Origin of the sequence: Streptomyces sp. NPDC088817 (genome assembly GCF_044750345.1) — a bacterium.
GTDB lineage: Bacteria > Actinomycetota > Actinomycetes > Streptomycetales > Streptomycetaceae > Streptomyces.
In genome coordinates, this window is record NZ_JBIVJN010000017.1 from 54,686 (window position 1) to 216,839 (window position 162,154).

Annotated in this window: 128 protein-coding genes and 5 pseudogenes (1 of these 133 only partly in view); 68 read left to right on the forward strand and 65 right to left on the reverse strand. The window is 71.7% G+C overall.

Annotated features, from left to right (window positions below):
* Nucleotides 1-765: the 5' end (the start) of an asparagine synthase (glutamine-hydrolyzing) gene (asnB, locus tag ACIP4X_RS27730; RefSeq protein WP_358730295.1), read on the reverse strand. The gene continues 1,074 nt to the left of window position 1, outside the view; only the first 765 of its 1,839 coding nucleotides appear in the window; the start codon lies at nucleotides 763-765; the stop codon falls past the left edge of the window.
* A 532-nt stretch (nucleotides 766-1,297) separates the two neighbouring features.
* Here asnB and ACIP4X_RS27735 point away from each other — a divergent pair.
* The 11 genes from ACIP4X_RS27735 (at nucleotide 1,298) to ACIP4X_RS27785 (ending at nucleotide 12,709) form a co-directional block, all read left to right on the forward strand.
* Nucleotides 1,298-2,203 (forward strand): LysR family transcriptional regulator, encoded by a 906-nt coding sequence (locus tag ACIP4X_RS27735; protein WP_358730294.1) that lies wholly within the window; start codon nucleotides 1,298-1,300, stop codon nucleotides 2,201-2,203.
* 413 nt (nucleotides 2,204-2,616) lie between these two features.
* Nucleotides 2,617-4,182 carry a 4-hydroxyphenylacetate 3-hydroxylase N-terminal domain-containing protein gene (locus ACIP4X_RS27740; protein WP_358730293.1) on the forward strand — a complete coding sequence of 522 codons (1,566 nt, stop codon included), beginning with the start codon at nucleotides 2,617-2,619 and terminating at the stop codon, nucleotides 4,180-4,182.
* 95 nt (nucleotides 4,183-4,277) lie between these two features.
* Nucleotides 4,278-5,213, forward strand: a complete 936-nt coding sequence (locus tag ACIP4X_RS27745) for a VOC family protein (RefSeq protein WP_391457662.1) — start codon at nucleotides 4,278-4,280, stop codon at nucleotides 5,211-5,213.
* Nucleotides 5,210-5,962: a dimethylmenaquinone methyltransferase gene (locus tag ACIP4X_RS27750; RefSeq protein ID WP_391457660.1), complete on the forward strand. Its 753-nt coding sequence runs from the start codon at nucleotides 5,210-5,212 to the stop codon at nucleotides 5,960-5,962. Before ACIP4X_RS27745 ends, ACIP4X_RS27750 begins: the two co-directional genes overlap by 4 nt.
* Nucleotides 5,963-5,965: 3 nt before the next feature.
* Nucleotides 5,966-6,388, forward strand: coding sequence for a cupin domain-containing protein (locus tag ACIP4X_RS27755; RefSeq protein WP_391457658.1), 423 nt, complete (start codon nucleotides 5,966-5,968; stop codon nucleotides 6,386-6,388).
* Nucleotides 6,389-6,445: 57 nt separating this feature from the next.
* A complete protein-coding gene (locus ACIP4X_RS27760) occupies nucleotides 6,446-7,996 on the forward strand; it encodes an aldehyde dehydrogenase family protein (RefSeq protein WP_358730289.1) in 1,551 nt (516 codons plus the stop codon).
* A gap of 11 nt (nucleotides 7,997-8,007) precedes the next feature.
* On the forward strand, nucleotides 8,008-8,409 hold the full coding sequence (locus ACIP4X_RS27765; RefSeq protein WP_358730288.1) for a RidA family protein: 402 nt from the start codon (nucleotides 8,008-8,010) through the stop codon (nucleotides 8,407-8,409).
* Between the two features lie 207 nt (nucleotides 8,410-8,616).
* Nucleotides 8,617-9,996, forward strand: a complete 1,380-nt coding sequence (locus ACIP4X_RS27770; RefSeq protein WP_391457655.1) for a cytosine permease — start codon at nucleotides 8,617-8,619, stop codon at nucleotides 9,994-9,996.
* Between the two features lie 97 nt (nucleotides 9,997-10,093).
* Nucleotides 10,094-10,693, forward strand: a complete 600-nt coding sequence (locus ACIP4X_RS27775) for a flavin reductase family protein (RefSeq protein ID WP_358730286.1) — start codon at nucleotides 10,094-10,096, stop codon at nucleotides 10,691-10,693.
* On the forward strand, nucleotides 10,693-11,889 hold the full coding sequence (locus ACIP4X_RS27780) for an acyl-CoA dehydrogenase family protein (RefSeq protein WP_391457653.1): 1,197 nt from the start codon (nucleotides 10,693-10,695) through the stop codon (nucleotides 11,887-11,889). Before ACIP4X_RS27775 ends, ACIP4X_RS27780 begins: the two co-directional genes overlap by 1 nt.
* A 1-nt stretch (nucleotide 11,890) precedes the next feature.
* A complete protein-coding gene (locus tag ACIP4X_RS27785) occupies nucleotides 11,891-12,709 on the forward strand; it encodes a fumarylacetoacetate hydrolase family protein (RefSeq protein ID WP_358730284.1) in 819 nt (272 codons plus the stop codon).
* Between the two features lie 104 nt (nucleotides 12,710-12,813).
* On the opposite strand, the gene ACIP4X_RS27790 is transcribed toward ACIP4X_RS27785, so the two are convergent.
* A complete protein-coding gene (locus tag ACIP4X_RS27790; protein ID WP_358730283.1) occupies nucleotides 12,814-13,896 on the reverse strand; it encodes an MBL fold metallo-hydrolase in 1,083 nt (360 codons plus the stop codon).
* 670 nt (nucleotides 13,897-14,566) lie between these two features.
* Here ACIP4X_RS27790 and ACIP4X_RS27795 point away from each other — a divergent pair.
* Nucleotides 14,567-14,770 carry a cold-shock protein gene (locus ACIP4X_RS27795; RefSeq protein WP_358730282.1) on the forward strand — a complete coding sequence of 68 codons (204 nt, stop codon included), beginning with the start codon at nucleotides 14,567-14,569 and terminating at the stop codon, nucleotides 14,768-14,770.
* Between the two features lie 65 nt (nucleotides 14,771-14,835).
* Here the strand turns inward: ACIP4X_RS27795 and ACIP4X_RS27800 are convergent, their stop codons facing one another.
* The 3 genes from ACIP4X_RS27800 to ACIP4X_RS27810 all read right to left on the reverse strand — a co-directional run bounded on the left by ACIP4X_RS27800 (nucleotide 14,836) and on the right by ACIP4X_RS27810 (nucleotide 16,392).
* Nucleotides 14,836-15,291, reverse strand: a complete 456-nt coding sequence (locus ACIP4X_RS27800; RefSeq protein WP_358730281.1) for a hypothetical protein — start codon at nucleotides 15,289-15,291, stop codon at nucleotides 14,836-14,838.
* 25 nt (nucleotides 15,292-15,316) lie between these two features.
* Nucleotides 15,317-15,550 carry a cation transporter gene (locus ACIP4X_RS27805; RefSeq protein WP_391457649.1) on the reverse strand — a complete coding sequence of 78 codons (234 nt, stop codon included), beginning with the start codon at nucleotides 15,548-15,550 and terminating at the stop codon, nucleotides 15,317-15,319.
* A gap of 86 nt (nucleotides 15,551-15,636) precedes the next feature.
* Nucleotides 15,637-16,392, reverse strand: a complete 756-nt coding sequence (locus ACIP4X_RS27810; RefSeq protein WP_358730279.1) for a hypothetical protein — start codon at nucleotides 16,390-16,392, stop codon at nucleotides 15,637-15,639.
* A 234-nt stretch (nucleotides 16,393-16,626) separates the two neighbouring features.
* On the opposite strand from ACIP4X_RS27810, the gene ACIP4X_RS27815 reads away from it, so the two are divergent.
* The 7 genes from ACIP4X_RS27815 to ACIP4X_RS27845 all read left to right on the forward strand — a co-directional run bounded on the left by ACIP4X_RS27815 (nucleotide 16,627) and on the right by ACIP4X_RS27845 (nucleotide 28,891).
* A complete protein-coding gene (locus ACIP4X_RS27815) occupies nucleotides 16,627-19,347 on the forward strand; it encodes a LuxR family transcriptional regulator (protein WP_358730278.1) in 2,721 nt (906 codons plus the stop codon).
* Between the two features lie 179 nt (nucleotides 19,348-19,526).
* On the forward strand, nucleotides 19,527-20,819 hold the full coding sequence (locus tag ACIP4X_RS27820; RefSeq protein ID WP_358730277.1) for an extracellular solute-binding protein: 1,293 nt from the start codon (nucleotides 19,527-19,529) through the stop codon (nucleotides 20,817-20,819).
* The gene (locus ACIP4X_RS27825; RefSeq protein WP_358730276.1) at nucleotides 20,816-21,784 is read left to right on the forward strand and encodes a sugar ABC transporter permease; all 969 of its coding nucleotides are present in this window, start codon (nucleotides 20,816-20,818) and stop codon (nucleotides 21,782-21,784) included. Before ACIP4X_RS27820 ends, ACIP4X_RS27825 begins: the two co-directional genes overlap by 4 nt.
* Nucleotides 21,781-22,608 (forward strand): carbohydrate ABC transporter permease, encoded by an 828-nt coding sequence (locus ACIP4X_RS27830; protein WP_401351119.1) that lies wholly within the window; start codon nucleotides 21,781-21,783, stop codon nucleotides 22,606-22,608. The genes ACIP4X_RS27825 and ACIP4X_RS27830 overlap by 4 nt, the downstream gene beginning before the upstream one ends.
* A gap of 11 nt (nucleotides 22,609-22,619) precedes the next feature.
* Entirely contained in the window at nucleotides 22,620-24,908 is a 2,289-nt protein-coding gene (gene yicI / locus ACIP4X_RS27835; RefSeq protein WP_358730274.1) for an alpha-xylosidase, read from the forward strand.
* Nucleotides 24,909-24,939: 31 nt separating this feature from the next.
* Entirely contained in the window at nucleotides 24,940-25,950 is a 1,011-nt protein-coding gene (locus ACIP4X_RS27840) for a LacI family DNA-binding transcriptional regulator (protein ID WP_401351122.1), read from the forward strand.
* Nucleotides 25,951-25,990: 40 nt separating this feature from the next.
* Entirely contained in the window at nucleotides 25,991-28,891 is a 2,901-nt protein-coding gene (locus ACIP4X_RS27845) for a glycoside hydrolase family 3 C-terminal domain-containing protein (RefSeq protein WP_391457640.1), read from the forward strand.
* Nucleotides 28,892-28,989: 98 nt separating this feature from the next.
* On the opposite strand, the gene ACIP4X_RS27850 is transcribed toward ACIP4X_RS27845, so the two are convergent.
* Together ACIP4X_RS27850 and ACIP4X_RS27855 are read right to left on the reverse strand one after the other, a co-directional pair.
* Complete coding sequence (locus ACIP4X_RS27850) at nucleotides 28,990-30,027, reverse strand: amidohydrolase family protein (RefSeq protein WP_401351124.1); 1,038 nt, start codon at nucleotides 30,025-30,027, stop codon at nucleotides 28,990-28,992.
* An 88-nt stretch (nucleotides 30,028-30,115) separates the two neighbouring features.
* Nucleotides 30,116-31,735: an FAD-dependent monooxygenase gene (locus ACIP4X_RS27855; protein WP_358730270.1), complete on the reverse strand. Its 1,620-nt coding sequence runs from the start codon at nucleotides 31,733-31,735 to the stop codon at nucleotides 30,116-30,118.
* Nucleotides 31,736-32,029: 294 nt separating this feature from the next.
* On the opposite strand from ACIP4X_RS27855, the gene ACIP4X_RS27860 reads away from it, so the two are divergent.
* The 3 genes from ACIP4X_RS27860 (at nucleotide 32,030) to ACIP4X_RS27870 (ending at nucleotide 35,465) form a co-directional block, all read left to right on the forward strand.
* Nucleotides 32,030-33,289 (forward strand): cytochrome P450, encoded by a 1,260-nt coding sequence (locus tag ACIP4X_RS27860; RefSeq protein ID WP_358730391.1) that lies wholly within the window; start codon nucleotides 32,030-32,032, stop codon nucleotides 33,287-33,289.
* Between the two features lie 126 nt (nucleotides 33,290-33,415).
* Nucleotides 33,416-34,129, forward strand: coding sequence for a TetR/AcrR family transcriptional regulator (locus ACIP4X_RS27865; protein WP_401351127.1), 714 nt, complete (start codon nucleotides 33,416-33,418; stop codon nucleotides 34,127-34,129).
* A 172-nt stretch (nucleotides 34,130-34,301) separates the two neighbouring features.
* On the forward strand, nucleotides 34,302-35,465 hold the full coding sequence (locus ACIP4X_RS27870) for an FAD-dependent oxidoreductase (protein ID WP_401351129.1): 1,164 nt from the start codon (nucleotides 34,302-34,304) through the stop codon (nucleotides 35,463-35,465).
* A gap of 31 nt (nucleotides 35,466-35,496) precedes the next feature.
* Here the strand turns inward: ACIP4X_RS27870 and ACIP4X_RS27875 are convergent, their stop codons facing one another.
* Nucleotides 35,497-36,117, reverse strand: a complete 621-nt coding sequence (locus ACIP4X_RS27875; RefSeq protein ID WP_401351131.1) for a TetR/AcrR family transcriptional regulator — start codon at nucleotides 36,115-36,117, stop codon at nucleotides 35,497-35,499.
* Nucleotides 36,118-36,165: 48 nt separating this feature from the next.
* Here ACIP4X_RS27875 and ACIP4X_RS27880 point away from each other — a divergent pair, with 48 nt between their 5' ends.
* The 4 genes from ACIP4X_RS27880 to ACIP4X_RS27895 all read left to right on the forward strand — a co-directional run bounded on the left by ACIP4X_RS27880 (nucleotide 36,166) and on the right by ACIP4X_RS27895 (nucleotide 39,112).
* Nucleotides 36,166-36,717 carry a GNAT family N-acetyltransferase gene (locus ACIP4X_RS27880; RefSeq protein WP_401351132.1) on the forward strand — a complete coding sequence of 184 codons (552 nt, stop codon included), beginning with the start codon at nucleotides 36,166-36,168 and terminating at the stop codon, nucleotides 36,715-36,717.
* A gap of 102 nt (nucleotides 36,718-36,819) precedes the next feature.
* Nucleotides 36,820-37,170, forward strand: coding sequence for a hypothetical protein (locus ACIP4X_RS27885; protein WP_401351134.1), 351 nt, complete (start codon nucleotides 36,820-36,822; stop codon nucleotides 37,168-37,170).
* A 206-nt stretch (nucleotides 37,171-37,376) separates the two neighbouring features.
* A complete protein-coding gene (locus ACIP4X_RS27890) occupies nucleotides 37,377-38,294 on the forward strand; it encodes a GNAT family N-acetyltransferase (protein ID WP_401351136.1) in 918 nt (305 codons plus the stop codon).
* Between the two features lie 236 nt (nucleotides 38,295-38,530).
* Complete coding sequence (locus tag ACIP4X_RS27895; protein WP_401351137.1) at nucleotides 38,531-39,112, forward strand: hypothetical protein; 582 nt, start codon at nucleotides 38,531-38,533, stop codon at nucleotides 39,110-39,112.
* A gap of 116 nt (nucleotides 39,113-39,228) precedes the next feature.
* Here ACIP4X_RS27895 and ACIP4X_RS27900 read toward each other — a convergent pair.
* Nucleotides 39,229-39,420 (reverse strand): annotated as a pseudogene (locus ACIP4X_RS27900) (alpha/beta hydrolase); the annotation flags it as partial.
* On the opposite strand from ACIP4X_RS27900, the gene ACIP4X_RS27905 reads away from it, so the two are divergent.
* Nucleotides 39,404-39,715 carry a hypothetical protein gene (locus tag ACIP4X_RS27905; protein WP_391457629.1) on the forward strand — a complete coding sequence of 104 codons (312 nt, stop codon included), beginning with the start codon at nucleotides 39,404-39,406 and terminating at the stop codon, nucleotides 39,713-39,715. The pseudogene ACIP4X_RS27900 and the gene ACIP4X_RS27905 sit on opposite strands and share 17 nt — an antisense overlap.
* Before the next feature lie 96 nt (nucleotides 39,716-39,811).
* Here the strand turns inward: ACIP4X_RS27905 and ACIP4X_RS27910 are convergent, their stop codons facing one another.
* Nucleotides 39,812-40,279 carry a DUF1348 family protein gene (locus ACIP4X_RS27910; RefSeq protein WP_401351140.1) on the reverse strand — a complete coding sequence of 156 codons (468 nt, stop codon included), beginning with the start codon at nucleotides 40,277-40,279 and terminating at the stop codon, nucleotides 39,812-39,814.
* A gap of 250 nt (nucleotides 40,280-40,529) precedes the next feature.
* On the opposite strand from ACIP4X_RS27910, the gene ACIP4X_RS27915 reads away from it, so the two are divergent.
* On the forward strand, nucleotides 40,530-41,282 hold the full coding sequence (locus ACIP4X_RS27915) for an SDR family oxidoreductase (RefSeq protein WP_401351142.1): 753 nt from the start codon (nucleotides 40,530-40,532) through the stop codon (nucleotides 41,280-41,282).
* Between the two features lie 126 nt (nucleotides 41,283-41,408).
* Nucleotides 41,409-41,915 carry a GNAT family N-acetyltransferase gene (locus ACIP4X_RS27920; RefSeq protein ID WP_401351144.1) on the forward strand — a complete coding sequence of 169 codons (507 nt, stop codon included), beginning with the start codon at nucleotides 41,409-41,411 and terminating at the stop codon, nucleotides 41,913-41,915.
* Between the two features lie 89 nt (nucleotides 41,916-42,004).
* On the opposite strand, the gene ACIP4X_RS27925 is transcribed toward ACIP4X_RS27920, so the two are convergent.
* Together ACIP4X_RS27925 and ACIP4X_RS27930 are read right to left on the reverse strand one after the other, a co-directional pair.
* The gene (locus tag ACIP4X_RS27925) at nucleotides 42,005-42,787 is read right to left on the reverse strand and encodes a hypothetical protein (RefSeq protein ID WP_358730259.1); all 783 of its coding nucleotides are present in this window, start codon (nucleotides 42,785-42,787) and stop codon (nucleotides 42,005-42,007) included.
* 444 nt (nucleotides 42,788-43,231) lie between these two features.
* Entirely contained in the window at nucleotides 43,232-44,476 is a 1,245-nt protein-coding gene (locus tag ACIP4X_RS27930; RefSeq protein WP_358730258.1) for an MFS transporter, read from the reverse strand.
* 131 nt (nucleotides 44,477-44,607) lie between these two features.
* Here ACIP4X_RS27930 and ACIP4X_RS27935 point away from each other — a divergent pair, with 131 nt between their 5' ends.
* Complete coding sequence (locus ACIP4X_RS27935; RefSeq protein ID WP_358730257.1) at nucleotides 44,608-45,537, forward strand: LysR family transcriptional regulator; 930 nt, start codon at nucleotides 44,608-44,610, stop codon at nucleotides 45,535-45,537.
* A 16-nt stretch (nucleotides 45,538-45,553) separates the two neighbouring features.
* Here ACIP4X_RS27935 and ACIP4X_RS27940 read toward each other — a convergent pair whose 3' ends face one another.
* A complete protein-coding gene (locus ACIP4X_RS27940) occupies nucleotides 45,554-46,576 on the reverse strand; it encodes an ADP-ribosylglycohydrolase family protein (protein ID WP_358730256.1) in 1,023 nt (340 codons plus the stop codon).
* Between the two features lie 168 nt (nucleotides 46,577-46,744).
* Here ACIP4X_RS27940 and ACIP4X_RS27945 point away from each other — a divergent pair, with 168 nt between their 5' ends.
* Entirely contained in the window at nucleotides 46,745-47,563 is an 819-nt protein-coding gene (locus ACIP4X_RS27945) for an SAM-dependent methyltransferase (RefSeq protein ID WP_358730255.1), read from the forward strand.
* Between the two features lie 81 nt (nucleotides 47,564-47,644).
* Nucleotides 47,645-50,785 (forward strand): BTAD domain-containing putative transcriptional regulator, encoded by a 3,141-nt coding sequence (locus ACIP4X_RS27950; protein ID WP_401351148.1) that lies wholly within the window; start codon nucleotides 47,645-47,647, stop codon nucleotides 50,783-50,785.
* Here ACIP4X_RS27950 and ACIP4X_RS27955 read toward each other — a convergent pair.
* The gene (locus ACIP4X_RS27955; RefSeq protein ID WP_358730253.1) at nucleotides 50,769-51,530 is read right to left on the reverse strand and encodes an ABC transporter permease; all 762 of its coding nucleotides are present in this window, start codon (nucleotides 51,528-51,530) and stop codon (nucleotides 50,769-50,771) included. The two genes, ACIP4X_RS27950 and ACIP4X_RS27955, sit on opposite strands and share 17 nt — an antisense overlap.
* Nucleotides 51,527-52,495, reverse strand: coding sequence for an ATP-binding cassette domain-containing protein (locus ACIP4X_RS27960; RefSeq protein ID WP_401351150.1), 969 nt, complete (start codon nucleotides 52,493-52,495; stop codon nucleotides 51,527-51,529). The genes ACIP4X_RS27955 and ACIP4X_RS27960 overlap by 4 nt, the downstream gene beginning before the upstream one ends.
* Before the next feature lie 133 nt (nucleotides 52,496-52,628).
* Between ACIP4X_RS27960 and ACIP4X_RS27965 the strand changes: the two genes are divergently transcribed.
* Complete coding sequence (locus tag ACIP4X_RS27965) at nucleotides 52,629-53,231, forward strand: helix-turn-helix domain-containing protein (protein WP_391457616.1); 603 nt, start codon at nucleotides 52,629-52,631, stop codon at nucleotides 53,229-53,231.
* A 2-nt stretch (nucleotides 53,232-53,233) separates the two neighbouring features.
* Entirely contained in the window at nucleotides 53,234-54,517 is a 1,284-nt protein-coding gene (locus ACIP4X_RS27970) for an MFS transporter (protein ID WP_401351153.1), read from the forward strand.
* Nucleotides 54,518-54,681: 164 nt separating this feature from the next.
* Here the strand turns inward: ACIP4X_RS27970 and ACIP4X_RS27975 are convergent, their stop codons facing one another.
* Genes ACIP4X_RS27975 through ACIP4X_RS27985 form a run of 3 tightly spaced genes read right to left on the reverse strand, consistent with a single transcriptional unit; the run spans nucleotide 54,682 to nucleotide 56,675 of the window.
* Nucleotides 54,682-55,203, reverse strand: coding sequence for a hypothetical protein (locus ACIP4X_RS27975; protein ID WP_358730249.1), 522 nt, complete (start codon nucleotides 55,201-55,203; stop codon nucleotides 54,682-54,684).
* A 45-nt stretch (nucleotides 55,204-55,248) separates the two neighbouring features.
* Nucleotides 55,249-56,064 (reverse strand): ABC transporter permease, encoded by an 816-nt coding sequence (locus tag ACIP4X_RS27980; protein ID WP_401351155.1) that lies wholly within the window; start codon nucleotides 56,062-56,064, stop codon nucleotides 55,249-55,251.
* Complete coding sequence (locus ACIP4X_RS27985) at nucleotides 56,061-56,675, reverse strand: ABC transporter ATP-binding protein (RefSeq protein WP_358730247.1); 615 nt, start codon at nucleotides 56,673-56,675, stop codon at nucleotides 56,061-56,063. The genes ACIP4X_RS27980 and ACIP4X_RS27985 overlap by 4 nt, the downstream gene beginning before the upstream one ends.
* A gap of 304 nt (nucleotides 56,676-56,979) precedes the next feature.
* Between ACIP4X_RS27985 and ACIP4X_RS27990 the strand changes: the two genes are divergently transcribed.
* Nucleotides 56,980-58,356, forward strand: a complete 1,377-nt coding sequence (locus tag ACIP4X_RS27990) for an NAD(P)-binding domain-containing protein (RefSeq protein WP_358730246.1) — start codon at nucleotides 56,980-56,982, stop codon at nucleotides 58,354-58,356.
* A 90-nt stretch (nucleotides 58,357-58,446) separates the two neighbouring features.
* Here the strand turns inward: ACIP4X_RS27990 and ACIP4X_RS27995 are convergent, their stop codons facing one another.
* Nucleotides 58,447-59,697 carry a hypothetical protein gene (locus tag ACIP4X_RS27995; RefSeq protein WP_358730245.1) on the reverse strand — a complete coding sequence of 417 codons (1,251 nt, stop codon included), beginning with the start codon at nucleotides 59,695-59,697 and terminating at the stop codon, nucleotides 58,447-58,449.
* 695 nt (nucleotides 59,698-60,392) lie between these two features.
* On the opposite strand from ACIP4X_RS27995, the gene ACIP4X_RS28000 reads away from it, so the two are divergent.
* From ACIP4X_RS28000 to ACIP4X_RS28015, 4 genes are all read left to right on the forward strand, one after another.
* The gene (locus tag ACIP4X_RS28000; RefSeq protein WP_401351158.1) at nucleotides 60,393-61,583 is read left to right on the forward strand and encodes an SDR family oxidoreductase; all 1,191 of its coding nucleotides are present in this window, start codon (nucleotides 60,393-60,395) and stop codon (nucleotides 61,581-61,583) included.
* A gap of 39 nt (nucleotides 61,584-61,622) precedes the next feature.
* Nucleotides 61,623-63,206 carry a PfaD family polyunsaturated fatty acid/polyketide biosynthesis protein gene (locus ACIP4X_RS28005; protein WP_401351159.1) on the forward strand — a complete coding sequence of 528 codons (1,584 nt, stop codon included), beginning with the start codon at nucleotides 61,623-61,625 and terminating at the stop codon, nucleotides 63,204-63,206.
* Nucleotides 63,207-63,262: 56 nt separating this feature from the next.
* Complete coding sequence (locus ACIP4X_RS28010) at nucleotides 63,263-69,457, forward strand: SDR family NAD(P)-dependent oxidoreductase (protein WP_401351161.1); 6,195 nt, start codon at nucleotides 63,263-63,265, stop codon at nucleotides 69,455-69,457.
* Between the two features lie 67 nt (nucleotides 69,458-69,524).
* Entirely contained in the window at nucleotides 69,525-76,148 is a 6,624-nt protein-coding gene (locus ACIP4X_RS28015) for a beta-ketoacyl synthase N-terminal-like domain-containing protein (protein ID WP_401351163.1), read from the forward strand.
* Between the two features lie 40 nt (nucleotides 76,149-76,188).
* On the opposite strand, the gene ACIP4X_RS28020 is transcribed toward ACIP4X_RS28015, so the two are convergent.
* From ACIP4X_RS28020 to ACIP4X_RS28040, 5 genes and pseudogenes are all read right to left on the reverse strand, one after another.
* On the reverse strand, nucleotides 76,189-77,571 hold the full coding sequence (locus ACIP4X_RS28020) for an ATP-binding protein (RefSeq protein ID WP_358730240.1): 1,383 nt from the start codon (nucleotides 77,569-77,571) through the stop codon (nucleotides 76,189-76,191).
* 3 nt (nucleotides 77,572-77,574) lie between these two features.
* Nucleotides 77,575-78,252, reverse strand: coding sequence for a response regulator transcription factor (locus ACIP4X_RS28025; protein ID WP_358730239.1), 678 nt, complete (start codon nucleotides 78,250-78,252; stop codon nucleotides 77,575-77,577).
* A gap of 86 nt (nucleotides 78,253-78,338) precedes the next feature.
* Nucleotides 78,339-79,031, reverse strand: a complete 693-nt coding sequence (locus ACIP4X_RS28030) for a BPL-N domain-containing protein (protein WP_401351165.1) — start codon at nucleotides 79,029-79,031, stop codon at nucleotides 78,339-78,341.
* Nucleotides 79,028-81,031, reverse strand: a complete 2,004-nt coding sequence (locus ACIP4X_RS28035; RefSeq protein ID WP_401351218.1) for a Pls/PosA family non-ribosomal peptide synthetase — start codon at nucleotides 81,029-81,031, stop codon at nucleotides 79,028-79,030. Before ACIP4X_RS28035 ends, ACIP4X_RS28030 begins: the two co-directional genes overlap by 4 nt.
* Nucleotides 81,032-81,253: 222 nt before the next feature.
* Nucleotides 81,254-83,086, reverse strand: a pseudogene (locus tag ACIP4X_RS28040) (amino acid adenylation domain-containing protein); the annotation flags it as partial.
* 323 nt (nucleotides 83,087-83,409) lie between these two features.
* On the opposite strand from ACIP4X_RS28040, the gene ACIP4X_RS28045 reads away from it, so the two are divergent.
* Complete coding sequence (locus ACIP4X_RS28045; RefSeq protein WP_401351167.1) at nucleotides 83,410-85,758, forward strand: SCO7613 C-terminal domain-containing membrane protein; 2,349 nt, start codon at nucleotides 83,410-83,412, stop codon at nucleotides 85,756-85,758.
* A gap of 67 nt (nucleotides 85,759-85,825) precedes the next feature.
* Here the strand turns inward: ACIP4X_RS28045 and ACIP4X_RS28050 are convergent, their stop codons facing one another.
* Nucleotides 85,826-86,539, reverse strand: a complete 714-nt coding sequence (locus tag ACIP4X_RS28050) for an SDR family oxidoreductase (protein ID WP_358730235.1) — start codon at nucleotides 86,537-86,539, stop codon at nucleotides 85,826-85,828.
* Nucleotides 86,540-86,640: 101 nt separating this feature from the next.
* Here ACIP4X_RS28050 and ACIP4X_RS28055 point away from each other — a divergent pair, with 101 nt between their 5' ends.
* The 5 genes from ACIP4X_RS28055 to ACIP4X_RS28075 all read left to right on the forward strand — a co-directional run bounded on the left by ACIP4X_RS28055 (nucleotide 86,641) and on the right by ACIP4X_RS28075 (nucleotide 91,878).
* Entirely contained in the window at nucleotides 86,641-87,483 is an 843-nt protein-coding gene (locus tag ACIP4X_RS28055; RefSeq protein ID WP_401351169.1) for a helix-turn-helix transcriptional regulator, read from the forward strand.
* A gap of 111 nt (nucleotides 87,484-87,594) precedes the next feature.
* Nucleotides 87,595-88,773: a GDSL-type esterase/lipase family protein gene (locus tag ACIP4X_RS28060; RefSeq protein ID WP_401351171.1), complete on the forward strand. Its 1,179-nt coding sequence runs from the start codon at nucleotides 87,595-87,597 to the stop codon at nucleotides 88,771-88,773.
* 759 nt (nucleotides 88,774-89,532) lie between these two features.
* Entirely contained in the window at nucleotides 89,533-90,447 is a 915-nt protein-coding gene (locus ACIP4X_RS28065; RefSeq protein WP_358730232.1) for a LysR family transcriptional regulator, read from the forward strand.
* 167 nt (nucleotides 90,448-90,614) lie between these two features.
* On the forward strand, nucleotides 90,615-91,394 hold the full coding sequence (locus tag ACIP4X_RS28070; protein ID WP_391457596.1) for an SDR family NAD(P)-dependent oxidoreductase: 780 nt from the start codon (nucleotides 90,615-90,617) through the stop codon (nucleotides 91,392-91,394).
* A 34-nt stretch (nucleotides 91,395-91,428) separates the two neighbouring features.
* Entirely contained in the window at nucleotides 91,429-91,878 is a 450-nt protein-coding gene (locus ACIP4X_RS28075; protein ID WP_358730230.1) for a DUF523 domain-containing protein, read from the forward strand.
* Between the two features lie 72 nt (nucleotides 91,879-91,950).
* On the opposite strand, the gene ACIP4X_RS28080 is transcribed toward ACIP4X_RS28075, so the two are convergent.
* Nucleotides 91,951-93,378, reverse strand: a complete 1,428-nt coding sequence (locus tag ACIP4X_RS28080; RefSeq protein WP_401351220.1) for an MFS transporter — start codon at nucleotides 93,376-93,378, stop codon at nucleotides 91,951-91,953.
* Nucleotides 93,315-94,100, reverse strand: coding sequence for an SDR family oxidoreductase (locus tag ACIP4X_RS28085; protein ID WP_358730229.1), 786 nt, complete (start codon nucleotides 94,098-94,100; stop codon nucleotides 93,315-93,317). The genes ACIP4X_RS28080 and ACIP4X_RS28085 overlap by 64 nt, the downstream gene beginning before the upstream one ends.
* Before the next feature lie 129 nt (nucleotides 94,101-94,229).
* Here ACIP4X_RS28085 and ACIP4X_RS28090 point away from each other — a divergent pair, with 129 nt between their 5' ends.
* On the forward strand, nucleotides 94,230-94,886 hold the full coding sequence (locus ACIP4X_RS28090) for a TetR family transcriptional regulator (RefSeq protein WP_401351174.1): 657 nt from the start codon (nucleotides 94,230-94,232) through the stop codon (nucleotides 94,884-94,886).
* A gap of 127 nt (nucleotides 94,887-95,013) precedes the next feature.
* Here the strand turns inward: ACIP4X_RS28090 and ACIP4X_RS28095 are convergent, their stop codons facing one another.
* The 3 genes from ACIP4X_RS28095 to ACIP4X_RS28105 all read right to left on the reverse strand — a co-directional run bounded on the left by ACIP4X_RS28095 (nucleotide 95,014) and on the right by ACIP4X_RS28105 (nucleotide 97,179).
* Nucleotides 95,014-95,916 (reverse strand): universal stress protein, encoded by a 903-nt coding sequence (locus ACIP4X_RS28095; protein ID WP_401351176.1) that lies wholly within the window; start codon nucleotides 95,914-95,916, stop codon nucleotides 95,014-95,016.
* 140 nt (nucleotides 95,917-96,056) lie between these two features.
* On the reverse strand, nucleotides 96,057-96,494 hold the full coding sequence (locus ACIP4X_RS28100; RefSeq protein ID WP_391457814.1) for a glutaredoxin domain-containing protein: 438 nt from the start codon (nucleotides 96,492-96,494) through the stop codon (nucleotides 96,057-96,059).
* 31 nt (nucleotides 96,495-96,525) lie between these two features.
* A complete protein-coding gene (locus ACIP4X_RS28105) occupies nucleotides 96,526-97,179 on the reverse strand; it encodes a TetR/AcrR family transcriptional regulator (RefSeq protein ID WP_401351178.1) in 654 nt (217 codons plus the stop codon).
* Nucleotides 97,180-97,225: 46 nt separating this feature from the next.
* Here ACIP4X_RS28105 and ACIP4X_RS28110 point away from each other — a divergent pair, with 46 nt between their 5' ends.
* Nucleotides 97,226-98,107 carry an ABC transporter ATP-binding protein gene (locus tag ACIP4X_RS28110; protein ID WP_401351180.1) on the forward strand — a complete coding sequence of 294 codons (882 nt, stop codon included), beginning with the start codon at nucleotides 97,226-97,228 and terminating at the stop codon, nucleotides 98,105-98,107.
* Nucleotides 98,094-98,855 (forward strand): ABC transporter permease, encoded by a 762-nt coding sequence (locus ACIP4X_RS28115; RefSeq protein WP_391457584.1) that lies wholly within the window; start codon nucleotides 98,094-98,096, stop codon nucleotides 98,853-98,855. The genes ACIP4X_RS28110 and ACIP4X_RS28115 overlap by 14 nt, the downstream gene beginning before the upstream one ends.
* A gap of 88 nt (nucleotides 98,856-98,943) precedes the next feature.
* Here ACIP4X_RS28115 and ACIP4X_RS28120 read toward each other — a convergent pair whose 3' ends face one another.
* A complete protein-coding gene (locus ACIP4X_RS28120; protein ID WP_401351182.1) occupies nucleotides 98,944-99,828 on the reverse strand; it encodes a universal stress protein in 885 nt (294 codons plus the stop codon).
* Nucleotides 99,829-99,990: 162 nt separating this feature from the next.
* Complete coding sequence (locus ACIP4X_RS28125; protein WP_401351184.1) at nucleotides 99,991-100,620, reverse strand: hypothetical protein; 630 nt, start codon at nucleotides 100,618-100,620, stop codon at nucleotides 99,991-99,993.
* Between the two features lie 247 nt (nucleotides 100,621-100,867).
* Here ACIP4X_RS28125 and ACIP4X_RS28130 point away from each other — a divergent pair, with 247 nt between their 5' ends.
* A complete protein-coding gene (locus ACIP4X_RS28130; RefSeq protein ID WP_358730221.1) occupies nucleotides 100,868-101,527 on the forward strand; it encodes a TetR/AcrR family transcriptional regulator in 660 nt (219 codons plus the stop codon).
* Here ACIP4X_RS28130 and ACIP4X_RS28135 read toward each other — a convergent pair.
* The 13 genes from ACIP4X_RS28135 to ACIP4X_RS28195 all read right to left on the reverse strand — a co-directional run bounded on the left by ACIP4X_RS28135 (nucleotide 101,500) and on the right by ACIP4X_RS28195 (nucleotide 115,874).
* Nucleotides 101,500-103,104, reverse strand: coding sequence for a long-chain fatty acid--CoA ligase (locus ACIP4X_RS28135; RefSeq protein WP_401351186.1), 1,605 nt, complete (start codon nucleotides 103,102-103,104; stop codon nucleotides 101,500-101,502). The two genes, ACIP4X_RS28130 and ACIP4X_RS28135, sit on opposite strands and share 28 nt — an antisense overlap.
* A 66-nt stretch (nucleotides 103,105-103,170) precedes the next feature.
* The gene (locus ACIP4X_RS28140; protein WP_401351188.1) at nucleotides 103,171-104,505 is read right to left on the reverse strand and encodes an MFS transporter; all 1,335 of its coding nucleotides are present in this window, start codon (nucleotides 104,503-104,505) and stop codon (nucleotides 103,171-103,173) included.
* Between the two features lie 69 nt (nucleotides 104,506-104,574).
* Nucleotides 104,575-105,771, reverse strand: coding sequence for an acetyl-CoA C-acyltransferase (locus ACIP4X_RS28145; RefSeq protein WP_358730218.1), 1,197 nt, complete (start codon nucleotides 105,769-105,771; stop codon nucleotides 104,575-104,577).
* Nucleotides 105,768-106,676 (reverse strand): SDR family NAD(P)-dependent oxidoreductase, encoded by a 909-nt coding sequence (locus ACIP4X_RS28150; RefSeq protein ID WP_391457571.1) that lies wholly within the window; start codon nucleotides 106,674-106,676, stop codon nucleotides 105,768-105,770. The genes ACIP4X_RS28145 and ACIP4X_RS28150 overlap by 4 nt, the downstream gene beginning before the upstream one ends.
* Before the next feature lie 192 nt (nucleotides 106,677-106,868).
* Complete coding sequence (locus tag ACIP4X_RS28155; protein ID WP_401351190.1) at nucleotides 106,869-108,050, reverse strand: acyltransferase family protein; 1,182 nt, start codon at nucleotides 108,048-108,050, stop codon at nucleotides 106,869-106,871.
* Nucleotides 108,051-108,582: 532 nt separating this feature from the next.
* Nucleotides 108,583-109,935 carry an aldehyde dehydrogenase family protein gene (locus ACIP4X_RS28160; RefSeq protein WP_401351192.1) on the reverse strand — a complete coding sequence of 451 codons (1,353 nt, stop codon included), beginning with the start codon at nucleotides 109,933-109,935 and terminating at the stop codon, nucleotides 108,583-108,585.
* A gap of 55 nt (nucleotides 109,936-109,990) precedes the next feature.
* A complete protein-coding gene (locus ACIP4X_RS28165) occupies nucleotides 109,991-111,778 on the reverse strand; it encodes an asparagine synthetase B family protein (RefSeq protein WP_401351194.1) in 1,788 nt (595 codons plus the stop codon).
* Between the two features lie 75 nt (nucleotides 111,779-111,853).
* Complete coding sequence (locus tag ACIP4X_RS28170; RefSeq protein WP_358730212.1) at nucleotides 111,854-112,375, reverse strand: hypothetical protein; 522 nt, start codon at nucleotides 112,373-112,375, stop codon at nucleotides 111,854-111,856.
* 76 nt (nucleotides 112,376-112,451) lie between these two features.
* Nucleotides 112,452-113,288 carry a hypothetical protein gene (locus tag ACIP4X_RS28175; RefSeq protein ID WP_401351196.1) on the reverse strand — a complete coding sequence of 279 codons (837 nt, stop codon included), beginning with the start codon at nucleotides 113,286-113,288 and terminating at the stop codon, nucleotides 112,452-112,454.
* Nucleotides 113,285-114,325 carry a hypothetical protein gene (locus tag ACIP4X_RS28180; RefSeq protein ID WP_401351198.1) on the reverse strand — a complete coding sequence of 347 codons (1,041 nt, stop codon included), beginning with the start codon at nucleotides 114,323-114,325 and terminating at the stop codon, nucleotides 113,285-113,287. Before ACIP4X_RS28180 ends, ACIP4X_RS28175 begins: the two co-directional genes overlap by 4 nt.
* Nucleotides 114,322-115,014 carry a cupin domain-containing protein gene (locus ACIP4X_RS28185; protein WP_358730209.1) on the reverse strand — a complete coding sequence of 231 codons (693 nt, stop codon included), beginning with the start codon at nucleotides 115,012-115,014 and terminating at the stop codon, nucleotides 114,322-114,324. Before ACIP4X_RS28185 ends, ACIP4X_RS28180 begins: the two co-directional genes overlap by 4 nt.
* A 168-nt stretch (nucleotides 115,015-115,182) precedes the next feature.
* Nucleotides 115,183-115,455 carry a hypothetical protein gene (locus ACIP4X_RS28190; protein WP_358730208.1) on the reverse strand — a complete coding sequence of 91 codons (273 nt, stop codon included), beginning with the start codon at nucleotides 115,453-115,455 and terminating at the stop codon, nucleotides 115,183-115,185.
* Nucleotides 115,456-115,595: 140 nt separating this feature from the next.
* Nucleotides 115,596-115,874 (reverse strand): hypothetical protein, encoded by a 279-nt coding sequence (locus ACIP4X_RS28195; protein WP_358730207.1) that lies wholly within the window; start codon nucleotides 115,872-115,874, stop codon nucleotides 115,596-115,598.
* Between the two features lie 368 nt (nucleotides 115,875-116,242).
* Between ACIP4X_RS28195 and ACIP4X_RS28200 the strand changes: the two genes are divergently transcribed.
* From ACIP4X_RS28200 to ACIP4X_RS28210, 3 genes are all read left to right on the forward strand, one after another.
* Complete coding sequence (locus ACIP4X_RS28200; protein ID WP_358730206.1) at nucleotides 116,243-116,560, forward strand: hypothetical protein; 318 nt, start codon at nucleotides 116,243-116,245, stop codon at nucleotides 116,558-116,560.
* Between the two features lie 405 nt (nucleotides 116,561-116,965).
* Nucleotides 116,966-117,781 carry an alpha/beta fold hydrolase gene (locus tag ACIP4X_RS28205; protein ID WP_358730205.1) on the forward strand — a complete coding sequence of 272 codons (816 nt, stop codon included), beginning with the start codon at nucleotides 116,966-116,968 and terminating at the stop codon, nucleotides 117,779-117,781.
* 393 nt (nucleotides 117,782-118,174) lie between these two features.
* A complete protein-coding gene (locus ACIP4X_RS28210; protein ID WP_358730204.1) occupies nucleotides 118,175-118,465 on the forward strand; it encodes a DUF3040 domain-containing protein in 291 nt (96 codons plus the stop codon).
* A 5-nt stretch (nucleotides 118,466-118,470) separates the two neighbouring features.
* Here the strand turns inward: ACIP4X_RS28210 and ACIP4X_RS28215 are convergent, their stop codons facing one another.
* The 3 genes from ACIP4X_RS28215 to ACIP4X_RS28225 form a co-directional block, all read right to left on the reverse strand.
* On the reverse strand, nucleotides 118,471-119,730 hold the full coding sequence (locus ACIP4X_RS28215; RefSeq protein ID WP_401351201.1) for a cation:proton antiporter: 1,260 nt from the start codon (nucleotides 119,728-119,730) through the stop codon (nucleotides 118,471-118,473).
* Nucleotides 119,731-119,734: 4 nt separating this feature from the next.
* Nucleotides 119,735-120,205 carry a TrkA C-terminal domain-containing protein gene (locus ACIP4X_RS28220; RefSeq protein WP_358730202.1) on the reverse strand — a complete coding sequence of 157 codons (471 nt, stop codon included), beginning with the start codon at nucleotides 120,203-120,205 and terminating at the stop codon, nucleotides 119,735-119,737.
* 166 nt (nucleotides 120,206-120,371) lie between these two features.
* Nucleotides 120,372-121,010 carry an HD domain-containing protein gene (locus ACIP4X_RS28225; protein ID WP_358730201.1) on the reverse strand — a complete coding sequence of 213 codons (639 nt, stop codon included), beginning with the start codon at nucleotides 121,008-121,010 and terminating at the stop codon, nucleotides 120,372-120,374.
* 134 nt (nucleotides 121,011-121,144) lie between these two features.
* Between ACIP4X_RS28225 and ACIP4X_RS28230 the strand changes: the two are divergent.
* Nucleotides 121,145-122,192 (forward strand): annotated as a pseudogene (locus ACIP4X_RS28230) (GlxA family transcriptional regulator).
* Here the strand turns inward: ACIP4X_RS28230 and ACIP4X_RS28235 are convergent.
* The 3 genes from ACIP4X_RS28235 to ACIP4X_RS28245 are packed head-to-tail and all read right to left on the reverse strand — an operon-like array spanning nucleotide 122,112 to nucleotide 125,056.
* The gene (locus tag ACIP4X_RS28235; protein ID WP_358730199.1) at nucleotides 122,112-122,981 is read right to left on the reverse strand and encodes an alpha/beta hydrolase; all 870 of its coding nucleotides are present in this window, start codon (nucleotides 122,979-122,981) and stop codon (nucleotides 122,112-122,114) included. The pseudogene ACIP4X_RS28230 and the gene ACIP4X_RS28235 overlap by 81 nt on opposite strands.
* 57 nt (nucleotides 122,982-123,038) lie before the next feature.
* Nucleotides 123,039-124,406, reverse strand: a complete 1,368-nt coding sequence (locus ACIP4X_RS28240; protein WP_391457546.1) for an MFS transporter — start codon at nucleotides 124,404-124,406, stop codon at nucleotides 123,039-123,041.
* Nucleotides 124,403-125,056, reverse strand: a complete 654-nt coding sequence (locus ACIP4X_RS28245; RefSeq protein ID WP_358730197.1) for a TetR/AcrR family transcriptional regulator — start codon at nucleotides 125,054-125,056, stop codon at nucleotides 124,403-124,405. The genes ACIP4X_RS28240 and ACIP4X_RS28245 overlap by 4 nt, the downstream gene beginning before the upstream one ends.
* Nucleotides 125,057-125,158: 102 nt before the next feature.
* On the opposite strand from ACIP4X_RS28245, the gene ACIP4X_RS28250 reads away from it, so the two are divergent.
* On the forward strand, nucleotides 125,159-125,680 hold the full coding sequence (locus ACIP4X_RS28250) for a CGNR zinc finger domain-containing protein (RefSeq protein WP_401351204.1): 522 nt from the start codon (nucleotides 125,159-125,161) through the stop codon (nucleotides 125,678-125,680).
* Here ACIP4X_RS28250 and rox read toward each other — a convergent pair.
* Complete coding sequence (gene rox / locus ACIP4X_RS28255; RefSeq protein WP_401351206.1) at nucleotides 125,673-127,109, reverse strand: rifampin monooxygenase; 1,437 nt, start codon at nucleotides 127,107-127,109, stop codon at nucleotides 125,673-125,675. The genes ACIP4X_RS28250 and rox overlap by 8 nt on opposite strands.
* 363 nt (nucleotides 127,110-127,472) lie before the next feature.
* Here rox and ACIP4X_RS28260 point away from each other — a divergent pair, with 363 nt between their 5' ends.
* Nucleotides 127,473-129,233, forward strand: a complete 1,761-nt coding sequence (locus ACIP4X_RS28260) for an MOSC domain-containing protein (RefSeq protein ID WP_401351208.1) — start codon at nucleotides 127,473-127,475, stop codon at nucleotides 129,231-129,233.
* A 55-nt stretch (nucleotides 129,234-129,288) separates the two neighbouring features.
* Here ACIP4X_RS28260 and ACIP4X_RS28265 read toward each other — a convergent pair.
* Together ACIP4X_RS28265 and cynR are read right to left on the reverse strand one after the other, a co-directional pair.
* Nucleotides 129,289-129,912, reverse strand: a pseudogene (locus ACIP4X_RS28265) (GNAT family N-acetyltransferase); the annotation flags it as partial.
* A 249-nt stretch (nucleotides 129,913-130,161) separates the two neighbouring features.
* Nucleotides 130,162-131,073: a transcriptional regulator CynR gene (gene cynR, locus ACIP4X_RS28270; RefSeq protein ID WP_358730193.1), complete on the reverse strand. Its 912-nt coding sequence runs from the start codon at nucleotides 131,071-131,073 to the stop codon at nucleotides 130,162-130,164.
* A gap of 125 nt (nucleotides 131,074-131,198) precedes the next feature.
* On the opposite strand from cynR, the gene ACIP4X_RS28275 reads away from it, so the two are divergent.
* From ACIP4X_RS28275 to ACIP4X_RS28290, 4 genes and pseudogenes are all read left to right on the forward strand, one after another.
* Entirely contained in the window at nucleotides 131,199-131,792 is a 594-nt protein-coding gene (locus ACIP4X_RS28275) for a carbonic anhydrase (RefSeq protein WP_401351211.1), read from the forward strand.
* 80 nt (nucleotides 131,793-131,872) lie between these two features.
* Nucleotides 131,873-132,343: a cyanase gene (gene cynS / locus ACIP4X_RS28280; protein ID WP_358730191.1), complete on the forward strand. Its 471-nt coding sequence runs from the start codon at nucleotides 131,873-131,875 to the stop codon at nucleotides 132,341-132,343.
* A gap of 82 nt (nucleotides 132,344-132,425) precedes the next feature.
* Nucleotides 132,426-132,957, forward strand: a pseudogene (locus ACIP4X_RS28285) (nucleoside deaminase).
* A gap of 10 nt (nucleotides 132,958-132,967) precedes the next feature.
* Nucleotides 132,968-133,468, forward strand: coding sequence for a nucleoside deaminase (locus ACIP4X_RS28290; RefSeq protein ID WP_358730189.1), 501 nt, complete (start codon nucleotides 132,968-132,970; stop codon nucleotides 133,466-133,468).
* Nucleotides 133,469-133,521: 53 nt separating this feature from the next.
* Here the strand turns inward: ACIP4X_RS28290 and ACIP4X_RS28295 are convergent, their stop codons facing one another.
* Entirely contained in the window at nucleotides 133,522-133,977 is a 456-nt protein-coding gene (locus tag ACIP4X_RS28295) for an SRPBCC family protein (protein ID WP_358730188.1), read from the reverse strand.
* 241 nt (nucleotides 133,978-134,218) lie between these two features.
* Between ACIP4X_RS28295 and ACIP4X_RS28300 the strand changes: the two genes are divergently transcribed.
* On the forward strand, nucleotides 134,219-135,058 hold the full coding sequence (locus tag ACIP4X_RS28300) for a polysaccharide deacetylase family protein (protein WP_358730187.1): 840 nt from the start codon (nucleotides 134,219-134,221) through the stop codon (nucleotides 135,056-135,058).
* Nucleotides 135,059-135,106: 48 nt separating this feature from the next.
* On the opposite strand, the gene ACIP4X_RS28305 is transcribed toward ACIP4X_RS28300, so the two are convergent.
* The 5 genes from ACIP4X_RS28305 to ACIP4X_RS28325 form a co-directional block, all read right to left on the reverse strand.
* Nucleotides 135,107-136,252: a DUF6596 domain-containing protein gene (locus ACIP4X_RS28305; protein ID WP_358730388.1), complete on the reverse strand. Its 1,146-nt coding sequence runs from the start codon at nucleotides 136,250-136,252 to the stop codon at nucleotides 135,107-135,109.
* An 8-nt stretch (nucleotides 136,253-136,260) separates the two neighbouring features.
* A complete protein-coding gene (locus tag ACIP4X_RS28310; RefSeq protein ID WP_358730186.1) occupies nucleotides 136,261-136,668 on the reverse strand; it encodes a YciI family protein in 408 nt (135 codons plus the stop codon).
* A gap of 79 nt (nucleotides 136,669-136,747) precedes the next feature.
* Nucleotides 136,748-137,626 (reverse strand): TauD/TfdA family dioxygenase, encoded by an 879-nt coding sequence (locus tag ACIP4X_RS28315; RefSeq protein ID WP_358730185.1) that lies wholly within the window; start codon nucleotides 137,624-137,626, stop codon nucleotides 136,748-136,750.
* Nucleotides 137,627-137,688: 62 nt separating this feature from the next.
* A complete protein-coding gene (locus ACIP4X_RS28320) occupies nucleotides 137,689-146,772 on the reverse strand; it encodes an amino acid adenylation domain-containing protein (RefSeq protein WP_391457532.1) in 9,084 nt (3,027 codons plus the stop codon).
* Entirely contained in the window at nucleotides 146,769-150,752 is a 3,984-nt protein-coding gene (locus tag ACIP4X_RS28325; RefSeq protein ID WP_358730183.1) for an amino acid adenylation domain-containing protein, read from the reverse strand. The genes ACIP4X_RS28320 and ACIP4X_RS28325 overlap by 4 nt, the downstream gene beginning before the upstream one ends.
* Nucleotides 150,753-151,256: 504 nt before the next feature.
* Between ACIP4X_RS28325 and ACIP4X_RS28330 the strand changes: the two genes are divergently transcribed.
* Nucleotides 151,257-152,216, forward strand: coding sequence for a DUF5996 family protein (locus ACIP4X_RS28330; RefSeq protein ID WP_358730387.1), 960 nt, complete (start codon nucleotides 151,257-151,259; stop codon nucleotides 152,214-152,216).
* 30 nt (nucleotides 152,217-152,246) lie between these two features.
* On the opposite strand, the gene ACIP4X_RS28335 is transcribed toward ACIP4X_RS28330, so the two are convergent.
* A complete protein-coding gene (locus tag ACIP4X_RS28335) occupies nucleotides 152,247-152,690 on the reverse strand; it encodes a VOC family protein (protein WP_391457530.1) in 444 nt (147 codons plus the stop codon).
* Nucleotides 152,691-152,827: 137 nt separating this feature from the next.
* On the opposite strand from ACIP4X_RS28335, the gene ACIP4X_RS28340 reads away from it, so the two are divergent.
* The gene (locus tag ACIP4X_RS28340; RefSeq protein ID WP_391457528.1) at nucleotides 152,828-154,117 is read left to right on the forward strand and encodes an amidase family protein; all 1,290 of its coding nucleotides are present in this window, start codon (nucleotides 152,828-152,830) and stop codon (nucleotides 154,115-154,117) included.
* Here ACIP4X_RS28340 and ACIP4X_RS28345 read toward each other — a convergent pair.
* The gene (locus tag ACIP4X_RS28345) at nucleotides 154,044-154,982 is read right to left on the reverse strand and encodes an RNA polymerase sigma-70 factor (RefSeq protein ID WP_358730180.1); all 939 of its coding nucleotides are present in this window, start codon (nucleotides 154,980-154,982) and stop codon (nucleotides 154,044-154,046) included. The genes ACIP4X_RS28340 and ACIP4X_RS28345 overlap by 74 nt on opposite strands.
* Nucleotides 154,983-155,162: 180 nt before the next feature.
* On the opposite strand from ACIP4X_RS28345, the gene ACIP4X_RS28350 reads away from it, so the two are divergent.
* Nucleotides 155,163-155,648 (forward strand): carboxymuconolactone decarboxylase family protein, encoded by a 486-nt coding sequence (locus tag ACIP4X_RS28350; RefSeq protein WP_358730179.1) that lies wholly within the window; start codon nucleotides 155,163-155,165, stop codon nucleotides 155,646-155,648.
* A gap of 168 nt (nucleotides 155,649-155,816) precedes the next feature.
* A complete protein-coding gene (locus ACIP4X_RS28355) occupies nucleotides 155,817-157,298 on the forward strand; it encodes a multicopper oxidase domain-containing protein (protein WP_358730178.1) in 1,482 nt (493 codons plus the stop codon).
* Nucleotides 157,299-157,308: 10 nt separating this feature from the next.
* On the opposite strand, the gene ACIP4X_RS28360 is transcribed toward ACIP4X_RS28355, so the two are convergent.
* Complete coding sequence (locus tag ACIP4X_RS28360) at nucleotides 157,309-157,872, reverse strand: hypothetical protein (protein WP_358730177.1); 564 nt, start codon at nucleotides 157,870-157,872, stop codon at nucleotides 157,309-157,311.
* 138 nt (nucleotides 157,873-158,010) lie between these two features.
* Between ACIP4X_RS28360 and ACIP4X_RS28365 the strand changes: the two genes are divergently transcribed.
* Nucleotides 158,011-158,829 (forward strand): isocitrate lyase/phosphoenolpyruvate mutase family protein, encoded by an 819-nt coding sequence (locus ACIP4X_RS28365; protein ID WP_358730176.1) that lies wholly within the window; start codon nucleotides 158,011-158,013, stop codon nucleotides 158,827-158,829.
* Between the two features lie 138 nt (nucleotides 158,830-158,967).
* Here ACIP4X_RS28365 and ACIP4X_RS28370 read toward each other — a convergent pair whose 3' ends face one another.
* Entirely contained in the window at nucleotides 158,968-159,609 is a 642-nt protein-coding gene (locus ACIP4X_RS28370) for a superoxide dismutase (protein ID WP_358730386.1), read from the reverse strand.
* Between the two features lie 76 nt (nucleotides 159,610-159,685).
* The gene (locus ACIP4X_RS28375) at nucleotides 159,686-160,867 is read right to left on the reverse strand and encodes a HoxN/HupN/NixA family nickel/cobalt transporter (RefSeq protein WP_391457524.1); all 1,182 of its coding nucleotides are present in this window, start codon (nucleotides 160,865-160,867) and stop codon (nucleotides 159,686-159,688) included.
* A 279-nt stretch (nucleotides 160,868-161,146) separates the two neighbouring features.
* Here ACIP4X_RS28375 and ACIP4X_RS28380 point away from each other — a divergent pair, with 279 nt between their 5' ends.
* The 3 genes from ACIP4X_RS28380 to ACIP4X_RS28390 all read left to right on the forward strand — a co-directional run.
* Nucleotides 161,147-161,449: a hypothetical protein gene (locus ACIP4X_RS28380; protein WP_391457811.1), complete on the forward strand. Its 303-nt coding sequence runs from the start codon at nucleotides 161,147-161,149 to the stop codon at nucleotides 161,447-161,449.
* Nucleotides 161,450-161,588: 139 nt separating this feature from the next.
* The gene (gene rpmF / locus ACIP4X_RS28385) at nucleotides 161,589-161,759 is read left to right on the forward strand and encodes a 50S ribosomal protein L32 (protein ID WP_358730174.1); all 171 of its coding nucleotides are present in this window, start codon (nucleotides 161,589-161,591) and stop codon (nucleotides 161,757-161,759) included.
* A gap of 6 nt (nucleotides 161,760-161,765) precedes the next feature.
* Nucleotides 161,766-162,154 (forward strand): GTP-binding protein (locus tag ACIP4X_RS28390; RefSeq protein WP_401351216.1); only part of this gene is annotated, 389 nt, incomplete at its 3' end.

Below are 162,154 nucleotides of genomic sequence, written 5' to 3' on the forward strand. Positions count from 1 at the left end.
GTCGGCGACGAGCTGGCGGCGGACGGTGTCGTCGAGCAGCGAGCGTACGGTGGCGATGGTGGCGCCGCGGTCGTCGGTGTGCGGACGGGTCTCCAGTTGCCAGTAGACGCGTCGGCGCATCCCCTGCCGGTCGAGGGTGAGGACGGTGCCGGGCTCCAGTTCGCGCATGCCGTCCCACATGGCGTGTCCGGGCGTCTTGACCATCACGAACATCTCGCGCAGTCCGTCGAGGCGGACCCGGGCGCGGGCGAGCGGATGGGCGAGGATGGCCTTGGGCTCGGACCCGAACAGCACGCCGTCGGAGGTCGGGTAGTAGTAGAACGGCTTGATCCCCATACGGTCGCGGACCATCACGAGCCGGTTGTGGCGGCCGTCCCACACCGCGAACGCGAACATGCCGTTGAGCCGCCTGGCGAGCCCCTCGCCCCATTCGAGGTAGGCGTTCAGGACGACCTCGGTGTCCGAGTCGGTCCTGAAGTGGTGGCCCAGACCGGTCAGCTCGTTCCGCAGCTCGGTGAAGTTGTAGGTCTCCCCCGCGTAGACGAGCACCACCGTGCCCTCGGGCGTCCGGACGCTCATCGGCTGCCGGCCACCGGGAAGGTCGATGATCGCGAGCCTGCGGTGGCCGAGGGCCGCGGGCCCCTCGGCCCAGGTGCCGCGGTCGTCGGGACCCCGGCAGGACATGGTCTCTGTCATCGCGTCCAAAGTCGCGCTCTCGGACCGCAGATCACGGTCGAAGGACACCCAGCCGGCGATCCCGCACATGTGTTACCTCCCGTGTCCGGCCCCCGGGCGAGCCCGACCACCTGCGGCTTCCCGCAGCCGCTCCCGGCGAACCAGTTCGTATTGAGCCCTACGAGCCTCGCCCCGGCCGCGAGCACCGGGGTCCGGGCCGCGGCCGTCGGCTCCCGGCCCGCCGGACAGCATTACCCCGGCTCGCGCGCCGTCTGGCCGACCCGGCGGCTTTCGCCCTCTTTCGGGCGCAGGAACTGTCCGGCGAATGGCTCTGCGCCGTCGCCGGTGGTCGCGCCACGAGATGCCCTCCCGCAACGTCGAACCCGCTCCCCCGCTTTGTCCGGGCGCGGCAGGCATACCGCTTCCCGCCGCCAGTTCATCGCCGTCGCGCCCGCTCGGCGCCGGCGGGACGACAACAGGTGTGCGGCCTTTTCCCGTTCGGCGGCAAAGCCGTTTGCCTTGTCGATATCCGCTCAAGCCGTTCAGGCGCCGCCCGCGCGGCCTTCCCGGGGCCGGTCACTCATCTATTGACATTCCGCAGAAGTCATGACATCTAGAGAGCATGGATTTTCGCCAACTCGAGTACTTCCGAGCGGTCGTCGAGGCCGGCTCGGTTTCGCAGGCCGCCAAGAATCTGCACATGACGCAGCCACCGCTGAGTCACGCCATCGCGAAGCTGGAGCGGGAGCTCGGAGTGAGTCTCCTCGAGCGAACCGTGAAAGGCGTGCACCCCACCCAGGCAGGCCTCCACCTGCTGTCCAGGGGCGAACGCCTGATAGCGGACCGGAACCGAGTCGTGGATACGCTGAAATTGATGGGAGGGGGCGCAATCGGCGATCTGCACATCGGCGTGGAACCCATGGTCATCAATGAAGTCATCGCGGACGTGTTGGCGGAATTCCTCGAACAGGCCCCGAAGGCACGCGTCACTCTGGCGGATGTCACTCCCGATCTCATTGTTCAAGGTGTTCTGTCCGGCGATCTGGACATGGGCTGTGTCCCGTTCGGGTCCACGCAATTCTCCAGATTCGTCACCGAGGGCTGCGACTGGTGCCCCATTATCGACATCAATGTCAAGCTCGCCGTACCGAGGTATCGCGCCACGGAATCCCGTCCCGACGGAAAGGGATGGGGACGGTGGATCCTGCCGTCCCGGCTCTCCGCGTTCTGGGGTATGCCGGACGCCGCGGAGAAGGCCTTGTCGGGCGACGACTCCTTCGAGGTCATCGAGGTGTCCACGCCGCAGACGGCGGTCGCCTTCGTCGCGGCCGGGCTGGGGGTCGCGCTCGTGACCGAGCGCATTGCCGGAAGGAGTGATTCGGTCGCACTTCTCGATCCCCCGGAATGGCTCCGGTCCATGCAGGCATCCCTGCTGTGGAAGCGCGGAGGGGAGATTACCCCGCTCATGGATCGCTGGCTGCAGGCCACTCGGACCGTCGCCGAGCATCGCCGCGCGCTCGGCCGGTGAGAGCAGCCATACGCGGAACTATGCACCCCCCTGCTGCGCCCTATATGGAAAGGGAGGATGAAATCAAGAGCACATCCCTGTGATCGACCGCCAAACTCGTGTGACGTGCGCCACATCCGGGCCGGTATCCGCTCTGCGGCGACACCCCCGCCAGCGCTGGAAGTGCCTGTTCAGAGGCAGTCGCACGCTCCAGCACCAGTCGGCCCGAAGGTCGGTGGCCGGCCCACTCGGGCCTCGCTGGGCCCTTCCGTTTTCTATTGCCCGTGCCGTGCGGCCGTGTCAGTCTTCCCGGCAATTCGACGGCGCGGGCCGTATCGATGAGAGAAACCTTCTCGTGCGATAGCCGCCCACGCCTTGGCTGCACGAACCGATGGCTCGGCCCGGTTCCGTGAATGACAAGAAGGGGCCGGTCAATGACGGCGGGAAACGCGAATCAGTCGGCACAGAGCCCTGTCGGACGCGAGTATCTCCCCTTTACCGGAAGTGAATATCTCGAAAGCCTCGACGACGGCCGCGAGGTCTGGATCTACGGGGAGCGGGTGGAGAACGTCGCCGAACACCCCGCGTTCCGCAACTCCGCCCGCATGATCGCTCGCATGTACGACGCCCTGCACGACCCCGCGCGCAAGGACGTCCTCACCGCGCCCACGGAGTGGGGAGGCTTCACCCACCGCTTCTACCAGGCACCCAAGAGCGTCGAGGAGCAGGTGGCCTCCCGCGACGCCATCGCCGAGTGGCAGCGGATCACCTGGGGCTGGATGGGCCGCTCCCCCGACTACAAGGGCTGCTTCCTCGGCACGCTCGGCGCCAACGCCGAGTTCTACCGGGGATTCGAGGACAACGCGCGCACCTGGTACCGCAAGGCCCAGGAGAAGACCTGGTACATCAACCACGCCATCATGAACCCGCCGGTCGACCGCGGCCTCGGTCCGGACGCGGGCAAGGACGTGTTCATCCGGGTCACCAAGGAGACCGACGCCGGCTTCTACGTCACCGGCGCCAAGGTGGTGGCCACCGGGTCCGCCCTGACGCACCACACCTTCGTCGGTCACGTGGGCCAGGTCGCCGTGCAGGACCCGGCCTTCTCGCCGGTGTTCATCACGCCCACCAACGCGCCCGGCGTGAAGCTGCTCTGCCGTACCTCGAACGAGTACCGCGCGGCGGTGCTGGGCAGCCCGTTCGACTACCCGCTGTCGAGCCGGCTGGACGAGAACGACGCCATCCTGGTCCTCGACAACGTGTTCGTCCCCTGGGAGAACGCGTTCATCTACAACGACCTGGAACAGGCCAACAAGTACAACATCCACTCGGGCTACCTGGAGCGCGCCTCCCTGCACGGGTGCACCCGGTTCGCCGTCAAGATGGACTTCCTCGTCGGCATGCTGTCCCGCGCCCTCGATGTCACCGGGGCCGGCTCGTTCCACGGCGTCATGTCCCAGCTCGGCGAGGTCATCGCCTGGCGCAACACCTTCTGGGCGCTGTCGGACGCGATGGCGAAGAGCGCGGTGCCGTGGAAGGGCGGCATGATCCAGCCCGACCCGCAGTTCGCCGGCGCCTACCGCGTGATGAACCAGCTCGCCATGCCGAAGATCAAGAACATCATCGAGCAGGTCGTGGCCAGTGGGCTGATCTACCTCAACTCCCACGCCAACGACTTCAAGACCGCGGACATCCGCGGCTATCTGGACACCTACCTGCGCGGTACGGGCGGCATCGACGCCGAGGAGCGCGTGAAGGTCATGAAGATGCTCTGGGACTCCATCGGCACGGAGTTCGGAGCCCGGCACGAGCTGTACGAGATCAACTACATCGGCAGCAACGACGTGACGCGTCAGACCAACCTGTTCGGCGCACGGGGCAGCGGCCTGCTCGACTACTGCAAGTCATTCGCGCAGAGCGCCATGGACGAGTACGACCTGAACGGCTGGACGGTTCCGGACCTGCGCAATCCCGACGACGTCAGCATCCTCAAGGGCTGACGGCCGGCGCGGCTCCCCGTCGAGAGGGAGCCCCGGTCATCCGGCGGCGCCGGAACGTACGCGTCGCCGTGCTCTCACCCACCCCAGGAGGACCCGTGGCTACGGCAATCGATGCCGCCCAAGTCACCTACGAGGCACCGGATCTCGAGGTGATGGAGAAGTTCCTGACCGCGTTCGGCATGGTGCCGGCCGAGGGCAGCGACGACCGGACCCTGTACATGCGGGGTACGGGCACTCAGCATCACATCCATGTGACCCGCAAGGGCGGGAAACAGCGCTTCGTCGGCGCGTCCATCGAGGTCGCCGCCTACGACGACCTCGTCGAGCTCGCCGCGCTGCCGGGATCCTCCCCGGTCCGCGAGTCGGCGGAGCCCGGCGGCGGCCACGAGGTCGCGATGACCACGCCCGACGGCTTCGAGATCCGGGCGATATGGGGCCGGCGCAGGGCCGAGCCGATCCCGGACCGGGAACCCTTCGCGATGAACAACATCCGCGACAAGAACCGGGTGAACGCCGCCGTCCGCCAGCCCGTCGCGCCGTGCACCATCGCCCGCCTGGGTCACTTCGTGCTGCATGTGAAGAACCACGACGAGACCATGGCCTGGCTCAACGAACGCTTCAACTTCCTCCCCTCCGACTACTTCGTCCCGCCGGGCGAGGAGGGGCCCGTCGTCGGCACCTTCGTCCGGCTGGACCTGGGCGAGCAGCTCGTGGACCACCACTTCATGCTCGTCCTGCAGTCGGACTGGGCGGGAATCCACCACAGCGCGTTCGAGGTCACCGACATGGACGCCGTCATGTCGTCGCACGACCACCTCATCCGGCAGGGATACTCCCTCGACGTCGGAGTCGGCCGCCACCTGCTCGGCAGCCAGATCTTCGACTACTGGAAGGACCCCTTCGGCTTCCGCATCGAGCACTACACCGACGGCGACATCGTCGACCACAACCACCGGCCGACCAAGTTCAACGGCACCGCCAGCGACACCACCCAGTGGGGGAACCGCCCGCCCCTGGAGTTCTTCCAGTGACCGCCGCGGCGAACGCGGACCTCGCCGGACCACTGCCCGAAGCCGTCCGGGGACAGTTGGCGGGGGCGGGCTCGGCCACCGTGGCCAACATGCTTCTCCGGCGCGGCCTGCGGAACGTGATCATGGCCGGGGTGCGGCCGCTGACGGCCGGCCAGCAGCCGCTGGTGGGCCCGGCCTACACCCTGCGGTTCATCCCCGCACGCGAGGATCTCGACACCCTCGCCACCTATTCGAGCAGCGACAACCTGCACCGGCGGGCGATCGAGGAGTGCCCGACCGGCGCGGTGCTCGTGATCGACGCGTTCGGCTGCACGGCCGCCGCGTCCATGGGCGACATGATGGCGGCGCGGCTGAAGCACCGCGGAGCGGCCGGCGTGGTCACCGACGGCGGCTACCGCGACTCGGAGGCCATCGGGCGGACGGGCCTGCCGTGCTACCAGCGGGACAACGCCCCTCGGGCGACCCCCATCGCGCTGCACCCGGTCGCGCTCGACGAGCCCGTCGGGTGCGGCGGAGTGGCGGTGTACCCCGGCGATGTGCTGCTCGGCGACGGCGACGGCGTCGTGGTCATCCCTCGTGAACTGGCCGCGGAGGTCGCCGCGGAGGCCGCCGACGCCACCGCGTACGAGGAGTTCGCGGCCCGTGAACTCGAGCGGGGCCGGTCCCTCTTCGGACTGTTTCCCGCCACACCCGAAAGCCGCCAGGAATACGACGCGTGGGTGGCCGCGGGCCGCCCCGGATCGGAGTGAACAGTGGACATCAACCCCGCGACCATGAGGTCGCTCGAAGTCCTGATCCATGCCGCAGACCTCAAGGACGGGGACTGGATCGACTATCCCGACTACGGGTTCCGTCAGTACTTCCTCTACAAGAACCCCGACACCGGCGCCAGCATCGCCCTCCTCGAGTACCAGCGGGGCGGCACCATCCCGACCAAGCACACGCACGCGTCGAACCAGTTCATGTACTGCCTCGAGGGCGACTACGAGTACACCGACTCCGGCCTCCGGCTGCGTCCCGGGTCGTTCTACATGAACCCGAAGGACCACCCCCACGGTCCGACCCTGGCGCACGAGCGCAGCGTGCTGATCGAGATCTACGACGGCCCGCACTACTACGAGAAGCCCGAGTACCACACGGACGAGACGATCGGCGACTTCCTTGCCAAGGAGTGAGGCGCGGGCCCGTCCGACGTATTCCTGCCGAACTCGCGACGCTGAGGGAGCGCGATGATGAGCGAAACCACCAAGACCCTGTTCGACACACACGAGGTGCTGGCTGAATTCGGCCTGGACCAGGTGCATTCCGGCACTTACACGGACTCGCTCGGCTGGGGCGCCGTCGAGGGCCGTCCGGTCATCGAGGCGCAGTGTCCCGCCGACGGCGAGGTCGTGGGCCGGATCGCGGCCTCGGACGGCCAGGACTACGAGACGCTCGTGGCCGCCGCCGTCGAGACGCAGAAGAAGTGGCGGATGGTACCGCCGCCGCGGCGTGGTGAATTCGTGCGCCGGATCGGCCAGTTGATCGAGGAGAATCTGGAGAGCCTGGCCGCTGTCGTCTCGCTGGACACCGGCAAGTCGACGATGGAGGCCAAGGGCGAGCTCCGTGAGGCGGTCGACATGTCGACGCTGGCCGCCGGCCAGGCGCGGATGATGTACGGCTTCACGCAGCAGTCCCAGCGCGCCGAGCACCGCATGTACGACCAGTGGCTGCCGCTGGGCGTCGTCGGGCTGATCAGCGCGTACAACTTCCCGGCCGCCGTCTGGGCGCAGAACGGGTTCCTCTCCGCGATCGCCGGCAACACGGTGATCTGGAAGCCGAGCCCCAAGGTGCCGCTGACCGCCGTCGCCGTGCAGAAGCTGGTCAACAGGGCCGCGGCGGAACTGGGGTGCGAGGGCGTGTTCTCCCTGTTCATCCCCGACGACAACACCGTCGCCGAGAAGATGGTCTCCGACAGCCGTGTCGCCATGATCTCGTTCACCGGTTCCACCGCGGTGGGGCGCAAGGTCGCCGAGATCGTCGGCTCGACGCTGGGCCGCCGCTACCAGCTGGAGTGCTCGGGCAACAACGGCTGCATCGTCGACGAGACCGCCGACCTGGAACTCGCCGCGAAGGCACTGACGTTCGGTGTGGTCGGCACGACCGGCCAGCGCTGCACGAGCACCCGTCGTGTCATCGCCCACACGAGCATCGCGGACGAACTGGTCGAGCTGCTGAAGAAGGCCTTCGACCAGATCGCCATCGGTGACCCACGCGACCCGGACACCGTGGTCGGCCCGCTGATCGACCAGCGTGCGGTGGAGGACTACAAGAAGGTCCTCGCCGGCGCCGAACGCGAGGGCGCCACCGTGGTGTACGGCGGCAAGGTGATCGACCGCCCGGGTCTGTACGTCGAGCCGGCCATCGTCACGGGTGTCCGACCGCACTTCGAGATCGCTCAGTCGGAGACCTTCGTGCCGATCGTCTCCGTGCTGACCTACGACGATCTCGAGGAGGCCATCGAGATCCACAACGGCGTCGCCCAGGGTCTTGCCTCGGGCATGCACAGCACGAACCTGACCAACATCGAGACGTTCCTGTCGGCTCGGGGCAGTGACTGCGGAATCGTGCGCGTGAACATGGGCACGACGGGCGCCGATGTCGGTTCCGCCTTCGGCGGCGAAAAGGAGACCGGCGGTGGCCGTACGGCCGGTTCGGACGCCTGGAAGGGATTCATGCGCCGCCAGAGCGTGTGCGTGAACTGGGGCGGAACGTCCGCCTGGGACAACCGCATCGAGCTCTGAGGACAACAGCGATGAAGAAGCAGCGTATCCGTTCCACCGCCGTGCGGGAGCCGGCGGACAAGATGTGGTCGAACTGCCTGAGGATCGACGACCTCGTCATGGTCTCCGGAATGACCGCCCGCGGGCAGGACAGGGAGACCGTCCTCGGCGAGACGTCCTACGAGCAGGCCAAGGTCGTCTTCCAGAAGATCAAGGACCTGGTCGAGGCGGCGGGCGCGGTCATGGACGACGTCGTCAAGATGACCATCTACGTCACGGACATCAGTGACAACGCCGAGGTCTGGAAGGCCCGTCAGGAGTTCTTCTCCGGCGACTTCCCCGCCTGCACGCTGGTCGAGGTCTCCGCCCTCGCCAAGCCGGAGATCCTCCTCGAGATCGAGGCCATCGCCGTAGCGGGTTGCAGCGCGGACTGACCCCTGGGGCCTCTCGTTTGGATCATGCCGGGCTGATCCAAACGAAAGACCCTAGCGGCGACATCGGGCGGGTCGGGCCATCGACATTCCGCCGCAGGAGCCCTATTTCTCACAAGGACAGGAACCACCGTGTCTTCATACACCAGGAATCCCAGACCGGCTGATTCGTCACTGGCTGCCGCGGCGGAAGACCATGCCCTGGTCAGCGTGCCGTCGGCGGAACGCCGGAGCGGCTACCAACTCGCCCTCAGCCCGGTCAGCGTCGCCACCGCCCTCGTCGTCTTCGCCATCGCCGGCTTCACCGTCGTGCTCGCCGGTTTCACCGTGGGCCTGATCGTCGGTGTCCTCGTCGCGGCCTTCGCGGTGGGGCTCGGCAAGGCCCTGGGGCGGATGGCGTTCGAAACCGGCATGTCGAGCACCATCACCTCCCGGTTCTTCGGATTCGGCTTCAGGGGCTCGGCGATCGGCTCGGTCATCTTCGCGTTCATGATTCTCGGCTTCCTCGCCGTCGAGGCCGCCCTCCTCTACCAGGGCACGCTGTTGATGTTCGGCCTGCCCGACTCGTGGGGGTGGCGCATCCTGATCTACGGCGGCATGACACTGCTGTGGATCGGGCTCGCCATCTTCGGCATCAAGCTCGCCCTGCGGGCCACCGGCGTCCTGATCGCCGTCACACTGCTCGTCACGATCTACATGATCGTCGACATTTATGTGATCCAGGGCGCCAGCCCCATGGACGTGTTCACCTACGCGGGAGTCGTCCCCGGGGGCCTGTGGCCGCGACTCGAGTCCGCAGTCTCGGTCATGGGCGCGACGGCGGGAACCATCGCTCTGGTCACGACGGACTTCGCGCGTTACTGCCGCACGCGGCGCGACGTGACGGTCCTGGCCGTGGCCGGCCCGATCACCCAGAACATCATCATGACCGTCCTGGGCTCCCTCGTCGTGATCGGCGGCATGCCCCAGGTCATCGACTACCTGATGGTCCACAACAAGGGCATGAACCCGGAGGCGGCCGCTGTCGCGGGCAACGCGTTCGTCATGCAGAACACGGGTGCCTTCTTCGTCATCTTCGCGGGCTGGATGGGCTTCGTCACCATCTACGCGGCCCAGGCCAAGGCGCAGGCGATCAACGCCTACTCCGGATCGCTCTCGCTGGTCAACCTGATCGACTCCCTCACCGGCAGAAAGCCGGGCCGGGCGGCGATGGTGGTCGTCGGCAACATCATCGCCCTGGTGATGATCTCCGCCGGGATCCTGGAGAAGTTCACCCAGTACCTGGCGTACCTGGGCGCCATGACGCTCGGCATGTGCGGCGTGATGATCGCGGACTACTACCTGGTGCGCCGGGCGCGGTTCGACCGCGCCACCCATCGGGTCGAGAAGTGGAACTGGGCCGGAGTCGTCACGCTGGTCCTGTCCGCGGCGGTCGGCGTGGTCCTGATGGCCACCGACGTCTTCGCCCTCGGGTTCCTGGTGTCCCTGGTGCTGGCCCTCGCCGTCTACCCGGTGCTGCGGCACTGGCTGCCCGAAGGCACCGGCACCACGTTCGTCGCGGGCGAGGACGCTCTCGAAGAGGCCCGTTGACCCCTGCCGGCAGCCACGGCCCACGGCACGTGGCTGCCGGTCCCCCACCGGCCCTGGACCAGGGCCGGACCCCACGACTCATCCAGGAGGCTTCGGGATGACCGAGATCATGTGGGACTCGGAGATCTACGAGAAAGCCGCTGACGCCAGGACCCTCGCGTCGAGCGCGGCGGTACCGTCGCTCGCCGATCCGCGTCAGCTGCGCAACACGCTGGGGAACTTCGCCACCGGAGTCGTCGTCCTCACCTATCGGTCCGGCGACAGCTACTACGGGATCACCGTGAACTCCTTCACGTCGGTGTCCCTGGACCCGCCCCTGGTGCTGGTGTCCATGCAGCGGACCTCGCGCGCACTGAGCTACCTGCTCGAGCGGCCTTTCGCGGTCAACGTGCTCGGGGACAACCAGCTCGCCACCGCGCTCCAGTTCGCCGGCAAACCGCAGGACACCCACCGCATCGAATGGGTCGGCGACGACGTGGCACCACGGATCAACGGCTCGCTGGCGTACTTCCAGTGCACTCCGTGGGCGGGGTACGACGGCGGCGACCACGTCCTCGTGCTCGGGCGTGTGCTGTCCTACGGCCAGCAGGACGACACCCGGCCCCTGCTCTTCTACCGCGGCCAGTGGGGCGCTCTGGCCGAAGCCGCCGAGCGAGGCGCCGGCGAGGGCGCCCAGTCCGAGAGGGGCCGACGGTGATGGCCGACACGCAGGTGGACGAGGAAACGAACAGACTCCTCGCGGAGTTGACGGACATCTACCCGCTCCTGCAGAGGGAGGCCGAGGACAGCGAGCGCCTGCGGCGGCCGACACCGGTGGTGCAGGACGCCCTCCGCGACAGCGGGATCCTCAAGCTGATGGTGCCGGCCGAACTCGGCGGCCTGGAGGCTTCGCCGCTGCGGATCCTGCACGTGATGGAGAAGCTGTCCCACGCCGACGCCTCGCTGGGCTGGCTGGTGCGCGCCCTGACGAGTGAGACGGCGACAGCGGCCACCTACTTGAGCGACGAGGCGGTCGGCGAGCTGTTCGCCGACGGCACGTACCCGCTGGTGGCAGGGCAGTCGACCGCTTTCACCGGCCGGGCCGTCCGGGAAGGCGGCGGCTACCGGGTGAGCGGGGTCTGGAAGTTCGCCCCGGGGGTGTCGATGGCCACCCACCTCAATCTGGCGGTGACGGTCGAGGGCACGGGAGAGCGGCTGGTCTGCCTGGTTCCCCGTTCGGCCCTGCGGATCAGTGACAACTGGGACATGCTGGGGCTGCGCGCGACCGCGAGCCTGGACTACCGGGCCGAGGAGGTGCTCGTCGAGGACAAGTACGTCTTCGGCATCGGCCCCGAGAACGCCCGCCGAGGCCGCTGTGTGAGCCGGGTCAGCCCCGCCCTGCTGGCCGGACTGCACCAGGCGGCCTGGTCCCAGGGGGTCGGGCGGCGCATGCTCGACGAGCTGCGCGAGCTGACCCGGCGCAAGGACCCTGCCGAGGGTTCCCCGGTCACCAGTGACGAGTTCTTCGCGGAGTTCGCACGGCACTTCTCGCACGTCCGGGGCACGATGGCGCTGCTGCGCGAGACCTGGCGGGACAACGAGTCCACGCTCGCGACGGCAGCGCAGTTGACGGACGAGCAGGAGACGATGTCGCGGCTCGCCTGCAGCCTGGCCACCCGGACCGCGCTGGAGATCAGTCAGCTCGTGCACCGTTTCGCGGGCGCTCAGGTCATGCGGAACGGCACGTTGCAGCGGTTCTTCCGCGACAGCCACGCCGGAAGCCAGCACCGGGGCTCCTCGCACATAGTGACGCAGAAGTGCGGCCGGATGCTGTCGGGCACCCTGCCCGCCGGATCGCACTGGGGATTCTTCGACCTGGTGATTCCCGAGCCTGCGGCCGCCGGAAAGGAATGACGTGAGACTGGCAACCGTGCGCACCCGGCAGGGCACATGCGCAGCCCGCCTGGACGGTGAGGAGTTCACCGAAATCCCCGGTCACGCCGACGTCGGTTCCCTGCTGGCGGACGAGGACTGGCGGCGGATCGCGGCGAACGCCACCGGGCGCCGGCACCGCGGGGGCGACGTCGAGGTGCGGACCGTCGTACCGCGTCCGTCGAAGGTGCTGTGCGCCGGCCTCAACTACACGAGCCACATAAAGGAGATGGGCCGGGAACTCCCCTCTCATCCCACTCTCTTCGCGAAGTTCGCCGACACCTTGACCGGCCCGGCCGACGCGGTGCCGGCCGTGGCGGAGGACCCGGAGATGGACTGGGAGGGGGAACTCGCGGTCGTCGTCGGAAGGACCGCGTACAAGGTCCGTGAGGAGGAGGCGGACCAGTACATCGCCGGCTTCACGGTGGCCAACGACATCTCCATGCGGGGGTGGCAGTACCGCACGACGGAGTGGCTGCAGGGCAAGATCTGGGCACGTTCCACTCCCGTCGGCCCGGTCATGACCACGCCCGACGAGTTCGATCCCGCAACGGCCGTGCTGCGCACCACGCTCAACGGCACCCCGGTGCAGGAGCACAGGATCGCGGATCTGCTGTTCACTCCCGCCCACCTGGTCGCCTACGTGTCGACCATGCTGCCGCTGCACCCCGGGGACCTGATTCTCACCGGCACCCCCGGTGGAGTGGGAAGGGCTCGCTCGCCGCAGAGGTATCTGAGGCCCGGGGACCTGGTCGAGGTGACCATCGACGGTATCGGCACGGTGTCCACCCCGATCACCTGAGTCCCGCTGCGCCGCCGGCCCGGTACGCCCCATGAGGGGACGTACCGGGCCGGGCTCGTCGGGTGGACGTGACGCCAGGTACCGGCGCGGGGCCCGGGCCCGGGTCAGGCCAGCTTGATCCGCTGGAGGTCCTCGCCGACGATCACCTTGCCGCTGTACCCCCGCTGTGCCCACTTCTTCCACTTGTGGGCGTCGATCGGGTTGCGGGCGACCTCGGAGATGTGCGAGAGCACGAGCATGTCGACCCCGGCCCGCTGGGCGATCGGACCGATCTTCTGGACCTCGACATGGGACTGCAGCAGGTGGTCGACGAAGACCGCCGGGGCGTCGAGCCCCTCGACGCTGATCGCCTCGTGGACCAGTACGTCCGAGCCCTTGGCCAGGGCGATCACATTGTCGCTGTAGGTCGTGTCGCCGGAGAAGGTGACCGAGCCGTGGTCGGTGTCGAAGCGGAAGGCGAAGGAGGGGAACACCGGTCCGTGCGGCACCAGGATCGCGGAGACCTTCACACGGTCGTCCTCCATCACGACGAACGGCTTCATCGCGGGCGCGGTGTTCTCGTAGGTGGCACCGGCCGCGGGGATCTCGATCTCGTGCACATCGGCAAGGGCGCGGATGTCCTGGATGCCCATGTCGCGCAGGAAGACGTTCGTGCTGTAGGCGTACGCCGCGTGGCAGTCGTCGGTCAGCGCCTTCAGGCCCGGCGTCGGGACGGACGGGCTGACCGTCGGTGCCTGTCCGCCGCCGAACTTCGGCGGGAGCCCGCCGGCGGGACCGGGACCGTAGACGGGGACCGGGCGGGTGAGATTGTCGTGCTCCTGGTTGGGAACGCTGCCGCCGAGCAGGAAGAAGTTGTAGTAGTCGGCGACGTGGTCGGCGTGGAGATGCGTGATGAAAATGCCGCTCAGGGACGCCAGCGTGAGACCGGACCGCACGTACTGGGTGACGGCCGAGCGCCCGCAGTCGATCACGTACGTCGCGCCGTCCACGACGAGAGCGGTGGAGATCCCGGCCCGCAGCGGGTCCACCGGAGGGCCCGCCTTGGTACCCAGCAGCACCAGCTCCAGCGCACTCGACGAACCCTTGCCGGGCCCCCGGCCCGAGGGCTGGGCACGGGTCTCCGCCGCCGCCGCTGTCGCGCCGGAGAGGCCGAGGACCACTGGGGATATGCCGAGGGCGGTCAGCACGGAACGCCGAGCGACCCCGCTTCCGGTATCGGCAGGCGATTCAGGACCGCACAGATTGCACATGATCATCCGCCTTGGTGTGTGTAATGGGCTGGTCGAGTCGTGCGCTGTCGTCGGCAGTTCGCGATATTGGCCTGCGGCGCCGAATTGCCGGGAAGAGTGGCACGCCCGTTTGAGGCGGAGCAATAGAAGCCGGAGGCCCTGATATGCCGCCCGCCTGTCGGCCGGTGCTGCCCCACGAAACCGCGATGCGACCCGGAGGTCGCCCCTGACCAGCCGCTTCGGGCCGCACCGGATGGATGGGACAAAGCGGGAGCCTGGCCCCATGTGATACAGGTCACACCATTTCCCTCTCACTCCGCGAAACCCGCGCCGGGCTTTCCCGCCCGCTCCCATACAAAAACCGATGGGGGGCGGCAAAGAATTTTGTATGGAATGCCGCCCCGAGCTGCGGCAGCCCGGCCCGTCAGGTCCTCGCGGGCGCCGCGCCGGCTCCTCGGCTCGCCGGCCCCGGACCCCGGACTCATCGACGCCCGGGCCGCTCGTGCGCGTGTTCCGGACGGGTACACCGGGCGGTGCGGGGTAGAACGGCTGATGGCTCCCTCGCTACGGGGGTCGGGGATGCCCGTGATCAAGGGCTGTTCCCAGGCATGGACGAAGGAATATCAGTATGGCCAGCGGCACCGTGAAGTGGTTCAACTCCGAAAAGGGCTATGGCTTCATCGCTCAGGACGACGGAGGCCCGGACGTCTTCGCCCACTACTCCGAGATCCAGGGCGCGGGCTACCGTGAGCTGAACGAGGGCGACCATGTCACCTTCGACATCGGCCAGGGCCAGAAGGGCCCGCAGGCACAGAACATCGTCAAGGGCTGACCGCTCACGATGATGCAAGGCGGGTTGCCGAGCAGGCAACCCGCCTCTTTCGTGCCGTCGCGGTCTCAGCAGTGGGCGTACTCGTGCGGGCGCAGCAGCATGGCCACGGCCATCGCCGGGAGCATGAGCAGGTGGCCCCACAGCATCAGGGCGCCGGCGTCGATGAGCTCGAGCGACAGCGGCACGAACAGCACGAGGAAGGGCGCGTACATGGCCGCGCCCATCTCGGCGATGGGCCGCCGGCGGTGGCCGCGGAACTTCATCCACGCGGACATGGCCACCGTCATGTTCGTCGCCATGATCAGCGCGCCGGTGTAGGGGTTGTGCATCGCTCCGGCGGCGCCGAGGGCGTCGAGGCCGGCCATCCAGACCGGGTGCAGGACGATCATGCCGACGGCCATGGCCACGACCATCTCGGCGAAGTGCAGGGCGAATTTCTTGGCGCTCAGACGGTGGCCGCTGTGCGCCGCCCCGTCGGTGGGCGCGGGGACCGCGGTCGGGGTGGCGGTTCGGTCGTGCACGGATGTCTCCAGAGGTGGGTGCGGGTCACGGAACGAGGGTGTGCCCGGTCCCGTCGACCGCGGCGGCGATGTCGGCGCGGTCGACGGGCTGGGAGGCGGCGACGGTGACGGTGCCGGTGGCCGGATCGACGGTGACGGACTCGACGCCGGCGACGCTCGAGATCTCCTCGGTGACGGAGCGGACGCAGTGCGCACAGGTCATACCGGTGATCCCGAAGGTGGTTGAGCCGATGAAGGTGCGGGGGGTGCCGGAGAGCAAGGGATCTCCTCGATGCGGTGGTGACAGTGCGGGTCGGGTGGCCCGCGGTCCGCGGGCGGGGGGTGACCGGTACTCGGTCCGCGTCCTCACCGGCCGGGCGACGAGGCCGCCGGGACCCGTATCCGCCAGGCGACCGTGACCAGCCAGCTCATCCACACCACGTCCAGGACGAAGGCCAGCACGATGGCGATCGACTCCGTCGAGGAGAAACCCACGGAGCCGACCACCCAGCCCTGCGCCAGGTAGCTGAGGCCGGAGAGCCCCATCAGGAGGACCACCGGCCGCGGGATCCAGGCCGTCCGCGCGGCGGCGACCGCGAACAGGAGCAGAGCGAGGCCCAGGGCGAAGTTCTGGTAGCTCCTGACTCCCCACTCGAGCCAGCGGACGGCCTCGGCGCTCGCGAAGCGCGCCGCCTTCTCGGGGTCCGGGGCGCCCGCCCAGGCGTTCACGGCCTGCTTGAGGGCGACCCCGTCCACTGCCTGGAGGGCGCCGTACAGCGCCAGCGTCGCCGCCGCGCAGGCGGCACCGAAGCGGCCCGCCCACATCGCTGTCCTGCTGTGGGCGTCCACGGCGAAGAGCAGGGCGAACAGCCCTGCGAGGAGGACCGCCATCCCCGCGAACTGGCCGAGATGCACCAGTGTCCACATCCCGCTGTCGGCGTAGGCGGCGAACACGGCGTGGTGGTCGTTCGCGTCCCCGCCGGTGTGGAACTGGGTGATCGCGATGTACAGGAGCTGTCCGGTGAGGAGCAGCGTGGCGGACAGCCGCAGCGCCGTGCGACGCGTCAGGGGTTCGGTGTGTGCGGGGGTGACGCCCGGAACGGGCAAGGTGCTGTACGGCAAGGGGAACTCCTCAAGGTCTCATGATGAAGCCGGGCAGGTTGAAGAGTCGGTGTGAGAGAGGGTGTGTCGCACCGGGAAAATCGCCGGGTTCTCCGCCGGGCCCGCGCCCGGGGCGCCGGCGAGGGCGCCGCCCTCGGCGGGCGCCGGCGAGGGCGGCGAGGGCCCGGTCGTCACCGGTGAGGTCGCCGGGTCCTGGTCCGGGGCCGGTCCGGAGCGTTCGGTACCGTGGGGCGCGTGCTGGCCGGACGGGACCCTGAACGCGCGGCGATCGCCGCCCTGCTCGACGCCGCCCGCGCCGGCCGCGGTGGTGCGCTGGTGGTGCGCGGCGTCCCCGGGGCCGGGAAGTCGGCGCTGCTGGACGACGCGTCGGCGACCGCACCGGACCTGCGGGTGCTGCGCACCTCCGGCGTGGAGTCCGAGTCACCGCTGGCCTTCGCCGCGCTGCAGCGGCTGCTGTGGCCGCTGCGCACCCGCGTCGGCGCCCTGCCGGTGCCCCAGGCCGCGGCACTCCGCGCGGCGATGGGTGAGGCCGAGGGCGAGGGTGACCGCTTCCTCGCGTTCCTCGGCACGCTGAGCCTGCTCGCCGACGCCGCCGAGGAGTCACCGCTGCTGGTCGTCGTCGACGACGCGCACTGGCTCGACGACGCGTCGTCGGCGGCGCTGCTGTTCGCCGCCCGCCGTTTGCAGGCCGAGCGTGTGGCGCTGCTGTTCGCCGCCCGTGACGGCGACGCCCGCCGCTTCGAGGCCGGGGACCTGCCCACCGTCGTACTCGGCGGCGTGACCGGCGCCGACGCCGACGCGCTGCTGTCCCACCGGGCCGGGACCGGCATCGACCCGGCGGTGCGCGACCAGTTGGTCGCCGGCACCGGCGGCAATCCGCTCGCGCTGGTCGAGCTGGCGGGGGTGCTCACCGCCGGCCAACTGACCGGCCGGGCGCCGCTGCCCACCCCGCTGCCGCTGACCGGCGGCGTGGAGCGTGCCTTCCTCGACCGCTACCGCCGCCTCGACGAGGCCGCGCGGCTGTTCCTGCTGGTCGCCGCGACCGACGACACCGCGCGACTGACCGTGGTCCGCGACGCCGCCGAGCGTCTCGACGCCACTGACGCCGCCCTGGACGCGGTGGAGCGGTCCGGGCTGCTGCGCGTGGACGGAGACGCCGTCTCCCTCCACCACCCGCTGGTGCGCTCGGCGGTCTACCGGGCGGCCACCAGCGCACAGCGCCGGGCCGCGCATCGTGTGCTCGCCGACGTGCTGACCGGCGACCCCGAACGGCGGGCCTGGCATCGGGCCGCCGCGGCCGACCGGCCCGACGAGGGCGTCGTCGCCGCCCTCGACCAGGTCGCCGAGCGTGCCGCTGCGCGTGGCGGTCATGAGGCCGCGTCCGCCGCGTGGGCCCGTGCCGCCGAGCTCACCGCGGGTGGTGAGGCCCGCGGGCGGCGGCTGTACCTGGCCGCGTCCTCGGCCTGGCTGGGCGCGCACGCGTCGCGTGCGTCGGCGCTCGCCCGGGCCGCCGCGGCGGACGTGACCGATCCGGTGCCGCGGGCGCGACTGCTCGCGTTGCAGGGGCAGATCGAGTGGAACACCCGCTCGCTGAACGACGGCTACGACCTCGTCCTGCGGGCCGCCGAGGCCGCCGTCGGCGTGGACGCGGAGCTGGTGGCCCAGTTGGCGATGCTCGCCGCGTCGCTCGCGGCGTTCGGCGCCCGGTCCCCGCGCGCGGTGGACCCGACCGCGCTGGTGGCCGGCCCCGCGCCCAACTCGCCGCCCCGGGTCCGGGCCGCCTGGGCCCTGCTGCACGGCTTCGGTGCCGTCGCCCGCGGCGACTGGGCGGCTGCCGCGGAGTCCTTCCGGTGCGCGTTCACCCTCACCGAGGCCGAACCGGTCGACGACCATGTGCTGCAGCCCAATCTGGGCATCGCGGCGATGCTGATCGACGACGACGAGCGCGGACTGCGGTTGCACGAGCAGCAGTTGACCACGGCCCGCCGCGACGGCGCGCTGACCATGGTCGAGCACGCCCTCACCCGCGGCGTCCACTTCCAGATCGCCACCGGAGCCTGGTCGAGGGCCGCCGGTTCCGCCGCCGAGGCGCTGCCGCTGGCCGCCGGGACCGGTCACCCGGGGCTGACCGCGCTGCCCACCGCCCAACTCGCCCTGGTCGCTGCGCTGCGTGGGGACGACACCGCCGAGCGGCACCTGGACGAGGTCGCCGAGATCCGGGACAAGCACCAGGTCGGCATCACCGACGGCCTCGTCGCCGACCTGGCGCACTGGGCACGAGGGCTGCGCGCGGCCGCGCGGCCGGCGACCGCGCTGCACCACCTCGAACAGATCACGGGACCGGCGTGGCGCCGCCTTGCCGCCCTCGACCTGTTCGATGCCGCCGTCCGCGGCGACCGGCGCGACCTCGCCCTCGCCTGGCTGGCCGAGCTGGAACAGTTCGCGGCGGGCACCGGTCTGCCGGCCGCGACCGCGGTCGTCGAGCACGGCCGCGCCCTGCTCGACGCCGACGGCGACGGCGACGCCGAGGTCCACTTCCGGCGGGCGCTCGCCGCGCACGTCGGCTCCCCGCGGCTGCCCGACCGGGCCCGTACCCACCTGGCCTTCGGCGAGCACCTGCGCCGCGCCCGCCGACGAGTCGACGCCCGCGAGCAACTGCGCACCGCGCTGGCGCTGTTCGAGGACCTCGGCGCCGGCCCGTGGGCCGAGCGGGCCGCGCAGGAGCTGCGCGCCGCCGGGGAGACCGCCCGCCGACGCGACGTCACCACCGCGACCGGGCTGACCCCGCAGGAACGCCAGGTCGCCGCCCTGGTCCGGCAGGGCCTGTCGAACCGGGACGTGGCCGCGCAGCTGTTCGTCAGCGCGCGCACCGTCGACTTCCATCTGCGGAACTGCTACGCCAAGTTGGGCATCAGCTCCCGCGCCGAGCTCACCGCCCTCGCACTCGACGTGTGACCGGCGTCGCGGGCGCCGCGCGGGAGTGAATCCCGGCCGATTGGCGCCCACCCCATTGACGCGCCCGCCTCCTCCCCCTACGTTCCACCGTCGAAGCGCTTCGACGTCACGCATCGAAGCGATTCGACGATTGCTGTGTGACGTCCCTGAGTTCCATCCGACTCCCCTGGAGGCACGCGATGTTGACGGCACGAAGGCGTGTGGTGGCGACGGCGGCGGTCCTCACCGGATCCCTGCTCCTGGTCTCCTGCGGTGGCTCGGACGGCGGTTCCTCCGACGGCAGGACGCTCCGGCTGTGGCACTACGAGGGTCCGGACAGCGCGATGGGCGCCGCCTGGAACGAGGCCATCAAGGAGTTCGAGGCGAAACACCCGGGCGTGAAGGTGAAGTTCGAGGAGAAGGGCTTCGAACAGATCCAGAAGACCGCGCCCATGGTCCTCAACTCCTCCGACGCGCCCGACATCATGGAGTACAACAAGGGCAACGCCACCGCGGGCCTGCTCTCCAGGCAGGGGCTCCTCACCGATCTGACCCCCGAGGTCACCAAGCGCGGCTGGGACAAGGAGCTCAGCGCGGGAGTGAAGACCACCAGCCAGTACGACACCAACGGCGTCATGGGCTCCGGCAAGTGGTACGGGATACCCAACTACGCCGAGTACACGATGGTCTTCTACAACAAGGCCCTCTTCAAGAAGTACGGGGTCGCCGAGCCGAAGACCTTCGACGACCTCACCGGCGCGATGGACGAGTTCGTCGCCAAGGGCGTCACCCCGCTCGCCAACGCCGGTGCCGAGTACATGGCCCAGCAGTACCTGTACCAGCTGGCGCTGTCGAAGGCCGACCGCTCCTGGGTCGACTCGTACGAGCTCTACCGGGGCAGGACCGACTTCCACGACGCCGCCTGGACGTACGGCGCGACCACCTTCGCCGACTGGGTGAAGAAGGGCTACATCAGCAAGACGTCCAGCGGCACCAAGGCCGAGGACGCGGGTGTCGCCTTCATCCAGGGCAAGAACCCGATCCTGTTCAGCGGAAGCTGGTGGTACGGCCGCTTCACGGCGGAGAACAAGTTCGACTGGGGCACGGTCCTGTGGCCCGGTTCCGACCTCACCCTCGGCTCGGGCGGCAACCTCTGGGTCGTCCCCCGGGGCGCCAGGAACAAGGAACTCGCGTACGACTTCATCGACATCACCATGTCGAAGAAGATCCAGAACCTGCTGGGCAACAAGGGCGGCGTGCCCGTGGCCGCGGACCCGTCCGCCATCACCGACCCGCGGGCCAAGACCCTCATCGCCGACTTCAACACCGTCTCCGGCCGCGACGGTCTCGCCTTCTACCCGGACTGGCCCGTCCCCGGCTTCTACGACGTCCTCGTCTCCGAGACACAGAAGCTGATCACGGGCAGCGCCACACCGGACGCCTGTCTCGACGCGCTGCAGAAGGCGTACGACACGGGTGCGCCGAAGAAATGACGGCCACCGTCGAACGGGGCTCGCGGGCCCTCGGCGCTCACCGGCACAGCGGCGCGCGCCGGCCCCGCCCGCACCAGTCCTACGCCCTCTTCCTCGTCCCCGGTGTCCTCGCCTTCCTCGCCGTCGTCGTCGTCCCGTTCCTGATGAACACCGGTGTGAGCTTCACCGACTGGCAGGGGGTGGGCAGTCCCCGGTGGTCCGGGCTGGCCAACTACCGCGAGCTGATGGACGACTCGGAGTTCTGGGCGTCGTTCCGGCACAGCCTGTTCATGGTCGTCGCCATGGCCGTCGTGCCGACGATGCTCGGACTGGTCCTCGCCGCCGCGCTGTTCGACCACATCGGCAAGCACTTCGGCAGCAGGACGGCCACCGTCCTGCGCGCCTGCTTCTACCTCCCCCAGGTGCTTCCCATCGCGGTCGCCGGCATCGTCTGGAGCTGGATCCTCGCGCCCGACGACGGCACCCTGAACGCGCTGCTGAAGGCGGTCGGGCTCGGCTCCTGGCAGCAGGACTGGCTCGGTGACCCGGACATCGCCCTCTACAGCGTGATGGGGGTGATGGTGTGGGTGCAGATCGGCTTCCCGCTCGTCGTCTTCATGGCGGGGCTCCAGCGCGTCGAACCGCAGTTGTACGAGGCGGCGGAACTGGACGGCGCCGGCTGGTGGCGCCGCTTCTGGCACATCACGCTGCCGCAGATCAGACCGGAGATCTCCGTCGTGCTCACCTGGTGCAGCATCGCCGCGCTCAAGGTCTTCGGCGCGGTGTACGTCCTCACCAAGGGCGGGCCGGGCGGCGCGACGGACGTCCCGTCGTACTTCTCCTTCACCACGTTCTTCGAGAAGACCCAGGTCGGTTACGGTGCCGCGATCTCCACCGTGCTGACCGTGATCATCATGCTGCTCTCGCTGATCGGCCTGAAGCTCCAGACCCGTGCCGAGGACGCCGAGGAAGGTGCCCGCGCATGACGACGAGTGCCCTGCGCCGCTACCCCGTTCTCGTGGCCCTCTGCATCGCGGCCCTGTTCATGGTGGTGCCGTTCCTGATCGTCGCCGTCAACGCGGTCAAGTCACCTGCCGAGTACTCCCAGCACGGACCGCTGAGCCTGCCGAGGGGCCTGTACCTGGACGGCCTCAAGGACTTCTGGCAGCGCGTCGACTACGGCCAGAAGCTCCTCAACTCGGTGCTGATCAGCGGCTGTGTGGCGGTCCTGGCGGCAGCCCTGTCGATCCTCAACGCGTACGCCATCGGCATCGGCCGCGTCAGGGGCCGCACCTGGGTGCTGGCCTTCTTCGTCCTCGCCAACATGCTGCCGCAGGAGGCGCTGGTCTACCCGCTGTACTACCTGAGCAAGCAGGCCGGCCTCTACGACACCCGGCTGAGCGTGATCATCGTCTTCACGGTGCTCCAGGCGGCCTTCGGCACTTATCTGCTCTCCTCCGTGCTGGGGCGGTTCCCGCGCGAGATCATCGAGGCCGCCCGGATCGACGGGGCGAACCGGTGGCAGGTGCTGTGGCGGATCGTGGTCCCCGTCAGCCGGCCCGCCATCGGTGTGCTGCTCGTGTTCTTCTTCATCTGGACCTGGAACGAGTTCCTGCTTCCCCTGGTCATGCTGATCTCCAACGACAATCAGACGGTGTCGGTGGCGCTCGGCGTCCTCCAGGGCCAACGCCTGATGGACGCCACGATGACCAACGCGGCGGCCCTGCTGGGCGTCCTGCCCGCTCTCGTCTTCTTCCTCGTCTTCCAGCGGACTCTCACCCGCGGCATCGCCGTGGGTGCCGTCAAGTAGGGGGCACGCGCTTGAAGTTCACCGACGGCTACTGGCTGCTGCGCGAAGGCGTCACCGCGGCCCACCCGGTCGAGGTCCTGGACGTGACCGCCTCGGCGGGAGCCCTGGAGATCCACGCGCCGACCCAGCCCATCCGCCACCGCGGCGACCTGCTGAAGGGACCGGTCGTGACGATCAGCGCCCATGCGCCGATGCCGAATGTCATCGGCGTCACGATCACCCATTTCCAGGGCGAGCAGCCCCGAGGGCCGCGGTTCGAGGTGCGGCGGGACGACCTTCCGGGGCCCGGAGGACGTCCCCCGGAAGGCGGCACCGCGCAGGTGGAGTACGACGACGAGCACGCCACCCTGACCTCCGGAAGGCTGTCGGTGCGCATCGCCCGCACCGGCCCCTGGCACGTCGACTTCCTCGCCCACGGCCGTGTCCTCACCAGCAGCGGCCGCAAGGGCATGGGCATCATGCACGACGCCGACGGCGCCCACTACCTGCGGGAGCAACTGAGTCTGGGCATCGGCACCTCGGTGTACGGCCTCGGCGAACGCTTCGGGCCGCTCGTCAAGAACGGCCAGGTCGTCGACATGTGGAACGCCGACGGCGGCACGGCGACGGAACAGGCCTACAAGAACGCCCCGTTCTACCTGACGAGCGCGGGATACGGCGTCTTCGTCGACCATCCGGGCAAGGTGTCCTTCGAGGTCGGCTCGGAGGCGGTGTCCCGGGTCCAGTTCAGCGTGGAGAGCCAGCAGTTGACTTACTACGTCATCCACGGGCCCACCCCGAAGGACATCCTGCGCACGTACACGGCCCTCACCGGCCGCCCGGCGCTCCCGCCCGCCTGGTCGTTCGGCCTGTGGCTGTCCACCTCCTTCACCACCTCGTACGACGAGGCCACCGTCACCTCCTTCATCGACGGCATGAGGGAACGCGAACTGCCGCTGTCCGTCTTCCACTTCGACTGCTTCTGGATGCGCGAGTTCAACTGGTGCGACTTCCGGTGGGATCCGCGGGTCTTCCCCGACCCGGAGGGCATGCTGGCCCGGCTGAAGGCCAAGGGCCTCCACATCTGCGTCTGGATCAACCCGTACATCGCGCAGCGCTCGCCCCTCTTCGCCGAGGGGAAGGCCCTGGGCCATCTGCTCAGAAGACGCGACGGCAGCGTGTGGCAGTGGGACCTGTGGCAGCCGGGCATGGCGCTCGTCGACTTCACCAGCCCGGCCGCCCGCGACTGGTACGCGTCCAAGCTGGAGACGCTGCTCGCACAGGGCGTCGACTGCTTCAAGACCGACTTCGGCGAGCGGATCCCGGTCGACGTGGCCTACGCGGACGGCTCTGACCCGGAGCGGATGCACAACTACTACACGTACCTGTACAACCGCACCGTCTTCGAGGTGCTGCGCAAGCACCGGGGCGAGGACGAGGCGGTGGTCTTCGCGCGCTCGGCGACCGCCGGCAGCCAGCGCTTCCCCGTGCACTGGGGCGGCGACTGCGAGGCCACCTACGAGTCGATGGCCGAGTCGCTGCGCGGCGGGCTCAGTCTCGGGCTGTCCGGATTCGGGTTCTGGAGCCACGACATCGGGGGCTTCGAGGGCACCCCGACCCCGGCGCTGCTCAAACGGTGGATCGCCTTCGGACTGCTGTCCTCGCACAGCCGGCTGCACGGCTCCTCCTCGTACCGTGTGCCCTGGCTGTTCGACGAGGAGGCCGTCGACGTCCTCAGGCTCTTCACCCGGCTGAAGATGCGCCTCATGCCGTACCTGTACGCGGCCGCCCGCACCGCCCGCGCGGAGGGGGTGCCGATGATGCGGGCGATGGTGCTGGAGTTCCCGGACGACCCCGGCTGCGCGCATCTGGAGCGGCAGTACATGCTCGGGCCCGATCTGCTCGTCGCTCCGGTCTTCGACGACGAGGGAGACGTCTCGTACTACGTGCCCGAGGGCACGTGGACCCACTTCCTCGGCGGGCACACCGTGACCGGCCCGCGCTGGGTGCGCGAGCGGCACGGGTTCTCCAGCGTTCCGCTGCTGGTCAGGCCCGGTGCGGTGATCCCGGTGGGCGCGGTGGACGACCGTCCCGACTATCCGTACGCCGACGGGGTCACCCTGCGCGTGTACGAACTGGGGCCCGGGGCGCGGGTGGACGTGCCGGTGGGGGACGTGACCTTCAGCGTCGTCCGGGAGGGCGACACGCTGCGGGCCTCCAGCAGCGACCCGGCCGCACCCTGGGCGCTGGCCTGCGGGGAGCGGACCGCGCGGGCGCCCGCGGGCACCGGATTCCTGTCGCTGGAGCTGAACGCGGCCTGATGGTTCCTCCCCCACTGGAGCTGGACTGACCATGGTGAAGATCACGGACGTGGCACGGCACGCGGGTGTCTCCCCGAGCACCGTCTCGTACGCCCTCAGCGGCAAGCGCCCCATCTCCGAGGAGACCCGGCAGCGCGTCGAGGCGTCCATCCGCGAGCTCGGCTACCGGCCGCACGCCGGTGCCCGGGCGCTGGCCAGCAGCAGGTCGAACGTGCTGGCGCTGGTCGTCCCGCTGCGCTCCGGCATCCATGTCCCGGTGGCCATGCAGTTCGCGGTGTCGGTGGTGACCACCGCGCGCGGGCACGACCACGAAGTGCTGCTGCTCACCCAGGAGGAGGGCGACGAGGGACTGCGCAGGGTCGCGGACACGGCCCTCGTGGACGCGCTGATCGTCATGGACGTACAACTGCGCGATCCGCGGCTGCCGTTGCTGCGGTCGCTCGACCGGCCCTCGGTGGTGATCGGGTTCCCCCTGGAGCCCGGCGGACTCACCTGCGTCGACCTCGACTTCAGGGCGGCGGGCGAGCTGTGCGTGGAGCGGCTGGCAGGACTGGGGCACCGCGTCGTCGCGCTGGTCGGGTCGCCGCCCGAGGTGTACGTGCGGGAGACCGCGTTCGCCCAGCGGGTGGTGGAGGGGTTCACGGCCGCCGCCGACCGCAACGGGCTCTCGTCCTCCGTCCACCCGTGCGAGGCCACGCCCGCCGACGCCCGCCGCGTCGCCGAGCGGATGCTGCGCGGGCAGCCCGCGCTGACCGGGGTGGTCGTGCACAACGAGGCCGTCCTGGAGCCGCTGATCGACGCCTTCGAGCGGCTCGGACTGCGCGTCCCCGGTGATCTGTCCGTCACCGCGATCTGCCCCGACGAGCTCGCCGAATCCCTCCGCGTCCCCCTCACCTCGGTCGCCCTGCCGTCCACCGAACTGGGCGCCCTGGCCGTGGAGTTGCTGATGAAGAAGCTGGACGGCACAGCCGTACCCGAGGCGACGCTTCTGCCGCCCCGGCTGACGGACCGCGCGAGCACGAAGCCGCGCGACGTCCCCTGAAGTTCCTCACCCGCAAGGCACTTGCCGAAGGAGCCGTGACATGAAAGGCACCAGAGGAAGACGCAGAACGACCCTCGCCGTGGCACTCGCCCTGATCGCGGGCCTGAGCGCCACGGCCCCCGCCCACGCCGGCGACCCCGCGTACCCCTTCCGCGACCCTCGACTGCCCGTCGACCGGCGCGTCGACGACCTGCTCTCCCGGCTGACGCCCGACGAGCGGATCTCCCTCCTCCACCAGTACGAACCCGCGATCCCCCGCCTAGGCATCCGGGAGTTCCGCACCGGCACCGAGGCCCTGCACGGAGTGGCCTGGCTCGGCAGAACGACCGTGTTCCCGCAGGCCGTCGGGCTCGCCTCCACCTGGGACCCGGAGCTGATCCGGCAGGTCGGCTTCGCGGTCGGCGACGAGGCGCGCGGCTTCCAGCAGGAACGCCCGGACGGCTGGGGCCTCAACCTGTGGGCGCCCGTGGTGAACCTGCTGCGCGACCCCCGCTGGGGCCGCAACGAGGAAGGCTACTCCGAGGACCCCTACCTCACCGGCTCGATCTCCACCGCGTACGGCACCGGACTGACCGGCGGCGACCCGGACCACCTCAAGACCGCTCCCACGCTCAAGCACTTCCTCGCCAACAACAACGAGTACCAGCGCGACACCACATCCTCCGAACTGCGCCCGCGCGTGCTGAAGGAGTACGACGAGCAGGCCTTCAGGCCCGCGATCGAGGCGGACGCGGCAACCGGGGTGATGTCGTCCTACAACCTCGTCAACGGCCGCCCCGACACGGTGGACCCGGCTCTGAACGACACCGTGCGCGCCTGGACCTCCCGGGACCTGCTGAACGTGACGGACGCCTTCGCGCCCGGCAACCTGACGGGCAGCCAGGGTTACTTCGGCACCCAGGCGGAGGCGGACGCGGCGGCGCTGAAGGCGGGCATCGACAGCTTCACCGACAACGACGCCGATCCCGGCCCGACCGCGGCGGCGATCAAATCGGCACTGTCCAGCGGGCTGTTGAAGTCCTCGGACATCGACACCGCCGTCCGTCACATCCTGAGCATCCGCGTCCGGCTCGGCGAGTTCGACCCGGGCGGCGGCCGATACGGATCGATCGACGCGTCCGTCATCGACAGCCCCGCGCACCGGAAGCTGGCGCGCACCGCGGCGACCGAGGCGGCGGTGCTCCTGAAGAACGACGGCACGCTGCCGTTGAGGAAGTCCTCCAGCGCCGCCGTGGTCGGCCCGCTCGCCGACACCCTCTACACCGACTGGTACTCCGGCACCCTCCCCTACGCGGTGACGCCGAAGGACGGCATCGCGGCGAAGCTCGGCACCCCGGTGACGAGCAGCGAGGGTGTGGACCGGATCGCGCTGAGGGACACGGCGACCGGGAAGTACGTGACGGCGGGCACGGGCGAGGCGGGGGCGGCCCTGAAGGAGACCACGGACGCCGGCGTGCGTGCCCAGTTCGACGTCTTCGACTGGGGTTCGGGCATCGTCACCCTGCGCTCGGCGGCCAACGGCAGGTACGTCGGCTACAACTGGTCGGACTTCGTCAACGACCAGACACAGCCCAACGGCTGGTTCGTGCAGCAGCAGTTCGAGCTGGAGCGGCAGACCGACGGGACGTACCTGCTGCGGTACGCGGGGTACGAGACCGGCGAGTCCTGGTGGTCGAACCCGGTCTACCTCGGCCCGGCCGGCGCGGACGGCACGCTCGGCCTCGTACCGAAGGACCGGGCGGCGCACTACACGAAGGACGTGGTCCGCAGCGGCGTCGACGAGGCGGTCGCCGCGGTCAGGGGCAGGGACACGGCCGTGGTTGTGGTCGGCTCGATGCCCGCGATCAACGGTCGCGAGGCGCACGACCGCACCGACATGGGACTGGCCCCCTCCCAGGAGGCGCTGGTCAAGGCGGTACGCCGGGCCAATCCCCGGACCGTGGTGGTCGTCGAGAACAGCTACCCCACCACCCTCGGAGCCCTGCAGAACGAGGTCCCGGCCCTGCTGTGGACCACACACGCGGGGCAGGAGACCGGCAACGCCCTCGCCGACCTCCTGTACGGCGACGCGAACCCGGCGGGCCGCCTCACCCAGACCTGGTACCGGTCCGCGTCCGACCTCCCCTCCATCCTCGACTACGACATCATCAAGTCCGACCGCACGTACCAGTACTTCAAGGGCCGGCCGCTGTACCCCTTCGGCTACGGACTGTCGTACACGACGTTCCGCTACGGCGGGCTGAAGCGGGTCCCGGACGGCTACGAGGTGGCGGTGACGAACACGGGACGGCGGGCCGGCGACGAGGTGGTCCAGTCGTACGTCCACCAGCGGACGTCCCGCGACAAGCAACCGCTGCGGCGGTTGACGGCGTACGCGCGGGTGTCCCTGAAGCCGGGCGAGACGAAGACAGTACAGCTGAGGCTGGGGACGTCGGATCTCGCGCACTGGGACGTCACGCGCTCGAAGTGGGTGGTGGAGACGGGGACGTACGACGTGCTGGCCGGCGCGTCGTCGGCGGACATCCGGGCGCGTACGTCGCTGAAGGTCCAGGGCGAGACCATCCCGGCCCGGGACCTCGGGAAGGCCACACGGGCCGAGAACTTCGACGACTACCGGGCGATCGGTCTGGTGGACGAGTCGAAGCCGAGGGGAACGGCGGTGGCCGCGACGGCCGACGGGGCGTGGCTGAAGTTCGCGGACACGCAACTCGGCTCCGGTGCCTCACGGTTGACCGCCGAACTGGCCGGGGCCTCCGGCACTCTGGAGGTGCGCATCGGCTCGCCCGACGGCAGGATCGTCGGCTCGGCACACTTCGACGGCACATCGTCCCCGTACACGTACCGGACGGTGACGGCGCCGCTGGCGGGCGCGAAAGGCCGTGCGGATGTCTACCTGGTGCTGAGCAAGGGGCTGCGCATGTCGGCCTTCAGCCTGCGCTGAGTCCGCACGGTTCGTGGGGCGGGCTGCTGGGCCTCGACGAGCGCTGGGCGGTCCCGACGACGCCCGGTTCGCGGGTCGCAGCCCGTCCCAACAGGCCGCTATCGGGCGGCGAGTGCCGGAAGAAGCCGATGCGCGTTGTCGCGGTTGATGCGGCGGCGCTGCTGTTCGTCGAGGGCGGGGTCGTTGTCGAGCGCCGGCGCGGTGACATCCGTGACCAGGTGTGCCGGGGTGGGTGGCCAGTCACTGCCGTAGAGGATGCGGGAGGGGTCCACGGTGGAGAGCAGACTCGGCGTGGACGAGGGGGACATGGGGCCGGCGGTGTCGTAGTAGAAGCGGTGCAGGTAGTCACGGACCCGGGCACGTTCCACCTTGGGCGTCAGGTAGTCGCCGAACACCTCGACCCGGCCGGCGATGTACGGCAGGAAGCCGCCTCCGTGCGGGAGGATGAAGGTGATGTTCGGGTAGCGGTCCAGGGTCCCGTTGATGATGAGGCTGAGTGCCGCGCGCGTGGTGTCCATCAGGAAGTCGCACAGGAACGGCGGTACGCCCTCCAGCTCCGCACCGCCTCCGGGGACGTCCATCGGGTGCGTACTGACCACGGCCGAGCGCTCGTTCAGCTCCGCCAGGATCCTGTCCTGGTCGGGGTGGCCGAGGTAGACCCCCTTGAAGCTGGTGCGCACGCTGACGCCGACGGCCCCGAGTTCGTCCATTCCGTGGGTGAGCGACCACTGGGACAGCTCGGGGTTGTCGAGGAACAGGGGGGTGTAAAAACCGAAGCGGCCGGGATGGCTCGCGACGAGGTCGGCGGCGGCCTGCAGGGCGACATGGGCGCTTTCCCTGCGCCTCTTCGGATCCTGGAGGCGGCCCAGCATGGCGACGGTGAACACGCTGGTGCGGATGCCCGCCGCGTCCATCATCCCGAGGGCGGTGCCGAGGTCCCACTGGGTCCAGCGCGGCAGGTTCCCACGCTGGACGATCTCCTGTCTCTCCGCCCAGTCGAGCCATTCCGGGGCGGTGTAGTGGTGGTGCACGTCCACACGCGCCCGGCGTGCGTCGGCGTCCCCCGCCGCGGTCGGCCCGCTGTTGGCTGTGCCGGACAGCGGGGCCGTACCCGCGGCGGTCTGTATGTCTGTCATGGACAGGCTCCCGTTTCTGTGGTGACGCCGGTGACGCCCGAGAAGTCGATCGTGTGAGGAGGCTCCGCCTGCCGAGGCGCGGCGGCGTTCAGCGCCCGAGGATCTGGAGGAGGGCGCCGGTCAGTTCCTTTTCCATGTCCGCCGTCTCGGCCTCGGCCCGCCAGGCCACGAAGCCGTCCGGACGGACCAGCACCGCGCCCTCCGGTGTGACGCCGTGCGCCGAGGACCAGTCCGCGTCGCCGCCGGTGTCCAGGTCGTACTCCGCTCCGTCGCCGATGGAGTGGACGTCGAGCGGTACGTTGAGCCGCGCGCCCGCGGTGCGGGCCGCGGTGTGCCAGCCGGGACCCCCGCAGAGCAGGACGAAGGAGCGCTCGTAGAGGTCGACAGTGGAGATCGTCTCCCCGTCGCGTGTGACCAGGAGATGCGGCGCGCGGCTGCCGGGCTCGCCGTTCAGGCTCAGGACGTCGGGGATGACGGGGTCGTCCGCGTTCGCGCCCACCACGGCCCGCGAGGCGTAGCGGTAGCCCAGCGCCACGGTCATCAGGTCCGCGGTGTCGTTCGACGCGGTCCTGGCGGAGTAGCCGGGGTGCTGCTCGCGGGCCGCCTGGATCGTGGCCCGCGCGCTGGTGGACTGTGCCACCGGCCGGCGCTCGGCCTCGTAGCTGTCCAGCAGCGCCGGGTCCGCCCAGCCCCGGAGGACCCCGGAGATCTTCCAGGCGAGGTTGTGCGCGTCCTGGATACCGGTGTTGGATCCGAACGCCCCGGTCGGCGGCATCTCGTGAGCGGAGTCACCGATGAGGAAGACGCGTCCGTCCCGGTAGCTGTTCGCCACGCGGTCCGCCGCGTGCCACGGCGCTCTTCCGGTGATCTCCACGTCCAGATCCCGCACCCCGGCCGCCGCCCGGATGTGGTCGGTGATCCGGGCATCGGTGAAGTGCTCCAGCGTCTGTCCGCGCTCGGGGAACCAGGGCACGTGGAAGACCCACTGCTCCTCGTTGTCCACGGGCAGCAGCACACCTTCGCCCTCGGGGTCGGTGACGTAGCAGACGACGAACTTCTGCTCCCCCGCGACCTCGCGCAGCAGCTTGCTGCGGAAGGTGACGCTGACATTGTGGAACAGGTCGCCCGAGCCCGAGTGCTCGATCCCGAGCCGCTGGCGGACGGGGCTGCGGGGACCGTCGGCGGCGAGCAGGTAGTCCGCCCTCACTGTGTACGTCTCGCCGGTGTCCCTGGTCTGCAGAACGGCCTGCACCCCGTCGTCGTCCTGGCTGAAGGACAGCAGTTCCGTGCTGAAGCGCACGTCCCCGCCCAGGTCGCGGGCGCCTTGCAGCAGGACCGGTTCCAGATCGTTCTGGCTGCAGGCGCAGCGCATCGTCGAGCACAGGTCCGCCTCCGGCGGCTTGCCCGTGATCCGCGCCGAGAGCCACCGCCGGTTCGCACCGCGCAGGGTGTCCACCTGGAGGATCCCGTGGTTCTTCGACAGGGTGGTCGCGGCCTGCCGGATCCGCGGCTCGAGGCCGGCGGTCCGGAACAGTTCCATGGTCCGCATGTTGTTGCCGCGGCCGCGCGGATGCGCCGACGTGGCGGCGTGACGCTCGACGACACAGTGCTGGATGCCCAGGCGTCCGAGGAAGACGGATGCGGACAGGCCCACGAGTGAGCCCCCCACGACCAGGACGGGCACATACTCGTTGCCGCGATCGTTCATCGCGTTCTCTCCTCCGGATCAGCGTCTTCGCAGCACGGTGGCCGATAGGTTCCGTGGCTCGCTCTCAGTTTTTTTGCCATGCGCGGCGCGCCGATAAGCAGCGATCACCCGAACAGAGGTAAATCCGACCGGCCACAGCCCGTACGAACGGGTCCCGGCGACCGACTCGGTGGCCAGTGGGTGAGATCGGGCGAATCGCGTTTATGCACGGGAGGCTTCCGGGGACCGGTGGATCGTCAGTCGTACCTCTGCTGTCCCGTGGCCGGGGCGGAAGCTTTCAGAAAGGCCGGGATGATGACTCAGCTCGACGAACGGGACACGACGGACTCGACAGCGGACGCGATCGAGGCGGCCTCGCGCGGTTCGGTGGAGTACCGCGCCGACCCCTATCCGGTGTACGCACGTCTGCGTGAGTCGGCCCCGGTGTGCCGCCTGACTCCCCCGCACGGGGTGCCCACCTACCTGATCACCCGGTTCGACGACGCCAAGGCCGCTCTGACGGACCCCCGCATCAGCAAGGACATGTACGCGGCAATGGACGCGTACCACACCATCTTCGGTGACTCGTCCATCGCGCTCGACGACAACATGCTCTTCGCGGACCCGCCCAAGCACACCCGGCTGCGCCGCATCGTCAACAGGGCGTTCAGCCCGCGGCGTATCGACTCCCTGGGTCCGCGTATTCAGCAGGTCACCGACGAACTCCTCGACCGGTGTTCCACCGACGCGCCCATCGACCTGCTGTCGTCCTTCGCCTTCCCGCTCCCGCTCATCGTGATCTGCGAGCTCATCGGAATTCCCGAGCACGAGCGCGCGGAGGCGCAGAAATGGTGCACCACCGTCGCGCGCACCGGATTCAGCAAGGCGGACAAGGAAAAGCTCGCACAGGCCGAGGGGGCACTGCGGGACTACTTCGCCGAACTCATCGCGCGGAAGCGGGAGAACGCCTCCGACGACCTGCTCAGTGATCTGATCCGGACGCAGGACGAGCAGGGCGCCATGACCGACGGCGAGCTTCTGTCGACGCTGTGGGTGCTGCTCTTCGCCGGCCACAAGACGACCGCGTACCTCATCGGCAACGCCGTGTTCAACCTGCTGACCCACCGTGACCAGTTGCAGGAGGTCCTGGAGGATCCGGAACTGCTGCCGAACGCCATCGAGGAGGTCATCCGCTTCGAGGGCTCGGTGGAGAACGCGACGTTCCGGCACGCGCTGGAGGACATCGAGATCAGGGGCACGCTCATTCCCAAGGGCTCCCTCGTGCAGGTCGCGGTCGCCTCCGCGAACCGGGACCCGGAGAAGTTCGCCTGCCCCGCCACCTTCGACGTGAAGCGACCGGGTCTGCAGAGCGCGCACCTCGGCTTCGGCAGCGGCGCGCACTACTGCCTCGGTGCGCCTTTGGCCCGGATGGAGATGCGGACGGCACTGACCACGCTCTTCGACAGGTTCCCGAAGATCGACCTCGACTTCCCGGCGTCCGAGGCCGAATGGCTCAAGGTCCCGTTCCCCGCCTTCCGCGGACTGGAGAGGCTCCCCGTCACGCTGGTTCCGTGACGGGTCGTCGGTTCCTCGGACCGGCACACCGACTGGGCCTTCGGCGCGCATCACGCCGAAGGCCCATGCCCTTGACGAGGGCCCTGAGCAGCCCCGCCCGACGAACGCGTTCGTTACGATCGGGACATGACTGCGCAGCGAGAACCGATCAGCCGCCGTGAGCGACCCGCCAAGCCGGCCCTGACCCGTCGCGGGATCGTCGACGTGGCCGTGCGGGTCATGCGCTCCGAGGGGCTGGAGAAGGTGACCATGCGCCGTCTGGCGCAGGAGCTCGACACCGGTCCGTCCTCGCTGTACGTCTACGTGGCCAACACCGCCGAGCTGCACGCGGCCGTCCTGGACGCCCTGCTGGGCGAGGTCGACCTGGCCGTCGACGGCGCCGAAGCCGAAGCCGGAGCCGAAGCCGGCTGGCGTGATCAGCTCGTCGCGGTGCTCACCTCGTACACGCGCGTCCTGTTCGAAAACCCGCAGCTGGCCCGGTCGGCGCTCGTGGCGCGCCCGAGCGGCGAGAACTACCTGAACCTCGTCGAGCGCCTGCTGAGCCTGCTCTCCCGCAGCGGCGCGCCCCGGGAGCAGGTCGCCTGGGGAATCGACAGTCTGCTGCAGTACGCGACGGCCACCGCCGCGGAGCACGGGACACAGAACAGCTCACCGGAGCTCCAGGACGACTGGAACGCCCTCGTCGGCGCCGCGCATGCCGTGCATGAGGCCACCCATCCGATGATCAAGGCGCACATGCCCGCACTGCTCGCCGGACCCGCGGAGCAGCGGCTGGCGTGGGGCTTCGACGTTCTGATCAACGGCATCACGCACACTCCCGTACCGGGCACCGCGGGCTGAGCGGCCGCGGGGGCTTCGCACACCACCGCGTCGAGGTCGTGGCCCTCGCACACCGTCTTGCGAACTTGTTCGTAACGAACACGTTCGCTACGGTGGGTTCGTCGGGACAGGTCGGACCGACTCAGGCATCACGGCTCACGCGAACGCCCGCGCCCACTTCTGGAGATACGAGATGACGACCCACCACCCCGTCGCGATCATCGGCGCAGGCCTCGGCGGCCTCACCGCCGCCCGGGTCCTGCACGTCAACGGCATCGAGGCGACCGTCTTCGAGCTGGAGGCGTCAGCGAACGCCCGCACCCAGGGCGGCATGCTCGACATCCACGAGGACAGCGGCCAGAGGGCACTGCACGCCGCCGGACTCCACGACGGCTTCCGCAAGATCATCCACGAGGGTGGTCAGGCCCTGCGCCTGGTCGGTCCCGACGGCACCGTGCACCTGTCCGAGGAGGACGACGGCAATGGGGGCCGCCCCGAAGCGGACCGGGGAGACCTGCGCCGGTTGCTGCTGGAGTCCCTTCCTGAGGGCACGATCCGCTGGGGCATGAAGGTGAGCGGCGCCCGCCCGCTGAGCGACGGACGCCACGAGGTGACGTTCACCGACGGATCCGCCGTCACCACCGACCTCCTGATCGGCGCCGACGGCGCCTGGTCGCGCGTCCGGCCGCTGCTCTCCGCGGCCGAGCCCGTCTACACCGGCCTCTCCTTCATCGAGACCGATCTGCTCGACGCCGACGCCCGGCACCCGGGCAGCGCCGCCCTGCTCGGCGGCGGATTCTTCATCTGCCTCGGTGATCGGCGCGGTTTCCTCGCGCACCGGGAGGGCGACGGCAGCCTCCACGCCTACACCGCGCTCAGGACCGACGAGGACTGGCTCGACGCGATCGACTTCACCGACAGCGCCACCGCCAAGGCCGCGGTCCTGTCCCACTTCGACGGCTGGGACGAGAACCTGCGGGCTCTCATCGCGGACGCCGACGGTGCGCTCGTCCCGCGCCGCATCCACGCCCTGCCCGTCGGGCACCGCTGGGACCACGTCCCGGGTGTGACGCTGCTCGGCGACGCCGCGCATCTGATGTCCCCCTTCGCCGGGGAGGGAGCCAACCTGGCCATGCTCGACGGAGCCGAACTCGGACTGGCGATAGCCGCCCGCCCCGGTGACACGGAGGCGGCCCTGACCGCATACGAGGAGGCGCTCTTCCCGCGCGGTGAGGCATCCGCCGCCGAGTCCGCCACCAGCCTGGAGACCATGTTCGGCGACCGGGGCCTGGAGCGAATGATCGAGTTCTTTGCCTCCCACGAGCTGCCCGACTCCGTCATCGAGGACAGCCACTGACGTCGGCGGTGTCAGCGGCGCGAGGACGGCATCAGGACGCGGCCGCCCGGCCGTCGCCGGACGGGGGCGGGGAGACCAGCGTCGCCAGGTGGTCGTCGAGGAGCTCGATCTGGCGGTGGGGCGGGAACGCATCGGGGTCGAAGAGGGCCTGCACGACCAGGCCGAGCACGAAGGACTGGATGCCGGCCGCGACGCGGGTCGCGTCTCCGGCGGGCAGTTCGCCGAGTTGCTGGGCTGCCGCGACCAGGTCGCGCAGCTTGTCGCGGCTTCGCCCGTACTTGCCGGCGTAGTCGGCGCTCAGCTCGGGGTCGGCGAGCGCGGCGTCCCAGGAGGACACCCAGATCCGGTTGCTGACGGTGGCCTCGTCCGTCAGCGGCAGGACGTCGAGGAGTGCGGCCCGCACGGCGGACATGCCTTTCCCCGCGGGACGCCGAACACGGGCGTCGCTGCGCAGTTCGAGCAGGTCCAGGGCGTGGACGACCAGGTCGCGCTTGGCGGGGAAGTAGTGGGTGAGCAGGCCGGTGGTCGCGCCGAGTTCGGCGGCGACGGCGCGCATGGTCAGTCCGCCGAAGCCGTGCGCGGCCAGCACCCGCCAGACCGCTTCGGAGACGTCGCGCCGGCGGGCCTCGTGGTCCCCCTTGGTGCGTGGCATGCTGCTACCGTACATAACCATAACGCTTGTTGTGTGAATGGGGTCACCATGTTCTCCCTGCCACTGCGGGACAACGCTCGTCTGGGTCCGCTGGAGGTATGGCACGCCGAGGAGTTCGCCGCCCATATGGACCGGGCGCGCGAGCACATCCGGCCCTGGGTCGGGGCGGCGTTCGTCACCGACGATCTCGACGGCGCGCGGGCCACGCTGCGCCGGTACGCCGAACGCCAGGCCGCGGACAGCGCCCGCATCTACGGCATCTGGCTCGACGGCGTGCTGGTCGGCGGCGTGATGTTCGTGGACTTCGACGCCACATCCGGTTCGTGCGAGGTCGGTTGCTGGCTGGAGCCGGCCGCCGAGGGCCACGGCCTGATCACGGAGGCATGCCGCACCCTGCTGGAGTGGGCGTTCACCTCCCGAGGGGTGCACCGGGCCGAGTGGCACTGCCGCGCCGACAACGGGCGCAGCGCAGCCGTGGCGAAGCGGCTCGGCATGACACTCGAGGGTGTGCGGCGCGAGTCCTGGCCCTACGGCGGTACCCGTCACGACAAGGAGGTCTGGGCGGTCCTCGCCCCGGAATGGCGCGCCCAGCACCACTGACGCGGCGAGCCGGTCAGGTTGGCGGCAGTGACTTTTCGCAGGCCTGGCTGGGACGATGCGGGGATGACAAGTGGTCCGACGGGGGCATCGTCGGCTTCGGAGTTGGCAGAGACCATGCGGGCCGCACTCATCCGGGCTCAGTGGGATCCGGACGGCGATCCGGCGGTCGCCGTCGATGTGCTGGGCGGCCTGGTCGAAGGCGTGTGCGGTCCGGTCGCTTCGGTGGAGGCCGGCCGGACCGTCTTCGACTCCAGGGCTCTGGGTACGGCGTACCTGTTCTGCGCTTCGGTACGCAAGGCCGTTGATCGTCACCACCCGGCGCGGCTGCCCGCTCACCGCGGTTGGCCGATCGCGGAGCATCTCGCCTCCGTGCAGCCCTTGCTGCCCGGGTTCCACCGGCGGCAGCAGGAGGTACTTCGGCTTCTGGACCAGGAGTTTCCACGACACGAATGACTTGGGGGCCTGCGGAGTATCGGCCTCCTCCCACAGCTCGTTGATGGGCCGGTGGTTCAGTTGCCTGGTCCGCTTCAACGTCGATTCGAGGTCTGGCCCGGACAAGTCCCTGGATTCCGCGCCAGGTCGACCGCAAGACTGTCGCGGTGCTGCGTCCGTGCCGTCGCCGGGCTGCGGCAGGTCCGACGTCTTGGGAGTGTCCAGCCATGTCAGAGCTCGTGCCGCCGCTGCCTGCCGGCTACCGGGCACGGCCGATGACAGGCGATGACGTCAGCGCCGTTCATCGCCTCGTCTCGGCCTGCGAGCGTGAGCTGTACGGCCGGGTGCGGACCGACCTTGGCGGCATCGCCGCCGTGCTCGCCCGGCCAGGGCTGGTTCCGGAGCTGGACACGCTGCTGATCCACGACCGGGCGGGGCAGCTGGCGGCTCGCGCATGGGTGGACCGGCGCTCCGAGGTCGACGTCCATCCCCGGCACCGGGGTCGCGGTCTCGGTGCGGTACTCCTGGACTGGGCCGAAGTCCGCGCCCGCCAGGCAGGGGGCGGGCAGATCGTCCAGACCGTGCCGGACGACGACCCGGAGGCCGTCGCGCTGCTTCACTCCCGCGGGTATGAGCCGATGGTGACGGAATGGCTGCTGGAGTTCGTCATGGCCGACGAGCCCACGGTGCCGGAGCCTCCCGCGGGAATCACGGTCCGGCCCTTCCGCCCGGGCGACGAACACCACGCGCACCAGCTCATCGAGGACGCCTTCGACGAGTGGCAGCAGCGGCGCAACTCCTACCAGGAGTGGCCCCAGCACACCGTCGAGCGCCCCACATTCGCCCCCGCGATGTCCGCCCTGGTCTTCGAGGGCGGCCAACTGGTGGGCGCCGTGATCGCGTTGGACCTGCCGGAGACCGGCGAGGGCTATATCGAGCAGGTCGCGGTTCGCCGTGACCACCGCAACCAGGGCATCGCCCGCCTGCTCCTGCTTCACGCCTTCCGCGCCTTCCATCGGCAAGGCCGGCGGACATGCACCCTCGGCACGCACTCCGACACCGGCGCGCTCACCCTGTCTCTGCGCGTGGGCATGAAGGTCCGACACAGCTCCACGGTCTGCCGGAAGGGCCTGGGGATGGCCTAGTACGCCAGCACGGTAGATCGTGATCTTGCTGGTCGGGTCGGTGCGGAGACGGGTAAAAGCATCGTTGAGGCGATGTTGATCTTGTTCGGGGTCGGTGTTTGGATGGCGGGCGACCAGACAGGGGCGGAGCGCTGATCCGGGGCCACCCCGACCGCACTCTCAGCCAGGCGTGCGAAGGGGTGACCGGCTCGGTGTCTTCTGTGCGGGGGCTTAACGGAACCCGTCCATTGCTCCTCGTGGCGCTGCCTGCCGCGTATGGCGTAGCCGTGTCCTTCATCCCCTCGCCTTCGGATCCGCATCAGTTCTGGATCGCGAACCTTGCGGCGCCCTTCCCGCTGATCGCTGTCGTGGCAGGCCTGCACTGGACGGGCTGGGTGCGCTCGATGCTCGCTGGGTGCGCCGGTGTGCTCTCGGCGGTCATCGGCTTCTACGGCCGCGGGCTCTGGAACGCGCTCCTTCCCCCTGACCGGATAGCCATGTACTACGGCCATCTGGGATACGGGGCCGTCGGAGTGCGGGCCCACCTCGCCTCCGAATGGGCGATCGGCATGCGGCAGTGGGTCGTAGCCGCGCTGATCACAGGTGCGGCATTCGGTGTTCTTGGCAGCTGGGCGGCGCGCAGGTCCGTGATGATCCGCGCAGCCGCACTGGCGGCCCCGCTCCTCGGCGAGGCCCTCTTCCGCGCGTTCATCGAGCGTGCCTACACCGCCGCCGTACCTCTGTGGTGCGCAGAGTTCGCCATTGGCCTGGCCATCGGGATCGCGCTGGTCACCGGCCATCGGCAGCGCGCCAAGTCTTCGGCAGAAGTGAACCGATAGATTCCGCGTCACCGCGGCTGAAACGGGTGGCAACGGCTCTGGTCCGGGCGGTGCGGAGACGGTCGCGGCGCCCGTCCGGCTTGGCAGGCGGGCGCCGCGACCGTGTGTCGGGCCCGCGAGGTCACGGCTCGGCCGAAGTGGCGGGCGAAGAAGCGGACGGCGCTGTCGGCCTCGAATCTGGGCAGTTCCTTGTGCTTGCCGGCGTTGGCGTGCAACGTCTTCTCCTTCGAGGCGAAGGCGTCGAACAGCGCAAGACCGGCCTCGCGCGGGATGTGCTCGTCGTCCCACTGCATGTCGAACTCGAATCCGGAAGTCCTCGTCGACGCGCGAATCCGCGGCCACGGCGCACTGCCCTACAGCGACTGGAGCCGCCAGCCACAACCGGTCGTCGATCTCAGGTTCGATGTCCAGTCGTCCAACTACCGGCGGACGCAGACCTTCAAGGTCTTCACATCCGCAGACCTCGAGGCGCTCTTGGACGTCCTCCCGACTGCGGCATCCCACAGTTGGCTGGAGGTCCGCTCCTTCCGAGGCGAGACCAGGCGTTTCACACCCGAGACCGCCACACCATTCTCCGAAGTCACCTCCTTCCTCCACGGCTGAGCCCGCTTGGAGCCCCGTCCGCGATCGCACACGACGCAGCTCCGGCATGCCTCACCAAAGACAGGGCCGACCCGGTGAACGTATGCGGTCAGAACACTAGAGACCCAGGTCGCTCAGTCCCGGGTGGTCGTCGGGGCGGCGGCCGAGGGGCCAGTGGTACTTGCGCTCGTCTTCCTTGACAGGAAGGTCGTTGATACACGCCAGGCGGACCCGCATCAGGCCCTGTTCGTCGAATTCCCAGTTCTCGTTCCCGTAGGAGCGGAACCAGTTGCCCGAGTCGTCGTGGCACTCGTAGGCGAAGCGTACGGCGATGCGGTTCCCCTCGAAAGCCCACAGCTCCTTGATGAGCCGGTACTCCAGCTCCCTGGTCCACTTCCTGGTGAGGAAGGCGACGATCTGCTCGCGACCGTCGATGAATTCGGCACGGTTGCGCCAGTGGCTGTCGACCGTGTAGGCGAGAGCCACACGCTCAGGGTCCCGGGTGTTCCACGCGTCCTCGGCGAGGCGGACCTTCTCGATCGCGCTCTCCCTGGTGAACGCGGGAACAGGGGGCTTCGAGGCCATGGAATCTCCCAGAGCGTCACGGGTTCAAGGTCTGGTGCCCGCCCCACCGACTCGGTCGCGTTCGGTCATTCATTCCATACCGATCATCCGCGTGATCGCAACAGCGCGGGCGGCGTGCGCCGCGCACGACACGGTAGCAACCTGGAGGCACGGCCGTGATCCGCCCGCGATCACGCGTCCGTGGTTGGCGGCGTGGGACGGTCACTGTGCGAGGTGGCGGCCCGCCGTGGTGTCCGGCGAAAGGTGACCCATGAAGTGCGCAGTGATCGGCGGTACCGGCCTGATCGGCTCGCAGGTCGTGAAGAAGCTCAACGCGGCGGGACATGAAGCGGCGCCGCTCTCGCTGTCCACGGGCGTGGACGTGATCACCGGCCGGGGCCTGGAGAAGGCGGTGGCCGACGCGGACGTCGTCATCAACCTGACGAACTCCCCGACCTTCGACGAGGCTTCACTGACGTTCTTCCAGACCTCCATGGACAACGTCCTGGCCGCCAGTCACAAGGGCGGCGTCGGGCACGTCGTCATCCTCTCGATCGTCGGTACCGACCAGGTGCCCGGATTCGTCCACTACCGGGCCAAGACCCTGCAGGAAGAAGTCCTCAAGGCCGGGCCGATCCCCTACTCCATCGTGCGGGCCACCCAGTTCATGGAGTTCATCGACGCCGTGCTGTCCTCGACCACCGAGGACGGCACCGTCCGTCTGCCCAGCACGCTGGTCCAGCCGATCGCCGCCCAGGACGTCTCCGACACCGTCGCCGACGTCGCCACCGGCCCCCCTCTGAACAGCACCATCAACATCGCCGGGCCCGATGTCTTCTCCCTCGACGAACTCGGCCGGATCACTCTGAACGCCCGCCCCGACGGCCGCACAGTCGTCACCGATGACACTGCCGGCATGTTCGCCGCCGTCCATGGCGACGCCATCATCGCCAAGGGCGACGCCCGTATTACCTCCACCCACTACAGCGACTGGCTCACGCACCCGCGCACGGGGTCGACGTAGCGGTGGGCGGGCACTGAGGCGCTCCATGGTCGCCGTGTTCGTGCTCGGCGGGAACTGAGGGCCGTAATTCGAGGGCGGCCGTGGGGGCATGTCTCGTACGGTGCCGGGATGTTGAGTGTACGAGCCATGACGGAAGCCGACGTTCCGGCTGTATCGGCGATACGAGTGACCGGCTGGCAGGCCGCCTATGCCGGGATAGTGCCGCGGTCCTTCCTCGACGGCATGACGGTCGAGGCGGACATTCGGCGGCGTCGTCGGCACTTCGAGGGCTCGCAGGAGGGCACCAGCGGCACGACCAACCTGGTGGCGGTCGACGCTCGTGGAAGGGTGGTGGGTTGGGCGTGCCTCGGGCGTGCTGGCGACGAAGGGACGGGTACGGCTGTGGGTGAGCTCTACGCCCTGTACGTGCAGCCCTCACTCGTCGGGGCCGGGATCGGTCGTACGCTCCTCGACGCCGTGCACGCTCAGGCTCGGGCGCACGGCCTCGGCCTGATACTGCTGTGGGTCCTCACCGACAACACTGGAGCACGTCGCTTCTACGAGCGGGCGGGGTACACCGCTGACGATGCTGTTCAGGCCGATGACTACGACGGGGTATCCGTGCCGGAGGTTCGTTACCGGCTCGCCTTGTAGGAGAGCCGGCGGAAAGCCCCGGAGCATGGGTCCGGGCTTCGAGGCTTTCCCCGTGGGCCGCGGTGGGTCAGGGTGATCCGGGTGACGGATCAGCCGGGGAAGCGGACCGACTCCAGGACCCGGGCCGTCTCCGCGTGGCCCGTGTAGTCGAGGAACAGCACCCGGGAGACGGGCAGGTGCCACGCCTGGGGTGAGAAGCTGTAGCCGCTCGTGCAGGCGGCCGTCCAGCGGTCGTAGGCCGCCATGTGGCTGCCCACCGGGCGCAGGCCGGACTCGGTCGGCGGCGACGACGTGCCGCTGGTGATGCCGTTGAAGGAACCGTCCGCGAGGGTCGGGCGGACCGGGCAGGGCTGGACGTCGCCGGCCGCGTACCAGCCGCCGGGCTGACGGGCCTGGTAGGGGCGCAGTTCGTTGCCGACGATGGAGCCGGACTTGATGGCGATTCCGGCGCAGCCGAACACCGTGGGCAGCCCGGCCCGTTGGACGGGCTGTACGCAGGCCTCGCTGCCGTACCTCGTCAGGGTCCAGCCGGGGGGTATCTCGAACGTCAGCCCGGCGAAGGAGGTACGCGGCCAGGCGACGCGAGTGGGCGGTGCGGGCGTTTTCTTGACGGGTGTCGGCGTCGGCGTCGGCGCGGACGTGGTGCGGGCCGGGGTGGGCGCGGACGCGGTGGGGCTCGGCGATTCGGACGCCGGGGAGCTCTCCGGCGAACTCAGTGAAGTTTGCGGGGGCGTTGGCAACTCGACCCTGGACTTCACCGACGTCGCCCCCTCGTCGGCCGGGCCGCACGCGCTCGCGGCGACAGCGAAGGTCAGGCACACTGCGGCCGGCAGCAGGGGTCTGAGGCGCTTCTTCATCAATGATCTCTTCATGGCAGGCAGGAGTGTGCCACCCGCCCGCCGACCCGCGTCTCACGCGTACATAACGAAACTGTCGCCCGCCCTTTGCCGGCGGCAGAAGTGGGGGCGAGCCCCGCCTTGTTCACCTGCTGACCGACGTGCAGCGGAAGTTGACGCCATGTCGGCGGCGAGGGGCGAGTAGTCCCAGGCCGATCAGGCTCTGTCCGCCGGCGGTCCGTCACGCCGTCCAGGCCGACCCGGCGCTCAAGGGCGCGCGGCCCCCCGCATCCTGGACGCCGAACACTCCCGGGCCGCCCGGCGCGTGCCGGCGCGCCGGCATCTCCTGGTCCGCCTGATCGACCTGTTCACCCGTCTCGTGCCGCGCGCGGCCCGTCCCGGCATCGCGCTCGTCATCACCTTCGCTCCCTGAGCCGACCCACCCGGTCGGTTCACAGGCGGCGGTCGGGCCGCGGGGCGTCAGGTGAGGCTCGCGGTCTGTTCGCCTGAGCTGCGGGGTGCGTTCTCGCGGCTCGGGAGCAGGAGCGGAGTCGCCAGGAGGAGCACTCCGGCGGCGGCCAGCGCGATGCGGGGGCCGGTGACGGCGGCCAGCAGACCCCAGGCGGCGGTCAGGGCCGCGATGGCGGTGCTGGTGCTGACCGACCACGCGGCCAGTGTGCGGGCGACGCGGTCGGGGGCGGTGTGCTCGAGCCGGTAGGTGGACAGCACGGGGTTGTACACGCCGCAGCAGGTGATGAGGCCGAGTTGGACGGCGATGACGAGGAGGATCCCGGGGAGGCCGGGTTGGACGAACGCCAATCCGACGGACCAGCAGGCGCGGAGAACCCCGAAGGTGCGCATCACCCTGTGCTGCCCGGACCGTGCCACAAGTCGGCGGGCCAGGCGTGAGCCGACGAGGCCGCCGATGCATGGGGCCGCGAACACCAGGCCGTACTGCCAGGGTGCGAAACCGAGGTGGTTCAGCAGCAGTACGGCGAGCAGGGGCTCGGAGGCCATGATCAGGCCGTTGACGGCGAGCGTGTTGAAGAACAGCGGGCGCAGTACGGGGTGGGTGAGGATGTGGCGCCAGCCTTCGAGCAGATCGCCCGCTCGCAGCCGCGGCGCGCCGGTCCGCGCGGGGCGCGGCTCCGTCCCTCCGATGCCGCGGATGCCCAGCGCCGAGAGCAGGTAGCTGACCGCATCGGCCGTCACGGTCGTCACCGGGCCGAACAGCCCGATCGCGGCCCCGCCGAGCGGTGGTCCCACCATGGTCGCGGTCCACGTCGTGGACTCGAACCGGCTGTTCGCGACGAGCAGGTCCTCCGGCGGCAGGAGCGCCTTCAGATACGCGCCACTGGCCGCGGTGAAGGCGATGTTGGCGGCGGCGACGCCGACGGACACGACGAGCAGTTGGGCGAAGCTGAGCCGGCCGAGCGCGAAGGCGGCGGGGACGCTCATCAGCGCCGCGAACCGGACCAGGTCCGCCGCGATCATGACGGGCCGCTTGCGGTGGAACTCCACCCACGGGCCGAGCGGCACCGCCACCAGCGCCCCCACGGCCCGCCCCGCCGCGGACAGCGCCGCCACCTCGGCCGGACCGGAGTGCAGCACGAGGACCGCGATCAGGGGGAACGCGCCGAACCCGAGCCCGGTGCCGTACGAGCTGACCGCGTACGAGGCCCACAACCACCCGAACCGCCGCCCCAGCGACCGCCTGCCTGTCATACCCGAAACGCCTCTCGCCCATCCGAACAACCCCGCCGACCATCGGCATCAAAGCGAGTGGCGGACGGCCGGATCAAACAACCGAGCGGCGAGGAACGTACAACCATTCGTTGTACCACTAGCATGTCGGTGTGGACCTCGACGCTGTGCGCACCTTCGTGGCCGCGGTGGACGCGGGGCGTTTCCAGGACGCCGCCGCCGAACTGTCGATCACCCAGCAGGCCGTCTCCAAGCGCGTCGCCACGCTGGAGAGAATCCTCGGCGTGAGTTTGTTCACGCGCACCGGGCGAGGAGCGAAGCTCACCATCGACGGGCAGGCGTTCCTGCCTCACGCCCGTGACCTCCTACGGGCCGAGGAGCGGGCGCTGGCCTCCGTTCGTCCCGGCCGCCGCGCGCTGCGCGTGGATGTGATCGGCCGGCGGCTCGCTCCGGCCGGCTTGCTGCGCGGGTTCCATCGCGCTTTTCCCGAGGTCGAGTTGGACGTCGTGACCCTCTTCGACGCCGACGCGGCCATCGACGCCATCCGGTCCGGCACGATCGACGCCTCCTTCCGCGCCGTCGCCATGCCCGGCCTGCGGCTGCCCGACGACTTCGGGGCCGCCCGGGTCTTCGACGAGCCCATCCAGCTGCTCACCGGGCCGGACCACTCACTTGCCTCCGCCCGCGCGGTCACGCCCGCCGACCTCGCCGGGTACCGGATCTGGATGCCCGGCATCGTCCCCGGAACCGAGTGGGCCGCCTACTACGACGCCCTCGCCGACGCGTTCGGACTCACCATCGAGACCACCGGCCCCGACTTCGGCATCGAGCCGCTGCTGGACACCATCGCCGACTCACGGTCCCTGGTGACCTTCGTCGGCGAGGAGACACGCCTCGTGTGGCCCGCCGGTCATGGCCTGCGCCGGATCGCCGTGCGCGATCCGGTACCGGTGTACCCCCACTCCCTGCTCTGGCACCGCGACAACCCGCACCCGGCGCTCGCCTCGCTCCGCGACCACCTCCGCTCCGGGCTCTCCGACCGCCCCGAAACCGAGACCTGGACACCGGTCTGGGCACAATGACCGGCCGCTGCCCTGTCTAGGCGTCCCAGAGGTCTCCGAGGGCGAGCAGTTCGGCCCGGTACTCGATGCGGTCCGCCCACTGGGCGGGCCAGGCGTCGGCGCCGAGCCAGGCGCCCGCGAAGGCGCCGGTGAGGCAGGCGATCGAGTCCGAGTCGCCGGAGGAGCAGGCGGCTCGGCGCAGGGCGGTGACGGGATCGTCGGCGAAGAGCAGAAAGCACAGCAGGCCGGTGGCGAAGGCCTCTTCGGCGACCCAGCCCGCACCGGTGGCCAGGCACGGGTCGGTCTCCGGTGAGACGGTGCGCACGGCCTCCTGGAGCCGCCCGAGGATCTCCAGGCACTCTTCCCAGCCGCGCGCGATGAAGTGCTCGGGGGTCGGGTCCTGGGAGCGGGTCCACAGGTCGCCGAGCCAGGTGTGGTGGTAGCGGGTGCGGTTGCCGTCGGCGTACGACCGCAGCCGGCCGAGGAGTTCCGCGGGGCCGGTGCCCTGGGCGAGCAGGTGTACGGCGTGGGCGGTGAGGTCCGAGGCTGCCAGGGCCGTCGGGTGACCATGGGTGAGCGCGGACTGCAACTGGGCGGCACCGGAGCGCTGTTCGTCGCTGAGCCCGGGGGCGAGTCCGATGGGGGCCACGCGCATGTTGGCGCCGCAGCCCTTGGACTCGATCCGGCTCGCCTCCTGCCAGGCCCGTCCCTCCGCCTTCAGCAGACTGCAGGCGGTCAGGCAGGTCCTGCCCGGGGCCCGGTTGTTCTGCGGCGACTGGTACCAGTCGACGAACTCCTCCCGCAGCGGCCGCTCCAGCCGCTTCGGGGTGAGCAGGCCCCGGCCCATGGCGGTCCTGAGCGCGTGGCCGAGGGCGAGGGTCATCTGCGTGTCGTCGGAGACGATCGCGCGCTTCGGCAGTTCCATTCCCCGCCAGGGTCCGAACTTGGCGAGGATCGAGGGGACGTCGTCGAACTCGGCCGGGAAACCGAGGGCGTCCCCGAGGGCGAGCCCGATCATTGCTCCCGTGGCGGCGCGCTTGCCGTCCGTATGCGTGGTCATTCAGGAAGCCCCTTCCCCCGCTTATCGTCAAGTAGACCATAAGCGGGGTGAGGGGCTCCTCACAAGCTCGCGCGGCGGACCGCTGAAGAGTGACCGCCCGCGGAACCACGGACGGGGTGTAACCCAAAGTGATGGTGGGCAGGCGGAGTTGCGGGCAGGATGGTCGTCATGACGGTTGACGGCTCCTCCATCGACTCCAGCAGGCCCAGCATCGCCCGCGTCTACGACTACCTGCTCGGCGGCAAGGACAACTACGCCGTGGACCGGCAGATCGGCGACGTGTTCAAACGCGACCTTCCCGGGTCGGTGGCCATCGCCTTCGCCAACCGTGCGGCTCTGACCCGGGCGGTCGAGGAAATCGTCACCACCACCGGCGTACGGCAGTTCATCGACCTGGGCAGTGGTCTGCCGACCGCCGACAACGTCCACCAGGTCGCCCAGCGCCGCGCTCCGCAGTCCCGGGTCGTGTACGTCGACACCGACCCTCAAGTGCTGGTGCACGGGCGGGCGTTGCTGGAGGAGAACGAGCGGACCCGGGTCGTCCCTGTCGACGTACGCGACCCGGAGGCCATCCGTACGCACCCCGACACCCTGGAGCTGATCGACTTCGATCGCCCCGTCGCCGTGATGTTCAGCGCCATCCTCCACCACGTCAACGACGAGGAGGACCCCGCTGGAATCGTCCGCTACTGGCGGGACCGGGTGCCCTCGGGGAGCTACTTCTTCGTCAGCCACTTCCGTTCCGGCAACAACCCGGAGACGGCGGAGGCCGAGAAGGTCCTCCAGCAGACCTTCGGCCGCGGCCGGTGGCGCACCGACGAGGAGATCGCATCCCTGCTGGACGGGCTGGAGATCCTCGAACCCGGAATCGTCCCCGCTCCCCTGTGGCGTCCCGGCACGGTGGAGGGACCGTGGAGCGACAGCGGCGAGCGGGAACTCACTGCCTGGGAACGTCTCATCGCCGCCGGACTGGCACGCAAGGCCTAGCCTCGCCCCCTCGTCCAGGTCGGTTCGGGAGGTGTTGTCGCCCCTGGGATGCCCGCCGAACGCCCGTGGCAAAATCAGCGGGTGCAGATCGGGATGCTGGGTCCACTGGAGGTTCGTACGGACGACGGCCTCCTGGTCGACGTACCGGGCGCGCGGTTGCGCGCACTGCTGGTCGCCCTCGCGCTCAGGCCGGGTCACGTGGTCCCGAGGACGGCACTCATCGACTGGGTCTGGGGTGAGCACCCGCCCGCCGACGCGACGAACGCCCTGCAACGCCTGGTGTCCCGGCTGCGGAAGGCACTGCCGGGCCAAGTGGTCGAGGGGCAGACGGACGGCTACCGGTTGCCGGTGGAGCCCGATTCCGTCGACGCCGTGCGGTTCGAACGCCTCGTCGTGGCGGGCCAGGCCCGCACCGAGGACGTCTCCCGGCGCGTGCCACCGCTGCGTGAGGCCCTCGAACTGTGGCGTGGCGAGGCCCTGCAGGACATCGGTCTGCACGACAGTGCCGCGTTCGACGCCGCGGTCGTCCGGCTCGAAGGGCTGCGCCTGACCGCCACGGAGGAGCGGATCGACGCGGAGGTCGCCCTCGGACACGGCGCGGAGATGGTCACGGAGCTGACCGACCTCGTGGCCGCGCACCCGGTGCGGGAGCGGCTCGTGGCCGCGCTGATGCGAGCCCTCGTCGCGGCCGGGCGCGACAGCGAGGCCCTGCTGGTGTACCAGCGCGCGAGGGAGGCCCTCGCCGACACGCTCGGCGTCGATCCGTCCCCGGAGCTGTCCGCGTTGCATCTCGCACTGCTGCGGGGCGAGTTGGGGCAGCGGGAGACGAGTCGCAAGACCAACCTGCGCGCGGAACTGACCTCTTTCGTCGGCCGGGACGCCGATGTCGCCGCGGTCCGTGCCCTCATGGCCGGGCACCGGCTCACCACCGTGATCGGGCCCGGCGGCTCGGGAAAGACCCGGCTGGCCACGGAGACCGCGCGCACGCTGCTCGGTGAACTGCCGGACGGGACCTGGCTGGTGGAGCTCGCGGCCATCGGCGCGGACGGCGACGTGGCGCAGTCGGCGCTCGCCGGGCTGGGCCTGCGCGACGCCCTGCTCGGCGAGGCCCCGGACACGGAGCTGACGGACCGGCTCATCGCCGCGGTCCGCGAACGCGAGGCGCTGCTGATCCTGGACAACTGCGAGCACGTGATCGAGTCGGCGGCGGTCTTCGCCCACCGGGTCCTCGGAGAGTGCCGGCGGCTGCGGATCCTGGCGACGAGCCGGGAACCACTCGGCATCACCGGGGAGGCACTGTGGCTGGTCGAGCCGCTGGCCCTGCCGCGCGCGGACGCGGGCCCGGACGAGATCGAGTCCTCACCCGCCGTCCGGCTGCTGCGGGACCGGGCCGGGGCGGTGCGCCGCGATCCGGCGGACGACTCGTTGGCGACGACGGTACGCGTCTGCCGGGCCCTGGACGGGATGCCGCTGGCGATCGAGCTGGCCGCGGCCCGGCTGCGCACCATGTCCATCGAGCAGCTCGCCAACCGGCTCGACGACCGGTTCCGCCTGCTGACCAGCGGCAGCCGTACCGCGTTGCCACGGCACAAGACACTGCGCGCGGTGGTCGACTGGAGCTGGGAACTGCTCACCGAGGCCGAGCGGATGGTCCTGCGCAGGCTCTCGGTGTTCTCCGGCGGAGCGAGTCTCGAAGCCGCCGAACAGGTCTGCGCGGGCGACGCGGTCGAGCGGCACCAGGTGCTCGATCTGCTCACGGCGCTGACCGAGAAGTCGCTGCTGGTCATCACCGAGGACGACGGCGCGCCGCGCTACCGCATGCTCGGCACGATCAAGGAGTACGCCGGGCAACGGCTCGCGGACACGGGTGAAACGGACCGGGCGCGCCAGGCGCATCTCGCCTGCTTCACCGAACTCGCCGAGACCGCGGAGCCGCACCTGCGCCGCGCCGAGCAACTGGAGTGGCTCGCCAGGCTCGGGGCCGAGCACGACAACATCGGTTCCGCCATGCGCGGCGCGCTCGCCGCGGGCGAGGCACAGGCGGCGATGCGGCTGGCCGCGGGCGCCGGCTGGTACTGGTGGCTCAGCGGGCACAAGGCCGAGGGCCTGGAGCTGATCATCGCGGCCACCAGGACGCCGGGCGAGGTGACCGACGACGTACGGGCCATGGTGTACGGACTTGTCGTGCACTTCATGAGCTCCGGGCGGGGCGACGCGCGCCAGGCGGCGGAGTGGATCCACAAGGCGTACCGGTCCAGCCTGCGCAGTACGGGCAGCCATCCGACACTCGGGTTCGTCGCGGTGCTGGAACGGATGGTGCGCGCACCGGACGCGGTCCTGTCCGCGTTCGAACCGCTGCTCGGCGACGAGGACCCCTGGGTGCGCGCGCTGGCCCGGCTGCATCTGGGCAAGATGCGGATCGTGCTCGGGCGGGGCGGGCACGAGGCGGACGCGTACCTGGAGACGGCGCTCGCCGAGTTCCGGGCGCTCGGTGAGCGGTTCGGGATCTCGTTCGCGCTGACGGAACTGGCCGACCGGATCGCCGCGCGCGGTGAGTTCGCCGCCGCGTGCGCGTACTACGAGCAGGCGGCCGCCGTCGTCACCGAGGTCGGTGCCACCGAGGACGTCATCCGCATGCGGTCGCGGCAGGCGCAGTTGTACTGGCTGCTGGGCGACGAGGACGCCTGCGCGGCCACGATCGCCGAGGCGCAGCGGTGCGCGGAGCGGGTCACCTGGCCGGACTCGCTGGCTGAGTTGGCCCTCGCGAAGGCGGAACTCGCCCGGTGGGGCGGCGATGCGGAGGAGACGCGCAGGCAACTCGGTGTCGCGACGGCGATACTGGGCGCCGAGGCCGAGCAGGCGCACATCCGCGCGGTGCGGCACGACCTGCTCGGCTACCTCGCCGACGATCTCCGCGAGGCGCGGGCGCACCGTGCGGCGGCCTGCGAGGCGGCGTCCGAGTCGGGGCACGCACCGCTGGTCGCGGGGGTGCTCGTCGGGGTCGCGGACCTGGCTCTGCGCCGCGACGAGCACGAGCAGGCGGTGCGGCTGCTCGCGGCTAGCGCGGGCGTACGCGGGCTGCCGGACCGCTCCCACCCGGACGTGGTCCGGATCGAGCAGGCCGCGCGGAGCCGCCTCGGCGACGAGAGGTTCGCCGAGGCGGCCCGGGAGGGGTCGCGGACCGGCTGGTCTCAGCTGGTCGAGGTCACGCTCGCTTCCTGAACGCGGAGACCGCCCACACGTATCCGAGGACGGCGAGCCCGACGCACCAGGCGAGGGCCGCGATCGCGTCGCTGCTCGACGGGTTGCCCGTGAGCAGTCCGCGCAGCGTCTCGATGATCGGGGTGAAGGGCTGGTACTCCGCGAACTGCCGTACGCCGGTGCCCATCGTGTCGGCGGGCACGAACGCGCTGCTGAGGAACGGCAGCATGATCAGGGGAACGGTGGCCAGACCCGCCGACTCCGCGGTCTTCGCGCCCAGGCCCATGGCGACCGTCAGCCAGCTCGTCGCGAAGGCGAGCAGCACCATGATGCCGATCGCGGCCAGCCACTGGAGGAAGCTCGCGTGCGGGCGGAATCCCATCGCGAAGCCGACACCGATGATGGCCGTGTCGGCGATCAGGCTGCGCACTGTCGTGGAGACGACATGTCCGGCCAGGACGGCGCCGTGGGAGACGTCCATGGCCTTGAACCGGTTGATGATGCCCTTCGTCATGTCGCCGTTCACGGCTGCCGCGGTCGGCCCCAGCCCGTAGGTGATGGCCATCACGATCAGGCCGGGCACCGCGTAGTCGACGTATTTCCCTTCCACTTTGAAGGCGCCGCCGAAGACGTAGACGAACATGAGCATCATCACGATGGGAAACAGGACTGCCTGGAACACCGTGATCGGATTGCGGGCGGTGTGCTTGAAGTTGCGGCGCAGCATGATGGCCGCGTCGCCGAACGCCGTGGGGACAGTGCTCATTTCGCGATCGCCTCCGTGCTCGTACTCGTGTGGGTAACCGTGTTGGTGCTCGTGCGGCCGGTCAGGGCGAGGAAGACGTCGTCGAGGTCCGGCGTGTGCACGGAGAACTCCGCGGCGTTGAGCGTGTGTTCGTCGAGTCTGTCCAGCAGGGTCCGCAGCGACTTCGAACCGCCGTCGCTGGGAACGCGCAGGGTCAGTTCCTGGTCGTCCCGGGTGGAGCCGGTCAGGACCCGTGCCGCCGCGTCGAGTTCGTGGAGGTCGGTGAAGCGGAGCCGGACGTGGCTGCCGGGGGCCTGCCGCTTGAGTTCCTCGGGAGTGCCCTGGGCGACCAGGTGGCCCTGGTCCAGGACTGCGATCCGGTCGGCGAGCTGGTCGGCTTCCTCCAGGTACTGGGTGGTGAGGAAGATGGTGGTGCCGTCGGTCACCAGCTCGCGGACGATCCCCCACATCGTGCGCCGGCTGCGCGGGTCGAGACCCGTCGTCGGCTCGTCCAGGAAGATGATCCGCGGGTTGCCGACCAGCGTCATCGCCAGGTCCAGCTTCCGGCACATACCTCCGGAGTAGGCCGACGCCAACGTGTCCGCCGACTCCCCCAGGTCGAACCGCTCCAGCAGTCCCGCGACCACACGGTCGCTCGAGCGCACGCGCCTCAGGTCCGCCATGAGCTGAAGGTTCTCCCGGCCCGACAGCAGTTCGTCCACCGCGGCGAACTGACCGGTCACACCGATGACCGCGCGCACCTGCTTGGTCGCGGTCACCACGTCGTGCCCGGCGACCCGCACGGTCCCCGCGTCGGCCCGCATCAACGTCGTGAGGACGTTCACCGTCGTCGTCTTGCCGGCTCCGTTCGGGCCGAGCAGGGAGAACACCGATCCCCCAGCCACCTCGAAGTCGATGCCGTCGAGCACGACCTTGTCGCCGTATGTCTTCCGCAGCCCTGAAACTGCGATCGCCGCACTATTCATGCCCTCACGGTGCCCGCCGCCCCAGTCACCGGCCTGTCACGGCGCTGACACGCCCCCTGACACGGCGTTGCACGGCATCCGGCACGGCACAGCCTCTTTCGAAAGACATGTTTCGAGAGTAGGGTCTCGAAACATGTCTTTCGAATCAGGCGACGCCGCTCCGCGTGAGCACCGCAAGCTCACCGACCCGAAGGCCATGCGGGCCATCGCGCACCCCACCCGCCTTGCCCTGCTCGAAGCTCTGGGTCGACGCGAGCCCCTGACCGCGACCGAAGCCGCCGAGATGGTGGGAGAGTCCCCGACGAACTGCGCCTTCCATCTGCGCACGTTGGCGAAGTACGGCTTCGTCGAGGAAGCGGGGGGCGGCACGGGGCGCAGCCGTCCGTGGCGGCGTGCCCACATCGGCTTCACGCTCGACGAGTCCGACCCGGCGGGGGCGACCGCCGCGGCAGCGCTCAGCGCCGTGCTGTGGGACTCCTGGCTGGAACGGATCCGGAGGATCGGCACGATGCGCTATGCGTTCCCCGAGCACTGGAACAAGATCACCAGTGCCGCCGAGTCGGTCTTCTACCTGACCCCCGAGGAAGCCGAGACCTTCAAGGAGGAGCTGACCGCCATGCTCTTCCGCTATCGCGAACGCCTCGAGGATCCGTCGCTGCGGCCCGAGGGCGCTGTTGCCATGGAGCTGATCCAGTTCACTTTCCCCGCCGACGCGTTGCACACCTCGGAGGACTGACCGTGCGTGCCCTCCTTGCTCGCCGCGACATCCGCCTGCTCGTCCTCGCCAGGCTGATCGACATGGCCGGGAGCAATGCCCTGTGGATCGCCCTCGGTATCCGGGTCAAGGAACTCACCGGCAGCAACTCCGCCGCCGGGCTGGTCTTCTTCGCCTTCATCCTCGGCACTCTGGGCGCGCCCCTGGGCGGCGCCCTGGTCGACCGAGTACGTCGTCGGCCGCTGCTGATCGTCCTGAACCTGGCCTCCACGGTGCTGGTCCTGCCGCTGCTGCTGGTGCACGACCGCCATGGCGTCTGGATCTGTTATGTCGTCATGGCTCTGTACGGGCTGGCCAGCGGCGCCACCAGCTCGGCCATGACCGCGCTCACCCAGTCATTGATCTCACCGGAGCACTTGGGCGATGCGAACGGTCTCCTGCAGACCCTGCTGCAGGGCCTGCGCCTGATCGCGCCTCTCCTGGGGGCGGGCGCACTGTCCGCGTTCGGCCTGGGTCCGCTGGTGGTGGGCGACGCGGCGACCTTCGCTCTCGCGGCGCTGCTCATCGCGCTGATCCGACAGCGGGAGGATCGGCCGCAGTCGGCGCAACAGGAGGAGGCCGGCGCCAATATCGCCGCCGGTTTCCGTTACATCGCACGGACCGCCGACTTGCGTCAGTTGACCGTCGCCGTGGTGCTCGCCGTCGTTGCCTTCGGTTTCTCCGAGTCGGTGCTCTTCGCCGTCGTCGACGCGGGTCTGCACCGCCCGCCGACCTTCCTCGGTGTCCTCAGCTCCTTGGAGGGTGCCGGTGCCATAGCGGCCGGGGTGGGCGCCGCGGTGCTCATGCGGCGTGCGGGCGAAGGGCGCACTGTGATGCTCGGCCTGGCCTGCGCCGCCGCGGGCTTCTCCCTGAGCGCCGCCCCGTCTCTGCTCGCGGTCGCACCGGGCACGCTGCTGATCGGCGCGAGCCTGCCTCTGATCATTGCGGGCGTCATGACCCTCTTCCAACGGCGCACGCCCGCCTCCCTGATGGGGCGCACCGATGCCGCGTTGAGCGTCCTGATCGGAGTACCGCAGACCACGGCCATCGCCGCTGGTGCCGCTTTGATCGCGCTGGTGGACTATCGCGTCATGCTCGCCACGATGGCGGTCCTGATGGCCGCCTCAGCGCTCTACCTGGCCACCCGCACCACCCGCCTGCCGACCGAGGCAGGGGTCACCACGCAGGTGCGCGCCGGCGGTCGGACGACGGAGCCACAGAACCACCACGGTGACAGCGCCGTCGGTGACGGTGCGGCTGACCGGTGAGAGAAGCCTCCGTCATGAGCAACCGCCGGCGCGGCCGAAGCGCAGACGCTTCCGTGCCGTCGGCCACGTGTGTGGGCTCGGTCGCTTGCCCTGACCCGGCGCCGTGGTTGCGGTTGAGGGTGTCGGGGGTGGGCGACGGACGGAAGCGTCGTGTGGTGGGGTTGCTACCAGCCGGCCTTGACTCCGTTGTAGGCCTTGCGGCAGTCGGCGTTGGTGGCTTCCACCGAGAGCTTCTGCATGGCGTTCTGCCAGACCTTCTTGGCCGTCGTCTCCAACTCCCGGGTCTGGGCGGGGATGTTCGGGGCGTACTTCTTGATCGTCCCGATGGCGGAGGTGGCGAACTTGTTGCACGCGGGTCCGGCGGCGTTGCGGTAGCGGGTGTCCAGGTCCGTGGCCACGGCCTGGCCGTTGCTGGTGGCCCAGTTGTTCCAGGCCGCGCACGCCTCCTGGGTGATGGCCTTCTGGTCGGCGTCACTCAGGTTCATGACCTCGACCAGCATGGCGTTCTGGACCTTGTCCGGGACCGTGAAGTCCGTGACGGGGAACTTGTCCAGGGTGGTGAGCAGCGCCTCCTGGCACGCGGGCGGCAGCGGGGCCGCCTGTGCGGAGGCGGGGAAGGCCAGGGTGGAGGCGGACAGGAGGGCCGCGGTGAGGACCGTGCGCTGGACGGTACGCGACAGGGTCATGGGGGTGTGCTCCTTGCGTGGGGAATGTAATGGTTCGAGGGCGTTTCAATGCCCGTTTACAGAACGATCATTGGCCGCCGGGGTCACGGCGGTCCGTTCCGGTGGGAGCGCGTCGCGGGTACGGCGGCGGAAGACCATGAACCCGGCGAGTGCCGCCCCGGTCAGCCAGAGGAGCTGGATCGCGAGGCCCTGCGCCACCGGCGCGGTGGAGAACGCCGCGGACATGCTGGCCTGCACGGCCCCGTACGACGGCAGGAAGCGCACAACGGCGCTGTCCGAGCCGGAGCTTGAGAGGGGGTTCTGCAGGGCGACGTCGATGATGCTGATCATCAGGATGGCGAACATGCCCTCCACCTCGCGGCGCAGCACGGAGCCGAAGACCACTCCGAGCGCGCCGTAGGTCAGGGCGGCGCAGAACAGCGCGGCGGCGAGCATGAGGGGCTGCCGCGGCGACCAGGCGAAGCCGGCGGCGGCCGTGGCGTACGCGGCGACGGCGGCGCAGACCAGGGTGAGCGCGGAGAGCTTGGCGAGGACCAGGTGGTGGCGCGGGTAGCCCGCCATGGCCAGACGCCGGTCGAAGGCACCGCCCGTGAAGGTGGCGGCGAACATCATGAACCCGGCGATCAGGGTGACCGCGTTCAACGCGCCCGTGATCTGGGTGAGATGGTTGCCCGGCGGGGTCAGCACCTCGCCCGTGGCGCGCAGCCGGAACGGCGCCGGCCGGTCGGGAATGGTCACGTAGGCCAGGGCGATCCACACGGGGATGTAGAGCACCACCAGCAGCATCGCGAACCGGTTGCGGGCGTGCCCGATGAGCGCGTACCGGGAGGCCGTGGTGAACAGGGCCCAGTGCCGCCTCATGCCGCCGCCTCCGCGCACCGGTCCTGGCGGTGCAGGCGCCCGTCCTGCAGGCGCCACAACTGGTCCAGCCGGTCGATGTCGTACGCCAGGTGGGAGACGACCAGCACGGAGCGTCCGGCGTCGCGCAGCCCGGTCGCCAACTCCCAGAAGCGCAGATACGTCTCCCAGTCGAAGCCCTGGTAGGGCTCGTCCAGCAGCAGCACCTCGGGGTCGTGCATGAGCGCGAGGGTCAGGTTCAGCTTCTGCCGTGAGCCCCCGCTGAGCAGGCCCGCACGCTGGTCGAGGTACTCGGCGAAGTCCAGGGTCTCCATCACTTCCCCGGCCCGCCGCAGGTCCGCGAGTCCGAAGGCGTGCCGGAAGAAGTCGAGGTGCTGACGAACGGTGAAGGAGTCGTCCAGGACCACGGACTGCGGGCAGTAGCCGAACCTGCCGCGGTGGCGCACCGAGCCCCGGTCCGGCCTGAGTTCACCGGAGAGGATCTTCAGCAGCGTCGTCTTGCCCGCGCCGTTCTCCCCGACGATCCCGGCGAGCACTCCGGGCCGCAGCCGGAGGTCGACGCCCCGTAGAACCGAGTGGTGCCGGTAGGAGTGGTGCACATCTGTGACGTCCATCGCGCTGCTCCGTCGTGCCAGGTCTTCCGGTGGTCCGCGGTACCGGTCCGCGGGCTTCCGGCTCGTTCCGAAGCGGCGGCGGAACCGGGCCGCCCGTGCCCAACGAGCCGCCACGGCAAGGGAAACGGCGTGGTCACGGCTCCGCTCCGCGGCGTCAATCCGGCGCCCGCCGCGTCACGCGTGCGGCGGTTCCGCCGGCGGAAAGCGGGTTCGGGGCCACCGGAGCGGCTAGCGTCGCCCGGACCGGGGTGCCGGCAGGTCCGCCCGCCCGGGTTCCGCCCCGGTCCAGAAAGGTCGGTCAGTCATGCGGAGAACGTGTGTGATCGGCGCCGGCCCGTCGGGCCTGGCCGCGTGCAAGGTCTTCGCCTCGCGGGGCGTTCCGTTCGACTGCTTCGAGGCCGGGTCGGGCATCGGCGGACTGTGGCGGTACGGCAACGACAACGGCATGTCGGGGGTGTACGCGTCGCTGCACGCGAACATCTCGAAGGAGAGCATGTCGTTCTCCTCCCTGGCCATGCCGGAGAGCTACCCGGTCTTTCCGCACCACAGCAAGGTCCTGGCCTATCTGGAGGCCTACGCCACGTCGTTCGGCCTGCACCGCCACATCGTGTGCGGCACGAAGGTCACTTCGGTGCGGCCGCTGGACGACGACGGCTGGGAAGTGGTGTGCCGGCACCGCGGCGACACGGGCGAGGAGACACGGCGCTACAGCGAGGTGGTGGTGGCCAACGGCCATCACTGGGACCCGCGCCTCCCGGCCCCCGCCCTGCCCGGTGCCGAGGAGTTCCAGGGGACCGCGATCCACTCGCACGACTACCGCACCCCCGCCCCGTACGCCGGTCTGCGGGTGCTGGTCATCGGCATGGGCAACTCCGCGTGCGAGATCGCGGCGGAGATCTCGCGCACGGCGGCGCGGACCTTCCTCTCCGCGCGCGACGCGGCGCACGTGTTCCCCAAGATGCTGCTCGGCCGTCCGGCGGACCACCTGGTGTGGAGCCCGCTGTCCGGTCTCCCGCGGTTCCTCAAGGACCCGGGGTTGCGGCTCCTCCTGCGGCTGACCCGCGGCGCCCCGGCCCAGTACGGGCTTCCCGCACCGGACCGCCGGCCGCTCGCCCGCCACCCCTCCACCTCCGACGAACTCCTCGTCCAACTGGCCCGGGGCGCGGTCACGCCGAAGCCCGGTGTCCGCTCCTTCGGCCGGGACACGGCGGCCTTCACGGACGGCAGCCGTGAACCGGTGGACGCGGTGGTGTACGCGACGGGCTACACCATCTCGTTCCCCTTCCTGGAGCCCTCCCTGTTCGCCGCCCCGGACGGCCGCACCGAGCTCTATCTGCGCACCGCCGCGCCCCGTATCCCAGGGCTCTACTTCATGGGGCTCGCACAGCCCTCCGGCGCGGCCTTCCCGCTGCTCGAACCGCAGGCGGAATGGATCGCCGAACTGATCGAGGGCGCGGTCGCGCTGCCGTCACCGGCGGACATGACCCGGGCGATCGCGCGCGAATGGCGCCGCCATCGCACGACGTACGTGTCCACCTACCGCCACGGGATCGAGATCGACTTCCGCTCCTACCGAAGGGCCCTGCGCCGGGAGCGCCGAGCGGGCAGGCGTCGCGCACGGGGCGCCGCGCCGAGCCTGCCCGGCGTCAGCAGCACCACCCGGGCGGCCGACGCCGTCTGACACTCCGAATCCCGAAGTGACCCCCTGAGGAGCAGAGTCGGCACCGGGAGCCGCAGCCGAACCTTGGACGCGGCCCCGGTGCCGGTTCGTTCACTCGGGCGCCGCGGCCCCTTCCAGCTCACCCACGGCCTGCTCCCACAGTTCCGGGAGCAACTCCCCGTACGGCAGGGCGCCGTCGGACACGAAGGACACCTCTGCCGAGCTGCCGAAGAACGACAGGCCCACCCCGAAGAGGTGTCCGGGCACCAGCAGGGGGAGCAGAGCGACGCCCGTCACCTGGGTGGTCCCCAGGCTGCCCTTGTCGGCGACCGGCATGGACGTGGCCATGACCTGGGTGACGCCCGGGGAGAGCATCCTGCGCAGGTACCACTCGGTCGGGCGGTCGCGCATGTGACGGACGAGGTCCTGAATCCCCTGCCGCCATGCCTCGCCCCGCAGTTTCCGGGTCGTCGCCATGACGTACTCCAGCCGCCACAGGGACGAGCCGCCGTCCTGGGACAGGGTGCCGCGTTCCGGGGCGGTCCGCACGGGCAGCTCCAGCGGCAGGGCGAAACAGCGGTTGCCCCACATCTGTTCCTCCTCCGGGCGGCGCGCGTCGACCGGCAGCAGCACCGTCACCCGGGGAAGCCGCACACCGGACTTGGCGGACCAGGCCGACAACGCCCCGGCGAGCGCCGCCAGATGGGCGTCGTGCGCCGACCCACCGCGTGCCGCGCCGATCCGGCGGAGGGCGTCCGCCGACACCCGGCCCCGCCACAGGCGCCGCTCCCCGGTGGGGACGAAGGGGATGGCAGGACGGCGGCCGGGGACGGTGAGCGACCCGGCCAAGAACTTCGCCGCCAACCCGACGGCCGTGCCCACCCGCCGGGGCAGACCGGCCGGGCGGCCCCTCCCCGGCACCGGGCGCGCCGAGGCCTCCCCCTCGCCCAGCATGGCCCGGAACGTCATCGCGGCGGCCGAGCCGTCCTGGCAGGCGTGGCGGAAGCGGTAGCACAGGGCGTACTCGTCGGGCGCGTGGCCGTGGACCAGCCAGAGCCCCCAGTAAGTGCCGGGCGCGAACGACGCGTTGAGCGCGGTGTGCAGGGCGGTGTCCCAGCCCTCGGGGCCTTCGGCGACCACCTCGTGGACATGGCGTTCGATGCTGAAGTCCGCGTCAGGCAGCCACCGGGGGCGCCGTGAACCGCCGCCCTCGGTCCGGCTCGTGAGCAGGGGAAGCCGGCCCAGGCGGAAGCCCACGTACGCGCGGAGGTCCGCCAGGCTCGGGGGCGGGCCACTCAGATAGGCGACGCCGCCCGCGTCCCAGCGGGTGTCGGGGTGGCGGCGTTCCATGCTGAGGAACACGCGGTCGATCGTGTGGGTGGGGAGACCGGGCGACGGATCGGACGGAGCTGACGGGACGGACGCGGGCATCGGGGAACTTCCATTCGTGCCGGGGGACGGGCAGGCGGGGCGAGGCCGGGCGGTCGGCCATCCCGACCGACCGCGGGACGCGTCACCTCGGCCTGGATCAACACGGTTTATATCCATACGTGGTGGGCGGCTGTACGTGGCCGCGAGCGTCCGGGACCGCAGGCTCCCCCGCCTCACGCCGGGCCGGCCGCGCCGCACCGCCCGCAGACGGCGAGGTGGAAGCGCCCGGGGCGGCCCGCCGTCATCTCTGCGCCACCGCCGACGAGATCATCCGAAAGGAGGACAGGCCTTCCAGCCGCCCGCTCGGTACCGGCCGCCTCGCCGCGTCCGTACCACCGGGCCTGCCGCCATCGCGTCCGGCGTTTCGAAGGAATGTCCTGGATACGCACGGACCATGGCGTAGGTCATCCGTTCAGGTGAGCCGGTGGGATCGGACGCTCCGTCGCCGTCGGTCGTCTGACACTGTGTGTCTTGCCCCACGATCATCAGGCCACGCCCGCCGGTGCCCATGCGCGCCGTGGGCGGTCGACTGCGTCCCGCCTCCCGGCCGCCGCAGCTGCCCGGCCTTCACCGCCCTGGCGCGCGCTCGTGGTCCTGTCCCCTTCGGAGCCCTTGGAGCCAAGGTCATGCACGTCGCCCTCACCGGGGCCACCGGATTCCTCGGACTGCGTCTCCTGCGCCGTCTGCTCGGCACTCACCGGTCGGTGACGGTCCTGGCCCGCGCGGGGTCGGGCGACGCGGTGCACCGCATCAGCCGGTTCTTCGAACTGACCGGCGCGCCCGAGCCGTTCGTCGCCGGGCTCCCCGGCCGACTGCGGGTGGTGGAGACCGAGTTGGAGCGGCCAGGGCTGGGGCTGTCCGGGCCCGCGTTCCAGGAGCTGGCCGACGGGCTCGGTGCGATCTGGCACAGCGCGGGCAGCATCAACCTGGAGGGTGACCTTCCCGAGCTGCGCCGGACCAATGTCGAAGGGACCCGGCACGTACTGGAGTTGGCCGCCGCCGGACGCCACAGTCCCGTGGTCCACCACGTGAGTACGGCCTTCGTGGCGGGGCGCCGGTGCGAGGGGGTGGCGTACGAGGACGAGCTGGACGACGCGTACGGCTTCGAGAACGCCTACGAGCGCTCCAAGTACGAGGCGGAGACGCTGATCCACGCGTGGTCGCGGCAGCACCGCCGTCCTGTCGTGGTGCTGCGGCCCAGCATCCTGGTGACGGATCTGCCGCCGCATCCGGAACTGCCCTCGCATCCGCTTCAGGTCATCGAGCGGATCCTGCGCGACGCGCGACGCACCGCCGGTTTCGGGAGCCCCGCAAGCGACGATGCCGGGCCCGACGGCCCGCACGGCGCCGGCCTCCGGGACGGCCGTCCCCGCCTCCGGTTGGTGGGGCATCCGCACGGCCGGCTGAACCTGACACAGGTGGAACACGCGGCCGAGGTCATGGTGCGGCTGGCGGGCCGGACACCCTCGGGCGGAGTCGACACGTACCACGTCGTCCATGACCGCGACGTGCCGGTATCGACGATCGTGACGCTGCTGGAGCGGCTGGTCGGGTTGTCCATCGACCTGGTCGCCACCAAGGCGGACGATCTGTCGGCGCTGGAGGCGCTGGTGGACTTCTACCCGGGTCTCGCGGCCTACCTGGCCCACCGGCGGCGCTTCGACGACACCAGGGTCCGGGCCCTGTTCGGTCCGTCGGCGGCCTCCCGCCCGGTGGACCTCGACTACCTGCTGCGCGGGCTGGTCCCGAGGGACCCGGTCCCCGCCGGGCCGTCGCCCACGCCCAAGGCCGCCTTCCCGTCCGCCCGGTACGCCTGACCCGCGCACCTCGCCCTCCTCTTCCGCTGGAGCCCCTCAGTGCCCGTCCTCTCCCCTCCTGACGCCCCCGCCGCGTCCCCTCCGGCCTTCTCCCTGGAGGAGATCGCCGCCCGTGCCCGAAGGATCCGGGAACCCGTCCACGTCGTCAGCGGGCCGAGCGGCCGCGAGCTGGGGCTCGCGACCGGCCCCGTACCCGACGGCCCGGTGCTCGGCACGCTGCCGCCGCTGTACCCCGAGTGGCTCGGCGGGCGCACCTTCTGCGAGGCGCACGGCGTCCGTTTCCCCTATGTGGCGGGCGAGATGGCGAACGGCATCGCGAGCACGCGGATGGTGTCCGCGATGGCCCGGGCGGAGATGCTCGGCTTCTTCGGCGCCGGCGGTCTGGCATACGCCGAGGTGGAGCGGTCCGTGCACGTGCTGGCGCGGGAACTGCGGTCCCGTCCGAACTGGGGCGTGAACCTCATCCACTCACCGGCCGAGCCCGCACTGGAGTTCCGCGTCGCCGAGCTGCTGCTGCGCTGCGGTGTGCCCCGGATCTCGGCGTCGGCGTTCATGGAGCTGACTCCGGCCGTGGTGCTGTGCTCGGCCCGTGGTCTGCGCCGGGGCGCCGACGGCGGGATCGTCCGGGGTACGCGGATGCTCGCCAAGGTCTCCCGGCCCGAGGTGGCCGAGCGGTTCCTCTCCCCCGCCCCGGCCGCGCTCCTCGACCCGCTCGTCGCCCGGGGGAAGCTGACCCCGCAGGAGGCCGCCCTGGCGGCCCTGGTGCCGGTGGCCGAGGACATCACCGTGGAGGCCGACAGCGGAGGTCACACCGACAACCGGCCGTTGTCCGCCCTGCTGCCGAGGATCGTCCTGCTGCGCGACGCGCTCTGCCGGCGGTTCGGCTACCCCCGGCCGGTCAGGATCGGCGCGGCCGGCGGACTGGGCACGCCGGCCGCGGTGGCCGCCGCCTTCGCCCTCGGCGCGACCTACGTGGTCGTCGGATCGGTGAACCAGACCGCCGTCGAGGCGGGCCTGTCCGACGAGGCCAAGGCGATGCTCTGCGAGGCGGACGTCGCCGACGTGGCGATGGCACCGGCGGCGGACATGTTCGAACTGGGAGTCACGCTGCAAGTACTGTCCCGGGGAACGATGTTCGCCCAGCGGGCCGCCAGGCTCCACGCCGCGTACCGGGCGCACGGCTCGCTGGAGGAGATCCCGCCCGCGGTGCGCGTCGCGATCGAACGGGACGTGCTGCGTGCCTCGTTCGACGAGGTCTGGCAGCGCACGCGCACGTTCTGGGAACGGCGCGACCCCTCGGAGATCACGCGTGCCGAGACCGACCCCAAGCACCGTATGGCGCTGGTCTTCCGCTGGTACCTGGGCAGTTCCAGCCGGTGGGCGATCAGCGGCGAGTCGGCGCGGCGTGCCGACTACCAGATCTGGTGCGGTCCGGCGATGGGCGCGTTCAACCGCTGGGTCGAGGGCACGTTCCTGGCCGAACCGGCGAACCGGTCCGTGGTCCAGATCGCGCTCAACCTGCTCGAAGGGGCCGCGGTGCTCACCCGCGCCCATCAACTGCGCACCTATGGAGTCCCGTTGCCGTCCGAGGCGTTCGCCTACACCCCGTGCGGGCTGGCATGAGCGGCCACCGTGCCCCGAAGGCGTCAGCAGCAGCCGTCCAGCCCCGAGGAGACGCCGTGTCCGCTTCCGCCTCCGGGCAGGTGCCCGTCGCCGTGGTCGGTGTCGGCGCCCTGGTGCCGGGAGCGACGGACGCGGCCGGTTACTGGCGGATCGTGACCGGCGGCGAGGACCTGATCACCGAAGTGCCCGCCTCCCGCTGGCTGGTCGCGGACCACTACGACCCCGACCCGGCCGCCCCCGACAAGACGTACGCCCGCCGCGGCGCCTTTCTGCCGGAGGTCGACTTCGACCCGCTGGCGTACGGTGTGCCGCCGGCCACTCTCCCGGCGACGGACACCTCCCAACTGCTCGCCCTGATGGTCGCCGACCAGGTGCTGACCGACGCCGGCGGTCTGTCGCACATGGACCGGGACCGGATCGGCGTCGTCCTCGGAGCTGCCGCCCTGGAACTGCTCGCGCACATGTACGGGCGCACCCAACGCCCGCTGTGGCTGGAGGGGTTGCGGGAGAGCGGTCTCGCCGAGGCCGAGGCGCGGGCCGTGTGCGACCGCATCTCGGCGCACTTCAGTCCGTGGCAGGAGTCGACCTTCCCGGGCCTGCTCGGCAATGTCGTCGCGGGACGGATCGCCAACCGGTTCGACCTGCACGGCATCAACCACACCACCGACGCCGCCTGCGCCAGCTCCCTGGCGGCCCTGTCCACGGCGGTCGGTGAACTGGCGCTCGGACGGGCCGACCTGGTGATCAGCGGAGGCGTGGACACCGGCAACGACATCGGCATGTTCCTGTGCTTCTCCAAGACGCCCGCGCTCTCCCGCACCGGTGACTGCCGTCCGTTCTCGGACGCGGCGGACGGCACCATGCTGGGCGAGGCGGTCGTGATGTACGCACTGAAGCGGCTGTCCGACGCGGAGCGGGACGGCGACCGGATCCACGCGGTGATCCGCGGCATCGGCACCTCGTCCGACGGCCGGAGTACGGCGATCTACGCACCGCTTCCCGACGGTCAGGCACGGGCTCTGCGGCGCGCGTACGAGCAGGCGGGCTACGGTCCGCGGACCGTGGAGCTGGTCGAGGCCCACGGGACCGGCACCAAGGCCGGGGACACCGCCGAACTGATCGCACTGCGCGAGGTGTTCGGGGCGTCGGCGCGGGAGGAAGGGCCGCTTTCGGAGGGGCAGCACACGGAGTGGCCGCGTACGGACGAGCCGCCTGCAGACGGGCCGCGTACGGAGGCGCCACGTGCGGACGGACAGTGGTGCGCGATCGGGTCGGTCAAGTCGCAGATCGGGCACACGAAGTGCGCGGCGGGCGCGGCGGGGCTGCTCAAGGCGGTCATGGCCCTGCACCACAAGGTGCTGCCGCCGACCATCAAGGTCGCCCGGCCGCTCGCGGCGGCCGCCGACCCGGACGGCCCGTTCTACGTCAACACCGAGACCCGGCCGTGGGTGCGGCCCGCCGGTCATCCGCGCCGGGCGTCGGTGTCGAGCTTCGGCTTCGGGGGCAGCAACTTCCACGTCACGCTGGAGGAGTACGTGCCCTCGGGCACTCCGGCCCGGGTGCCGCCGCGCCATCGCGCCGCCTCGAACGAACTCGTCCTGTTCAGCGGCGCATCACTGTCCGACCTGGCGCCACCGGAGACGGACGGCGACCGTCCGCTGGCCGCGCTCGCCCGGGAAAGCCATCGCGCGTTCTCGCCCACCGACCCGGTGCGGCTGGCCTTCGTCGCCACGGACACCGAGGACCTGCGGGAGAAGTACGCGCAGGCGCTCACGCTGATCCGGCAACGGCCCGGCACGGCGCTCTCGACGCCGAACGGCATCCGGTACGCCGTCGGGGACCCCGAGCCCGGCCGGCTCGCCTTCCTGTTCCCCGGACAGGGGTCCCAGTACGTCGGGATGGGCGCCGGCCTCGCCATGTTCTCGCCGGCCGCCCAGGCCGTGTGGGACCGGTTGGGCGGTACCGGTTTCGGCGAACGGCCCCTGCACCGGGTGGTGTTCCCGCCGCCCGCCTTCACCGACGAGGAACGCGCGTCTCAGGCTGCGCTTCTGGCCGCCACCGAGTGGGCGCAGCCCGCGCTCGCGGTGCACGCGCTCGCGCTGCTGGACGTACTGCGGGAGCTGGGACTGCGACCGGACTGCGTGGCGGGCCACAGTTTCGGTGAGCTGGTGGCGCTGCACTGCGCGGATGCCCTGGACGCCGACGCCCTGGTCGGCCTGGCGCGCAGGCGCGGCGAGTTGATGCGGGACGCGGCCGCTGTACCGGGCGCGATGCTGGCCGTGGCGGCGGACCGCGAGCACGTGATGTCGGTGCTGGCCGTCGGCGGGTTCGGCGACATCTGGCCGGCCAACCACAACTCCCCGCGCCAGGTGGTGCTTTCGGGGACGACGGAGGCCGTCGCGCGCGCCGAGAAGGCGTTCGCGGCCGAGGGCGTCGGCACACGCCGGCTGGCCACGTCGACCGCCTTCCACAGCCCGCTGGTCGCCCCGGCCGGTGAGCCGCTCGCCGCGTTCCTGCGTACGGTCCCGCTCACGGAGCCACGGATCGAGGTGTACGGCAACGCGGACGCGGCACCGTACCCCTCGTCGCCCGACGAGGTGCGCCGCCGGATCGCCGGCCACCTGGCCTCACCGGTGCTCTTCCAGGACCAGATCGAGGCGATGTACGCGGCGGGGGTGCGTACCTTCGTCGAGGTCGGCGCCGGCACCGCGCTGACCGGCCTGGTCGGACAGATCCTCGGTGACCGCGAGCACGCGGCCGTCCCTCTGGACCGGCCGGACCGGTCCGGGGTCTCCACCCTGCACACCGCGCTCGGCGAACTCGCCGTGCGCGGCGTCCCTCTCGACTTCGATCCCCTCTGGGCGCCGTACGCCTCGCCCGGGACCCCAGCCAAGGAGCGCACGCCCCGGATGACCGTGAAGATCAGCGGAGCCAACTACGGTCAGCTGTACCCGCCCCGTGCCGACGGGGGCGAGCCATCGCCGTCCGCGTCCGCACCCGCGCCCCTGCCCGCGCCCGCGCCCGCGCTGGAGCGTGGGTCGGAGCACCACGCGTATCGGGCACCCGCCCCTGCCCCCTCCCCCGCGTCCGACATCCCGGTGGTTCCCATGCCCGCGTACGAAGCCGAGCCGCCGCACGACCGCGTATCCGCGTACGACGCCGTGCCCGCCGACGATGCCCTGTCCATGTACGGTGCCGAGCCCGGAGCCGCCCCCGGAGCCGAGTGGTACGCCGCGGTGGAGAGCGTCCAGCGGCACACGGCCGAGGCCCACGCGGCCTGTCAACGCATGCTGACCGACAGTCATGTGGCCTTTCTGCGGATGACCGAGACCACCCTGGCGGCGATGCTCGGGGTCCAGGGCACCGGCGGTGTGCTCGACGCCCCGGCTCCCCCGGCACCGCTGCCGCTCCCCCGTCCTTCAGCGCCTCGGCAGGCACCCGCACCCATGACTCCGGCCCCCGCCCCGGCAGCAGTCGGCGTTCCCGGCGTCGCGCCGTCGCCCGCACAGGTCGCAGTCGAGGACCGGGCGCCGGCCGCCATCCCGGTGGATTCCCCGGCCCCGGCCCCGGCCACCGATGGCGCGCCCCTGTCGGCGCCCGCACTGGAGGAGCTCCTGCTCTCGGTGGTGGCCCGCCTCACCGGCTATCCGGCCGAGATGCTCAACGTGGACATGGAGTTGGAGGCTGATCTGGGAGTCGACTCGATCAAGCGCGTCGAGATCCTGTCGGCCGTACGCCGCAGCGTCGGAGACATGGCGACGGGAGACGTCGGAGAACTCGGCAAGCTCCGTACGCTGCGCGAGATCGTCGAGGCGCTCACGGATGCCGGGCGGCAGGTCGGGACCCCGGCCCCGGATGCCCCGGCCGCCGCGCCCGCGATGCCTGCCGCCCCGAAGATGCCCAGCGCCCCGGAGGTAGCCGGCGTCCCAGAGCTGCCCGGCACCCCGGCAATCCCGGCCATGCGCACCGAGTCCGGCCAAGAGACGGCGCTGACGAGGCTGGTGCCCCGTGCCGTGGAGTCACCCGCGTCCGGTCTGGCGACCGCCGGGCTCCTGGACGGACCGCTCGTGGTGACGGGCGAGGGCCCCGAAGGCTCCGCGCTCACCGGCCTCGTAGCACGGAAGCTGGCGGAGCACGGCGTGGATGCCATCGCCACGGCGGAGGTGTCCGAGGACGCGCGCGGTGTCGTCCACCTCGGTGGGCTGATCGGAAGCGGCGCGCCGGACGAGGCGCGGGAAGTCAACCGGTCCGTGTTCCGCGCCGCGCGCACGATCGCGGCGCAAGTGGCCGAGCGGGGCGGGTTGTTCGTGACCGTGCAGGACACCGGAGGCGACTTCGGGCTCGGCGGCCACTCGCCCGACCACGCGTGGCTGGGCGGGGCCGCCGGGCTGACCAGGACCGCGGCGAAGGAGTGGCCGGGCGCCTCGGTCAAGGCCGTCGACTGCGAACGCGGTGGCCGGAGCGACGAGGAGGTCGCCGAGGCGATCGTCAGGGAGTTGCTGGAAGGCGGCCCCGACCTGGAGGTGGGCCTCCGAGCGGACGGCACCCGCACCACCCTGCGGGCGATGCCCGCGCCGGTCCTGCCCGACGGTACCCGGCGGATCACGCCGGAGTCGGTGATCGTGGCCACCGGAGGTGCCCGCGGGGTGACCGCCGCCGCGCTGCTGGACCTGGCCAGGACCCACCGTCCACGGATCGCGCTGCTCGGCAGGACGGCACCGGCTCCCGAGCCCGAAGGGCTGGCATCGGCCGCCGACGAACCGGCTCTCACCCGGCTCCTCGCCGAGCGTTCCGCCGGGGACGCCGCGGACTCCTCGCCGACCCGCATCGCGGCGCGGGCCCGGGAGATCCTGGCCGCGCGTGAGGTGCGGGCGACGCTCGCGGCGCTGGAGGCGGCGGGGTCTCCCGTCCGGTACGTCCAGGTGGACGTCCGCGACGAGGACGCCGTGGCCGCCGCACTGCACGACGTGCGTGACGTGTGGGGGCCGGTCACCGGCATCGTGCACGGCGCGGGAGTCCTGGCCGACAAGCTGATCGCCGACAAGACCGACGAGCAGGTCGAGTCGGTGATGTCCACCAAGGTGGACGGTCTGCGCGCGCTGCTGGCCGCGACGGCGGACGATCCGCTCGACGTCATCTGCCTGTTCTCCTCGGTGGCGGCCGTGTTCGGCAACGCGGGGCAGAGCGACTACGCCATGGCCAACGAGATCCTAGCTCAGGTCGCGTCCGCCGAACAGGCCCGCCGCCCCGGCTGCCTGGTGCGGTGCGTCGCCTGGGGTCCGTGGCGCGGCGGTATGGTCACGCCGGCTCTGGCCGGGCACTTCGGCCGGTCCGGGGTTCCGCTGATCCCTCTGGAGCAGGGGGCGGCCGCCTTCACGGCCGAGCTGGACGGTGCGGCCGGTGAGGCCCGGGTCGTCCTGGTGGCCGGGGACGATCCGGAGGCCCTGTCGCCGGCCGGCGATCCGCGCCCGGCTGAACTGCTGGTCCGGGCGGACAGCTTGCCGCAGTTGGCCGACCACGCGATCGCAGGGGTTCCCGTGCTGCCCGTGGCGATGGTCCTGAACTGGTTCGCCGGGGCGGCCACCGCATGGCTGCCGGAGGCGGCCGGCCTCCTCGTCCTGCGCGATCTGCGGGTGTACCAGAAGTGCGCCCTGCCCGACCTGGCCGGCACCGGTCACCGGCTCACCCTGCACGGCAGCCGCGGCCCGGCCGGTTCGCCGTCGGGGTTGGAGGCGGAGCTGCGGGGCGACAGCGGGGTGACGCACGTCCGGGCCGTACTGGACACCGGAGCCGAGGAGCCGGATCCGGCCGCGTGGAGCAGCCCGGACGGCCTCAAGCCGCTGGATTGTGCCGAGTTGTACGACGGGGAGAACCTCTTCCACGGCCCCCGCTTCCGCTCCGTCTGCTCGGTACACGGCGTTTCGGAGCACGGGGCCGAGGCGGTCGTCGCGGGCGTGCCCGCTCTGGAGTGGCCGGGTGAACACTGGCCGCTCGACCCGGCCGCCGTGGACGGCGCGCTCCAACTCGCCCTGGTCTGGGCGCAGGAGGCACTCGGTGCGGCGACGCTGCCGATGGCCGTCGCGGAGTGCAGGGTGCACCGGCGCGGCCCCGTGGAGGGCACCGTGCGGTGTGTGCTGCGGGGCCGGAAGGTCCACAGCACGGGAGCGCGCTGCGACGCGGCGCTCGTCGACGCCGACGGAACCGTCCGTCTGGAACTGCTGGGCGTGGAACTCGTCCGCCGGCCCTCCTGAGCCGCGCGCACCTCCGACCCCGCCCCCGCGTACCAGCCCCGCCCGCCCGCCGTGAAGTGAGACCCGCATGCAATTCGAACCGATCGCCGTCGTCGGCCGGGGCTGTGTGCTGCCCGACGCGCTCGATCCGGACACGTTCTGGGACAACGTCGCCGCGGGCCGTGCGAGCCTGTCGGCCGTCCCGGAGCGCCGGTGGCGGCTGCCCCGCCGCTGGGCCATGGGCCCGGTGGACGACCATCTCGACCGCACCTGGACCGATGTCGGCGGGTTCGTGACGGGGTTCGAGTCCGTCTTCGACCCGAGCGGCTTCCGGATCGCCCCGAAGCGGATCCTGTCCCTGGACCCGCTCTTCCACTGGGTCCTGTACGGCGTCCGGCAGGCGCTCACGGAGGCGGGCCGCGAAGGTCCGCTGCCGCGCGCGGGTCTGGTGCTGGGGAACCTGTCCTATCCCACGCCCTCGGGGGCGGCCTTCGCCGAGCACGTCTGGCTGTCGGCCCAGCAACCCCGGCTCCGTGACGTCCTGTTGACGGGAGAGCGCCGGGAGCGGCCCGACGCCCGGAACCGCTTCTCGTCCGGGCTGCCCGCCCTGCTCGCCGCCCGGGCTCTCGGGCTCGGCGCGGGCGCGTGGTCCCTCGACGCCGCGTGCGCGTCGTCGCTGTACGCGGTCAAGCTGGCGTGCGACCGGCTGCACGACGGCACGGCGGACCTGATGGTGGCCGGTGCGGTCAGCCGGGCGGACCCCCTCTATCTGCACGTGGGTTTCTGCGGGCTGTCGGCGACGAGCCGTACGGGGCGCAGCCGCCCCTTCCACCGGGACGCGGACGGTCTCGTGCACGGCGAGGGCGCCGGGTTCGTCGCGCTGATGCGGCTGTCCGAGGCCCGCGCCGCCCGTCTGCCCGTGCTCGGGGTGATCCGCGGTGTCGGCCTGTCCAACGACGGGCGGGGTGCCGGGCTGATCAGTCCGTCGGAGGAGGGCCAGGTCCGGGCCATGCGCCTGGCGTACGAGGCGGCGGGTGTCGCGCCCGGGACCGTGTCGCTCGTCGAGTGCCACGCGACGGGGACGCCGGTCGGGGACGCGGTGGAGGCGCGCGCCATGGCCCGCGTCTTCGGGGCCGGTGACGACGTGCCCATCGGTTCGGTGAAGTCGAACGTCGGGCATCTGCTGGCCTCGGCGGGCGCGGCCGGGCTGCTGAAGGTGCTCGGCGCGCTGCGCGCCGGTGTGCGTCCGGCGACGCTTGGGGCGGAAAGGCCGCTGGAGGCGCTGGCGGGCACGCCGTTGCGGGTGCTGGCGGCGCCGGAACCGTGGTCGGGGCCGCGCCGGGCGGCGGTGAGCGCGTTCGGGTTCGGCGGGACCAACGCCCATCTGGTGGTGGACCTTCCGGACGACGACCCGGTGCCCGCCGTATCACGACCGCTCCACCCGGCGACTCCCGTAGCCGTGTCGGGGCCGGTCGGCCCGCGGGCCGGCGCCGTGCCCGCCCCGGCCCGGCCGCGGGAGTCGCCGGGCGGCCGTACGCCGGTGGCGATCGTCGCCCTCGGCGCCCGCGTCGGCGACGGGACCTGCACCGAGGACTTCCGTGGCGCGGTGCTGGGCGGTGCGCGGCGCGGTGCCGCCACGGAGGTCGCCCTGGAGCTGAGGGACCTGTGCTTCCCGCCCCTGGCCCTTCAGCGGACGGTGCGCCATCAGCTCCTGGTGCTGGAGGCGGCACGGGAGGCCGTGCGGTCGGTGTCCCTGCCGCGGGAGCGGACGATGGTGGTTGTCGGCATGGGGGTGGACCCCGAGGTGGCCCGGGCGGGCGCCCGCTGGCGGGTTCCCCACTGGCTGGAGCAGGCCGGGCTTCCCGCCACGGAGGCGTCGGCGGGGCCCGCACGGGACGCGTTCGTGCCGCCCATGACCGCGGAGGCGGTGGTGGGCAGCATGCCGAACCTCGTCGCGAACCGGATCAGCACCCAACTGGACCTGGCGGGACCGGGGTTCGCGGTCTCGGCGGAGGAGGCGTCCGGACTGGTGGCGCTGGAGGTCGCGGCCAGGGCCGTACGGTCGGGGGAGGTCGACGCCGCGCTCGTCGGTGCCACCGACCTGTCCTGCGAGGCGGTGCACCAGGCGGCCCAGCGTGAGTTGGGACTCGGGAACGAACCGGGTGACGCCGCCATCGTGCTGGTCCTCAAGTCCCTGGACACCGCGCGCGCGGACGGCGACACCGTCGTCGCCCTCCTCGACGAGGACACCGCCGACGTGCCCGACATGGTCATCGGGGACGGCCCCGACGCGGTGTTCGACCCGGCGTCGGCCTTCGGGCGCGCTCACGCCGCGTGCGGGCTGGTCTCCGTCGCGGTCGCGGCGCTCTCGCTCCAGCACCGTGCGGTGCCGCGTCCGGGCGGTCCCGCGGACACCGCGACCGTCGCGCACACGGCGCAGGCCGTGGTGACACCGATGGAGGGTCCCACCGCGAGTGTCCGGCTGCGCGCGGGAGACGCCCGGCCGTGGCTGCGAGGCCCGGCTCCGCGTCTGCACGTCTTTTCCGGAGCCGGCCGCCGGGAGGTGCTGGCCGCGCTGGAGGCCGGTGCGGAGTCCGGTGCCGGACCGGCCCGGCTGGCGCTCGTGGCCGACGACGACGCGTTGCCGGGCCGTGTGGAGGCCGCCCGTCGTTGGCTGGCCGGGGACGGGACCCGCCCGGCCGATGTGGCGTACCGGGACGCGCCGGTCACGGGGCAGACCGCGTTCGTGTACACCAACGGCTCGGCCTCGTACCCCGATATGGGCCACGAGCTGATGCTCGCGCTGCCGTCGCTCGGCGAGGCCGTCCGGGCCCGGCACGGGGCGATCGGCGCACGACCGCGCTCCCGGACGGAGCGCGGGGTGTTCGACCAGATCTGGGCCGCCGCCGAACTCGCCGCCGTCCACACGGTGTTCAGCCGGGAGGTGCTGGGGCTGCGGCCGGACGCCGCCGTCGGGTACTCCTCGGGCGAGTCGGCCGCCCTGGTGGCGCTGGGGGCCTGGCCGGACTCGGCGAGGCTCTACGAAGCCACCCGTGACAGTGGTCTGTTCACGACCGAACTCACCGGTGAACTCAGGGCGGTCCGGCGGCACTGGGACCGTCGGGGCGTCCAGGGTTCCCGCTGGTCCAGCCATCTGGTCACGGCGCCCCTGGAGGTGGTCCGTGCCGAACTCGCCGCCGAGGTCGCGGTTCATCTGATGGCGGTGAACGCGCCCGGAGTCTGCGTCATCGGCGGCGAGTCGCGCGCGTGCGCGGCCGTCGTGGCGAGGATCGGCGCAGACCGGGCGATCGAGCTCGACTACGACCTGGCCGCCCACGCACCGGAGTTGGCGGAGATCCGCGAGGTGTGGCGCCGGGCGCATCTCCAGCCCACCGTCGACGTGCCCGGTGTGCGGTTCTACAGCGGGGCCACCGGACGGTCGTACCGGCCGACGGCCGAGCGGGCCGCCGAGGCCCTCACCGCGCAGGGGCTGAACACCATCGACTTCGCGGCCACCGTCGAGCAGGCGTGGGCCGACGGTGTCCGGGTCTTCGTGGAGCACGGGCCGCGCAAGCTGTGCACCGGCTGGATCAAGCGGGTGCTCGGCGACCGGGAGCATGTGGCCGTCGCGCTGGACGCCCCGGGCGACACCGGGCTGCGGCAGCCCTGCCTCGCGGTGGCCGAACTCGTCGCCGCGGGGGTGGCGGTGCGCGCCGACGAGTTGTTCGCCCGGCTGGCGGAGGCCGCCGCCGAGATCCCGCGTCCCGGGCCCGCGGTCACCGTGCCCGTACCCGCGCCTCCGGTGCTGCCGCCGGTGGAGCCGGTGACCCTGCCCCGGGCCCCCGAGCTGGCGCCGGTGCCGGACCGGGAGCCCGGCCGGTCCGAGGCACCGGCCTCCGTCCCCGTGCCCCGCCCCGCTGCCCCGGAGCGGCGTCCGGCGCCGAGCGCACGGCCGACGCCGGCCGCCGACGAGGCGACCGCGCACCCGGACGGACGGGAGCCGCGGGTGACGGGCGCCCGTGCCGCGGTCCTCCGGCAGACCCGCCGGGTCGCCGCGCTGCACCAGGAGATCCTCGCCGGGCACACCGAGGCCCATCAGCGGTTCCTGCGGATGTCCGCGCTCGCCGTCACCGCGCTTCGGAGTGGCGGCGTGCCCGTTCCCCTGCGGCCACCGGACCTCCCGGCCCCGCGTCCGGCCCCCGTACGGCCCGCTCCCCCACCGGAGAGGGCACCCTTGAGGCCGGGGCCGAAGTTCGACCGTGCCCAACTGGAGCATCTCGCCTCGCGGGAGATCTCCGCGCTGTTCGGCCCCCGGTTCGCCGAGCAGGACGCGTACGCGGTGCAGACCCGAATGCCCCAGCCGCCCATGCTGCTCGCGGACCGGGTCACCGGCATCGACGCCGTGCCGGCGGCGCTCGTCGCGCCCGGACCGGTGCGCACCGACGGGACGATCTGGTCGGAGACCGACGTCCGGCCCGGCGGCTGGTACCTGGACTCCACCGGACGTATGCCCGCCGGGCTGATGATCGAGGCGGGCCAGGCGGATCTGCTCCTGCTGAGCTGGCTGGGCATCGACCTCCTCAACCGGGGCGAGCGCGCCTACCGGCTGCTCGGCTGCGAGGTGACGTACCACGGCGGCCCGCCGGAGGCGGGCGACACCCTGCGCTACGAGATCCACGTCGACGGCCACGCGGAGCACGACGGTGTCCGGCTGTCCTTCTTCCACTACGACTGCTACGTGGACGGCGAACTCCGGCTCAGCGTCCGCGAGGGCCAGGCCGGGTTCTTCACCCCCGGGGAGCTCGCGGGCAGCGGCGGTGTGCGGTGGGATCCCGCCGAGCGGCCGCCCGGCGACGACCTGCCGCTCGACCCGCCCGCCGTACGCTGCGGGCGCGCCCGCTTCGGCGCGGACCGGGTGCGGGCCCTGGCCCAGGGGCGGCCCGCGGACTGCTTCGGCCCCGGCTGGGAGGCGACGGCGGCGCACGTGCGCTCACCGGGGCTCGACGACGGCAGGCTGCGGCTGCTGCACGAAGTGACGGAGTTCGACCCGGCCGGAGGTCCGTGGGGCCGCGGCTATCTGCGAGCCGAGACCCCGCTGTCGCCGGACGACTGGTTCTTCGCGGGGCACTTCAAGAACGACCCCTGCATGCCGGGCACCCTGATGCTCCAGGGCGGCCTCCAGGCGATGGCGTTCTACCTGACCGCCCTCGGCTTCACCGTGGACCGGGACGGCTGGCGTTTCGAGCCCGTCGACGGACTGCCCTTCAAGGCGATGTGCCGAGGTCAGGCCACTCCGGCCGGGCGGCGGGTCGTCTACGAGGTGTTCGTGCGCGGTGTCTCGGCCGGTCCGGTGCCGACGCTGTACGCGGACGTGCTGGGCTGGGTCGACGGGACGAAGGCGTTCCTGGGTCAGGAGGTGGCACTGCGGCTGGTGCCCGACTGGCCGCTGTCGCACTGGCGGCACTCGGGCCCGCCCGCCGTGCAGAGCAGCGGTGCGCCGGTGCCGCTCCCGCTGCTCGGTGGCCTTGCCGGGCACCGTGAGGAGAAGCCGGTGGCGACGGCGGCCGACGGACTCCCCTTCGGCTACGCCTCGTTGCTGGCGTGTGCCTGGGGCAGACCGACCGAGGCGTTCGGTACCGCGTACGAGCCGTTCGACGGCACCCGCAGGGTCGCGCGGCTGCCCGGTCCGCCGTACCACTTCATGAGCCGGATCGTCTCGGTGGACGGTCCGCAGGGCGGTATGCGGGAGGGCAGCGGTGTCGTCGCGGAGTACGACGTGCCCGCGCAGGCCTGGTACTTCGAGCAGAGCGGCGGCCGTACGATGCCGCTGGCCGTCCTGATGGAGATCGCGCTGCAACCCTGCGGATGGCTGGCCTCGTACGTGGGCAGCGCGCTGACCACCGACGCGGATCTGCTGTTCCGCAACCTGGACGGAGCGGGGACGGTCACCAGTGAGGTCACTCCGGCGACGGGCACGGTCCGCACCCATGCCGAACTGACGCGTGTCTCGCAGAGCGGGGACATGATCATCGAGTCGTTCCGGGTGAGGTGCACGGCCGACGGTGTGCCGCTGTTCGAACTGTCCACGACGTTCGGCTACTTCCCGCCCTCCGCCTTCGAGCACCAGCAGGGCCTCACGGTGTCGGCCGAGGACCGGGCCCGTCTCGACGAGCCCTGCGACCGAGTCGTCGACCTGACCGCACGGCCCGCCCGTTACTGCGCCGGGGAACCGCGGCTGCCGGGCCCGATGCTGCTGATGCTCGACCGGATCACCGGCTCCTGGCCGGACGGGGGCAGCCGGGGGCTCGGACGGCTGCGGTCGGAGAAAGATGTGGTCCCGGACGAGTGGTTCTTCCGGGCGCACTTCTTCCAGGACCCGGTGCAGCCGGGGTCGTTGGGCGTCGAGGCCATGTGCCAGCTCCTCCAGTACCACCTGCTCGAACGCGGCGCGGCGGACGGCGTCCCGCACCCACGGTTCGAACCGGTGCTACCCGGCCGCGAGACGACCTGGACCTACCGCGGCCAGATCACCCCGGCCAACCGGCTGATCCGGGTGGACATGGACATCGTGGAAAGCGGCACGGACGCGCGGGGGCCCTATGTGACGGCGGACGCGACGCTGTGGGGCGACGACACCTGCATCTACCGGGTGCGGGGGCTGGGCATGCGCGTGGTGTCCGACGCGGCTCCCGGGCCCGTACCCGCCCCGTGAGGTGAGTGCGGAGCGCCTGCCGGTCGGAGCGGCGGGGTCTTCACAGGCCCTGGCCCGTCGCCGGGAGCAGGACGACCAGTCGGGCGCCGGGGCGGTTGTCCTCGATACGGGTGCTGCCGTGGTGGGCCGTGACGGTGTCACGGACGATGGCGAGGCCGAGGCCGCTGCCGCCGGTGTCCCGGGCGCGGGCGCCGTCGAGCCGGGTGAAGCGCCCGAAGACGCGTTCGCGGTCGGCCTCCGGGATGCCGGGCCCGTCGTCGGCGACGGTCAGTTGCGCGGTGTCGCCGAGTGTGTGGAGGCTGACGTCGATCCGGGTGCGGGCATGGCGCAGCGCGTTGTCCAGCAGGTTGCGCACGACACGGGCGAGGGCGTCCTCGTCGCCCGCCACCCGTGCGGCGCCCACGGCGTGCTGGTCGATGACGAGCCGGGTCCGCCGGCGCGCTTCGCGCACCTCGGTGAAGACGATCTCGTCCAGGTCGACGGGACGGGCCCGCAGCCGCGGCCGGTCGTCGAGCCGCGCGAGCCGGAGCAGGTCGTCGACGAGCCGGGTGAGCCGTTCGGTCTGCGGCAGGAGCCCGGCGGCGAGGGACTGCCCGTCCGCCGGGCCGGGGTGCCGGGCCGCGACGGACAGGCGCGTGTGCAGGGTGCTGAGCGGGTTGCGCAGTTCGTGGGCCGCGTCGGCGACGAACCGCCGCTGCCGCCGGGTCGAGGTGTCCAGGCGGGCCAGCAGGTCGTTCAAGGTCGTGGCCAGCCGGCCGAGCGCGTCGTCGGCGGGCGGTACGTCGAGGCGGCGGCTGAGGTCGGAGGCGGTGATCTCGGCGGTCTGGGCGCGCATGCCGTCGACGGGGCGCAGCGCGCGCCCGGTGAGCAGCCACGCCACTCCGGTGAGGGCGGCGACGACCGCCGGTACTCCGGTGGCCAGGCCGACGGTGAGCTGGGCGAGTCCGTGGTCGACGCTCTCGGTGGGCACGGCGACGTAGACGGTCACCGGGTCGCGGGCGGTGCCCGCGGGGATGCCGACGGCGCGCCATGTGCCGCCCGTTCCCACGGGGATGCCGTCGACGGTGTGGGCGCGCGGGGTGGCGGCGCGGCTCGCCGGGAAGGCGAAGGCGCGCGGCCGGCCACGCAGGTTGGCCGAGCTGGCCCGTACCCTCCCGTTTCCCGCGATCACCTGGACGGCGACTCCGCCGTGGTCGGTGGTGGGCACGTCCGCTGTGGTCTGGTCGCCGTCCTGGTCCGCCGCCACGACCTGGGCTCCTTGGAAGGCGGTCTGGTCGAGTCCGCTGATCAGGCTGGCGTGCAGCCAGACGACGAGCAGTACGGCGGCTCCGGCCAGTCCGGCGGCGATGACGGCAGCCGCGGCGGCGGTCAGCCGCAGGCGCAGTGACCGGCGGGCCCACCACGACCGGACCCCGGCGGCCACCGGTCACCCCGTACCGCCGCGCAGCCGGTAGCCGGCGCCGCGGACGGTCTCGATGGTCCGGCGTCCGAAGGGGGCGTCGATCTTGCGGCGGAGGTAGCCGACGTACACCTCGACGATGTTGGTGTCGCCGTCGAAGTGCTCGTCCCACACGTGGGTGAGGATGTCGGCCTTGCTGATCACCTCGTCGGGGTGCCTGAGCAGGTATTCCAGGAGGGTGAACTCCCGTGCGGTCAGGTCGATGTCACGGTGTCCCCGGCGGCAGCGGCGGCGCGCGGGATCGAGCGTGAGGTCGCCGGCGGTGAGGACGGCGGGGCGGGCGGGTGCTCCTCGCCGCAGCAGGGCCCTGAGGCGGGCGACGAGGACGACGTAGGAGAAGGGCTTGCTCAGATAGTCGTCGGCGCCGAGGTCGAGGGCGTCGGCCTCGTCGTACTCCCCGTCCTTCGCGGTGAGCACCAGCACCGGGGTCCAGGCCCGGGCCGCCCGCAGGCGTTTGAGGACCTCGTATCCGGACAGGCCGGGCAGCATGATGTCGAGCACGATGACGTCGTACGCTTCGTTGAGCGCCCGCCAGAGTCCGTCGGGGCCGTCGTGTGCCAGGTCCGAGACGAAGCCCTCGGTGGCAAGTCCGTCGGCGATGGCCTCGGCGAGTGCCTGCTCGTCCTCGATGATCAGCGTCCGCATGGCAGCCTCAGGAACAACGATAGCTCCGGGCATGGGCCGCCGTTTTCCGCGAGGGGGCCGGGGGATGTCTGCGGTACGGGGTGGGGTCATTCCGCCATCACGGATTCCACCAGGTCCATGGCCAGGTCCAGGGTGTCGTGCACCGGCAGGCCGTGGTCGGTGTACCAGTCGGTCGTGGCCTCCGGGTGGGGACCGGTGACCGCCACCAGCCCGCGGCCGAAGCGGGTCACGAGGGCGGCGGGGGTGCCGTTGTCGTAGGTGGCGAGGACGGTGGCGTCGGCGTGCTCGTCGAGGACGAAGAAGGGGCCGTCCTGGAAGAAGACGGTGCGGGGGCGGCCTCGCCAGTTCACCGTGACCAGGGTGTCGCTCTCGTCGTGGACGGTGGCTCCCGGGGAGGAGATGTACCGGTCGGTGTCGCCGGGGAGCAGGCCGAAGCCCGGGGTGGCCCCGGCGAGGTAGCCGCCGAGGCAGAATCCGAGGTAGCGCCCGCCGTCGCGGACGAAGTCGCGGATCTCGCGGCGCCGCCGCCGCAGTCTCCGGTAGGCGGAGGTGAGCGTGCCGCCGCCGGGCTGGGCGTACAGCGCGGCCTCGGTGAGAATCTCGGCCGACAGCGGAAGCGCCTCGCCCGGGCCGGTGTAGCGGACGTCCAGGTTCCACGGCCCGGAGGAGAGCAGTCCGGCGACCGCCTCGGGACAGCCGGGCAGCGAGGCCGGGCCGCGGTAGACGAGGGCGAGGGGACGACGCCCGGCGGCGGGCCCGGAGTGCCCCGGGTGGGTCATGGCCGCTCCGTCGCGGGTACGTCGTCGGCCTGGTCGGCGATCGGTGCCGTGCCGTCCCCTTCGGCGGGGAGCCCGTGCCAGCTCGTTCCCGGTGTCAGACGCTCGCCCTTCATCACCAGGGACAGCGCCCCGAGCCGGACACCGGCGCCCACCTGCGTGTCGTAGAGCACGACGGTCCGCGTGCCGACGCTCGCGGCGGGGCCGACGGTCACCGTGGACATCTTCATCACCCGGTCCTCGAACAGGTGGGTCTGCAGGGAGACGTGCATGCCGATCGAGGCGTCGTCGCCCACCTCGACGAGGTCGAACTCGGTGAGGTAGGTGGTGCCGATCCAGGTGCGCCGTCCGATGCGGGCACCGAGCAGGCGCAGTACCGGCGGCAGGAAGGGCGTCCCCACCAGGGCGCCCACGCCCGCGGGCACCGCCGCCGCCTCGAAGAGGCCGGTGACGAACTCCGTGCGGCGCACGAACAGGCTCCACAGGGGCTCCACGCGCGGCCGGTACCGTCCCGCGACGACCCACTTGGCCACCACACAGCACCCGATGACGACCAGCACCGCGCCCGCGGTGAACAGCGGCGACACGACCGGGGTCACCCACGACCGGGTGCGGCGGGCGGTCTCCGACAGGGCGAGCAGGTACAGGTAGGCCGAGGTCGCGAGCACCGACATGGGCAGGGTGACGCGGAAGAACTCGATGGCCAGCCGGCCGAGCACGGCCCCTCGGGTGGGCCGGAACGTCTTCTCCTCCGGGTAGGACCCGCTGTCCTGGCGCACGGGCAGCCGGAGGGCCGGTGAGCCCAGCCAGGTGCTGCCGGCGGGCACGCGCCGCGGGGGCGGCACGGTGCCCACGCCGACGAGCGAGCCCGGGCCGAGCCGCGTCCCGGCGGGAACGAGCGCCGCGTTGCCCACGAAGGCGCGTTCGCCGATGTCGGTGGGCCGGCAGGCCATGCGCCCGGCCGCGAAGGCGGCGGCGCCGATGCCGGCCATGTCGGCGACGAAGCTGCCGTCGCCGAGGGTGAGCAGGTCGGGATCGAGGTGCGCCGCGGTGGAGATCTCGGCGCGCCGGCCGACGCGGGCGCCGAGCAGCCGCAGCCACGGCACGGTGTAGAGCGTGGCGTAGAGGGAGTTGGTGAGGGTGAGGCTCTGCTCCAGCAGCTTGTCGGAGATCCACTTGCGCACGCCGAGCGCCGAGTGCGCCGGATGGATTCCGGGTGGTGTCCTCGTCAGGACGGCCCGCTTCCCGGCGGCGACGAGCAGGCACACCGTGGCCACGAAGACCGGGCCGGACAGCGCGGTCGCCGCGAGAGCGGCGGGGGTGCCGCCGCGCGACCAGGCCCACCAGAGCAGGGCGGCGCTCGGCAGGGCCGCGGCGACCACGACGGACTCCAGCAGGACCAGGCCGAGCACGACGGCGGCCAGGTGGCGGGGCCGCCAGGGGTCCGCCCCGGTCCGCTCGCGCAGCATCGTCTCGACGTGCGGGGCGAGTGCGTCGACCGGGCGCGGGGGCGATCCGGCGCGGCGCGCTCCGGCCGGAACGGCTTCGTCCGGGCCCGCCGCGGACTGCTCGCCGAGCGCGGCCCCGGGGCCGATGCGGGCCCCTGGTTCGAGGACCGCGTTGGCTCCGACGTACGCACCCTCGCCGACGGTGATCGGGGCGATGGTGACCCAGCCGTCGGCGACCTGCCAGGGACGCAGCGTGGCGCCGTAGCCGATCGTGGCGTCCTGGTCGACGCGCAGCAGTGTGGGCAGGCCGACGAAGCTGGTGGCGATGGTGGTGCGGGGGCCGACGCGGGCGCCGAGGAGCCGCAGGTAGGGGCCCATGAGGGGGGATCCGCTGAGCATCCGCAGGGGGCTGATGCCGTGCAGCAGTATGTCGAGCAGCCACAGCCGCAGGTACGCCGCTCCCCAGAGGGGGTACCGGCCTGGCCGGACGCCCACCGCCAGGGGCCGTGCGAGGAGGACGGGAACGAGCCAGCGTACGGCGAACCAGCCGGCCATCACCGCGAGGGCGGGCCCCAGGGCTTCGCCGCCCGTCACCTGTCCGTGGCTCAGCACGAGGGACCCGGCCACCGGGCCGGTGAGCAGGAGGAGCAGTGCGTAGAGGGCCGCGGCCTGGACGAGGCCGGCGCGCGCGATGCGGGCGCGGCCGTGCCGCAGGGGGGCGGGGCGGGGCCGTCGTGGCGCGGGGGAGGCGTCGGCGGTGGCGCGCAGTCGTGCCGCGAAGCCGCGCACGGTCGGGTTCTCGTACAGGTCGCGCAGGGTGGGTCCCGGCCCGGCTTCGGGGTCGCGCAGCAGGGACACCGCTCGGGCGGCGAGCAGCGAGTGGCCGCCGAGGTCGGTGAAGAAGTCGGCGTCCGCGGAGAGTTCGCCGGGGTCCATGCCGAGTGTCCGTGCCCAGGCGTCCCGCACCCTGGCCTCGAGCGGGTCGCGGACCGGCGTGACACGGCCGGTGCCGGCGAGCCGGCGGCCGGTGGGCGCGGGCAGGCTCGTGCGGTCCGTCTTTCCGCTGGGCATGACGGGCAGCCGGTCGAGGAAGTCCAGCGTGGCGGGGACCATGTAGGCGGGCAGCGACCTGCGCAGGCGCCGGTTCAGGCGGGCGGTGAGCTCGTCGTCGGGGTCCGTGCCGTTCCCGGCGCGCACGACGTAGGCGGCGAGGACGCGGTCGCCGTCGTGTCCGTCGCGCGGGGCCACGGGGGTGGTGGCGGCCTGCGCCACGCCGGGGTCCTCCAGCAGTACGTTGTCGATCTCCTCCAGGGACACCCGGTAGCCGCGGATCTTCACCTCGGAGTCGGCCCGGCCGAGGTACTCGATCTCCCCGTCGTCGGTCATCCTGCCGAGGTCTCCGGTGCGGTACAGGCGGCCCGAGCCGGGGGCCAGGGGGTGCGGGACGAAACGCTCGGCGGTCAGGTCGGGACGTCCCGCGTAGCCGCGTGCGAGGCCGGGGCCGCCCAGACAGATCTCGCCGACGGCGCCGTGCGGCACGGGTCGCAGCCGCTCGTCGAGGAGGACGGCCGAGCAGGTCGGCAGCGGGCGGCCGATGGTCACCGGGTGTCCCGGCCGGACTTCCTGCCAGGTGGCGGTGACGGTGGCCTCGGTCGGCCCGTAGGTGTTGAGGACGCGCCGTCCCGGCCTGCTCCACCGGTCGACGAGCGGGGCGGGGCACACCTCACCGCCGACGACGAGCGTGCGGAGCCGCGGGAGGTCGCGTGGGATCGTCGCGAGCAGCGTCGGGACGCAGTACAGGGCGGTGACCCGGTGCTCCTGGAGGAAGTCGGCGAGATCGTCGCCCAGTTGTCCTGGGCCGCCCGGTCCGGCGACGAGCGTGGCGCCGGCCGCCCAGGTGGGCCAGATCTCCTCGATCGAGAAGTCGAACGAGAGGGTCATGCCCTGGTACACGCGGTCGTCCGGCCGGATGCCGTAGATCGGTGCCACGACGCGCAGGAAGTTGCAGATGCTCGACTGCGCGATCTCCACGCCCTTCGGCCTGCCGCTGGATCCCGACGTGTACATCACGTACGCCAGCGGATCGTCCGCTTCCCCGGCCGGGACTGCGGGCCGTTCGGGCGGCTGGGCGGCGAGGTCCGCGGCACACGTGTCGATCTCGATCACCTGGCAGGTCGTCCGGCACCGCCGCGTCCAGGCGGTGCCGGACGCGAGCGCCGACGTGGTCAGCACCGCGGCCGCGCCCGCGTCGCCCAGGATGAACGCGACGCGGTCGGGCGGCGCGGCCGGGTCGATCGGCACGAACGCCGCGCCCGCCTTGCACACGCCCAGCAGGCACGCGTACATGTCGACGGTCCGGGGCAGCAGCAGGGCGGCCCGGCTGCCGGGACCGATGCCGGCGCGCAGCAGGTGCCGGGCCACTCGGGCGGCCCGCGCGTCGAGCTCGGCGTAGGTCACCCGCCGCGATCCGCATACGAGGGCCGGGGCCGACGGGGTGCGGTCGCAGGCGTCGTCGAAGAAGCGGTGCAGCCGGTCACCGGTGTCCCCGGTTCCCGGGGCCGTGCGGCCCCGGCGAGGAGAGACGGGCGGGGCCGCGGTGCGGTAAACCATGGACGCCTCCTCTTCGATGCGGGGAGGAGATGCGGGGTGGGACTCGCTTCCTCGGTGCGAAAAGGACCCGGTCGTCCCCGGGACACCTCCAGCCTCGGCGACGCCCGCTGAGAGGAGACTGAGAAGCCGCCCGGGTCGGCCCCGCGGGCCGCCCGCCGGGCCCGTCAACGCGGTCGCGAGGATCACGGCCCCGGCCCGTCGGACGACGTCCGGCCCGGCTCCGGGCGCCCCCTCCCCCGGACCGTCTGAGTACGAAACCTGAGTACGGGACCTGAGTACGCGCGCTCATGCTTCGCGCGGGGGCGCGCATCAGACTCCTCGGCATGACCCACCTACCGCCACCGGCCGAGGAGCTGCGGATCCTCGACGCGGAGTTGCGGCAACTCGACGCCCGCCGGGCCCAGTTGCTGTTCCGCCGCGCCTACCTGATAGGTCTCCTCCAGCCGGCCTTCCCGCCCGCGCCGCCCGCCTCGCGGCGGCCCGAGACCAGCGCGCCCCGTGTGCAGAACGTGCTCCTCGTCCTCGGCGGCGTTCTGCTGACCGTCGCCGCGATCGCGTTCACCCTGGTCAGCTGGGGTCACCTGGGCATCGCCGGGCGGTCCCTGGTGCTCGCGACGGTGACCGCGGCGGCGCTCGGCGCTCCCGTACTCCTGCTGAGGCGCGGGCTGCGCTCGACGGCGGAGGCGCTGGCGGGCCTCGGTCTGGCGCTGACGGTGCTCGACGCGTACGCGCTGCACGAGGTCGCGCTGACCGCCACTGACGCCACGGGGTACGCGGCCGTCGCGGCGGTGTGTCTGGCCGGGGTGTGGTGGGGGTACGGCAGGGGGCTCGGTTCGCTGCGCCTCCCCTTCCCCGCCGCGCTGGCCGCCGCCCAGTTCCCGCTGCTGCTGTGGGCGGTGGCGGCCGGCGCGGGCCCGGACGCGATCACGGCCGCGCTGCTGGTGACGGCCGCCTGCGACACGGCCGTCGCGCTCCGGACGTCCGTGGGGCGCCTGCGTGTCGCCGCCGCCGTCGGCGCGTACGGGACGGGCGGCTGGGGCGTGGTGGCGGCGGGCGTGCTCTCCTCGGAGGCGACCGGTCCGAGCGCCGCCGTCCGTGCCGCGTCGCTCCTCGCCCTGGCGGCGGCGATCGCGCTGTACGCCGCGTGGCGTGCCCCGCGGCAGGGCCTTGCCAGCGGTGCCGCGGTGACCGGCGGGCTGCTCCTGGTCGCGGCGCTCGGCGGCATCCCTCGTGCGGTGCTGCCCGGGGTGTGGGCGGTGCCCTGCTATCTGCTCTTCGGGGCCGGGCTGCGGGCGGCCGTGCGCGTTCCGCTTCCGGACCCCGTGCGGCGCGGTGCCGCGTGGGCGTCGGCCGCCGTCCAGGCCCTTGCGGTGGTGTGGGCGCTTCCCGTGGTCCTCGTGGCGCTGCTGGGTCCGCTCGGATGGACGGGGCGGGTGTGGTCCGGGGCGCCGTCGGATCTGCGTGCCGCGGTGACGGTCCGGGTGCCGTGGCCCGCGGACGCGGCGGCCGCGCCGCTGGTGCTCGCGGTCGTCGCGGGGGTGCTGGCCGTGGCGGCCCGCGCCACCACCGCCCGGCGTGACCAGGCCGCCGCCGGTGCCGTGGTCCTGGCCTGGGCGACCGTGCTCGTCCTCCCGGCCGCCCTGCGACTTCCCTACACGGCCGGGCTGTTCGCGCAGGGGCTGACGGTCGTGGCGGCGCTGGCGGCGGCGGTGTACGCGCGCCGGACACCGACGTCCCGCACTGCCGTACTCCTTTCCCTGCTCACCGCGGCCGGTCTCTCGTTCCTCTCGCTCGCCTCCCAGGACGCGACCCTGGCCGTGCTCGCCGCGCTGACGGCGATCTTCACGGTGGCCGCCGCGCACCCGCGGCTGACCGCCGTCTGCGCGAGCGCGTCCCTGGCCGGTGCGGCGGGTCTGGCCTGTGCGGTGGGTGCCGCCGCGGGCTGGTCCGCCGCGCACACGGCACTGTTGCTCCTGGTCGTGCCTGCCGCAGCGGCCCTGCTCGGGGCGCGGGTCCCGCGGTGCGCGGTTCCGGTCGAGGCCACCGGCGCAGGTGCGGGGCTCCTGGCCATCGGGCTGGCCGTCACCGACGCCCCGGTGCTGGCCCTGGTACTGGCCCTGTGCGGGGTGATCGCCGCGGGCACCGCCGTGCGCGCCGACCGCCGTCGGGTGGGGTACGCGGCCGCCGCGTTGTTCGTGCTGGCCGCCTGGGTGCGGCTCGGGTCGTGGGCCGTGGGCGCACCGGAGGCGTACACGCTGCCGGTGACCGTGCCGGCGCTGGTCGTCGGCTTCGTGCGGCGGCGCCGGGACCCCGGGGCCTCGTCGTGGACGGCGTACGCCCCTGGGCTCTCGGCGACGCTCGTGCCGAGCCTGCTCGCGGCGTGGGCCGACGCGGACTGGCCGCGCCCCCTGCTCCTCGGCACGGCCGCCCTCGTCGTCACCCTCGTGGGCGCCCGCCACCGTCTCCAGGCACCGCTCGTTCTCGGCGGGAGCGTGCTCGCGCTGGTCGCGCTGCACGAACTCGCCCCCTACCTGGTGCAGTTGACGGCAGCACTCCCCCGCTGGCTGCCTCCCGCGTTCGCCGGGCTGCTGCTGCTCGTGCTGGGCGCGACGTACGAGCAGCGGATCCGGGACGCCCGGCGGATGCGGGACGTGCTCGGCCGGATGCGCTGAGGGACGGCCGGGCCCGGGAGCGGGGCGGGCTCAGCGCGCGTCGGCCGGCTTCGCCCCCGGCGGCCGCCTACCAGGGCAGCGGCCCCGTCACATCGAAGTACCCGCCGCTGGGTCCGTCCGGGCCCAGCCCCGCCATGCGGACGATGATCTCGGCGCCCTCCTCGACGGTCTGGGTCCCGGTGTTCCCGTTCAGGTCCGTCTTGGTGAAGCCGGGCTCCACCGCGTTGATCCGCATGTCCGGGAACGCCTTCGCGTACTGCACGGTGATCATGTTGACGGCGGTCTTCGACGCCGGGTACGCCACCCCCGGGTAGGCGGCGGCCGGGTGATCCCGGTCGGCCACGTGCGTGAGCGAGGCCAGGCCGCTGCTGACGTTGACCACGACCGGCGACGCGGACCGCCGCAGCAGCGGCAGGAACGCGTGGGTGACACGTACCGTGCCGAAGACGTTGGTCTCGAAGACCTCCCGCATCTGATCGGCGGTGACGTCCGCCGCGCCCGCCACCCCGTTGTCCGGCTCGCGCGCCTCGACGCCGGCGTTGTTGACCAGTACGTCGAGACCGCCGTCGGCCTCGATCGTCCGCACCGCGGCCGTCACGGACGCGTCGTCGGTGACATCGAGCTGGACGGCCCGCGCCCCGTCGCCCAGCCGCTCGGCGGCGTCGCGGCCCCGGGCCTCGTCCCTGCTGCCGACGTAGACGGTGTGGCCCGCGGCGATCAGACGGCGGGCGGTCTCGTACCCGAGACCCTTGTTCGCTCCGGTGATCAGTGTTGTCGTCATGCCTCCACGATCCGCCCCGCCCGCCCGCGCAGCCAGGCGTCCCGTCTTCCTGGGACCGCTGGTACCAGGAAGGCACGCGGCCGGCGGGGCACACTGGCCGCATGGCGACGGCGGAGTTCGGCAAGGCGGTGCGCCGCTGGCGCGACCGGGTCCCACCCGAGGCGGCGGGGCTGCCGACCGGGGAGCGGCGGCGCGCGGCCGGACTGCGCCGTGAGGAGCTGGCCCTGCTGGCCGGGATCTCCGTCGACTACGTCACCCGGCTCGAACAGGGCCGTGCCACCAACCCCTCGTCCCAGGTCGTCGAGGCCATGGCCCGCGCGCTGCGGCTGTCGGAGGAGGAGCGCGCGCACCTGTTCCGGCCGGCCGGACTCGCGCCGCCGGGACCCGAGACGGTGCCGGCGCACATCACCCCGAGCGTCCAGCGGCTGCTGGACCGGCTGACGGGGACGCCCGTGGCGGTGCTCGACGCGTCCTGGACCCTGCTGCTGGCCAACGCGCCCTACGCGGCCCTGATGGGCGATCCGTCCGGGCGGCGCGGCAACGAGCGCAACGGCGTGTGGCGCCACTTCCTCGGCCCGGGGCCGGGGGCGCTGCGCGCACCGCGGGCGCGGCACGACCACGAGGCGGCGCTCGTCGCCGACCTGCGCACGGCCGCCGAACGCTACCCGGCCGACCGGCGGCTGCACCAGCTGATCGCCGAACTGCGCGGCGGCAGCGAGCGGTTCGCCGAGCTGTGGGACGCGGGCGCCGCCGGCCGCCACGAGGCGTCGCGCAAGACGATCGACCACCCGCGGGTCGGACCCGTCACGCTCGACTGCGACGTCCTCACCGTGGCGGGCAGCGACCTGCGAATCATGGTCTACACGGCCGAACCCGGCACCGAGGACGCCGAGCGCCTCGCCCTTCTCACCGTCCTCGGCACCCAGGATCTCGTCGACCGCTGACGACTTTTGCCTATAGGGCGTAGGTAAATGCATAATGACGTTCGGATAATGGCGTTCGGGTCGGGACCTCCCTCGACGCCGCATGCGACTCCTGATCGACAGGCTGAGGCGATGAACACCGAGCACGACTGGATCACCACACCCGTCACCGCGGACCTCCTGCGCGGGCACCTGGACGTGGAACGCACCGCGCGCGGTCTGCTGCCGCACCGGCTGCCCGCGGGCGCGCGCCGGCAGATCCCCGACGACCAGCTGGCCATGGCCGAGGCCCAGCCGTCCGGCGTACGGCTGGCCTTCCGCACCCGGGCGACGACCGTCGAACTGGAGACCCTGCCCACCAAGAGGGCCTACCGCGGCTTCCCGGCCCCGGCGGACGGCGTCTACGACCTGCTGGTCGACGGCCGCCTCGCGGGCCAGGCCACGGTGACCGGCGGCAACGTCCGCACCGTCGACATGGCCACCCAGTCCGCGGAACTGCTCGAAGGACCTCCCGGCACCGCCCGGTTCACCGATCTGCCCGCGCGGGACAAGGACGTCGAGATCTGGCTTCCCCATACGGAGATCACCGAGCTGATCGCCCTGCGCACCGACGCCCCGGTCGCGCCGGCGCCGGACAGCGGACGCAGGGTGTGGCTGCATCACGGCAGCTCCATCAGCCACGGCTCGAACGCCGCCCACCCGACCGCCATCTGGCCTGCCCTGGCGGCGGCCCGCGGCGGAGTGGAGCTGGTCAACCTGGGGTTCGGCGGCAGCGCGCTGCTCGACCCGTTCACCGCCCGCGCGATGCGGGACACCCCCGCGGACCTGATCAGCGTCAAGATCGGCATCAACGTCGTCAACACGGACGCGATGCGCCTGCGCGCCTTCACGCCCGCCGTGCACGGCTTCCTCGACACCATCCGCGAGGGCCATCCGACGACGCCGTTGCTGGTCGTGTCCTCCATCCTCTGCCCGGTCCAGGAGGACACCCCCGGACCCCTCGCACCCGACTTCACGGACGGGACCCTGCGGTTCAGGGCCACGGGCGATCCGGCCGAGCGCGCCGCCGGGCGGTTGACCCTCGGCGTCATCCGCCAAGAACTCGCCCGGATCGTCGAGCGGCGGGCGGCCGACGACCCGAACCTGCACCACCTCGACGGCCGTGAACTGTACGGCGAGGCGGACTACGCCGAACTCCCGCTGCCCGACGAGGTCCACCCCGACCCCGCGGCGCACCGCCGCATCGCCGACAACTTCGCGCGGCTGGCGTTCGGCACCGGCGGCCCCTTCGCCCCCGTGACCGGCGGCTGATTCGGCCTCGGAGACTCCGGGTGGCGAGGTTCGGAACGGGCCAGGCCCCCGGAGACCGGCGCGGGGCCGAGATCGCCGTCGCCGTCCTGGTGGCGCAGGACCCAGTCGTCGAGGTCGAGGGCCGTTTCCAGCGGCTCCCTGACCATGTGGGCGCGCAGGCAGCCCGCCGCGCCGGCCTCGGTCCGCTCGGGCCGGAGCAGTTCCTCCCGGAAGCCGGTCCCGGCCGCGGCGAAGCGCGCCCGGGCGGCCTGCGGAGACACACCCAGGACGTCACCGATGAGCTGCCAGCCGGCGCCGCCCGTGCGCTCGTACACGGCGGCGCTTTCGAAGAACCGCCGCGCGGCGGCGAGCACCTGGGCGGCGTCGGCCAGTACGGCACCCGGTGAACGAGTGGTCCCGTCGGTGTTCAGCTCGTGCGCGCCGACGGGGACCGCGGCCCGCGCGAGATCCGCCAGCACGCAGGCGTCGTAGGCCATCAGCAGTCTCGCTCGCGCGGTGTCCGTGTACGGCCCGGCTTCCTTGTCGCCTTCGCTCATGCGGGTCAGCCTCGGCTCCCATCGATCGGGGGTGGTCGTCACTCGGTGCCCTGCGCGGGTTCGGCACCATGCTGCCTACGACAGCGTCGAAGGGTCCTCCGCACGCGAAGCCACCGATCACGAGCATCCCCGGGCGACCAGTGGGTCCACAATGCGTAATCGGCGCAGGCAGCCTCAGGCAGGCCCATAGGCTCGCCCTAAAGTTGAGCTTTAGGCTGGGGCGATGCGCTACGACCTGGACGACCTGCGGCTCTTTCTCCATATCGTGACGGAGGGGTCGATCACGGCGGGCGCTGAACGGATGCACCTGAGCCTGCCTTCGGCCAGCGCCAGAGTGCGTTCGCTGGAACACCACGCCGGCGTGGCACTGCTCATCCGCGGACGACGAGGCGTGCGGCCCACACCGGCGGGCACGACGCTGGCACGCCACGCACGCGACGTCCTGGACCGGACCGCGCGCCTCGAAAGCGCCGTCGCCGGCTACGCCCGGTCCCCGACCGCCCCGCTCACCCTCCTCGCGGGTGGATCCGCGATGCATCGGCTGGTACCGCAGGGCCTGGTGTCGTTCCTGCGCGCCCACCCGGACGTCGACGTCACGGTGTGCGAGAGCCGCACGCCGCAGACGGTGCGGATGCTCGCCGACGGCGAGGCGGACCTCGGGGTCGTCGTCGACGACGAGGCCCGCGACTGCGGCCTGCGCATGGAGCCTCTCGGCGACGACTCCCTCGTGGTGATCGGCCAGGCCGGAGGAATCATCGCCGGCCGGACCTCACTGACCTACAGCGAGGTCGCCGAGCACCCGCTCGTCGGGCTCGACGCCGGCTCCTCGCTGCGCCGCTGGATCGAGGAGCACCTCGGGTCGCGCGCTCCGGTGGCGCGCTACCGCACCACCGTGGCCGACCTCGGCGTCGTCGTCGCCCTCGCCGCCGCGGGCGTCGGGCTCGCGGTCGTACCGCGTCGCGCCGTCGACCCCGGTCGGCCGCTCACCGTCTGCGAACTGCAGGACCCCTGGGCCCGCCGTCAGCTTCTACTCGCCTGGGGCGTCAAGGACAGCGCCGCGCCGGCGGCCACCGCGGCGCTCGCCGATCACCTGCGCGAGGCGGCACGGTCCGAGGTGCGCGCCGGAGATCGCGGCTAGCGCGCGGCGTTTCGGACGATCGGCGAGAGGCGGTCCCGGATCACCTGGTGCAAGCTGCGAGAGGAGGAAGCACCTCGCCGGGCCTCGGTGGATGCGATCCGTGAAGGGCGGTGCTGAGCGTGAGGGATGCGGATGCCGGACGCAGGGGGACTGCGGAGCAGGGCGGCATGTCGCCGGGCGCCGGCGCCGGAGCGCCGCCGGAGGTCCCCTTGTCGGGGTGCGCGGCCCTGGTGACCGGCGCGTCCAGCGGCATCGGTGCGGCGACGGCCCGGGAACTGGCCCGGCAGGGCGCGGCCGTGGCGGTCGTCGCCCGGCGTACCGAGCGGCTGGAGGAACTGGCCGCGAGCATCCGCGACCAGGGCGGCTCGTGCGCCGTGCTCACGGCCGATCTGCGGGATCCGGCGCAGGCACGGCGGGCCGTCGAAGAGGCCGTCGGCCGCCTAGCGCGGTTGGACGTGCTGGTGAACAACGCCGGTTACGTGGCCATGGGCCCCATCGAGGAGAGTGACCCGGCGGACTGGGAGCGGATGGTCGGCCTCAACCTCGACGCTGTCCTGCAGATGTCACGATCGGCGTTGCCGCACCTGCTGCGCGCGGCGGAGGGGAGTCGCGGGGTCGCCGATCTGGTGAACGTCAGCTCGGTCGCGGGCAGGGTGGTGCGCAGGAACAACGTCGTGTACTCGGCGACGAAGCACGCGGTGGGCGCGTTCAGCGAGGGCATGCGCCAGGAGGTGACCGGGAGGCGGGTCCGGGTGGGACTGATCGAACCCGGCATGACCATGACGGAGATGGCGACCGGCAGCGGGCGCCTCGCCGCCGGTGACCTGCCGCAGGACGCCTGGCTGCGCCCCGAGGACATTGCGCGCGCCATCAGCTACATGATCACCCAGCCTGCGCATGCCGCGGTCAACGAGATCATGATCCGCCCCACTGCCCAGGAACGCTGATCGCGGTCAGGGCAACGGGCCCTAGCCTGTCGGCATGGAAGCGATCCTGGTCAGCGCCTGTCTGCGCGGTGTTCCGTGCCGGTTCGACGGGCGGCACAAGCTGTCCTCGGCGATCGAGGAGGCGGTGGCCGGCCGCGAAGTCGTCTCCTTCTGCCCGGAGGTCGCGGGCGGGCTCGCGACCCCGCGGCGGCCCGCCGAACTGGTGGGCGGCGACGGTCATGACGTGCTCGACGGGACGGCACGCGTCGTCGACGACACCGGGCGTGACGTGACGGCGGAATTCGTGAACGGAGCACGACGTGCCCTCACGGCGGCGCGGAACACGGGCTGTGCCGAGGCACTGCTGATGCCGCGTAGTCCCTCGTGCGGACGCGGCGCGGTCCACGACGGTTCGTTCACCGGGGAGTTGGTGCCGGGCGACGGAGTCACGACGGCGCTGCTGGAGCGGAACGGTATCGCCGTTCGGTCCGCGCCCGGGGTGTGAGCAGGTCTCCTGACCGATCTTCTCACCGATCCGTTGAGGAGGGCCGGGCTGTCCGGCCCTCCTCAACGGCTGTCAGGTGGGAACCTTCTCCGGTTCGGTGGAGGGCTTCGGGGTGGACGGGCCGGGGGGCGGCAGCGGGCCGCCGCGCAGCAACGCGGCGCTGACGACGGCGCCGAGCGCGAAGAGGCCGGCGCACCACCAGAACACCCGGGTGCAGCCGTGGATCGTCGCCAGGTGGAGCAGCGCCGGTCCCGGTTTGCCCCGGGCGTGGCGGGTCAGGTGGTCGGTGGTGGCGCTCGCCGCGATCGTGTTGAGCAGCGCGGTGCCGATGGCGCCGCCCAGCTGCTGGCCGGTGTTGATGGCGGCCGAGGCGATGCCCGCGTCCTGCGGCAGCACCCCGGAGGTGCCGGTGCGCAGAGCGGCGGCGAAGATCATGCCCATGCCGAGCCCGATGCCCATGATCGGCCCGAGGAGCGTCGAAACGTAGTGGGAGTCCGGCCCGATCCGGGTCAGCAGGGCCATGCCACCGACGTTGATCAGCATGCCCGCGGTGATCAGTGGCCGCGGGCCGAAGCGCGGCATCAGCCGGATGTTGCCCACGGTGCTCGCCGCGGCCGTGACGCCCACCATCGGCAGCAGGGCGACACCCGACCTGATCGCCGAGTATCCGAGGTCGGTCTGCATGTAGTAGATGAGGAAGAGCAGCCCGCGCCGATGACCAGTGCGGCGAGGTAGGAACCGCCGCGGTTGCGGTCGAGCACGATCCGCGGGGGCAGCAGCGGGTGCTGGGCGCGGCGCTGCCAGAAGGAGAACAGGACCGCCAGTACCCCGCCGGCCACGAGGAAGCCCCAGGTCGACGGGGTGTGCCAGCTGTGCGTCGCCGCGTTGGAGAAGCCGTAGACAAGGCAGAGCATGGCCGCCGGACACCACGATCACGCCGGGGACGTCCATCGGGGCGCCCGTGCGCGGCTGCCGGGTCAGCAGCGTGGAGCCGACGATCAGCGAGAAGGCGGCGAAGACCAGGTTGATGTACATGCACCAGCGCCAGTTCAGGGCGGAGGTCAGCGCGCCCCCGATGAGCAGGCCCAGGCCGCCGCCACTGGCCGCGACCGCGCTGAAGACGCCGAATGCCCTGCCGCGCTCCTTGGGGTCGGTGAACGTGGTCGCCAGCAGCGACAAGGTGGTGGGCGCGAGCAGCGCGGCGAAGACGCCCCGGCAGGCGCGGGAGGCCACCAGCATGCCGAAGCTGTTGGCGGCGCCGCCGACCGCGGAGGCGGCCGCGAAACCGGCCAGACCGGCGACGAACGTCTCCTTGCGTCCGACGAGGTCGGCGAGCCGGCCGCTGAACAGCAGCAGACTGCCGTAGCTCAGGGCGTACGCGGTCACGACCCACTGCTTGTCCGCGTCCGACCGGACCGCTTGCGCCCGCCGCGTTCTCAGAAGTGGGTGCCGCCGTCGACGCGGACCTCGGTGCCGGTGATGAAGGCACCGTCGTCGCAGCCGAGCATCGCGACCACGGACGCCACCGTCTCGGGGCCCGCGAAGCCCTGGCCGAGCGCCGGGGAGAGCTTCGCGAACAGGCTCATGTCGGCGTCCTCGGGCAGGCCAGGACCCATGCTCTGCCCGCTGGCACCGCTGCCGTCGGTCATGCCGGAGGAGATGGAGCCGGGCTGCACGGCGGTGAAGCGGATGCCCTGCCCGGCGTACTCGGAGGCGAGCGCGTGCGTCATGGACTGGACACCGCCCTTGCTCGCCGCGTACGCGGCCATGTAGGGGTGCGCGAACATCGCGGAGGTCGAACTGAAGTTGACGACCGCGGCGCCGCGGCCCTCCAGCAGCGCCGGGACGGACTCGCGGATCATGAGGAAGGTGCCGACGAGGTTGACCTGGAGGATGCGGGTGAACTCCTCCAGGCTCGTCTCGTGGGTGTGCGAGGAGCGCAGGATCCCGGCCGCGTTGACCAGTACGTCCAGACCGCCGAGCGCGGTGACGGCGGCGGCGATCCCGGCCCGCACCGAGGCCTCGTCGGATATGTCGACGACGAGCGTCGTGAGGCGGTCCGCGCGGGCGCCGGCCTTCTCGACGGTGTCGTTCAGACCTCGCTCGCTGACGTCCGCGGCCACTACGGTGCCGCCCTCCGCGAGGATGCGCAGCACGGTGGCCTGGCCGATGCCCGAGCCACCACCTGTGATCAGCACTCGACGGCCTTCGTAGCGGTTCATGTCCTTCTCCAAACCGGCCCCGCGGGTGTCCGGCCGGGGCCCTGTGACGCCGGCTCTCTCTCGCCTTGGGCGTCGTCGATCGAGCTACACGTTACGCCTGCATGGCACGTTTTGCCACTATGGCATCACATGCCAAAAGCAGGGCGCGGGCCGTATCCTTGTGCGGTGAGCACCCACGCGCCCCTTTCCTTGACCGAGCGCCGCAAGGCCGCCACGCAGCTCGAGATCGCGCACGCGGCGATGGAGCTGTTCGCCACGCGCGGCCCGCAGGACACGACGGCCCAGGAGATCGCGCGGCGTGCGGGCATCGCACTGCGGACCTTCTACCGGTACTTCCGCTCCAAGGAGGACGCCGTGAGCCCACTGCTCGCGGACGGCGCCGACCGGTGGCGGACGCTCCTGGAGGCCACGGAGCCGGGGACGGCGCTGCCCCGGGCGCTGGAGTCCGCGGTCGAGCAGGCGCTGATCCCGCCGGACGAGGAGGCGACCCGGGCGCTGCTGCGCACGCGTGGGCTGCTGCGGGCCGCGGCCGAGGACCCCGCCCTGCGGGCGGTCTGGTATCGAGTGAACCAGGAGTCCGAGGAGCGGCTCGTCCCGGTGATCGCGCGGCTCTCGGGCGGGCGTCTCGACGATTTGGGGGTACGGGTCACCGCGGCCGCGGCCACCGACGCGATCCGGATCGCCCTGGAGACATGGGCGGGCACGGAGGCCGGAGTCGAGGGAGCCGGTTCCCCCGCCGACCTCGCGGTCCGCTGCCTGCGCCGATTCGGCCGGACGGCAGGCTGATAGGGGTCCGGGAAGCGTCAAGCCCGAACACGGTGTACGGGCGGCTGGGTCAGCTGCGCGCGAACCGGCGAGGGCTCTCGCCGGGGATAACGGGCAGGCGGAGGTCGGGCCTGGCGGGGGCATCCGCCTACTCGTGGGGCACGACAGCCAGCGGGCAGCGGACGTGGTGGACGGCGGCGTGGGTGACGGGGCCGATACGCGGGACCGCCGGCCGGCCGGACAGGCGGCGGCCGACGACGAGGAGGCTCGCCGCGGAGGCGGCCCGCACCAGCACGGTGGAGGCCTTGCCCTCCACGACGCTCTCCAGGACCTCGGTGTCGGGGTACTTCCCGCGCCACGCCTTCAGCACGGCGGACAGGAAGCCCCGCCACTCCTCGGCCTGCTCGGGATCGTCGATCAGCCCGATGTCCCCGGGGCCGAGACTGATCGCGGAGGGCGGCTGCCAGGCGTACACGACACGCAGCCGGGCGCGCCGCAGCCGGGCCGCCTCGAACGCGAACTCGATCACCTCGTCGCAGGCGTCGGCGAGGTCGATGCCGAGCACCACGTCGCGGAAGCCGGTGCCGGTGGACGGGCGGCCGTCGCCGGCCGGGTAGTGCTCGTCCTCGGCCTCCTCCCCCGCCCGTACGAGGACCACGGGGCGCGGGGCCGTCGCGACCACCCCCTGGGCGACGGAGCCGACCAGGACTCCGGTGAAGCCGCTGAGGCCTCGTGAGCCCACCACCAGCAGTTCGGCCTGCTCGGTGGCCTTCAGCAGGGCCGCGGTCGCCGGGCCTTCGACCTGCTCGTCGGCGAGGTCCACATCGGGTACGGAGGCGCGGAGGTGCTCCTCGGCCTGCCGCAGGGTGCGGCGTGCCTGATGCCGCTGGGCGGTGTGCGCGGGTTCGCTCTCCGCCCGGCCACGGGTCCAGTTCCGGGCGTGCACCAGGCGCAGCGGCCGGTCACGGCGCAACGCCTCACGGGCGGCCCACTCGACGGCGGCGAGGCTCTCCGCGGATCCGTCCACTCCGACGACGACAGGCGACAGCATGGCGCGCACCTCCTGCGCTCGGTCTGCTCGTTGCTGTCAGTGTCTTACCGCGATCACTGGGTGGATATGGGCCGCAAGGGCTCCCCCAGGCCCATTCGGCCCCTGCGGACCCGCACCCGCACGTGTGGGGGCGCCCCTGATCAGGCGGAAGCGGAGAGCTGTTCGCGCACCCACGCGGGATCGGGGTTGGTGTGCGGCCGGCCCGCCACGACGACGGTCGGCACGGTCTCGTTGCCGTCGTTGGCCGCCCTCACCACCGCCGCGCCGGCCGGGTCACGCCAGATGTCGACCCAGTACGCCTGGCGGGCGCGATGGCCCAACCGGATGCGCAGCCGCAGGCAGTACGTGCAGCCCGGCCGCCAGAAGACGATCGGCCGGCCGTCGACCGCGCTGCGGTCCTGTGCCTCCGCAGCGCCGATCGACCGCGGGAAGACCAGGGGCGAGCAGACACCCGCGAGCAGCACGAAGAGCAGCAGATAGACCACGGCTCTGCCGAGGCTCCCCTGGAGGAACAGCCTGGTCGCGAGGAGCGAGCCGCAGAGTAGGGAGAGGACCGGCAGAAACCACACGCGCTTCATGGACATGAAGACGCAGGCTACCGATACGCGTTCACCCGCCGCTCGCCTGCGTGGGACCCGGCCGCCGCGCCGCCGCCTCGATGAGTCGCCTGATGTCGTTCAGGTCGGCCTCGAACTCGGCGGTGAGGTCGACGGGAAGGTCCAGCCAGGGCCCGAGTCTGTTGTGGCCGGGGAGTTCACCGTCCGGAAGCCGGCCGCGACGGCTGCGCGGGTCGAGGGTGCCGGGAGCGAAGCGGCCCGAGGCCTCGGAGGCGGCGAACCCGATCACGAAGGTGCTGACCAGGCGTTCCAGCCGGGGCACTTCGGGCTCGGGAACCCCGGCTTCGATGAGCGCGGTGTAGATGATGTCCACCGCGCGCACCGCGTCCGGTGTGACGGCGGGCCGGGAGAAGAGCAGGTCGGCGGCCCAGGGGTGACGTCGGGTCACCGCCCGGCAGGCGTGCGCGAGGGCGTTGAGCCGTTCGTCCCAGCTCTGGTCCTCGGTGGTTTTCGGCGGCAGGAGCGCTGCGAGCAGGCGCCCGACCAGCGCGTCCAGGAGCGCGGCCTTGTCCTTGACGTGCCGGTACAGGGCCATCGGCGTCACGCCGACACGGTCGGCCAGCGCGCGCATCGAGACGGCTTCGAGGCCGTGCTCGTCGGCGATGGCCAGGGCCGCGTCCAGTATCTCTTCCCGCCTGCCGCTCATGGGTCTACAGTGTAGACGTATACGGTGTAGACCTCACGGAGACGGGATGCTCAGCGCAGAGGGATTGGTGAAGCGTTACGGCCCGCGTCGCGCGCTCGACGGCTTCGACCTGACGGTCGCGCCCGGCGAGATCGTCGGCCTGATCGGGCACAACGGGGCCGGCAAGACCACGTTCGTCGAGATCGTCACCGGTCTTGTGCGTCCCGACGCGGGCCGGATCCGCATCGGTTCGTACGACGCGCTGCGGGCCGGCCGGGCCGCGCGGCGGCTTCTCGGCGTGGCCCCGCAGGAGGTGGCCCTGTACGGCAGCGTGACCGTGCGGGAGAACCTGCGGCTGCTGGCCGGACTCGCGGGCCTGCGCGGACGCGGGCGGGACGCCGAGATCGCCGGGGTCCTGGAGGAGCTCCGCCTGACCGCGGTCGCGGACCGGCCCGTGGGTGTCCTGTCCGGCGGTCAGCGCCGCCGCGTCCAGGCGGCCACCGCCATGGTCGGCTCTCCCCCGTTGCTGCTGCTGGACGAGCCGACCGCCGGGGCCGACCCGGAGACCCGCTCGGCCCTGCTGGCCGCCGTCAAGGCCCGCGCCCAAGCCGGTGCCGCCGTCGTCTACACCACCCACTACCTGCCGGAACTGGTCGATCTGGATGCCACGTTGGCGCTCGGCCGGGCGGGGCGTGTCATCGCGCGCGGCACCCAGGACGAACTGACCCGCCATCTGCCGGGCGAACTCCGGCTCACCTTCGCCGACCCGGCCGAACCCGAGCTGCGTCTGCCGACCACGGACCCCGGCGCCGACCTGGCGGCCCTGCTCGCCTCCGGCCGCACGCCCGTCTCCGTCGACATACGGCGCCCCGGGCTGGACGACCTCTACCACTCGCTGGAAGCAGCGGCGACCGACGAGCGGACGGAGCCCCGTGATGTCGCCGCGTGAGTCCGCCACCCGCCTGGGCGTTTTGATACGCCACAACGCGCTGCTGATGCTGCGTGAACCCGGCCCGCTGCTGAGCCGGATGATCCTGCCGCTCGGCTTCATCACCCTGCTGCGTCCGCTCTACGTGGCCGCGCAGGGCCGGACGGCCGGCAGCGAGCAGGCGGTCGTCGGCACACTGGTCACCTTCTCGCTGCTGGCGCTCAGCATCTCCGGCAGCGCGATCCTCACCGAACGGCTCGGTCGCACCTGGGACCGGCTCCGCGGTACGCCCCTGCACCCCGTGGAGATGCTCGTCGGCAAGGCGATCCCCGTCCTCGCCGCGCTGCTCGCGCAGCAACTCCTGATCACCGGCTTCGGCGTGTGGGTCTTCGGGCTGAGGGTGCCGCATCCGGCGCTCCTGCTGGGTGTCCTGCTGAGCTGGAGCTGCACCCTGCTCGGCCTCGGCGCGCTGGTCGGTGTGCTGGTCCGCAGCATGGGCGAGCTGTCGGCCGCCTACGACATCGGCGGCATGCTCCTCAGCAGCGTCGGCGGCGCGCTCGTCCCGCTCGGCGTCCTCCCGGCCTGGGTCGCCCGCGTGGCCCCGGCCTCCCCCGGCTACTGGGCCGCCCGGGGCCTGCGTGCCGCCCTCCACGGCGACGCGCACACCGTGACGACGGCCTGCGTCACGCTCGCCGCCGTGGCCCTGCTCTGCGGCACCCTGGCCTCCGTCCGACTGCGGGGCCGCGGCGGACGGCTGGTGGCTCTCTAGCGCCCCGACAGGCAACGTTCGGCCCCGGACAAACGGCCCTGTCGGGGCACTGCACCCCGACAGGGCGACGCGCGCGTGTGACCGTGCCTCAGTCGTGGGCGACGACGGCGACGGGGGCGGCGGCGTGGTGCAGGACCGCGTGGGTCACGGGGCCGAGGCGGGCCCCGAGGGCGGAGCGGCGGACACGCCGGCCGACGACGACCAGGGAGGCGTCGCGGGATGCCTCGATCAGAAGGAGCGAGGGACTGCCATAGCGCGGCTGCTCGACGACCTCAACGCCGGGGAACTTCTGCCGCCAGGGAAGCAGCGCCTCGGTCACGGCGGCGGCGACGGCCTTCGCCATCTCCCGCTCGATCGCGGGTTCCAGGGCCATCCCGTAGGCGTAGTAGGGCGGCGGGTTCCAGCCGTGCACGACGCGCAGCGGCACGTTGCGGCGCGCGGCGGCGTCGAAGGCGAACGCGAGCACCGCCTCCTCAGGGCTGCCGGTGTCGAGCCCGAGGACGACGGGGCGGACGGCGGTCCCGTCCGCCCCGGCCTCGTCGGCAGTCTGCTCACCGGCGCGGACCAGGACGACGGGCCGCTCGGTGGACGCCACCGTCGCGAGCCCGGCCGAACCAACCAGGAAGCCGCGGATCCCGCCGAGGCCGCGCGAGCCGAGGACGAGCAGTTCGGCGTCCCGCGCCGCACGGGCGAGGGCCTCGGCGGGCTGTCCTGTGACGTGTCCGGTGGTCACCTCGACGCCGGGGTGCCGCGAGCGGAGCTCTTCGGCGGCCTCGCGCAGCACCTTCTCGGTCCAGTGCTGGTGGGTGTCGGCGCCCAGCAGTCGCGCCAGGGCGATGGGCTCCGGTACCGGCTCCCAGACCTGGAGGAGCCTCACCGGCAGCCCGCGCGACCGGGCCTCGCGCGCCGCCCACTCGGCGGCGGCCCGGCTCTCGGGCGAACCGTCGAGACCGACGGTGATGGTGCGGGGCATGATCTCCACCTTCCAGTGTCGTGTTCAGAAAGTCCCGTGTGCGGGGCCGTGGCCCTTCGGCGGTACCGAAGGGCCGTGCGGCGGGTCGATGCGACGGGTCGGTGCGACGGGCCTCATGGCGCGGGGCCCGTCACGGGGTGGTGCCGTCGCGCTCGGGGTGCTTCAGCGCAGCCAGGCGTGGTCGCGGACGATCGGCAGCCGCGCCCACAGCCGGCCCAGGCCCCAGGTGGTGCCCGCGCCCGCGGCCGCCACAGCGATCAGGGCGACCGCGTAGATCACGTGGTAGTCGGCGAACGGATTCGTCGACATGCTCGGCGACCCGTTCGACAGATGCCTGGCCGGTGGCCATTCGGCGATCCACATCAGCGCCATCATCGCCGTGCCCGCCACGGCGGCCGGCCGCAGCGCCACACCGGCCATGACGGCCGCTCCGATGGCGAGCAGGCCGAGCATGAACAGCCAGTCCGCCCACGCCTGGCCGGCCCACGAGTGAAACGTCGACTCCATCGGCCCGGCGGCGACGGAGCTGAGGAAGCCCTTCGTCGGCGATCCGCCGTCGACCCAGCCCTTGCCGGAGGCGGTCGCGTAGCCGAGGCCGAAGACCTTGTCCAGGAACGCCCACAGGAAGACGAACCCGGTCAGGACGCGCAGGGACGCGAGGGCGTACGCCTGGGCGGCGGTGTGCGTGCCGAGGTGCTCCGACACACCGGACGCGGAGGAGGAGGTCCGGTTCCGGTGGAAGACCGGCAGTTGGAAGCCCGGGTTCCGGTGAGCGTGCTCGTCCACGGCCATGGCAGTGATCCCTTCGCGTGCGTCCGGTCGTTGTCCTTTCACCACCCACTCTCGTCGTGGGCGCCGCGCGCCGCCGGATGCCGAAAGGCCGTGAACCGTGGGCTGAAGGTCCCTGTCCGCAGGGCCAGTTGGGCGAACACATACTGCCCGGGCCACCGCCGCCCGCCGGAAATACTAGGGAGTATCATCATCAGGGCGGCCTGCCCTCTGAACAGCGCACCGAGTACCGAGCGAGAGAAGGTTCTGGATGTCAGTCACGGACGGCGCCGAGGCCGACAACGCCAAGCGCCGAATTCTGGATGCCGCGGCCGAGGCCTTCATGGAACAGGGATTCGGCGTCGCCATCGACGACATCGCCGACAGCGTCGGCGCCACCAAGGGGTTGATCTACTACCACTTCCGCTCCAAGTTCGACATCTTCCTGGCCGCCTACGAGCACGGCATGCGCACCGTCCGTGACCAGGTGGAGCCGCTGGCCAAGGCCACGGGGAGCGGGCGGGAGAGGCTCGTCGCCATGTCGACGCAGCACGTGATGAACCTGATGACGAATCTCGCCTACCACCATGTCGTTCATCTCGGAGTGCGGGAACAGTCGTCGACCGCGCTGAAACCGCGTCAGCGGAACGCGCTGGACGAACTCAATCTGCTGCGGGCCGAGTACGAGGGCCTTTTCCTTCAGGTCGTCGAGGACGGGATCGCCGACGGCACCCTCCGTCCCGTGCCCGCGAAACTGGCCGCGAGGACCTTGCTGTGCAGTCTGAACGCCGTCGACATGTGGTTCCACCGGATCGAGGGGCAGTCGCCGGACGACCTGCGGCAGCTCGCCGACGAGGTCGTGGACCTCCTGGTCGGAGGACTGGTCCTCGATCCGGCCGCCAATCAGCCGTTCTCGGCGATCAGCAACTGACGCAGCGCGGCCTTCGCGAACTTGCCGGAGGCCGTCTTGGGCAGCTCGTCGAGCATCACGACCCTCTCGGGGATCCACCATTTGGCCACCCGCCCGGACAGGCACCGGCGTACGTCCTGCGCGGTGAGGCCCGAGTCCGGCAGCGGTACCACGCAGGCGAGGGGTCTTTCTCCCCACTTGTCGTCGGGCGCCGCGATGACCGCGGCCTCCAGGACACCGGGCATCGCCATGATCGCGTTCTCGAGTTCGACCGACGAGATCCACTCGCCGCCGGACTTGATGAGGTCCTTGGTCCGGTCGACGATGCGCACGACGCCGTGGTGGTCGATGGTGGCCACGTCACCGGTGCGCAACCAGCCGTCCTCGGTGAACGCCGAGGCATGGGACTCGCCGCCGAAATAGGCGGCCGCGATCGTCGGGCCGGCGACCTGGAGTTCGCCCCTGTGCCGTCCGTCGCGCGGTGCGAGGGAACCGTCCTCGGCGACCAGGCGCAGCGAGCACAGCACCGTGGGAGGCCCGGGGGCTGCCAGTGCCGTGATGCGGTCGCCGTCGGTCAGGGAGTGCCCCTCCTCACTGGGTATTCTCGCGCTGCAGACGAGCGGGCTGGTCTCGGTCATGCCCCAGGAGCTCGTCAGCGGGAGCCCGGCCCGTTCCTGGAAGGCGCGGGAGAGGGACTCGGGCAGCGCGCCGCCGCCGCTGACGAGACGTCTGAGTGAGCCGAGGCCGGCGTCGGTGATGTGGGGCAGCATCCCGCGCCAGACCGTGGCCACGGCGGCGGCGAAGGTGACCCGGTGCTCCTCCATGCCGCGCACCAGACGGTCCGGTGCCATGACCGGGCCGGGCATGACCAGGTTCGCCCCAGCCATCAGCGCCGCGTAGGGAAGGCCCCAGGCGTTGACGTGGAACATGGGCACGACGGGCATCACCGTGTCGTCCTCGCTGATGGCGAAGGTGTCCGCCATGAGCAGGGTCATCGCGTGCAGCACGATCGAGCGATGGTCGTAGAGCACTCCCTTGGGGCGGCCCGTGGTCCCCGAGGTGTAGCACAGGGCGGCGGCGGTGCGTTCGTCGACGGGCTCGAACACCTCGACGGGCCGCGCGTCGGCGAGGAGGGACTCGTAGTCGAGCACCCGGAGGCCGGACGGCAGCTCCGCCGGTGAGCCGTCGTCCATCACGATCAGATGCCGCACGCTCGGGCAGGTGTCGAGCAGGGGGCGTACCACGTCGAGGATCGAGCGGTCCACGAAGAGGACGTCATCAGCGGCGTCGACGACGATGTGGGCGATGTCCTCGGTGAAGAGGCGGTGGTTGATCGTGTGCAGGACCCGCCCCGTGCACGGCACCGCCATGTACAGCTCCAGGTGGCGCTGCGAGTTCCAGCCGAACGTCCCCACCCGGGCGCCGGCGGGGACGCCCAGATGGTCGAGGACCCCGGCGAGGCGGCGGACGCGGTCGGCCACTTCGCCGTACGACGCGGAGACGGTGCCGTTCAGCTGTGTCGTGGTGACGTGCTTGCGGCTGAATCCGTGTTCCATGCCGTCCATGAGCATCGGCAACGACAGGGGGCGGTCTTGCATGAGGCCGTGCATGTGCGTTTCCTTCTGTCTCGCTGTCTCGCCGTCTTGTTCGGGGGCCGGTCTCGGTCAGGGCGAGACGGGCACCGGTGCTTCGGCCGCGTCCTCGTCGCGTACGGCGTTCGCGAGCAGCGGGGTGAGCAGAACACCGGCGACCGAGCAGGCGATGACGACCCAGAGCCCGGCGCCCGGGTTGCCGGTCGCGTCCTCGGCCAGGCCGAAGGCGTAGGGGCCGAGGAATCCGCCGAGGAGCCCGATCGTGTTGATGAACGCGAGTCCGGCGGCGGCGACCAGGCCCGACATCCTCGCCATGGCGACCGACCAGAACAGCGGCAGGGTGCCGAACACGAAGATCATGGACACGGCTATCAGCGTGATCTGGACCGCCGGGGACGACGAGACGACGAATATCGCCGCCGTCACCGCTGTCGCGCCCGCGAGGATCCCGATGAGCGCCACCTCGTTGCCGAAACGACGGTGGACGACCGGCACCAGGAGCACTCCGACGGTGGCACCGATCCCGGAGCTGCCCGACACCAGCCCGATGAGGAACGAACCGTGGATGTTCAAGTCCTCCACGATGGACGGCAGGTTGAAGACGATGCCGACGTTGGTGATCTGGTTGAGCAGGTAGATCACCGCCACGATGACGATGAAGGGGCGGCCGAAGGCCTTCTTCAGATTGCCCTTGATGCGGTTCTCGCCCTCCGAGCCGTCACCGGCGGCGCGGGCGGACAGGATGCCGGCTTCCTCGGACGTCAGCCACTTGGCATCCCGGGGAGCCTCCGGGAGGCTGAACCAGACGAGGACGCCGACCAGCATGGTCACCAGGCCCTCGATCAGGAACATCCACTGCCAGCCGTGCAGGCCGAGAACGCTGTCGAGTTCCATCAGCGCGCCGCCCGTCGGGTTGCCGACGACCAGTGCGACGGTCGGGGCCAGGTAGACGAATCCGACGACGGTGGCACGGTGCTTCTGGGAGAACCACACGGTGACCATGTACATCAGGGTCGGGTAGAGGCCGGCCTCGGCCATGCCGAGGAAGAAACGCAGCGCGTAGAACGACCATGCGCCCTGGACGAACATCATGGCCGCCGAGAGCGCTCCCCAGGTGAGGGCGATTCTCGCGATCCAGCGTCTTGGGCCGATTCTGTGCATGACCAGGCTGCTCGGCACCTCGAGGAAGGCGTAGCTGACGAAGAAGATGCCGGCGCCCAGTCCGAAGGCGGTGACGCCGACACCGACATCGGCCTGCAGATGAGTCTTGGCGAGCGCGACGTTCGTGCGGTCGACATAGGCCATGAAATAGGCCGCGAGCATGATGGGCAGAAGCCTGACCAGGGCCTTGCGAGTGGCGCGCTCGTGCAGCGGATCCGCCGCAGGGGAAAGCGGGTTGATGGCCATCGGAGCCCTTTCTTCGGGGTTGAGGTGCTCGTGTGACGCGTGGATCCCGGAGGATCCCGACTCGCCTGGTCAGAAGATCTCGAAGAGGCCGGCGGCGCCCATGCCCCCGCCGACGCACATGGTGACGACCGCGAATCGGGCGCCGCGCCGGCGCCCTTCGAGCAGGGCGTGGCCGACGAGGCGGGCCCCGGTCATGCCGTAGGGGTGGCCGACGGCTATGGCGCCGCCGTTGACGTTGAGCCTGGCCGGATCGATGGCCAGGCGGTCGCGGCAGTGGACGGCCTGGGACGCGAACGCCTCGTTGAGTTCCCACAGGTCGATGTCGTCGACGCGCAGGCCGTGTCGGGCGAGCAGCTTCGGCACCGCGTGGACGGGGCCGGTGCCCATCTCGTCCGGCTCGCAGCCGGCGACGGCGATTCCCCGGTAGGCGCCGAGCGGGGTGAGTCCGCGCCTCGCGGCCTCGCGGGCCTCCATCACGACGGCGGCGGAGGCGCCGTCGGAGAGCTGGGAGGCGTTGCCCGCGGTGACGGTCGAGGTCGTGGTCACCTTCCCGTCGGGGAGCACGGGTTGGAGGCGGGAGAGTGCTTCCCGGGTGGTCGAGGGCCGGTTTCCCTCGTCCTTGTCCAGGGTGAAGTCCAGGGTGGTCGCGGCGTCCGAACCGCCGGGAGACGGGCACCGGCCGGAGAAGGCGACGATCTCCTCGTCGAACAGGCCCGCTTGTTGTGCGGAGGCCGTCCGCTGCTGCGACAGCAGGGCGAACTCGTCCTGCTCGTCCCGGCTGACGCCGTAGCGCTCCGCCACGATCTCCGCTGTCTCCAGCATGCTCGTGTAGACCGTGGGCCTCTCGCGTACGAGCCAGGGGTCGAGTGTGCGATGGCTGTTCCGGTGCTCGTTCTGGACCAGGGAGATCGACTCGACACCGCCGCCGATCACGATGTCCATCCCGTCGACGACGACCTGTTTCGCCGCGGTCGCGATCGCCATCAGGCCGGAGGCGCACTGCCGGTCGATGGTCATCCCGGGCACCGACACCGGCAGGCCCGCCCGCAGAGCGCCCTGGCGGGCGACGTTCATCCCCGTCGAGCCCTCCTGCATCGCGCAGCCGAACACGACGTCCTCGACCTCTTGTCCGTCGACCCCCGCGCGCCGCAGCGAGCCGGTGATGGCGTGGGCGGCCAGACGCTGGCCCGACGTGTCGTTGAACGAGCCGCGGTACGCCTTGCCGATCGGCGTACGGGCGGTGGAGACGATGACGGCCTCTCTCACGGCACCGCTCCCGACTCGGTGCCGGCGATGGCCGCGTACCGCTTCGTCTGGTCGAACGCGGACGCGGTGACCACGGGCTCGCTCATGTCGCTGATCTCGGCCCACCGCTCGGCGATGACCTCGGGCGAGCGGTCGCCCTCCGGGAGGTACACCCCCGCGGACTCCTTCATCTGCGCGACGGCGAAGACACCGGCGCCGGCCGCGAGGATGGTCTTGGTGGGTGCCTGTTCGCTGACGAGGAACAGGGCACCTGGTGCGATCGACTCGGGGGTGAGCAGGCCGAGGATCTCCTCGTCGATCAGGCCCTCGGTCATCTGCGTGGCGGCGGTCGGAGCGAGCGCGTTGACGCGGATGCCCTTGCGCTCGCCCTCGATCGCGAGGACGTTCATCAGGCCGACCAGGCCGGACTTCGCCGCGCCGTAGTTGGACTGGCCGAAGTTGCCGTAGATCCCCGAGGCGGAGGTGGTCATCAGCACCCTGCCGTAGCCCCGTTCCACCATGTGCGGCCATACCGCCTTGGTGCAGTGGACGGAGCCCATCAGGTGCACGTCCACGACCTGGCGGACGTGATCCAGGTGGATCTTCGCGAAGGACTTGTCGCGCAGGATTCCGGCGTTGTTGATGAGGATGTCGACGCGGCCCCACCGCGCGAGGGTCTCGCCGACCATGTTCTCGACGGCTTCCGGGTCGGTGACGTCGCAGAGGTGGGCGAACGCCTCGCCGCCGGCGGCCCTGATCCCGGCCGCGACCTCGGCCGCCGCGCTCCCGTCGACGGATGCCCCGCTCGGCGCCCCCATGTCGTTGACGACCACCTTGACGCCCCGCTCGGCGAGGGCCATGGCGTGCGCCCGCCCCAGCCCGCCGCCCGCACCGGTCACCACCGCGACCTGACCTTCGAAGTTCATCTCACTCCCGTCATACTACGGAGTATCATCATGGCCAGGACGTGAATGAGGTGTCAACAGTCAATTTCGCGGAGCAACGACGCGGCCCCGGCACATCCGAGCAGGGCTGCCGGGGACGCGTCGGGGCCGGAAAAACCCTCCGCGCTCGCGCGGAGGGTGAGGAAGCGGGCGGCGCGGGGCGCGCCGGTGGTGTCATCTCCGGTCGGTGTGCCCCGCGGTCCGCATGTGGGCGAACGAGGCGTCCAGGCCCCTCTTCAGCGCTCCCGCCAAGGGGCGTTCCACGCAGCGGTGGACCAGGTAGCTCAGCATCAGGAAGCCGACGAGCAGCTCGGCGACCAGCAGCCGGGCGTCCATCGTGTCCCGCAGCCGGTTGATCAGCGTCGTACCGGCCACGTAGTGCATCAGGTACAGCGGGTAGGTCATGCTCCCGGCCGTGATCAGCCACTTCCAGTGGACGCGGTCGGTCAGACCGAGGGCGATGGCGATCATGACGAGCAGGAACACCGTGTAGATGAGCACGGCGCCCCGCCAGCTGGAGACGTGCTCGACCACATCGATGCGCTGCCCCAGCTCCCGCTGGCCCATGAACCACGACATGGCGAGGATGCCCCACAGCAGCAGGTCCTGGCCGAAGCGGTGCATCAGATAGAGCGCGAGGCCGGCGATGAAGTACCAGGCGGCGGAGCCGGCGAACAGATCGAGGAGCGGGAACTTCGCCACCGGCGCGACCATCGTGGCGACTCCCCACACGCAGCAGAAGGCGACGACCTTGCGATACGTCAGCCCGGTGAGCACCACGAGCAGGAAGAGCAGGTAGAAGCGCAGCTCCACCCACAGGGTCCAGTACACGCCGTCGACGTTCCCGACGTCCGAACCGGCTTGGAGCATCGTGAAGTTGAGCAGGACGTCGCGCGGCCGCAGCTGCGCCCAGACACCCGGCAGCGCCGCCGGCACGGCCGCGGTGAACACGATCGCGAACCAGTACGCCGGGTACAGCCGGATCACGCGCGAGACGAAGAACTGGCGGGGGGTGCGGCCCCAGCACGACATGCAGATCACGAAGCCGCTGATCACGAAGAAGATCTCGACGCCGATCCAGCCGTATGTCGCGAAGTGGAACACCGTCGGCATGATCTCGGAGACCGGGCGGCCCCAGATCACGTTGCCCGGCTGGTCGACCCGGCGCGTGCCCACGTAGTGGTGCACGGCGACCATCAGCGCGGCGATCAGGCGGATGCCGTCGATGGCGTACAGCCGGGGGCGGGCCCGTCCGGAGGTGGCGTGCCCGCGCGGCGGGGCGGGCCGTGGCAGGTGGCCGGCCCCGGTCGCTATGCCCTCCACGGGTTCCGACAATGTGCCCTGCGGGTCAGGCATCGGTACCCAGCGCTCCTCACGACGAATCACGGCTGAACGATCAAGGACGCCTCACGTTACGTCCCTCCCGGCCACCCTTTGCCACAAAAGTGCTAGGCGTGGGCGGAAGTTGCCGCGCCGCTCATCGAGCCGCCGCGAAGGGTTCTCCAAGACTTCAGGCGGCGCCCAGCGGGCCCGCGGGACCCCAGACACGGTCCACGAACCAGTACAGGCTGATCGTCACGATGGCCGCCGTCAGCGTGAGGGCCACCCAGCGGGCCGCGGGTGTCCGGCGGACTGCTGCTGCCCCTGTTGAGCTTCAACGTCGGCAGGGTGCCGTCCTCGGGCAGCAGGGCGGGTGCGCCGACGGGGGCGTTGTTCACCGTGACGGTGTGCTCGACCGTGCCGCCGGAGGCGTTCTTCGCGCCGATGGCGTGCTTGCCGTCGGTCAGTTCGGTGGGGTGGTGTCGAGGTCCGCGGCCAGGCCTCCGGGTCGCGTGCGGGGCACTCGTGAGGTCGCCGGCCGGGAGACCGGCGGCGTGGGCGGTCGGCGTCAAGTGCCCCGGATCAGGCGTGCGGTGACCGTCTTGGGGCGCTGGTACTCGTGCAGGGCCAGGGTGCTCAGGTCCGTGCCGTGGCCCGAGGCGCCCCGGCCGCCGTGCGGGAGTTCGGCGGTCTGCACCAGATGGCAGTTGAGCCAGGTCTCCCCCGCGTTCAGCCGGCCGGCGAGGTCGAGTCCCGTGGCCAGATCACGGGTCCACACACTCGCCGCCAGCGCCTGCGGGACTCCGTCGGCCAGCGCCACGGCCGCGTCCAGGTCCTCGGCGTACTGCACGGTGAGCAGCGGACCGAAGACCTCCTCCACCACGGCGGGATCGTTCTCGGGCAGGTCGGCCAGGATCCGGGCGGGCCGCCAGAAGCCGTCGTCCTCCCCGGGCCCCGGGGCGATGCCGGCGGTGAAGTCCCGACCGGCCGTGCTCGCCGCGACGATCGCGTCGTAACGGGCCGCCTGGTCGGCGTTGTTGAGGGGACCGAAGTCCCGGCCCGCGACGCATGCCTCTGCCGCGGCGGCCAGTTGCGCCACTCCGTGCTCGTAGTTCTCGCGCAGGGTGATGACGCGGGCGGGGGCGGCGCAGCTCTGCCCGGCGTTGTAGACACAGGCGCGGGCCAGTCGGTCCCATGTGTCGTCGGGCGCGTCGGGCAGGACGAGCGCGGGGGCGTTGCCGCCGAGTTCGAGGCTGACCCGGCGGCCCGCGGCACGCGCCGCCACATCGGCCCCGGCCGCCGCGCTGCCGGTGAACGCGACCATGTCGACCTCCGACTCGACCAGCAGCCGGCCGGTCCGCCGGTCACCCGGGACGGCGGTGAGGACGGCGGGGCCGAGCGCCTCGGCGGCGTGTCCGGCGAGGAGTTCGAGGGTGTCGGGGGTGGTCTCGGCGGGTTTGGCCACCACCGTGTTGCCTGCGGCGAGGGCAGGCGCGCACCGCCAGGCGGCCATCATCAGCGGATAGTTCCAGGGCACGACGACGCCGACGACTCCGAGGGGTTCCCAGCGGACCCAGCTCTCGTGGCCGTCGACCAGCCGCCCGGCGGCGGGCGCCGTCTGGGCGCGGACGGCCGAGGCGTAGAACCGGAACAGGTCCGCGACCTGCTCCACCTCGCCCGCCGTCTCATGGTCCGGCTTTCCGGTCCCGGCGGCCTCCCGTGCGACATAGGCGTCGGCGTTCTCCTCGATCAGCGTGGCGAGCCGCTCCATCCGGCGGGCCCGTGCCCTGGGGGTGACGCCGCGCCAGCCGGGCAGGGCCGCGCGGGCGGCTTCGACCGCGGCCCGTACCTCGCTCTCGCGTGCGACGGGTGCGGTGCCCCGGACACGACCGGTGCGGGGGTCGACGAGGGTGGTCCTCACAGTGTGTTCGCCTCCGTGGTTCCCGTGCGCGGCGTGTCCGACGTGGTCCGGTTCCTCACAGGTCGTATGCCCGCAGCCACAGCTCCAGGGTGAGCACCAGCCACAGCTTGCCGCCCTGCCGGGGCAGCAGCGTGCCTTCGCCGCGCAGCCACGTCCGTACGGTGTCCGGCCGGAACAGCCCGCGTTCTCTGGCCGCCCTGCCCAGCAGCAGATCACCGCCGAGTTCGCGCAGCGGTCCGCTCAGCCACTGCTGCACCGGGACCCGCATCCCGCTCTTGGGCCGGTCCACGACGGTGGCGGGCAGCAGATCGCGTACGGCTTCCTTCAGCACCCATTTCTCGGCCGTGCCGCGGAGTTTGAGTGCGGGCGGGGTGGCGAAGGCGTGGTCCACCACCCGTCGGTCGAAGAGCGGGGCGCGGCCCTGCAGTCCCTGGGAGGCGGTGAGCCGTTCGACCTTGGTGAGGATGTGATGGGCGCCCTTGGTGCGCAGATTGCAGTGGAGCAGTTGGTTGAGGAGGTGGGTCATCCGGTGCGGGCCCGTGAGGTAGGGCTCGACGAAGCGCTGCGGGGCGGGTGCGGACTCCAGGGCGGCCAGCGCGTCGGCGGTCAGCAGGTCCGGGAGGTCGGTCCAGCACTTGCGGTAGGACCGCAGATAGGCGGTCGCCCGGTCCTCGTACCAGGGTGACCCGGTCGCTCCCGGAGCCCCCGCGTGCATCTCCTGGACCAGCATCGGGAGGTTCTTCGGGCCGCCGAACACGGGGTCTCCGCCCTCCCCGTTGAGGACGGTCCTCAGCCCGTCGCCCGCGACGGCCTCGGCGAGCATGAGGTTCGGGACCGTCAACGGGTCGCCGACGGGGCTGTCGAGCAGGGCGGCGGTGTCGGCGAGCCGTGCGGCGACCGCCCTGCCGGAGACGTTCAGCACCCGGTGCCGGGTGTGGCAGTGGGCGGCGACGAGGCCCGAGTAGCCCAGCTCGTTGGGGAGTTCGTCGCCGAAACTGATGGAGTAGGTGCGGACGGGATGGCTGTGCAGCTTCGAGGCGAGCGCTGTGACGAGCGAGCTGTCGATCCCGCCGGACAGCAGGACGCCGACGTCCTCGGCCTCGGGCAGCCGCCGTGCGGTGGCCTCTTCGAGGAGGGCGCGCAGGGTGAGGACATGGTCGCCGGCGCCGCCGAACTGCCCGTCCGGGCCCACAGGTTCGCCGAGCCGCTCCCGGGGTTCCCAGTGCACCGTCTCCGTCTCGGTCCCGTCGGCCGACAGCCGCAGCACCCGGCCCGGAAGCACTTCGCGCACGCCCTCCAGCAGCGTCTCGTCGCCGGGCAGATAGGCGAAGGTGAGGAAGGAGCGTACGGCGGACAGGTTCATCCGGGTGCGCAGGGCGGGCCAGCGGCGCAGGGCGCGCAGGGAGGTGGAGGCCGCCCAGACGCGCGCGGCACGGGCGTAGAAGAGGGTGCGGGCGCCGACGTGGTCGCGGATCAGCACCAGGTCCCGGCCGTCGAGTACGGCGAGCGCGAACATGCCCTCGGCGAGCGCGACGCCCCGCTCGCCGAGCCGGGCCCAGCAGCGCAGCAGCAGTTCGCCGTCCCCGGTGCCGGGCGGTGCGGACGCGCCGTCGGCGGCGAGGGCGGCGAGGAGTTCGGCGCGGTTGTGCAGCGTGACCTCTCCAAGGGCACGCATCCCGTACGCCTCGAACGGCCCCTGGGCGTGCCCTGGTTCGTCCCGCACCAGGGCCAGCCCCGGCGCGTCCGGCGGGGCACCCATGGCCGCGAGGTGCGGATCGGCCGCACCGGGCCGGGCGTCGGCACGTCCGGTGCCCGACGCGAGACAGACGCAGAAGCGCGCCATCGGAGCATCCTTTCCTGTTGCCGCGTGCCCGGACACCCGTGTACGCGTCGTGCCGCCGGACCGAGGACGGTGAGGTCAGCCGAAGTCGTCGTCGCTCCAGTCGCCGTGGTCGTCCCAGTCCGCGCCGTCCCAGCCGTCCCCGTCGCCGCCGCTGTTCCCCTCGGCGTTGTCGTCCCCGTCGGCGCTGCCGGAGGACGAGCTCCGCGCCTGCCGGCGCAGTTCCTCCTCCTGTTCCGGTGTGAGGCTGAGCGGCGGTAGCTGGGAGGCGGCGACGGCGAGTCCCGCGACGCCGAGGACCGCTCCGATCCGGCCGCCGAAGGACTTCCGGTTGATCGTGAGGGTTTCGCCGCGCCCCCAGACGGTGCGGCCGTAGCCGAGGTCGCGCCCGTAGGTCACGGTGCCGTCGGCCAGGGTGCGCTTGACGATGGTGGTGCCCAGCAGTTCGTCGGTGCCCGTGCCCGCCCGGTCGTCACGCCAGTGCACCTGGCCGGACGGGCCGCGGCGGCGCCATTCCTGCCGCCCGTCCTCGTAGGTGCGGTGGACGCTGCCGTCGGCGAGCAGTTCGTCCCTGTAGCCGATTTCGCGTGGGCGGATCATGCTCTTCGGTCCTCGGGTCTGCGGTGCTCGGGCATACGGTCCTCGGGGCGGGGTCGGTGGTGAGGGCGGGGCGGGCTCATGGGCCGGGCCACGTCATGAACCCGGCGGTGCGCAGATCGCGCAGATCGCTCCAGGCGGAGCGGCGGGCCGGCCGGGGCCCGCGGGTGAGCCGCAGTACGGCGCGCACGAGCCGGGCGGGCGGTACCGCGGCGACTTCCGCGAACCGGCCCCCGGCGAGCCAGGCGACCTCCGAGGGGCTGAGTCCGCCGCGCATCGGTCCGAGCGGTGGCACCGGGCCCGGCCTGCGTCCGGACACCAGACGCAGTGCCTCGGCGTGCCGGGGCACAAGACCGAGCGAGGCGACCCGGACGGGTACCGGGCCGAGCCCTTCACGCACCCGGGCGGGCAGGGCTATCCCGGCGGGGCTCGCGTCGTGCAGGACGTGCACGGTGGCGCCCTCGGCCCGCTCCAGGGATTTCACCAGCCGGGGGTCGAGCGGCAGATCGTCCTCGGCGCTCAGGACGGGGCAGGCCGCCTCCAGGTGCACATGGTTGGCCAGCAGCATCCCGGCGATGGAACGGTCCTGGCAGATCAGCAGCCTCGGCAGACCGTACGCGTACAGGTCGGGCTCGCGCGGCGGCCCGCCGGTCACCGGTGCGGCGGCGGGTGGGGGAAGCAGTCCGGCCGGCTCCCTGCCGCGCAGCACCTCGGTGAACCTCGACAGCCGCAGCGGCGGGGCCGGGCTGTACGGGATGCGCCGCACCGGCGCGGGCACCGGACGCAGGACGCGGCAGGTCTCGTAGTACAACTGCCGTTCGGTGAAGCGGAGGTTGCCCGGGGATCCGGCGCGCCGCGCGGCGGTGGTGATCCCCCGCTCCAGCAGGCGCCGGCCGACCGGGTGCGGCCGGCTCATCCGCTCTCCTCGGGCCAGGTCATGAATCCGACGGAGGCGGCCCGCCGCCGTCGCGGATCGGCCGCCGTGCCGGCCTTCTCGACGGCTCGGGAGACCGCGGCCAGCAGTTTGGCGGGCGGTACTCCGACGAGCGGGTAACCCCACCCCTGGCCCAGCCACTTCAGTTGAGCGGGGCTGAACTCCCCGCTCGACGCCAGCCCTTGCATGACGTTTGCTGGGGGCCGCTCGCCGCGCACGGGTACCGCGCGCGCGAGACCGTGCACCGCGCCGAGCGGCAGGCCGATGTCGGCGACCGGGCGCGTGGGCTGCGCGGTGCGGACGCGGTGGACGAGCAACAGGCCGTGGGCGTCGGCGTCGTGGAGCACGAGGACGGGTTCCCGGCCGGGTGTGGCGGGCAGTGCGGCCGGTCCGGCGACGAGGGTGACGCCGTATCGGGCGGTCAGACCGGCCGCGTCGAGGAACACGGCGACGGACCGGTCGGGGCAGACCAGGAAGAGCCTGTCGCGCGGGGTGCCCGGTGCCGGTTCCGCGTCCGGGGTCGAGGGCGGATTCGGGTACGGGCTGTCGTCGATCACTCCGGGCGGCAGGGAACCGTAGACGCTCTTCCATGCCTCCAGTGGGCCGGTGCGGAAGGCCTCCCGGGTGAGCCGGGGACGGCCCCGGCCCGTCACGTCCGCGACCATCATGCCGACCCCCGCGAACAGCGCCAGCCCGCCGATGACGGCGACGACAGCGACTTCCGAACCCAGCCCGACGAGCCCCAGGACCAGCGCCACGATCACCAGGACAACGCCGCACCCCATCCCGCCTTCGCCCTTCCGCAGCGACTTGCGGGACAGGGCGTACCACAACTGCTCTGATGTGCAGGGAACTTGGCCGTCCTGGGTGAGACCGAGGGCGGTCCTGCGGACCCGGAGATCGTTCAGTTGGAGCGGGTTGGTCCTGGGGTCCAGGGCGTACTTGCGCCCGCATTTGCCGCAGACGTTGCCGGGGCGCTCCTTGCGCAGCAGGGACTTCTCGCAGTGGGGACAAATCACCGGCGGACCTCCAGTCCCTGTGCGAGCCGACGCAGCCGGGCGGCCAGTCGCTCCCGGGTGGTGGTGGCACCCGGCCCCCGCACCCGCTGGACCCGCTCGATGTCGCGCAGGGCGGCGGCGAGTTCGAGGTAGTCGACGCGGGCGAGAGTGTCCGTGTGCGTTGCGCCGTACGCGGCGGAGGCGGGGGTGCCGTGCGACGGGCCGGCCGCCCTGCGCTCCGCCTCGTCGGCGGTGATCGCGTAGTCCTCGTGGTCGATGCCGTAGCCGGTGTTGGCGGCGAGGATGGTCAGCGGGTCGGTGTCCCGGTTGGCGAAGGAGTGCGGCACCATCTCCGGGATTCTGATCAACTCACCAGGGGTGAGCGGGACTTCGGTGACCCGGCCGCGTTCCCTGTCGTGCAGGCCGCAGGACGCGTACCCGAGGCTGAGGACGAAGTGCTCCCCGCCGTGGGCGTGCGGGGTGAAGGCGCTGCGTGGGCCGACGATGCCCAGTTTGACGGTGGCGTACGAGGGTCGTTCCGGGGAGGTGGCGGCGTCCCCGACGAGGTAGTGGGCGAACTGTCCGTCGTCGATGAACCGCAGCAGGTCCCGCTCGGGTCCCAGTGCCCGGGCGCCGTCACGATCGGCGAGGAGCACGGAGCCGTCGGGCCGGAGCCGGTACAGGCGCACACCGTGCGGCAGCTCCCCCAACGAGCCCAAGTCCTCGGTGCGTGAACGCTTTTCACGCGAGCTGCCGAACAAGCGTGCCTCCCCCATATGCCGCTCACGTCCGCACTCGCATGGTAGGGCGCCACTCCGGAACCCGGCGAGGGCGCGAACACGGCCAACGGCCGACACCGGCCTGAACGACGAGTGAACTCAACCGCCCGCGGCCGCCGCTCCCGCCCGCCGCTCCGACAGCCGGCGAAGGATCACCCAGCGCGTCATGACGTACCCGAACAGGCCGGTGTACACGGCCATGAACGCCACGAACCCCGGCAGCGGAAGGCCGGACCAGCCCAGCACACCGAGCAGCCACAGCACGAGGACGGCCACGACGGCCACCGTGACTCCCACCAGCAGGCCGAAGGCCCACCAGCGTGCGGGCAGCCGGGACAGCACACGTCCCGCTCCGGGCGCCGCGTCCGTCACGTCGAGGCGTCCGGATGACTCAGCCAGGTGATCAGCGAGTTGACCACCACGTTGATGACCGCGGCGATTGTCCCTTGCGTGCGGATGTACGAAGTCACCGACGTGGAAGCGCTCCGTCGCCCTCCGTGGCGCGGTCCCGGCTACGGCCTGACCACGAGGCGGACCGGGTTGCCTTCCTTCGCGCGCAGCCGTTCCACACCCCGCACCACCTCTTCCAGCGGAAGTACGTCGGAGACCGACCGGGACAGGTCGAGTCGGCCCGAGGCCAGCAGGCGCATGAGCTGGGTGAGGTGGCGGCGGGTGTAGCCGTCGTGGCCGAGGACGGCGTGGTTGAGGTAGCCGAGAATGGCGCCCGCGTGCACGCCGAGTCGGCGGCCGGCGCGGGAGAAGCGCGCCGCACGCATGGTCGCCGCGGTCATCGGCTCACCTCCAGGACGGGTTCACCCTTCGGACTGACACCCGATATCTACCCTTTCGTAAGGGCCGCAACGGCCGCGTCCCCCGCCGCCCGAAACGTGTCCCGACAGGGGTCGCGCCGTTGTTACGGAAGGCCTTCCGCCATTCGCGGGAGGAGCGGCGGCGAAACAGCCAGGTGGTCCACGCACTCCCCGGATCGATGCTCCGTACAAGGGAGAGTTACGGATATATCCGCGTTTCGTAACACGAATCGGTTCGGCGGTCTGCTGTCGTCGTGGAGGGCCACAGTGTGGCGTCTCGGCACCAAGCCGGGAATTCGGATCGCACGCCCGGCCAACCAGGGCGGGTGTGCATGACCGTGAGGGGATTCATGTCTGTTTCTCGTACGGCGCTCCGCCTGATCGCCACCTGCGTGGCTTCGGGCGCCCTCGTGGGCGCGGCCGCCCTGCCGGCCCTGGCGGCCGACTCGGACCACGACGGCGCGAGGAACCTCCCGCAGAGCCAGCGGGCGGACCTCTTCAGGATCGACCACGACCGCGACCACGACCGCGACCACGACGGCCGCCGCGGCCACTACGGCGACCGTGACCGGTACCGGTCCTGGCACCACGGCTGGTACAACAACCGGCCGTGGTACCGGCACCACGGCTGGTACGGCGACCGGCACCACTTCCCCGGCCGCCGCTGACCCACCCCTGAAGCGGTGCCGTGACGCGGAGGCGAACCGCATCCTCCGCCACCGCCGTCACAGCCCCAGTGGCCGTTCACCGAAGGGCCGGAGACCGTGCGCACGGTCTTCGGCCCTTCGGCCGCGTGCGGCGCCCCCGACAGCCGCCGAAACGATGCCCTCGCCGCAGTCGTCCGGTTGCCGCTCGTAATCCGCGTGTGAGGTCGGCCACCAAACCATTGCTGCCAGCGGAAACTTCGGCATAACGTCCCCGCAATCCGTTCGAGCGGACGGCGTGTCCGCCGGTTTCCGTTCGGCGGCGGCCTTCGGGCGCGGGCTCAAAGCGGAGCCTTCTCCGTGCGGCGAGGCGTGTTCCGCCGCGTGGTTCCGGCAGCGCGTGCCCCTGGCGGCGTGAGGAGTCGCCCCATGATTCGCGTAAGCCCGCTCTCCGTCCGCGCGCTGACCGGAGCCGTGTTCGGCGCCGCCGTCGAGGTGGCCGCGATCGTCGCGGCGCTGGCCCTGTACCCGTCCGGCGTGGGCGAGGGCCGCGAACGCCGCGGTCCCCGGTCCTGGGCGGTGGCGCCTTCGGACGGCACCGTGGCCCCGCCGGCCCTCTCCGCCGACACCCCGGTCCTGCTGGTGCACGGTCTGTGCAGCAACCGCGCGATCTTCCACGTCATGCGGCGCGGCCTGCGGCAGGCGGGCTTTCGCCGGGTCGCCGTGCTGAACTACAACTGGCTGAACAACGACGTCCGCGGCGCCGCCCGCCTGCTCGCGGACCAGGTGGAACGGGTCTGCGAGGGCAGCGGGCACGAGCGCGTCCACGTCATAGGCCACAGTCTCGGCGGCGTGGTCGGCCGCTACTACGTGCAGCGCATGGGCGGCGACGCCCGTGTGCACACACTGGTCACCCTGGGCGCCCCCCACACCGGCACGCTGGCCGCGGCGCTGCCTCTGCCGCTACGGGCGATCCGGCAGCTGCGCCCGGGCAGCGACGTGCTCACGGAGCTCACCGGGCCCGCTCCCGGCTGCGGGACCCGCTTCGTGGCGTTCCACAGCGACCTCGACGAGCTGATCGTCCCCGCCGCCAGCGCCCGGCTGGTCCACCCCGACCTTCGGATACGCAACGTCCCCGTGCGGGCCGTCGGCCATGTGTCGCTGCCGATGCACGGCAGGGTCGTCGGTGAGGTCTGCCGGGTGCTCCACGACGCGCACGACGCCGAGCCCCTGGCCGCGGCCTGAGCCGCCACGGCCTGCCGCCCGCCCTGGCCCATCGGGTCCGGCACCCATTCCGTGCCGTCCCTGGGCATCGGGTCCGCCCGTAAATGGGTGCCGGACCCGATGGCGGCGCATCCCGGCCGCGGGTGAGGGTGGTGGCAACCCCCTTTCGACGGTCGTACCGGCGTGTGGCCTGCCGTTGCCGCGTGCTCGGGCCCCGGTACGGGCCCCGCGGTGCCCCCGAGCGGGGGAAACCGCGGGTCCGTCGAATCCAGTCGAGTCACGAGAGGAGCCCGGCACCGATGGCGGCAGTGCCGCCGCGGCCTGCCCGGTCGCGGGGTGTGGGCTTCCGACCGCACGGCCCGTGCCGCCGTGCCGTGGCCCCCGCCCGCCGCCGCGTGCCGAGAGGAGCACGCCATGCCCGGAACCGATGACAAGCTGCTCGGCGAGATCGCGGCTCACGTGTACCGGGACGATCCCCGGTTCGCCCGCGCCCTCCGCGCCGGACGCCCCTGCCCGCCACGCGAGTACCGGCGCACCGGGGCCTGGCTGTCACTCACCTTCGCCCTGCTGGTGCTGGGCACCGGCATCACGATGGCCCACGGACTGCTCATCGTCACCGGCATGGTGCTGGCCGGGATGGCCGCTGAACTGTGCGACCCCCGACGCTGTCCGCGCGGACAGCGGGCTCGGCCGCCTCGTTCCTGACCGGCTCACGACCGGCCGACCGTGTCCTGATCGGCCACCGTCTCCTGCGGCCCGGTCTCCGGCGCCCAGCCGCCGGCCGGTGCGCCGCCGGCCGGGGCGGGCTTGCCGAGCAGGCCTGTCAGGCGTCGGGCCACCGGTTCGGTGTAGCGGGCGGTGAGCGGGCCGATGATGACGAGGATCAGCACGTACGCCGTGGCCAGCGGGCCGAGGTCGGGTTCGATCCCGGCCGTGACCGCGAGCCCGGCGATGACGATGGAGAACTCGCCCCGGGCGACCAGCGTGCCGCCCGCGCGCCAGCGGCCCTTGACGGAGACACCGGCCCGCTTGGCGGCCCAGTAGCCGGTGGCGATCTTGGTCAGCGCGGTGACGACGGCCAGGGCGAGCGCGGGCAGCAGCACCGGCGGAATGGACTGCGGGTCGGTGTGCAGTCCGAAGAACACGAAGAACACCGCCGCGAACAGGTCGCGCAACGGGGCCAGGAGGTTGTGCGCGCCCTCCGCCACCTCGCCGGACAGGGCGATGCCGACCAGGAACGCGCCCACGGCGGCCGAGACCTGCAGCTGCTGGGCGAGCCCCGCGACCAGCAGGGTCAGGCCGAGCACGACCAGCAGCAGCTTCTCGGGGTCGTCGTTGGAGACGAAGCGCGAGATGTGCCGGCCGAACCGCACCGCCACCAGCAGCACCAGCGCGGCCACGCCGAGGGCGATGGCCAGCGTCATGCTGCCCGCCGCCAGCCCCGCGCCGGCCAGCAGGGCGGTGATGATCGGCAGGTACACGGCCATGGACAGGTCCTCGAGGACCAGGATGCTGAGGATCACCGGCGTCTCCCGGTTGCCCAGCCGTCCCAGATCGCCCAGGACCTTGGCGATCACACCGGACGAGGAGATCCAGGTCACCCCGGCCAGGACGACGGCCGCGGCCGGTCCCCAGCCGAGCAGCAGCGCCATGGCGGCGCCCGGCAGGGCGTTGAGCGTGGCGTCGACGAGCCCGGCCGGGTACTGGGTCTTGAGGTTGGAGACCAGGTCACTGGCGGTGTACTCGAGGCCCAGCATGAGCAGCAGCAGGATGACGCCGATCTCGGCGCCGATGGCGACGAACTCCTCACTGGTGTCCAGCGGGAGCAGTCCGCCCTGGCCGAAGGCGAGTCCGGCCAGCAGGTACAGGGGGATGGGCGAGAACTGGAAGCGCCCGGCGAACCGGCCCAGCAGCCCCAGGCCGAGGATGATCGCGCCGAACTCGATCAGAAAGACAGCGGACGAGTGCACGCGATCAGTCCCGTCCGAGTATCGTCGCGGCGGCGTCGGCGCCCTCGCGCGTGCCGATCACGATCAGGGTGTCCCCGCCCGCCAGCCGGAGGTCGGGCCCGGGGGACGGGATCGCCTCGGCCCTCCGCAGCACCGCCACGATCGACACACCGGTCTCGGTGCGCATCCGGGTCTCCCCCAGCAGCCGGCCGTTCCAGTACGAGGTGGCCGACAGTTCGATGCGCTCCGCCACCAGTCCCAGCTCGGTCGTCGACAGCAGGTTGGGGCTGTGATGGGACGGCATGAGCGCGTCGATGACGGCCGCAGCCTCCCCGGCGGTCAGCCGCACGGAGAGGGCGCAGGCGTCGGGGTCGTCCTCACGGTACGCGCTCAGGGTCCGTGCTCCGTCCCGGTGTGCGACCACGGACAGACGGCGCTGTTCTCGCGTGGTGAGGTCGTAGCGGACCCCTATTCCCGGCAACGGCGTACCACTCATGCGCGCAGCGCCCACGGTTGTTCTCCCTGGTCGTCCGACTTGGCTGTTTCTTTGCCAATCCTTAACGGCACCCTATCGACTGGAGCCGGTCGGATGGAATGCGGACGGTGTCGGCTCCGTCTCATTCGGAGAGCGGGAGGGGGAATCCGGCGGGAGCGGGACCCGGTCACTCGGGCCAGTCGGAGTCCTTGACGGCCTCGACGAAGTCGGTGCGCCGGAAGCCGGGCACGTAGTGGGCCAGTACGTCGGCCTTGATGTTCCCGAAGGTCGTGTCGGGGCGTTCCTCGATGCCCTCGGTGAAGGCGGCGAGGATCCGGTTCTTGAAGTCCGGGCGCGGGTGCGCCGCGACGACCGCCGTGCGCTCCTCGTCGGAGACCGCGTGGTAGCCGATTCCCAGGACGTCCAGTTCGACGCCGCGGGTCACCAGGGCGATCTCGGGTGCCATGTGCAGCGGGATCTCGGGTGTGGTGTGCAGGGCGATGCTCGTCCAGACACGGTCGGCGGGCTCGCCGGCGATTCCGTGGGCGTGCAGGAAGCGGCGGGCCTCGTCGGCGCCGTCGATCTCGAAGCGCTGGTCGGTGCGGCGCACACGCTTCGTAAGCCCGAGGTCGTGGAACATCGCGCCCACGTAGAGCAGTTCGGGGTCGAAGCCGAGCCGCTGCTCCCGGCCGCGCAGCGACCCCCACAGGAAGACCCGCCGGGAATGGTGGAAGAGGAGCGGCGGGGCGACGTCGCGGACCAGTTCGGTCGCCTCCCGCACCAGGGTGGTGTCCGGGATCTCCACTCCTGCGATCACTTCGCTCATGGTTCTTCTGCCTTCCTCGTCCGATCGGTGATGCGGCTCCGGATGCCTCCGGATGTCTCCGGATGTCTCCAGCGTTCACTGGACGGCATAGGCTGGGCCATGTCCCTGCTGCCAGGAAAACCACGGATTCGGACATGACACATCGGGTCGGCTTCATCGTGTTCGAGGGCGTGACCATGCTCGATGTCAGTGGTCCCTCGGAGGTTCTCCATCAGGCGGGCCGGCTCGCTCCCGGCTATGAGCTGGTACTGGCTCTCCCCTCGGGGCGGGACGGTCACGACCTCTGCCGGGCCCGCGCTGAGCGGTACGGTCCGGGCGGCCGAGGCGGGTCCGGTCGACACGGTCGTGGTGGCCGGGGGTGACCGGCTGGCGCGGCAGCCGGTGGAGGAGGAGCTGCTGGCCTCGGTCCGCGTGCTCACCGAGCGGGCGCGACGGGTCGCCTCGGTGTGCACCGGCGCCTTCGTGCTGGCCGAACTGGGCCTGCTGGACGGCCGTCGCGCGACGACGCACTGGCGGCACGCGGCCGCTCTCGCCCGCCGCTACCCGCGCGTACGCGTCGAGCCGGACGCCATGCACATCCGCGACGGGCGGTACGTCACCTCGGCGGGCATCAGCGCGGGCATCGATCTGACGCTCGCGCTGGTGGAGGACGACCACGGCGCCGACGTGGCGAGGAGCGTCGCGCGCGAGCTGGTGGTCTTCATGCAACGTCCGGGCGGGCAGTCGCAGTTCTCCACCGCCATCACGACCCCGCCGCCCCGCGGTGACCTGCTCCGGCCGCTGATCGCGTCGGTGCTCTCCGATCCGGCCGCCGACCACAGCCTGCCCGCGATGGCCGCGTCCGCGGCCGTCAGCCCTCGGCACCTGGCCCGGCTGTTCCGCGCCGAACTGGGCACCACTCCCGCACGCTGGGTGGAGCGGGTCCGCCTCGACCGTGCCCAGCAGTTGCTGCTCGACGGCCACAGCGTGACCTCGGCCGCGCGGCACAGCGGGCTCGGCTCGGACGAGACGCTCCGACGCGCCTTCGCCCGCCGTCTGGGCACGACGCCGAGCCACTACCGGAGGCGCTTCGCCACCACCCGCACGGAGCGGCCGTCCGCGTCAGGCGAGGACGCGGGCGAGGAAGTCGCGGATGTGCTCGGTGATGGTGTCGAGGTGGCTTTCCAGAGCGAAGTGCCCTGACTCGATCAGATGGATCTCGGCATCGGGCAGGTCCTGGCCGAACGCCGTGGCACCCTCGGGGCCGAAGATCTCGTCGTTGGCTCCCCAGACCGCCAGCAGCGGCACCTGGGAGTCCCGGAAGTAGCGCTGGACCCGGGGGTAGAGGTCCACGTTGGTGGGATAGTCGCGGAAGAGACTCAGCTGGATCTCGTCGTTGCCCGGCCGGTCGAGCAGGGCCTGGTCGTGGACCCAGTTGTCGGGGCTGACCAGGGTGGGATCGGCCACCCCGTTGAGGTACTGCCAGCGTGTGACCTCGGGGGCCAGGGCGCCTCGCACGGGGCCTTCGGTGTCGGGCCCGGGTGCCTCGGCGTAGGCGAAGAGGCCGTCCCAGAAGGGCTTGACGAAACCCTCGTCGTAGGCGTTGCCGCTCTGGGTGATGATCGCGGTGACGCGCTCCGGCGCCTGAAGGGCGAGACGCCAGCCGATGGGGGCGCCGTAGTCCTGCACATACATCGCGAACCGGTCGACGCCCAACTGCTGGAGCAGCCCGGAGGTGATCTCGGTGAGGGCGTCGAAGGTGTACGGGAAGTCCTGCGGGGAGGGCATGGCCGACTGGCCGAAGCCGATGTGGTCGGGGGCAATCACGCGGTACCGGTCCGCGAGCGCCGGGATCAGGTGACGGAACATGTGCGAGCTGGTCGGGAAGCCGTGCAGGAGTACGACCACGGGCGCCTGGGGGTCGCCGGCCTCCCGGTGGAAGACGTCGAGACCGTCGACGGTGGCCGTGCGGTGGTGGACTGCGTGGACCATGCCTCTCACTCCTCTCTCGGGTTTCGAACGCCGCCCTTCCAGTCGAGCACCTCCCTTCTAACCAGTCAAGACGCTTTTACTGGTTAAAGCACGACTGGGCAGCCGCGCTGCGGGGAGCAGACCGAGGGCGGTGAGTGCGGCCAGGACCAGCAGGGCGGAACTCATCGTGGAGACGGCGGATCCGGTAGCGCCCGCCGCGACGGCGATGCCGAGGGTCGGCCCGATGTTCATGGCGGTCTGCTTGAGGCCGCCGACGACTCCCGCGTACCCCGGCGGCGCGTCGCCGACCACGGTTCCGGTGGCGGTGACCATCACCGTGGCGAATCCGGCGCCGATGACGGCGAAGGCCGCGCCCATGACGATCCACGAGCTGTCCGCGTCGAGCCGCGACAGCACGGCGATGCCGACGACGACCAGGGCGGTGCCCGCGATCGCGGTGCGGCGCGCACCGTGGCGGCGCAGCGCCGCGCTCGCGGCGGGCGCGCCGAGGACCATGAGCACGGTCAGCGGAAGGACGCGCAGACCGCAGGTGAGCGGGTCGAGGCGAAGCGTGTCCTGGAGGTAGAACGTGGCCCTGAACAACGCGCCGAACAGGCCCGCGGACGTGACCAGCAGGACGGCCATCGAGGCCGTCACGGGTACGGACCGCGCCACGGCCGGCGGGACGATCGGGTGCGTGGTGCGCCGTTCGAGCCGGGCGAGTACCGCCAATACGCCTGCTACGGCGAGGAGTTCGAGCAGCGTGGGCGTCGCGGTCCATCCTCGCGCGGGCACTGCGACCAGGGCGTGCACCAGGACCGCGAGCGCGAGGGCGAGCAAGCCCGCGCCGGTGAGATGGAGGCGCGAGGAGTCGGCGCGCTCGGGTACGGGAGTGCGCAGGGCGAGGACGAAGGCGGCGATGACGAACGCGACCGGCACGTTGAGCCAGAACACGGCACGCCAGCCCAGGTGCGCCACGAGCAGACCGCCGAGGATCGGCCCCGACCCCGCCGCGACCGCGATCGCACTGGTCCGGACGGCGATCGCCGTGCCGAGCCGTTCCGGCGGGTACGCCTGCCGCAGCAGCGCGAGCGTCGCGGGTTGCAGCAGCGCGCCGAACCCGCCCTGCGCCACACGGAGCGCCGTCACCCAGCCGACGTTGGGCGCGAGCGCGATCCCGGCCGAGGCGGCCCCGAAGCCGAGGACGCCGACGAGCAGCAGGCGCGGATGTCCGTACCGGTCGCCGAGGCGCCCGGCGATCACGAGTAACGCGGCCACCGCGACCAGATAGCCGGTGCTCGTCCACTGGGTCTGCACGATGCTCGCGCCGAGATCGCGCTGGAGGCTGGGCTGCGCCACGAGCAGGATGGTGCCGTCCAGTGCGACGATCACCGCGCCGGCCGCGCTGACCAGAAGCGCGAGCCTCCGCTGGGCGGGGGCGGTCATGAGGTCACCGGACCGAGGTGGGCGGCCACGACGGCGGCGATGAGCCGGTCGCGCTGATCGTCGTCGGGACCGCCGTCCGGGGGTGGGGCGCCGAGGGCGAGTTGGAGGCTTCCCCAGGCCCACAACTGGGCCATCCCGTGCAGGTTCGACCACAGCGCGGCGGCGGTCACGGCAGGCGGCGGTGCGGCGTCGGACCCACTGCCCTCGTGCGCGGCGTCCCGCTCCGCTCGGCATCGGGCGACGAGTCGGGTGATGTGCTCGAACAGCGGGAGGGTCGTCCGGCGCAGCCGCGACCGGCCCGGCGCCTGCGGCTCGCTGTCGAGCAGGTCGTGCCGGAACATCAGCTCGAACATGCCGCGGCGCTCCAGCGCGTACCCGACGTACGCCCGCGCGACGGCCTCCAACTGGGCGCGAGGTGTGGCCGCTTCGGCGACCGCGGCCTCGAACCGGGCCCCGAGGTCCTCGAAGCCGCGGTGGGCGATGGCGGACAGCAGCGCGTGGTGGGTGGGGAAGTACCGGCGCGGCGCCCCGTGCGACACCCCGGCTCGGCGTGCCGTTTCCCGCAGGCCCACGGACGCGGAGCCCTCAGTGAGCACGAGGTCCACACCGGCATCGATCAACCGCTCCCGAAGAGAGCTCTCCTCAGTCATAGACAGTGTCTACCAGTGCCGAGTAGACACTGTCTACTCGCTCCTGCCGACGATCGCGGCGCTGTAACCTGTCAAGCGAGCCCATTCGGTCAGGGAGGTCCGATGGCGAGCGAGCGGGAGCGGCAGGACGCGCTGCTGGACCTCCTCAACAGCACGCCGGTGGTCAGCGGTGTCGTCCGGGACGAGCTGGCGGACCCGGAAGCGGCCAGGTCCTGGCAGCGGGCCCACGGCGGCAACGGAACGGAGGAGGAGCTGCGCGGCCTCGTCCAGGCACGCGACGCCCTCCAGGACGTGGTGCGCGGCGCCCGGTCCGCCACGACGCTGGCCCCACTCCTGAAGAGCGTCACCTCCCGGCCGGACGTGACGCCCGAGGGGGTGTCGTGGGAGCTGGACACCCCTCCGGAGCGCCGGATGGCGGTGGAAGCGGTGCTGGCGTGGAGCACGGTTCAGCAGACGATGCCCGGGCGGCTGCGGCCGTGCGCCAACCCCGAGTGCCGGCGCTTCCTCATCGACCGCAGCAAGACCAACAAGGCCCGCTGGTGTTCGATGGCCGTCTGCGGCAATCGCATGAAGGCGCGGCGCCACTACCAGCGCACCCGCGACGCGGTGGGACCGCTCAACTGAGGGGTGCGCCGAACCACTTGCGGAGGCGGCCGAGCAGATCCCGCTGGTCCTCGCCGACCCATGCCACATGGCCGTCAGGTCGCAGCAGTACGGCGGGCACGTCCAACTCCTCGCTGACGTCGGCGACATGGTCGACCCGGTCCACCCAGCCCGCCGCCGAGAGCCGGCCCGTCCGGTCGAGCAGCAGCCCGCGTCCGCCACGCATCAGCTCGTAGAGGCGTCCTCGCTTCAGCCGCACGTCCCGCAGCCGCCGGCCGAGCAGTTCGTGGCCGTCGCCGATGTCGTAGCGGACCTCCACGGCGGTGATGATCCCAGTGACGTACCGGTTCACCTCCTCGAAGTCCATCAGCTTCGAGAACAGTTCCCGCAGCGCGGTCGCGCCCGGATCGGTGCCGAGCAGCGTGATCTGCGCGCGGGTGTTGTCCAGCACCTGGGCGCCCACCGGGTGCCGTTCGGTGTGATAGCTGTCCAACAGCCCTTCCGGTGCCCAGCCGTTGACTCCGGCGGCCAGCTTCCAGCCCAGGTTGAACGCGTCCTGCACGCCGAGGTTGAGACCCTGCCCGCCGGTCGGCGGATGGATGTGCGCCGCGTCGCCGGCCAGCAGCACCCGGCCCACGCGGTAGCGCTCGGCCTGCCGGGTGGCGTCGCCGAACCGGGACAGCCAGCGCGGCGAGTGCGCTCCGAAGTCGGTGCCCGCGACGGCCTGCAGCCGCTCCTTGAACTCTTCGAGCGTCGGCGGAGTCGTACGGTCCTCGGCCATCCCGTCGGCGGGCACGATGATGCGGTACACCCCCTCGCGCCCGTCCACGTCGGGGATGGCGCCGAACCGCAGTTGGGTCCTGCGGACCTCGGTGACGACGGCGGCGACCGTCGCCGGATCCTCGGTCACCTCCATGTCGCCCAGCAGGGTCTCGATCCTGGCGGGTTCGCCGGGGAAGCCGACGCCGAGCAGTTTGCGCACGGTGCTGCGGCCGCCGTCGCAGCCGACGAGGTAGCGCGAGCGCAGGCGCGTGCCGTCCGCCAGTTCGACGGTCACCGCGTCGCCGTCCTGGCTCAGGCCCACCACTTCGCGGCCGCGCCGGATCTCGGCACCGAGTTCAAGGGCGCGATCCTCGAGCAGCCGCTCGGTGACCGGCTGCGGGGTGGCGAGACCGTAGGGATGTGCGGTGTCCAGCCGGTCCGGCCACGGCTTGACGATGCCGCCGAAGAGACCGCCGGCCTGGAACTTCTCACTGACCGCGAGGAACCGGTCCAGCAGACCGCGCTGGTCCATCATCTCGACGCTGCGCGCGTGCAGACCGCGTCCGCGGGACTGCCCGGTCGGCTCGGTCAGCTTCTCCAGCACGACCACGTGCACGCCGTGCAGCCGCAACTCGCCGGCGAGCATCAAGCCGGTCGGTCCGCCGCCGACCACGATCACGTCCATCATCAAAACGCCCGTTCGAGGAGAGAGGGTTTCGCCGGCCGTCCACTGAGCGTGGTCCGGCGGCGCGCGCACACGAACAAGTCAAAGCGCGCACATTTCGTGAATGACTTGTTTCCGCAGGTTCTGGCTTCGAGCGGAGATTCTGCAGCACGACCCGGGCCTTGCCGCAAGGCCCCCGGTGCGCTATAAGTTGAGAGTGGCAAGGAGCGGGTGCTCCTTGCCTTTGCTTTTGCCTGCGGCGTTTTTGCGGACGAACGCGCCCCTCGCCGGTCCGCGAACTAGGATCGATCCCAGCGCACAGATCACAGCGCCATGAGGGGCTGCCCCGGCTGCCGCCCCGGCCGACCACCCCGCAGGAGGTCCGCGATGGCGACGCTGCTGTCCGTGAACGTGGGGATGCCCACGGACGTCCCATGGCAGGGAAGGACCGTCCACACCGGAGCCTGGAAGGCTCCCGTCGAGGGCCCCCGCATGGTCCGGCGTCTCAACGTCGACGGAGACGGTCAAGGGGATCTGGCCGGGCACGGCGGCGAGATCCGTGCCGTCCTCGTCTACCAGTCGGAGTCCTACCGGTTCTGGCAAAAGCAGCTCGGGCGCGACGATCTGAGCTTCGGGATGTTCGGGGAGAACTTCACCGTCGAGGGACTGCCCGACGACGAAGTGTGCATCGGCGACCGGTACCGCATCGGCGAGGCCGAGTTCGAGGTCACCCAGCCCCGCGTCACCTGCTACCGCGTCGGCATGCGCCTCGGCGAACCCACCATGGCGTCCCTGCTGGTCGCCCACCACCGCCCCGGCTTCTACCTGCGCGTGCTCACCGAGGGGCAGGTCCAGGCCGGCGACGAGATCACCCTCGTCCGCAAGGGGCCGGAGGAACTCAGCGTGGCCGACACCGACGCGCTGCTCTACCTCCCCGACCGCGACCCCGCGAAGCTGCGCAAAGCACTCGGCATCCCGGCCCTCAGCCCCGGTTGGCAGCAGTCCTTCCGCGAACTCGCCGCCGCCCAGCAGCCCCAGCAGGAACCCGGATGGCCGGACGAACGCGCGAGCACACGGCAGTCCAGGCAGGAACCGGGGTGGCCGGGCTTCAAGAGCATGCGCGTGGCCCGTATCGTCCCGGAGACCGCCGACATCTCGTCGGTCTACCTCGACAGCTCAGACGGCACGCCGCTGCCCGAGGCGCGCCCCGGCCAGTACCTCTCCATCCGGCTCGCCGTCGGCGACGGCGTCCCCACGGTGCGCAGCTACTCCCTGTCCTCGACGCCCACCGACCGCACCTACCGCATCAGCGTCAAGCACGAATCCTGCGGAAAGGTCAGCGGGTACATTCATGCCACGCTCCACCCCGGGGACCTCGTGGACATCGCAAGTCCCCGGGGAACGTTCGTACTTGAAGCAGGCACCCGCCCGATCGTCCTCGTCTCCGCGGGGATCGGTGCCACTCCCGTGCTCGCGATGCTCCACGAGCTCGCCGCCGTACGAGACCCACGCCCCGTCTGGTGGATCCACACCGCGCACGACCGGGCCCACCACGCGTTCGCGGACGAGGCCCACGGCCTACTGACCCAACTCCCCGACGCCCACGAGCACATCTACTACACCTCCGAGGACCCACCCCCAAGCGAGCGGTACATCACCCGGGGCCGCCCGACCGCCCCGGCGCTCACGGCCCTGGGCATCCCCACCGACGCCGACGCCTACCTCTGCGGACCGACCGCCTTCATGGACGACCTCGGCGGCTTCCTGCGCGACCACGGTCTTCCGGCCGAGCGGATCCACACGGAGCAGTTCAGCGCGCTGCCCGCCATCAACCCCGGCGTCACACCCACCGCCGCCGTCCGTCCCCACCGGCCGCCCGGTCCCCCGGGCACCGGCCCGCTCATCACCTTCGCCCGCAGCGGCATCAGCACCCCCTGGTCACCGGCCCACGCCTCCCTGCTCGACCTCGCCGAGGCCTGCGACATCCCCACCCGCTGGTCCTGCCGCACCGGCGTCTGCCACACCTGCGTCACCCACCTCATGGCGGGCGCCATCACCTACACCACCCCACCCCTGGAACTCCCCGAACCCGGCACCGCCCTGATCTGCTGCAGCGAACCAACCACCGAAGTCGTCCTCGACCTCTAGGAACACCGGCCGGCCGACTGGGACGGGGGCACCCCTGCAGGTGCCCCCGCCCCAGTCAGTTCCAGGTCATGTTGATCTCGCGTTCGAAGTTGATGTAGCCGGCGCGGTGGAAGGCGTGTGCCATGGGGGTGTTGCCGAGGTCCGTGGAGGCCCGGATACGGGGGACGTCCTGTTCGGCGAGGATGCGGGTGCCCTCGGCGAGGATGTCGTCGATGTGGCCGTTGCCCCGGTGGGCGGGCAGGACCGCGATGTAGGCGATGACGGGGTTGTAGCCGTTGTGAGCAGGGATGACGAATCCCACGGGCTCTCCGTGGGGCAGGGTCGCGACGCGCCACCAGTCACGGGGGCTGGTGTAGCGGGCGAGTTCGTCCTCGTAGTGCTTGACGGCCGCCTCGTGGGCGGACATCCGGGTCAGCTCGTCCCGGCCGTGGGCGTCCAGTGTCCCGTCCAGGACCGAGGTCATCAGCGTGACGAGTTCCCGGGCGTCGTGGACGGGCCGGAAGGCGAGACGTCCGCGGGGCTCCGGAACGGGCGAGTCGGGGCGCCATTCCAGGCGCAGTCGTTCGACGAGGAGCCGGGCGCCGGTCCGTTCCAGTATCGTCATGCGCTCCTCGACGACCTGCCTCGTCCCCGCGTTCTCGCGCCAGTCTGGCGGGAGGAGCCCGTCCGCTCCGGGTCGGTCAGAGACCGTCCGTACCCCGGGAGGACTCAAGCGCGGTGATCCTGCGAATCATGGGCTTGCCCCTCCTCTCGCTGTCGTAGTCCCTCACCCGTGTGGTGGGGATGGCCGACTGTAGCGCAATGAGCCGGTCACGCCACGGAATTGACTGGACGCGGCGGCTGCCGGAGGAGCTTCGGCACGTCTGAGCCGTAACCGCCGTCCGCTGGAGGCGAGTTGCCGCCCACAATCGCTGACTCCGGCCGGACGTCACTGTGGGGGCTCTGTGTAGCCGCGGGTTCGGACGACGTCCTGGGTGAGACGGGTGAAGGCTCGGGCGGCGGCGCTGCGGTAGCCGCTGCCACGCCGCAGGAGGGTGACGGTGCGTGCGGGCAGGGGCGGTTCGAGGGGGACGGGTCGCAGGTGCGGGTGGTCGTGGGTGATGGCGTCGGGAAGCACGGTGGCGATCGGGGTGCGGCGCACGATCTCGACGAGGGCCTGGACAGAGTTGGCCTCCACCGTGATGCGGGGCCGCACCCGGTGGGCCGCGAAGTGGGCGTCGATATGGCTGCGGGTGGCGAAGTCGCCGTTCAGCAAGGCAAGTTGCCGATCGCTCAACTCGCCCACAGGTAGCGGCCGGGGCGGATCCGCGTCGGAGTCGGGGGCGCCCGTGACGAGGCTCAGGGTCTCCGTGAACAGGGTCTGCGCCTCGACGCCGGGGAGATGGGCGCCGGAGAAGGCGATGCCCAGGTCGAGGTCGTCGGCGAGCAGGGCCGACTCGATGCGGTCCTGGGTCATCTCCTTGAGGTCCAGGGTGATGCCGGGGTGCCGGGCGTGCAGTTCGGCGACCAGGGGGCCCACCAGATAGGCGGTGAACGTCGGCGTCGCGGCCAGGCGCAGATGGCCGCGGGTCAGGTCCTGGACGTCCTGGACGGCACGCTCGGCGGCCTCCAGGTCCCGCAGGGCACGGCGGGCGTGACGGGCGTAGGTCTCCCCCGCGTCGGTGAGCCGCACGCCGCGGCCGGTGCGGTCCAGCAGCGGCACTCCAACCGTCCGCTCCAGTTGCCGCACCTGCTGGGAGAGCGTGGGCTGGGAGATGCGCAGGTCTTCGGCGGCGCGGGTGAAGCTGCCGTGCTCGGCCACGGCGAGCAGATAGCGCAGATGACGCAGTTCCAGAGCCATGGAACCGATTATAGATGTGAGCAATGGGAGGCATGGGTAATGCGTCTTGGACTCTATAGGTCCAGGTCATGCAGGGTGGATTCACCGAGTCCGGCAGGCCCGGAAGCCACCGAAAGGAGTGACCAGTGCGCGACCTCGCCCAGGGCGTCACGCGTTTCCAGCGGGATGTCCACCCCGCCAAGGCGGATCTGTTCGCCCACCTCGCCGAGAACCACGCACCGCACACGCTGTTCATCGGCTGCTCCGACGCCCGTGTCGTCCCGGAGCTGATCACGGCCAGTGAACCGGGTGAGCTGTTCGTCGTCCGCACCGCGGGCAACCTGGTCCCGTCCCACGCGCCGGGCCCCGACGCCGTGGCGGCGGCGATCGAGTACGCCGTGGCCGTCCTCGGCGTGTCCGACATCGTGGTGTGCGGGCACTCCGGCTGCGGCGCCATGACGGCCCTCGCCGAGGCCCACGACCTGCGCGGGGTGCCCGCGGTCGCCGAGTGGCTGCGGCACGCGGACGCCTCGCGCGCCCGTACCGCCGCCCGCGGGGACGTCGCCGCTCTGGTCCGCCAGAACGTGCTCGCCCAGCTGGCGAACCTGGCCACCCACCCCTCGGTCGCCGGCGGCCTGGCCGACGGCACCCTCACCCTGCACGGCTGGGTCTACGACATCGCCACCGGAGGCGTCGAGAACGTCGCCGCCGTGCCGCGGGCGACCGCTTCCGCGGCCTGACCCACCGGTCCGGTCCGCTGTCCATAACCCGCAGCCCGCAGCCCGGAATCCAGTATCCGGAATCCTGAAAGGAACCCGCCATGCCGCACGCACAGTTCGACCCCACCGCCCGGCAGGCCCTCGCCGTCGCCGCCGTCGAGGTCAAGACGCGCAAGGACCTCACCTGGCAGCAGATCGCCGACACGGCCGGCCTGTCGGTGGCCTTCACCACCGCCGCCCTGCTCGGCCAGCACGCACTGCCCGAGCCCGCCGCGCGGGCCGTCGGCGAGCTGCTCGGCCTGGACGCCGACGCGGTGGCGCTGCTTCAGACGATCCCGACCCGCGGCTCGATCCCCGGCGGCATCCCGACCGACCCGACCATCTACCGCTTCTACGAGATGCTCCAGGTGTACGGCACCACGCTCAAGGCCCTGGTGCACGAGCAGTTCGGTGACGGCATCATCTCCGCGATCAACTTCAAGCTGGACGTGCAGAAGGTCGCCGACCCCGAGGGCGGCGAGCGCGCGGTGATCACCCTGGACGGCAAGTACCTGCCCACCAAGCCCTTCTGACCCACCCCGATCGGACCGCCGCCGGGGCGGTACGGCCGGCCCGGCCGCCCCGGCCTCCTCCACTCACGGAAGGACACCCCTGATGGACTTCGCACAGCGCACCGTCGACATCGCCCGCCGCAACGTCGCCGAGGGCGGCCGCCCGTTCGCGACCGTCATCGTCAGGGACGGCGAGATCCTGGCCGAGAGCCCCAACCGGGTCGCCCAGACCAACGACCCCACGGCGCACGCCGAGATCCTCGCCATCCGCGAGGCGTGCACCAAGCTGGGCACCGAGCACCTCGTCGGCGCCACGATCTACGTACTGGCCCACCCGTGTCCGATGTGCCTGGGCTCGCTGTACTACTGCTCGCCTGTGCCTGGGCTCGCTGTACTACTGCTCGCCGGACGAGGTGGTCTTCCTCACCACCCGGGACGCCTACGAGCCGCACTACGTGGACGACCGCAGGTACTTCGAACTCGACAACTTCTACGAGGAGTTCACCAAGAACTGGGACGAGCGCCGGCTGCCGATGCGCTACGAGCCGCGCGACGCCGCCGTCGACGTCCACCGGCTCTGGCAGGAGCACAACGGCGGTGAGCGCCGTGTCCCCGGCGCGCCCACCGCGGCCTGAGGGAGCAGTCATGCCCCTCATCGAACCGAACGCCGCCGAGCTGCGGCACCTGGAGCGCGCGGTGGAGCTGGCGGCCGAGGCGCTGCGGGCCGGGGACGAGCCATTCGGCTCGGTCCTGGTCGGTGCCGACGGGCAGGTCCTGGCGGAGGACCGCAACCGGGTGAACAGTCTGGACGACCGCACCCGGCATCCGGAGTTCGAGCTGGTCCGCTGGGCCACCGCCCATCTCACCGAGCGGCAGCGGGCGGAGGCCACCGTCTTCACCTCCGGGGAGCACTGCCCCATGTGCGCGGCCGCCCACGGCTGGGCGGGCCTCGGCCGGATCGTCTACGCCCACTCGGCCGCCCAGTTGACGGACTGGCTGACCGAACTCGGCGTGCCCGCCGCCCCGGTGCGCTGCCTGCCGATCCAGGACGTGGTGCCCGGACTGACGGTGCAGGGCCCCGTCCCGGCCCTGACCGACCGGCTCCGCGCGCTGCACCGCGGCCACCGTGCCGGCCGGCGAGGCTGACGGTCACGGCGGATCTCCTCCAGGGGAAGGTCCAGGTCGCCGGAGGGCGCCGCTCACCCGCTGCGTTCGGCGTACTCCCGGAGGTGTTCCAGGTCGCTGCGTACGAGCCGTTCGATCGCGTTGGCCTGGGCGAATCCCCTGGGCCCGCCGAACGCCTCCCGGACGGTGTCGGGGTCGTACTCCAGCCGTGCCTGGATCCGGGTGCTCCCCCGGTCGATGGGGTGCAGGGTGAGGGAGCAGCTCATCTTCGGGGATTCCGTGGTGTGCCATTCCAGCACGCGGTCCCCGGTGCGGTCGGAGGTTTTCATCTCCATCTGCCGGGTCCGTCCGCCCGCCTCGATGTCCAGCTGGGCGCGGCCACCGGATTCGGCCCGGGCGTCGCGCACGCCGTCCATGAAGCGGGGATAGTTCTCCACCCGGTGAAGGCTGTCCCAGACGCTGTCGAGGGAGACTCCGACGTCGATGTGTTCTTCGAGGGTGCTCATGGCGACCTCCACGGTTCGGCTCACGACGCACGTCCTTCTGCCTCCAGTGTGCGCCCCGCCCCGGCGGGCCGGGACCCGGTCCTGGCGGCCGGGCCACCGACCGGCGGGACAGCGTGCGAGTTCGTCGTGTGCTGCTCCGAGTGCCCGCGGCGGGGGCCCGGGCTACGCTCCCCCCATGGCTGGTCCATTCCGCCGGGACGTCCTCCGGCCCGGGTGGGCCCGGCATCCTTCGCCACCGGACGGGGATCGCCGCGTACGGGATCGCGTGCGGAACGCGGCCAGGGCGGCGAACCGGACGCGCGCGCCGACCGCGCTGGTGACCGCGGCGGCGCTGACGCTGGCCCTGCCCGGCTGCGGTGACGGCGGAGTCGCGCCGCAGGCCGGAGCGACGCAGCGGGTGTCGTCGGCGAGCGGCACGGTGGCCGGGGCCGGGACCGCACTCGGCCCCGACAGGTCCGTCGACTGCCGCAGGGCGAGATGCGTGGCGCTCACCTTCGACGACTCACCGAGCCTTCGCACTCCGCGCATCCTGGACATCCTGCGCCGGTACCGCGTGCACGCCACCTTCTTCACGCTGGGCAGGCACCACGTCGCCACGTATCCGGGAACGGTCGTGCGGATGGCCGCGGAAGGCCATGAGGTGGAGACCCTCACCTGGTCCCACCGGGTCCTCACCCGGATCAGCCCGGCCGGAGCGCGCGAGGAGATCACCCGGGGCCGCGAGGCCGTGGCGAAGGTCATCGGCCGCCGGCCGGTCCTGCTGCGCCCGCCGGAGGGCCGTACGAGCGCGGCCGTCGCCGCGATCTGCCGGCGGCTCGGCATGGCACAAATCCTGTGGAGCGCCACCGCCTCCGACTACGAGACCACCGACTCCGCGCTCATCACCCGCCGGATCCTGGCCCGGACCGGCCCCGGCGGGATCATCCTGCTGCACGACCGGGTGGACCCCACCCACCGCGGCTACAACGGCACGGTCGCCGCGCTTCCCGGCCTCATCTCCGGCCTGGAGGCCCGCGGTTACACGTTCGTCACCGTCACCCGGCTCCTCGCCCCGTCCGGGCCCCGGCCCGGCGAGGTGTACCGCGCCAGGCCTCTCAGCCGGTGACGGACACGGAGCCGCGCCCTGCGCCGGGAGCGTTCCGAGCGCGGCCCGTCAGGGGGACAGGCGGGTGTTGAGCCGGGCCGCCTGGCGCGTCAGGTGGTCGCGCTCGGCGAGGGTGGGCGCCTTGTGGGCCGCCTCGGCGTACAGCCGTGCCGCCGTCGCCGGATCGCCGTCGCGCTCGTGGAGGTACGCCGCCACCGCGGTGTGGCGGGGCAGCGCGGAGTCCAGCGCCGCGAGCGCCGCCAGTCCGGCGCGCGGCCCGTCGGCCTCACCGACGGCGACCGCTCGGTTGAGCCGGACGACCGGGCTGTCGGTCAGCCGCGCGAGCTCGTCGTACCACTCGACGATCTGCACCCAGTCGGTCTCCTCCGCGGTGGGCGCGTCGGCGTGGAGTGCCGCGATGGCGGCCTGGGCCTGGAACTCGCCCAGCCGGTCGCGGGCCAGGGCCGCCTGAAGGATCTCGATGCCCTCGGCGATCGCCTCGGTGTCCCACCGGGCACGGTCCTGCTCGGCGAGCGGTACCAGGCTTCCGTCGGGCGCGGTCCGGCCGGCGCGCCGGGCGTGGTGGAGCAGCATCAGGGCGAGCAGCCCCGCCACCTCGGGGTGGTCGATCGCGGCCGCGAGCTGCCGGGTGAGCCGGATGGCCTCGGCGGCGAGGTCGACGTCGCCGGAGTAGCCCTCGTTGAAGACCAGGTAGAGAACGCGCAGCACGGTGGCGACGTCGCCGGGCTGGTCGAACCGCACTCCGGAGACGGTGCGCTTGGCCCGGCTGATGCGTTGCGCCATCGTCGCCTCGGGCACGAGGTAGGCCCGGGCGATCTGGCGGGTGGTGAGCCCGCCCACGGCGCGCAGCGTGAGCGCGACCGCGGACGCCGGTGTCAGGGAGGGGTGGGCGCACAGGAAGTAGAGCTGGAGCGTGTCGTCCACCGCGGGCGCGGGCCCTGGCGCCGGTTCCTCGTCGACGCGGTCCTCCCGCCGCCGGCGCGCGGCGTCCGTCCTGGTCGCGTCGAGGAACCGGCGCCAGGCCACGGTGACCAGCCAGCCCTTCGGGTCCCGTGGCAGGCCGGCCGGCCAGACACGGACCGCCTCGACCAGGGCGTCCTGCACGGCGTCCTCGGCCGCCGCGAAGTCGGCTCCGCGGCGGACGAGGATCCCGAGCACGCTCGGCGTGAGGCTTCGGATCAGGGCCTCGTTCACCGGCGGGGTCACTCCGTGATGGTGGGCGGAGCGGTCAGGAACGGGCGTACCTCCAGCCACTCGTGGATCGGCTTCCCGCCCGCGCCGGGAGCGGCCGACAGTTCCCCGGCCAGCTCGACGGCCCGCTCGTAGCCGTCGACGTCGATCACCATCCAGCCGGCGATGAGGTCCTTGGTCTCGGCGAACGGTCCGTCGGTGACCGGCGGGCGGCCCTCACCGTCGTAACGGACCCAGGCCCCCTCGGGGGCGAGGGCCTGCCCGTCGACGAACTCGCCGGTCTTCTCCAGTCGGGCCGCGAAATCGTTCATGTACTGCACATGGGCCGAGATCTCCTCCGGAGTCCACCGGTCCATGGGCACGTCGTTGACCGCGGCCGGTGCGCCTCGGTAGTGCTTGAGCAGCAGGTACTTCGCCATCGTGGTACTCCTCGGTGCTGATGCGACCCATTGTGGCCGCGTTCAACCCGAGGACGGAGCCGGGCGCCGGTTCTCGACATCAGGTGTGCAGCCGGGTGCCCTCGATCGCCACGCGGCGGCCTTCCCGGGTGAGGGGGAAGTAGTCCCAGACGGCGTGGTGCTGGACGCTGCGGTTGTCCCAGAACACGAGGGTGCGTTCCTGCCAGCGGACCCGGCAGTGCAGCAGCGGCGTCCGGGCGACGTGCTGGTGGAGCATGCCCAGCAGGACGTCGCTCTCGGCCCGGGACAGCTGGGTGATGTGGGAGGTGTAGGGGGCGTTGACGAACAGCAGCTTGCGGCCGTTCTCCGGGTGCCGGACGACCACGGGGTGTTCGGTGCGCGGCACGTCGTACTCGGGCGGCGGCGCCTGGCCGGCCGCGGTCCACGGCAGGGCGCCGTCGTGGAGGGCCGTCAGGCCGTCGAGGAAGCCGCGCATGGCGGGTGAGAGGAGTTCGTAGGCGAGGTGCATGTTGGCGAAGAGGGTGTCGCCGCCGCTGTCGCCCTCGGGCATGGTCGTGATGTACAGCATCGAGCCGAGGGAGGGTTCGGCGTCGGCGGTGCCGTCCGAGTGCCAGCCGTTGCCGGCCACGTTCCGGGAGTCCTTGCCGGCCTTGATTTCCAGGATGTGCGGGTCGGAGCCCTCGACGGGCAGGGTGACGGGGTGCAGGTCGCCGAAGACGCCCGCGAAGCGCTTGTGCTCCTCGGGGGTGATGTCCTGGTCGCGGAAGACGAGGACGTGGTGGGCCGCGAACGCGTGCTTGAGTTCCTTCTCCTGTTGTGGGGTGAGTTCCTGGGCGAGGTCGATGCCGGAGACCTCCGCGCCGAGCAGCGGGGTCAGCGGGGCGACGGTGATGGCCTCGTAGGGTTCCACGGGGCGGGTGGTGAGCTGTTCGACTGCGCGCAGTGCGTAGTCCTCCATGAGGGACCTCCGTGATACGTCGGGGATGGGGGCGGGGCGGCTATCAGGCCACGGGGCGGTGCTCAGGCCACGGTCGAGGAGTCCTGCGGTCGGGACTCCGAGAGCGCGGCGGCGATGCCCTGGACGTGCGGTTCGGCGACGAGTTCGTAGTGGTCCGCGGCGACGCGCTCGACACGTGGGCCGGGGAGGTGGTGGTCCCAGGCGTCGGGGGCGGTCGGTTCCGGGGCGAGGAGTCCGTCGCCGACCGGGCGTTCGGCGAGCCAGATCGTGGTGGGTGTGCTGTGCAGGCGCGGTACGTGATGCGCGGCCATGGCGGCGAGGTTGGCGCGGCAGCAGTGCGCGAGGCGCTCGGCGTAGGCGCGGGCGGCGTCCGGCAGCCGTCCGGCGCGGCCGCCGCTCAGCTCGCGCGCGAAGACGGCGTCCACCTGTTCCTCGCTGTAGGCGGCGAGGAGTCGTCCCGCGCCGGGCGGAGGCGGGTCGAGCAGGTACAGGGCGTCCACAGCGCGGCCCTGCGACTCGGCGAGTGCCGCCATGGACAGGACGGTCCAGGCGCCGAAGGACCAGCCGGCGAGCCGCAGCCGGTGGCCGGAGCCGGGGAAGGCGTCCCGGACGGAGGCCAGATAGCTTTCGGCGCGTTCGGTGATCGACCGGGGCGCGTGTGCGGGGTCGCGCAGCGCCGGGTCGGCGATCAGGCAGACGGTCAGGTCGTCGGGCAGGGCGGCCACGAGGGGGCGGTAGGCCTGGATGTCGCCGCCGACGGGGTGGACGAGGCACAGCACGTCAAGGCCCGTACCGGGCTGCCACACCTCGACGTCCACCGCTTGCGGCGAGCCGGCGTCGGATCCGAGGTGGCCGAGGATCTCGGCGAGGCTGACCCGGTGGCTGAGGCGGGACAGGTCGAGGTCGGTGCCGAAGAGGCGTTTCACCTCGTCGAGGAGCTCCAGCAGGGTCAGTGAGTCGGCTCCCAGGTCGTACAGCGGTGCCTGCGGGTCGATGCTGTCCACGCCGAGGAGGCCGCAGAGGGCGGCGGTGAGGGCGGCGGTCGGGTCGTCGGCGGTGGCCGGGGTGCGCGGGCGGGGCGCCGGTTCGTAGAACAGGGGTGCGGCCGCCAGGTCCGTGGTGTTGACCATCAGGTGCGGCAGGCGCAGGTGGAGGGCCTGTTCGAAGACGGTGGCGCCTTCCTCGGGCGTGAGCGCGACCGCCAGGTGTGCCTGGTGGCGGCTGTCGGTGCCCAGCGCGTGCTGTGCCATGCCCACCTCTCGCCACGCGTCCCAGCCGATGCTCATCCGCACGGTGCGGGTGCGGCCGGGTGGCGCGTGGTGGGCGTGGGCGTCGAGGCAGGCGTTGGCCGCCGCGTAGTCGAACTGGCCGACGCCCCCGAACCTGGCGGCCATCGACGAGCAGAAGAGCGCGTAGTCGGGGTCGTGTGCGGCGATGAGGACGTCGACGAGCAGGGCGCCGCGCAGTTTGGCCGCGGTGGCCCGGCGGGCGGTGGCGGGTTCGCGCCGGGCGAGGAGGCCTCCCGCGGCGGTTCCTGCGGCGTGGACGATTCCGGCGAGGCCGTCCAGGTGCGGGCTGAGCCGGGCGGCGATCGTCTCCGGTTCCTCCGTGGCGAGGTCGGCGGGCACCAGGGTGACCCGGTCGGAGAACGCCGCGAGCGCGTCCGGCGTGTGGGTGCCGCGTGCGACCAGGACGACGCGGTTGCCGGGGTGCTGCCGCAGCAGGCGGGCGGCCAGGGTGGTGCCGACGCCGCCGGTGCCGCCGAGCACGAGGTGGGTACCGGTGTCGGCCGAGCGGGCGGCGGACGGCGGGGCCTGCGGTACGGGGACGGGCTGGAGCGTGCGGTGCCACCAGTAGCCGTCGCGCAGGGCCGTCGCCGTCGTGGGGAGCGCGGTGTCGAGGAGCAGGTCGGGCAGGTGGGCCGCCCAGTCGGCGGGCCGGGGTCCCGGCAGATCGGCCCAGCGCGTGGACACGCCCAGTTCCTGGCGGGGGACTTCGAGGGCGGCGGCGAGCAGGCCCGCCTCGGGGGTGCGGACGTCGCCGGTGACCGGCTGTGCCTGGTGGGACATCAGCCAGAGGTTCGGCCGCTTCTCGTCCGGCAGGCCGGCCACCGCCAGGGTGAGGGCGGCGACGGTGTCGAGGCAGGCCCACTGGGCCGTCTCGGTGGCAAAGGCGCTCGGTTCGCCGTCCAGGGCGAGCGGCAGCGCGTGCAGCCAGTCGACGGCGTCGGCGGCGTCGGCGGTGCCGGTGACGCCGGTGACGCCGGTGAGGAGCGCGGTCAGGTGCTCGGTGTCGGCGGGGTCGGCCTCGTAGCGGTCCTCGTCGAGGCGGGCGAAGGCGCTTCCCGCGCGTACCGTCACGACACGGGCGTAGTGCTGTTCGAGGAAGCGCCAGGCCGCGTCCGTGGAGTCAGCGGGGGTCATGATTACAGCGGTGCGGTGGGGGTCCTTGCCGCCGGTGCGGGCGCGGCGCAGGCGTGCCCAGAGGGGCTGGTGCAGCCATTGGGCCGTGGGCAGCCGTGTTGCCTGCTCGGGTCCGGGTGGTGCGGTCGGCTCGTCCGCCGGGGCGGTGCGTTCCGGAGCGGGTGTGCGCGGGAAGTCGTAGTCCGCCGTCTCGAAGGCGGGCGGCGGGAAGTCCCAGGGCGCGGGGGCCGGGCCCGCGGGCCAGCGGAGGGTGCGCCCGGCCGTCCACGCGTCCGCGAGGGCGTGCGGGTCGAGACCGTCGACGGGCAAGCGGGTCTCGGACGGTGAGGGCGCGACCGGCTCCAGGGAGCGCAGCCAGTCGACGGCGGAGGCGACGTCCGGGCAGGCCGCCGCCGCGCGGTGGCGCAGCGCGGGCCGGCCGGCCTGGAGATGACGCAGCACTTCCGGGTAGGCGTCGGGGTGTGCGTCCAGGTAGTCGGCGATACGACGGCCGTCGGCGCGCACGGCAGTGGCGGAGCTGCCCGACAGCACCAGGCAGGGGATCGCCGGCACCGCGCGGGGAGCGGCCGGAGTCTCCTGTGGCCCCTCCAGCAGGAGGTGCGCGTTGGTTCCCCCGATGCCGAAGCTGCTCACTGCGGCCACCCTGGGGGTGTTCGCCGGCCAGGGTTCGGCCGCGACCGGCACGCGGAACGGGCCGTCGTCGATCGCGGGGTTGAGCCGGTCGAAGTCGGCCGTGGGCGGGAGGATCCCGTGGTGCACGGCGAGGACGGCGCGGATCAGGCCGACGACGCCGGCCGCGGCCCCCAGGTGTCCGATCTGGCTCTTCACGGAGGACAGCGGCACCCGAGCGTCGTCCTGGAGTCCGTACGCCTCGCGCAGCGCGGCGGCCTCCACGGGGTCGCCGAGCCGGGTGCCGGTGCCGTGGGCCTCGATGTAGCCGAGGTCGGCGGCCCGGTGGCCGCTGCGCGTGAGGGCGGCGCGGATGGCGTCGCGCTGTCCGGCGCGGGAGGGAGCGCTGTAGCCGAGCTTGTCCGCGCCGTCGTTGTTCACGCCCGAGCCGGTGAGGACGGCGTACACGGTGTCACCGTCCCGGCGGGCGGCGGCGAGGGGTTTGAGGACGACGGCGCCGGCGCCGCTGGCCCCGACGGTCCCCTCGGCGTCCGCGCTGAACGGCCGGCAGTGCCCGTCCGGCGAGAAGATGTGCTGCGGGCGGTAGGTGTAGCCGTCGGTCAGGTCCGTGTCGACCAGGACTCCCGCGACGACCATCACGTCGGCATCACCCTGCCGGAGCATCCCCGAGGCGACGTGGACCCCGACGAGGGAGCTGGAGCAGGCGGACTGGACGGTGAGCGCCGGGCCGGTGAGTCCCAGGTGGTAGGCGGCCTTGGTGGCGAGGAAGTCCTTGTCATGGTGCTGGGCCAGGCGGAAGGTGTCCGGCAGTGCGCCGGGGTCCGCCTCGCGGAGCATCTTCGGGTAGTAGGTGTTCTCGCCGCAGGACGCGATGATCCCCACGCGCCGGGTGGCGGGGTCGCCCAGTCCGGCGTGGGCGAGGGCCTCGACGCAGTTCATCAGGAGGTGGCGCTGCTGGGGATCCATCAGCCGGGCCTCGTGGGGGCTGATGGTGAACCTGCCCGGGTCGAAGGCGAGCAGGCCCGCCATCTGGCTGCGGGCGCCGGTGCGCCCGTCGGTCGCGGGGAAGTGCTCGATGCCCCGGCGGCCGGTGACGATCAGGTCCCAGAAGGAGACCAGGTCGTCCGCGCCGGGCAGCCGTACCGCCATTCCGACGACGGCGATCGGTTCGTCGGCTCGTTCCGGCGTGTGGGAAGGTTCCCGGTCCGGTTCGGCGGCGGTGCGGTCCTGTGTGAGGAACCGGGCGAGCGCGCGGAGGCTGACGTGCTCGAACAGGTCCGGTACGGAGAAGGGGAGGTCGTCCTCTCCCGCGCATCTGAGGTGGAAGCGCATCAGGTCCAGGCTGGTGGCCCCGGCGTCGAAGAAGCGCTGGTCGACGTCGGGCGTCTTGCCGGTGGCCGTCTCGAACAGGCCGGCCAGGCGTTGTTCGAGTGCCGTCAGGGCCTCGGTCGGCGCGGAGGCGGGAAGCAGTTCTCTGCCGGGTGCGGTGAGTGCGGCCCGGCGGTCCAGTTTGCCGCTCGGCGTGCGCGGGAGGTCTTGGACCAGGCGGAAGCGGGCGATGCGGATGTAGGCCGGGAGCAGTCCGGCGAGATGGGCGGCGAGGCCGGCGGGGTCGGGGGCTTCTTCCCCGCACTGGAGGACGGCGACGAGCCGGCCTTCCTCCATGGCGACAACGGCGTTGGCCACTCCGGGGTGTTGGAGGAGCGCGGCCTCGACCTGTCCCAGTTCCAGCCGGTGGCCGCCGAGTTTGACCTGGCCGTCGTCGCGGCCCGTGTAGTGCAGCAGGCCGTGCCGGTCGAAGTACGCCTGGTCGCCGGTGCGGTAGAGGGTGCCGAGTCCGGGGTCGTCGAGGAACCGTTCGCGGTGTGCGTCGTCGCCGCCGAGGTAGCAGCGGGTGGCCATGGGGCCGCCGATCAGGAGTTCGCCGGTGACGCCGGGTGGCACGGGGAGGCCCGCCTCGTCGGCCACCCGCAGCACCGCCCCGGACACCGGACGCCCGATCGCGGGGCGCAGGGGCCAGGCGGCGGGGTCCTCGTCGAGGCACAGCCCGCTGACGACGTGGGTCTCGGTCGGGCCGTAGTGGTTGAACAGCCGTGCGCCGCCCGGGAGTCCGGCGAACCAGGTGCGGATCGCGTCGGTGCACACCAGTTGCTCGCCCGCGGTGACGACGTCCCGGAGCCGGGAGGGGTACCGGCCGAGGCGCACGCCGTGCTCGGCGAGGAGTTGGAGGGCCACGTACGGAAGGAAGATCCGTTCCACCGCCCCGCTCTCCAGCTCGCGCAGCAGGGCGGGCACGTCCTGCCGCCAGGCCGGCTTCACCAGGCGCAGATCGCCGCCGCCGCACAGGGTGGTCAGGATCTCCTGGAACGAGACGTCGAAGGACAGCATGGAGAACTGCTGGGTGACGGCCGGTCCGTTCAGTCCGCCCTCGTCCCGCTGCCAGGACAGCAGGTTGCACAGGGTGCGGTCGGGGACCTGGACGCCCTTGGGGGTTCCCGTGGAGCCGGAGGTGAACAACGTGTAGAGGGGGCGCAGCCCTTGGTGCTCGTGGGGTACGCGCGGGGCCCTGGGGGTGCCGGTGAGGGTGAGGACGTGCCGGGGCAGCTCCGGCGGGGCGAGGGTGTCGAGGACGGCGGTGTCCCCGGGGGCGACCACGACGCAACGCGGTGCGGCCTGGTCGAGCACATGGCGCAGCAGGGACGGCGGATAGGCGGGGTCGAGGGGGACGAGGGTCAGGTTGAGGCGGGTCGCCGCCAGAAGGGCGACGATGTGCTCGACGGAGGGCTGAAGGTAGAGCGCCACGGCTGCCGGTGCGGCGGGGTCGGCCGGGCGGAAGGCACGCAGGGCCGAGGCCACCTCGTTGGCCTGTGCGTCGAGTTCGGCATAGGTGAGGGTGGTCTCGCCGAGGGTCACGGCGGGGGCGTCGGGGGTGCGGGACACCTGGCGGGCGAACGCCTCGGCCACGGTGGTCACGTCGTCCGCGGGCTCGGTGCCGCGGCCCTGCCGGTCGAAGCCCTGCCGGTAGGGGGCGACGAGTTCGCGCAGGGTGATGTCACTGCCGGCGGTCAGGTGGTCGAGGGCCTCGCGGAAGAGCCGGGCGGCGGCCTGGGCACGCTCGGTGCCGATGTCGTCCCGGTACTCCCACAGGCAGTCGAAGCCGGACTCGTGCTCGACGACGGAGAGGGTGAGGGCGCACTTGGCGCCCGTCGGCTGCGGCCAGCGGGGCCGGGTGCGGCAGTCCTCCAGGCTCAGGCGGGAGAACTCGGTGTTCTCCAGTACAAACAGGTAGTCGAACAGCGGAGTGCGCTCGTGGAAGGCCCGGTCGGCGAGGACGTCGGCGAGGGCGACCTCCTGCCCGCCCAGTACGGCGCTCACGGTGTCCGCGTGTGCGGCGAGGTTGCCGTCGAGGGTGTCACGGGGCCGGGCCGCGAGGTCGAGGAGCACGGTGTTGGCGAACATGCCGACCGCGTCGCCGAACTCGGGGCGGGGGCGGTTGGCGACGGGCGCGGCGACCAGCGGGCGGGTCTGTCCCGTCGCGCCGTACAGGCTCGCGGTGAACGCGGACACCAGGAGCTGGAACCGGGTCAGTCCCGTCGCGGCGGCGCGCCGGTCCAGAGCGGTGCGGTGCGTCAGGTCCAGGGAGGTGTGCAGGAGCCTGGCCCGTCGCCGCTGTTCCGGGCCGGGGCCGGGCAGGGGGGCCGAGGGGGCCGCGTCGTCGTAGTGGGCGAGGAGGTCCGCGCGGTGCCGTGCGTAGGCCCCGGTCGCGTGCCAGTCCCGTTGCCAGCGCGCGAAGTCGAGGGGGGTGACGGGCGGTTCCGGGCGTGCGGGGGCACCGGCGTAGGCCTCGCTGAGGTCCTGGAGGAGGAGGTTGAGGGACCAGCCGTCCACGGCCGCGTGGTGGAGGTGGAGGAGCAGGAGGCCGCCGTCGGACCGTCGCACCCAGGCGGCGCGGAGCATGCGCGGATCGGCGAGGTCGAACCGGTGGCCGAAGAAGCGGTCGGCGGTGTCCTGCCACCGCTCCCCCGGCCGGCTCTCCAGCGGTTGCCAGGGGTCGTAGGGGTGCTCGGTGCGCTGGCGCAGTCCGTCCGGGGCGGGGACCAGTCGGGTGCGCAGCGCCGGGTGCCGTTCCACCAGGCTGCGCACGGCGCGGCGCAAGGCCTCCGTGTCGACGTGGCCCTCGATCCGGAAGGCGAGCGGCACGTCGTACGAGCGGTCCTCGGGGTCGCGCTGGTGCAGGAGCCAGAGGCGTTCCTGCTCACTGGTGGCGGGCGCGTCCGGTTCGTCGCTGGCGGGCGGCACCGGCGGGTGCGGGCGGGCGGCGACGTCCGGGGCGTGCACCGCGTCCGCGAGGGCGGCGAAGTCGGCGCGCAGGACGAGCTCTTGGGGCAGGTCGACGGCGAAGCGGTGGTGGATCTCGAAGCGGAACCGCAGGGCCTTCAGCGAGTCGCCGCCGTTGGGGATCCAGCGGTCGTCGGGGCGCAGGCCGCGGACGTCGAGGATCTCCTCGGCGATCTCCAGCACGGGCCGTTGCTCGTCGGTGACCCGGGCGGCGCCCTCGCGACGGGCCCGCCACGGTGTCCCGGCCGCCTCGATCAGGGCGTCCCGGTCGACCTTTCCGTTGGCGTTCAGCGGGAGTTCGGAGACCACGTGGGTGTGGTGGGGGCGCATGTACGGGGGCAGGGTGGTGGTGAGGTGGCGGTCGTACACGTCGAAGTCGAGGCCGTCACCGGGCACGAGGAAGGCCAGCAGTTCGTTGCGGCCGGCCGCGTCCCGGCGGACGCAGACGTAGGTCTGGCGTACGGCGGGCAGGGCCTGGATCCGTTGCTCCACCTCACCGGGTTCGATGCGGAAGCCGCGCACCTTGACCTGCCGGTCGGCCCGGCCGACGTAGGTGACGCGTCCCTCGGGGCCCTGGCGTACGAGGTCGCCGGTGCGGTACCAGCGGCGTGCGGTACCGCTCTCGTCCGGCAGCTCGACGAAGGCGCGTGCGGTCTCCTCGGGCAGGTTGCGGTATCCGCGCGCCAACGCCGTTCCGCACAGCAGCAGTTCGGCCAGTTCTCCGGGCTCGGCGGTGCGGCCGTCCAGGGTGCGCGGGAGCAGTCCGGTCCCGGGCAGGGGGGTGCCGATGGGGACCTCGTCGCCGTCGAAGTCCCTTGGTATGGGGTGGATCAGGGCGAAGGTCGTCGCCTCCGTCGGGCCGTACACGTTGTGCAGAACCGTCGCGGTGCCGGGATTGGCCTCGTACCAGCGGCGGATCGACCGGGGGTCGAGCCGTTCCCCGCCGATGAGGACCTGGGCGGTGCCGGCGAAGCAGTGGGGGACCTTCTCGACGACGGTGTGGAACAGGGCCGCCGTGATGAACAGGGTGTCCACGCGGCGTTCGCGCAGCACGTCCGCGAGCCGGTGGGGGGTGTGCACCTGCGTGTCGTCCAGTACGACGCAGGCACCGCCGGTCACGAGCGGGGCCCACACCTCGAAGCTGAGGGCGTCGAAGGCGGGGTTGGACAGGCAGGCGTAGCGCCCCTCGGGCTTCAGCTCGATGTAGCCGGGCTGGGCGAGCCGCAGCACGCCCGCGTCGGTGACCTCGACGCCCTTGGGACGGCCGGTGCTGCCGGAGGTGTAGAAGACGAAGCCGGTCGCCTCGGCGGTGCCGGCCTCCTCCGTGGGGTCAGGGGCGGGATCAAGCCCGTCGGCGTCCCCTGGGGGCAGGAGCAGGTCGGCGACGTCCAGTGCACCGGGGTGGGCGCTCTCGCCGTCGTGGACCACCACCGTGGCGCCGGAGTCCTCCAGGATGTGGCGTTGCCGGTCCTGGGGGCTCATACGGTCGAGCGGGACGACGACGGCGTCGGCACGGCGGATGCCGAGCATGACGCACACCAGTTGCCAGGAGCGGGGCAGGCAGACCGCGACGGCCTGACCGGGGCTCACTCCACGACGGCGCAGGTGCGCGGCGACCCGGCCGCTGAGCCGGTCGAGTTCGGCGTAGTCCAGGACGTGGTCGCCGTCCTCGACGGCGACGGCGGCGGGCGTGCGGCGGGCCTGGGCGAGCACGGCCCCGGCGAGCGGAACGGACTCGGTGCGGGGGGTGTTCATCGCGCCTCCCCCACCGGTGCGACGGGGGTGCGCGGCCCCTCCGTGAACTGCTTCTCGTGGTAGGCGAGTTCGGCAGCCAGCAGGTCGGCGACCCGTGCCGTCCCGGCGCCCTCCAGGACCTCCCAGTGGTCGCACTCCAGCGTCTCGACCCGGAAGTCCCCCGTCGCGCGTCGCCGCCAGAAGTCGCGTACCTCGGCATGGGAGGGGGTGTCGGCGCCGTCGGGCACGGCCTCGGCGAGGACGAGACGGGCGGGTGAGGCGGCCGGGAGGTGGTCCCGGGCGGTGACCCGGTTGTGGTTGTAGAGCCGGAAGTACCGGTCCACCTGGGCGTCGTCGATGCCCGGGTACATTCCGTTGAACCTCACCAGTTTCTCGCGGAACTCGGCCGCGTCGACGGGGGCGATCGCCTCCCGGGCCGAGGCGTCGTCGGTCGCCTGTGTGTCGAGCAGGACGACGCTGACGTCCTCACGTCCGGCGAGACTCAGCAGGCGTCCCATCTCGTGGGCGACGAGGCCTCCGTAGGACAGGCCGGTCAGCACGAGAGGTCCCTGGCCGAGGGGTTCGAGCATGCGCAGATACGCCTCGGCCATGGCCTCGACCGAGGGCAGGACGTCCTCTCCGGGGTTCACGCCCGGGGACTGGATGCCGTACAGGCCCGTGTCGGCGGGCAGGAGGGCGGCGAGCGGGAGGTAGCAGAAGGCGGTTCCTCCGGCGGGGTGCACGCAGACCACCCTGGGGCCCGAGCCCCGGCGGAACTCGATGAGGCTGCCCGGCTCGCGCTGGGGGGCGTCCTCCCTCAGCAGCGCGGCGAGCGACTCGATGGTGGGACGCGTCACGACCTCGGCGACGGGGAGCGGACGGCCGAAGGTCTCGGTGACGTGGTGGGCCATCTTGATGGCGGACAGGGAGGTGCCGCCGATGTCGAAGAAGTTGTCGCCGATGCCTATCCCGGGGTGCAACAGGACCTGCTGCCATATGCGGTACAGGGCGTGTTCGACGTGGTCGCGCGGGGTGGCCGTGTTGACCTGGTCGGTGTTCTGCTCGCGGGCGTGCCGCAGCAGCCCGGGGCGGTCGAGTTTGCCGCTGGAGTTGAGCGGGAGGCTCTCCAGGTCGACGAAGACGGCGGGGATCATGTAGTCGGGCAGGTCATGGGCGAGTGCGGCGCGCCAGTCGCCGCTGGGCGGTGCGCTCCCCCGGCCGATACCCGCGACCAGTCGTGGCTGGTCGGCCGTGTCCCGGTCGACGAGGACCGCGGCCTCGCGCACGCCCGGCAGACGCAGCAACGCGGCCTCGATCTCCCCGGGCTCGATCCGGAAGCCCCGGAGTTTGACCTGGTCGTCGGCGCGTCCCGCGTAGTGGGCCTGGCCGTCGTCTCCCCAGCGGGCGAGGTCTCCGGTGCGGTAGACGCGGGCGCCGGGAACGAACGGGTCGGGCAGGAAGCGTTCGTCGGTGAGGTCGGGGCGGTTGAGGTAGCCGCGGGCCAGGGACTCCCCGCCGAGGTGGATCTCGCCGACGACGCCGGGCGGGACGGGCTGCATACGGGAGTCGAGTATGTACAGGCGGGTACCGGGCAGCGGCCGGCCGATCGGGCAGGGGCGCTCCAGCGGGCGCGGCTCGTAGTAGGCGGTGCTGTAGAGCGTCGCCTCGGTGGGGCCGTAGCCGAAGCAGATCCGCAGGCCGGGCAGGTGCTCGGTGATGCGGTGGAGTGCGGCCTCGGTCAGGGACTCGACGCCGGTGAGCAGCTTGCGCAGGGGCAGACCGCGCAGGCGCGTGCCGGGGTCCTCGTCGATCCACCGGACGTAGGCGGGCGGCAGGAACGCCTGGGTCACCCGGTGTGCGCGCATCCAGTTCAGCAGGGCGTCCGGGTCTCCTCGCACCTCGTCGGGGACGATGTGCACCTCGCCGCCGGTGGTGAGGGGCAGCAGGAGTTCATGGATGGAGGCGTCGAAGGCGGTGCTGGACCAGGCCGAGCCGATCTCGCCGGGGGCGGTGCCCATCCGTTCGTGCCAGACCGTGAACAGGTTGAGGACACTGCGGTGTTCGACGGCGACGCCCTTGGGCCGTCCCGTGGACCCCGATGTGAAGATCACGTACGCGATCTGGTCCGGGGTGCGGGTGACGCCGAGCGGCGGGAGGTCGCAGCTCGCCGCCTCTGCCTCCACGGTGCCCAGGTCGAGCCACTCCTCCGGACGGTGCGGGCCGGGGTGGTCGCTCAGTACGACGGGGCAGCGGGCGTCCTCGACCATGGCGGTCAGCCGGGGAACGGGCTGGGCGGGGTCGAGCGGAAGGTAGGCGGCGCCCGCCTTCAGGATGGCGAGGATGCCGACGAGCAGGTCGCGGTTGCGTCGCGCGTGCAGTCCGACGGCGTCGCCGGGTTGGACGGAGCGGGCGACGAGGGCGTGCGCGAGGCGGTTGGCACGGCGGTCGAGGGTCGCGTAGTCCGTCGCGCCCTCCGTGTCGACGACGGCGACACGGGTGGGGTGCGCACGGGCCTGGGTCTCGAAGAGGCCGGTGACTCCGGAGGCCGTGCTCAGAGCGGCTGCCGCGGGGTCGGCCGTCGCGGGCTCGCCGTGGTTCCGTGTCGCGTCGCCGCGGCGGATCAGATGCCGGAGTTCGCCCGGGTCCATCAGTTCCAGGGTGTGGATGTCGCGGTCCGGGTGGCGGGTGAGGTCGGTGAGCAGGTGGCGCAGGTGTCCGGCCCATCGCCGCGCGGTGCTCGCGTCGAAGAGCGCGGTGGCGTAGTCGAGGTGGCCGGTGAGGCGGCCTTCGGACTCGGCCGCCGACAGGACGAGGTCGAACTTGGCCGGGGCGTCGTGGATCGGCAGGGGTTCGGTCGTCACCCCGGGCAGGCGCAGCAGGTCGTGCCGGTCCGGCACCCAGGCCAGCATGGTCTGGAACAGGGGGGTGTGGGACGCGCTGCGCGGCGGGTTCACCAGCTCGACGATGCGCTCGAAGGGCAGGTCCTGCTGGGCGAGGGCCGCGCGGACGGAGGCGCGGGTGCGGGCCAGGGCCTCGGTCGCGGTGGGGGAACCGGAGAGGTCGACGCGCAGCGGGAGCGTGTTGACGACGAAGCCGATGAGTCCGGCGGCGCCGGGTGCGCGGCGGCCCGCCACGGGGCTGCCGACAACGATGTCGTCCTGGCCGGACAGGCGGGACATCAGGATGGCCCAGGCGGTGAGGACGGTGTTGAAGAGGCTGGCCTGCTGGGAGTGGGCGAGGTCGCGGAGCGCGGCGGTCACGTCGGCGTCGAGGGCGAACTCGACGCGTCCGCCGTCGTAGCGCTGTTCGGCCGGGCGGGGCCGTTGGGTGGGGAGTTCCAGGACGCACGGAGCGCCGTCCAGGGTGCGTCGCCAGAAGTCCTCCTGGGAGGCGAGGGCGCCGCCGAGGACCGCCTCGCGCTGCCGTTGCGCGTAGTCCGCGTACTGCACCGTGAGTTCCGGCAGGTCCGCCTTGCCGCCCGTGAGCGCCGCCGTGTAGTGAGCGGCGACCTCCTCCATCATTACCTTCATCGAGGTCCCGTCGAAGATGATGTGATGGAACGTCAGCAGCAGTACGTGCCGTTCGGGGCCGAGGGCGATCAGCCGGCCACGTCCGAGCGGGCCGTCCGCCAGGTCGAACGGCCGCTCCGCCTCATCCCGTTGGTACCGGGCCACGCGCTCGTCGGGGTCGGCGTCGGCACTGAGGTCCTCGAAGAAGACCGTGAACCCCGTGCCGGGCGGGTCGATGTGCTGGCTCACGGCGCCGTCCTCCACCACCAGCCTTGTGCGCAGGCTTTCATGACGGCCGGTCAGGGCGTCGAAGGCACTCAGCAGGGCCTCGCGGTCGAGCGGGCCGTTGATCCGGAAGGAGGCGAGCGTCTCGTTGTACGCGGCGTTCGCGCCCGGCAGTTGGGCCAGGAACCACAGCCGCTGCTGGGAGAAGGAGGCCGGACGGACGCGGAGGGAGGCGTCGTGGGGAACGGAGCAAGGCGTGTTGTGCACCGGCAAGGCCTGGCTTTCCTGTCGGGGAGGAGGACCGGGGCGGAACGACGGCGCATCGAAGGATGGCACCACACGGAATTCCTTCAACGGAGAAACAGCAATCCGGGGAGGGTGGGGGGGATGCGCCGGAATTCGATCGATTACTTTACCTGGTTACATTGACACTTGACATACGGAACCACCCAAGAGAGTGGGCTCTTGACATGCACGCGATCATGAAGCCATCCACCACAGCATGTCAACCCTTGACTTCACTGTGCGACGTGCCCCAGATACCGCACACTAAAGGCCCGCTTCTGGGGCTCCATTTATCACGGCCCGAAACTCCAGGTGAATCACTCGACTTTTCCCTTTCGGGGATCCGGGCGATGACTTTCGGCGTCGGCGGGGGTATGGACCGGCCGGGTGCACGAGATGCCGCGCCTGTTCCGCGTGGCCATCATGGTCGTTCAAGGGCCCGATCCGGCCGTCAGGGGCGTCGGACGCCAGGGAAGGTTGATGACCATGGAACTGTTCCCGCCGATCCCGCTCGCCGAATGGCGCGACACCAAGGAGACGCTGCACCGCTTCGCGCAGATCGCGGGGAAGGTCCGCCTCGCCGCCGGCAGCCGGCGCAACCACTGGTGGAACGTCCCGTTCCACCTCACCGGGCGCGGGATCACGACACGTCCGATGGGACAGGTCGACGGCAATCCGATCTTCACGTTGGACTTCGACTTCGTCGCGCATCGCCTGGTCGTCTCGACGCTCGACGGCCGGGAGATCTCCGTCCCCCTCCTCGGACAGTCCGTGGCGTCCTTCTACGGGGCGGTCATGGACTCGCTGGCCGCGCTGGGCATCCGGGTGCGGCTCGACCTGCCCAGGCCCTTCGATCTGCCCGACTCCGGCCGGCCGTTCGCCGAGGACGCCGAGCACGCGGCGTACGATCCCGCGCGGGCCAACCGCTACTGGCAGGTTCTCAGCCAAGTGGCGTCCGTGCTGGAGGAGTTCGCCGCGGGGTACTCGGGGAAGGTGAGCCCGGTGCACCACTTCTGGCACACCTTCGACATCGCGCACACCCGGTTCTCCGACCGCCACATCGACCAGCCCGCGCAACTGGACCCGGTCACCCGGGAGGCGTACTCCCGCGAGGTGATCAGCTTCGGCTTCTGGTTCGGCGACGACGCCTTCCCCGCGCCCGCGTTCTATTCCTACACCGCGCCCGAGCCGGCGCATCTGGCCGACGAACCGCTCCGTCCCGCCGCGGCACACTGGGTCGCCCGCAACGAGAGCCATTTGGCCGTCCTGCCGTACGACGAGGTCCGCACCGAGCCCGACCCGCGTGCCGCCGTGCTCGCCTTCTACGAGAGCGCGTACCAGGCGGGCGCCCGATGCGCCGGATGGCCGGTCGAACCGCTCGCCTGCCCGGGCGGGATGACGGACCCGCAACTGCAGGAGCACGGGATCCGGCCGACGTACCGGTGAGGCCTGCGGGGCGGGCGACCCGTTCGACGCTCAGGTGTCGGTGCGCGCCAGTTCGCCCTTGAGCAGTCCCGTCGCCTGGCCCACCTCGATGAGGTAGCCGTCCGGGTCACGCATGTAGCAGCGCAACTCGGCGCGGCGGTCGACGGGCGGGGTGAGGAACTCCGCTCCCTTCGCGGCCGCCGCCTCACAGAAGCGGTGGATGTCGGCCACCCGCACATTCAGAAAGCTGGAGGCGGTACGCGGATCGTCGGGCGTGCGCAGGACGACGTCGGGCTTGTCGTCGGTGGGACCGCCGCCGGGGTTCAGGATGATCCAGCCGTTGGCGATCTTGATGATGCAGGGATTCTCCTCCAGCACGACCGTTCCGCCCAGCACATCGGCGTAGAACGCCCGGGAACGCGGCACGTCGGAGACCGTGAAAAAGTGTGTGAGCACCAGACCCTCGACCGGCGCAGGAAGATCGTCCCGGTTCATACGCGGCTCCCGCTCGACGTGTGGTCGGACACGCACCCAGAGTAGGCGCGGGTGGGCCGCACGGCACCCGCACACCGGCGGGCCCGTCCCCGCAGCGGGCCTCCGGGTGGCTCGTGCGCCGACGCCGGAGGAGGGCGATGGTGATCAGCACCGGGGAGTACGCGAACCTGTCCGCCCTGGACATCGTCCGGCACGTGCGGCACGGCGACGTGACGGCCGTCGACGTCGTCGGGGCCGCCCTGGCCCGTATCGCCGAAGTCGACGACGGTGTGCGGGCGTTCACCGAGGTCTGGGCCGAGCAGGCGGTCGCTCACGCCGCCCGCGTCGACGCGCGGGTCGCCCAAGGCGCCCGACTGCCGCTCGCGGGGGTGCCGATCGGTGTCAAGGCCAGCGAAGGCCCCGGCTCCTACCAGAACACCCGGCTGGTGGCCGCCGGATGCGTGCCGGTCGGCGCGACCTCGGTGCCGCGTACCGGCCGCGGCTGGCAGACGTACGGACACACCGACCGGGGACCGACCCTCAGCCCTTTCGATCCGGCGTGGTCGCCCGGTGGCTCCTCCGCGGGTGCGGCGGCCGCGGTCGCGGCCGGCCTCGTCCCCCTCGCCAGTGGATCCGACGGTGCCGGATCGGTGCGGATCCCCGCCGCGTGGTGCGGCGTCGTGGGCTTCAAGCCCACCAACGGCCTGCTCCCGGCCCGTGATCGCGCGGGGTTGAACTCGCCCGGCGTCCTCGTGCACGACCCGCGGGACGCCCTCGCCTACTTCGACGCGGTGACCGAGTCGGAGGTGCCCGCTGTCCGTCCCGCGTACCCGCTGAGGGCGATCTGGTCAGCGACTCTGGGATACGCGGACACCGATCCCGAAGTCGCCGCCGTCGCCCGCCGCTCGGCCCGGCGTCTCGCCGAGGCCGGTCTGATCACCCTGGCCGAGGGCCCCGACCCGGCACTCCTCGACCCCGCCCCGGCCTGGACGGCTCTCCGCGCGGCGGCACCGTCCTCAGTGACATCGTCCTCAGCGGCACCTTGCTCGGTGGCACCGCCCTCGGCCGACGTCAGCGGGGTCATGGCCACGAACGAGGAGCGGCTGCGCGACTGCTTCCAGCGAGCCGACCTGCTCCTCACGCCCACCACGCCCCACCCACCGCACGGCCACGACGGGCCGGGGCCACGCATGATTGTGGCCCTGACCTGGGCGTTCAACCTCAGCGGGCATCCGGCCCTCAGCCTTCCTGCAGGGACCACGGCACAGGGAGCGCCGGTCGGCCTCCACCTCGTGGCCCGCCACCACGAGGATCGGACACTGCTCGCCGTGGCCGACCGCGCCGCCCATGAACGGGATCCGGGGCGTCCCGGGCTCAGCGGTGCAGGGTGGTCTCGCGGTGCATGTGGGAGAGTTTCCGGGGGTTGCGAACGGCGTAGAGCCCGGTGATGAGGCCGTCGTCGACACGCAGGACCAGAACGGTGTCGATCGAGCCATTGATCCAGACGATCAATGCGGGGCGCGCGTTGACCTGCGCCGGCCGCAGCGACGCCTCGGTGATCCTGCCGAGTCCGGCGGCCAGCAGGCGGCCCACCTTGTCCGCCCCGACGACGGGCCGGGGCACGGCCTGCTTGACTCCCCCGCCGTCGCCCAGCAGGACGACATCCGGCGCGAGGATGTCGAGCAGGCGCTGGAGATCGCCCGTTTCCACCGCCCGCTGGAACGCGTCGAGCGCGTCCCGGGTCTCGGCCGCGGAGACCACCCCGCGCGGACGGCGCGCCGCGACGTGCGACCGTGCCCGGTGGGCGATCTGGCGGACCGCAGCCGACGTCTTGTCGACGGCGTCGGCGATCTCGTCGTATCCGAGGTCGAACACCTCGCGCAGCACGAACACCGCGCGCTCGGTCGGCGTGAGCGTCTCCAGCACCAGCAGCATCGCCATCGAGACGCTGTCGGCCAGTTCGACGTCCTCGGCCACGTCGGGGGCGGTCAGCAGCGGCTCGGGCAGCCAGGAGCCGACGTAGGACTCCCGCCTGCGGCCGAGTGTGCGCAGCCGGGTCAGCGCCTGGCGCGTGGTGATCCGGACGAGGTACGCGCGCCGGTCGCGCACCGTGCCGAGGTCGACACCCGACCAGCGCAGCCAGGTCTCCTGAAGGACGTCCTCCGCGTCGGCGGCGGAGCCGAGCATCTCGTAGGCGACGGTGAACAGCAGGTTGCGGTGGGCGACGAACGCCTCGGTGGCGGGGTCCGTGTGTCCGCCGTCGGCGGGCCGACCGCCCGTGTCATCTGTGCACTCGCTGCGCTGGCTGTCCACCGGCCGCTCCCGCCTGTCCGCTCTCGACGATGCCACGCGCACAAGACGCCGGCCGCGGCGGCCTTGTGACACCCATGAGCGGTGGCGCACGTCACACCGCCGACCCGTCACAGGGAGCGGGTGGCCGGCATCTCGTGTTCGTCCAGCGCAGTACGACAAGTGACGAGTGAGGACGACATCATGAGCGCCCGGTTCAACCTGTTCGAGAACGAGATCGCCGCCAAGTTCGCCAAGCGGTTCGCAGGCGCCGGCCTGCTGGTCCAGCAGTCGCCCCTGCCGCGGTCCACGCAGGAGCTGGTGTCGCTGCGTGCCAGCCAGATCAACGGCTGCGGCTGGTGCGTCGACATGCACACCAAGGAGGCGGCGGCCGCCGGTGAGACCGCCGTGCGGCTGAGCCTGGTGGCCACCTGGCGCGAGTCCACCGTGTTCACCGAGGCCGAGCGGGCCGCCCTGGCGCTCGCCGAGGAGGGCACCCGGCTCGCCGACGCGCACCAGGGCGTGTCCGACGAGACCTGGGCCCGGGTGCGCGAGCACTACGACGACGACGGGATCGCCGCACTGGTTGCGCTGGTCGCCCTGATCAACGCGGCCAACCGGCTCGCCGTGATCGTGCACCAGCGGGGCGGCTCCTACGAGGCCGGCATGTTCGCCGCCGCGCTCGACTGAACCGCGTCCGTCGCCGGGTCCGGCCCGGGATCAATCGATCCGGGACCGGACCCGCTCCGCGGTGCCGCCTCGGTGGGGTCCGGCGCGGAGGCGGACACTGGTCGGAAAGGAGGAGATTTCGGGCCCTGTGTTCGCTCGCTCGGGCCCTGCCCAGGAAGGGAGCAGACCGTGCAGATCACCCGTCGTGACGTCCTCAAGCTCGGTGGCCTGGCTCTGGTGGCCGGGGGCGCGGCGAAGCCGGCCCCTGCCGCCGCCTCCGTGGCGCCGTCCGCCGTGCCCGTCGCTCCGGGCAAGGCGGATTACACGGTGCGGATCGCCACCGGGCTCGTCGAGCTCGCGCCGGACACGATCGTGTCCACGACGACGTACAACGGGCAGTTCCCCGGTCCGCTGCTGCGGTTCACCGAAGGCCGCCCGGTCGTGGTCGACGTCCACAACGACACCGGCACGCCCGAGCTGCTCCACTGGCACGGCCAGCGGATACCCGCCGACGTGGACGGGGCCGCCGAGGAGGGCACCCCGTACATCCCGGCGCACGGGACACGTCGCCTGTCGTTCACGCCCGGACCGGCCGGTTTCCGCTTCTACCACACCCATGTGGCGGCGCATGACGACCTGAACGTGGGTACCTACACCGGTCAGGCGGGCCCGGTCCACATCGAGCCCGCGGCCCATCCCGGCGCCTACGACCAGGAGGTCTTCCTGGTGCTGAAGGAGTTCGGGCCCGCCTTCAGCCAGGGCGGGGACATGGCGCAGAACTTCCTGGCCGGCGCCGAGGTACCGGCCCTGAAGCGCAGCGGTGAGAAGGCGATGGCCGCCTCACTGGCCCGCGGGATGCCGCACGGCTACGAGGTCGGCTACACCGCGTTCAGTGTCAACGGCCGCAAGCTGGGCCACGGTTCGCCGGTCAGGGTCAGGTCCGGGCAGCGCGTGCTGTTCCACGTGCTCAACGCCAGCGCGACCGAGATCCGCAGCCTGGCCCTGCCCGGTCACACCTTCAAAGTGGTCGCCCTCGACGGCAACCCGGTGCCTCACCCCGTCGATGTGCCGGTGCTGTGGATCGGCACCGCCGAACGTGTCTCGGCGCTGGTGGAGATGAACCGTCCGGGCGTGTGGGTACTGGGGGATCTGGCCGACGACGACCGGAAGAACGGCATGGGCACCGTGGTGGAGTACGCCGGGCGCGGCGGTTCCCCTCAGTGGACCGCACCGCCCAGGTACAAGTGGGACTACCGTTCCTTCGCCCGTGCGGGTGGCACCACGCAGCGGCCCGACCGCACCTTCGACATGCTGGTGGAGAAACGCAACGCCGCCGACAAGGGCTTCAACGTCTGGACCCTCAACGGTGTGCCCTTCTCCATGGACGCCGACAGGCCGGTGCAGGACATCGACCGTGGCGGCCGCTACCGGATGCGGTTCCGCAACGCCACCGACGACATCCACCCCCTGCATCTGCACCGCCACACCTTCGAAGTCACCCACATCGCCGGCACTCCGACGCACGGCCTGCACAAGGACGTCGTCATGCTCGGCGGCTACCAGACCCTCGACTTCGACTTCACCGCCGACCAGCCGGGGCTGTCCCTGTTCCACTGCCACCAGCAACTCCACATGGACTACGGCTTCATGACCCTGTTCCACTGCACCTGACCGACAGCCGTCAACGGCACACACGCCGGCGCGTCAACGGCTTCACGATCACCGGGCAGGAGTTCCACAGCTCCATGCCGGCCGTGATCAGTTCCAGTACCGCGCGCAGCTCGTCCGGAGTCCATGCGGTGCACTCGCCTCCGAACAGCTTCTCGTAGGCGCTGTTGTGGACCGCGCCCTGCCGGGGCAGCCGGTGGGCCCCGCCGAGGCCTCGATCGAGGTCCTCGAAGAAGTTCCACGCCTCCAGCACCGCGCCCGCGGGGGCACGTCGGCGCTTCGGTGCCTCCAGCCAGTGCTGAACAGGGGCGAGCTCCAGCGTCCCGGCCTCGGAGTCGGCCAGCCTCCACCCTTTCCGACTGGCATACACCCGCAGCTGCCGGACAGTCACGAACACCGGCACCCGACGATGATCAGTCGCCGGCAAGGTCAGCACCCGGTCAGGGTCGTCCCCCTGGCCACCGATCCACAGAACCACCCCACTGCGGCCGAGCCCCCGCACCCGATACGCATAAAGCCTCCCGCCCTCACCACGGCGTCCGGCCGCGAACACATCTGCCGTCTCGATCTCCGTCACGCCCTCACCCTGGCACGACCCGCGGGAACCGTCGCCGGGTTTTCTCCGCAACCCACTGGGGGCGTGACGAAGGCCCGGATCGGCGTCGATGTCGGTTTCTCGCCGGAGGATGCGCGGGGGACGTGTTTGACTCCGGGCATGACCTCCACGCAGTCGGCCAAGGCCCGGCTCTTCCGTTCCCTGCACACGTCCGCCGCGCCCCTCGCGCTCGCCAATGCCTGGGACGTGGCGAGCGCCCGGGTCGTCGAGTCGGCGGGGGCCTCCGCGATCGCCACCACGAGTGCGGGCGTCGCCTGGTCGCTGGGGTCGCCGGACGGGGACGCGCTCGGCCGTGAACAGGCGCTGGGGTTGATCTCCCGCGTCGCCGCCGCAGTGGCGGTTCCGGTCACCGCCGACATCGAGGGCGGGTACGGGCGGGACGCGGCCGAGGTCGCCGAGACCGTCACGGGAGTGCTCGCGGCGGGTGCCGTCGGCGTCAACATCGAGGACGGCACCCGAGCCCCGGCCGAGCTCGCGACACGGCTGGCCGCCGCCCGGCGGGCCGCTGACCGCGCGGGCACGGAGCTGTTCCTCAACGCCCGTGTCGACACGTACCTGTTGGGACTCGGGGACCCGGACACCCGGCTCGCGGAGACCCTGGCCCGGGCCCGCCGGTACGTGGACGCCGGCGCGGACGGCGTCTTCGTTCCCGGTGTCACCGACACGACCACGATCGCGGCGCTGGCCGAGGGCAGCGGCGTACCGCTGAACGTCATGGCGGGCCCCGGCGCCCCGCGCGTCGCCGAGTTGGGCGCCCTCGGTGTGGCCCGCGTCAGTCTCGGCCCGGGTGTGGCACAGGCCGCCTACGCCGCCGCCCGCCGTGCCGCGCGGGAGCTCCTCGACACCGGCGGCTACGACTCGCTGTCCGGCGGTCTCACCTTCCCGGAGCTCAACACGCTTCTCTCCGAGTCCAGTTGACTCGGGCTTCGGGACACCGGCCGGTCGAGGTCACGCGGAAGTGCTCCCCCGGGCACTGTGCCAGGGGGAGCACTTCACTGTGCGCCTGCAGGTGAAGGGTGAGAAGACGATCACGAGCAGGACATCCGTGGGGCTACGTCACGGCGCGAGCAGCAGGCTGTCGCCGCGCTCCTTGGCGGCGGCGTAACGCCTGGCCACGTCCTGCCAGTTGACGACCCGCCACATGGCCTCGATGAAGTCCACCTTCTGGTTCCTGTACTGAAGGTAGAAGGCGTGCTCCCAGGCGTCGAAGACGAGGATCGGGGTGGAGCCCTGGCCGACGTTGCCCTGGTGGTCGTAGACCTGCTCCACGATCAGGCGGCCGCTCAGCGGCTCGTACGCCAGCACGCCCCAGCCCGAACCCTGGGTCGTGGCGGCGGCCTTGGACAGCTGCGCCTTGAAGCCCGCGAAGGAGCCGAACGACTCGGCGACGGCGTCGGCCAGCTCCCCCACGCCGTCCTTCTCCAGCGGCTCGCCGCCCCCGTCGCCGGTCATGTTCTGCCAGTAGATGCTGTGCAGGATGTGCCCGGAGAGGTGGAAGGCCAGGTTCTTCTCCAGGCCGTTGATCGAGCCCCACGACTCCTTGTCCCGCGCCTCGGCCAGCTGCTCCAGCGTGTCGTTGGCGCCCTTGACGTAGGCCGCGTGGTGCTTGTCATGGTGCAGCTCGATGATCTCGGGGCTGATGACCGGGGCGAGCGCCGCGTAGTCGTACGGGAGCTCGGGGAGCGTGTAGACCGCCATGTCCAACATCATCCTTCGACGTTATTGCGCATGAGTTGCAAGTGCAGCGTAGCAGCAATAACGGCGGACCTCCGAGCTACCGGGCACCGTGTTCGGCGGCCGGTTCCCCCGGCGCCGTGCCGGGCATGCCCGCTTCCCACTTCTCCTCGATACGGCCGACCTTCCACACCACCGCCGCGACGGCCCAGGTGGCAACGAACAGGCCGACGACGACATAGCCGACAATGTTCAGGTCGAGGCCGGACACCCAGCCCCAGAAGCGGCCGTGCAGGCCCGCCTTGTCGGCGATCAGGCCGAGGAGTTCCACGGTGCCGATGATGAGCGCGACGGCGACGGACAGTCCCGTCATGGTGAGGTTGTAGTAGACCTTGCGGACCGGCTTGGAGAAGGCCCAGCCGTAGGCGAAGTTCATGAACGAGCCGTCGATCGTGTCCAGCAGCGACATGCCGGCCGCGAAGAGCACCGGCAGGCAGAGGATGGCGTACCAGGGCAGCCCGGAGGCGGCACCCGAACCGGCGAGCACCAGCAGCGCGATCTCCGTCGCGGTGTCGAAGCCGAGGCCGAAGAGCAGTCCCAGCGGATACATCTGCCACGGCTTGGTGACGGCCTTCGTCAGGCGCCCGAGCAGCCGGTTCATCAGGCCCCGGTTGGCGAGCCGCTCCCCCAGGGCCGCTTCGTCGAAGTGGCCGGCCCGCATCCGCCGGAAGACCTTCCAGATGCCCACCATGATCAGCAGGTTGATGATCGCGATGACGTAGAGGAACGTTCCGGAGACGGTCGTGCCGATCCAGCCGGTGATGTCGTGCAGTTCGGAGCCGTCGTCCCGGACGGGACCCGCCAGCGCCCTCACCCCCAGGGAGAGCAGGAGCGCCAGGGCGAAGACGATCGTGGAGTGCCCGAGGGAGAACCAGAAGCCGACCGACAGGGGGCGCCTGCCCTCCCCCATCAGTTTGCGGGTCGTGTTGTCGATCGCGGCGATGTGGTCGGCGTCGAAGGCGTGCCGCATGCCGAGCGTGCAGGCGGTGACTCCGATGCCCGCGCCGAAGGCCTGGGTGCCCACGCTGTAGTGCCGCGGCGCCACGATCGCGACCAGTGTGAACCAGCCGATGACGTGCAGCGCGAGGACGAAGGCGGCCATCCCGCCGGCGCCGGCCCACTCTCTCCGCGTCATCGACGTACGGACGCGGTGCCAGGTAAGACCGGGTACGGCGGCGGTCGCGGCGGGGCTCGTGGGAGCGGTGTCGGGTGCGGTGGGCATGGAGGCGCGGGCCTTACTCGTCGCCGAGCGGCCGTCTTCAGCCGCACCTCCAGGTTCCTGCACATGAAGTGCAACTACAAGAATGCGGCAGCAAAGGGGCGGTCAATTCGGCCACCGGCGCCGGACCGCCTCCCGGCCAGGCCGACCACGCACCCCAGCCCGCATGACATTCCCCCCAGAAGCTCATAAATCGCCCTATATTTACTCCATGACGCATGGCTCGTGACAGCACCACCCGCGGGCCACCCGGACGACATCCCCTCCCCCCAGGAGCAGCGCATGAGCACCGCCGCCGCACACCGCACCCACGACGACCACACCCACAGCCACGGCGAGGGCTGCGGCCACGTCGCGGTCCCGCACGGCGACCACGTCGACTACGTGCACGACGGACACCTCCACAAGCCGCACGACGGTCACATCGACGAGTGCGTGACCAGCGGCCACACCACCCACGCCGATCACGACCACCAGCACGGCGAGGGCTGCGGGCATGTGGCCGTGCCACACGAGGACCACATCGACTACGTGCACGACGGCCACCACCACGCCAAGCACGAGGGGCACTGGGACGACCACTGACGCGGACGGAAGTCCCCGAGCGACCCGAGGCCGGCACCCCTGAAGGTGCCGGCCTCGAGGTTTCCCTCAAATAGTAATGAGATTCGTTTTCATGTAGCCTCCTGGTGCTCACCGAAGGTGACCGAACCAGGAGGACCCCATGGCCGTTCCCAAGCGCAAGATGTCCCGCAGCAACACCCGCCACCGCCGCGCCCAGTGGAAGGCGGCCACACCCGCCCTCGTCCCGGTCACCGTCGACGGCGTCGCCCATCTCGTGCCCCAGCGGCTCGTGAAGGCCTACGAGCGCGGCCTGCTGCGCCCCGAGGGCTGACCGCCCATGCCTTCCGACCGACTCCCCGTCACGGTCCTGTCCGGATTCCTCGGCGCGGGCAAGACGACCCTCCTCAACCACGTCCTCGCCAACCGTGAGGGGCTGCGCGTCGCCGTCATCGTCAACGACATGAGCGAGGTCAACATCGACGCCGCCCTGGTGCGCGGCGGCGAGGCGGCCCTGTCACGCACCGAGGAACGCCTGGTCGAGATGACCAACGGCTGTATCTGCTGCACGCTGCGCGACGACCTGCTCGAAGAGGTGGACCGACTGGCCCGCGAGGGCCGCTTCGACTACCTCCTCATCGAGTCCTCGGGCATTTCGGAACCCCTGCCCGTGGCGGCCACGTTCGCCTTCGCCCGCGACGACGGCGCCACCCTGGCGGAGACCGCCCG

Coding starts and splice junctions, on each gene's coding strand:
- ACIP4X_RS27735 (WP_358730294.1), top strand. CDS start 1,298: ATGGATTTTCGCCAACTCGAGTACTTCCGAGCGGTCGTCGAGGCCGGC.
- ACIP4X_RS27740 (WP_358730293.1), top strand. CDS start 2,617: ATGACGGCGGGAAACGCGAATCAGTCGGCACAGAGCCCTGTCGGACGC.
- ACIP4X_RS27760 (WP_358730289.1), top strand. CDS start 6,446: ATGAGCGAAACCACCAAGACCCTGTTCGACACACACGAGGTGCTGGCT.
- ACIP4X_RS27765 (WP_358730288.1), top strand. CDS start 8,008: ATGAAGAAGCAGCGTATCCGTTCCACCGCCGTGCGGGAGCCGGCGGAC.
- ACIP4X_RS27775 (WP_358730286.1), top strand. CDS start 10,094: ATGACCGAGATCATGTGGGACTCGGAGATCTACGAGAAAGCCGCTGAC.
- ACIP4X_RS27780 (WP_391457653.1), top strand. CDS start 10,693: ATGGCCGACACGCAGGTGGACGAGGAAACGAACAGACTCCTCGCGGAG.
- ACIP4X_RS27795 (WP_358730282.1), top strand. CDS start 14,567: ATGGCCAGCGGCACCGTGAAGTGGTTCAACTCCGAAAAGGGCTATGGC.
- ACIP4X_RS27820 (WP_358730277.1), top strand. CDS start 19,527: ATGTTGACGGCACGAAGGCGTGTGGTGGCGACGGCGGCGGTCCTCACC.
- ACIP4X_RS27825 (WP_358730276.1), top strand. CDS start 20,816: ATGACGGCCACCGTCGAACGGGGCTCGCGGGCCCTCGGCGCTCACCGG.
- ACIP4X_RS27830 (WP_401351119.1), top strand. CDS start 21,781: ATGACGACGAGTGCCCTGCGCCGCTACCCCGTTCTCGTGGCCCTCTGC.
- ACIP4X_RS27840 (WP_401351122.1), top strand. CDS start 24,940: ATGGTGAAGATCACGGACGTGGCACGGCACGCGGGTGTCTCCCCGAGC.
- ACIP4X_RS27845 (WP_391457640.1), top strand. CDS start 25,991: ATGAAAGGCACCAGAGGAAGACGCAGAACGACCCTCGCCGTGGCACTC.
- ACIP4X_RS27850 (WP_401351124.1), bottom strand. CDS start 30,027: ATGACAGACATACAGACCGCCGCGGGTACGGCCCCGCTGTCCGGCACA.
- ACIP4X_RS27855 (WP_358730270.1), bottom strand. CDS start 31,735: ATGAACGATCGCGGCAACGAGTATGTGCCCGTCCTGGTCGTGGGGGGC.
- ACIP4X_RS27860 (WP_358730391.1), top strand. CDS start 32,030: ATGACTCAGCTCGACGAACGGGACACGACGGACTCGACAGCGGACGCG.
- ACIP4X_RS27865 (WP_401351127.1), top strand. CDS start 33,416: ATGACTGCGCAGCGAGAACCGATCAGCCGCCGTGAGCGACCCGCCAAG.
- ACIP4X_RS27870 (WP_401351129.1), top strand. CDS start 34,302: ATGACGACCCACCACCCCGTCGCGATCATCGGCGCAGGCCTCGGCGGC.
- ACIP4X_RS27875 (WP_401351131.1), bottom strand. CDS start 36,117: ATGCCACGCACCAAGGGGGACCACGAGGCCCGCCGGCGCGACGTCTCC.
- ACIP4X_RS27880 (WP_401351132.1), top strand. CDS start 36,166: ATGTTCTCCCTGCCACTGCGGGACAACGCTCGTCTGGGTCCGCTGGAG.
- ACIP4X_RS27890 (WP_401351136.1), top strand. CDS start 37,377: ATGTCAGAGCTCGTGCCGCCGCTGCCTGCCGGCTACCGGGCACGGCCG.
- ACIP4X_RS27905 (WP_391457629.1), top strand. CDS start 39,404: ATGTCGAACTCGAATCCGGAAGTCCTCGTCGACGCGCGAATCCGCGGC.
- ACIP4X_RS27910 (WP_401351140.1), bottom strand. CDS start 40,279: ATGGCCTCGAAGCCCCCTGTTCCCGCGTTCACCAGGGAGAGCGCGATC.
- ACIP4X_RS27915 (WP_401351142.1), top strand. CDS start 40,530: ATGAAGTGCGCAGTGATCGGCGGTACCGGCCTGATCGGCTCGCAGGTC.
- ACIP4X_RS27920 (WP_401351144.1), top strand. CDS start 41,409: ATGACGGAAGCCGACGTTCCGGCTGTATCGGCGATACGAGTGACCGGC.
- ACIP4X_RS27925 (WP_358730259.1), bottom strand. CDS start 42,787: ATGAAGAGATCATTGATGAAGAAGCGCCTCAGACCCCTGCTGCCGGCC.
- ACIP4X_RS27930 (WP_358730258.1), bottom strand. CDS start 44,476: ATGACAGGCAGGCGGTCGCTGGGGCGGCGGTTCGGGTGGTTGTGGGCC.
- ACIP4X_RS27940 (WP_358730256.1), bottom strand. CDS start 46,576: ATGACCACGCATACGGACGGCAAGCGCGCCGCCACGGGAGCAATGATC.
- ACIP4X_RS27945 (WP_358730255.1), top strand. CDS start 46,745: ATGACGGTTGACGGCTCCTCCATCGACTCCAGCAGGCCCAGCATCGCC.
- ACIP4X_RS27955 (WP_358730253.1), bottom strand. CDS start 51,530: ATGAGCACTGTCCCCACGGCGTTCGGCGACGCGGCCATCATGCTGCGC.
- ACIP4X_RS27960 (WP_401351150.1), bottom strand. CDS start 52,495: ATGAATAGTGCGGCGATCGCAGTTTCAGGGCTGCGGAAGACATACGGC.
- ACIP4X_RS27965 (WP_391457616.1), top strand. CDS start 52,629: ATGTCTTTCGAATCAGGCGACGCCGCTCCGCGTGAGCACCGCAAGCTC.
- ACIP4X_RS27975 (WP_358730249.1), bottom strand. CDS start 55,203: ATGACCCTGTCGCGTACCGTCCAGCGCACGGTCCTCACCGCGGCCCTC.
- ACIP4X_RS27980 (WP_401351155.1), bottom strand. CDS start 56,064: ATGAGGCGGCACTGGGCCCTGTTCACCACGGCCTCCCGGTACGCGCTC.
- ACIP4X_RS27985 (WP_358730247.1), bottom strand. CDS start 56,675: ATGGACGTCACAGATGTGCACCACTCCTACCGGCACCACTCGGTTCTA.
- ACIP4X_RS27990 (WP_358730246.1), top strand. CDS start 56,980: ATGCGGAGAACGTGTGTGATCGGCGCCGGCCCGTCGGGCCTGGCCGCG.
- ACIP4X_RS28000 (WP_401351158.1), top strand. CDS start 60,393: ATGCACGTCGCCCTCACCGGGGCCACCGGATTCCTCGGACTGCGTCTC.
- ACIP4X_RS28015 (WP_401351163.1), top strand. CDS start 69,525: ATGCAATTCGAACCGATCGCCGTCGTCGGCCGGGGCTGTGTGCTGCCC.
- ACIP4X_RS28025 (WP_358730239.1), bottom strand. CDS start 78,252: ATGCGGACGCTGATCATCGAGGACGAGCAGGCACTCGCCGAGGCCATC.
- ACIP4X_RS28030 (WP_401351165.1), bottom strand. CDS start 79,031: ATGACCCACCCGGGGCACTCCGGGCCCGCCGCCGGGCGTCGTCCCCTC.
- ACIP4X_RS28035 (WP_401351218.1), bottom strand. CDS start 81,031: ATGGCCGGCTGGTTCGCCGTACGCTGGCTCGTTCCCGTCCTCCTCGCA.
- ACIP4X_RS28045 (WP_401351167.1), top strand. CDS start 83,410: ATGACCCACCTACCGCCACCGGCCGAGGAGCTGCGGATCCTCGACGCG.
- ACIP4X_RS28050 (WP_358730235.1), bottom strand. CDS start 86,539: ATGACGACAACACTGATCACCGGAGCGAACAAGGGTCTCGGGTACGAG.
- ACIP4X_RS28055 (WP_401351169.1), top strand. CDS start 86,641: ATGGCGACGGCGGAGTTCGGCAAGGCGGTGCGCCGCTGGCGCGACCGG.
- ACIP4X_RS28060 (WP_401351171.1), top strand. CDS start 87,595: ATGAACACCGAGCACGACTGGATCACCACACCCGTCACCGCGGACCTC.
- ACIP4X_RS28065 (WP_358730232.1), top strand. CDS start 89,533: ATGCGCTACGACCTGGACGACCTGCGGCTCTTTCTCCATATCGTGACG.
- ACIP4X_RS28070 (WP_391457596.1), top strand. CDS start 90,615: ATGTCGCCGGGCGCCGGCGCCGGAGCGCCGCCGGAGGTCCCCTTGTCG.
- ACIP4X_RS28075 (WP_358730230.1), top strand. CDS start 91,429: ATGGAAGCGATCCTGGTCAGCGCCTGTCTGCGCGGTGTTCCGTGCCGG.
- ACIP4X_RS28085 (WP_358730229.1), bottom strand. CDS start 94,100: ATGAACCGCTACGAAGGCCGTCGAGTGCTGATCACAGGTGGTGGCTCG.
- ACIP4X_RS28090 (WP_401351174.1), top strand. CDS start 94,230: ATGCCAAAAGCAGGGCGCGGGCCGTATCCTTGTGCGGTGAGCACCCAC.
- ACIP4X_RS28095 (WP_401351176.1), bottom strand. CDS start 95,916: ATGCTGTCGCCTGTCGTCGTCGGAGTGGACGGATCCGCGGAGAGCCTC.
- ACIP4X_RS28100 (WP_391457814.1), bottom strand. CDS start 96,494: ATGAAGCGCGTGTGGTTTCTGCCGGTCCTCTCCCTACTCTGCGGCTCG.
- ACIP4X_RS28105 (WP_401351178.1), bottom strand. CDS start 97,179: ATGAGCGGCAGGCGGGAAGAGATACTGGACGCGGCCCTGGCCATCGCC.
- ACIP4X_RS28110 (WP_401351180.1), top strand. CDS start 97,226: ATGCTCAGCGCAGAGGGATTGGTGAAGCGTTACGGCCCGCGTCGCGCG.
- ACIP4X_RS28115 (WP_391457584.1), top strand. CDS start 98,094: ATGTCGCCGCGTGAGTCCGCCACCCGCCTGGGCGTTTTGATACGCCAC.
- ACIP4X_RS28120 (WP_401351182.1), bottom strand. CDS start 99,828: ATGCCCCGCACCATCACCGTCGGTCTCGACGGTTCGCCCGAGAGCCGG.
- ACIP4X_RS28125 (WP_401351184.1), bottom strand. CDS start 100,620: ATGGCCGTGGACGAGCACGCTCACCGGAACCCGGGCTTCCAACTGCCG.
- ACIP4X_RS28130 (WP_358730221.1), top strand. CDS start 100,868: ATGTCAGTCACGGACGGCGCCGAGGCCGACAACGCCAAGCGCCGAATT.
- ACIP4X_RS28135 (WP_401351186.1), bottom strand. CDS start 103,104: ATGCAAGACCGCCCCCTGTCGTTGCCGATGCTCATGGACGGCATGGAA.
- ACIP4X_RS28140 (WP_401351188.1), bottom strand. CDS start 104,505: ATGGCCATCAACCCGCTTTCCCCTGCGGCGGATCCGCTGCACGAGCGC.
- ACIP4X_RS28150 (WP_391457571.1), bottom strand. CDS start 106,676: ATGAACTTCGAAGGTCAGGTCGCGGTGGTGACCGGTGCGGGCGGCGGG.
- ACIP4X_RS28155 (WP_401351190.1), bottom strand. CDS start 108,050: ATGCCTGACCCGCAGGGCACATTGTCGGAACCCGTGGAGGGCATAGCG.
- ACIP4X_RS28165 (WP_401351194.1), bottom strand. CDS start 111,778: ATGGCGCGCTTCTGCGTCTGTCTCGCGTCGGGCACCGGACGTGCCGAC.
- ACIP4X_RS28170 (WP_358730212.1), bottom strand. CDS start 112,375: ATGATCCGCCCACGCGAAATCGGCTACAGGGACGAACTGCTCGCCGAC.
- ACIP4X_RS28175 (WP_401351196.1), bottom strand. CDS start 113,288: ATGAGCCGGCCGCACCCGGTCGGCCGGCGCCTGCTGGAGCGGGGGATC.
- ACIP4X_RS28195 (WP_358730207.1), bottom strand. CDS start 115,874: ATGACCGCGGCGACCATGCGTGCGGCGCGCTTCTCCCGCGCCGGCCGC.
- ACIP4X_RS28200 (WP_358730206.1), top strand. CDS start 116,243: ATGTCTGTTTCTCGTACGGCGCTCCGCCTGATCGCCACCTGCGTGGCT.
- ACIP4X_RS28205 (WP_358730205.1), top strand. CDS start 116,966: ATGATTCGCGTAAGCCCGCTCTCCGTCCGCGCGCTGACCGGAGCCGTG.
- ACIP4X_RS28210 (WP_358730204.1), top strand. CDS start 118,175: ATGCCCGGAACCGATGACAAGCTGCTCGGCGAGATCGCGGCTCACGTG.
- ACIP4X_RS28220 (WP_358730202.1), bottom strand. CDS start 120,205: ATGAGTGGTACGCCGTTGCCGGGAATAGGGGTCCGCTACGACCTCACC.
- ACIP4X_RS28225 (WP_358730201.1), bottom strand. CDS start 121,010: ATGAGCGAAGTGATCGCAGGAGTGGAGATCCCGGACACCACCCTGGTG.
- ACIP4X_RS28235 (WP_358730199.1), bottom strand. CDS start 122,981: ATGGTCCACGCAGTCCACCACCGCACGGCCACCGTCGACGGTCTCGAC.
- ACIP4X_RS28240 (WP_391457546.1), bottom strand. CDS start 124,406: ATGACCGCCCCCGCCCAGCGGAGGCTCGCGCTTCTGGTCAGCGCGGCC.
- ACIP4X_RS28245 (WP_358730197.1), bottom strand. CDS start 125,056: ATGACTGAGGAGAGCTCTCTTCGGGAGCGGTTGATCGATGCCGGTGTG.
- ACIP4X_RS28250 (WP_401351204.1), top strand. CDS start 125,159: ATGGCGAGCGAGCGGGAGCGGCAGGACGCGCTGCTGGACCTCCTCAAC.
- rox (WP_401351206.1), bottom strand. CDS start 127,109: ATGATGGACGTGATCGTGGTCGGCGGCGGACCGACCGGCTTGATGCTC.
- ACIP4X_RS28260 (WP_401351208.1), top strand. CDS start 127,473: ATGGCGACGCTGCTGTCCGTGAACGTGGGGATGCCCACGGACGTCCCA.
- cynR (WP_358730193.1), bottom strand. CDS start 131,073: ATGGCTCTGGAACTGCGTCATCTGCGCTATCTGCTCGCCGTGGCCGAG.
- cynS (WP_358730191.1), top strand. CDS start 131,873: ATGCCGCACGCACAGTTCGACCCCACCGCCCGGCAGGCCCTCGCCGTC.
- ACIP4X_RS28290 (WP_358730189.1), top strand. CDS start 132,968: ATGCCCCTCATCGAACCGAACGCCGCCGAGCTGCGGCACCTGGAGCGC.
- ACIP4X_RS28310 (WP_358730186.1), bottom strand. CDS start 136,668: ATGGCGAAGTACCTGCTGCTCAAGCACTACCGAGGCGCACCGGCCGCG.
- ACIP4X_RS28315 (WP_358730185.1), bottom strand. CDS start 137,626: ATGGAGGACTACGCACTGCGCGCAGTCGAACAGCTCACCACCCGCCCC.
- ACIP4X_RS28320 (WP_391457532.1), bottom strand. CDS start 146,772: ATGAACACCCCCCGCACCGAGTCCGTTCCGCTCGCCGGGGCCGTGCTC.
- ACIP4X_RS28330 (WP_358730387.1), top strand. CDS start 151,257: ATGGAACTGTTCCCGCCGATCCCGCTCGCCGAATGGCGCGACACCAAG.
- ACIP4X_RS28335 (WP_391457530.1), bottom strand. CDS start 152,690: ATGAACCGGGACGATCTTCCTGCGCCGGTCGAGGGTCTGGTGCTCACA.
- ACIP4X_RS28340 (WP_391457528.1), top strand. CDS start 152,828: ATGGTGATCAGCACCGGGGAGTACGCGAACCTGTCCGCCCTGGACATC.
- ACIP4X_RS28350 (WP_358730179.1), top strand. CDS start 155,163: ATGAGCGCCCGGTTCAACCTGTTCGAGAACGAGATCGCCGCCAAGTTC.
- ACIP4X_RS28365 (WP_358730176.1), top strand. CDS start 158,011: ATGACCTCCACGCAGTCGGCCAAGGCCCGGCTCTTCCGTTCCCTGCAC.
- ACIP4X_RS28370 (WP_358730386.1), bottom strand. CDS start 159,609: ATGGCGGTCTACACGCTCCCCGAGCTCCCGTACGACTACGCGGCGCTC.
- ACIP4X_RS28375 (WP_391457524.1), bottom strand. CDS start 160,867: ATGCCCACCGCACCCGACACCGCTCCCACGAGCCCCGCCGCGACCGCC.
- ACIP4X_RS28380 (WP_391457811.1), top strand. CDS start 161,147: ATGAGCACCGCCGCCGCACACCGCACCCACGACGACCACACCCACAGC.
- rpmF (WP_358730174.1), top strand. CDS start 161,589: ATGGCCGTTCCCAAGCGCAAGATGTCCCGCAGCAACACCCGCCACCGC.